We start from the raw sequence: 229592 nt of genomic DNA on the forward strand, positions 1-229592 counted from the left end.
TGTAGAAACTGCGCGCCATCGGCGACAGATCGGCGTCGTCGAACCGGACCGCAGGAGGCAGGGGCAGACCCTGCAACTCGGCAGCATAGCCTATGACATCCTGCGGCGGGACCGGTTCGTCGTCACATACATTATAGACCCGTCCCGGATTCGGCTTCATCATCGAGGCTTCCAAGATCTGCGCGATGTCTTCCACATGAATGCGCGAAAACACCTGCCCCGGCTTGATAATGCGCCGCAATCCACCACGCTTGAGCTTGGAAAACGGACCGCGCCCCGGCCCATAGATACCCGCTAGACGGAAGATGTGAACAGGCAGGCCCGGAATGGCCGACCATTGCTCCTCGGCCAGCATACGCCATCTTCCGCGCTTGGCGGTCGGTGTGGGCGGCGTGTCCTCATCCACCCAACCACCCTGATGGTCGCCATAGACGGCCGTTGTCGACAAGTAGCCCACCCAATCGAACTGACTGGACCGCTTGGCAATTTCATCGCCCAGCGCCGCCAGCACAGGATCACCCGCTTCATCTGGCGCCGTCGAGATCAGCAAATGGGTCACCCCATCAAGGTTCAGTGCATCACCCGGCCAAATCAGCGGCTCGGCGCCAGAGGCCCGGATTGCACCCGTCCCTTCAAGGTCTCGCGTCGTGCCAAAAATTTTCCAGCCCTTAGGGGCAAGTTTTCGGGACAGGGCCTGGGCAGAATAGCCATGGCCGAATGAAAAGAGCGTCTTGGTCATGCCCCTTTGATGATCTGCGTCGTACCGGGATGCAAGCGCCGCATGGACGCACTTGAATCGAATCTTCGATTGCGCCTTTCTGTTGGCCATGAGCAAAAAAACACCTGACCTGCATTCGGCCTATGCGCTGAGTTCTCCGGACGAGAACAGACAGCTCTATGCGGAATGGGCGGGAGATTATGATGACAGTTTCGCCGCGCGCGAAGATTATCAGCTTCACACCCACACGGCACGGGCATTTGTCGGCGCGGGCGGTCAGGGGCCCGTTCTGGATGTCGGAGCAGGAACCGGCCTGTGCGGCGCGGTGCTGTCGGCGCTTGGCGTCGGACCCATTGATGCAACCGACATCAGCGCAGAGATGCTGGATCAGGCGATGCGCAAGGACATTTACCGGGACGCGATCGAGGCTGATCTGACACAGGGCATCCCCGTTCCGCGTCACAGATATTCCGGCATAGTTTCATCCGGCACTTTCACACATGGTCATTTGGGCCCCGAGGTGTTGCCCGAACTGTTACGCGTGGCGCGGCACGGGGCGCAGTTTGCCCTTTCGATCAATGCGCGCCATTACAAGGAACTGGGTTTTGCTGACGCTTTCCGCAAACTGGAACAGGATCAGATTCGCAACCTGACCCTGCCCGAAGTCCGCATATACGGAGATCTCGCGGCTGGCCCCAACAAGGATGACACCGCTTTGATCGCTTTGTTTGAACGGGTTTGAGTCCGGTTATTCGGATGCAATCAAACCCCCCGCTTCGACTAGGCGCATCGCTTTGCCTCAGGTCGCGTAGTCCGAATTTTCGGAATCAAGGATCGCTTTGATCTCACGCAGGTGCGCCTCGGCCTGATCGGGATAGGCATCCAGCTCTTGCGCTGTTTTCTCGGCAATCTCGTCGGATAATACGCGCAAGGGCAGCCCGGTCTGCAAGGCACGAATGTAGGTTTCGGCCGCGCGTTCGAAATAATACAGCCTGTTGAAGGTGTCGGCAGGGTCGCTGCCGATGACCAGAACACCGTGATTGCCCATGATCATGACCTTCTTCCTGGGATCGGACAGCATCCCGGCGCAGCGCTCACCCTCGCTTTCAAAGGCCAGACCTCCGAATTCTTCATCAACCACGTAACGGTTGAAAAAGGTCGCCGTGTTCTGATCGATCGGCGGCAATGAACTGTCGGCCAATGAGGCCAGAACGGTTGCAAAGATCGAATGCACATGCATGACGCAACGCGCATGCGGGCAGTGGCGGTGGATTGAGCCATGCAGCCCCCAGGCCGTCGGGTCCGGGGCACCGGGTTGTTCCATCACATGCGGGTCATTGGCATCCAGCAACAAAAGATCCGAGGCACGAATGCGCGCAAAGTGCACCTGATTGGGGTTCATCAGAAACTGCGTGCCGTCATCATTCACCGCCAGGCTGAAATGGTTGGCAACCGCCTCATGCATGTTCAGCCGGGCCGTCCAGCGGAAGGCGGCGGCCATATCCACGCGCTCGGACCAATGGTCGATATTGGGACGAAGACTGGTGAGGCTCATGCTCGGCTCCTTTCGCGGCTGGTCGTGGCCAAACCTGCATGGGGCCCGGCAGTTTGACCAACGAAAAAAACACGACTATCCCATTAGCTGAACTTATGTCGGGGTTATGTCGATGCAGAACTCGCTTCCTCCGCTGGGCTGGTTGCGCACTTTCGAAGCCGCCGCACGACATCTCTCGTTTACCGGCGCGGCACGAGACCTGAACATGACGCAAAGCGCCGTCAGCCAGCAGATCAAATCACTGGAGGGGCATCTGGGGCAGCCACTGTTTCTGCGCCGCCCCAAAGCTCTGGAACTGACCGAGGCCGGAATCACCTATCTGCCAGTTGTGCGAGAAGCCTTTCGGACACTGATGCGCGGAACCCGGGCGGTTACCGGCGCGCAACCAAACGCGGTTCAAGTGCAATGCAACATCAGCTTTGCCGTCAACTGGCTGGCCCCGCGCCTGCCGGCGTTTCGGGCGGAACATCCACATGTTCAATTGAACGTCTTCACCGAGCTTTGGGAACCGCGCGAAATGGCCGAAGGCGCAGCGGTCGAGATTCGGTTCTCGCTTCGTCCGTCGGATACGGTCCGAACCGAAATTCTGCACACCGAACACTATTATCCGGTCTGCGCTCCCGGATATCCGGTATGCCTGGAAAACCTTCAGGAACAGCCACTTTTCGACTGCTCCAACCTGCTGTCCAACTGGCCAAGTTGGGCGGAAGATCAGGGTCTGAATTGGGAAAATCCGCCGATAACCTACGCGACGACCTACCTGGTTTGCCTGTCAGCGGTCATGGCTGGCGGTGGTCTTTGCCTGGCACATGACACGATCGCCAGTCATCTGATCAAGCGCGGTCAGCTGGTCGCGCCGTTCAAGCACCGTGCGCGAATGCCCGAGTCCTACTATCTGCTGCTGTCCCCGCAGGCCGAGGACACACCCGGCGCCGTGGCCTTTGCCAACTGGGTGCGGCGTGAGATCGGGTCTGAGGTGTAATGGGAAACGCGCGCGCCAGAACCAAAAGACGTGCCCAACATGTACAAGGAATCCCCAAGACCGAAGAACCGGGGTTGCACCCGCTGACGCATTCGTGAAAGTTGAGCCATGGAATACACACCTTTCCCAAGCTGGCCCGATGTCGCCCCCAAATTGATCGCAGTTGCAGCCGGACGCGAGGCGGCGGACATGGTCATTCAGGGCGGAATCTGGGTGAACGTACACAGCCGCGAATTGTTGCCCGATCATTCTGTGGCGATTGCTGCCGGGCGCATAGCATTCGTCGGACCGGATGCCTCGCATTGCGTGGGGCCGGATACGGAAATCATCGATGCACAAGGGCGCTACATCGTGCCCGGCTTGTGTGATGCGCATATGCATATCGAATCCGGAATGCTCACCCCAGCCGAATTCGCCCGTGCCGTCATCCCGCATGGAACCACCAGCATGTTCACCGATCCGCATGAGATCGCCAATGTGCTGGGTCTGGACGGCGTGCGCATGATGCATGACGAAGCCATGATGCAACCGGTCAATATTTTCACCCAGATGCCATCCTGCGCGCCATCCGCACCGGGGTTGGAAACGACGGGCTATGAAATCACACCCGAAGACGTGGCCGAGGCAATGAACTGGCCGGGTATCATCGGGCTGGGCGAGATGATGAATTTCCCGGGCGTGATCCACTGCGACCCCAAGATGCTGGCCGAGATTGCAGCCACTCAACGGGCCGGGAAAACGGTCGGAGGGCACTATGCTTCGCCCGATTTAGGGCCTGATTTTGCGGCTTACGTCGCGGGTGGCCCGGCGGATGATCACGAAGGCACATGCGAGGCCGACGCCATTGCTCGGGTTCGGCAGGGGATGCGCTCGATGATGCGTCTGGGGTCGGCCTGGTATGATGTGGAAAGCCAGATTACGGCCGTGACAAAAAAAGGGCTGGATCCGCGCAACTTCATTCTGTGCACGGATGACTGTCATTCCGGCACATTGGTGAATGACGGGCATATGAACCGCGTCGTGCGCCATGCCATTGCTTGCGGATGTGACCCCCTGGTCGCGCTGCAAATGGCGACGATCAACACGGCAACGCATTTCGGGCTGGAACGCGAGATCGGTTCCGTCACTCCGGGGCGGCGGGCGGATATCATCCTCAGCTCGGATCTGACTGAGTTGCCGATTGAGATGGTGATGGCCCGCGGGCAGGTGGTCGCGGAAAACGGTTCTATCAAGGTGGACTGTCCACATCTGAACTGGCCCGAAAAATCACGCAACACCGTGCATCTGGGGCATGAACTGACGTCGGTCGATTTTGAGATCAAGGCACCGGAAGGGGCCAACAAAGTTCAGGCCAACGTCATCGGCGTGGTGGAAAACCAGGCCCCGACCAAGGCATTGAAGGCTGAATTGCCGATCATTGGCGGGCTGGTCGAGGGCGAAGGCGAAGTGTGCCAGATTGCGCTGGTCGAGCGGCACCAGGCCACCGGGGGCGTCACCAATGCTTTTGTTTCGGGCTTTGGCTATCAGGGAAAAATGGCCATGGCCTCGACCGTGGCGCATGACAGTCATCACATGATCGTCGTCGGTACGGACCGGGATCAGATGGCGCTGGCCGCCAACCGCCTGGCCGAAGTGGGCGGTGGCATCACCTTGTTCCGGGACGGGCAGGAACTGGCGCTGGTCGAGCTGCCCATCGCAGGCCTAATGTCCGACAGTCCTGCCGCCGAAGTCGCAGCCAAGGCCGACAGGATGGTGCAGGCGATGCAGGACTGCGGCTGTCATCTGAACAACGCGTACATGCAGCATTCATTGCTGGCGCTGGTCGTGATTCCCGAGCTTCGAATCTCGGATCTCGGGTTGGTCGACGTACGCACATTCGAAAAAATAGAACTTCTGGAACCATTGGCATGACCACACTCCTGACACCGCAAGCACCCGCGCCAGAACAGTTTACCGATCCCGCCGCCGCTGTTGCACGGCTCGAAGAGCTGTACGTGCAGGCCACCGATTTCCTGTGCGACAGCTTTGCGGACGCCATGGGAAATGGGGCGCCCGCCGCGCGATACAGAGCCTATTACCCGGAAATTCGCATCAAAACCTCGACCTATGCCCAAGTCGACAGCCGCCTGAGCTTTGGTCACGTGTCCGAACCCGGCGTTCACGCCACGACGGTGACACGCCCGGATTTGTTCAGATCCTACCTGACCCAACAGATCGCACTGTTGATCAAGAACCATGGCCAGCCAGTGACGATTGCGGCGTCGGACACACCGATTCCGGTGCATTTTGCCGTGGCAAACAATCCCGATCTTGTCGTGCCTCATCAGGGCGCGGCCGACTTCACCCTGCGCGATGTGTTTGATGTTCCGGACCTGACAACCACCAATGATGACATCGTCAATGGCGTGCATGAACATGATGATGCCGTTGGACCCTTGTCCCTTTTCACCGCCCAACGCGTGGATTATTCGCTTGCGAGGCTGGCACACTATACCGCAACTGACGCAGGTCACTTTCAGAACCACGTGTTGTTCACGAACTACCAGTTCTATGTCTCGGAATTCGAAAACTACGCCCGCGAGCAATTGGCGGATCCTGCCAGCGGCTATACCAGCTTTGTTTCAACCGGCAATGCCGAGATCACGGACCCCAAGGCACCTATCGAACAACCGCTGAAACTGCCGCAAATGCCGACCTACCACCTGAAGCGCGAAGATGGTTCGGGAATTACGTTGGTGAACATCGGTGTTGGCCCATCCAATGCAAAGACCGCCACCGACCATATTGCAGTTCTGCGCCCACACGCGTGGCTGATGGTTGGTCACTGCGCCGGGTTGCGCAATACGCAGGCATTGGGTGATTTCGTTCTGGCCCACGCCTATCTGCGCGAAGACAAGGTTCTGGATGACGATCTGCCGGTCTGGGTGCCGATCCCGCCTCTGGCCGAAGTACAGGTGGCGCTGGAACACGCCGTGGCCGAAGTGACCAAACTGGAAGGGTATGAGCTGAAGCGGATCATGCGGACGGGCACTGTGGCCTCGGTCGACAACCGAAACTGGGAATTGCGCGATCAGTCCGGTCCGGTCCAGCGACTCAGCCAATCCCGAGCAATCGCGCTGGATATGGAAAGTGCCACCATTGCCGCGAACGGCTATCGGTTCCGCGTTCCGTATGGCACTTTGCTGTGCGTTTCGGACAAACCCCTGCACGGGGAATTGAAGCTGCCGGGCATGGCGTCTTCGTTTTATACCACTCAGGTCAGCCGACATCTGGCCATCGGCATCAAGGCGATGGAACATCTGCGCGGCATGCCGTTGGAGCGTTTGCACAGTCGGAAATTGCGCTCCTTCGACGAAACGGCCTTCCTCTGACGCAAAAAAGCAACGTTTTCCCCATATTTTTAGGGGTTTCAGCGCTACTATTCGTTGTGTTTGGCCACAATATCCCGTTACAGTTACGCGGTGAGGCCCTATAGATCGGGCACGTTAAGGAGACCAAGAAATGGCAAAGCCTATGACAAAGACTCAGCTGGTTGCTGCTCTCGCTGAGGAAATGGGAACCGACAAGAAATCCGCGAACTCCGCGCTGGAGGCCATCACCGGCCTGATCACCCGCGAAGTTTCGGCCGGTGGCGCAGTGACCCTGCCCGGCGTCGGAAAAATCTACTGCCGCGAACGCCCCGAGCGTCAGGTTCGCAACCCGGCCACTGGTGAGACCTTCACCAAAGAAGCCGACAAGGTTGTGAAAATGACCATCGCCAAAGCGCTGAAAGACAGCGTGAACGGCTGATTTCAGCTTTTCCAGTCAACGATAAAGGGCCGCCTTCGGGGGGCCCTTTTTCTATCGTCTTGAATGTTTTGTGCCTGCGGGTTTTGAACCCGTTTCGCACAGCATGTGTCGGGCCGGAATTCGCCACCAAAGGGAAAATGCGCCTTCGAGGGCAGCCATTGACCTGAACCTGGGTCGGAGAACTGGCAAAATCTTGCCGTGGCGGTGGCGGGCCTCTTTTCAAGGCTTGTCCGATCATCTTACAACTTCGTCAATCTTCGAACCGGCAATGAAGCATCTTGCAAAACAGCGTCTGTAGAAAGAAAACGACTTGGCCGCGCTTGTCCGGCAGTGCCCGTTCCGCGATTGCGGTGGGTTTAATCACTCTTGTCTCTGCCTGTGCGCAAAACACCACCTATGAGAATCTCGATCCCGAACGTCAGTTGATGGCGCTGCAAGAGGTCTCGAAAAAGCGGGCCCGAGGGCAAAGAGTATGGTGCGTGCCCTACGCCCGAGACCTCAGCGGTATTGAAATTCGTGGCAATGCGAAGGACTGGTGGCGGAAGGCGCAGAAAGTGTTCGAGCGCGGCAAGGAACCGGTTGTTGGTGCGGTAATGTCGTTTCGGGCAACCCGCGGGATGCCCCTGGGCCATGTGGCTGTCGTATCCGATATCGTCTCCGATCGGGAAGTCATCGTGAATCATGCAAATTGGCACCGCAACAAGGTGTCGTTGCAAATGGGCGTCAAGGATGTCTCGAAAAACAATGACTGGACGTTGGTCCGGGTTGAAAGCCAACCGGGCCGTTACGGCAATTCCTACCCGGTAAACGGGTTCATCTATCCGGCGGTTGACGAGTAGCCTTGCCCAACCTCATTTCACGGACCGGTTGATCGCACCGCGGGCAACATTCCTTTTGATCGTATCGCAAAGGCAGCCGCCGCCCGGTTTGGGATGCCGCGTGGTTGAAAAGCCTGCAAATTGTTCGGAGCAGTGAGAGTGTGCGGTCAAAATAAAAACGGGCACCAAAGGCGCCCGTTTCTGTTCCGTGTCTCTGGTCCGGTCAGTGGACCGTTTCAACCTTGTGGAAGTCCAGATCACGGTCTTCTGGCATTGAATCGATACTCATCACCTCCTGGCGTTTGGTGATCAGGATATAGACGACGCAGGCCAGATACAGGCCAACCACGACCGCTCCGATCCACTGGATTTGCAGCCACTGGCTTTGGAACAGCAGGGTCAGGACAAACAGCAGCGCGACGTTGCCAGCCACATAGATCGCCTTTCCGAACCGCTCGACGGTCAGGTTCAGGTTGTCGGTGTACAGACGGATCAGCGAGTCCAATGAGTTGATCACGAACGTCACACCCACGATAACCATCGCAATGTTGGTGATGCCTGCGGTGCTGATGCCGTTCAGGTGGTAATAGTAAAGAACGGTGAACCAGATCCCCAGCGGGATGGACGGGAAGATCAACAGCGCGGCCAGCAACTGCCACGTGGTCAGACCACCCACGAAGCGCGACGTAAACTGTCCGATCATGATCGACCAAGCAAACCACCAGAACAGGTAGAACGCGTGATAGTCGGTCAATGGCAGGACGAACTTGTGCAGGTTGGCGAAATAGGCCCCGATATTGCTGCCGGTTTCCACGAACCCACTCACGCCCATGCCTGCGGCTGCCCACATGCCCAGAATCAGGGCAAGGAACAGAAAGGTCGAACCGACGGACAGGATGCGAACGTATTTCAGATCGGTCGAGGAATAGGCCGCCGCCAGAATGACGACAAACACGATGATGTAGAAGGTGGTGACGACGGATTCACCATCTCCGACCTCGGGCAGATAGCCGGGCAGGTAGATCAGGAACAGGCTGGCGGTGAAGGCGCAGGTGCCGATGATGACCACGTTGTTGATCAGCTTGACCAGCGGGATCTCAAAGAACCTCACGCGGGGTTCGATCACGCAGAAGTAGAAGGCGGTCAGGAAATAGAAGGCCCAGATCAGGAAACCCCAGAATCCAAACTCGATGGCCAGCGGGTTCGCGAAGGCGTAAGCCGGGTCTTCGGCATATCCACCAAATTCGGTAAGTGGGAACATGATCAGACCGACATCCAGACCGGATGTGAACAGGATCGCGATGAACGTGAACAGATGAACCGGTGTCACGCCGACACAGCGCAGGTTCCACCATTTCACGACGAAAAAAGCGACCAGGCCCAATGCCAGCAGGACGCCGAAAGATAGAATGTACTCCAGAAGCACCGACAAACCTCCCTTGATATGTCAGATCGTGCCGCCGATATCTTTAATTGGCTAGTCAATCAATATAAACATGCACAAGGTTTTTCTTGCATCACGCATGTGTCTTTTTTGACGCGCACCGCTTGCGACCGATCTCGAAATCAGGGACAGTCCGCGCGAAGTGACAGGGGGTCTCCATGGATCTGCGCGCCATAGCCATGGGGCTGACATTTGCCCTGATCTGGTCATCTGCCTTTACCTCGGCGCGGATCATCGTGGCGGATGCGTCCCCTCTGTTTTCGCTGGCCTTGAGGTTTCTGATCTCGGGTGTTCTGGGGGTCATGATTGCCCGCTCGATGGGGCAAAGCTGGCACCTGACCCGAAACCAATGGCGCGCAACGATCCTGTTCGGGATCTGCCAAAATGCCCTGTATTTGGGTCTGAATTTCTATGCAATGCAAACGGTCGAGGCATCGGTCGCGGCCATAATCGCATCCACCATGCCCTTGTTGGTGGCGCTGGCGGGGTGGTTGATTTTCGGCGAAAAGCTGCGGCCATTGGGTGTTTTGGGTCTGTTCGCCGGTTTCGCCGGAGTCGCCCTTATCATGAGCAGTCGGATCAGCGCGGGCGTTGATGTGTTCGGGGTCGCGCTTTGCGGTTTGGGTGCTCTTGCCTTGACCTTCGCAACCTTGGCCGTTCGCGGCGCAACGTCCGGCGGGAACTTCATGATGGTCGTCGGCCTGCAGATGCTGGTTGGTTCAGCCGCGCTGTTTGTGGCTGCTCCGGTCTTTGAAACCATCTACATCCACCCGACGTTGCCACTGGCGCTGGCCTTTACCTACACAACCCTTTTCCCCGGATTGCTGGCGACATTGATCTGGTTCCTGCTGTTGGACCGGATCGGAGCCGTTCGCGCTGCCACCTTCCACTTTTTGAACCCTGTGTTCGGGGTCACCATCGCGGCGATTCTGCTGGGCGAGAAGCTAGGCGCCATGGATGCGGTTGGCGTTGCCGTTACAACCCTTGGCATTCTTGCGGTTCAGCTTTCACGCCAGCCCGCTCAGGGCAGCAAAGCTTCGACCTGAGACAGCAGTTTGCGGGAATCGGGTTTTACATTTGACCCGAAGGTCGCCGCGACTTCACCCTCAGAATCGATCAGGATCTTGTTGAAGTTCCATTTGGGCGTGAACCCGGTCTGCGCGGCAACGGCCTTATAGAACGGGTGGGCCTCAGCCCCTTTGACCGGAGTGATATCCGTCATCGGCAGGGTTAGCCCATAGTTCATCTCGCAGAACTGTTTGACCTCACCTGCCGTTTCCAGCTCCTGATTGAACGAATCCGACGGCACCGCAAGAACGACCAGCCCTTTGCCGGAATAGACCTCATGTACCTTTTGCAGCGCCTTGTATTGCCCGGTAAACCCACATTGCGACGCGGTGTTGACCACCAGCACAGGTTGGCCGCGCCAATCTTCGATGGCCAATGTGCCTCCGTCGATCGAGTCGAACTCACCGGTCAGAGGCGCCGCCTGAACGGCGCGGCCCAGTAAGACCAGGGCAGTCAAAAGCAGCAATCTCATCATGTCTTGTCCTCCCTTTCATCCTGATACGCGCGTCTTTGTTGTTCAGATCACTTGCACGACTGCGAGAGCGGTTTGAAATATCGCTTTGCTTTCCTCCCCGCAGCCCCCAGATAATGGCGCAAACACTATTTCAGCCGGAGGATCCATGACTCGCTATACCAAAGACCCCACGGCCATTGCTGCGCTTTCGCCCGAAGAGTTTCATGTCACTCAGCGCAGTGGTACGGAACGTCCGGGCACCGGAAAATACCTGAACAACAAAGAACCGGGCATTTATGTGGACATCGTATCAGGTGAACCGCTGTTTGCCTCGACCCATAAATACGAATCCGGGTGCGGTTGGCCCAGTTTCACCAAGCCGATCGTGCACGAACATGTCGAAGAGTTCCGCGATACCACGCATGGCATGATCCGGACCGAGGTTCGCTCGAAACACGGAGACAGCCATCTGGGGCATGTCTTCCCGGACGGTCCGCGTGAACATGGTGGTTTGCGGTACTGCATAAACTCCGCCTCGCTTCGGTTCATTCATCGGGATGAGATGGAAGCCGAAGGTTATGGCGAATACCTGATTCATGTGGAGGATATCTGATGACCCAACAACGCGCTGTACTGGCCGGGGGCTGCTTCTGGGGGATGCAGGACCTGATCCGCAAACTGCCGGGCGTGTCGCGTACGCGTGTCGGCTATACCGGCGGTGACGTGCCCAACGCGACCTATCGCAATCACGGCACCCACGCGGAAGGGATCGAGATCTGGTTCGATCCGTCTCGGATCAGCTATCGCGACCTGCTGGAATTCTTCTTTCAGATCCATGACCCGACCACGGTCAACCGTCAGGGCAACGATATCGGCATGAGCTATCGATCCGCGATCTACTACGTGGATGACACCCAGAAACAGGTGGCCCTGGACACCATCGCCGACGTGAATGCCAGCGGCTTGTGGCCCGGAAAAGTCGTGACCGAGGTCGAACCTGTCGGAGAGTTCTGGGAAGCCGAGCCCGAGCATCAGGATTACTTGGAGCGGATCCCGAACGGCTATACCTGCCACTTCCCGCGTCAGGATTGGGTCCTGCCCAAACGCTCAAGCGCAGCAGAATAAAGTACCACCTGCCCGGCCCCTCTGAAGCTTTCAGGGGGGCTAGCCTGCGGCCACCCGTGGACGTCCGCTTGCCTCGACCGTGATCAGGGCCTCGACAAATACATCCTTTGCCTCGACTCGCGCGGTTTTGATGTCACGATCCACGATCACGCGAATGTCTTCTGCGCCGGCTTCTCGTACTGCGCCCTCTGCTTCGGACATCAAAACCTTTTCCAACAGGGCCAGGGCGTCCTCTGACGCGGCGAAGTCCTTCGGGCCATCCTCCAGATGCACACGATATCGCCCTTCCGCCGGGGACGTGACCGTGCCCGAGCGACGCAGGGTCAGCCGCCCCACGACAGCACCAATCGCATTTGCCACGCCCGCATGTTCCGGCAGGATCATTCGGCAATGCAGCCGTTCACCCACCGCAGGGTAATAGCTGGGGGCCGACGCCCCAAGGCCAACCACATCCACATTCAAAGCCGCGCTCAGCGACAGCAACCCACGGTGTTGTGCCAACCCGCGCTGTGTCAGCACATGACGCGCCAAGTCTTGCGAAGGCAGACCAAAACCAACCTGCTCTTCGTCAAAAGCAGCCTCTAACAAGGTCAAACTGGTCTGTTCCGTCAATTGATCCACGATCATCTGGGCCAGCGCTTCGGGAGAGTTTGCCAACATATCCCCTGACCCGACCCGTTTGCGCGCCATCAGTTCCAATGCCTTGCGCGCCGCATCGACATCCCAGGCACGAACCCTCCCCAACACGTGGCTGGCATCAGATGGCGTAACCCCGGACACCTGGATGATTCCGCGATCGACCAGGCGCGTCAGCGCCCCGTTCTCCATCCGCGACCGCAGCAAGGCGCTCAGGGGCAGAACGTGATCTCCCAGCCTCTCCAACAGGCTTTCTTCCCGCGCACCTACTCCTTCAGCATGGATGCCGGGCACGCGGCGGGCAAAGCGCGTATCATGCTCGCCCACGGTCGTGGCCCGCAATTGTTCATCCAGTACTGAATGCACAACGTCGGGTGCTTCTGATGCGATCAGCGAAACGGGCAACACGCGACGCGGGCCCAGGAAAACACCGCCCCGCAACCCTTCGGTCGCAACATGAACCTGACTGTCGCCGCCCAGACCGTGGGTTCGCATCGCCACGGCTTCGACCATGGTGCGAAACCCACCCACCTGCGCCCCGGCCGGGTCGATCGCGGGCTTTCCGTCCCGGATAAGCGCCACATCAGTGGTGGTTCCCCCGATGTCCGAGACCAGCGCATTCTCCGCTCCGGTAAGCCACCGCGCCCCGACGATAGAAGCCGCAGGCCCGCTGAGGATAGTCTCAATCGGCCGTTCCCGCGCCTGTTCCGCGCTCATCAGGGCGCCATCGCCGCGCACCACCATCATCGGTGCCGAAATCCCCAGCGCGTGCAGCTGATCCTGTGCACGCCCGATCAGGCGGTCGATCATCCCGATCAGCCGCGCATTCAGAACAGCCGTCACGGCGCGTTTCGGACCATTGAGCTTGGCGGACAAATGATGCGAGCAGGTCACCGGCGCCCCGGTTCTTTCCGAGATCATGCGCGCCGCTTCCAACTCATGCGCCGGGTTGCGGGTGGCGAACTGGGCAGCAACCGCAAAGCCGGAAATCCCCTTATGCGAATCCAAAAAGGCCTCAAGCGCTGCGATATCCAAGGCCGCAGCCTGCCCACCGGAATGGGTATGCCCACCGGCAATCACCAGGGCCGGATCGCCTTTCAACGCCTCTTTCAACCCGTGTTTTTCAAGATCACTGTCCTTGAACCCGATATAGATCAACGCGACACGGCCGCCCTGCCCCTCGACCAGAGCATTCGTGGCCAGCGTCGTCGACAATGACGCCATCGAGATCTGATCCGGCGTGACCTGCGCCTCTGCCAGCACAGACGAGATCGCCTTGCCCACACCAATCGCCAGATCCGCCCGGGTGGTCAGCGACTTGGCCGAGGCGATGACCTCTTTCTCATCCCTGATCAACACCGCGTCGGTATAGGTCCCGCCCGTATCTACCCCCAAAGACACCGTCATCGGGTCCTCCTCACTGTTCGCTGGGGATGGGTGTAGCGGTTATGCACGACACGTCCAGCCTGTTTGCGGCAATTATGACAGTTGTTCCACCGCCCAGCGCGCCGCGTCGGCCACGGTCTCGTCGGGGTCTTCCAACAGACGCTGAGCCACTGTTTTCAATTTCGACTGTCCCGAGTTTCCAATGGCATACAGAACGTTGCGCACGAACCGGTCCCGCCCGATACGTTTGATCGGCGAGCCCGAAAACTTTGCACGAAAAGCAGCATCGTCCAGCGCTGCCAGTTCTTCCAAACCGGGCGCTTTCAGATCGTCCCGGGCGGCATAGCGCATATCGCTCGCGGCGACGGCAAACTTGTTCCATGGACAGGCCGCCAGACAATCGTCGCAGCCATAGATCCGATTGCCCAACTTACCGCGCAGCTCATGGTCGACCGGGCCTTTATGTTCAATGGTCAGATAGGAAATGCACCGCCGTGCATCCAGTTGATACGGGGCCGGAAACGCATCGGTCGGGCAACTGTCCAGACAGGCGCGGCACGACCCGCAATGATCGATCTCTGAATTGTCTGCTGGCAGGTCCAGAGTAGAAAAAACAGACCCTATAAAGGCCCAATTTCCCCATTCGCGGCTTACAAGATTGGTATGCTTGCCCTGCCACCCCAGTCCGGCGGCATATCCCAGCGCCTTCTCGGGAACCGGCGCGGTATCGACAAATACCTTCACCTCGCCTCCGGCTTCGGCAATCAGCCATCGCGCCAACCGCTTCAGCCGCTTCTTGACCAGATCATGATAGTCCTTGTTCTGCGCATAGACCGAAATTGCACCACGATCCGGGTGTTTCAGAATCTCCGTCGGGTCATGTTCCGGCGTATAGCTTTCGGCCAACATGACCACCGATTGCGCCTCGGGCCAAAGGGCGGCAGGATCGCCACGCCAATGTGTGCGTTCGGCCATCCATCCCATTTGCCCGTGGTATCCGGCGTCCAGATATGCCCGCAAGCGTTTCGGTACCTGTGGAACATCCCAAGGGCGGCACACGCGACAGGCAACAAACCCCTCTGCCAAGGCTTGTTGCACCAGCTTTTCCTTAAGATCCGATCCGCTCTTCATCTGGCCAAAAATATCCTCGGGGGGAATCGCGCCCACGGCGCGATGGGGGGCAGACGGCCCCCCTTGCGCACCCTATCAGAAATCCAGATCAGCGTAATGGGGCGGCGGTCGGAAGCCTGGCACCTGATCCGCCAGAATTGACCGAAATGCCGGTCGAGACTTGATCTTGGCATACCAGTCCTTGACCACCTGACTGCGGTTCCAGTCCACGTCCGAGATGTAATCCAGCGAAGACAGATGCGCGGCGGCCGCGAAATCCGCCAATGTCATCTGATCCCCGGCCAACCAACGGCGGTGATCCAGCAGCCATGCCATGTAATCCAGATGGTACTTGATCGCCTTGGCACCTTGTTTGACATTCTTGCTGTCCGGATACCCCTGCCCTGTCACCTTTTTGTTCACTCGCTCATACAACAGCTTCGATGTTACCTCGTGGTGAAACTTGTCGTCAAACCATCCGACCAGCCGTCGCACTTCGAACCTGGCTTCGGGGTTTTTCGGCATCAAAGCTGGCTCAGGCCGGGTTTCTTCGATGTATTCGCAGATGGCCGCGCTTTCCGACATGATCTGGCCGTCCAGACGCAAAACGGGTACTTTTCCCGCCGGGTTGCGCCGCAGAAAGTCGGGATCCTGTTCCCAGTATCGCTCTTCTACCAGCTCAACCTCGATCTTCTTCTCCGCCAGCGACAGACGGACCTTGCGGCAATACGGAGAGAGGGGAACGTGAAACAGACGCGCCATGGACTTCCATTCGAACCAGTGAATACCCGACAGATTTACCCTTGGCAGATAGCGGGTTTCAATCCTCGAAACAATCCGCGCGACCATCTGCGCGGATGGTGGCCGCCCCATCGAGGATTGAAGCCGCCCGTCTGCGGGTGTGCGCAGTCGGGTCCGTGACCGACCGGTTGCGCGGGGACGGCAGGATTGCGGCAATCCGTGCCGCCTGAACCGAAGTCAGCTTTGCCGCGCTGGTGTTGAAATAGCGTTGCGCCGCAGCTTCGACCCCAAACACGCCATTTCCGGTTTCGGCGACATTCAGATACACCTCAAGAATACGCTGCTTGCTCCAGAATATCTCAACCAACGGCGTGATCGAGGTTTCCAAAGCCTTGCGCACCCAGCTGCGGCCCTGCCAGAGGAACACATTCTTCACCACCTGTTGCGTGATGGTCGACGCACCGCGACTTCCGCCATCCTCAAGCGCATCGCGAATGGCTTCAACGTCAAATCCCCAATGCAGACAGAAATTTGCGTCCTCAGCCGCCACAACCGATCTTGCCATGATCGGGGCCATATCCTCGATCGGCACCCATTCGCGTTCAACCTTTCCCAGCCGGCGCCATTCCGACCAGATGGTATGAGTCACGGGCGGGTTCACGACCGAATAAATCAGGACCAGACCAACGACGAGACACACGACTGCCATGGCCGCGCGCGCTACCCAGCGGCGAATCTGCCGCGCCACCGGTACTTTCTTTCTGGATGCCTTGCTTTTTTTACCGCCGGATTTGCGGGCTGCTTTCTTCGCCATGCCTCAGCTATACGACGCAGGGTTCCGGTTTGAAACGGCCTAAATCGCGAAAACACGCGCCTCGCGCGGATGAACGATCGGGCGCGCGGTTTTCAGCGACATCGGATCAAGCCCAGTCAATTCGGGAAACAAGTGCAGAACTTCGCTTTGCGTTTCACGATCCGAGGCCGACAACGCGTGTCCGGGATAATAGCTTTCGCTTTTCGCTCCGTTGGCGATGACGATCTCATGTTGTTTGAACAAGAGGTGGAAATATTCAACCTCACCGCCCTCGACCCGTGTCACCGTGTCATCGTTGACCAGGGTATGCGCCGGAACCAGAGCTTCGGTATGGCCGAACAGATAGGACGCCTGCCAGTCTTCGATCAGCATCCGGTGCTGCGGTGAAACCAGCAAGGGGCGATCCAGACCGAACACCCCCGCATCGAAACGGATTGGGGCCAGTTTGCCTTCGGCTGCGACGGTTGTAGACCCGATCCAGATCAAGGGTTGTGGTCCGTGATCCACCGTGATGACCAGATCACCAGCCTTCAAATCCTCAACCGCGCGCTCACCTTCCGGTGTCGCGATCATGGTCCCTGCCGTAAAACACGGCGGTCCCAGATTTCCGACATTCAGGGGGCCCGATGTATTGACAAAAGTGGTCGATACCAGCGTTCCAGGCTGAAGCACCTGGTTGTCTGTGGGGGTGAAAACCCGTGATCCATCGGCCAGGTAGAAAGTGGTTCCTGTATAGGTCACGTTCCCGACGCCTGACACGTTGATCGTAACAGTATCCCCCGGCCAGGAATTTGTTACGTCTTGTCCGTTGACCGTATCGCCACTGGGCGCGTCAATAAGATTGTCATCATTCACGTCAGTCAGGTTTAAACTGCTGACAGTGACGGCGGTTCCCCCTGGCGGTGGGTTTGCGGGATCAAAGGTGAAGAACTGATCGCGATATGTCGTTGGCATCCTGTTGCCCCTACTCTGTCACCATTGGAAACCGAAACAGGCCATGGCTATCACTACAAGGTGAAAAAAGCATGGCGAAATTCGGCAGAGCAGGCAAGAATCCCACTGAAACCGCTCAAAAGTCGGGGCCCCGCGTGCTGCAAATGGCACGCGGGGCCGGTTTTTTGATGGGATTTCGGGTTACTCCGCCGGAACTGCCGTGACTTCTTCGCTCAGCGGGTGGCTGAGCTTGTTCAGCATTTCCTTGGGACAAACCTGTAGGAAGTTGCCCTTTTCCACATCCCAATGCTGGAGAATATCCGCGGCCTTGCGGCTGTAAGTCTCCTCGGCGTGACGCATGATCAGGGCTTTCAACTGATCCACCCAATGGTCCACGGTGACGGGGCAGGTCACAAGCGTTTCCTTGTTCATCAACGCTTCGGCCTTGCCTTCGGGATCATAAAGATATGCCATGCCACCGGTCATCCCGGCACCGAAGTTGGCCCCGATGTCGCCAAGAATCACGGCCACACCACCGGTCATGTACTCACAGCCGTTCGAGCCGCACCCTTCAACCACAACTTTGGCGCCCGAGTTGCGCACGGCAAACCGTTCACCCGCGCGGCCAGCCGCGAACAGATGGCCGTCAGTTGCACCATAGAGAACCGTGTTGCCGATGATCGTGTTTTCATCTGCCTTCAGCGGACTGACCTGCGGCGGGCGCACAACGATCGTACCGCCAGACAGACCCTTGCCGACATAGTCATTGGCATCCCCCGACACTTCCAGCTTGAGGCCCGGAGCCGCGAAAGCACCCAGGGATTGGCCGGCCGAACCCTGAAGTTTCACGTGCAGGTGGTCATCCTGGAACGTGTTCCGCATGCCGAAATTCTGTACAATGTGGCTGGAAACACGGGTTCCGACGGTGCGGTGCGTGTTCTGGATGGCATATGACAACTGCATCTTCTCGCCATCCTTCAGGAACCGCGCCGCATCGCGCACGATCTCGGCATCCAGCGTATCAGGCACGGCATTCCTGTCCCTGTCACGATTGTACACGATATTATGGGCACCATCGACGGTGATCAGCAAAGGGTTGAGATCCAGATCATCCAAATGTGCCGAACCCCGGCTGACCTGCGCCAGCAGGTCGGCCCGACCGATGATTTCATCCACGGAACGCGCGCCAAGGCTGGCCAGCAGCTCGCGCACTTCCTGCGCGTAGAAGGTGATCAGGTTCACCACCTTGTCCGCGTTGCCGGTGAACTTCGCGCGCAGGGATTCATCCTGCGTGCAAACGCCGACGGGGCAGGTGTTCGACTGGCACTGACGCACCATGATACAGCCCATGGCGATCAGTGCGGCGGTGCCGATGCCGTATTCCTCGGCCCCCATCATCGCCGCCATGACGATGTCGCGCCCGGTGCGCAGGCCGCCATCGGTGCGCAGTGTCACCCGGTCGCGCAGGTTGTTCATCGCCAGAACCTGATGCGCCTCGGTCAGACCCATCTCCCATGGCAGACCGGCATATTTGATGCTGGTCGCAGGTGATGCGCCGGTACCGCCATTGTGACCCGAAATCAGGATGATGTCGGCCTTGGCCTTGGCCACGCCGGCGGCGATCGTGCCAACGCCCGAGGACGCCACCAGTTTCACCGTCACCTTGCAGCGCGGGTTGATCTGTTTCAGGTCATAGATCAGCTGCGCCAGATCCTCGATCGAGTAGATGTCGTGATGCGGCGGCGGAGAAATCAGCGTCACGCCCTTGGTCGAGTGCCGCAGACGCGCGATCAGGTCGGTGACCTTCATGCCCGGCAGCTGGCCGCCCTCGCCCGGTTTCGCACCTTGGGCTACCTTGATTTCCAGCTCTTCGCACTGGTTGAGGTATTCAGCGGTCACACCGAACCGGCCCGAGGCCACCTGCTTGATCTTGGCCGAGGGGTTGTCGCCATTGGGTTCGGGCACGAAATGGGCCGGGTCCTCGCCACCCTCGCCGCTGTCGGACTTCGCACCGATCCGGTTCATCGCCACGTTCAGCGTCTTGTGCGCCTCGGGGCTGAGCGCGCCCAGCGACATGCCCGGCGTGACGAACCGCTTGCGGATCGAGGTGATCGATTCCACCTCTTCGATCGGCACCGGCTTGCCCAACGGTTTGAAATCCATCAGGTCGCGCAGATGGATCGGCGGGTTCGATTGCATCTTGGCCGAATACTGCTTCCACAGCTCATAGGACGCCTTGTTGCAGGCCATCTGCAACATGTGCATCGAGGTCGCTTGCCACGCGTGGGTCTCGCCCGTTGCGCGGGCCTTGTAGAAACCACCGATGGGCAGAACGTCCAGACCACTGTTCCAGCCCTTGGCATGGATTTCTTCGGCCTTTGCCTGAATGCCGGTGACGCCGATGCCGGAAATCCGGCTGGTCATGCCTGGGAAATACTCTGCCACCATCGCGCGGCTCAGTCCAACAGCCTCGAAGTTCAGGCCACCGCGATAAGACGAGATCACCGAGATCCCCATCTTGGCCATGATCTTCAGCAGGCCCTGGTCGATGGCCTCGCGATAGCGGGCAACATTTTCGGTCAGGGTGCCATCCAGCAACCCGCGTTCGATCCGGTCGGCCAGCGAGTCTTCGGCCAGATAGGCGTTCACAACGGTCGCGCCACAGCCGATCAGAACCGCAAAGTAATGCGGATCGACACATTCAGCCGAGCGTACGTTCAAGGAACAGAACGTCCGCAGGCCCTGACGGGTCAGGTGCGAGTGCACTGCGCTGGTGGCAAGGATCATCGGCATCGCCACACGATCTTCACCCGAGTTCATGTCGGTCAGCACCAGATGCCCTGCGCCAGACCGTACCGCCTCTTCAGCTTCGGCTCTGACACGGGCCAAAGCAGCGCTCAGCGCGCCTTGACCGGGCTCAAAGCTGCAATCGATCTCGGCCAGCGGAGCATTGAGGTTTCCAACCAGTTCATCCCATTGTGCGTTTCCGACAAAGGGGCTTTCCAGAACGATGATCTCGGTCTGGCTGCTGTCCTCATCCAGCACGTTCTTCAGGTTCCCGAACCGGGTTTTCAAGGACATGACGCGGTATTCGCGCAAACTGTCGATCGGCGGATTGGTGACCTGGCTGAAATTCTGCCGGAAGAAATGGCTGAGCGGGCGATATTGCTTGGAAAGAACCGCCGAGGGCGTATCGTCACCCATGGACGCCAGCGCTTCTTTGCCATCTTCAGCCATGGGCGCAAGAATCTGCTCCAGCTCTTCGACTGAATAGCCTGCCGCGATCTGGCGCTTGCGCAGATCTTCACCCGAAAAAATCGGCTTTTCGGTCACGCCTGCCAACGCCTCGTCCAGATCGTTGATCTTGCCGACCCATTCGCCAAACGGCAATGCGCTCGCCAGCTTGTCCTTGATCTGCTTGTCGCGGTACAGCTTGCCCTTTTTCATATCGACGGCCAGCATCTGACCGGGGCCCAGCGCGCCTTTTTCGGTCACTGTGGACTCATCAATCGGCACCATGCCGGCCTCGGATCCTGCAATGACAAGACCATCGCCAGTCACGACGTAACGCATCGGACGCAGGCCGTTACGGTCCAGCCCGGCGCAGACCCAGCGGCCATCCGTCATGGCCAGTGCGGCAGGGCCGTCCCACGGCTCCATCACCGAGTTGCAGTAGGAATACATATCGCGCCACGCCTGCGGCAGTTCCACCGCCTGCTTGGACCAACTTTCCGGAACCAGCATGGTTTTCGCCATCGGGGCCGAGCGGCCCGCGCGCACCAGAACCTCAAAAACCGAGTCCAATGCTGCCGAATCCGACGAACCTCCGGCGATGATCGGTTTGATATCCTCGGCATAATCCCCAAACGTCGAGGACGCCATGCGGATCTCGTGGCTTTTCATCCAGTTGATGTTGCCTTTCAGCGTGTTGATCTCACCATTATGCGCCAGCATGCGGAAGGGCTGCGCCAGCCACCATTGCGGGAAAGTGTTGGTGGAATAGCGCTGGTGATAGATGGCGAAGGCGGATTCAAACCGTTCGTCCATCAGATCCGGATAAAAGACGGCAACCTGCTCGGCCAGCATCATGCCCTTGTAGATGATCGAACGGCAGGACAGCGACGCCAGGTACAGCCCGGAAATACCGGCAGCCGAGGCGGCCTTTTCAATACGGCGACGAATGACATAGAGCTCGCGCTCGAAGGTTTCTTCGTCCACGCCCTTGGAATTCGAGATCAGGATCTGCTCGATCTCGGGCCGGGTGGCGTTGGCTTTTTCACCCAGGCAGGTGACATCGACCGGCACATGACGCCAGCCGTAGATGTAATAGCCCATGCGCAGAACTTCGGTTTCCACGATGGTCCGACACTGTTCCTGTGCGCCAAAGTCGGTGCGCGGCAGGAAAACCTGACCAACGGCGATCAGTTCATCCAACTTGGGCTCGTGGCCTGTGCGCCTGATCTGATCGTAGAAAAACGACACCGGAATCTGCACGTGAATGCCCGCGCCATCGCCGGTCTTGCCGTCCGCATCAACCGCGCCGCGGTGCCAGATCGCCTTGAGTGCGTCGATACCGGCGTCCACAACCTTGCGCGACGCTTTCCCGTCCACGGACACAACGAGACCTACGCCACAGGAAGAATGCTCTTCCTCCTCGGAGTAGAGACCATTTTCAGCCATCCATTTGCGCTTGGCTTCTTCGGCCCGCACCCAATCGGCATCATATTTGGTCATTGGCTGTCTCCTTCGTCAGAGGGGGCATACATGGCTTCGACCTCGGCTTTGGTCATCTGCCGGCGTTCGCCTGCGAACACGTAGCCCTGGGGCTTTTTGTCGATGTAAAGTTCAAGTTTCAGCGGATTGCCTGCGGCGTTGTCGAACAGGCCGGCCGCCATTTGCGTCTGGCCGTGCATCTCGCCCGGAAGCGTGATCCGATACCAAAGCGCCGAGCCACAATCGGCGCAAAAGGCGCGCTCGGCCCAGTCAGAGGAAGTGAAGGTTTTGACCGGGCCAAGCGCGGCATAGCCTTCTTCGGCCTGAAACGTCACAAGCATGGAACTGGTCCAGCGGCGGCATTGGTCGCAATGGCACGCCCCAAGCGCATCCCGCGCCGGAGTTGCCGTCACCGTGACCGCGCCACACATGCATTGGCCTTGCAATTCAGGCATTTCAAACCCTCCTGGTCGCCGGGATTATTCAGCCGCAACGGCAGATTTTGCATTGAAGCGTTCGATGATCGCATCAGCGCAGTCACGACCGTCCCGGATCGCCCAGACCACCAGCGAGGCACCGCGCACGATGTCACCGATTGCATAGACTCCGTCCATTTCGGTCTCGCCGGTTTGGAACGCCGCCTTGATCGTACCCCAGCGGGTGACCGGCAGGTCGGGTTGTCCAAACAGCGTGGGCAGGTCTTCAGGTTCGAATCCAAGCGCCTTGATCACAAGATCGGCTTCTTCGACATAGTCCGCGCCCTCGATGACTTCGGGGGCCTGACGACCGGACGCGTCTGGCTGTCCCAGGCGCATCTTCTGAACGATAACACCCTTGACCGTGTCTTCACCCGTGAACCCTTTGGGTGCGCTGAGCCATTCGAAGATCACACCTTCTTCTTCGGCGTTCTGGGTTTCGCGCTGTGATCCCGGCATGTTGGCCCGGTCCCGGCGATACAGACATTTGACAGAAGTCGCGCCCTGGCGGATCGAAGTGCGGACGCAATCCATCGCGGTGTCACCGCCGCCAATCACGACAACTTTCTTGCCGTCGGCGTTCAAGCGACCGTTGTCGAATTCTTCGACCTCGTCGCCAAAGCTCTTTCGGTTCGAGGCCGTCAGGAAGTCGATTGCCTTCTCGATCCCGGCCAGACCGCTGCCCGGCATTGCCAGGTCGCGCGACTTGTAGACACCGGTCGCAATGATAACGGCATCATGCCTGGCCCTGATTTCCTGGAACTTGGCCGCGTCCACGTCGCAGTTCAGAACAAACTCGACCCCACCATCTGCCAGCAGGTCATTGCGGCGCTGAACAACGTCTTTTTCCAGCTTGAAACCCGGAATGCCATACATCAGCAGACCACCGGCCCGGTCATAACGGTCGTATACCGTGACCTGGATACCAGCCTGGCGCAGCATATCCGCGGCGGCCAATCCACCGGGGCCTGCACCAATGATACCCACGCTTTCAGCGCGCTCGGCTGATGGAGCGACCGGCTGGACCCAGCCTTTTTCCCATGCGGTATCCGTTATGTATTTCTCGATCGAACCAATCGTGACCGTTCCATGGCCCGACTGTTCGATCACGCAGTTGCCCTCGCACAGGCGGTCCTGTGGACAGATGCGCCCGCAGATCTCGGGGAAGGTATTGGTGGCCTGGCTTACCTGATAGGCTTCTTCCAGACGTCCGGTCGCAGTCAGGCGCAACCAGTCGGGAATATTGTTGTGCAACGGGCAATGCGACTGGCAGTAAGGAACACCGCATTGGCTGCACCGACTCGCCTGTTCGGCTGCTTTTTCAGCGGCGAACTCGGAATAGATCTCGTCAAAGTCGTCCTTGCGGTCATTGGCAGCACGCTTTTCCGGCATGACGCGGTCGATCTGCACAAATTTCAGCATCGGTTGCTTGGCCACGGGTCAGACTCCATGAATTGGCTAGGTTCCGTTTCTTTACGGGATGAGCTTTTGGATGAAAAGTCAATTGCACTGACCTAAATTGAAAAAATGCAGCGCGTCTTTAAGAAAAAGGGAAAATAATTGGAAATTTTAGATCCGCTTCGGACCTATATGCGCGCTTTCCTTTTTTCCATCGCCCTTATACCCATAACCCACAAAGAACACGTGGCAGCAGCACGGCAGGGCAGATGAGTTTGTTTCACCTGATTCTCGTAGCAATCATTCAGGGAATCACTGAGTTTTTGCCCATATCTTCATCCGGTCACCTGATCCTGCTGCCCAACCTGTCGGGGTTGCAGGACCAGGGTCAAGCCATTGATGTCGCGGTGCATGTGGGAACCCTGGGCGCCGTGGTGCTGTATTTCTGGCCGGATGTAAAACAGGCCGTTGCCGGGTTGCCGCGCGCGCTGACCGGACGCGCGGATACACCGCAGGCCCGGCTTGCTCTGGGCCTGATCGTTGCAACTGTTCCTACCGTGATCGCGGGCCTCATTCTGCATGTCACCGGGTTGAGCCAGGCCATGCGCTCGATCACGGTCATCGGATGGACAATGCTGGGTTTCGGTCTGCTGCTGTATTGGGTGGATCAGAAGGCTCCTGAAACCAAAGGGGCCGAAAACTGGGGAATACGCGACGCGCTCATCATGGGTCTGTGGCAGGTTCTTGCCCTGATCCCTGGCACGTCCCGTTCCGGGATAACCATAACCGGCGCGCGGCAATTGGGATACACCCGTGAAGACGGCGCGCGGATTGCCATGCTGATGTCGATCCCGACGATTCTGGCGTCGGGCACTCTGCTGGCATTGGATGCCGTGCGCGAGGCCGATATGCAACTGGCCCGGGATGGGGCCATTGCGGCACTGTTTGCCTTTCTTTCGGCCCTGCTGGCGCTCAGCCTGATGATGCGGCTTCTGCGCAGCGTCAGCTTCACACCCTACGTCATCTACCGTGTCATTCTAGGCGTGATACTTTTGATCATGGCCTACAGCTGATCAGATGCGCAGGTTTTTGGCCGAGTTCTGAATGTCGTCATACTGACCCGAGGGGCGGAACTTCCACAGGTATTCCGGCAGCACCGATTCCAGCGTGGTCGGTTCAATCCCAAGATCTGCAAATGACTTGGCACCCTCGGCGACAACATTGTCATGGCGCAGGTTCTTGAGCTGGTCGCGGGTCAAAATGTTGTTGGGGAACAGCTGGAAGCTGACAAACTTAACCATGTCCAGCACACCGGCCATGATCCGGGCAACAAAGAACGGCAGACCGATGATGACGCGGCGACGGTGAATCACTTCAAGCATTTGCTGCATCAGGGCGCGGAAGGTTTTCACCTCGGGGCCGCCAAGCTCGTAGATACCCGGCTCTGCCTGTCCCAGAACACCTTTGACGGCAGCCTGCGCCACATCGTCTACATAAACCGGCTGGAAATTTGTCTCGGCCCCGACCAAAGGCAGGAACGGCCCCAGGCGGGTCATTCCGGCGAAACGGTTGAAGAACTGGTCTTCGGTGCCAAAAATCACCGAAGGACGCAGGATCACGGCATTTGGCATATGCTTCAAAACGCCCGCTTCGCCATGTGCTTTGGTCCGGGAATACGCGCTGGCTGAATTCGCATCTGCACCGATGGCCGAGATATGTACCATCCGTTTGATGCCCTGCTCGGCCGCCAAACGCGCGATGCGTTCAGCTCCTTCGGCCTGTACGGTATCAAAACCGTTCTTGCCAAGCTCGTTCAGCACACCCACGCAGTTCACAACCGCATCGGCGCTCTGCATCGCCAGCGCCACCGAGGCATCATCCCGGATATTGCACAGCACCGGTTCGACCTGACCCACGGCACCATAGGGTTTGACGAACATGGCCTCGTTCGGGCGACGTACGGCTACCCGGACACGCCAACCCTCTCTCGCCATGCGCCGCGCGATGTAGCGACCGACAAATCCCGATCCGCCAAAAATCGTCACCAGTTTCGACATGAGAGGGCTCCTGCTGAGAAATTGCGCCCTAGAACTAGCGCCCGCAGGCTAGGCAAACAAGGCGCTAATTCGCCGCGACAGTGTTGAAAATCATGGGCTGAAAACACCGGCCGGGAACCGAAATAAAAAAACTTCAAAAAATCTCACCGAATCTGGTTGACGCCCCCCACGACTAGGCTTAAACGCCCCTCCACGACACCTGCCCAGGTGGCGGAATTGGTAGACGCGCTAGCTTCAGGTGCTAGTGTCCGTATGGACGTGGAGGTTCGAGTCCTCTCCTGGGCACCATTCATCCGAACATAGATGGCCTTGAACGCTCTGTTTCATTGAGTGTTTTACCGAATCTCAATTACCGCCCTGAAGGTGGTGGAACGCTCCACACCCGCGGAAAACACGACACTAGAGGGTTTGATTGGGGCTTCACCCCAAAAAGCACGAGCTTGATGCCCCAATGGCACTTTCCGATCTTTGGATTCGAAAGGCATGGCCAAGTCCAAAACCATTCAAATTGGCGGATGCTGTCGGCTTGTTCGCATTGGCAAGGCCAAGTGGCTCGGGACTATGGCACCGGAACTATCGTCATCTTGAACTTTGCCGAACGCATGGCAACGTCCTGCCGCACCAGCAGCCGGTTTTTCGTTCACGAAGCCTGGGTAAATGCCTGCAACGCGAGGCAAGGCCGAAGATTGTTTTTCTAGACAAGCGCTTTTGCGCACGCGTTGAACGCTGCAACCCGGGATCTGACTGCTTTGTCCGGATTAACAACCTGCATGAATTGCTTGGTGTTCAAATCCGTTTGAGCGTGATGACCGACTGAGCAAACCTGGATTTGTCATCTATGACGTCAACGACTTTGAAGTCCGGGGCCCAGTTCTCTTCAATATAGGAAACTGGCACGATCGTATCGCCGTAAGTCTTGTTGCCATCTGTGCCTTCCATGAAGACCAGTTCGCCGCTGTCATAACGCGCGGCAAACTCGGGCACCCTATCTGCGGACTCTGCAAGCAGCTTGTGCCAAGCGTTCGAACCTCTTCGTTTTCCAAGTTGGAAGTGACGAAGCAAACCAATTCTGCTTCCAAATATTTTCGGACCCAATATCTCGCGTCCGCGATTTTCAATGTATCTCAGGAACCGCCTCGGCTGGACCGTGATCACCAGCACAGCGCCGGGTTTGGTAACGCGCGCGAGCTCGGTACGCCAATGCAAATGAACATCCTCTGGCAGATGCGTGAAAACTGAATACGCCATTGCAGACGAAATCTTGCCATCGGGCAGGGAAAACGCGCCCAATGGGGAAATATGCATGAACTCGCCTGGCAGATCTCTTTTCCGGCACTCATCAATGATGTCGGCATTTACATCAGCGGCGAATATTGATCGGTTGGGATAATCTTTGGAAAACAGACGAATATACCGTCCCCAACCACATCCGAAATCCAAAAAGCAATCGTCCTTGCTGGGGTTTTCGCCGTGCGTTGAAAACATCTGCTTTGCGTGCACGTAAAAACCATGCGCTTCTCTGATTGCACTGGAAAGCGCGCTTCCGACATATTCGACTTGAATATCATTTGGAGGAAACTCGGGCAGAGCGCCTGCAAGCTCGCCGCCTTTGTTTTCGGCTTTATCCAGCCATAGCTGAAGCCATTCGGCATCGGTCAGTTCGTTGAAGCTCTTATACAGGTCTTTCATGTCCGCTGCCCAGTAACTGGAATAATGCTCTTTGGATACGATACGAAATGCGCGATTACAATTGATTGAATTTCTGGCCTTCAGTCGACGGCCCAGGTCTTGCCAACGCACCTGGCGCGAGCGGGTGCTCTTTGAGTGCCCGAGCCGAAAGATCAACCGATTTGGAGGCGGCACGACGGTGCGGGACGTCGATGGATAGAGTTCTGTGTCGGCCAAAGGTGGCGCCACAGCACTTCCGTCATGGGCTCGAAGCATTCATCTGACGGTTCAGGCGGGTCGATCCGGTTCGAAGGGCGGTAAAACCGGACAAACCCGCCTTTGCTGTGGTGTCAGTGCCAACCCATCATATACGCGCAGATTCAGCAGCTTGGTCGCTGCTGACGGGCTGACAAGATAGCCAACGCATCACATCTGCCGTTATCTGCCGGGATAGCTTCTCAAGCAGAACGCGCATATTGCCTCTCATGAACCCGGCCGCGTTTGCAGGCCCAGCCGGCCTCCGGAAGCTTCCCGATCACTTTGCTTACGTCTTTATCGCCGCAATACTTCTGCGTCGAAAAGCTCATCGGTAACGGTCGGCGAAACCGAGCGCCGAGAATCCGACAGACTCCAAGGCAGCACCCGGACCAGCATCCAGTATGGGTCTGCTGTATCGGTACCCTTCCTTCAGGGTATCATTGTGGTTCTGGTAAAAACGGCCCTTCGGATCGATCATCAGGTACGACCCCAGCATGTCTGCGTTGTCTTCAACGCGGATGATGTCCTTCAACGAGCGGTGCCTGTGCACAAAGGCCCGGAACTGCTTATCCGTCACCATGCCGGCCGTGGTTGTCATCGGAAGCGCCCGGAGGATCTTCCACTTGTGGGGTGCCAATCGCGCAATGACTCGAGCCAAGTCCGCCTCATGGTTCTGAGAATTCACGACCGTATTGATCTTCAGCTTCAGGTCAGGGTTGTCTGAGCGCGCCATTGCGACGCTGTCCCTCAAAGCCTCCAGATCCAACTGCCGAGCGCGACGGTCTTCGCGGCCGATCGCCTTGTTCGTGCGCATGTCAGCCGCGTCCAGGCTTACTCCCAGCCAATCGAGATGCGGCGCCAGGGCAGACATGGTTTCCGCATCAAGCCTGCTGCCGTTGGTAATGATCGAAACATCAAACCCGATTTGGGCGGCCATCTCAACGGCACGGATCAGGTCAGCGCGGCACAACAATGGCTCACCGCCAGCAAAATTGAGACGGACACGCCGCCAAGTCAAAGTGCCATTCAAAGGGTTTTTCAAATTCGCAGGATCGAAAAAAGCCCAGAGCGACCGCAGCAATTTGGCTGTGTTGTCCGGCTGGCGGATCACGTCGCGCGCTGAAGACGGTCGTTCCCACTTGGCATAGCAATACACGCATCGGTAGTTACAAGCTTCGTTGACGTGCCAATTGATGACCAGTTGGTCGATGCTGTTTTTCAGGGAAGTTTCCATGTTTGGTTCTCCATGTTCATTACATGATTCGAACCTGCCACCGGCGCGATTCAAAATATCTGACACAAAACGTGCAAACCAATTTCCCGGCGTTGCCCCCCTTCATTATAATATTTATTGTCAAGCGGTTACACTGATTATGAGGGTTCTCTTGGCACTTGTACCTCCTCCGGAAGCCATCTTTGTCGAACTGTCCCGGTCTTTCTTTGGCTCGGTAATGGGCAAGCGAGAAAAAACGCGCCTTCTTCGGCGAGAGCTTTCGATGAAGCAGATCGAAAAAGAGCACCGTAGAAGTTGTAGAGAGCTCTGCGTTGCTCTTGAGTTTGATGAGAGCGCAGTCCGGGATGCCGAACAAAATATCTGGGAAGTGGTAATGTCCTTTTGGCAGATCGAGCAGGAGCTTTGGACATTCGACGCGCCGATCCAACATATTGTCTGGGAGCTTTTGATTCACCTGTACGTGCCAGGCGCTGCCCGACGGGCCGCATTCTGGATGATCGACGACCGTTCGGATGACGGTTTGCCGGACGGGCGGTTTTGGTTTTTGCCGGAACCGGATCCCGCGGACCCATCAAGGCTTCAGCTTCCGGTTCAACAGGTTTTGAATTGGGCTTTCGATCTGATCGGTCTGTCAGTTGAGGGTTACGCCGTTCGATTGGCGGAAGATCAGATCGAAAATGGAATCTGCAACCCGGACAAAGACCCCAAAGCAAAAATCGCACGGGCGCTTTACCGCTGGCAACAAGGCATAGCTCTTCCTGACCAGGACAGTATCAAACGCACATTTCCGGACAGGTTGGCCGAGTCCGGGGATACAGGACCAAACCCGAAATCCCGGCTACCGTTTTCCGGATGTTGGGAATACGACAAGGGCGAAGATCTGGAATACAACTACCAATCGGCCCGGGATTTCATTCAGGCCCGAAATCTTTCCATCCCACGGCTGCGTTTTGACCTGGACATTTCAGAAGACGCCCTGAGCCGCGCCCTCGATGGGCATCCGCCCGAGGACGAGAAAGCAAGATTTACCTTTCTTGTAAGTCGGCGCTTTGCGCGGCCCAGCATGAAGACCATTCGCCAAATGTTGTTGTTCGCGCGCGCGATGCAGGACGGTTACTTGCGCCTTCTCAAACTGCTTTGCCCGGATGTTCAGCCCACATGCGCCGATCCCCGTGAAAACCGCGTTCTGGAACTGACTCACATCTTCAAGCTGGTCTACAACCTGACACTGGAAGCCTATCGCAGCACGGCCGGGCACGAAACAGGGGCTCAGGACCAGCATTTCGAGGCCAAACTGAAGGCTTGCGTTCCTTGGATGGTGAGTGCGTTTGCGACGATCTTACCCTCGAATTTTCGGTATCCGGATGCAGCACGCACGGGCATCTGTGAACGCCTGAGCCGACGCTTCTCCGAGATACAAGACGGTGATCGACTACAGGCTTACCTCCCCGGCTCCGGGGATCGCGACGAGTTCAGGAAAATTGTCGAACGCGAATACCGGTCATTTAAAAACGTCGTGGCCGAATTTCAGGATCACCAGCGGCATTGTGAAAGACTGGAGCATCAGGCTGCCGTGGAAGAAATCGAAAAGGAAACGCGCCTTTGGTTTCTGAACAATCTTGCGCAGGATACCAACGTTCCTGGCGTGATCCGAGCCGCCTCGACGAACCGACTCGCGACAATCGCAAAGGGGACTGCGCTGGAAGGCGTCTGGTTCCGCGACGCGCTTGAAGCGGCTCGTCAGAAGGGCGACAGGACACGCGTCGACAAGCTGCTGGGTGAGGCGAAAGAGCTTGACCCTTCGGACCGCTGGCGTCCGGTTTGGCTTCACCAAAAAGCACGGCATCACATCAATCTCAATGAATGGAACCAGGCAAAAACATGCTTGAAGGAAGCAATCGAGCTGACGCGGATACAAAGCTTCGGCCCGACCCGCGGCCGTCTTTCACTTGACCTACTTGGGCTGGAGTTGACGAAGTCAGCATATAACCAGCGAAATCACGGCGGACTGGTCAGAGATGTGATCATGTTCGGAGTCGTGGACGTCCCGCCAACGGACAAGTGGGTGGTTGTAACGGCGGAAACCCATTTCTGGGAAGAGGTGTATCAACCCTACGCAGGGACGACGAGGCGAAAGAGGACGAGCAAACAGCGCAGCCAGAGGCGCTGACCGCGAACAAAAGCATGTACCGTCAGGATCTGGGCCGAAAACCGCGACAGACCACCGAAGGGGCACCAACACGATCAATGGCACCGCTGTGGCGGATCATGTGTTTTGCCCAGAAAAGCCTGACCCTCGGAACGCAGAGGAACAGGCCGGCTGCAAAGCGGGCGTTGCGTGGCTCAGGCCTGTTTGTAAACCTCGGCTTCCTCTGCCACCTCTGCCGACTCAGGTGTCACTTCGACCACATCGTCCTCGTCCGCAGGCTCCATGACGTCTGGCTCTTCGGTTTGATCTTCAAGCGCTCCAACGATCAAAGGCAACATATGTACGCCTGTCGCGCTTGCGATTTCGGGTGTTTGCGGCGTTTGCCAGCTAAGCGTGTCGAAGCTGCCGCAGTTCTGGCAGACCGGTCCCCATTCAGGTTGGATATCATGGCAGTTGGTGCACACCCATTGCGGACCACGCGGCGCATTCAGCGCCTTGGCCAACCAGCCTTGCACAACCGCGTCCGAGGCCCCCTCGCCCCGTTCGATAGCGGCCATCAACGTATAAGCGCGCGCATCGCCCTGCTTTTCGACCACATCCCCCAACGCACGGCGGGCTTCGGGGAAATCCTCGGCCACAATGTTCAATTCGGCCAGAATCAGACGCGTTTCCAAATTCTCGGGGTGAATGCGGGTCAGCGCCGTGAACCTCTTGATACGTTGCTCGGGAGTTTCATCCGGCACGATTTCGGCAAAGGCATGGGCCAGATCCGGATGCGGCTGAGCCTCCCATGCTTTTTTCAAAATCTTGGTCGCGGCCCGGGGTTTGCCTTTGGCGATATACGCGCGCGCTGCCATGGCGGCGGCAGGCACCAGATCAGGTGACAGGCGATTGGCTTCAATCGCGCGCTCCTGCTGTTCGACGGTCGCACCTTCGTCCAGAATGCCTTTGGCTTCGGACAAGGCCAGAACAGCATCGCGCCGTTTGAAGACATCGCGCGGCAAATACCCGGCCTTCAACTTGGCCGTCAGGGTCGAACGCGCCCCGGCCCAATCCTGCGCCTTGGTTTGCAGGTTCAGCAGCACGTCCTGCGTTTCTTCATGACGCGGTTTGATCGCAAGGGCCTTCTCGGCCAGTTTGCGGGCCGTTTCATCATCACCTTCGGCCAGCTTCTGCTTCATGATCCCGCGTACGCCGACGAACCGGGTCGCGTTGTTGGTCACCAGTTTTTTATAAGTGTCCGATGCCTTTTTCGTGTCACCGGTCATCTCGGCGGCCTGTGCCACCAACAGATCAGTCAGCTCAGGCTTGTTCAGCAGTTTTTCGGCCTTGGTGGCTTTGGTCATCGCCACGCGCCCTTCGCCCGAGGCCAGCGCCATCAAGCCATCAGCCAGCGCCTGATATCCCTTTTGCTCGCGATTGCGGTCAAAGTACCGGGACAAGGCAGTTTCGTCACCGTTCAGGAATTTCAGCGTTGCGATCAGCAGGCTGAGCAACTTGAAAAACAGCCAGACCGCAAAAACCAACACACCCAGCGCGATCACTGACTGAAGCGGCCCCAGCGTGAATTCCGTGCCCGCGACGGTGATCTGAACCCCGCCACTGGTTTGCATCAGGAAGTGACCGCCCAGCGCCAGCAGGCCGATAATCGCAACAAAAACAAGGATCTTAAACAGTGACCACAGCATGGCAGGTCCTTCAGTTCGAGTTCAGGCTGGAAGCCAGTGTATTCGCCGCATCGACGGCGGCGACCCGTGTTTGGGCCGCCTGTTCCCAATCGGCCATTGCAGCCCGGGCCGCCTCGGGAAGTGATTTCAGTTCGCTCAAGGCTTTGGCCAGGTCTCCGTCCGCAAGCGCAGCCTGCGCACGAGACAGGACGGCATCTGGCCCATCCCCTTCCTGGGGCGTGACCGAGCGCGCGCCCGTTTGACGTTGCAGGAATGCGATCAGGCCAGTGTCCTTGTCGGCTTCACGGGCTTCGGCCAGCGCGGTTCGGGCCGCAGGCGCGAAACTGTCGCGCAGAGAAGAGAGTGTTTCAACGCCCTTCTCAGCCGGCCCGGACAGGGCATCCGGCACATCCACACCGCCTGCTTTCAGTTCTGCAACCAGATCGGAATAGGGCTGACCCGCATCCAGTTGCCCATGCAAGCGGGACAGAACGGCGGCATTGGCCGCGGCCTGCGCGTCGGCTGATGCTTTTGCCTCCAGCGCCTGGGCGTCGGAAACCATTTTTTCAACCTCGGCCCGTTGCGAGGCCAGCGAGTCCTGAAGCTTCTTCAGCTCAGCTTCGAAGGCGGCCATGGATTCGGGCGACACGTTGGATTCGATCGGGGTTTTCTCAAGCGTCGCGATGCGCTCTGACAATGGTCCGATCTGGCCTGACAGCGTTTCCACAGTGGATTTGATCGCACTCAGGTCACTTTCCACGGGTGCCAGTTTGTCGGAAAGCGCATTGACCTGATCCGTCAAACCGGCAACATCCGGACTGTTTGCAAGCTCTTGCGACAGCTTGGCAATCTGGTCGGATTGGTCTGCCAGTTTGGATTCCAACGCCGCCAAGGTATCCGAACTGTCCGAGCCCGTTGACAACAGCCCGCCATTGCCCAGCGCAAACCCGACAGCGGCTGCAATGGCACCGCCCAGCAAAGCGGGAACAAATCCGCCACGCTTTTCAACAACACGCTCGACCACTTTTTCTTCGACCGGGGCAGTATCTTCAGTCAACGCTTCGGCTTCGGCTTCGGCTTCGGCTTCGGCTTCGGCTTCGGCTTCGGCTTCGGCTTCGGCTTCGGCTTCGGCTTCGGCTTCGGCTTCGGCTTCGGCTTCGGCTTCGGCTTCGGCTTCGGCTTCGGCTTCGGCTTCGGCTTCGGCTTCGGCTTCGGCTTCGGCTTCGGCTTCGGCTTCGGCTTCGGCTTCGGCTTCGGCTTCGGAAAGTTCTTCTTCTACGGTCTCAGTCGGGTCAACAGTCGCATCGTCCTGTTGCAGTTCGGGTTCGACGGCGTCATCTGCCTTGGGGGTCTCCACCGGCTTTTCTTCGGACTTTTTCTTACCAGCCACCGCAATATTCCCCTTATCGAATCCAAATTCAGATGAATAACAGCCCTGGTTAAGTTAATCGGGGACCGCGCCACCCTCAACCCGCAACGCATGTTTCACAAGCTTTTTGACAGCCTTACGCATTTTCTTTGGTGTCGGCTTCTTTGCGATCTTCAGGCGCGCATAGTCCAATGAATAAAGGGGATCCGCCGTAGCCTGACTAATTGCGGCCAACCACAAAGGCGCGGATCCGGTCCAAAAATCGGCAAAATGTCGCGCCGTTCTTGGCGAAAAAAGCGGTGCGATCACCGGCGAATCCAGATCTGCCACCCGGGTCGCTTCGGATGTTAGCGGCAACAGCAATTGCTGGTAGACCGGCAGTTCCCGCACCGTCAGGCCGGATTCGGTCAGTCGACCGGCAACATTGCCGCGCGTGTTCTCACCCCTCAAATGCAACAGCGGGCTTTTGGGCCTCCGCTTGAGCAGATGTCCCACCAGTTCTTCCGCCGTGGCCCCGACCATTTCGGCCTGCCAGCCGCAACCTTTTGCGGTACTGGTCGTTGTCGGTCCGACGCAGAAAGCGGGCAGGTTGCGGTCCACACCTTTCAAGACCGCCGCGTTCACCGCATTGGCCGATGTGAAAATCAATCCCTGCACACCCTCGGTCTCAACGGCAACCGGCAAAGGTCGGATTTCCATGATCGGGGAATAGATGACCTGAACCCGAGTTCTGGTGCGGGTCGGCAACTGCGCAACGAACCTTTCAGAGGCGGCGCGCGGGCGGGTCATCAACAAATACAACGTGCGGCCCCTTGGCCCTTCAGGATTGTTTGCATCCGCGCAGGGTGATACCCCGCCGTAGGATCATGATGCAACGGATCAGGGTGATGGTGCAAACACTTACCGTACTGGGATTGGAAAGCAGCTGTGACGATACGGCCGCAGCCATCGTGCGCCAAACGACGGGCGCCGAAGCCGAAATCCTGTCATCCGTGGTACATGGCCAAACCGAACTGCACAGTCCTTTTGGCGGCGTCGTGCCCGAGATCGCAGCCCGGGCGCATGCGGAAAAGCTGGATGTCTGCGTTCTGCAAGCACTGGAAGCCGCGGGGCTTTCCCTGAAAGACATGGACGCCATTGCCGTCACCGCCGGGCCGGGTCTGATCGGAGGGGTCATGTCCGGCGTGATGTGCGCCAAGGGGATCAGCGCGGCAACCGGTCTGCCGCTGGTGGGTGTCAATCACCTTGCCGGTCATGCGCTGACACCGCGACTGACGGACAACATTGCCTTCCCCTACCTGATGCTTCTGGTGTCGGGCGGCCACTGCCAATTCCTGATCGCCCACGGGCCCGAACATTTTACCCGCCTTGGCGGCACCATCGACGATGCGCCGGGCGAGGCCTTCGACAAAACCGCCCGCCTGCTGGGCTTGCCGCAACCTGGTGGCCCTTCCGTCGAAGCCGAGGCGCGCGCCGGTGATCCCAAACGATTCCGGTTTCCAAGGCCGCTTCTGGACCGGCCCGGTTGCGATCTGTCCTTTTCGGGATTGAAAACGGCTTTGATGCGGATGCGCGACCAGATCGTGAACGAAAAGGGTGGTTTGACGCGCCAGGATCGCGCAGATCTGTGCGCTGGATTCCAGCAGGCGATTGTGGACACATTGGCCGAAAAGACCCGACGCGCAATCGATCTGTATCTGGAAAACTCTCCGTCTGAACCCGTGATTGCCGTTGCCGGAGGGGTTGCCGCCAACTCGGCCATTCGGTCTGAATTAGAGTCTGTTTGTGCTGAAAAAGACACCAGGTTCACCGCCCCCCCGTTGGCGCTGTGCACGGATAATGCTGCGATGATTGCCTATGCTGGCCTGGAACGCTTTCGTACCGGCGCACGGGACGGGCTGGATCTGACCGCCCGCCCTCGCTGGCCTCTGGATCAGCACAGCCCGGCCATGCTGGGCGGCGGCAAGAAAGGGGCCAAGGCATGAGCGTATCCGTTCTGGGATCCGGTGCGTTTGGTACTGCTCTGGCAATCTCGCTGGCAGGCAACGGGCCGGTGACACTGTGGTCAAGAAACGCCGATCAGGCGAAGCAGATGCGCGCGGCGCGCGAAAACGCAACCCGGCTGCCCAACATCGCCCTACCCGCGGACATCACCGTGACCGCGGACATCGCCGAGGCGCTGAGGGCTGACACGCTCTTGTTGGCTGTGCCAATGCAGAAATTGCGCAGCGCTTTGCAGGATCACGCCCCGGTCCTGCGTGGCAAGACTCTGGTGGCCTGCTGCAAGGGAATTGAACTGACCTCGGGGCTTGGACCTGTCGCGGTCATCAAAGAGGTTGTCCCGGATGCCCGCATCGCGTTGCTGACCGGGCCCAGTTTTGCAGATGACATTGCACACGGCCTGCCCACCGCGTTGACGCTGGCTTGCGAGGATACGGAACTTGGCAAGGCGCTTCAGGCCGAACTGACGACGGCGAACCTGCGCCTCTATCGCACCACAGACACGGTCGGCGCCGAACTTGGCGGCGCGCTGAAGAATGTCATGGCCATTGGCTGCGGCGCCGTCATCGGTGCAGGTCTTGGAGACAGCGCCCGGGCGGCCTTGATGACCCGCGGGTTTGCCGAGATGCAACGCTTTGCCGCGATGCGCGGCGCGCGTCCCGACACCCTGATGGGTTTGTCCGGGCTAGGAGATCTTGTGCTGACCTGCTCGTCCGAACTGTCCCGAAACTATCGTTTTGGCCTGAGTTTGGGTCTGAATCAGCCCTTCGACAGTCAAACGACGGTCGAAGGCGTCGCCACCGCCCGCGCCATGTCGGACATAGCCGCCAAGGAAGGGCTGGATATGCCCATCAGCACCACGGTGGCGGACCTGAGCCATGGCGCCTACAGTGTCACCGAGGCCATTCAAAACCTGCTCAATCGACCCCTCAAGGAGGAATAACATGCTGATCGCCCTCATCGCTCGTGACAAACCCGGCGCGTTGCAAACCCGATTGGACAACCGCTCGGCCCACCTGGCTTATATCGAAGAAACCGGCGTCGTGTCACAGGCCGGACCACTGCTGGACGGCGATTCCATGATCGGCTCTTTGATAATCCTCGATGTGGAAGACCTGGTCGCAGCACAGTCATGGGCCGATGGCGACCCCTACGCGAAGGCTGGATTGTTCCAATCGGTTGAACTGATCGCTTGGAAAAAGGTGGTCGGTTGATGGCCTATTGGTTGTTCAAATCGGAACCGTCGACCTGGAGTTGGGATCAGCAAGTCGCGAAAGGTGATGCGGGCGAGGAATGGGACGGCGTTCGCAATTATCAGGCGCGCAATTTCATGCGTCAGATGAAGGTTGGGGACCGGGGGTTCTTCTACCATTCGCAAAAGGACAAATCCGTTGTGGGCATTATCGAGGTCTGCGCCGAGGCCCACCCCGACAGCACCACCGATGACGAACGCTGGGAGTGCGTGGACATCAAGGCCGTGCGGCCTTTTTCCAAACCCGTAGTGCTGGATCAGATCAAGGCGGACGAGCGTCTGGCCAATATGGTGCTGGTGAAGAACTCTCGCTTATCGGTGCAACCCGTGACCGAGGATGAATGGCGGATAATTTGCATGCTGGGTGAAACGCAGCCTGACTGAATGGGAACATGTCGTCAGGTGCAGAACTTCTCAAACACCTGGCAAGATGGTATCTTTCCTTGGGCTTTGCCGAGTGGGGGCTTGTCGATCGCTTATCCTGCAATCGCGCGCACTTGGCAGTGTCCGAATAAAGTTCGGTCTTTCTTGAAAGCATGGACCCATGTCTGACGAAGAAGGCGGCAATGGGGTATTCGAAGACGCCGTTGCTGCGAAGAATTCAAATAACTGGGAAGCGCGCCTGAAAGAGGCGCGCGAAAAGCGTGCCAGAGTGCTCAGCGGGGCGCAGGGTGAAGCGCAGGAAAAACCCGCCCTGAAACCTTCCGAGACAGAGCATCTGTCCCGGCCCGACGAAACCAAAATCGAAGAGATCGTATCAGACCGGGTCCGTTCCCTGCATTTGGAAGAACCAAAAAACAGGAATAAACCCTTAGTTAGAGCAGGTATTATTCTGGCCGCTTTGGTTTGCGGCGCGGTGCTGCAATGGGGTGTCACCAATATTGCCGGAATTTGGCGCTCTACCAGTGGAACGCCCCCACCCAGCCTGGATGCGGCTACGGAAACTTTGCCTGAAATCGAGGAACTGCTTTCAGACAGAGCGTCCATTGTCAGAATTGATGAGCCACTGGCCCCACGAGACACACAAGCAGCAGAAGAACCCACCGATCCAGCGTCTTCGCAGGGCGCACCCGTTTCCACCCCTCCGATCATCGAAGAGCCCGAGGATGCGATAACAGGCGCATCTCGCGACCAGAGCGTCTCGGTTGAGGCGATTGTGACGTCACCGGTTCCTGCTGAAGACATTTCGAATGCGGATGGCCAAGGCGAGTTGGAACCAGGATCCCCATCCCCAGGCCCGGAACCGGCCTTGTCTTTGTCTCCGCCAGCCATATTCATTCCGCCACAGCTCGAGCCCATCTTGGCCACCGCTTCTTCAGCGGATGTTCAAACCTTGTATCCAGCTTCTGCGGAACCTCCGTGGCGCTACTCCAACCGGTCGAACAAAGACAACTTTTCGCAGGTATCCTTGATGATTTTGGACCCTGCCCTGCAAGAGATCACATTATCTGCGGCCCCGTCTTATGCAGAGGTAAAACCGCTTTCGCCCGCTCAATCCCCCATTGATCTGGAAGTTTCGCTTTTTGTCCCGTCGAGAGTGTCACAAGAAGCCAGTAGCCGGGCTTACGAATTGCTTACACAGGGCCGTGCGACAGTTGTATCAACAGACCGCGTGGGTTTCCGCGTCCGAGAAACACAGGTTCGATTCTATCATCCAAGCGACGCTGAAAACGCGGCGCTGGCGGCTGATGCTCTTGACGGTGTTCTGAGGGACTTCACGAATTCAGGCAACAAAACCCGCCCGGGACGGATAGAGGTTTATCTGGCAGGCAGCGGCGGTGCTTCGCAAGGGGGATCGGACCCAAGGCCCACCGAATTCGACAATTTCATTGCGCGCATTCTTGACGAACTCAGATGAGAAACGAGGGAAGGCTCTGACGATACAGAACCTTCCCTACCCCCGCGTGCTCCCTACTCACCACACGCGTATGGAAATATCTGGTTCTGACCGTCCTGGTCACAGGTTGAACTTAGCGCAGCCGCACCCCTGGTTTCAAATGCCAAGTCTTTAAATTGAAACTCAAATTAAGTACGCCCGCCAAAATCTCGGCGGGCGCTTGGTGAATTTCGACCGGGTCAGCTGTAAACGGATTCTTTTCCGAAATGCTTGGTCAAAATATAATAGACAACGGCACGGTACTTGTTGCGCTCGGACATGCCATAGGTTTCCATGGCTTTGTTGATCCCTTCCATCAGCTCGGGGCCATCTGCCAGACCCAGCTTTTTGATCAGGAAGTTGTTCTTGACGGTTTCCAGTTCCGAGTCCTGGCTGGCCGCGACAGTTGCCGCATCTGCGTCATAGATCGCCGGACCACAACCGATGGTGACCTTGGTCAAAAGGTCCATATCGGGGTCCATGCCGCATTTGGTTTTCAGGTCTTCTGCGTATTTGGCGATCAGATCGTCGCGCTTGCCCATATCCTAGTCTCCTTGATCCGTTTACCCGGCACCTTTTACCGATGATCAAAAGACTAGCCGCGTCCAGTGCTTTTCCAAAAGGAAAAAAAACCGCGATTTCTCCCCCTTGGTCGCAGCCAGCAAGTTTCTTTCCGAAAAATTCTAGCGGCAATAGCCCCACCCCGGGCCTTGCAAGTGGAAATGATCCGCGTGCAAGCGATTGAAGTCGGGCCCAAGAACCACACGAAACCAACCGCAGGCCCCGCGCCAGATCAGTCGAAAAAAGGCGCCTTCCGGTCCGGAGCCCTGCCAGTTTGACAGCAAGGTCAGCGTTCGACCGTCAACGGTATCCACACCGACGATATCTATCGAATCCGCGCGGGCATGGCTGCTCCACCCACTGTTTTGACCCTGCACGGTGCGTATGCGGCGGCAATTGTAACTGCCGATGTGGCGCAGTCGGGAAATGTCCGCCCCAAACAGATCGCGTGCGGCGGGCTGCACGACGTGATGTTCCCACATGGTCAGGCGCAACGCCGTGGCGCAACTGGTTTCAACATCCTCGATCCGCGATGTCACCAATTTGGTCAGACGACCCCGACCGGCGATGCCGCAGTTCTGATCGACAATCAGATCCTCCATCGCCTCAAACTGAACACCTGCGTCTTCCAGAGCGGCCCTGCACCGTGCTTCGCTGGCCAGCGCGCGGTTCAACTGGACCTTTGTGACGGGTGTGATCGGGGCGGTTACCTTTAGATCACGCAACGGGTTCCAGTGCGACGGTATCGGCGTTTCGGGATGCGCCAACACCCACCAGACACCACCGCCCAAAAGGATCACAACAACCGCCAGCCTGAAAAGGAAAGACGCCGCCAGGTAAAAATACCGGCGGCGCCCAGAATTCTGCGTCATACCAGACGGCGATCAGTAGCGGTAGTGTTCCGGCTTGTACGGACCTTCCGGTTTGACACCGATGTAAGCGGCCTGATCCGCATCCATCTGGGTCAGCTTCACGCCGATGCGGTCCAGATGCAGGCGGGCCACTTTCTCATCCAGATGTTTGGGCAGGATGTAGACCTTGTTCTCGTACTGGTCACCCTTGGTGAACAGTTCGATCTGGGCCAGAACCTGGTTGGTGAACGAGGCCGACATCACGAAGGACGGGTGCCCGGTGGCGTTGCCCAGGTTCAGCAGACGGCCTTCGGACAGCAGGATGATGCGGTTGCCCGAGGGCATCTCGATCATGTCCACCTGTTCCTTGATGTTGGTCCATTTGTGGTTCTTTAGGCTGGCCACCTGAATTTCGTTGTCGAAGTGGCCGATGTTGCCGACAATGGCCATGTCCTTCATCTCGCGCATATGCTCGATGCGGATCACGTCCTTGTTGCCGGTGGTTGTGATGAAGATATCCGCGCTGGCGACTTCGTCTTCCAGCAGGGTCACTTCGAACCCGTCCATCGCGGCTTGCAGGGCGCAGATCGGGTCGACTTCGGTGACTTTTACACGGGCACCGGCACCACGCAACGACGCGGCCGAGCCTTTGCCCACATCACCGTAACCGCAGACCACGGCAACCTTGCCGGCCATCATCGTGTCGGTGGCGCGGCGGATACCGTCAACCAGCGATTCCTTGCAGCCGTATTTGTTGTCGAATTTCGACTTGGTGACGCTGTCATTCACGTTGATCGCCGGGAACGGCAGGTGGCCTTCCTTGACCAGCTGATACAGGCGGTTCACACCGGTGGTGGTTTCCTCGGAAACGCCCTTGATCTGGTCACGCATCTTGGTGAACCAGCCCGGGCTTGCCGCCATACGCTTGGCGATCTGCTTCTTGATCACTTCTTCCTCTTCCGAACCCGGAACAGGGATGATGTCCTCACCCGCTTCGGCACGGGCGCCCAGCAGGATGTACAGCGTCGCGTCACCGCCATCGTCCAGGATCATGTTCGGGCCGTCTTCGAACAGGAAGGATTTGTCCAGATAATCCCAGTGCTCTTCCAGCGTCTGGCCTTTGACGGCGAAGACGGGAATACCCGCCTCGGCGATCGCGGCGGCGGCGTGGTCCTGGGTCGAGAAGATGTTGCACGACGCCCAGCGCACATCCGCGCCCAGCGCCACCAGCGTTTCGATCAGAACGCCCGTCTGGATGGTCATGTGCAGCGATCCAACGATCCGCGCACCTTTCAGAGGTTTGCTTTCGCCATATTCCGCGCGCAGGGACATCAGGCCCGGCATCTCGGTTTCGGCTATGTCCAGTTCTTTGCGGCCAAAGCCAGCCAATGAAATGTCTTTAACGATATAGTCCCCGGCCATCAGGTGCTCCATTTTCCGGTAATTCACAGTCCTGGCTGCCCCTAGCATTCCTTGGGGCAGGTGGCAACTTTGAAGACTGTTATCGGAAACGATATGGCCAATATCAGCTTGGTGTGCCTTCAATTTCGATCTTTGGTATCGCTTCAAAAAAATCGGTGCCAACGGCAACAATACAACTGATACCGTTCGCATTGGTTACCAAAACGGTATAACTTCCCGTTTCTTTCGAGGTCCAAACCTCCATAACCGATTGCGCGCCGCGTGTTTTTTGCAGGCCGCCAAAGGCCAATTCCTCGGCATAGTTCTCCTGCAATTTGGATATGATGTCGTCCCGTGCCGCACAATTCTGGGCAAAGGCAGGCGGCGCGGTGGCGGCCATTCCGAAAGTCAGTGCGATTGCGAATAAACGTTTGAACATGGGATGCTCCTTTCGATACGTGTTTCCGTTCGAGAGGGGCACACTGGGAGGAGAATGCACCCCCCTCAGTCTTTAATGTCGGGATCCTACCGCGCCGTTTCAAAGCACGAACGCTCAAGAAAATGTTGGCAGCATGTGACCCAGACAGGTACATCATACCATAAAAACGCGAATTGAACGTGTCCAACTTCACAAGGCATGGCAGAATGGCAACACAACCCAGAGCGTGGCAAAGGATGCTGTCGGGCCGCAGGCTGGACCTGCTGGATCCGACACCGGTGGATATCGAGATTGAAGACATCGCACACGGCCTTGCCTTTGTCGCTCGTTGGAACGGTCAGACAAACGGCGATTTCGCGTATTCCGTGGCCGAACATTCCCTGCTGGTTGAAGAGATTTTTAGCCGTATTGCCCCCAAAACACCCATGAAATGGCGTTTGGCCGCATTGTTACACGATGCGCCCGAATATGTGATCGGCGACATGATCTCGCCTGTGAAATCCGCCGTCGGCCCAGACTATGGCGCGTTGGACGACCGGCTGGCGGAAGCAATCCATATACGGTTTGGACTACCGGCTGAGGTCCCAAAAACGGTGAAGCGCCAGATCAAGAAGGCCGACAAGATCAGTGCCTGGATGGAGGCCACACAAATCGCGGGCTTTTCCGAGGCCGAAGCCACGAAATTCTTTGGCCGTCCGGACAGGGGGATCATGGCGGGTTTACAGATCAGGCTGCGCCCCCCGGTCGAGGTGCGGCACGCCTTTACAGCACGGCACGCAGAGTTGATCGCACAGATCTGAGAGACGCTGTCCGAAGGCGGTGAGTGGTACGGGGGACTGGTGGAAAAAGATGAAAACAAAGACCGGAACCCGAGCTTTTCTTGTCGTCAACGTCGTGCTGACTGTTGTTCTTGCGGCAGCGTTGGTCGAAACCGGGTATGTTTCGAAGGCACTCAGAAAAATCTCTGGCGCGCATGTCCCGGTCACGGAAACCGATCACTACAAACTCATGGTCTGGCTGCACGAACGGCCAATTTCTCAGGCGCTGGCTTCACCGGATATTCAGATCGCTTTCATCGGTGATTCCATAATCGAAGGGTGGTTGACCAGCAACATCCTACCCAACTCGCTAAACCTTGGGATCAGCCGCGACACCACCCCGGGCCTCATCGCGCGGGCAAAACCGGAACTGATTGCCCATGTTCCGACATGGTATCTTGGAATCGGGGTCAATGACGCTCTGGCGGCCACACCTCCGGAGGAGATTGCAGAGTATGTCGCACAGTTGAAGACCGTGTTCATGCCCGCCGAAAGGTTGATCTGGCGTGCTGTGTTGCCCGTCACCGGTGCAAGCTGGACCCCGGAGAAAGAGGCGTTTCGAACGGCCTTCAATTCGGCTGCCCAACGCGCCTGTCAGGAGATGGCGAACTGCACATTTCTGACCCCGCCGGGCGGGTACGGCGAGAACACCGCCGAATGGACATCGGACGGGCTGCATCCCAACGCTATCGGATATCGTCAGCTGGCGCAGCAGCTCTGCGCAGAAATCTCCTGCTCACCCTGAAGGTACTGAACGGAAACTGCCCGCAGAACTGTCCGAAGCTTGGACAGGGTTTGTTGTCACCCTGTTTCAGCCAAAGACGTAGAAGCACAATTTGTTGCCATCCGGGTCACGCACATAGGCACCATAGAACCTGTCGGGGACACGTTGACCGGGTTCGCCTTCGTCCACCGCACCCAGGCTGATTGCCTTGTCGTAAAGTTCCTTGACCTCATCCTTGGAGGCGGCTGCAAAGGCGACCATGTTGCCATTTCCGGCGACGCAGGCATCACCGTCGTAGGGCTCGCACACCGCCAGCATCGGCGCGTCTGGTCTGTTGCCGATGAACGCGATCCGGCCTGCGTCTATAACCACTTTCGCGCCCTTGCCCGCGAAAAGTTTGGTATAGAAGTCCTTGGCGCGTTCCATATCCGAAACGCCTACGGTTACATATCCGATCATCGAGTGGTCCTGTTCTGACAAAAGTTTCCAGATGGCCGAACAGTCCTCGACAGGGTCCAAGGTTACAAGTCACTAAACCGTCATCGAGCGGCCGGCCGACCTAACGAGGGCTGCGTTTCGCCAGTATCCGCTGCAACGTCCGCCGATGCATATTCAACCGTCGCGCGGTTTCAGAGACATTCCGGTCACACAGCTCATAGACGCGCTGGATATGTTCCCAGCGCACACGATCCGCGCTCATGGGGTTTTCCGGCGGCGGGGGCATCTCGTCGCCCTTCGCCAGCAATGCGTTCGTGATATCGGTGGCGTCCGCCGGCTTTGACAGATAGTCGGTCGCGCCGATCTTGACAGCCGCGACGGCGGTGGCGATTGCGCCATATCCGGTCAGAACAACAACGCGGCTGTCGGGGCGTTTTTCCCGCAACACCTCGACAACGTCCAGGCCGTTGCCATCCTCAAGCCGCAAATCGACCACGGCATAAGCCGGGGGCCGGGCGGTGGATATCGCGCGCCCTGCCGCGACGGATCCTGCGGTTTCAACCTCGAAGCCACGCTTTTCCATGGCCTTGGCCAGACGTCTCAGAAACGGCTCGTCATCATCAACCAAAAGCAGGGATTTATCAGGGCCGATGTCAAGCTGAGAAGTATCTGCCATATGTTAGGTCTTTCGCTATTTCATGCTTTTGGCTCGAACATGAGTAATAGCAGCGCGGGAACAAAGGTCAAACAACCTTGTTACGACGCGCCCTGCTTCAGAAAGCATTCAACCTTGTCCGCCATCTGTTCTGCCGTGTCTTCGCGCTTGAAAAACTCCAGGAATCCATCTTCGGGTGTGACCAGATATGTGAAAGTGGAATGGTCAACCAGATAGAATTCGTCGCTTTTGTCATGCGCCTTGTAATAAGTCTTGTAGGCCTTGCTGGCTGCCTTGACCTGTTCGGGCGAGCCGGTCAGCGCGATCGTCTTGCCCCCGAGGTTGAAGGCATAATCGGCCATCACTTCGGGCGTATCGCGATCCGGGTCGATTGAGATGAACAACGGTGTCACCGACAACCCGCGTTCGGCCAGAATATCGACGGCCTCGGCGTTGCGGGACATGTCGAACGGGCAAACGTCCGGGCAGAACGTATATCCAAAATAAACCAGTGTCGGTTCGGTGATCACGTCTTTGTCCGTGACCGTCTCGCCCTTGCCATTCACCAGTTCAAATGGCCCGCCAATTGCGGCGGAACCCCCGGCGATCTGGCTGGACCGGCATTGTGCGAACTTGTCATCGGACCCGCCGCCCGACGTCAGAAGCCACATGGCCCCAAGTCCGCTGGCCAGAGCAAGGGTTGCGAGAATTGCGTACAGTAGACGGCTCATTTCGATTATCCGGTCGCAAGGGGTTGTTGATCGTTCCGGCCGGGACACCTATCAAGATGACCAGCCGATGCAACAGGACATAAGCAACCGATGGCAGAATCCAATCAGACTTTTTGGCGCGGCCAGGAACGCAGCAGCTGGATTCGTCTGCGGACCCTGATCCTTTTGCGATGGGTGGCCATCATCGGCCAGCTCACCGCAATCACGGTGGCGCAGCGATACTATGACGTGCAGCTGGAACTGGGCCTGTGTTACCTGGCCATCGGAATTTCGGTCATGGGCAACCTGACCGCCATTTTGCTGTTTCCGCAAAACAAGCGCCTGAGCGAGTTTGAAAACTTCCTGATGGTTCTGTTCGACCTGCTGCAACTGTCAATCCTGCTGTATTTGACAGGCGGGCTGAACAATCCGTTTGCGCTGCTTCTGCTGGGCCCGGTCACGATTTCAGCCAATGTCATGAGCACACGATCGACCCTGATCGTCGGCGCCGTTGCAATCGTTCTGACAACTGTTCTTGCGGAATTTCACCTTCCGTTGCGGACAAGCCTCGGGCTTGTTCTGGATATCCCGGATATCCTTCTGTTCGGAAACTGGGCCGCAATCATCATCGCCATCATCTTCATCGGCGCCTATTCCCACCGCGTCAGTTCCGAAGTCCAATCCATGTCGGAAGCGCTGGCCGCCACGCATATGGCGCTGGCGCGCGAACAGAAGCTGACCGATCTGGGGGGCGTCGTTGCCGCTGCCGCGCATGAACTGGGCACGCCTCTGGCGACGATAAAACTGACCAGCGCGGAACTGATCGAAGAACTGGACGATCGCCCGGACCTGAAAGAAGACGCCGCTTTGATCCGCGAGCAGGCAGACCGTTGCCGTGACATTCTGCGCGACATGGGGCGGGCGGGCAAAGATGATCTGCACCTGCGGCAGGCGCCGCTTTCGACAGTGGTGAACGAAGCGGCCGAACCACATGTCGGTCGCGGCAAAGAGGTTCATTTTTCAGAAGGCCCCGCGCAGGACGGGGATGTTCAGCAGCCCTCGATTCTGCGCAAACCCGAGATCATTCACGGGTTGCGCAACCTGATTCAGAATGCGGTGGATTTCGCCCGTGCAAATGTCTGGGTCGAGGCCGAATGGACCGACGGCAGGATCACCGTCAGCATCATGGATGACGGGCGTGGATACCCGCCCCACATGATCGGACGCATCGGCGACCCCTTTATGCGTCGCAGACGGGCGGAATACGATCAGAGAGCACGCCCGGAATACGAAGGCATGGGCCTGGGATTGTTCATCGCCAAAACCCTGCTGGAACGCAGCGGCGCCGATCTGGAATTCGCCAATGGTTCTGACCCTTACCAGCATCTGACTGACAACCCGGATCGGCGCGGGGCCATCGTCAAGGTGACCTGGCCTCGCAAATTGATTGATGCACAAAAAGGCGACACGCCCGTCCCTTCCGGTTCCAACACGCGCATCCAGGTGTGAATTAAGAGACCGTTAACCAATCCCACGCATAGTCTGTCCGGATGTCGTTCAGGCTTGGGGAGTTTGATGGCCGATTGGATCATTCTGGCCGCGATCAGTCTTGTTTCGTGCTGTTTCGCCGTTCTGTGGCTGCTGCCGCGCCGGGCGCAGCGCGACAAGTCTTTTGGTCTGTTTTCAAACACCTCGCTGTTTGACGCCGTATTTCTGTTCGACGGTGACCGACTGATCAGCCATTCTGATTTCGCACTGGCCGGGTTGGAACATGTTGGAAACTGGCAGGACCTGCGGCGCCTGTTGCAAAGGGATTTCCCCACTTTCCCCGAAACGCCTGACATAGTGCGCGATCAGGGTAGAATCGTGGTATCGGCCATTGACTGCACGATCGAACGAGAAGTCGTGTGTGAGTGGATTGATGGTATCGTCCGCGTTCGACTTTGCGAAAGCGCAAAGGCCTCCCCGGCAGGACCGGCCACCCCAAGCGAACCGACCCGTCTGGCAATGGATCTGGCCCCTTATCCGGTATGGCTGGTGGGCAACGACAACCGGGTGCAATGGTGCAATGCCGCCTATGTCGCACTTGTTCAAAAGGCACGTGATCAGGACACCGATCTGACTGCGCCGCTTTTTGAAAGCCCGGAGGATGCCAAAAGACCCACTGGAAAAATTCGCGTGTCGGTGGATGTGGCAGATACTGATCGCAAGCTTTGGTTCGACTTGACTCGGATCGAACACGAGAATGGTCATCTGTGCTATGCCGTTGACGTCAACGCGATTGTCGAGGCGGAGACCGCCCAGCGCAAATTCGTGCAGACCATGACCAAGACCTTTGCTCAATTGTCCATTGGTCTCGCCATTTTTGACCGCAATCGGCAACTGGCCCTGTTCAACCCGGCCCTGATCGACCTGACCTCGTTGCCGCCTGATTTCCTCAGTTGCCGCCCCAGCCTGAGCAGTTTTTTCGACCGTTTGCGCGATCAACACATGATGCCCGAGCCGAAGAATTACCGCAGCTGGCGGCGTCAGATGAACGACCTTCTCGAAGCGGCTGAAGATGGAAACTATCACGAGACGTGGTCGCTGCCATCCGGATCGGTCTATTCCGTCAGCGGGCGCCCTCATCCGGACGGAGCAGTGGCCTTTCTGTTCGAGGATATCACCGCCGAAATCACGCTGACGCGGCGCTTTCGATCAGAAATGGATCTGATGCAGTCGATCCTGGACAAACTGGCGGATGCAATTGCCGTCTTTGCGGATGACGGCACGCTGGCCTTTACGAACTACGCGTATCAAAAACTGTGGGGAGACGCACACGAGGTCGGGTTCCAAAGCGAAACGGTCACCGATGTCACGCGACGCTGGCAAGACCTCTGTATTGCGACGCCGGTTTTGGGTGAGGTGCGGGATTTTGTCGAAATGCGGGAAAACCGCGCCGAATGGACCGCTGAAATCCAGATGAGAACCGGCATTACCGTGGATTGCACCGTCACACCGGTTCACAACGGCGCGACAATCGTACGGTTTACGCAATCCGAGTTTCCGTCGAAATCCACCGCGATGGAACAGATCAGCGCCTGAACCGGGTTGCAGCCGGTCAGGCGCAAGGCCATTGTGGCGGCATGACACAGACCGCCCGATCTCTGACTTTCAAATCGCCCGAAGAAACCGCAATTTTCGCACGGCAATTGGGAACATCACTGCGCCCGGGCGATGTCGTGCTGCTGGAAGGCTCGATCGGCAGCGGCAAGACGCATTTCGCGCGCAACCTCATTCAGTCATTGATGGCTGAACCCGAAGATGTGCCCTCGCCAACTTTCACTTTGATCCAGGCTTACGACACACCATCAGGTGAAATATGGCATTGCGACCTGTATCGCCTGAGCGCGGCGGAAGAAGTTGACGAACTGGGCCTGACGGAAGCTTTTGATACGGCAATCTGCCTTGTGGAATGGCCGGACAAGCTGGGCCCGTTGGCGCCCCGGGGCGCGTTGACGCTGACCTTTGAAACAGACCCTAACAATACTGAATTCCGCCATGTGACCCTGTCTTGGACTGCTCCGAAATGGGTGGAAAAACTGGAGAATACTGTATGACGAACAGGACGGTCCTGGCCGAGGCCCTGATTGCACAAACACCCTGGGCCGAGGCAACACGTACGCCACTTGCAGGCGATGCCTCGAACCGGCGATATGAACGGCTGATTGATCCAACCGACGGGCGCACTGCGGTTTTGATGGACGCGCCACCTGAAAAAAGTGACGATGTTGAACCCTTCGTGCGCGTTGCGGAATACCTCCGATCGATTGGTCTGAGCGCTCCGGAAATCTACGCAGAAGATACCCGGTACGGTTTTCTGTTGCTGGAAGATCTGGGTGATGACCTTTTCGCGCGCGTCCTGAAAAAAGATCCCGACAAAGAACGCGAATTGTACCGGGCCGCCACCGACGTGCTGCTCCACCTGCATCAGGCGCCTTCGCTGTCCTTGCCGTCATATGATCCGTCCCTGATGACGGAACTGGCTTCATTGGCCTTCACCAAGTATTCGGCCGGTATCCTGGGAGCATGTGATGAAGACGCCCTGTCCCGGTTCGAGCACCGGTTCGCGGACATCCTGCATCGTGAAACATCCGGTGCGAAAGTTGTCATTCTCAGGGATTATCACGCGGAAAACCTGTTGTGGCTGCCGCAGCGTGAAGGCGTGAAACGCGTCGGGCTGCTGGACTTTCAATTGGCCATGCTGGGGCACCCGGCCTACGATCTGGTGTCGCTGCTACAGGATGCACGCCGAGATGTCTCGGCCGGGATCGAAATGCAGATGATCAACCACTACATCTTTGCGTCAGGTATGGACGACCATGATTTCCGCACGGCCTACAGTGTATTGGGGGCCCAGCGAAACCTGCGCATCCTTGGCGTCTTCGCACGTCTGGCGACGGAATATGGCAAGCCTCACTATGTGGACATGATCCCGGCCGTCTGGGCACATCTGATGCGCGACCTTGATCACCCTGCCCTGGTTTCGGTGGCGCCCCTGCTGCACGAAGCTTTGCCCAGGCCCACACCGGAAAACCTGGCCAAGTTGAGAACGCAATGACCGGATCGCCATTTGCCGTAATGCTGTTCGCAGCCGGGTTCGGCACCCGCATGGGCGCGTTGACCAAAGACCGGCCCAAGCCATTGATCGAAGTGGCGGGGCGACCACTGATTGATCATGCGCTGGACTTTGTCAAAGATCTTGATCCTGTCCGTACCGTTGCCAACCTGCATTATCACGCTGATCAGCTCGCAGCGCATCTCGGCCCCAAAGGCGTTCTGCTGTCTCGGGAAGACCCTGAAATCCTGGAAACAGGCGGCGGATTGCGGGCTGCTTTGCCGATGCTGGGCACCGACCCCGTATTCACGTTGAACACCGACGCGATCTGGTCCGGGCCAAATCCTTTGACCCTGTTGCAGAAAGCCTGGGACCCGAGCCGTATGGACGCGCTGCTGATGTGTGTTCCAGTTGCGCGAACCGTTGGTCATATTGGATCGGGTGATTTCACGGCCGAAAAGGATGGACGGATCACGCGTGGTCCCGGTTTGGTTTATGGTGGGGCACAGATCCTCAAGACCGATGGATTGCATTCGTTCTCGCAAACTACATTTTCGCTCAACCTGCTTTGGAACCAGATGCTTGATCAGGGTCGGCTTTTTGCGGTCGAATACCCCGGACGCTGGTGTGACGTAGGCCGCCCCGAAGGTATCGCTCTGGCCGAGGGTTTGCTGGCTGATGTTTGAGTCTGGTACCCTGCCCCGAGTTTTTGCCGTGCCCCCCGGTACGGATTTCCCAAAAGCGTTGGTCGATGGCCTGCGGCAGCGCTGTTCGGGCCCGCCCGAAACTTTGGCGCGGATAGAGTTGGTTCTGAACACAAGACGGATGGAACGGCGTGTACGCGATCTGTTCAATCAGGGGCCGCCGTGCCTTCTGCCACGTCTCTCGTTGGTGACGGACCTGGGCGAAAGGGTTGATCTGGCGCAGATCCCGCCAGCCATACCACCCCTGCGACGACGTCTTGAATTGACTCAGCTGGTATCCAAGCTGCTGGAACAACAGCCGGATCTTGCCGCCCGATCCTCGGTCTTTGACCTGTCCGACAGTCTGGCCGCACTGATTGACGAAATGCAGGGCGAGGGCGTGTCGCCCGAGGCGATCCGGCAACTCGATGTCAGCGACATGTCCGGACACTGGGCGCGGGCACAGGCTTTTATCGGCATCGCGGATCATTTCATCGACACCGGCGGGCAGACGATGGATGCACAGGCCCGCCAGCGCCGCGTGGTCGAAAACCTGATCGAACGATGGCAGATTGCCCCCCCGCAACACCCGGTCATTCTGGCGGGCTCTACCGGGTCTCGTGGCACCACCCTGATGTTGATGGAAGCCATCGCGCGCCTGCCACAAGGGGCACTGGTGCTGCCCGGATTTGATTTCGACCAGCCGGATCACGTTTGGCAGGGGTTGGATGATGCGTTGACGTCTGAAGATCACCCACAATACCGTTTCCGCAAGTTGATGCGCGCGCTGGAACTTGCGCCGGGTCAGATCACCCCATGGACGGATTCTTCAGCCCCCTCACCCGCTCGTAACCGACTGGTATCCCTGGCTTTACGTCCGGCGCCCGTCACTGACGCATGGATGACCGAAGGCCCCAAACTGTCCGATATCAAAGGCGCGACCGACGGCCTGACGCTGGTCGAGGCGCAATCACCCCGCGCCGAGGCATTGGCCATCGCTCTGCGCCTGCGGCAAGCGGCGGAAACAGGACAGACCGCCGCTCTGATCACGCCGGATCGCATGTTGACCCGCCAGGTCAGCGCCGCGCTGGATCGGTGGAACATCGTGCCGGACGACAGTGCTGGCCTGCCGCTGCAACTTTCTCCGCCGGGTCGTTTTCTGCGCCATGTGGCCAACCTGTTCACGCGCCGTCTGGAAGGCGAGACGCTGCTGACCCTTTTGAAGCACCCGCTTTGTCATGACGGCGTTGACCGCGGAAACCATTTGCTGCTTACGCGTGATCTGGAGCTTGACCTGCGCCGCCACGGCCCGCCCTTTCCTGACAGTGCAAGCCTTACGGCTTTTGCGGTACGCAAAGAAGCCCCGGAAAGCTGGGTCAAATGGGTTGTGCATCACTTCTGCGACCAGCAGATCACCAATGAACTGCACCTCGCTGACTGGGTAGAGCGTTTGATCGAACTGGCCGAGGCGATCTCGGCTGGCAGCACGGGTGAAACAGGTACTCTGTGGGACAAAAACGCAGGCCAAAAGGCGCTGGAGGTGCTGAATTCGCTTGGGGCAGAGGCGCAGCATGGCGGCCTGATGACGGCCCATGACTTTGCCGATCTGCTGGGCGCTCTGCTTGCGGGCGAAGAGGTTCGTGACCGCGATGCGCCGCATCCGCACATCATGATCTGGGGCACGCTCGAAGCACGGGTGCAGGGTGCCGACCTGCTGATCCTTGGAGGGTTGAATGAAGGAAGCTGGCCAGAGGCGCCAACACCCGACCCCTGGCTGAACCGGCAGATGCGTGACCAAGCCGGCTTGTTGCTGCCCGAGCGCCGGATCGGCCTGTCTGCGCATGACTTCCAGCAGGCCGTCGGCGCACCCGAAGTGTGGTTGACCCGCGCGACCCGCTCGGATGATGCCGAGACGGTTCCGTCACGTTGGCTGAACCGGCTGACCAACCTGTTGCAGGGTTTGCCGGGTCAGGGTGGCCCCGAAGCTCTGGCCAAAATGCGCGCTCAGGGCGAAAAATGGCTGAACTGGTCCGAGGCACTGGAAGATGCGCCGCCTATCGACCCCGCACCGCGCCCATCTCCGCGCCCACCGGCTGCCGCACGCCCGCGCCGACTGTCTGTGACCGAGATAAAAAGGCTGATCCGCGACCCATACGCAATATACGCCAAACATGTGCTTCGGCTGAAACCGCTTGATCCACTTGTGCAAGCCCCCGATGCCTTGCTGAGAGGGATTGTTATTCACGAAATCCTCGAGCATTTCATCAAGGACAGCGTCCTCGACAGCGCCTTGCTGACGCGGGACAATTTCCTGAAACGGGCACACGCCCTGTTGGATCAGCATGTCGCCTGGCCAACCGCCAGAAAACTGTGGCTGGCCCGGTTGGAACGGATCGCGGAGGATTTCCTTGGCGCAGAACTCGCGCGCCGGGCTGATGGCGGGCCGGTGGCGTTTGAGGCGGCAATGAAGCTGGTGCTGAACCCTCTGGATTTCACCATTGTCGGGCGCGCGGACAGGATCGATTGCAACAGCCGGGGCACGTTGCGGATCATCGACTATAAAACCGGCGCGCCACCCACGGAAAGTCAGCAATCCAAATTCGACAAGCAGTTGCTGATCGAGGCGGCCATGGCCGAGCAAGGCGGGATTGAGGGCCTGGACCCGACAGGCGTGGCCGAAGCCATCTTCATCGGTATGGGTGGCAGTTACAAGGAGGTTGCCGCGCCCTTGGAAGAAGAACCAACCGACAAGGTTCTTGCCGAGCTGAAAGATTTGATTTCCGCTTATTTAGAGCCTGATCAGGGATTTTCGTCTCGTCGTATGCTGCACAAGGATTCAGATATCGGTGATTATGATCACCTGGCTCGGTTCGGCGAATGGGACCGGACAGCCGAAACATGCCCTGAGGACCTGACATGAGCCCGCGCAACGATGCAACTGAACGGCAGGTGCAGGCCGCGCGCCCCGATGCTTCGACCTGGCTGGCGGCCAATGCGGGATCAGGCAAGACGCGGGTTTTGACGGACCGGGTGGCGCGTTTGCTGCTGGACGGAGTCCAGCCTCAGCACATCCTGTGCCTGACCTACACCAAAGCCGCCGCCAGCGAGATGCAGAACAGGTTGTTCAAGCGCCTTGGTGAGTGGGCCATGCTGGATAACAGCTCTTTGCTGGAACAGCTGACCGACCTCGGTGTACCCGGTGAAATCAGCTCGGACAAGCTGGCGCAAGCACGCACCCTGTTTGCCCGCGCCATCGAAACGCCGGGAGGTCTGAAAATCCAGACCATCCACTCGTTCTGCGCCTCGTTGCTGCGACGATTCCCGCTCGAGGCTGGCGTCAGCCCGCAGTTCACCGAAATGGAAGACCGCGCAGCAGCCTTGTTGCGAGAGGAGATTGTCGAAGATTTCGCCGCAGGCCCTCAGGCCGGGTTGATTGAAGATGTGGCCCGGTTTGTCACGGACACGGGTTTTGACAAACTGACTGCTGCACTCACGCAAAAACGCAACCTGTTTGCGCAGCCGCTGGAGTGGTCCGATCTGCTGCATCGCTTCGATCTGCCCGCCGGCTTTGACGAAACCGCGCTGCTTGGGCGGGTTTTTCTTGGTAGCGAAGTCGACCTGATCCGGTCCATGCTGCCCGCTTTGACCGAAAGCGGTGGCAACAACGCCAAGGCCGCCGCGAAACTGGCCGGGTTCAACGAAGCCAGATTGGCACATCTACCCATGTTGGAAAGCGTGTTTCTGACAGGGAAGGGCGCAAAGGAACCCTTCACGGCCAAACTCAACGCTTTTCCGACCAAACCCCTGCGCGAAGGTGTGCTGGCCGACCGGATGCCGCAGCTCGAGGCCTTCATGCTGCGGATCGAAGCCGCACGAGAACAGCGTCTGGCGCTGGTCGCGGCGCAGAAAACCGCGGTTCTGCACCGTTTTGCCGCAGCCTTCCTGCCGGAATACGAACGGCGCAAGCAATTGCGCGGCTGGCTGGATTTCGACGACCTGATCCTGCGCGCGCGGCAGGTGTTGAACGATCCGGCAGTGGCCGAATGGGTGCTGTACCGACTGGACGGGGGCATCGATCATATTCTTGTGGACGAAGCACAGGACACCAGCCCCGATCAATGGGACGTGATCGAGAAACTGGCGCAGGAATTCACCAGCGGGGAAGGGGCCCGATCCGGGGTTGAACGCACGATCTTCGTCGTCGGTGACAAGAAGCAATCGATCTATTCCTTTCAGGGCGCCGATCCACAGGCCTTTGACAGAATGCAGGAAGAGTTTGGCCGGAAACTGGCTGAATCAGGCTCTAAACTGTGGGATTCGACGTTGGAATACTCGTTTAGATCCTCCAGCGCGATCCTGACTCTGGTCGATATCCTGTTCGAAAACCGCTCTGATGCGGGGTTTCACAAGGACAGTCAGCACCGTGCTTTCAAGGCCGATCTGCCAGGTCGTGTTGATCTTTGGCCCGTGGTTGAAAAGGTTGCAGATACCGAAGACGGGGATTGGACCGATCCGGTTGATCGTCCCGGCGCACGACATCACACCGTCATTCTGGCCGAAAAGGTTGCACAGTCGATCAAAGACATGATCGAACGGGGTGAGACGATCCCGGAAGATGGCAAATCCGGCCAATTCGTTCGTCGAAAGGTGCAGCCGGGGGATTTTCTGATCCTTGTGCAACACCGCTCGGACCTGTTTGCCGAGATCATCCGTGCCTGCAAGGCGCTGCATCTACCTATCGCCGGAGCAGATCGGTTGAAAGTGGGCGCTGAACTGGCGGTCAAGGATCTAGCGGCCTTGCTCAGCTTTCTGGCCACGCCCGAAGACAGCCTGTCCCTGGCGACGGTTCTCAAATCCCCCTTGTTCGGGTGGTCCGAACAGCAGCTTTTCGATCTGGCGCACCGTCGTAAGGAACAGTTCCTTTGGGCCGCACTGCGCAACCGCGCGGAAGAGTTTCCCGAAACTCTGTCGGTGCTGAACGATCTGCGCAGCCAGATCGACTTTTTGCGCCCCTATGATCTGATCGAACGTATCCTGACCCGCCATGACGGACGGCGCAAGCTGTTGGGGCGGTTGGGGGCAGAAGCCGAAGATGGCATCAACGCGCTGCTGTCCCAGGCTCTGGCCTATGAGCGAACGGATATCCCCAGCCTGACGGGGTTTATGGTCTGGATGCAGACCGACGATCTGGAAATCAAACGACAGATGAGCGGCGTCGGCAACAGGATCCGGGTGATGACCGTTCATGGCTCAAAAGGGTTGGAGGCGCCGATCGTCATCCTGCCGGACACCGGCAAGCGTCAGCCTCCGCGTGACGCCGAGATCATGCTGGCCAGCGGCACACCGTTGTGGAAAGTGTCGGCGGACGCATCACCAAACCTGATCTCGCAGGCGCGGGAAGAGGCGCGCAGCCGCGAGGAAAACGAACGGCTTCGGTTGCTGTATGTGGCTCTGACACGGGCGGAAAAGTGGTTGATCGTTGCGGCGGCAGGCGATTTGGGGAAAGACGGCAACAGCTGGTATCAGATGGTCGAGGCGGCGATGAACCGGGCCGGGGCCGCGCAGGTTCCGGGTTCCAATATCCGCCGCCTGTCCCACGGGGATTGGGACGCGCTGCCCTTGGTCGATCAACCGAACACTGACGTTGGGCCAGTCGATTTGCCGGACATGTTTCATCATCCGGCACCGGATCCGGTTGCGCCTGCCAGCACGCTCAGCCCTTCGGATCTGGGCGGCCCAAAGGCGTTGCCCGGTGATGCCGGCCTGGATGAAGAGACGGCCAAACTGCGCGGAACCCGCCTGCACCTGCTGCTGGAACACCTTCCGGAGGCAGAGAAAGACCTTTGGCCAGAGCTTTGCGCCCGGTTGCTGCCCGATATGCAGGAAACGGACCGGCAAGAGATATTGAACGAAGCCGCAACTGTTCTGACAGCAGAAGGCTTGCAGCCCGTCTTCGCGCCTGACACGTTGGCCGAAGTGCCCATTGCTGCCGCTCTGAACGGGCAGCAGATGCATGGTGTTGTCGACCGTCTGATCGTATCGGAAACGGAAGTGCATGTGATTGATTTCAAATCAAATGCCACCGTTCCAGACCGCGCGGAAGACTGCCCTGAAGGCCTGTTGCGACAGATGGGGGCGTACGCACAGGCGCTGGCTCAGATCTATCCGGACCACGGCATTCGAACCGCCATCCTGTGGACTCGTACGGCAAGCCTGATGTGGTTGCCACACGATCTTGTGACAGATGCACTGGCCCGCACCCAGATATCTTGACCTTACCCGAAGCGGCACCTACGTTCTGTTCCCAAGTTTACCCCATTCAGGAGACAGAATATGTCGACCGTAGCCGTAACCGACGACACCTTTGACGCCGAAGTCAAGAATTCGACCGTTCCCGTGGTCGTGGATTTCTGGGCCGAATGGTGCGGCCCCTGCAAGCAAATCGGCCCCGCGCTGGAAGAACTGGCAGCCGAGTATGGCGACAAGGTAAAGATCGCCAAGGTCGATGTGGACAGCAACCCGAACGCGGCGGCCGCGATGGGCGTTCGCGGCATTCCGGCACTGTTCATCTTCAAGGACGGTCAGGTTGTTTCCAACCGCGCCGGCGCGGCCCCCAAAGCCGCCCTGCAAAGCTGGATTGACGAATCCATCTGATCTGGTCCTAACAGATTGTCTCGAAGGCGCCTCAGATCGGGGCGCCTTTTTTTTGAAGACATCGGAGACACCAATGGCAAAAACGCGGGTCCTTGTGGAGTTCGGGATGGGCACGTCCCTGCGCCGGATGGACTATACCCAGGCGTCACTGCGGGCTATCAAGGATGCGCTTTGGCACAACTCGGTCAACATGGCGGAGCTGTTCGGCTTCCCGAAAGAGGCGATGATCATTGATGCCGAAATCGGGGTTCAGCAACCAGATCAGGTGGACATCGACGCGCTGAAAGCTGTCTTTCCCTATGGTCATCCCAACATCACTGTCACCAAAGGGGGCTTGGACATCGCAAAGCCCCACAGTGACGGGCACACGGTCATTGCCAACGCCGCCCTGATCGTTTCCTTCGACATGGAGCCCGCACAATGAGTGAAAAACGCATCATTCTGGAGATGGGAACAGGCAACGACCTGTACGGCCGGGACTATACCAAGGCGGCCCGCCGCGCGGTGCAGGATGCCTTGCACCATTCATCCATCACGTTGTTTTCGAAACTGGGGATCGACCATTTCGAAATGCGCGTCAGCGTCACGATCGGCGTGCAGGACCCTGAACAGGTGGATTGCGATCTAGTTGCCTCTGATCTGCCGCGGGGCAGGGCCGAGGTTCGCGCAGTCAAAGGTGGGCTTGACGTTGTCGATGAAGAAGCGGGAACGCGGCACGTGGTTGCAACTGCGGCGATCGAGGCATTTCTGCCTGATCTTGCCGGAAAATACGTTCAAGGCTGAACAAAGAAAAAGCCGCTCGGGAAACCGTGCGGCTGTCTTCAATTGGTGATCTGTGGGAACATCAGAGATCGGCGATGTCTGCGCGGCTCAGGCCGATATCGTCCAACTGAGCGTCGCTGAGTTCCGACAGGAGTTTGCGGGTTTTGCGGGAATCTTTCCATTCGACAACGGTGTTGACGACATTGATGAACGCGTCCACTACGTGCAGGATGGTAGCTGCTCCGAGCGGCGCATGAATGTTAGCTGTGGTTGCCATGTGCGCGGTCCTTTGTGAAGAAACAGCCGACCCGTTGTCGGTTGTGAGCCCCATGTAGTCCCGCATGCCCGGACTCACAATTGCTGGTCCGGTAACCCCGGAATGCGTTTTTTGCATATCTTTTGGGCAATTGAAGAACGGGTTGCGCCAACCTGCGACCCGGCCCATATATACCGCCAGCGAAAACGGAGACGATCATGGCAGACAACGACTTTCCCGGTTGGCACGGCACGACGATCATTGGCGTCAAGAAGGGCGGTCAGATCGTCATAGCCGGTGATGGGCAGGTCAGCCTGGGTCAGACCGTGATCAAGGGCACGGCGCGCAAAGTGCGCCGCCTGTCCCCCGGAGGGTCCGAAGTTGTCGCCGGCTTTGCCGGGTCGACGGCCGATGCCTTCACGTTGCTGGAGCGGCTGGAGGCCAAGCTTGAGGCAACACCAGGCCAGCTTGCCCGCGCTTCGGTGGAATTGGCGAAGGACTGGCGCACTGACAAGTACCTGCAAAAGCTTGAAGCAATGCTGATCGTCACGGACGGTAAAGATCTTTTCGTGATCACCGGCGCCGGTGACGTGCTGGAACCTGAACACAACGTGGCCGCCATCGGATCCGGGGGCAATTTTGCACTGGCCGCCGCGCGCGCGATGATGGACAGCGACAAGTCGGCGGAAGAGGTCGCGCGTCAGGCAATGGCCATCGCGGCCGATATCTGCGTCTATACCAACGGCAAACTGACGGTTGAGACGATCTCAGGCTAGCAGCGCCGAGATTTCCTTGCCTTTCCAGCGGCGATGCATGCCGATCAGGCCAATGATCGCTGCGATGATCACGACATAGTAGGGCACGCGGATATCGATGCTCATCAATCCGCCCCCTATCAGCGACATGATCCCGCCCGCAAGACAGAACACCGCGGTTGTCACGCCCATGACCCAGCCCTGATCCGCCTCACTGACGCTGGAAGAGAAAAGCCCAAGCATGGTGGGGTAGGCGATTCCGAACAGGAAGTAGAAGAAAAAGACCGGCACGTAACTGAACATGCCACTTGGGCTGAAGGCGAATGCGAATCCGCAGATCACCATGACGATGAGTGACGTGTAGATAATCGCATATTTGCTGAACTTCTCCTGCGCGGGTTTCACCAGAAACGTGCTGGAAAAGGCCAGTGCGACGCCGATGACGACCATCGCCATACTGCCACCGATGACTCCGTATCCGAAGGCACTTGTCAGGAAATTGTCGACAAACACGTAGAAGGTGACGTTGGCGATCATGAAGAACGAATAGACCGGCAGGATCTTCAACACGATCGGGTGACCACGCACTGCTGCCAGGCTGTCTGTTATGTCACGGGGACGGAACACAAAGGGCGCGCGATCGGTTCGGGTATCCTGGAAGAAAAACAGGACCAGAAAGATAGCAATCAGCACAAGGACAAAAGCGCCGTAAAACGGCGTTCTCAGCGTGGCGAAGCCGCCCAGCAGGGCGGCGTCTGACAGGACCGCGCCGATGATCGGCCCGCCCACCAGGCCAAAGCTGACGCCCGTCACTATATAGCCCATGTTCCGGTCCCGGTCAGTCGCGTCGGTGCTGCCGTCGATCATCGCTGCTTGCGCAATGGGTTGGTTGCCCGCAGTAAACCCGGTAATCGAACGCCCGACGATCAGCAGAAGAAGGCTGTTGAGGTAAAGCGCGGCAATCGTCAGGGCATAGCCGGCCAGAGCACCACCCAGGCACACCAGCAAAGCGTTCTTGCGCCCGATCGAATCCGATACTTTCGAAACATAGACAACGCCCAGAAACCACGACAGGAAAAAGCACCCGATCACGAGGCCATAATAGAAATGCCTGCGCCCCTCGGGCGTGTTTTCGGGCAGAAACCCGGATTTCGTTTCCATGATCAGCGAGTTGATGATGGGAAAGACCAGCCCCTGTCCGATCAGATCCACGAACACCACAAACAGAAGGGTAATCTTGGCAATATTCGTCATGTCTTACGCTCCTGGCCTTCAAACCCTCGATACACCGTAGCAGACGGATCCCGCATTCCCCAAGCAAAGCATTTGCAAACCTGAGCCTGCATTGCTAACCAACACGGCCATGAATACAGGCTTGGTTGTTTTCGCCCGTACCGTGATTACCTAAGCCGCATGACACAAATGCCGACCGAAAGGACCGCCCTTTGACCGACCTGACCCCGCGCGAGATCGTCTCGGAACTGGATCGCTTCATCATCGGGCAGAAGGATGCCAAGCGTGCCGTGGCCGTGGCCCTGCGCAATCGCTGGCGCCGCAAGCAATTGCCGGACGACATCCGGGAAGAGGTCTATCCCAAGAACATCCTGATGATCGGACCCACCGGTGTCGGCAAGACCGAAATCAGCCGCCGTCTGGCGAAACTGGCCCGCGCGCCGTTTATCAAGGTCGAGGCCACCAAGTTCACCGAGGTTGGATATGTCGGTCGCGATGTGGAACAGATCGTGCGCGATCTGGCAGACGCGGCCATCCTGCAAACCCGCGAATTCATGCGCGAAGACGTCAAGGCCAAGGCGCATCAGGCCGCCGAAGACCGCGTGATCGAAGCCATTGCTGGCGCGGATGCGCGCGAAGGCACGCGCGAGATGTTCCGCAAAAAGCTGAAAGCCGGTGAATTGGACGACACGGTGATCGAGCTGGAACTGTCCGACACCTCGAACCCGATGCCGATGTTTGACATTCCGGGGCAGCCGGGCGGTCAGATGGGCATGATGAATCTGGGCGACATTTTCGGCAAGGCCTTTGGCGGACGCACCGTCAAGAAACGCCTGACCGTCGCCGAAAGCTATGATTTGCTGATCGGGGAAGAAGCCGACAAGCTGCTGGATGACGAAACCGTCACCCGCACCGCGCTGGAATCCGTCGAACAGAACGGCATCGTATTTCTGGATGAGATCGACAAGGTCTGCGCCCGTTCCGATGCACGCGGCGGCGATGTCAGCCGGGAAGGGGTGCAACGCGACCTTCTGCCCTTGATCGAGGGAACCACAGTCAGCACCAAGCACGGTCCGGTCAAAACGGACCATATCCTGTTCATCGCCTCGGGTGCGTTTCACATCGCCAAACCGTCGGATCTGTTGCCGGAATTGCAGGGGCGCCTGCCGATCCGTGTCGAACTGCGCGCTCTGACCGAAGAAGACTTCGTGCGCATCCTGACCGAAACCGACAATGCCCTGACATTGCAATACACGGCGTTGATGGGCACCGAGGACGTGACCGTCAGCTTTACCGAGGACGGCATCGCGGCATTGGCGAAGATCGCGGCTGACGTGAATCAGAGCATCGAAAACATCGGCGCGCGGCGGCTCTATACGGTCATGGAACGGGTTTTCGAAGAACTGTCCTTCGCTGCACCGGACAAGGCCGGTACGAAAATCACCGTTGACGCACAATTCGTCAGTGACAATCTTGGAGAATTGACCAAGTCCTCTGATCTCAGCCGTTACGTTCTGTAACACGGCCAGCCGTTTTTTGCCGTTGTTCTCGACTTGCCATGCTGGACGTTAGGCAAGAATAGGATAGCGTGTCCACAATTCACCCAGAGGGTTGGCCCGTGCTGCGCTATTTCATCATTCTGCTCGTATCTCTTTCGCTGGGCGCCTGTGTTGACCGGACGGTGTCCGAGGTCGTGCCAAGTGCCATGAATGTCGGCACACCCGAAACCATCTTCGCAAGCACGACCCGCGCGCGTGAGGCTGACGGATCTTATGGATTCCGACGCGGTGAAACGCTCAAGTTTCTGGAAACGACTGTTTCGATTCCACCGACGCATACGCCGGGTACGCTCCGCTTCTCCTACGCGAATCCGAATCCACAGAAAGAGTTCGTTCTGGCTGATGTGACCGAGTTGGATGGACCGCAGGGGCTGCGCAAGCACCTGCGAGGACAGGATGACGTCACGATCTTCGTGCACGGCTACAATTCGACCCAGACCGAAACGATCTTCCGCGCGGCGCAGCTGACACATGACATCGGCCTCCCTGGATCAACGCTGGTGTATTCGTGGCCAAGCCGTGCGACGGGATATGGATACGCCTATGATCTGGACAGTATGCTGTTCGCCCGCGACGGGTTGGAACAGACCATCCGCGAGTTGAAAGCCATGGGTGTCAAACGCGTTATTCTGGTCGCGCATTCCATGGGCGGTGCGTTGGCGATGGAAATGATGCGACAAACCGAACTGCAAGAACCCGGCTGGGCCAACCGAAACATCGATGGGGTCGTGCTAATCTCGCCCGATCTGGATCTCGATCTGTTTCGCTCGCAGATGAAACGTATCGACAACCCACCCGATCCGTTCATCGTAATGGTGTCCCAAAAGGACAAGATACTGAACATCTCGGGCCGCTTGCGTGGCACTGATGAGGGCCAGCGATTGGGGAACATCAGTTCGATCGACTCGCTCAAGGAATTTCCGATCAGTGTGATCGACACGACCGCTTTCAACAGCGACGCGGCATCCTCTCATTTCGTTGCCGCGACCTCCCCGGCTTTGTTGTCGATCCTCAACTCGTTGCGGCGTGTCAACAATACCTTCGGGCGGGAAGACCGACCGGCCATCGATATTCTGGTGCCACCTACCGAACGCAATCCAGATGGTGCTACTGAAATTGTTCTGACGGAAACCGGGCAGGCACAGGTCAGCTCTCCGTGACGCGGTTCAAGCTGCGTCAGTATCTTCTGGACAATGCCACCTGGCTTGGCGCCGGCGTTCTTCTGACGTTTTTGTCCAGCTTCGGGCAGACCTTCTTCATCTCGATCTTTGCCGGTGAGATCCGCGCGGAATTCGGTCTCGGCCACGGTGCATGGGGTGGGCTGTACACATTGGGCACAACCCTGTCGGCCATCGTGATGATCTGGGCCGGAGGGCTAACGGACATCTTTCGCGTCCGGGTGCTGGGTCCGGTGGTTCTGACCGGGTTGACCCTGGCCGCCCTTGCCATGGCGCTGAATACCTGGCTGCTACTGTTGCCGGTGGTGATTTTTCTGCTGCGCCTTCTCGGTCAGGGGATGAGCACGCATCTGGCCGCGGTCGCCATGGCGCGGTGGTTCACGGTCACGCGGGGCAAGGCGCTTTCCATTGCATCCATCGGCTATGCCATCGGTGAGGCCTTGCTGCCCCTGATCTTTGTTGCGGCCATGGTTTACATGGACTGGCGTTGGCTGTGGGTCGTCGCGGCGGGGATGACCGCCTTGGGAATTCCCGTGTTGATGCGACTGTTGCGCGAGGAACGAACACCGCAAAGCCTTGCCAGCAAATCCTCTGCCATTGGGATGCAGGGTCGCCATTGGAGCCGTCGCGACGCGCTGTTTGACCCCTTGTTCTGGTTCATGGTGCCCGCCGTGCTTGCGCCATCGGCATTCATTACCGCGTTTTTCTTCCATCAGGTCTATTTCGCTGAGGTCAAAGGCTGGCAGCATATTCAACTGGTCGCTTTGTTCCCGATCTTTACCGGAGTATCGCTGCTGTCGATGTTTGCTGCGGGCTGGGCATTGGACAAATGGGGCACTGCGCGCATCATGCCATACTATCAACTTCCGATGGCGGTTGGGTTCATGGTTTTGGGCATGACTGAATCAATCAGCGGCGCGACGGTTGGGTTGGTGTTTCTTGGCCTGACGGTCGGAGCAAACAGCACTTTGCCCAGCGCGTTCTGGGCAGAATTCTATGGGACCCGGCATATCGGCGCCATAAAGGCGTTGGCTGCGGCTGTCATGGTACTGGGGTCAGCCATCGGCCCCGGTCTGACCGGCGTTCTGATTGACCTTGGTTTCTCGCTGAGCATTCAGTTTTTCTGGATAGGCCTGTTTTTCGTGCTGGTATGCGCCTTGGTTTGGGTCGGTATTTCCCGCGCCCGCCGCGACCTTTAGCGCGCGCGCCTGAGATATACGTAATACGCCCCGTCTCCGCCGTGGCTTATATGAGCCGGCGTGACCTGCAACACCGCCTGCGCCAGCGGTGGGATCGACAACCAGTGAGGAACCTGATTTCGCAGAACACCGCGCGGCGTCGGAATCGGACCGGGCTCGTCCCGATCCTTGCCTTTGCCGGTCACGACCAAAACCAGACGCTTTCCCTGTGCCTGCGCGCTCAGGATAAATCGGATCAGCGCCGGATGGGCCGAAGCGACCCGCATACCGTGCAGATCCAGCTTGCCTTCGGGTTTCAGCTTGCCGCGCTTCATCCGGCCAAAGGCCTTGTTGTCCATCTGAACCGGTGCATTGCGCAGCGCATCCGTCACCGAAGGTTTCAGATCATTCGGTTTCGGTTTCGACTGAAAGGTCTGTCCAAGTTCGAATGCCTGAAAACGCGGTTTCGGGGTTTTCTTGGGCTTGGGTTTCGGCAAAGAGGTCGGATGGACCGTCTGCGGGATTTCCGGGTGCAGCCTCTCGGCCTGTTTGGCGACCTTGCGCCACAGCTCGATCTCTTCGTTTGTCAGTTTGCGCCGGGTCATCAGAATTCATCCGGCAGCAGGGCATAGGCACGCTGGATGGGCAGCAACAGCACCATCCGGCCCGGATCCTTCAGTTTGCCCGCGGCCTGACCGGCTTCGTCCCCCGTTCCGAAAAAGATATCAGCCCGTTGCGCGCCTTTGATGGCCGCACCTGTATCCTGCGCGATCATCAGGCGGCGGATCGATTCCTTGCCGTCCTTTTCCACCCAAACCGGCGCACCCAGCGGGGTATAGGCCGGATCGACCGCGATGCTGCGCATGGTCGTTATGGATCGGTTCATGGCACCCAGCGGTCCAAGCTCGGGCGCGACACGCGAAACTTCGCGGAAAAACACGTATGAGGGGTTGTGGAGCAGCAATTCCGCACCGGCCTCGGGGTTCTTGCGCACCCAGGCGCGGATCATCTGCGCGCTGACCTCATGCGCGCCAAGAACACCGCGCCGCACCAGTTCCACGCCAATTGACCTGTAGGGATGCCCGTTCGCACCACCATACCCGACGCGCAAAGCCCCCCCATCCGGCAATCGAACACGACCCGAACCCTGGATTTGCAAGAAAAACAACTCTACGGGGTCATCGACCCAGGCAATCTCAAGCCCGCGGCCCTGCATGACATCACTGGTCAGGATTTCTCGCCGGCTCAGCCAGGCCCCCTCAGCGCGGGCCTCGGGCGGCATTTTGTAGATGGGGTACCTGAAACGATCCGTCCGGGTACGCGCACCATCAAGTTCGGGTTCGAAATACCCCGTGAACAGGGCATCCTCACCATCCTCGACCAGAACAGGGCGAAAAAAGAGCTCAAAGAACGACCGTGCCGCTTCGGCATCGTAGGTTCTTGCCACACCGCACAGGGCCCGCCAATCGGGATCTTTCAGATCACCGCAGGTGTTCAGAAAAACCGAAAGGGCTGCACCGTGGTCATCCTCGGCCCAGCCATGCAGATCATCGAACGACAGAATGGATCGCGTTGCCTCGGCTCCGGCAGCGCTGGCAGCGGTCATTGCACCCACCAGTAAAAGCGACCGGAGCGTGGCAATCATGCGTCCGTGGCAACAAGCAGCCAGTTCGGATCGTCCTTGCCCATCACACGGGCAAAGGTCCAGCTGTCCTTTTGGCGTTTCACGGTATTGGGGCTGCCTTCGACGATATCGCCACCGCGATCCCGCACGACCGATGTCAGTTCACCCACGAATTTCATGGTGATTTCGGCCTGATTGGTATCCTTGTCGAACTTCACATCCGTCAGGGTCGTCTCTCGGACACCGATAAACTCGGCCTCGATCGTCAGGCCCTGATCTTCTCGTGCGGCGACGCCCGCAACGAAGGATTCAAAAACTTCTTCCGACAGGAACGGTTGGATCTCGTCCAGGTTTCCCTTTTCATACCCCATCAGGATCATTTCATAGGCACCGCGCGCACCCTGAACAAACTCGGTGACGGAAAAACTGGGTTCAACCCGTTTCATCGCCGCCAGCGTCTGTGCCAGCTCGCTGTCTTCCGGGACATGGTCTGTGATGTCATGATCCGGGCCGCCTTCGATCACTTCGAAATCGCGGCGCGACTTATGCGCTTCGGGCTGCTGCTGCACAGGCGGTTTTTCAAAACCTTCACGCGTGCCCAACACGCTCTTGAGGCGCAGGATCAGGAAAACGGCAATTCCGGCCAGGACCAGCAACTGGATCATGGGTTCGTTCATTTCATCCTCTTTTCAGAACCGCGGCTTTGTATACGCGGCCTCATGCCACTATGTAGGTGACCGTAGGTGGCAAGTCCACAGCCCGGCCTAAGGGAAAGGATAACGCAAATGTATCTGTTCTTGGCATTTTTGTTGGTGCCCATCATCGAGATTGCGCTGTTTATTCAGGTTGGCGGGTTGATCGGCTTGTGGCCAACCCTTGCCATCGTAGTACTGACGGCGGTTTTGGGCACTGTTTTGGTGCGGACACAAGGTCGCATGGCGTTGGGAAACCTGCAACGGTCGTTTGCCGAACTGGCCGACCCGACCGAGCCGCTGGCGCATGGTGCGATGATCCTGTTGTCGGGTGCTTTGTTGCTTACACCGGGATTTTTCACTGATGCCATTGGATTTGCGTTGCTTGTTCCGGGCGTACGGGTTGCGGTTTTCAGGTACCTCAGATCGAAAGTCACCGTTACCCAGTTTCAGATGGGTCAGGGCCCCGGTTTTCGGTCACGGGAAAATCCGTTCGATCAGGGTGACATCATAGACGGCGACTTTACCGAGGTCCGCCCGAAAAATGATCCGTCAAAGCCGTCTAAATGGGTGGAAGGCCCCCACCGGCATTGAGGTGCCGCGCCCAACTTGATAAGCAGTGGCGAATTTCATTTTTGGAGTAGATCCATGGCCGAAGAAAAAGCTGCAGAAAACACTGCGGCCAAAGCCGCCCCGCAAGTTCAGATGCGTGTTCTGGGGCAGTTCATCCGCGACATGTCCTTTGAAAACGTGATGGCCCAGAAGGGTGTTTCCGGTGACGTACAGCCCGAAATAGCGGTTCAGGTGAATCTGGACGCCAAGAAACGCCCGACAGACCACCAGTTCGAAGTGTCGATCAAGCTGAACCTGACATCCAAAGCCAAAGGTTTGGAAGACGTTCTGTTCCTGTGTGAGCTGGACTATTGCGGCCTGTTCCATGTGGAAGGTGTGCCGGAAGACCAGCTGCACCCGTTCCTGATGATCGAATGCCCGCGAATGCTGTTCCCGTTCCTGCGCCGCATCGTCAGCGACATCACCCGTGACGGCGGTTTCCCACCGGTGAATCTGGACAATATCGATTTCGTCGCCCTGTATCGCAACGAATTGATGCGTCGTCAGGCCGAACAGTCCCAGAAGACAGACGCCTGAGGTTTTGGCCCGTACCTGACGGGTTCAGGGGCGGGTCCACAGGGCATTGTCGCCCAGTTTTTCGATGAACGCGTCATGTGCCGCGCGTTCATCCTCGGTAATACGAGACGGCAGCGGCGTGGCTCGTGGTGCCGGTCGCCAATCATCGCCGCCGCCTGCCACGGATGATGCAGATGTCGACAGTCCAAAATCGGGCTGTCGTCCTCCGATCAGCTCAAGATAAACCTCGGCCAGAATTTCAGAGTCGAGCAACGCGCCGTGCAGAACACGGTTCGAGTTGTCGATATTGAAGCGACGGCAAAGCGCATCCAGTGAAGCCGGAGAGCCGGGGAACCGTTTGCGCGCAATCGCCAGCGTATCCAGCGCCTGTTCCATCGGGATGAGCGGGGCACCCATCCATTTCAGTTCGGCATTCAGGAACTTCATGTCGAAAGATGCATTGTGGATCACCAGCCGCGCATCGCCGACGAATTCGCGAAAAGCGTGTCCGATCTTGGCAAAAACCGGTTTGTCTTTCAGCGTCACTTCGCCTTTTTCCGGCGGACGCGGGTTTTCCAACAGGTCCGGGCCGATGCCATGCACGCCAAATGCCTCTTCCGGCATCGAACGTTCAGGGTTGATGTAAACGTGATACGTCTCACCCGTTGCGACGTGGTTCCACAGTTCAACCGCGCCGATTTCCACGATCCGATCGCCGCTTTCGGGATCGAAACCCGTGGTTTCGGTGTCGAGTACAATTTCACGCATCTGCCATCCCCGCCCGTATCTGCCTGACCACATCCTGCACCTGCGCGCGGGCGTGGTCCAGAGAGTCGGTCACGATGACGTAATCCGACCGCGCGCATTTTTCTTCATTCGGCATCTGCTTGGCGCGGATTTGCTCAAACTGCGCCTCGGTCATTGTGCCCCGTTCCATGACACGCCGCTTTTGCTCGTCGGCCGGGATCGAAACACACGCCACCGCGTCCATCGCCGCGTCACCGCCCGTTTCAAACAAAAGCGGAATATCGAACACCAGGATGTCGTGTGTCGCGGTTTCACGAAATGCTGCGCGGTCAGCAGCGACCAGAGGGTGAACGATGGCTTCGATGGCCTTCAGCGCAGCGGGATCGGCGGCAATAATCTGTTTCAGTGCCTCCCGGTTGACCGCACCGTCCTGTATGGCCGCCGGAAACAGTCGTTCCATGGGGCCAACGGCCGCGCCCCCCCTGGAATACAGGCGATGCACCGCCGCATCCGCATCCCACAGGGCACAGCCTTCTTCGACGAACATCTGCGCCGTTGTGCTTTTCCCCATGCCGATGGAACCGGTCAGGCCTAGCGCGAAACTCATGCCAAGGCCGCCGCACGCGCATCAGCATCAACTTCGGGGCGCACACCGAACCAGCGTTCGAAACCGGGTACCGCCTGGTGCAACAACATGCCCAGCCCATCGACTGCGGTGCATCCTGCCTGTTCTGCGGTTTGCAACAGGCGGGTTTTCAAAGGCGCATAAACCAGATCCGTTACCACGGCACCGGGCTGCAACCCATCGAGTGGAACCCGCAATTCCGGTTGACCCTGCATGCCCAACGAGGTGGTGTTCACCACGAGCTCTGCGTTTTCGATGACATTTCCGGCCTGAACCCAATCCACCACGCGGATACGTTGGCCGAATTCCTCTTTCAGATGATCCGCACGGGCGCGGGTTCGGTTGGTCAGCAGGATTTCCGGGACACCCGCGTCAGACAATGCCTGCAACACGGCGCGCGCGGCCCCTCCGGCCCCGAAGACAACAGCCGGCCCGTCCTTTGCATTCCAGTCCGGTGCACCGGTGCGAAGATTCTCCATGAACCCGTACCCGTCAGTGTTATCCGCGTGGATCGAGCCATCTTCACGAAAGACCAGAGTGTTCGCAGCACCTATCACCGTCGCACGGTCAGACGCATGATCCGCGATCTTCAAGGCGGCTTCCTTGTGGGGAACGGTCACATTGGCGCCGACAAAACCCGCCTTGGGCAGGGTGCGCAGCACGGCTTCCAGATCGGCGGGTGCCACATCCATCGGGATGTAATGACCGGCAAGACCGTATGTCTTCAGCCAATGACCATGCAGTTTGGGGGATCGTGAGTGACCAATGGGATGTCCAATCACACCGGCCAAAGGAACCCGATAGTCCGTCATTGATCGATTACCCCTTTGACAGCCAGAAAGTTGAGCAGCTCCAACAGGGGCATACCCAAAACGTTAAAATAGTCGCCGTCAATGGTGGCGAACAGGCGGACACCTTCTTCCTCCAGCTTGTAGGCTCCGACGGCATGCCGGATACTGTCCCAGTTTCGCGCCACATAGTCTTTCAGATAGGCGTCGGAACTGGCCCGCATCCGCAACCGCACCTGCCCTACATGCCGCCAGATCGGCTCTCCATTCTGATAGATCACGGCCGCGGACAAAAGCATGTGCCGCTTGCCTCGCATGGCTTTCAGCTGGGCCAACGCCTGTTCGGGGGTTTCCGGCTTTGATATCAGCTGACCGTCAAAGTCCAGAACCTGATCACATCCCAGAACCATGGATCCGGGGTTTTTGTCGCTGACCTTCCGTGCCTTCATTTCTGCGAGTGTATCGGCAATGTCCCGTGGAGATGCGTTTTCAGCCAGCAGGGCGCGTTTGGCCGTCTCTTCATCCACGCGCGCGGTTTGAACCACAAACGGTACGCCTGCATTTTCAAGCAGCTGCGCGCGAATGGCGGACCCGGAAGCAAGAAGAATGGGGACAGACATGTGGAAAACCCCGTGCGCAAATCATTGAGAGTTCAGGGATGCTTTGTATGGGTTTCCGGTTGACACGCAACCCCGTGGATTTCGCGACAAAGATCCCCGAGTCGCTCAAATCCCATCCCGTCCGGACAAGGATAAGTCAGTTTCTCTGGAAAACCTCGATATCCCGAATTCTCCTACCAGTTATCCCCAAGTGAAACAAGGAAGGATGAGAATAAACCATTGATTTTAAATGTTTAAAATATCCACCAACAGAATCACCTAAAGAATTCCGTGATCTGTCCACCTGGGGAAAACGCTTGTGTAAAAAAGTAATCCACGGATTTTGCTCACCCTACAAAACCATCATCCTTTTTCTTTTCTTATTTTTTTATTAGGGAGGGTTCCGAACAACGCCCGGAGCCGAAATGACCGATCTTCTTTTCACACTGTATCCGTGGGTGAAGTCACTTCATATCATGGCGGTGATTTCCTGGATGGCAGGCCTGTTCTATCTGCCCAGGCTGTTTGTCTATCACGTTGAGAAAGCTCAGGCCGTCGATGGCGCACAGGAAATTTTCTTTGAAATGGAAGAAAAGCTGCTGCGTGTGATCATGGGCCCGGCGATGATCGTAGCGTGGGTCTGTGGTTTGATCATGGTGTTTACGCCGGGCATCGTGGGGTGGGAATGGAGCTGGCCCTGGGTCAAGGGCGCCGCCGTGATCGGCATGACATGGTTTCATCACTGGTTGATGGCGCGACGCAAGGATATCCTGGAAGGGCGAAACAAGCTCACTGGACGGCAGTTTCGCATGATGAACGAGGTCCCGACCGTTTTGATGGTTGCCATCGTTCTGGCGGTCGTTCTGAAGTTCTGAGGGCCTGTTTGACTCCGAACCGCACTGCGCTTATGTAGGGATCAACACGCCCGTCCGGGCGGCGTATCTTCCATACTGAAATTCCACTTCGTGCCGCGCTGTGAGCGGTGAAGGTATATATCATGACAACCGAATCCCTGAATCTTGCTGATCTGAAAGCCAAAAGCCCCAAAGACCTTCTGGCGATGGCCGAAGAACTGGAGATCGAAAACGCCTCGACCATGCGCAAGGGCGAGATGATGTTCCAGATTCTGCGTGAACGCGCGGATGAGGGCTGGACCGTCGGTGGCGATGGCGTGCTTGAAGTGCTTCAGGACGGTTTCGGTTTCCTGCGCTCGCCCGAGGCGAACTATCTGCCCGGCCCGGATGACATCTATGTCTCACCCGAGATGATCCGCCAGCACTCATTGCGGACAGGGGATACCGTCGAAGGCGAGATCAAGGCTCCGGATGAGAATGAGCGCTATTTCGCGCTGACGAAGGTGACCAAGATCAACTTCGAAGATCCGGAAAAGGCCAAGCACAAGATCCTGTTCGACAACCTGACGCCGCTCTACCCGGATGAGCGGCTGAAGATGGAGATCGAGGATCCGACCATCAAGGACAAGTCCGCCCGCGTGATCGACCTGGTCGCGCCGATCGGCAAGGGCCAGCGGTCGTTGATCGTGGCGCCGCCGCGCACCGGTAAGACGGTGATCCTGCAAAACATCGCGCATTCGATTGAACGCAACCATCCGGAATGCTACCTGATCGTGCTGCTGATCGACGAACGCCCCGAAGAGGTGACGGACATGCAGCGGTCTGTGAAGGGCGAGGTGGTGTCTTCGACCTTTGATGAACCGGCGTCGCGTCACGTTGCCGTGTCGGAAATGGTGATCGAAAAAGCCAAGCGTTTGGTCGAACATAAACGAGATGTTGTTATTCTTCTCGACTCGATCACAAGACTTGGTAGGGCCTTTAACACCGTGGTCCCATCCTCGGGCAAGGTTCTGACCGGTGGTGTGGACGCAAACGCCCTGCAACGGCCCAAGCGGTTCTTTGGTGCGGCGCGGAACATCGAGGAAGGCGGATCGCTGACCATCATCGCAACCGCACTGATTGATACCGGCAGCCGGATGGACGAAGTCATCTTTGAAGAATTCAAAGGTACGGGTAACTCGGAAATCGTTCTGGATCGCAAGATCGCAGACAAGCGTGTGTTCCCGGCCATCGACATCCTCAAATCCGGCACCCGAAAAGAGGACCTGCTGGTCGACAAGGGCGACCTGGCCAAGACCTTCGTTCTGCGGCGTATCCTCAACCCGATGGGCACGACCGACGCAATCGAGTTCTTGCTGTCCAAGTTGAAGCAGACAAAGACAAACAGCGAATTCTTCGATTCCATGAACACCTGATACTGGTCTTTAACTCTAGCGAGGCCTTCGAATGGATACGATATTCGCCTTGGCCAGCGCGCAGGGCAAAGCCGGGGTGGCGGTCATCCGCCTCTCGGGTCCGGACTCCCATTCAGCAGCGGCGCGCCTGACGGGTGGTGCGCTGCCAAAGCGTGGCATGGTCCTGCGCACTCTGACCGATCATGGCGGAGCACGTTTGGACGACGGATTGATCTTGACCTTCCAGGCCCCGGCTAGCTTTACCGGTGAGGACGTGGCCGAGCTTCAGATTCATGGAAGCACCGCCTCTGTCAACGCCGTGCTGCGCTGCCTGTCGGATACGGAAGGATTGCGCATCGCTGAACCGGGTGAGTTCACACGCCGGGCACTGGAAAACGGCAAGATGGACCTGACTCAGGTTGAAGGCCTGGCCGATCTAATTGATGCAGAAACGGAAGCACAACGTAAGCAGGCGCAGACCATTCTGGCGGGCGAGCTGGGCACATTGGCCGAACGGTGGCGCCGGGATCTGATACGGGCTGCGTCCCTGTTGGAGGCTGTCATCGACTTTGCTGATGAAGAAGTTCCAACCGATGTGACGCCGGAAGTACGCGCGCTGATCCAAGGCGTCATGTCGGACCTTCATCGTGAAGCAGATGGCGTCAAGATTGCCGAGCGAATACGTACAGGGTTCGAGGTTGCGATCGTCGGCCTTCCAAATGCGGGAAAATCCACTCTTTTGAATGCATTGGCAGGCCGTGAGGCGGCCATCACTTCGGAATATGCCGGGACCACGCGTGATGTGATCGAAGTTCGCATGGATCTGGCTGGTCTACCGGTGACCTTGCTGGATACGGCGGGGTTGCGACAGACCGAAGATCATGTCGAAAACCTGGGCATCGAGCTTGCGCGCAGCAGAGCGGAGGCTGCCGATCTTCGCGTTTTCCTGTCTGAAACGCCGAAGGACCTGGGGGTGGAGATGCGGGAAGATGATATACATGTTTTGCCCAAAGCAGACCTTCGGGGGATCGAGGGGAAGAGTGTGTCAGGGAAAACAGGTCAGGGAATAGATGCGCTAGTAGACCAGATATCGTGCGTGCTGCGTAAGCGAACTACTACGCATGGTATTGCAACTCGGGAACGTCACCGCATTGCAATCACCAGAGCATTGGACTCACTTACAACTGCGATCTCGGTTCTGGAATCAGGCCCAGACCTGTATGATATTGCGGCAGAGGAGCTGAGAACCGCCATTCGCGCCCTTGAATCCCTGGTGGGCAGAATAGACGTGGAAACTCTGTTGGATGAAATCTTCTCCAGCTTCTGTTTGGGAAAATAAGGAGTGTTTCACGTGAAACATTCGAAGTTTGATGTCATCGTCATCGGCGCAGGTCACGCCGGAACCGAGGCTGCTCATGCATCAGCCAGAATGGGCGCGATAACTGCGCTGGTAACGCTGTCTGCAGCCGACATTGGCGTCATGTCCTGCAATCCGGCGATTGGTGGTTTGGGGAAAGGCCATCTTGTGCGTGAGATTGACGCTTTGGATGGCGTCATGGGGCGCGTGGCGGATCAGGCGGGCATTCAGTTTCGTTTGTTGAACCGTCGAAAAGGGCCCGCCGTTCAGGGGCCGAGAGCGCAGGCGGATCGCGCCCTTTATCGTCATGCCATGCAACAGGTAACGGAGAAACAGGATAACCTGTCCGTCGTTGTCGGAGAGGTTGTCGATTTCCTGATGAACGGCGAAAAGGTTGCAGGTGTTGTTCTTTCCGATGGATCAGAAATTTCAGCGCGCGCCGTTATCCTGACGTCTGGTACGTTTCTAAGGGGCGTCATCCATATCGGTGACGTGTCTCGCCCAGGTGGGAGAATGGGGGATCGGCCTTCCATCAAGCTGGCCGAGCGGTTGGATGGATACGATCTTCCCATGGGGCGATTGAAAACCGGCACACCGCCGCGTCTGGATGGACGAAGCATTGATTGGTCCGATCTTGAAAGGCAGGACGGCGACGATGAGCCAACCCTGTTTTCTTTCATGTCGAAAACCGTTGCCGCGCCCCAGATTTCTTGCGGAATTACGCATACAAATGCGCGAACACATGAGATCATTGCGGCGAATCTTTCGAAATCTGCCATGTATGGTGGTCACATCGATGGGGTAGGCCCGCGTTATTGCCCCTCGATCGAAGACAAGATCGTACGCTTCGCGGACAAGGAATCGCATCAAATCTTCCTCGAGCCCGAAGGGGTCAACGATCACACGATCTATCCGAACGGTATATCGACGTCATTGCCGCAAGACGTTCAGCTGGACTATGTGCGATCGATTAAGGGTCTGGAGAATGCAGAGATTCTGCAACCGGGATATGCGATCGAATACGACTATGTTGATCCGCGCGTCCTGAGCGCTTCTTTGTCCTTGCCAGCTGTTCCCGGACTATATCTAGCGGGCCAGATAAATGGAACCACAGGATATGAGGAAGCCGCGGCTCAGGGCATGGTGGCCGGCCTCAATGCGGCGTTGGAGACCCAAGGGCGGGAACCCATCCATTTTACGCGATCCGACAGTTATATTGGCGTGATGATCGATGATTTGACAACTCGAGGAGTTGCCGAACCTTACCGCATGTTCACGTCGCGCGCGGAATTCCGGCTATCCCTGCGCGCCGACAATGCCGACCAGCGGCTGACACCGCTTGGTTTGGAATTGGGGTGTGTCGGACAGGAGCGTAAAGTTCAGTTCGAAGAAAAAATGCACCAACTTGAGAGTGTGAAGTCAAAGCTGACGGAACGGACTTATACGCCCAAGGAAGTTCTTGCCGCTGGAATAAACGTTAATCAGGATGGAAACCGTAGGGATGGGATGGCAATTCTGGCATTCCCCGATACTTCGTTTGAAGATTTGTTGCCCCTTGTTCCTGATTTACAAGACGTTGATCCAAAAATCCGCCTCCAGATCGAGCGGGACGCCTTGTATGCCAATTACATTGCCAGACAAAAGCGGGACGTCGAAGCAATGAAACGGGATGAGTCCTATGTCATCCCCCATGAGTTCGACTATTTTGCTTTGGACGGTCTGTCTTCGGAGATGAAACAGAAACTGTCGCAAGCCAAACCCGCAAATATCGCTCAGGCAAGCCGTGTTGAGGGGGTCACGCCCGCAGCGCTGACGCTTGTTCTGGCAAAACTGCGCCGGGATCAAAGAGCTCGCCAAGCATGATGGTTGATTATTCGAAGTTTGAGGACCTGAATGTTTCACGTGAAACATTCGAGCGCCTTGTAACCTATGTTGATCTGGTGAAACGTTGGAATCCTAAGATCAACCTTGTGTCGCGGAACAGCTTAGAGAATATCTGGGACCGGCATATTCTGGATTCCGTGCAAGTCTATCGGTGCGCTGACAGTTTTGACACCTGGGCGGACCTGGGAAGTGGCGGCGGATTCCCCGGTATGGTCTGCGCCATCATCGCTGCGGAAGAAAACCCAGGCGCCGCATTCAATATGATCGAGAGCGACCAGCGGAAATCGGCTTTCTTACGCAGCGTTGCGCGGGAATGCGGCATAAAATGCGCGGTGACTTCAAAACGGATTGAATCGGTTGATCCTTTGGCTGCTAGCATAGTTTCCGCCCGAGCACTGGCTGACTTGCGCACCTTGTTGTCCTTTTGTGACAGGCATTTACGCACCGACGGGACAGCGTTGTTGCCCAAAGGCGCAAATTGGAAAAAAGAGCTGGAAGACGCACGTGAGGAATGGAATTTCCAGGCTGAGGCGATTACAAGTTTAACTGAACCTCAAGCCGTTATCCTTAAGATAAATGGAGTATCACGTGGTTGATTTGTCTCGACCTTCAGGGCCTCGGATAATTGCTGTTGCCAATCAGAAGGGTGGGGTCGGGAAAACAACCACAGCTATCAATCTTGCTGCTGGATTGGCAGAGGCCGGTTGCAGAGTTCTGGTGGTTGATCTCGATCCACAGGGGAACGCGTCAACCGGTTTGGGTGTCGAAGATCGAGACTGGACAACTTATGATCTGATCCTCGACGACGCGCCACTGGAGGCCGTGGTTCAGGAGACTGAAATTGAAGGTCTTTTCGTTGTCCCGGCCACCGTTGATCTGAGTTCCGCCGATATCGAACTGATCTCAAACGAAAAACGCAGCTATCTTTTGCATGATGCTTTGCGGCAGACAGCCATAGACGCGTTTGAACTGGATTTTGTGCTTATCGACTGCCCGCCGTCCTTAAATTTGCTGACCGTGAATGCAATGGTCGCTTCGCATTCGGTGCTTGTGCCGTTGCAGAGCGAGTTCTTTGCCCTTGAAGGCCTGTCGCAATTGATGTTGACGATTCGAGAGGTTCGTCAAACGGCGAATCCAGATCTGAGAATCGAAGGTGTTGTGTTGACCATGTATGACAACCGCAACAACTTGTCCCGCCAGGTTGAAAAGGACGCGCGTGACAATCTGGGTGAGATGGTTTTTAAAACCAAGATACCCAGAAATGTGCGGGTCAGCGAAGCGCCGTCATATGCGCTGCCTGTTTTGCAATATGACTCGGGCTCGCTTGGGGCCATGGCCTATCGGCATCTTGCTCGCGAGATCATGCACAAGAACAATAAGACCGCTGCCTGAGCGGGAACGAGGAGGGCGACATGAGCGCCAAGAAAGCAAAGTCCAGAGGTTTGGGGCGGGGCCTGTCTGCCCTAATGGCGGATGTGAATCCTGAATCGGAAGGTCGGATTCCAACGGATGCACGCAGACCTGATCTGAAAGTCCCGATTGAAAAACTGAAAGCCAACCCCAACCAGCCGCGCCGGACATTCATGCCCGAGCAGTTGGACGAGCTGGCAGCGTCAGTTAAGGAAAAAGGCATCATTCAGCCGTTGATCGTTCGCGCGACGGGCTCCGACGAATACGAAATCGTCGCGGGGGAACGCCGTTGGCGCGCGGCGCAGATGGCGCAGCTGCATGATATCCCGGTGATTGTACGTGATTTCGATGATACGGAAGTGTTGGAAGTTGCGATTATCGAAAACATCCAACGCGCGGATCTGAACGCGGTGGAAGAGGCCGCCGGTTACAAGCAGTTGATGGACCGGTTTGGTCACACACAGGAAAAGCTCGCCGAGGCCCTGGGTAAAAGCCGAAGCCATATCGCAAATCTTTTGCGGCTTCTGTCCTTGCCGTTTGATGTGCAAACCCTTGTTATTGAAGGAAAATTATCCGCAGGCCACGCAAGGGCACTGATTACGGCGGAAAATCCTTCGGAACTTGCGAAACAGATCGTCAAGGATGGCTTGTCGGTGCGCGCGACCGAGGCTTTGGTCAAAAAACAGCAACAAGGCGGCGCTGAGCGTTCCGCACCTCGCGCCAGAAATCTGGATGCTGGAAAGGATGCAGACACACGTGCGTTGGAAAAAGACCTGTCCGCGATCCTGGCGATGAAAGTGTCGATCAATCACAAGGCCGGAACGGAAACAGGGCAAGTTGTTCTGACCTACGAAAACCTGGATCAGTTGGACGACTTGTGCGCCAAGCTCAGCCGTTAGGCCGTGACCAGATAAAGATCATGACGCCGCCCAGCACAACCGCCTGAATGATCAACACAAAAGGCGGTGCTGACAGCAAAACAGAGAGTCCGAAAACGGCGGCGATCGAGACGGTTGCCGCCCTTTTTGCGACCGGTCGAATGGCACCGGAACTTTGCCAATCAAGAATCAATGGCCCAAAAAGGTTATGGGTCACAAGCCAATTGTGCAGCCGCGAGGATGAGCGGGCGAAGAAAAACGCGGCAAGCAGAAGAAAAGGCACCGTTGGAAGAAGGGGCAGGACAACCCCAACAGCCGCCATGGCAACACAAAGCAATCCCAGTCCGGCCCAAAGATACTGCATGCTCAGTCCAACAGCTCCCGGATGACTGCGTTCAATACGGCGCGCCCGTCTGATGTGGCGATGAGACGCCCGTTGCAACGCCGAACCATGTTGATGTCGGTCAGGTGATCTATGGCCTCAGAGGGAAGAGGGCGGCCAGAGAGGGTTTGCCATCTATCTATATCTAGACCCTCAGTAATTCTCATACCCATCATAAGGTATTCATTTGCCTGATCTTCAAGTGGCAACGCGCTGCGGTTCTTTTCACCATTGCCTTGATTGGCGGCATCAAGCCAACGCTGGGGGTTCAGATGCGTTTCGGTCGCGTATTTCTGACCATTCAGGGTAATCCTCCCATGGGCACCGGGGCCGATGCCGACATAATCGCCGTACCGCCAGTATATCAGGTTGTGCTGTGATTCTGCGCCCGGGCGTGCATGGTTCGAAACCTCATAGGCCGGCAAGCCATGTGCTTCGCATATTTCCTGAGTGACCAGATACATGTCGGCGGCACTGTCATCTTCGGGCAGGCCGCGTAACTTACCTAGGGCATACCGATCCCCAAAGGCCGTCCCGTCTTCGATCGTCAATTGATAGAGCGACAGGTGATCTATGGCCATCGACAGCGCTTCGGTCAGTTCCTTTTGCCAGGCGTCCAGCGTCTGGTGTTGGCGCGCATAGATCAGGTCAAAGCTGACCCGGTTGAAACAGGTGCGGGCGATGTCAAAGGCGGCGCGTGCTTCTGCCACGGTGTGGATGCGGCCCAGTCGCCTGAGATCTTCGTCATTCATCGCCTGAATGCCCATCGAAACCCGGTTCACGCCCGCATCGCGATAGGCGGCGAACCGTCCGGCCTCGACCGAACCGGGATTGGCCTCGAGGGTGACTTCCATGTCATTGGCGGGCCGCCACAGGGCGCGGGCGGTGTCGATCACGGCGGCCACGGTCTCGGGCGCCATCAATGACGGGGTGCCGCCGCCAAAGAAGATCGTGTTCAGAACCCGGTCGGGAGTTTCGGCAGCAGATCGGTGAAGCTCGGATAGATAGGAGTCAAGCCATTGTTTTTGATCAATATTTTTGGAAACATGGCTGTTGAAGTCGCAATAGGGGCACTTGGCCTCGCAAAAGGGCCAATGCACGTACAGGCCAAAGCCCCCGTTGCGCCAATCATCCGCCAAAGCAGCCTTTCACGAACATTTCCACCGCGCGACCGCGATGGCTGATCTTGTTCTTTTCCCAGCGATCCATTTCGGCAAAGGTAATGTCATATCCTTCGGGGACAAACATCGGGTCATAGCCGAACCCGTCCTTGCCACGAATCGGCCAGACCAGATGACCGGGCGCGACGCCTTCGAACACTTCGTCGTGCCCGTCGGGCCAGGCCAGAACCAGTGTGCAGCGGAATTGGGCCGTGCGCGGATGCGGCGCGTTTTTTGCTTCGAGCTCATCATGGGCGCGGGTCATGGCCATCAGAAAATCGCGCCCGTTGCCGGTTTCTGCCCAATCGGCGGTGTAAACACCCGGTGCGCCGTTCAGCGCATCGATCGTGATCCCGGAATCGTCCGACAAAGCGGGCAGGCCGGTGGCTTTGGCGGCCGCATGGGCCTTGATCCGCGCATTGCCGACAAAGGTGTCCTCGGTCTCTTCGGGTTCCGGCAGGTTCAATTCGCCGGCACCGACAACTGTCACGCCGAAGGGCTCGAGCAGATGCGCCATCTCCTCGAGCTTGCCTTTGTTGTGCGTGGCCACCAGCAGCCGATCGCCGTCGAACTTGCGGGTCATGCGGTGGCGGCCTTTTGCGCGGTCGCCAGTTCGGACACGCCTTTTTCCGCCAGATCCATCAGTTGATCCATTTGGGCGCGGCTGAAGACCGAGCCTTCGGCGCTCATCTGTACTTCGATCAGTTTGCCGGATCCGGTCATGATGAAGTTGCCATCTACGCCTGCTTCGCTGTCTTCGGGGTAATCAAGGTCCAGCACCGGCTGACCTGCATAAATACCACAGGACACGGCCGCGACCGGATCAACCAGCGGGTCCGAGATCACATCGCCGGCCTTCATCAACTTGTTCACCGCCAGCCGCAGCGCGACCCAGCCGCCGGTGATCGAGGCGCAGCGGGTGCCGCCATCGGCCTGGATCACATCACAGTCCACGGTGATCTGACGCTCACCCAGAGCAACCCGATCAACGCCGGCGCGCAGGGCGCGGCCGATCAGGCGCTGGATTTCGACCGTACGGCCCCCCTGTTTGCCCGCGGCCGCCTCGCGCCGCATCCGCGTATTGGTGGCGCGGGGCAACATGCCGTATTCGGCTGTGACCCATCCCAGGCCCGAGCCTTTGATAAACGGCGGCACGCGATCTTCGATCGTGGCGGTGCACAAAACATGCGTGTCGCCCATTTTGATCAGGCAGGAACCTTCGGCATGTTTCGTGACTCCCGTCTCGATTGAAACGGCGCGCATTTCACTTAAATCTCTTCCAGAGGGTCGCATCGGAATTCCTTTGTTTGCTGGGTTGGGGATAACGCCCCGCAGCGTTACGATGCAACCCCGATTGACCTTTCATTTGCCTGCTATTTAATGACAAGCGAGCAGGGGAACACGGATGAGCGAAGCGAGCAAGATACTGGACGAGATGAACGACCGGTCACGAGAAGTGTTCCGGCTGATTGTCGAGAGCTATCTGGAAAGCGGAGAGCCCGTCGGCAGCCGTACTTTGACACGTACGTTGTCCGAAAAAGTCAGCGCCGCAACTGTCCGCAATGTGATGCAGGATCTGGAGTTTCTGGGCCTTCTGGACAGCCCCCATGTCAGCGCCGGTCGAATCCCGACGCAGCAAGGTCTGAGAATGTTTGTGGACGGATTGCTTGAGGTCGGCGACCTGGGTGCAGATGACCGGCAGAAACTGGAACAGACATTAGGCTCTAACACGGGTGATGTTGGTGGAATGCTGGACCGTGTCGGGTCTGCCTTGTCAAACGTGACACAAGGGGCCTCGCTGGTTTTGACGCCCAAGCATGAATCGGAAATCAAACATATCGAATTTGTTTCTCTGGGCCATGACCGGGCTTTGGTGGTTTTGGTTTTCTCGGACGGACATGTGGAAAACCGGCTGTTCACGCCGCCGCCCGGGCAAACTCCCAGTTCAATGCGCGAGGCCGCGAATTTCCTGAACGCACTTATCGAGGGGCGGACACTCAGCGAAGTGCGGCGGCAGATGCAGACTCAGATCGATGCGCGTAAGCAGGAAATCGACACTCTGGCGCGTGAGATGGTCGAAAGCGGAATGGCCGTTTGGGACGGAGATGGAAGCGACTCGGCCCGTTTGATCGTGCGCGGGCGCGCGAATCTTTTGAACGAACCCGGTCAGGCCGAGGAACTTGACCGCATCCGCACCCTGTTCGATGACCTTGAACGCAAGCGAGACATCGCCGAATTCCTTGAATTGACCGAAGAAGGCGAGGGTGTGCGCATTTTTATCGGGTCTGAGAACAAACTTTTCTCACTTTCGGGTTCCTCTTTGGTGGTGTCTCCTTATATGAACGCTGATCGAAAGATAATCGGTGCGGTTGGGGTTATCGGACCCACCCGTCTGAATTATGGGCGGATCGTACCGATCGTGGATTATACGGCGCAACTGGTCGGCAAGCTGATATCCGACCGGAGCTAGAGGGTAAAAGATGGCAGAGCCGAAGAACGAAGATTTTCTGGACGATATCGCAACCGCCGAGGCCGAGGAACTGGCCGACGAGCTGATGGATATCAGCGAAGAAGAACTGGAACTGGACGCGCTGCGGGCCGAACGGGATGACTATAAAGACAAGTTCATGCGCGCGCTGGCGGATGCTGAAAACTTGCGCAAGCGCAGCGACAAGGCGCGTCGCGACGCGGAACAGTATGGCGGGTCCAAGCTGGCCCGCGATATGCTGCCCGTCTATGACAACATGAAACGGGCCCTTGATGCTGCGACTGATGAGCAGAAAGAAGTGGCTGCTGGTCTGCTGGAAGGCGTCGAACTGACCATGCGTGCATTGAAGGACGTGTTCCACAAGCATGGTATCGAAGTGATCACGCCCGAAGTGGGCGACCGGTTTGATCCGAACGTGCACGAGGCCATGTTCGAGGCGCCTGTTCCCGGAACCAAGGCAGGAGACATCATTCAGGTGTCCGCCGAAGGTTTTATGTTGCACGATCGCCTGCTGCGTCCGGCACAGGTGGGCGTGTCGTCAACCCCGGCAAGCTGATACGCGCCCCTTGGGCGCGTGCCTTCGGCGAGAGTATTTGGGAAAAGATGAAGGGGCGGTCAGGATCTGGCCGCCTCTTTCAGTTTGTAGATCAGATCCAAGGCTTCGCGCGGGGTCAGCTCGTCCGGTAGGATCTGGTCCAGCATATCGGTGACGGGCGATGCTTTCGGGACCGGCGGCGGCGGGGGCGGTGCGGCGGAAAACAGCGGCAGATCATCGATCAACGCCTTTTGTTTGCCGCCCTCGCGCTCGGTCTTCTCCAGCTGGTTCAGTACCACACGCGCGCGCTCGACCACGGATGCGGGCAGCCCGGCCAATTGCGCGACCTGCACGCCATAGGAGCGGTCGGCGGCGCCCTTGTGGACCTCGTGCAGGAAGATCACCTCGCCGTCCCATTCCTTGACCGCGACGGTGGCGTTTTCGACGCCCTCCAGCTTGCCGGCCAGCGCGGTCAGCTCGTGGTAATGGGTGGCGAACAGGGCGCGGCAGCGGTTGGCGGCGTGAAGATGCTCCAGCGTGGCCCAGGCGATGGACAACCCGTCATAGGTGGCGGTGCCACGACCGATCTCATCGAGGATCACCAGCGCCCGGTCATCGGCCTGGTTTAGGATGGCCGCGGTTTCCACCATCTCGACCATGAAGGTCGATCGGCCGCGCGCAAGGTCGTCAGAGGCGCCCACGCGGCTGAACAGCTGGCTGACCACGCCGATATGAGCCTGCTCGGCCGGCACGTAGCTGCCCATCTGGGCCAACAGGGCGATCAACGCATTCTGGCGAAGGAAGGTTGATTTACCCGCCATGTTCGGGCCGGTCAGCAGCCAGATGGCGGCGCCGTCCTCGGCGCCGAGGTCGCAGTCATTGGCGATGAAGGCATCGCCGCTTTGCTGGCGCAGCGCGTGCTCTACCACCGGATGCCGACCGCCCTGAACGTTGAACGCCCGGGACGCGTCTACCTGTGGTCTGCACCAGTTTTCACCGCGGGCCAGATCTGCCAGCGCGGTGGTCATATCCAGTTCGGCCAACCCTCGTGCGGCTTGATTAAGTCGCGCAGCGAGGCTCAAAATCTCATCAGAAAGCCTTTGATAGAGCCGCTTTTCGATCTCCAATGCCAGGTTGCCGGCATTCAGGATGCGGGTTTCGATCTCGCTGAGTTCAACCGTAGTGAAGCGCACCTGGTTGGCGGTGGTCTGACGGTGGATATAGGTCTCGGAAAAGGGCGGGTTCAGCATCTTCTCGGCGTGGGTGGCCGTGGTTTCGATGAAATAGCCCAGAACGTTGTTGTGCTTGATCTTCAACGAAGCGATGCCGGTATGTTCCGCATATTTCTGCTGAAACCCGGCAATGACCGAGCGGCCTTCGTCGCGCAGGGTGCGGGCCTCGTCCAGTTCGGCGTCGAAACCCGGCGCGATGAAGCCGCCATCGCGCGCCAGCAGCGGCGGGTCGGCGACCAGCGCCTGATCCAGCTGGTCGAGCAGATCGTCAAAGCCCACGAGGTTCTGCACCGCAGTCGCCAGCAGCACGGGCAGGTCCTGACCGGTGCAGATCTCGGCAATTTCCTGCGCCTGCGCCAGCCCGTTGCGGATGGCGGCCAGATCGCGCGGGCCGCCTCGGTCCAGCGACAGGCGTGACAGGGCGCGGTCCAGATCCGGCGTTTTCCGCAATGCTTCACGCAGGTCTGACGCGACAAGACTGTATTCGGCCGCAAAGCTCACCGCGTCCAGTCGGGCGTGAATGACATCCAGATTGCGTGAGGGGCTGGACAGGCGTTGCTCAAGCAAACGCGCACCGCCCGGGGTCACGGTTCGATCGACTACCGAAAGCAGTGAACCGGCGCGCCCGCCAGACAGGGACCGGGTCAGCTCCAGATTGCGGCGCGTTGCAGCGTCGATCTGTACAACGCGGTCTTCGGATTCCTTCAGTGGCGTTTGCAACAGGGGCAGTTTACCCTTCTGTGTGATCTCCAGATAGTCGATCAGCGCCCCCATCGCGGACACTTCGGCGCGTCCAAAGCTTCCGAAAGCATCCAGCGCACCCACGTGAAACAACCCGCAGATGCGTTTTTCAGCCGCCGTGCTGTCAAAACTGGCCCGCCCGACCGGGGTGATGGAAATACCCAAGTCACGGACCGGCTCGTTCAGTTTGTCTTGCATGCCATCAGCCACGATCAGTTCCGACGGCGCCAGTCGGGCCAGCTCGGGGCTGAGCCGGACCGAGGTCAGCGGCATCACGTGGAACGCCCCGGTCGAAATGTCGGCCCAGGCCAGCGCGGCCTCATCCCGGACCTCGGCATAGGCGGCCAGAAAGTTGTGGCGGCGGGCCTCCAACAGCGCGTCTTCGGTCAGGGTGCCGGGGGTGACAAGGCGCACGACATCACGCTTTACGACTGATTTAGAGCCTCTTTTCTTGGCCTCGGCCGGACTTTCCATCTGCTCGCAGACAGCTACGCGAAAGCCCTTGCGGATCAGCGTCAGCAGGTAGCCCTCGGCGGAATGCACCGGCACTCCGCACATCGGAATGTCTTCGCCATTGTGCTTGCCACGTTTTGTCAGGGCGATGTCCAGCGCCTCGGAGGCGTTGACGGCGTCTTCAAAAAACATCTCATAGAAATCGCCCATGCGGTAAAACAGCAGGGCATCCGCGTGGGCCTCTTTGATTTCCAGGTATTGCGCCATCATCGGCGTGACATTGGACAAGGCTGCTCCCCTCTGGCGTGTTCCGGCGCGACCTTACAAACCCGGCCCCTGCGACGAAAGGTGAAAACGTATTGTCGTTGAGACGCGCCTTTGCCTGCGCTATGAGGCAAAAGCCCAACAGATGTAAAGAAACGACATATCCGATGCCCAAAGCGAAGATCACCAAAGAAGAGGCGCTGGCCTTTCACCTCGACCCGACCCCCGGCAAGTGGGAGGTGCAGGCAACCGTCCCGATGACCACGCAGCGGGATCTTTCGCTTGCCTACAGCCCGGGTGTGGCCGTTCCATGTGAAGCAATCGCCGAGAACCCAGAAACCGCCTATGACTATACCAACAAGGGCAACCTGGTGGCCGTAATCTCGAACGGGACGGCGGTGTTGGGTCTTGGCAACCTTGGCGCGCTGGGCTCGAAACCGGTGATGGAAGGGAAATCCGTTCTGTTCAAACGGTTCGCTGACGTGAACTCGATCGATATCGAGCTGGATACAGAAGACCCGGATGAGTTCTGCCGCGCGGTTCGACTGATGGGGCCGACCTTCGGCGGGATCAACTTGGAAGACATCAAGGCGCCCGAGTGTTTCATCATAGAACAGCGCCTGAAGGAAGAGATGGACATCCCCGTCTTTCACGACGACCAGCATGGCACGGCGGTGATCTGTGCGGCGGGGCTGATCAACGCGCTGCATATTTCGGGCAAGAAGATCGAGGATGTGAAGATCGTTCTGAACGGGGCCGGGGCGGCGGGGATCGCCTGTATTGAACTGCTCAAATCCATGGGCGCGCGGCACGAGAACTGTATCGTCTGTGACACCAAGGGCGTGATCTACCAGGGCCGGACCGAGGGCATGAACCAGTGGAAGTCGGCCCATGCGATCACCACGGATCTGCGTACTCTGGAAGAGGCCATGAAGGGCGCGGACGTCTTTCTTGGTGTTTCGGTCAAGGGCGCGGTCACGCAGGAGATGGTCGCAAGCATGGCCGATAATCCGGTGATCTTTGCCATGGCCAACCCCGATCCGGAAATCACCCCGGAAGAGGCGCACGAGGTCCGCGTGGACGCCATCGTGGCGACCGGGCGCAGCGACTATCCCAACCAGGTCAACAACGTTCTGGGCTTTCCCTATTTGTTCCGCGGCGCGCTGGACATTCACGCGCGTGCCATCAATGACGAGATGAAGATCGCCTGTGCCCATGCACTGGCCAATCTGGCGCGCGAAGACGTACCGGATGAGGTCGCGATGGCTTATGGCAAATCGCTGACCTTCGGGCGCGACTACATCATTCCCACGCCGTTTGATCCGCGCCTGATCCACCGTATTCCGCCCGCTGTTGCCAAGGCGGGGATGAATACCGGCGCAGCCCGCCGTCCGATCATCGACATGGATGCGTATGAGCTGAGCCTGAAGTCCAGGATGGACCCGACCGCAAGCATTCTGCGCGGGCTGAACGCCCGGGCGCGACAGGCGCAAGGCCGCATGATTTTTGCCGAGGGCGATGACCCCCGCGTGCTACGTGCGGCGGTCATGTATCAGCGCTCGGGCTTCGGAAAGGCGCTGGTCGTTGGTCGCGCCGATGACGTCAAAATCAAACTTGAGGCTGCCGGGCTCGGAGATGCAGTGCGTGAGCTGGAGGTGGTGAACGCCGCCAACACCACTCACCTCGATACCTATAAGGAATTCCTTTATAAACGCCTGCAACGTAAGGGGTTTGACCGAAAGGATATCCACCGTCTGGCCGCGCGCGACCGACATGTGTTTTCGTCTCTGATGCTGGCACATGGGCATGGCGATGGTCTGGTTACGGGCGCAACCCGGAAATCAGCGCATGTGTTGGATCGGATCAATCACGTCTTTGACGCGGATGCGGCTCATGGCGCTGCTGGTGTCACGGCATTGCTGCACAAGGGCCGGATCGTCCTGATAGGTGATACGCTGGTTCACGAATGGCCGGATGAGAATGATCTGGCCAATATCGCCGAGCGCGCAGCCGCCGTGGCCCGCCATATGGGTCTGGAGCCGCGCGTTGCTTTCGTCAGCTTCTCGACCTTTGGCTATCCGGTGTCGGAACGTGCGGAAAAAATGCATGTCGCCCCGGAAGTTCTGGACGGACGTGGTGTGGATTTCGAATACGAAGGCGAGATGACCGTCGATGTTGCCCTGAACATGGATCAGCAGGAAGCTTATCCATTCTCGCGCCTGACCGGTCCTGCGAACATTCTGATCGTTCCCGCGCGGCACTCGGCCAGCATCTCGACCAAGCTGATGCAGGAAATGGGCGGTGCCACCGTGATCGGGCCGATCCTGTCGGGTGTCGACAAGCCGATTCAGATTTGCTCGACCGTCTCGACAGCGAACGATATTCTGAACATGGCCATTCTGGCCTCGTGCGACATCGGATAAACCATGACGATCTGGAACCTCGGCTCGATCAACGCGGATATGGTCTATGACCTGCCGCATCTGCCTGCGCCGGGGGAAACTCTGGCCGCCCACGGGCTGGATCGGTTCCTTGGCGGAAAAGGTGCCAATATGTCAGTGGCGGCTGCGCGGGCCGGATCGCGCGTCAGCCATATCGGTGCCATCGGGCATGATGGCCGCTGGGCGAAGGACCGACTGACGGAATATGGCGTGGACACACGCTATATCTCGGAGGTGGACCTGCCGACGGGGCACGCGATCATTGCGGTGGACGCCGAGGGCGAGAATCTGATCATCCTCTATCCGGGGGCCAACCATGCCTTGGATATCAGCCATCTTGGGCAGGCCCTGTCATCGGCAAGCACCGGTGATCTGCTGATCTTGCAGAATGAAACCAACGCACAGGTCGAAGCCGCGCAGTTGGGGCGCAAACTTGGACTGACCGTATGTTACGCCGCCGCACCGTTTCAGGCACAGGCGGTTCAGGCGGTTCTGCACTATCTGGATTTCCTGATCCTGAACGAGATCGAGGCCGAACAACTGCGGCAGGAAACCGGGATGGGTGCGGCTGACCTGCCCGTGCGACATGTCATTGTCACGCTGGGCTCAAAAGGTGCCCGGTATTTGCAGCAGGGCAAAGACCCGGTGGAATTTGCGGCCCACAAGGTTCAGGCCGTGGATACCACCGGGGCAGGTGATACATTTACCGGCTACGTGCTGGCTGGAATGGATCGCGGAATGCCGATGGAACAGGCCATTCTGCAAGCGAACCGCGCCGCTGCCCTGATGGTCACGCGGCACGGAACCGCGGATGTCATTCCTGATCTGAGAGAAGTGCGCGACGCGACCTTTGATTAAGACCCGGCGAAAGGCGCATCTGAACCCCAAAGCTGTTTGACACGCGCGTCACGGCCACAGGCTTTGCGATATGCTTTATAGGCGTTGTGCTGACGTTTGGGCCCAAAGCGGGTAAGGATCAGCTTGTTCCCTTTGTAGTAATCCTGATGATAGGCCTCGGCAGGGTAAAACGTGCCCGCCTTCAGGATCGGGGTGACAACATTTTGACCCAGGGCTCGTTGTGCTTCTTTCTTCGCCTGTTCAGCCAACGCTTTTTCGCCTGTGTTAGAGACGAATATCGCAGTTCGATAGCTGTCGCCCCGATCGCAGAACTGGCCGCCGGCATCCGTCGGATCAACCGAACGGAAGAACATGTTCAGCAGTGTTTCACGTGAGACGCGGGCCGGGTCAAAAGTGATCTGAACCGCTTCATAATGGCCGGTGCCACCTTTGGAGACCTGATCATAGGTGGGGTTGGCCGATTTGCCGCCGGTATAGCCCGACACGGCCCCGACAACACCCGGTACAGATTCAAAATCGGACTCGACACACCAGAAACAGCCTCCTGCAACTGTCAGCGTTTCGGCCTCTGCCGCGGGGGCAGGCAGGGCGCGCAGCATCATCGCAAGTGTGATCAGGGTGAACAAAATGGCCGGTTTGAAGGCGTCCAGATAAGCAGTCCGTGACATGTCGGGTCTCCTTTCTGCACCAAGGTGAACCGAACCCGGATGACATTCAATTGCCTGACATCTGATGTCACGGGCTGGTGAGGCAAGTTTATCGGCGCCGGATGTCGGTGAAACACCTTGCGCCGGGCCGTCTTGGCGGTGGGACAGGGTGCCCCGGCGGGGGGCAGTCCGCGATGAACCTGCCTTCGGCTTAACCCAGCAACTGCCCCAGTTTCATCGCAACGCCCATATTGCCCGAGATTTTGAGCTTGCCCAAAGCGACACCTGTCATCGGGTTCAGTTTTCCGGTCAAAAGCTTGGTCAGGTTGTCCTGCGAGATGCGGATCGTGCAATCCGTTTCCTGATCCAGTGTCGATGCCTGACTGTCGGCCAGAACAATCACGCCGTCCTCGCCACAATCGAATTTCAATGAGCCGTCAAAGGTTTTGCCGTTCAGGCCTTTTTGAATTTCGTCGGCGATATGCTGAAGCATCCGGGTTCCTTTCGCAGTTTCCGAATGCGTAAAGCGTCAGGTATCGAACAGGCAAGGCTGACCCGACTGGAACTTCCGATCACGATGCGCCAAGGCTCTGAACGGTTCGTGCGCAAGGCTCGCCGTCGTAGAAAGCATCAAGAACGGCCTGAAACTCTGCCGGAGCATCTGCCACCGAGGAAAACAATGTCATCGAAGAGCGAAGCTTTTTTGCGTCAATCCCGCCCAGAATGTCGCTGGCGTCGCGCCCCTGATGCAGCAACATCAACGAGGCCGCTTGTGTCAGACGGCGGCGCAGTACGGGGTGGTTCAGATAGCGCGTGGCTTCGTCCAGATCTTCGATACCGTAAAGCTGCGCCATATGGGACTGGCCCAGCTCGGCCAGTTGCGGAAACACGAACCACATCCAGTGGCTGGTTTTCTGCCCCTGTTCCAGTTCGCGCAGGACATCGGCCCAAACCGTGTCCTGCGCCTCGATGAACATATCGAGTTCGTCGTCGTTATCGTCTTCGTCGATCACTTGGACAAACGCTTGTCACGTGCGGCCAGCAGTTTCAGACGCAGCGCGTTCAGCTGGATGAAGCCTGCCGCGTCGGTCTGATCATAAGCACCTGCATCTTCTTCAAAAGTGACATGTGCCTCGGAATACAGCGAGTGATCTGACCAGCGGCCCACGGTCGAGGCCAGACCCTTGTACAGCTTCACCCGTACGGTGCCGGTGACATGTTCCTGGCTCTTGTCGATGGCGGCTTGCAGCATCTCACGTTCAGGTGAGTACCAGAAGCCGTTGTAGATCAGTTCCGCATATTGCGGCATCAACTGGTCCTTCAGGTGCATCGCGCCGCGGTCCATGGTGATGGATTCGATGCCGCGATGCGCCTCAAGCAGGATGGTGCCGCCGGGTGTCTCGTAGATACCGCGCGACTTCATGCCCACGAAACGGCCTTCCACAAGGTCCAGACGGCCGATGCCGTGCTTGCCGCCATATTCGTTCAGCTTGGTCAGGATGGTCGCGGGGCTCATCGCCTCGCCATTGATGCTGACCGCGTCGCCTTTTTCAAAGCCGATCTCGATGAATTCAGGCTGATCGGGCGCGTCCTCGGGGTGGACGGTGCGCTGATAGACATAGTCGGGCGCCATATCCGCAGGATCTTCCAGAACCTTTCCTTCGGACGAGGTGTGCAGCAGGTTGGCATCGACCGAGAAGGGCGCCTCGCCGCGCTTGTCCTTGGCGATCGGGATCTGGTTCTGTTCCGCAAATTCCAGCAACTTGGTGCGGCTGGTCAGGTCCCACTCGCGCCAGGGCGCGATCACTTTGATATCGGGGTTCAGCGCATAGGCCGCCAGTTCGAACCGCACCTGATCGTTGCCTTTGCCGGTCGCACCGTGGGCGACCGCATCGGCACCCGTCGCTTCGGCGATCTCAACCAGACGCTTCGAGATTAGCGGCCGCGCGATGGACGTGCCCAGCAGGTACAGCCCCTCGTACTGCGCATTGGCGCGGAACATCGGGAAGACGAAGTCGCGGACAAATTCTTCGCGGATATCCTCGATATAGATGTTCTCGGGCTTGATGCCCAGCAGCTCGGCCTTTTTGCGAGCAGGCTCCAGCTCCTCACCCTGACCCAGATCGGCGGTGAAGGTCACGACCTCACAGCCATATTCGGTCTGCAACCATTTCAGGATGATCGAGGTATCAAGGCCACCGGAATAGGCCAGAACAACTTTCTTGGGCGCGGACATCTGACTTCCCTTTATTCGTAGAACGATTGGCCCCTAGCGGGTTTTGCACGCGGGGGCAAGTTGTGAGGATTGACGCAGTGCCTGAATTGGGGTGAAACGGATGCAGAGAATAACAAGCATTGGTTGAAGGGGCGGTTTCAAATGTTGGGATGGCAAATATTCGTGCATTCGGTGCGGATGGTATTTGGAAACATCAAGCAGGTGCTACAGATTACGGTTGGCCCTGCCCTGATTGCGACGATCATCATCGTGGGCGTGTTCATGGCGCTTGGTATTCCGCTTGAGGCGCTGGATGAAAGCGCAGTTGATCTGCCACCGGGTGTAACCGCAGGTTCAGCCTTTGTTTTTGTGGTCGTTTTGCTGGCGGTAATGTTCGTCACCATGTTCTGGATTGCGGTGTCATGGCACCGCTTTATCCTGATGGAAGAGTACCCCACGGGAATACTGCCGACCTTCCGTTTCGACAGGATTCTTGCCTATTTCGGTCGTTTTCTGATGTTGGGGATTTTGATGGTGATCGCGTATGTCCCCATGGGTCTGGTCGCTGCTGCACTAGGCGAAGGTCTTGCAGGGCTTTCGATCATTCTGATGATTGCATACTCCGTTTTTCTGGTCGTATGCTTCTATCGCCTGTCAATTATTCTGCCCGCGGCGGCGATAGGAAATCCCATATCGCTCGGTGAGGCTTGGAACAACACATCCGGGGTCAGCGGTGCAATCTTGTTGCTGCTCCTCGTTGCATTCCTGTTCCAGGTGTTGGTGCAGCTGGCTTTCGCCGCCTTGGCAATAATACCGGTGCTGGGCGTTTTGCTGACAGTGTTCTTCGGCACGCTCATCCTTCCGATGATCAACGTCAGTATCTTTACTACAATGTACGGCGTCTTCATCGAAAAGCGCGAACTGTCATAAGCGGCGTACACATATGTATTCCTTGCCCTTATCGCGACGATGGGGCAGGGAAACGGGCATGACTGATTTCATGACCCGCGCCCGCGCCGCCGAACAGGCGATGCGCTCTGTGTTTCCGGCGACGCCATTGCAGCGGAATGCCCATCTGTCTGACCGCTACGGCGCCGATATCTGGCTCAAGCGCGAGGACCTCAGCCCGGTGCGGTCTTACAAGATCCGTGGTGCGTTCAATGCCATGCGCAAGCAGCAGGGGCAGGACCTGTTCGTCTGTGCCAGTGCTGGCAACCACGCGCAGGGCGTGGCGTTCATGTGCAAGCATCTGGACGTGCGCGGCGTGATCTTCATGCCGGTGACGACGCCGCAGCAAAAAATTCAAAAGACCCGCATTTTCGGCGGCGACAATATCGAGATCCACCTGACTGGCGACTATTTCGACGATACTCTGGCCGCCGCGCAAGCATGGTGCGCGCAGCAGGGCGGGTATTTCCTGTCACCCTTCGATGACGCTGATGTCATTGAAGGCCAGGCTTCATTGGCGGTCGAGATCGAAGAGCAAATGGGCGGTGTGCCGGATCACGTCGTTTTGCCGGTTGGCGGCGGCGGCATGTCCTCGGGCGTGGCGACATGGTTCGGGGATCGCAGCCATTGTCTGTTTGTCGAACCGGCCGGAGGTGCCTGTCTGCGCGCTGCACTGGCTGCGGGGCATCCTGTGTCGCTGGATCATGTGGATACCTTCGTCGATGGCGCTGCGGTTGGACGGATCGGTGAGAAACCGTTTGAATTACTGAAGTCTCGCCACCTGTCGGATGTTCTGGTTCTGTCCGAAGACCGCATCTGCACAACTATGATTGAGATGCTGAATGTCGAAGGCATCGTTCTGGAACCCGCGGGCGCGCTGGCGATCGAAGCGGTGGGCGATATTCAAAGCTTTGTGCGGGGCAAGACCGTGGTCTGCGTGACATCCGGTGGCAATTTCGATTTCGAACGCCTGCCCGAGGTCAAAGAACGCGCCCAACGCTATTCCGGAGTGAAGAAGTATTTCATCCTGCGCCTGCCGCAGCGCCCCGGCGCGTTGAAAGAGTTTCTGGGTATTCTCGGCCCCGAGGACGATATCGCCCGCTTTGAATACATGAAAAAATCGGCCCGCAATTTCGGTTCGGTCCTGATCGGGATTGAAACCCGCAAGCCTGAGAACTTCATGCGTCTGTTTGCGCATCTGGATGAGGCAGGGTTCACCTACACCGATATAACCGAAGACGAAACGCTGGCGCAGTTCGTGATTTAATCCAGATTCTGGCGCAGCTCAGCCTCGAACTTCTGTTTCGAACTGTCAAATACGGCCAGAATAGCGGGCAGATCGACATCCTCGCCCTGACCCGCGGCCGCCTGCCGTTCGCCGTCCTGACAGAGTTTCGAAAACTGGTCGAATCCAAGACTGAGCGCGCTGCCCTTCAGGAAATGCAGATTCTGTTCCAGTTCGGACCGGCTTGTATCCTGATGCAAGCGGGCGATGACCTCCTGCACTTCTTCCAGAAAGATGTCGACCACCTCATCAAACTCAACCGGGCCAACCTCGTCCCGCAATTGTCGGACTCTGCCCCAGTGGATCATACTGCGTCACCTGCCGTTGAACATGCGTTTTCAGGAATAGGCAACACCAGTAAAAACCGGGTTAACAGCCCAGCGGGATTGCGGCCTTCGGTCTTCACCGGATGTTAAAACCGTCGCTACTAGGATCGCCCTGTGTGAATGAACGCATCAGGTCAGAGGGTAAATGGTACCAAGGGCGAGTCTTAAGGAAACCAGATCAGATCTGGATTTCGGCGCGATCCGTAAGGTGCTGGTGGTTGATGACAGCCGTCTGCAGCGGCGCATCCTGGTCGCATCGCTCAGAAAATGGGGCTTTGAGGTGGTTGAGGCCGATACGGGCGATGCCGCCCTGGCGCATTGTCTGGACGATCCGCCCGATCTTGTTCTCAGCGATTGGGTCATGCCGGGGATGAGCGGGCTTGAGTTCTGCAATGCGTTTCGCGCCCTGGATACCGATCAATATTGTTATTTCATCCTTCTGACTTCCAAAAGTGAAAAGCAGGAGGTTGCGCGCGGACTGGATGCCGGGGCAGACGATTTTCTGATCAAACCCCTTGAGGCGGATGAATTGCGGGCGCGCATATCCGCAGGCGCGCGCATTCTGGACATGCAGCGCGAGCTTTCACAGAAAAACCGCCTGATCGAATCCGCGCTGGAAGAACTCAGGCTGGCGCATGACGCGATCGACAAGGACCTCATTCAGGCCCGAAAAATCCAGGAATCGCTGGTCCCGGAATTTACGCGGAGCTTTGGAAAATCCCGGGTCAGCCTGTTGTTGAAACCCTGTGGCCATATCGGAGGAGACCTTGTTGGCATGTTTTCGCCCGGGGTCAATCGGCTGGGGTTCTACAGCATCGATGTATCCGGACATGGCATCACCTCGGCCATGATGACGGCGCGTCTGGGCGGTTATCTTTCCAGCAAGCATTTCGATCAAAATGTCGCAATGGAGAAGAGGTTCAACAAATTCTATGCACTGCTGCCTCCGGAAGACGTCGCAAGCATGCTCAATTCCCGATTGATGGCGGATGAAGGGATCGAGGAATATTTCACGATGGTCTACGCCATTGTGGATCTTCGAAACGGGCATCTCAAGATGGTGCAGGCCGGGCATCCGTATCCGCTTCTGCTGCGGCAGGATGGCAGCACTGAATTTCTGGGCGATGGCGGGTTGCCGATCGGGCTGATCGAAGATGCGAGTTTTCAGCAAATCGAGATTCACATGAAACCCGGCGACAAACTGTTGGTGTATTCGGACGGATTTACCGAATGTCAGCTTGCCGAAGGCGGTTTGCTGGAGGAAGACGGTTTGCGACAGATGGCCCAGCAGTGCATTTCTGAAAAGGGCGGGTCGGAGTTTCTGGACGACATGTTCTGGCGATTGACCCAGGAGATTTCGCCCAAAGATGGCATTGGGGATGACGTATCCGCCGTATTCTTTGAATATAACGGGCCTTAAAGCGAACTGAGATGCATTTCCGCAAAGTGCCGGTCACCGTCATTGCCCAGCAATTCAACGGCATCGGCGGCTTCCATCCACAGTGCTTCGTGGAATGCCTCACTCGGCGGGCCTTTGCGGCGTACGGGACGGGCGCGGTAGATCAGGCAGACTTTTTCGGCCCACAGATCGTATTCGGGCATATAGGTGAACCGGCGAAAAGCGCCGATCCGACGCGGGTTGGCAACGTGCCACCCGGTTTCTTCATAGACTTCGCGATGCAAGGCCGAAATCGGTGATTCGCCCGGATCGATGCCTCCACCCGGCAATTGCAGATCCGGGCCCGGTTCGGTCTGACAGGTCAACAGCAATTGGCCGCCACGTGGCAAAAGGGCATATACGCCAACCCTTCGGGTGTATTTCCGCCCCGTCTCGGGGGTTTCACCGAACCGCCTGATCATGTATGGCCCCTTTCAACCCGATCTGTACGACCTATATGGTGCCGGTATGCCAACCCGTGGCGTGTAAGGAAACCCCATGTCTCTTGGAACAAAAATCGCGTGGGACGATACCGTCCTGCCCTTTCAACTTGATGCATCCGACATGCGCGGCCGCGTGGCCCGTCTGGATGGCGTGCTGGATGGTATCCTGAAACAGCATGACTATCCCGAGCAGGTCGAGGCGCTAGTGGCCGAGATGGCCTTGCTGACCGCGTTGATCGGCCAAACGGTTGCGTTGCGCTGGAAACTGTCGTTGCAGGTACAGTCCAAAGGGGCGGTGCGCATGATCGCAACCGACTATTATGCGCCGCAGGAAGAGGGCCAGCCCGCCCAGATACGGGCTTATGCCAGCTTTGACCGGGACCGGCTTTCCAATTCTGCGCCTTTCGATCAGGTGGGCGAAGGGTATTTTGCCATCATGATCGATCAGGGAGAGGGCACGCAGCCGTATCAGGGCATCACTCCGCTGGCCGGTGGATCGCTGAGCGCCTGCGCCGAGTCGTATTTTGCGCAATCCGAACAGCTGCCGACGCGGTTTTCGCTGAGCTTCGGCAAATCGACCGAGCCGGGCGTGGGCGAGCATTGGCGTGCAGGCGGCATCATGCTGCAACACATGCCCAAAGCGTCGCCCTTTGCCGCGTCGGGTGAAGGAACCGGTGACATCCTGACCGCTGCCGATCTGGTCGATGGCGAAGAAGGTGAAAACTGGGGTCGCGTCAATATCCTGCTGGATACCGTCGAGGATTTGGAGATGATCGGCCCCTCTGTTGCGCCGACCGACCTTCTGGTTCGCCTGTTTCACGAGGAACGGCCGCGTGTCTATGATGCGCAATCTGTGCAATTTGGCTGCACCTGTTCCGAGGATCGCGTGCGACAGAGCCTGTCGATCTATTCGGCCAAGGATATCGAAAAGATGACCACGCCCGAGGGCCAGGTCACCGCGGATTGTCAGTTCTGCGGGGCTCATTATGTATTGGACCCGGCCACTGTCGGGTTCGATGCCGAAGACACCAAAGGTGCATGACCCGGTTGAAAAGATCCGGGCGGCCCTGCGCCGCCCCGGTCACGGGTCCAGTGATTTTGATCTGAACCCGGATACCGTTCTGCCGCCCGGGCGCCGGTTGCGACCCGCCGGTGTTCTGGTGGCCATTTCTCTGGCTGATGATACACCGCAGGTCATCCTGACCAAACGCTCATCCGCGCTGAAGCATCACCCGGGCCAGATCGCCTTTCCCGGTGGCAAACAGGATGAAACCGATGCCGATGTTACGGCTGCGGCGCTGCGGGAAGCTGAGGAAGAGATCGGCCTGCCTCCGGAGATGGCCGAGATCCTGGGATTCCTGCCGACGCATGAAACCGTGACTTCGTTCACCGTAACACCTGTTGTCGCGGTTATGCGGGACAGGTTCCAATCCGTGCCTGAACCCGGCGAAGTGGACGAAGTTTTCTCGACCCCCCTTGCTCATCTTTTGAATCCTGAGAATTATCTGGTCGAGTCGCGCCGATGGCGCGGCCAGAGACGCAGATATTACGCAGTTCCGTACGGCCCCTATTACATTTGGGGCGCGACCGCCCGCATATTGCGCGGGCTTGCAGCACGGGTGAATGAATGATGCTGATTGACGAGCCATGGATTAGTGAACCAGCGACCCAAAAAGTCTGTTCGGCCCTGACCTCATCCGGGGCTCAGGCGCTTTTCGTGGGTGGCTGCGTGCGCAACGCGCTGCTTGGCGCACCAGTGTCGGATATCGACATTGCCACCGATGCAAAGCCCGGGCAGATCGTTGAATTGGCGCAGGCTGCCGGGCTCAGGGCCATTCCGACCGGCATCGAGCATGGTACGATCACAGTGGTCAGCGCGGGCATCCCACACGAGGTCACGACCTTCCGCCGTGACGTGGAAACCGATGGCCGGCGCGCGGTCGTGGCGTTTTCCGATCACGTCGAAGAAGACGCGGCGCGACGGGATTTCACCATGAATGCGCTCTACGCCCAACCCGATGGCACCGTGCTGGACCCGCTTGGAGGTCTTCCCGACCTAGAGGCCCGGTTGGTGCGGTTTATCGGAACCGCCGAGAACCGCATTCGCGAAGACTATCTCCGCTCGCTTCGCTACTTCCGTTTTCACGCCTGGTACGGGGATCCGGATGGCGGTTTCGACCCCGATGCGCTGGCCGCCATCGGTGCCAATCTTGACGGGCTGGAGTCGTTGTCGCGTGAGAGGGTCGGGGCAGAACTGCTGAAATTGCTGGCATCGCCTGATCCGGCTCCCGCCGTTGCGACCATGCGCAGTACCGGTGTTCTGGCCCGGGTGTTGCCGGGAGCGGACGACCGGTCTTTGGCCCCTTTGATCGCGCTGGAACGGGCGGCTGGTGCCGATCCCGATCCGGTGCGCCGTCTGGCAGCCATTGCCGCGCCCGAGGATGCCGCGACATTGCGGTTGAGCCGTTCGCAGTTGCAACGCCTGACAAGGATGCGTGAAGAGGCACAGGCCGAAACCAGTATAGCTGAACTGGGATACCGCTATGGCGACGAAGGCGGATTGCACGAGACGCTTTTGCGCTGCGCCTTTCTGGAACAACCCTGGTCCGAAGATTTGCGGCGCGATCTGCATGCAGGCGCAGCAGCGCGTTTCCCTGTGCAGGCCAGGGATCTGATCCCCAACTTCACAGGCCCGGCGCTGGGCAAGAAGCTGGCCGAGCTGGAAAAACGCTGGATCGCTTCCGGTTTTGCGCTGTCTCGCGAAGAGTTGCTGGCACATTAGTGCGAAGTCTCAAAAAGGGATGACAACTTTGATCCTTTGTGCTTAGGTGCGCCTGTTACATTGATGGAGGACTGCGAATGTATTACGGGATCTGGTTCGGCTAAAGCCGGGACACTTGCCCCGTAAAGGGTGGTGTTCAGGCGCCATCTTTCTTCGCACGTCTTTGTTTCTGCTCAATCGGAGCACTCTCCATGTTTCGCTATTTCGAAAACCTTGTTGACCCTTTTGTTGCCTACCGCGAGGCTGACATTCCGCCGACGCGCTTGTGGCCCTTCATGCTGGACTATTCGCGACCGTTCTTTCGGGTATTTGTATGGGCGGCGCTGATTTCCATTGTCGTCGCGGGTGTTGAAATCGGGCTGATCTACTACATGGGTCGCGTAGTGGATCTGTTGGGCGGCACGCCGGCAGATGTCTGGCAAAATCACGGAACGGAATTGTTGTTGATGGCGGCCTTTGTATTGCTGTTGCGTCCGCTTCTGCATTTGGTCGACGTACTTCTGCTGAACAATACGATTTTGCCGAACTTTGGTACGCTGATCCGTTGGCGTGCGCACAAACACGTGTTGCGTCAGTCGGTTGGCTGGTTCGAAAACGACTTTGCCGGGCGGATTGCAAACCGGATCATGCAGACACCGCCCGCAGCGGGCGAAGTGGTCTTTCAGGTATTTGACGCGATTTCATTTTCGCTGGCCTATCTGATTGGTGCGGCGATCCTGCTGTATGCGGCGGATCCGCGTTTATTGATCCCGCTGCTGATCTGGTTTGCGTTCTATGCGGCACTGGTTCGTTGGACCGTTCAGCGTGTCGGCCCGGCGTCAAAGGCGGCATCGGACGCGCGTTCGACGGTCACGGGACGGGTCGTGGACAGCTATACCAACATCCATTCGGTCAAAATGTTTGCCCATGGCCCGCAAGAGCTGGACTATGCCCGTGAAGCGATCGAGGAAACCCGCCGGACATTTCAGATCGAAATGCGGATTTTCACCATCATGGATGCCGTTCTGGTCACTTTGAACGGCATGCTGATCGTGGGTGTTGTGGGCTGGGCGATCGCGTTGTGGATGCAGGGCAGCGCTTCGGTCGGAGTTGTTGCAGCGGCCACGGCGCTGACCCTGCGCCTGAACGCCATGACCGGATGGATCATGTGGGCCCTGACCAGCTTTTTTCGCCAACTTGGTATCGTGGCCGAGGGGATGGAGACCATTGCCCAGCCCATCGATTTGATCGACGCACCTGATGCAAAACCCTTGCGGCTCGGCAAGGGAGAGATCCAGATCCGCGACCTCTCGCATCACTATGGACGCGAGGCCGGCGGTTTGGACCATATCAACCTGACCATCCAACCGGGTGAAAAGATTGGCCTGATCGGTCGCTCCGGCGCTGGCAAGTCAACCCTGGTAAAGCTGCTGTTGCGGTTCTACGACGTCGAACGCGGTGCGATTTATATTGATGGTCAGAACATTGCGAACGTCACCCAGGACAGTCTGCGCAGCCATATCGGTATGGTTCAACAAGACAGCGCCTTGCTGCATCGCTCGGTCCGCGACAACATCCTTTATGGCAGGCCGGATGCGTCCGAGGCGCAGATGATCGCCGCCGCCAAGCAGGCCGAAGCGCATGAGTTCATCCTCGACTTGCAAGATCCGCAGGGTCGGACCGGGTACGACGCGCATGTCGGTGAACGGGGGGTGAAACTGTCAGGTGGTCAGCGGCAGCGCGTGACGCTGGCGCGGGTGATCCTGAAGGATGCGCCGATCTTGTTGTTGGATGAGGCGACTTCCGCCCTAGATTCCGAGGTCGAAGCGTCAATTCAGGAAACCCTCTACGGCATGATGCAAGGAAAAACCGTGATCGCCATCGCCCACAGGCTCAGCACCATCGCGCAGATGGATCGCATTCTGGTTATGGATGCAGGCCGTATCGTCGAGGAAGGCACGCATTCCGATCTTCTGGCGCAGGGTGGCCTTTACGCCCAATTCTGGGCGCGGCAATCTGGTGGCTTCATGAACCCGGAGGCCGCTGAATGAGGATTGCCGATCTCATCTATCCGTTCAGGAACATCGAAACGCCCCCACCGCAGACGTTGGGGGCGTTCATCCGCTGGAGCCTGTCCGGGGCGTGGCCGATGCTGTTTGTTGCGGCGTTCTTCTCGGCCATTGCAGGCGCGATGGAGGCGGGGACAGCATGGATTCTGGGCCGCGTGATTGATGTAGCGACCGCCAGTGGGCCCGAGAATTTTCTGACCGCTGCCAATATGTGGATGATCCTCGGTGCGGTCGCCTTCTTCATGTTGCTTCGCCCGATCCTGTTCGGCCTGTCATCCTTGTCGAACAATTACATTGTCATGCCAAACATCACACCTTTGGTTCTGGCCAAGTTGAACCGTTGGACCCTGGGTCAGTCGGTGACCTATTTCGACGATGATTTTGCCGGTCGGATCGCGCAAAAGCAGATGCAGACATCGAACGCGATGGCATCGGTGGTGTCGGAAACCATCAGCGCGATTGTGTTTGCCCTGGCGTCTCTGATGGGGTCTTTGCTTTTGTTAGGGTCTATTCATCCTTTGGTGATGCTGCCCTTCGCGGCATGGCTGGCGGTGTATTTCATGCTGGTGCGCTGGTATCTGCCGCGCATCCGCAAACGTTCCGCCGCGCGGGCCGGGGCGCGGGCGATGGTGTCCGGGCAGGTGGTCGATACGATCACCAACATCAAGACCGTGAAGCTGTTCGCCCACTCAGAATTCGAAGATCAGGCGGCGCGCGAATCGATGGTGGATCTGCGCGAAAAATCGCTGGATTTTGGCAAGTTGTCGGCCAGTTTCCGGTTCATCCTGATGACGCTGGCCGGTGTCCTGCCCGTCTTGCTGCTGGGCGCGACCTTGTGGCTGTGGCAGGGCGGCATGGCGACCGCCGGGGATATCGTGGCTGCCGGGGCTGTTTCGATCCGTATTGCTCAGATGACCGGTTGGGTCAGTTTCACCTTGATGGGGCTGTATGCCAATGTCGGTGAAATCGAAAACGGGATGAAAACGCTGACCAAGCGTGACCGGGTCGAAGATATGCGCGGGGCTAAGGACCTTGATGTGACCGAAGGGTCGATTTCATTCGACGGCGTCAGCTTCGCCTATGGTCGCGATATCGGTGGCGTCACGGATTTGACCCTGACCGTCAACCCGGGTGAAAAACTGGGCATCGTCGGTGCCTCGGGGGCGGGGAAATCCACGCTCGTTTCGCTGTTGCTTAGGCTCTATGACAAGGAAAGTGGCGCCATTCGCATCGACGGCCAGGACGTGTCGCAGGTGACGCAGGACAGCCTGCGCCGACAGATCGGTATGGTTACGCAGGAAACGGCGATGTTCAACCGGTCTGCTCGTGAGAACATTCTGTATGGCCGGCCGGACGCCTCAGAGGCCGAGATGATCGAGGCCGCAAAGAAGGCCGAAGCGCATGACTTCATCCTGAGTCTTGAAGATGCTCATGGTCGTAAGGGCTATGATGCTCATCTGGGGGAGCGGGGCGTGAAACTCAGCGGCGGGCAGAGACAACGGATAGCTCTGGCGCGCGCCATTCTGAAAGATGCCCCAATTCTGGTTCTCGACGAAGCGACATCGGCGCTGGATTCCGAAGTTGAAGCCTCGATTCAGACCGCGCTGCATCGGGTGATGCAGGGCAAAACCGTGCTGGCCATTGCGCACCGTCTGTCCACGCTCAGCGAAATGGACCGGATTGTTGTTTTGGACCAGGGACGGATCGTGGAAACCGGAACCCATGAGGCGTTGCTGGACCTGGGCGGGCTGTATGCGCGGTTCTGGCACCGCCAGTCGGGCGGTTTCATTCAGGCAGAAGCTGCGGAATAAGGGTTTTTTTGCTGTGAAAGCCCGGCTATCAGGCCTCTCATGACGCAGCAATTCACAATCACACGGCTTGGACATCAGGGCGACGGTATTGCCGATGGCCCCATCTACGCCCCACGCACCCTTCCGGGCGAAATCGTAAGCGGCACCCTCGTTGGCCAGCAATTGACCGATATCCGGGTCGAGACACCGTCCGAACACCGTATCAAAGCGCCTTGCCGCCACTACAAAGCGTGCGGTGGCTGCCAGTTGCAGCACGCATCCGATGCATTTGTGGCCGACTGGAAACTGCAAATCGTCCGCAAGGCGCTGATGGCGCAAGGTCTCGAAGCGCAACTGCGCCCGATACACACATCGCCCGAACAGTCGCGGCGGCGCGCTACGATTGCCGTGAGGCGCACGAAAAAGGGCACGTTGGCGGGGTTTCACGGTCGTGCATCCGGCACGATCACCGAGATACCCGATTGCCGGTTGCTTGACCCGACATTGATCGCGGCCATTCCGGTGGCCGAGGCGCTGGCCACCCTGGGCGCAAGCCGCAAGGGCGTTCTGGCTGTCACGATTACACTTTCCGAAGGTGGTCTGGATGTGGCCGTAACAGGCGGCAAACCGCTGGACGGCCCGTTGGAACTGGCGTTGGCCCAGGCGACCGAGAAACATGGGCTGGCCCGGCTCAGCTGGGATGATGAGGTTATTGCCATGCGGCATGCGCCGGTTCAGCGTTTCGGGACAGCCAGCGTCACGCCACCCCCCGGGGCTTTCTTGCAGGCAACAAAGGACGGAGAAAAGGCTCTGTTAAAGGCAGTTTCCGAGGCTACACGGGGTGCAAAACGTATCGTAGACCTGTTTGCAGGCAGCGGAACGTTCTCTCTGCCGTTGGCGGAAAACGCCGAAGTTCACGCGGTTGAAGGCGAGGCCGCCATGGTCGAGGCGCTGGATCAGGGCTGGCGTCGGTCACAGGGGCTGAAACGCGTAACGACCGAGGCCCGCGACCTGTTCTGCCGCCCGCTGATGCCGGACGAGCTGAAATCCTTCGACGCCATTGTCCTGGATCCGCCTCGTGCCGGCGCCGAAGCGCAGGTAGATGAGATAGCACAGGCGCAACGCCCGGTGATTGCCTATGTCTCGTGCAATCCCGTCACCTTTGCGCGCGATGCGAAAACGCTGGTTAACGCGGGTTACACCCTTGAATGGGTACAGGTCGTTGACCAATTTCGATGGTCGTCACATACGGAACTCGCTGCGCGGTTTGTCCTGAGCGCCGCATCTTGATCTTACTGGGGAAGCTGACACATGGGGTCCAAACAGCGTTTGCTGAATTTTATCGAAGCGCCCGTTTTCGGTCGGTTCATAACGGCCGTGATCATTTTCAATGCCATTCTTTTGGGGATGGAGACATCGCCGACCCTGATGGAGCTGGCAGGCCCTTTGATCGTGGCGCTGGACCGGCTTTGCCTGACGATCTTCGTGGTCGAAATTGCCATGAAGCTGATCGCCACAGGGCGCAGGTTCTTCACAAATGGCTGGAACATATTCGATTTCCTGATCGTTGGAATTGCCCTGGTTCCCAGCGCCGGAGGTCTGTCGGTGCTGCGCGCCCTGCGAATTCTGCGGGTTCTGCGCGTGATTTCCGTGGCGCCTCGTTTGCGTCGCGTGGTCGAAGGGTTCATCTCGGCCCTTCCCGGAATGGCCAGCGTGTTTCTGCTGATGGCAATTCTGTTCTATATCGGGGCGGTTATCTCGACCAAGCTGTTCTCGACATCCTTCCCGGATTGGTTCGGCGATCTGGGCCTGTCTGCTTATACGCTGTTCCAGATCATGACATTGGAAAGCTGGTCCATGGGTATCGTGCGCCCGGTGATGGAGGTCTATCCCTATGCCTGGGTCTTCTTTGTTCCCTTCATCATGGTCACCACTTTTGCCGTGGTGAACCTGTTGGTGGGTCTGATCGTCAATTCGATGCAGGATGCCCACCACGCCGAGGATGAGGTTAAAACCGATGCCTATCGTGATGAGGTTCTTGTGCGGCTGGAAAGCATTGAACGTCGACTGGCCGAGCAGTCGAACATCAAAAAGTGATTTCAGTTTTTGCCTTTTTTGGCATAATGATCGAAAAAAAGCAGAGCAGGCAGTGAAACATGGATCGTCGAGTATTCGGTTTGGGGGCGTTGGCAACGCTGAGCCTTTCGGCTTGTGCCTCTGGCAGCCCAAGATTTCTGACTTATGACGGGCCCGAGGTGACCTCTTTGGTGGTCAACAAAGGTGCGCGCAAGCTTTACTTGTTGCACAACGATAAAATCCTCAGGGAATATGACGTCGATTTGGGGTTCGCGCCGAATGGAACAAAGAACCAGCGCGGTGACGGCAGAACGCCCGAGGGCACTTATCTGATCGACCGTCGCAACCCCAGAAGCCGGTATCATCTGTCCCTGGGCATTTCTTATCCCAACTCGCAGGATGTCGCCAAAGCCAAGGCTGCGGGCGTTGATCCGGGTGGAGATATATTCATCCACGGTGAACCCAATCTGCGCTCAGAGCGGAAGCGCGCAAAAAAGAAGCGGGATTGGACAGCAGGATGCATCGCGGTCAAGAATGACGAAATCGAAGAGATCTATGCGATGGTCAACAAAGGTACGCTGATTACCTTGCGCCCCTAGGCTGTTTTTGGCGCACAGTCAGTGAACCCGAATGCTTCATAGTCGCGCTGGTACGCTGCAACTGCCAGCGCTTCGAGGTTTTCGTCGTAGATCTGGTCCAAAGCGTATGGTTCATCCGGCGCGCAAGAGCCAGGTTGAGGCGGGTTTGAATGCCCAATATTGCGCGCCAGATCCGGCAGGGCGGTCATCAGATCCTCTTCTCTCAGAATCAGATCCGGCATGGTGAAGGATGCGATTCCCTCCAACGTCCTGGACTGGCTGCACCACGTGCCGTCTACGCGGATCGGCGTCTGCCCGTTGAGGTTGAGGCGCAGAAACTCCAGAAAGCCCGAAAAAGCTTCGCGGTGTTGTTCAACAGAATAATTGGTGTCCCGCACTTGCCCCGGGATCGGCAGCTTGAGCCGGTTTCGAAGATAATTCCGCACCATCTTGTAGCTGCCTGGTCCGGTATTCAGAATGTGACTGCAAAACGCCGTATGTGCCCGCGCCAGAGGGTGACGCAGAACCGTAAATTTCCGATGACCGGGATGGCCCTGCTTCCATGAACGGACCTGTTTGCGATTTCGATCCGTGATCAGCTTGTCGGTCTGACATCCGTCCAGATCAGCCAGCCATTGCACAACAACAGGCTCTATTCCGCCCCGAATGGGCAAATACATCAAAGAAGACCGCGCAGCGGCAACATAAAGCGGCACAGCCGCGCCGCGCTGCGGCTCAAAACTTGTTGACCGATGCAATCCGAACCGATCCTGATCGCACAGGGCTTGCTTCATCTCATCAGGATTCGTGACCTTCGACAAAGCCGGCGCCGGGTTTTGCGGCTTCAGGGTATCATCCAGTCGGGTCAGCCGCCCCTCAACCCCCAGCCATGCAGCCAGCCCGTTTATGACATCCAGCTCGGTCAGGTCGTCATAGTGAATGAAGAACCCGGTTTGACCTGTCTTTTGCAGGTGCCGTTGCACCGTAAGCTGATAGTCTTGCAGCTGATCCAGGTAATCCGAAAACTCGTCGGCATCGAAGTCAACCTGCGCGTCGACGCGGCGTTTCACATTCTTCAGCAACCACTGCTGCGTTTTCCGTGCTATTTTCAGCGACAGATAACTGTCCAATGGATTGCGGGTCAGAATGATCTTGGCACAGTGCGGGTCGTTCAGCATGGGTTTCAGGATACGTGGGTCATGGTCTTCGAAATATCGAAACCCATTGATGTCACCCGGTGCCGATTTGATGGCCTTGAGCATTCGCATCGGATCCGCATCCCGGTCTTCCAGTGACAGGCCGAGCAGGTGGTCGGATTTCAGGCTGCCCGCAAAATGCGGATTGAACGCCTCTCCGTGACAGGTAACCCCGTCCATCGCATTCAGGTTGGCTTCCAGCAGGTTCGAACCTGTGCGCATGGCCGCCAGAATGACGAAGTAATCAAAATGGGCTGACATGGGCAATCACTGCACCAGATACGGTTTTCGGTATGGCTTTTTCTGGCGACCGAACACATCGTCCGCCGGGAAATCACCCATCAGATACGGGTGCATTCCCTGATTCTTGAGGTTTTGCAGGAACTTCCCGAACCCGGACAGGTCGACCATGGTTGGCACTTCGGTCAGGTGGCTGGTCTGCTGCATGCCGATTTCTTCAAGAATGCCCTGCAAGGCATCCATCGGAGATTCAATGAAGTCGGCCAGCGTCCAGCTGCGCATCCGCGCCTTGGTCCAGACCGATGTCAGCACCTCCAGCTGTTTGGTTTCAATTTGTTGCAGGCGCGCCGCCTCACACCGGATTTCCGAGAAGTTCATATTGGACCGGAACAGTGGGATTGCCCAAGCGCCGGTGATAACCGAAATCTGAGCGTTCTTGTCCCGCGCCAGAAACCAGTTGATTTCCTGAGTGTCCCGCGGGCTGAACTGGAAACACTGGCGTTCGCCCCGCGTATTCCAGATCAGGTTCGACAAAAAGGCGGTCGGGTTGTAGTCCCGCAGCGTCGCACTGTCGCTGAGAGCACCATTCGTTATGGCTTCCCCCTGCGAAAATTCGGCGCGTTCGGGGTCGAAAAGATGCCCGTGGACTCTGGCCCCAGTGGTTGCGGCCAACCATGGCTCGAAATCCTCGAACAGTTCCGAAAAGCCTTGGAATACAGAATATTGTGACGATGTCAGACCGTTTTCACTGCCATGGCGGGGAAACCGGCTTTGCATATACAGCCCGTCGCGCCCGCGGGTTCGCCGTTCCACCGCTTTGGAAAATACCCGATCGATCTTGCCCGGATTGGGCTCTGCCGGTTTCATCGCCCCGGCCTGATCTGTCAGGAATGCCTGGTACAATCGCTCTGCGCGGGGCCAGATTTTTCGGGCGACAAAACAATCCGATCGGCGCAGCAATTGCAGATGATCGTCATAGAAGATGTGTGGGCGGCCCTGGTAATCGAATTTGGACAGGGTCAGGGACCTGCTTTCAATATGTGTGGAATACAATCGCGCCAGCGTCTGGAAATAGCTTTCATCCGGAATCCAGACATGGCGGAAATACTTGTCATACAGCTTGCGTCTGGGGTCCTGAAGGATTGCAGACAGCGTTTGGCGGGTCAGGCACCACCATTGGCTGCCCATATGCGGAACCAGGCCGTCGGGGATTTTCCTGCGAAACCCCATCAGGCGCTGAAGTTTTACATATGCGTCGAATAGTTTGCGATGTTTACGCCACGAAAACGGAAACCGCAGGGTGAACCGTTCATGATCCAGCCCGCCGATGGTCCAGCTGACATCGGATGTCGTCGCGCTTTCGATGAAATCGACACGTGGCCGGTCTGACAGGTAGTCGATCAGCTCCTGAACCGGTCGCAACGGCAGGCAAGCCCCCGAGGCAAGAAACACATGCCGAACCTCGGGGAATCGCTCCAGCATCAACTCGGACGCGCATTGCGAGGCAGCAACGATACCCCAGCCACCCCAATCGCACCGATGCCGGTTTGAAAACACGATCGAGGGATTGTTCGAACAGGACGCAACAAACCGGGAATAGACATTGTCGGACACCTTGCGATCCACATGGATGACCACCGGGCACCCCGCTGCCGTCCAGTGGCGCGCGACCTGCTCGGCGCGGTCCAGCGAGGTATGAACCAACATGACAATACCCAGACTGCTCATGCCCAGTTTCCTTTCGACATGAGGCCCAGGATCTCAAGCTGTCGCCAGTTAATATAGGCCTCGGACCATTCGCACCAGAAAACAGGCTTGTCCTCAAGCCGGGTTGCATATGCCTTGTATTCGCCCGAGCTCCGGTAATGCTGGCCACGCTGCAACTCTTCGCGGGCTTTTTCCCCAAGAGTGTTGATCAACTTGGCATGAAGCAGTGATCCGCTGGCCTTTTCGCCGCCCCATTCGTCGTAAACCTGATTGAGCCCGCGTGGCAAAAGCGAATGGGTCGAGCTGACATAGACATAGCGCCGGTTCCATTTTACCAGCGGAATCTTGTTCAGCGCCGGTGCCTTCGAGGGGTTGTCCTGAAAGAACACGCGCGCCCGTGGACCCCCTTGAATCCAAAGGTTCTTATACTCGGGGTTCTTGGTGATCATGTAATTCCCGGGATCGAACCAGCGCGCGATTTCGAACGGGTTCTGACCTTCGGCATAGGGTTCGGCGTCCACCGGACCTTCAGGGTACATGTCGATCAGCATCGTGCCAAAACTGCGCACGGCACTGCCGTCCAGCCAGTCCGTCAGGGCACGGATTGGACGGGTGTCGCAGAACGGATAGACGAAGAATTCGTCCGGATCGACGCTCAAAACCCAGTGACCGTGCGCATATTTGCGCAGCAGATAGTTCGACCAGTCCAGACCATAGCTTGCCCGTTTGTAGCTGGTCGTCGTCCGCCAGACCGAAACGTCAGCCTGTTCTTTCAAAAATTCAAAACTGCCATCATCGCTGTTGTTGTCGACAAACAGAAAATGGTTGATGCCCAGTTTGCGATAATATTCAAGAAAGAAGGGCAGGCGAATTTTCTCGTTCCGTATAACGCTGATCAGCAGGATATCATCACGCCGTATGGCCTGTGTGTTGTTGCTGACCGGCTTGAGTTCGCGGCGTCGTTTGAGGCAGCGCAGAATACGGCGCTTGCGCCGCAATCTCATTTTGTAGGACTCAAACAGGCTCACGTGACTGCCCAACCTTTTTATAACGCGAGCTTTCCCCGAACCCGTCGTGACCGTTGGCACGACATGGCATTACCGGTTTATGCCATCTTTGCATCTTCTGACGCAACGTCTTTAAAACCGATAAACCGTAAACGTGCGGTTGATGCCCTTGTTTTCGTTTTCAATCCCAGCCTCCGCCGTTCATCAGAGCCAACTGTTCCAACTGGCTCCACCCGGTGTAGCGTACCGACTGTGGGGTCCACATGTCCGGCTGGTTGATTATTCCATCGTAGTATGGCCCGAATTGGTCCGGATCATGAAAATGCTGGCGTCGCTGCTTTTCGGTATTGGATTTCTCGATAACGTCCGGCAGGAATTTCGTGTGCAGCAACACGCCCGACGGGGTATCGCCGCCTGGCCCATCATAGGTTTCGTTCAGACGGCGCGGCAGGGCGGAATGGCATGAGTTCACATAGGCATAGCGCCGCGACCAGCGCATCAGCGGGATCTTGTTCAGCGTGGGTGATCTTTGCCGTGTCTGCGTAAAGAACATCCGCTCTCGCGCGCCGCCCTGCACCCAAAGGTTGCCCATCGGGCTTTGCCTCTGCGCGCGATACGGTCCTGCATCGAACCAGCACAGCAGATTTGTGGGGTCGGTGTCCGGGTCATAAGCCGCATCCCCCAAAGGACCCTTGGGATAGAGGTCCAGCATCAGCGCCCCGAACCCGATCTTCCCGCGCCGGTCCAGCCAGGCCGTAAGGTCATGCAGGGGCCGGGTGTCGCAGTGGGCATAGACCAGCAGTTCATCCGCATCCACCATCAGGCACCAGTGGCGGTGGCCATAGCGCATCTGCAACCAGGTCAACCAGTCCAGGCCAAACCGCGATCCACGGTAGCTGGAATGGGTTTTCCACACGGAGACGTCCGGTTGATCCTCCAGATACTCGGACGATCCGTCATCGCTGCCGTTGTCGACGATCAGAAAATGATCGACACCCAAAGCGCGATAGTGACGAAAGAACCACGGCAGGCGGATGATTTCATTGCGCAAGGTGACAAAGGCCAAAATGTCACCCCGCTGGATTCGGGATGTCTGATCCTTCTGGCAGATCAACTGATGTCGGCTGCGCAGCGACCTCCAGAGCAGCCGCCGGCGTTTCCAGCGCAACCTGTACTTCCGATCCCATCCGATCCGGGGAAGTGTCAATGCAGTACTGGATGTCACCGGGTCCTCATTTCTCGTAGTGGCCGTTCTGGTGCCAACGCCAGGCATCTGCGATCATCGTCTCTAACGTTGATCTTTTGGGCTTCCATCCCAGTTCGTTTTCAGCCCGTACAGAGCCGGAGACCAGCTTGGTGCAATCTCCTGCCCGACGAGGGCCCACTGTATACGGCACGGGACGGTTGGTGACGGACTTGGATTGCTCGATCACCTCAAGAACGGAAAACCCGGACCCGGTGCCCAGGTTGAAGACACGGCTGCCTTTGCCCTGTTTCAGCCAGCCCAGCCCCAGAATATGCGCATCTACCAGGTCACAAACATGTACATAGTCGCGGATACAGGTGCCGTCGGGCGTGTCGTAATCCGTGCCAAAGACGGTAAGACCTTCGCGCTTGCCGTCAATCGCGTCCAACATCAGCGGGATCAGATGCGTTTCAGGTCGGTGAAACTCGCCCACGTCCCCTTCGGGATCGGCACCTGCAACGTTGAAATAGCGGAAAATGACATGGCGCAGCCCATGAGCCGCTTCGAAATCCTTGAGGATATCTTCGATCGCGCGTTTCGATGCTCCGTAGGCGTTCAGGGGATACTGCGCGGTGGATTCATCAAGAACCACGTTGTCGTGCTCGCCATATGTGGCACATGTGGACGAAAACACGAAATCCAGACAGCCGGCCGCAACGGCGGCTTCAATCAGAGTCAGTGACCCCGTGACATTGTTCGACCAATACACGCCGGGCTGACGCATGGCATCGCCAACCTGGCTGAGCGCCGCGAAATGCATCACCGCATCTGGTTTGTGTTTCGCGAACACCACATCCAGGCGGTCCCGATCCAAAAGGTCGCCCTGTTCAAAAGGGCCAAACTGCACCGCATCCTGCCAACCCGTGATCAGATTGTCGTAGGTCACAGGAAGATAGCCTGCCTGCGCAAGCGCCTTGCAGGCATGTGAGCCGATATACCCGGCACCACCGGTGACAAGAATTGTCTTCATGGGATATCCATCGGGGCTGGTTGAGGGACAGTTTCCACAGGGGCGCCGTCCGATTCATGGGGAAAAGACGTCACTCCAGCCCCATGGCTGCCATCATCTCTTCGATCTTGGGCACGTCCTGCGGGTTGTTCAGTTCCCAGAACTGACGGCCCCTTGCCTCGACCTCGACGCACAGAACCTTGCGCCCGTTTTCCATGAACCTAAGCTGTTCCAGGCCTTCCTGCTGTTCCAGAGGCCCGGCTGGCCAGCCCGGATACGCCGCCAGAGCGTCGGGCCGATAGGCGTAGACGCCGACATGGTGAAACACGGGTGTCGCTTCATCGCCGGCATATGTCCGGGACGTAAAGGGCACGACCTCTTTCGAGAAGTACATTGCACTGTGATCGCGTCCGAACACTGCCGTCGTGCCGCCTACACGGCCATGCTTGCGGTCGTTCAGCAGACTGTTCAACGCACTGCCGTCGCAGCGCAGGACAGGGGTCGCGACGCCGGCATCCGGGGCCGCGCGCAGGCCGGACACCAGATCTTCGACAAACCAATGCGGGGTCAGCGGGGCGTCCCCTTGCAGGTTGACGATGATTTCATACCCGCCGCCCAGAACCTCATGCGCTTCGGCGCATCGTTCGGTGCCGTTTTGACAGCTTTCCGAGGTCATCACGACGTCGGCCCCAAAGCCCTCGGACACTTCGCGAATGCGTTCATCATCCGTCGCAACAACTACGCGATCGACGCCCGAGACTGACTTGGCTGCACGCCACGACCGTTCAATCAATGTCATGGACTCGCCCGTCGCGCCTGTCAGAGGAACCAGAGGTTTGCCGGGATAGCGGGTCGAGGCGTAGCGGGCAGGGATGGCAATCAGAACAGACATCAGGCTTCCTTCAGTTCAACACCCGGAGCGTAAGCAATAAAGAACGGATTTGCATAGCCATCTTTGCCATAAACCAACGGAGTATGGTCGTCAAAACGCACAACCCGGCCACCGGCTCCGGCCAGTACTGCATGGCCCGCTGCTGTATCCCATTCCATCGTGCGTCCGACGCGCGGGTAAATATCAGCTTCGCCCGTGGCAACCAGACAGAACTTGAGTGACGAACCCGCGCTTTTGCTGTCCTTCACATGGTATTTGTTGATGTAGTCCTCGGTGGCCTGATCCCTGTGGGACTTCGACGCCACAACCAGCAGCCCGGAATTGTCCGGTTCAGAGACTGATATGGGCGTCAAAGGACCTGTCACGTTTTTGTCGAAAGCACCTGTTTCCTCGACCGCACGGCCATCAGCCAGCGTGAAGAACATACGACCCCGCGCCGGGGCATAGACGACACCCCGGGTCGGTACTCCGTTTTCGACAAGTGCGATGTTGACGGTAAAATCACCGCGACGGTTGATGAACTCCTTGGTGCCGTCCAGCGGGTCAACAATGAGGAAAGTGTCGCCTTTTTCAGAGTGCGAAGCGGCCTGTTCTTCGGTGACCAGAAGAATATCCGGGAATGCCGCACGCAACCCTGCCGAAATCAATGCGTCGGCGGCTTCGTCTGCCTCGGTCACAGGGCTGGAGTCGGATTTGACTTTGACATCGAAATCATCCGCCTCGTAGATTTCCATGATCTTGTCGCCTGCCTCCAGAGCCAGTCGCCGAATGACGGGAATAAGCGCGTCGTAGGTCACAAAAAAGCTCCGTTCCTGTGGTTTGTTGATCCAAACTCGCGATCGACTTATGATGCGGCGGTTACGGAACGGCAAGATATTCATGCCAGTTTTGAGGCGACGAAGCAGAAAAGACCCTTTGAATGTTCTATTTCAAGCGTAACCAAACGCTGCTGGGCAGCGCTTTCACGACGGCTGAGCTGGTGTTCCATGCCACCGTACGAAAGGTGCGCTCGCAACACCCGAATGCGATAGTCGCCATCCTGATCAATGTCCTGCAACTTGTGGTGATGGGAACCACTTTCTACCTGCTCATGTCACTGATGGGCCGGGGCGGAATTCCAAAGATCAGGGGCGAATTTCTGCTGTATGTTCTGTCCGGCGTGTTCCCCTTCATGCTTCATATCCAGTCAATCGGTGCGATTTCAGGGGTTGGGTCCGCGAACAATCCGATGATGCTCCATTCGCCGATGAATGTGATGGTCACGATCCTGTCTGCGGCGCTCGGTATTCTTTACAAGCAATTGCTGGCGATGTTCGTGATCCTGTTCATCTACAGCGTCGCGGTCGCCCCGATCGAGGTGCAGGATCCCGGCGGTGCTTTCGCGATGCTGATATTGGCCTGGTTTACCGGATGCGCCGTGGGTTTGGTGTTCATGGCGATGAAGCCCTGGTTTCCGACAACCGTTGGAATGCTCACCAATATCTATCGTCGCCTGAACATGGTGTTTTCAGGAAAGATGTTCGTTGCAAACACGCTGGGCGGCGGATTGCTGATGATGTTCGCCTGGAACCCGCTGTTTCATATTATCGACCAGTGCCGGGGCTTCATCTTTCGAAACTATTTTCCGCGAAACACGAGTTGGGATTACGCATTGTGGGTGGGGATCGCCCTGCTGATGATCGGTTTGATGGGTGAATTTTTTACGCGCCAGCATGTTTCACAAAGCTGGAACGCGCGCCGCTAACGTGCGACCCGCAGCGTCAGGTTGATCCGCCCGCCTTTTGGCAACAGCCGGGATGACCCGTATCTGATCCGGTCGATCCCGTGATAGGCCAGCCGTGCCGGGCCGCCCATGATCACCACGTCGCCCGAGCCCAGCCAGATCGACTCGGTCTTGCCGCCACGGGTCGTATTGCCAATTCGGAACAGGGCGTCATCGCCCAGGGAAACCGACAGAACGGGCCAGGAAAAATCTGCCTCGTCCTTGTCTTGATGCAGGCCCATTTTGGCGCCTTCTCCGTAGTAATTGACCAAACAGCAATCCGGTGCGCGCTCAGAGCTGACCAGATCGCGCCAGATATCCAGAATGACCGGGGGGATTTCAGGCCAGACCCCGCCTTTCGGATGCTTGTCCTGATAGCGATAGCCCGCCTTGTCGGTCACCCATCCCAGATCCCCGGCCGAGGTCATTCGCACCGACATCTCTTTGCCCGACGGCGTGACGGGCCGAAACAAGGGTGCCGCTTTCAGAATCGGTCGCAGGGCTGCGATCACCTGTGTCTGGGCGGCGGGATCAAGATAGCCTTTTCTGATTTCGAACCCTCGCAAGATGACCCGCGTCATTCCGGAAACCCCAAACCTTTCCAATTCCTTGCCAAAAAAGACCTCAAATTCCCGAAAACCTGCACTCTACGGTGCTTGCAGGCCTCTTGCCTCGCCCTTATATACGCCGGGACGCGCGATGGTAGTGCTGTCGCGCACATCAGATCGGGGGTGGGATGCCATAACGGGTCCGACCCTCGGGACATCGCCTTGAAGAGAAAGGGATTGAAAAAATGGGAAAAGTAATCGGGATCGACCTCGGAACCACAAACTCCTGCGTAGCCATCATGGAGGGCTCGCAGCCGAAGGTCATCGAAAACGCCGAAGGGGCGCGGACCACGCCTTCGATCGTCGCCTTCACCGAAGATGAGCGACTGGTCGGTCAGCCGGCGAAACGCCAAGCGGTCACCAACCCCGACAACACGATCTTTGGCGTCAAACGTCTGATCGGGCGTCGTGTGGATGATGCCGAAGTTGAAAAAGACAAGAAAATGGTGCCGTATGCCATCGTCGATGGCGGCAATGGCGACGCATGGGTTGAAGCCCGCGGCGAAAAGTATTCTCCAAGCCAGATTTCCGCTTTCATTCTGGGCAAGATGAAGGAAACCGCCGAGAGCTATCTGGGCGAGGACGTCACGCAGGCCGTCATCACCGTTCCTGCATATTTCAACGACGCCCAGCGTCAGGCCACCAAAGACGCCGGTAAAATCGCCGGTCTGGAAGTGCTGCGGATCATCAACGAACCGACGGCGGCTGCGCTGGCCTATGGTCTGGACAAGGAAGAAACCCAAACCATCGCGGTTTATGACCTTGGTGGTGGTACCTTTGACGTGACCATCCTGGAAATCGACGACGGCTTGTTCGAGGTCAAATCGACCAATGGTGACACCTTCCTGGGTGGTGAAGACTTTGACATGCGCATCGTCAACTACCTGGCGGATGAGTTCAAAAAGGAACACGGTGTCGACCTGTCGCAAGACAAGATGGCCTTGCAGCGTCTGAAAGAAGCCGCGGAAAAAGCCAAGATCGAACTGTCCTCGACCTCGCAGACCGAGATCAACCAACCGTTCATCTCGATGGGCGCCAACGGTCAGCCGCTGCACATGGTCATGAAGCTGACCCGTGCCAAGCTGGAATCGCTGGTTTCGGACCTGATCAAGAAGTCGCTGAAGCCCTGCCAGGCCGCTCTGAAAGACGCGGGTCTGTCGGCTGCTGACGTGGACGAAGTTGTTCTGGTCGGTGGTATGACCCGGATGCCGAAAGTGATCGAAGAGGTCACCAAATTCTTCGGCAAAGAGCCGCACAAGGGCGTGAACCCGGACGAAGTGGTTGCCATGGGCGCCGCCATTCAGGCCGGTGTTCTTCAGGGCGACGTCAAAGACGTGGTTCTGCTGGACGTGACTCCGCTGTCGCTGGGCATCGAAACGCTGGGTGGCGTGTTCACCCGCCTGATCGACCGCAACACCACGATCCCGACCAAGAAGTCTCAGGTCTTCTCGACCGCCGAGGACAACCAGAACGCCGTGACCATCCGCGTGTTCCAGGGTGAACGTGAAATGGCTGCGGACAACAAGATCCTGGGTCAGTTCAACCTTGAAGACATCCCGCCGGCACCGCGCGGTATGCCTCAGATCGAGGTGACTTTTGACATCGACGCCAACGGCATCGTCTCGGTTTCGGCCAAAGACAAAGGCACTGGCAAAGAACAGAAGATCACCATCCAGGCCTCGGGCGGATTGTCCGACGAGGATATCGAAAAGATGGTCAAGGACGCCGAAGAGAACGCGGAAGCCGACAAGGAACGCCGCGAGCTGATCGAGGCGAAGAACCAGGCGGAAAGCCTCATCCATTCGACCGAAAAGTCGATGGAAGAGCATTCCGACAAAGTCGACCCGACCACGATCGAAGCCATCGAGCTGGCGATCGCCGCGTTGAAGGACGAGCTGGAAACCGAAAATGCCGACAAGATCAAGTCGGGCATCCAGAACGTCACCGAAGCCGCGATGAAGCTGGGCGAGGCCATCTATAAGGCGCAAGCCGAAGAAGGCGAAGAGGAACCTGCTGCCGCAGATGCTGCACCAGGCGACGATGACATCGTCGACGCCGAGTTCGAAGATCTCGACGACGACAAACGCGCCTGACGCGTTACTCGGTTCCGGCAGGCCTGGTTCGGGCCTGCCGGAACGGTCTTCACCATGCAGCACGCGTCTCCGAAACCTCCATATGGCACTTACGTTCTTTCACATCGGATGGAAATCTTGCGCCGGTGGTCCGAGGGCATGCCACGTCAATGGATGTCGTCCGGAATTCGCAGGATAGTCATGGCCTCTCGGCGAGAGCCTTGCGATTATGCCTTTGTCGATGCCGGTGCGAATGTCGGGCTGTACACCCTGTGGGTCAGATCAGTTGCGCAGAAGTTGGCACGCAACCTGAAAGCGCTTGTGGTTGAACCGGCTCCGGTCGACAAGGCTCGCCTCGGTACCACTCTGGCTGCCAATCAAGCCAGTGAGGACATCCATTGCGACAAGGCCTTGTCTGACGAACCCGGTGAGATGTGGTTCGAATCCGCGAACCTTGGCGACCAGGATCATGCCAAAGTTGCCGAGTCGGGCGATCTGTGCGTTCAGGCGATTCCGTTGCTGGACGCGACACGTGATGCCGGGCTGACCAGGGTTGATGCCATGAAAATGGATATCGAAGGCCAGGAAACCCGCGTATTGCGCGCTTTTTTCGAAGACGCACCGCGGGAGATTTGGCCCGAAGTGCTGCTGACGGAAATCAAGCATTCGGACGACGGGCTGGACGAGGTCTTGAATAAGGCAGGTTACGTGGCCAGTTTTGCAAACAACACCAACGGCGTGTACAGGCTCAATGAAAGCGCCGCGTCCGGCGGCACGAAGGAATAACAAATGTCAAAGCGCGACTATTACGAAGTGCTCGGCGTGTCCAAGGGCGCTTCGGCGGATGAGATCAAGAAGGGTTTTCGCAGGAAAGCCAAAGAGCTGCACCCTGACCGCAACAAGGACAACCCGGATGCCGAGGCGCAGTTCAAGGAAGCCAACGAGGCTTACGACGTTCTGCGCGATGCCGAAAAGAAGGCAGCTTATGATCGCTTTGGCCATGCCGCATTTGAAAACGGCATGGGCGGCGGTGGCCGCCCCGGTGGCGGTTTTGGCGGTCAAGGCGACTTCTCCAGCGCATTTTCGGATGTATTTGACGACCTGTTCGGTGATTTCATGGGTGGTCAAAGGGGTGGCGGCGGGCGTCGCGCCGCGCGCGGCTCGGACCTGCGCTACAACCTGCGTGTGACGCTGGAAGAGGCCTACTCGGGCCTGCAAAAAACCATCAACGTGCCAACGGCCGTGGCGTGTTCGTCCTGCGAAGGTACCGGGGCTGAAGGTGGCGTTGAGCCCACGTCCTGCCCCACCTGTTCAGGCATGGGAAAAGTGCGGGCACAACAGGGCTTCTTTACGGTGGAACGGACTTGCCCCACCTGTTCGGGACTGGGTCAGATCATCAAGAACCCCTGTAAATCCTGTCAGGGGGCAGGCAGGGTCGAAAAAGACCGCGCTTTGTCGGTGAACATTCCTGCTGGTGTCGAAACCGGAACGCGAATTCGTCTGGCGGGCGAAGGTGAGGCCGGAATGCGTGGCGGCCCTCCGGGCGATCTGTACATTTTTGTCGAAGTGGCCGAGCACAAACTGTTCGAACGCGACAGCGTGAACCTCTATTGCCGCGTGCCGGTCAGCATGGCCAAGGCGGCGCTGGGCGGATCGATCGAGGTTCCGACCATCGATGGCGGTCGCGGCCGCGTTCAGATTCCGGCCGGAAGCCAGTCGGGTCGGCAAATGCGCCTGCGCGGAAAAGGCATGCCTGCGTTGCGCGGCGGTGGCGTGGGTGACATGTTCATTGAACTGGCCGTGGAAACCCCGGTCAACCTGACCAGCCGCCAGAAAGAACTGCTTCGGGAATTCGACGATTTGGGTGAAGATAACCATCCGGAATCGAAAAGCTTTTTCTCGTCCGTCAAATCTTTCTGGGACGGTATGAAAGGCTGAACGACCGGGAACGGGGGCGCTGCCCCCGCCGCCCTTCGGGCGACTCCCCCGGGATATTTTCAGCCAGATGAAGCAAGGGATCCTGTATTCATCTGGCCAAAAATATCCCGGAGCGCGAGGCAGAGCCTCGCATGTCACTGTCTTACACATGCAGTCACATGCAGTTTTGGCCTTAGCAGAAAGCTGAAAGTGGCAATACATCTGGAAAATTGAGACTTGATTCCGGCCCTCGACCCTGAGATTGTCCGCCTCAACCGTTGGGGTGCCCTTTGACAGGGCTGAGAGACGCAGCCGCGTTAACCCATCGAACCTGATCCGGGCAATGCCGGCGTAGGGAACGGTCTCTTGAACACAGACGTTTTCTCTACTCCGTTGCCCATAGAAGATGGAGCAACGACATGGCGGCAATTGCCCTGACCATAGCAGGATCCGACAGCGGCGGCGGCGCAGGCATTCAGGCTGACCTGAAGGCAATGTCGGCGTTGGGTGTTTTTGGCGCAAGCGTCGTCACCGCCGTTACCGCGCAGAACACGCAAGCTGTTACCGCGGTGCATGGGATTCCCCTGGATGTGATTTCCGCCCAAATTGACGCGGTTCTGAGCGATCTGGACGTTAAGGCCGTCAAAATCGGCATGCTTGGCACACCTGAGATCATTCATACGGTTGCCAGGGGGCTGGCGGCGTTCGAGGGTCCCGTAGTTCTTGATCCGGTCATGATCGCCAAATCCGGCGACGCTCTGTTGGCGCAAGAGGCGGTCCGGACGCTGCGCGATGTGTTGTTGCCAACGGCGACGGTTCTTACGCCGAATCTGCCTGAGGCGGCGTGCCTGCTGAACATGCCAGCGGCAGAAACGCGCGAGCAGATGGCTGAACAGGGCCGGGCATTGTGTGCCTTGGGTGCGGGTGCAGTCGTGATGAAAGGCGGACACGGGTCAGGTGATATCTGCCACGATTTGCTGATCGATTCGTCGGGTGTCATGGCCGAGTTTCAGGCCCCGCGTCAGGATACGAAAAACACCCATGGGACAGGATGCACCCTGTCGTCATCCATCACTGCCGGTTTGGCCAATGGGCTGACCCTGAGGGACGCGGTTGCACAGGCGCATGACTATCTGCAAGGGGCCATCGCGCGCGCGGATGAGCTGAATGTCGGCGCTGGGCACGGCCCGGTGCATCATTTCCACCGGGTTTGGCCCACGTGACGCTTTGGTCTGTCATAGGGGCAGGGGTTGCCGGTCTTGCCGTTGCCAGCGAACTGGTGTCGCGCGGTGCGAAGGTGCAGATATACGACCCCGGCGGGCCACCGGGCCCGCATGGGTGTTCGTGGTGGGCCGGGGGAATGCTGGCGCCGTGGTGCGAATATGAAAACGCAGAAGAACCGGTGCTGCGCCTGGGTCAGACGGCGATCGAATGGTGGGCTCAACGCACCAAGGTGATCCAGCGGGGAACGCTTGTTGTCGCAAGCGCCCGCGATGTACCGGACCTGCGCCGCTTCGCGCGTCGAACAAAAGAGTTCACCAAGGTCGAACGGGCAGAAATAACGGAATTAGAGCCTGATCTGGCAGGGTTTGGCCAGGGCCTGTTTTTCGAACGCGAAGCCCATGTCGATCCGCGTCAGGCGCTGCGCGATCTGTATCGTCAACTGCAAACTCAGGGCGTGGAGTTCCACCGGAAACTGGCCCCCGCTCAGTTGGAGAATGCCATTGACTGCCGTGGTCTTCACGCGCGCGAATACCTGCATGACCTGCGCGGCGTGAAGGGCGAGATGCTGGTCATACGATGCCCTGACGTGGAACTGACGCGCCCGGTTCGTTTGCTGCACCCGCGGATGCCGCTTTATATCGTTCCGCGCGGCGACGGCGTCTATATGTTGGGTGCGACCATGATCGAATCTGAGGATAGCAGCCGCATCACCGCCCGTTCGATGCTGGAACTGCTCAGCGCAGCCTATGCCGTGAACCCGGCTTTTGGCGAAGCCGAGGTTTTGGAGATAGGCGTCGATCTGCGTCCCGCCTTCCCTGACAACTTGCCGCGTATCCGGCGTTTGGGCCGGACGATCTATGCCAACGGGCTCTATCGCCACGGGTATCTGCTGGCACCGGCGCTGGCGCGGGGTGTTGCGGATCTGGCGCTGCACAACACACATTCGGAGATGGTCGATGAAGATCGTGCTTAACGGCGAGGCGAGCGAGGTACGCGCCGAAACCTTGTTGGAATTGTTGGACGAATGCGGTTTCTCGGGCCGTGTGGCCACCGCCGTGAACGAAGATTTCGTGCCCTCAAGCCTGCGCGTCGCTCACAAGCTGGCCGAAGGTGACCGGGTCGAGGTCGTCGCACCGATGCAGGGGGGCTGAAGATGAAGACGTTTTACGGCACTGAACTGCCCAACCCGTTGATGCTGGGTACGGCGCAATATCCAAGCCCGGCCATTCTGGAACAGGCGTTTCGCGAAAGCGGTGCAGGCGTTGCCACTGTATCTCTGCGGCGCGAAGCGGGTGCGGGTCAGACCTTTTGGAACATGATCCGCGACCTGGGTGTACGCATTCTGCCCAATACCGCCGGTTGCCATACGGTGAAAGAGGCCGTGACGACCGCCCATATGGCCCGCGAAGTGTTTGAGACCCGTTGGATCAAGCTGGAACTCATCGGACATACGGACAGCCTGCAACCAGACGTTTTCCAACTGGTCGAAGCCGCCCGCATTCTGACCGAGGACGGGTTTGAGGTGTTTCCCTACACCACCGATGACCTGATCGTGGGGGAACGCCTGCTGGAAGCGGGGTGCGAGGTGCTGATGCCCTGGGGCGCACCGATCGGCTCAGGGCAGGGGCTGAACAACGAATACGCCCTGCGTGCGATGCGGGCGGAATTTCCTGACATTCCCCTGGTGGTGGATGCAGGTATCGGTTTGCCCAGCCACGCGGCCCGCGCGATGGAGTTGGGTTTTGACGCGGTTCTGCTCAACACCGCTGTGGCCCGTGCCGGAGATCCGGTTCTGATGGCTAGGGCGATGGCGCAGGCAACCCTTGCCGGGCAATTGGCCCATCAGGCCGACCCGATCGAGCCGCGCGATATGGCTGAGCCCTCTACCCCTGTTGTTGGAAAGGCTTTCCTGTCATGACGCTGGACCGTTTCTATCCGATCTTTGATCACTCGGACTGGCTGCGTCGGATGCTGCCGCTGGGTGTCAAACTGGTGCAGCTGCGCATCAAGGATCAACCAGGCGATGTGGTGCACGACCAGATTGCCGTCTCACGCGAATTGTGTCGCGACCATGGGGCGGTTCTGGTGATCAATGACTATTGGCAGCACGCGATCGATCTGGGCTGCGACTGGATTCATCTGGGGCAGGAAGATCTGGACGACGCCGACCTGAAAGCCATTCGAAAAGCGGGTCTGAAACTGGGTGTTTCCACCCATGACGATGATGAGCTTGAGCGTGTACTGGCCATGGATCCCGATTACGTGGCATTGGGACCGGTCTACCCCACCATTCTGAAAAAGATGAAATGGCATCAGCAGGGCCTGCCCCGCGTAACGGAATGGAAGGCGCGGGTTGGTGATATTCCCTTGGTTGGTATCGGCGGCATGAGTGTTGAGCGCGCGGCCGGTGTGCTGGAGGCCGGGGCGGACATTGTCTCGGCGGTCACGGATATCACACTGAACTCCGACCCCGAAGCACGGGTGCGCGCGTGGATCGAGGTCACACGATGAGCCGGTATGCCCGCCAGACGCGTCTGCCCGAAGTTGGGGCACAAGGGCAGGCACGTCTGTCAGAGGCTCGTGTTCTGGTCGTCGGTGCAGGCGGTCTGGCTGCTCCGGCCCTGCCGCTTTTGGCCGGGGCCGGGGTGGGGCAAATGACTATTATGGACGGTGATTCCGTCGATCTGTCGAACCTGCACCGTCAAACGTTTTTCTCCGAGGCCGATTGCGGGCAACCCAAGGCGGAAACCGTCGCCGCCCGCTGCCGCGCGCTGAATGGCGAAACTTATGTCATCGGTCTGAATCAGGCTCTGACCAGTGAAAATGCGCCTGGTTCGGTGTCGCAAGCCGATATCATTCTGGATTGCGCTGACAGCTACGCGGCCAGCTACATCCTGTCGGACACGTGTCTGGCGCAGGGCAAGCCTTTGATCAGCGCCTCGGTGCTGGGGCTTTCGGGTTATGTGGGCGGGTTCTGCGGCGGGGGCCCATCGCTGCGCGCTGTCTTTCCCGATGCGCCGGACAGTGGCGCCAGCTGTGCCACTGCCGGGGTTCTGGGCCCCGTGGTTGGCGTGATCGGGGCGATGCAGGCGCAGATGGCGCTCAGCTTGATCCTTGGGCTTGATCCTTCGCCCCTTGGGCAGTTGGTTCAATATGACGCAAGAACCTTGCGCAGCACCGGGTTTCGCTTTGATGACGCACCCGAACCCGGCAACTGTTTTCGCTTTCTGTCCACAAGCCAGCTGAAGGACACGGATCAGATCATCGAACTGCGGAGTTCGCAGGAAGCCCCTGTTCCCATCCATTCGAACGCGACGCGCGTATCACCGGATAATTTGCACGAAATAGACCCTAACAAGGGAAAACGGCTGGCTCTGTGCTGTGCCACGGGTTTACGGGCATGGCGTGCCGCCGAACAGATTCAACCAGATTGGCCGGGCGAGATTGTTCTCGTCGCGGCCTCAACCTCGTGAAGAAAAGGGAAACGCGAGACATGAAAAAGCTGATGACAGCCATCGCCCTTCTGGCCGCCGCGCCGGCATGGGCCGAAGACAAAATGACCGTCCTGCTGGACTGGTTCATCAACCCTGATCATGGTCCCATCATCGTGGCGCAGGAAAACGGCTATTTTGCCGAACAAGGGCTTGAGGTCGAGATCGTTCCGCCCGCCGACCCGTCCGCCCCGCCCCGTTTGGTGGCTGCCGGTCAAGCCGATCTGGCGGTGTCTTACCAGCCGCAATTGCACTTGCAGATTCACGAGGGCCTGCCTCTGAAGCGTGTCGGCACGTTGGTTGCTACGCCACTGAACTGCCTTCTGGTGCTGGAAGACGGGCCAATCAAGTCGCCGGCCGACCTCAAGGGTAAAAAAATCGGCTTCTCGGTTGCAGGGGTCGAAGAAGCCATCCTTGGCACCGTTCTGGGCAAATATGATGTTGCGCTGGGCGATGTTGAGCTGATCAACGTCAACTTTTCCCTCTCGCCGTCGCTGATGACCGGTCAGGTGGATGCGGTCATTGGCGCATATCGCAACTTCGAGCTGAACCAGATGGATATCGAAGGTCGTCCCGGCACCTGCTTCTATATCGAGGAAGAAGGCGTTCCGTCTTATGACGAACTGATCTATGTCGCCAATCCGGATACGATGGACAAGGACAAGATTGCCCGGTTCCTCGCCGCGACTGAAAAAGCGACCCAATATATCGTCAACAATCCGGAAAAAAGCTGGGAGATCTTCGCGGCCACCTCGCCCGAACTTCAGGACGAGCTGAATGCCCGCGCCTGGGTCGATACACTGCCGCGCTTTGCATTGCGTCCGGCAGGTTTTGATGCCGGTCGTTATGCCCGGTTCGAAACCTTCCTGAACGAAAGCGGGATGATCGACAGCGTCCTTCCGGTCAGTGACATCGCCATCGACGTGACCGCGCAATGAGCAACTATGGCAAAGCCTTCGCGCTGATGCGTGATGCTGCGGCGGGGCCGTGGCGGGATTATACCCGCCACGCCTTCGTAGAGGGCATGAAAGACGGAACGCTGCCACGCGAGGCGTTTCTGCATTATCTGCGGCAGGATTACGTGTTCCTTATCCACTTCAGCCGCGCGTGGGCCCTGGCGGTGGTGAAATCGGAAACGCATGAAGAAATGCTTGCCGCATCGCGAACCGTGAACGGTTTGATCAGCGAAGAGATGAAACTGCATATCGGTATCTGCGCGGCAGAAGGTATCTCGCAGGCAGAGCTGTTTGCCACGCCAGAGCGTCACGAGAATCTGGCCTATACCCGGTTTGTCCTGGAAGCAGGCTACAGCGGAGACCTTCTGGATCTGCTGGCGGCGCTTGTTCCTTGCGTCATGGGATATGGCGAGATCGGTACGCGGCTGTCCGCCGAGGCAACGTCCGGGACATATCGCGGCTGGATCGACACGTATGCCGGTGAAGATTACCAAGGCGCATGTGTCGCGGTCGGCGAGTTGCTGGATCAGGCTCTAACAAGACGTATTGGGGCTGATTTTCAGGGTTCGCCACGCTGGGATCGACTGTGCCAGACCTTCCGCAAGGCGACAGAGCTTGAGGTTGACTTCTGGCAGATGGGTTTGACGCCATGACCCCTGCGCCCGAACTGACCATCAACGGCACTGCCACGATCGACGGCGCGACCCTGTTTGCGCCGCTGACCCTGACCCTTGGGGCCGGGGCGTGGACGTGCCTGCTGGGCGGTTCGGGCGTGGGAAAAACCACGGTTCTGAGGTTGATTGCAGGGCTCGAGACCGGGGCCGCCTTCGCTGGCCATATCACGGCCAGTGATGGCTTGCCGGTATCCGAGCGTGTCTCATACATGGCGCAGGATGATCTTCTGTTGCCTTGGGCGACCGTCGCGCAGAATGTCTCGCTGGGCGCGCGTTTGCGTGGTGAAACCGTTGATCTTGATCGACGCGACCGCCTTATAAAACGTATGCGGTTGCAGGATCACATGAACAAGAAGCCCAACGCGTTGTCCGGTGGGCAACGCCAGCGCGTCGCTTTGGCCCGGACCTTGATGGAAGATCGTCCCGTTGTTTTGCTGGACGAACCCTTTTCGGCGCTCGATGCCCGCACCCGCGCTGACATGCAGGATCTGGCCGCCGAAGCTTTGAACGGGCGCACCGTCCTTCTTGTGACCCATGATCCGGCCGAAGCTGCGCGTTTGGGGCAATCCATCGTGGTGATGACGCAGCACGGATTGACGCCCTGCGATCCGCCCCTGGCCCCGGCCCCGCGCCGCGTGGATGATCTGGAGACACTGGAAACCCAGGGTGCCTTGCTGCGTCTTCTCCGCGAGGGCGCGGCATGAGGTATTTTTCTGCATTGGCCGCAACTTTGTTTGCCTTGCTGATTTGGCAGGGCATCGTGACCCTGACCGGATTGCCTAAGTTCATCCTGCCCGGACCCGCCGTCGTGGCCGAAACCTGGTGGCAGAACCGCTGGGTGATCGCCGAGCACACCTGGATCACCGCGATCGAAGTGGTGATCGGTATGGCGTGCGGGACGCTGCTGGGTGTCGTCACCGCGTTGCAACTGGCAAATTCGCGGGCGGCGCGGGTGCTGGTGCAGCCGATGCTCGTGTTCACGCAGGCTCTGCCGGTTTTCGCATTGGCACCGTTGCTGACGCTGTGGCTGGGCTATGGGCTCTGGTCCAAGGTCGCCATGGCGGTGCTGATCATCTATTTCCCGATCACCTCGTCGTTTTTCGACGGGCTGATGCGCACCCCTTCGGGATATCTGGATCTGGCCCGAACGATGCAGGCCAGCAAGCGCGCCGTATTGTGGCATATCCGCATTCCGGCTGCTCTGCCGTCGCTGGCGTCGGGGATGCGGTTGGCGGCGGTGTATGCCCCGATTGGGGCAGTGATCGGTGAATGGGTCGGCTCGTCGCAGGGGTTGGGATACCTGATGCTGCTGGCCAATGGGCGTGCCAAGACCGATCTCATGTTTGCCGCGATGCTGACGCTGGGTGTGTTCTCGATCCTTCTGCACATGGTTGTCCGCCGGGCCACGGCACGCATGGCGGGCGAGATGCGTTAACCAATCAGAAACCGATTCTGGGTCAGGGTGAGCCCATGACACAGGACGCCTTTGCCGAAGCCCCGATGCTGTTTGATACGGACGAAGCGCCGGCGCAGCCGCTGCCCTCTGGTCGGCTACCCTCCTACATAAAAGACCACCGCAAGCGGCTGCGCGAACGGTTCATGACCGGCGGGTCGGCGGCGATGCCGGATTACGAACTGCTGGAGCTGGTTCTGTTCCGGTCCATTCCCCGGCAGGATGTGAAGCCACTGGCGCGGGCGTTGATGGACACTTTTGGTGATTTCAATCGTGTCCTGACCGCGCCCGAGGAACGACTGCGCCAGATCAAGGGCGTTGGCGATACCGTCGTTACCGACCTGAAAATTCTTGAGGCCTGCGCCCATCGGATGGCCCGCGCCCGGGTGATGCAGCGGCATGTGATCTCGGGCTGGGATGCGCTGCTGGATTATTGTCACACCACGATGGCACATCGTGAGATCGAACAGTTTCGCGTGTTCTATCTGGACCGCAAGAACGTAATGATCGCGGATGAGGAACAGGCCAAGGGCACCGTGGATCACGTGCCGGTTTACCCGCGCGAGGTTGCCAAACGAGCGCTGGAACTGAATGCCTCGGCCCTGATTCTGGTGCACAACCACCCGTCGGGTGATCCGACGCCCTCGCAATCGGATATCGACATGACAAACCGTATTCAGGATGCCTGTTCGGCGTTGGGCCTGACCCTTCACGACCACCTGATCATTGGAAAATCGACCGAGTTGAGCTTTCGCTCCGAAGGGTATCTGTGACCTTCACTGCACCCAGATTTCAACCCGGCGGTTGACCTTGCGGCCCCATTCGGTGTCGTCACAGGCCATCGGCATTGCTTCGCCAAACCCTTCCGCGACCACCTCGATACTGTCTGATATCGATGTCTCGGCCGCAGCCAGTACCGCGTTTCGTACGGTCTGTGCACGCCGCAAGGCAATGCGGGCGTTGGTGGCGGCCCCGCCATCCCCGTCGCTGAAGCCGGCAAACACCAGCTTGCCTGCCTTCAGTGTTCCGGCGTCAAGCATATGTGCCAGTTGCTGAATATTGGAGCGTGACTGCGCATCAGGTCGGGATGATCCGGGCTCGAACCGAACCGACAGGGACAGGCGCGACAGCGGGCGCAGCGTTTCGATCATGCGCTGAAGCTCGTCCAGCCCAACTTCGGGCCCACCGGTGGCGATGGCATTGGCAAGCCGGTCGCCTTGTACGCCAACCGGCAAGGTTTCAGGCGACTGATCCACATAACCTGCGTCACGAATGGCCATCTGGGCCCCGGGGCTTAGACTAAAGGCCAGAAACTGCCGTGCGATCCGTGGCAGGCGGCGTTCGGGCAGATACAGGAACATCGGCAGATTCAGCGGATAATCTTCGGTCTTGATCGATTGACGGGTTGCGGCCAGCGGATGCCCACACCCTCCGGTCAACGGCAGGGCGCGGGTATCGCCGGCTGTCGCCTTGCTGGCGATTCCGATGGAAAACGGGTCTTTGGCCACGGCCTTGGTCAGGTCGTTTGTTCGAATATGACGAATTGCGGTATCGGTCAGTTCCACACCAGCGGTCTTCAATACCTGATCCTCGACAGCCTGCGCCAGCCCCGAACCCGGATCCGGCACATGCAAGGCGATCGGAGCATCCGGCCCGCCCAGGTCCACCCAGTTCTTCACTTCACCTGACAGAATGCGCGCCAAATCGGCCAGCGAAATCTGACGCATCACACTATCGGGCGCCACCACCGGAACCATGGCGTCCAATGCAACAACCCTGGATCGCCGGGCCCGTTTCAAATCACCCAGCCCCGCGGCTTCGGCTGCATCCCGCTCTGCCTCGCGTACTTCGCGCAGGGCCATCACGATATCTGTCTGGTCTTCGATCAGCTTGGCGAACCCACGATCCGTGGTCCCGACGTCAAAGTAGAACCGCGCCAACGGGGCGTCACGGCCTGACTGAAAAAGTTCATAGACGAAGGTGTCCGAATCCACGCGGGCAGGCGTTGCGGTCAGATCTTCCTGCCGCGCAAACCCGATGATCAGGGCGGGCAGGACCGTTTCGGCCATGACAGACGATCCGGAAAACCACAACTCGGCTACGAAATCCGTCAGGCTGGGGCACGCAGGTCCGTCGCAGGTGACGCCCGAGCCATCAACGGTCAACTCACCGAACTGCGTATCGACGCGGTAGAATTCGCCGTCAAAGCCCAGCAGGTTGCCTGTTACTTCGACCTTGCCGTCATGAGACGTCAGCGTGATGTCCTGCGCCATTGCACAGGTCGCACCTGCAACGGTAAACAGCGCGGTCACAGCCGCACGAAAGAAAGTCATAAGAGAGTCGAGCCTGCCTGCGGATTACTTTGCCGCAATTGTCAGGTCTGAGAGCAGATTATTCAACACCAGAAACTCACCGGCCTGCGAACAATCCGGAAGGGTCAGGGACATGTCGCGCGACCGCAGGCGGCTATCTGACAGAAGTTCCAGCGCCTGCACATTCAGCGTTTGCCCGCAGTTGGATTCGGTTACTTCGGCTTCGACCGTCAGGTCGATGGTGCCGGACCGGCCCGACGCGCCTGTCGGAAAAGAATAGACTTCGATATTCTTGGCACTGCCCAGACCCGTCTGGCCCAGGCGCAGAACCTCTCCTGCGCCATTTGCCGAGGACTCATCCCACACATGGCCGCTGCTGCCATAGCTTGCCCCGAATTCCAGCGCGTGAATCTGCAACTCGGTATCACCCTGCCATTGCAGGACGACGCGGTCATATTCGGCAATGTCGGTCACGTGAGTGGTGGCGACCGTACCGGTTTCATCTTCGAATGAAATCAGGAAAATCGCGTATTCCGACAGTGCCGGGATGGTCATGCCCAAGGCACCGTAACCGTCAGTGTTCTGGCTGACCGTCAGGCCGCTGTGATGAATTTCAACGCGTTCGTTTCGGTGGCAGGGTGCCCGCAGCGACAGTTGTGCCATTGCGCCGGGGACGGCGACGGCGCGCGCGCTGATGTTGCAATCCGTCGTTTTCGGGGCTGACGGCACCGCGCGGGGTTCGGGCGCTGCCGCCCCGGAATCTGCGTCAGACGCCGGAGCCGAAGTCAGTACGATAGCATCCAACCCCGACAAAACCGAAGATTGCTGAGATGCCGAGGCAACATCAACACTATCCCCCGCGTTCGCCGGCTGCGCGGTTGGTCCGTTCTGCATCAGGTAGCCTATGCCCAAAGCACAAGCGACCGTGCCGCACATGGTCACGTAGTTTCGAACTACAAACAAGACACCCTCCCCAGTTGAAGGAGCAAATCGCACATTCGCCACGAATCGCGGCCAATTTGTGGCCGCGAGACGAACACATTGTGGATTCGGCGGGTGACGTTAGGTCAGTCGGCCATGGCAGTGTTTGAACTTCTTGCCCGAGCCACACGGGCACGGATCATTTCGCGACGGGTTGCCCCAGGTCAATGGATCGCTTTCGTCGAACCCCGGAAGCGCATCACCCGAGGCCGCAGCCTCGGCCTTGGCTTCGGCCTGTTTCGCGGCCTTGTCCACGGCCTCCTGCGCCTGAGCCTGCTGCCCTGCCATCTGCGCCAGCATTTCTTTCTGTTCTTCTTCGGTCAGCGGACGTACGCGTGACAATTGCTGTGTCACGGTCTCGCGCAGGGAATCCAGCATGCTTTCGAACAGCTGGAAGCTTTCGTTCTTGTATTCGTTCAGCGGATCGCGCTGGGCATAACCGCGGAACCCAACGACCGAGCGCAGATGTTCCAGTGTCAGCAGATGCTCGCGCCATTTGCTGTCGATGGTCTGAAGCAGAACCTGCTTTTCGATGTTGCGCATGTTTTCAGGGCCAAAGGCGACGGCCTTCTGCGCCATCATCTCATCCGCAGCTTTGATCAGACGTTCGCGCACCTGCTCGTCATCCACGCCTTCTTCGGCGGCCCAGTCCTGAACCGGGACGTCCATGTTCAGCTTGTCCTTTATCGCCTCATGCAGGCCCTCGGTATCCCACTGATCCGCATAGGATTTCGGCGGCATGTATTCGTCAATCAGGTCGTCAATCACCTGTTCGCGCATATCCGAGACGATCTCGGACAGGTCGTTCGCAGACATGATTTCGCGGCGCTGGCTGAAGATCACCTTCCGCTGGTCGTTCATCACGTCGTCGAACTTCAGAACGTTCTTGCGCATGTCAAAGTTGCGGCCTTCGACCTTGGATTGCGCGCGTTCCAGCGATTTGTTCACCCAGGGGTGAATGATCGCTTCGCCTTCCTTCATGCCCAGCGTGGTCAATACCTTGTCCAGCCGTTCCGAGCCGAAGATGCGCATCAGGTCATCCTCGAGGCTCAGGTAAAACACCGTTCGGCCCGGATCGCCCTGACGGCCGGAACGACCCCGCAGCTGGTTGTCGATTCGACGGCTTTCGTGGCGTTCCGACGCCATAACGTAAAGGCCGCCAGCAGCCAGAACCTTTTCTTTTTCTTCGGCGTGGCGTGCTTCTTCGGCGGCCCGCAGTTCAGACGGATCCGCGTCTGGATTCTCGGCAATCGCTTTCATCACCTTCATATCTACATTGCCGCCAAGCTGAATGTCGGTGCCGCGACCGGCCATGTTGGTGGCGATGGTTACTGCACCCAGACGACCGGCATCAGCAACGATCTGTGCCTCTTGTTCGTGCTGGCGGGCGTTCAGAACGTTGTGCTTGATACCTTCCTTGGTCAGCATCTGGCTGAGCAGTTCGGATTTTTCGATCGACGTGGTCCCCAGCAGAACCGGCTGGCCCTTTTCCTGCGCCTTTTTCGTCTCGGCGATCATCGCGTTGTATTTTTCGGCGGCCGTACGATAGACCTGATCATCTTCGTCGATACGGGCAATCGGCAGATTGGTCGGAACTTCGACCACGCCCAGACCGTAGATCTCGGCAAATTCTTCGGCTTCGGTCAGCGCGGTGCCGGTCATGCCGCTCAGTTTGTCATACAGGCGGAAATAGTTCTGGAATGTCACGCTGGCCAATGTGACGTTTTCCGGCTGGATCTGAACCTTTTCCTTGGCTTCGATCGCCTGATGCAGACCTTCGGACAGGCGACGGCCCGGCATCATGCGGCCGGTGAATTCATCGATCAGAACGACATTGCCGTCGCGCACGATGTAATCCTTGTCGCGCTGGAACAGCTTGTGTGCACGCAGCGCCTGATTGACGTGATGCACGACGGTGGTGCTTTCCGGATCATACAGGGAATGGCCTTCGGGAATCAGGCCGGCCTGAAGCAACTGTGCCTCAAGAAATTCGTTGCCTTCATCGGTGAAGGTCACATTGCGCGATTTTTCGTCCAGGGTGTAATGATCTTCGCTCAGCGTCGGGATCAGGGCATCAATCGCGGTGTACAGGTCAGACCGATCCTGCGCAGGACCCGAGATGATCAGCGGCGTCCGCGCTTCATCGATCAGGATCGAGTCGACCTCGTCCACGATCGCAAAGTTGTGATGTTTCTGGTAAACCTGCTCCAGATCCGCCTTCATGTTGTCGCGCAGATAGTCGAAGCCCAGCTCATTGTTGGTGGCATACGTGATGTCACAGGAATACGCGGCCAGTTTTTCCGCATCGGGCTGGCCGGACCAGATCACGCCGGTGGTCATGCCCACGGCCGCAAAAACCTTGCCCATCCATTCCGCGTCACGCTTGGCCAGGTATTCGTTCACCGTGACGACGTGCACGCCTTTGCCGGTCAGCGCGTTCAGATAAGCCGGGAAGGTGGCGACCAGAGTCTTGCCTTCGCCCGTCTTCATTTCCGCGATGTTGCCCTGATGCAGGAAAATGCCGCCCATCAGCTGCACGTCAAAGGCCCGCAGGCCAAGTGCGCGCTTGGCGCCTTCGCGTACGTTGGCAAAGGCCTCGGGCAGCAGGTCGTCCAGGCTTTCGCCATCCAGTGCGCGCTTGCGCAGGTCTTCGGTCTTGTCGATCAGACCTTGATCTGAAAGCTTTTCAAACTCTGGTTCCAGCGCATTGATCTTTTCGACCAGAGGGCGGGTCGCCTTGATCTTGCGGTCGTTCGGTGTTCCGAACACCTTTTTGGCGAGCGTTCCGAGTCCCAGCATGTTCACTCCAGAGGATCTGTTCTTTTCGTGGTTGCGACAGGCTTGCCCACCTTGCGCGCAACCCATAGATACGGGGGGTGAAAGGCGGCCCTGTCCAAGGCTTCAAAGCGATGTAAGCGGCAGGTTCCAGAGTGTCAACGCCGCGCCCTGTCGCGGCAAGAAAATAGGATGATTCAATGCCCAAAGGTCTCACTTTTCTGCCATCGCTGGCCCTGGCCGCCGTGATGGCCCTGCCGCTGGCCGCCGAAAACCAGCCGGATGCGTCGACCGTTGTCGCTCGGGTAAACGGGGATGAGATCACATTGGGTCACGTGATCGCCACCGTCGCTTCTCTGCCACCGCAATATCAGCAGGCGGAAGACGACGTGCTGTTCGACTTCGTTCTGGAACAGCTGATCCAGCAGCAATTGCTGGGACAGCAACAGGATGGCCTGAACAAGCGGAACGCGCTGACACTCGACAATGAAAAGCGGTCGCTTCAGGCGGTTCAGACGGTCGCGGCCCTGACCAGCGATGTTGTTACCGACGAAGCCATTCAGGCCGCTTACGATGCGCGTTTCAATGAATTTGCGGGTGAAGACGAATTCGACGCCAGCCATATTCTGGTGGAATCGGAAGAAGAAGCCAAAGCGCTCAAGGCACAGCTTGATGATGGTGCCGATTTTGCGGAACTCGCCCGCGAGAACTCGACCGGTCCGTCCGGCCCGAATGGTGGCGCGCTGGGATGGTTCGGAAAAGGCCAGATGGTACCCGAATTCGAGGCGGCAGTGATCGCGCTGGAAAAAGGGCAGGTGTCGGATCCGGTGCAAACTCAATTTGGCTGGCATCTGGTCAAGCTGAACGACAAGCGCAAAACCGAAGCCCCCGAACTGGACGCGGTGCGCGATGAGCTGGCGCAATCCATTCAGCAAGAGGCCATTCAGGCGCGGATCGACGAGTTGACCCAGCAGGCACAGATCGAACGCCCCGCGCTGGAAGGCGCAGGCCCCGAGATCATGCGCCAGCTGGACCTGATTCAGGAGTAAAGACCCGTGGCCACGATCACAAAGGTTTCGCCGCTGGCGCCCGCGTCTTTCCCTGAACTGCCTGCGATTGACGGTGTGCGTTTTGCCACCGTCGAAGCGGGTGTGCGCTATCAGGGCCGCACGGATGTCATGCTGGCTGTTCTTGATCCGGGCACGTCGGTGGCGGGCGTCTTCACCCGCTCGGCCACCCGTGCGGCACCGGTTCTGGATTGTCAGGAGAAAATCGGCGGCCCCAGCGACGGACCCGCGGCGATCCTTGTGAACTCGGGCAACGCCAACGCCTTTACCGGGCATTACGGCCGGACATCGGTTGCCGAGGTGACGCAGGCTGTCTCCAAGGCGACCGGTGTGCCGGTCGAGCGGGTCTTTACCTCATCCACCGGAGTCATCGGTGAACCGCTGCCGCATGATCGCATCATCTCGAAGCTTGAGGCGTTGAAATCCGGCCTCAGCCGCCATGCAATCGAAGACGCCGCGCGGGCGATCATGACGACGGACACGTTCCCGAAAGGGGCGAGCGCACAGGTCGAAATCGGCGGCAAAACAGTCTCTATTGCAGGGATTGCGAAGGGGTCTGGCATGATCGCGCCAGACATGGCGACGATGCTGGTCTATATCTTCACCGACGCTCAGGTCGAGCAATCCGCGTTGCAGGAAATGCTGAGCGCCCAGACAGACCGCACTTTCAACTGCATCACTGTGGACAGCGACACTTCGACCTCCGACAGCCTTCTTCTCTGCGCGACCGGAGCCTCGGGCGTCGATGCCACCGGCAACGCCGCTTTCGCAGAGGCGCTTGAAACGGTGATGCTGGACCTCGCGCAACAAGTGGTGCGCGACGGCGAAGGCGCCACCAAATTCGTGGAAATCCGCGTGACCGGTGCCGCTTCGGATTCGGATGCCAAGGTGCATGGTCTGTCCATCGCCAACTCGCCCTTGGTCAAGACCGCGATCGCGGGCGAGGACCCGAACTGGGGCCGCATTGTCATGGCGATCGGCAAATCCGGCGCCGCCGCCGACCGTGACCTGCTGAGCATTTCCTTCGGAGATATCCTGGTGGCGGAAAAAGGCTGGGTCAGCCCGGATTATCGCGAGGAAGACGCCGCCGCCTATATGAAAGGTCAGGACCTCGTGATTGCGGTCGATCTGGGGCTGGGCGAGGGGAAATCCACCGTCTGGACCTGCGATCTGACTCACGGGTATATCGAGATCAACGCGGATTATCGCTCGTGAAGACCTTACTGGTATCTGCTGTCGCCCTGATCGACATCGAGGGCCGCGTGTTGCTGGCCCAACGCCCCGAAGGCAAATCCATGGCCGGGCTGTGGGAGTTCCCCGGCGGCAAGATCGAGCCGGGCGAAACCCCCGAGGCCGCCCTGATCCGCGAATTGCACGAGGAACTGGGCATCGACACCTGGGCATCCTGCCTTGCGCCGCTGACCTTCGCCAGCCACAGCTATGACGATTTCCACCTGCTGATGCCACTGTTTGCCTGCCGCAAATGGGAGGGCATCCCGCAGTCGAAAGAGGGTCAGGCGCTGAAATGGGTGCGGGCGAATGACTTGCGCAACTACCCGATGCCAGCGGCGGATGTGCCACTGATCCCGATTTTGCGGGATTGGTTGTAACAATTCGTAAGATTCCGGAAAACATCACGAAAAAGTTGACGCTGATCTTTCTCCTTGTCCTTAATCGGGGCAGCGGCGCGCGGGTCTGACCCGGCGGTGCCGTTCCGGCCCAAACTCGGGCCGGATGGGGAGGAGAGATAGAATTGGCTCAGACGCAGTCGGGCGCCGAGGGGATGCACTCCCTTCCGGCGCTGCTACATCGCAATGCGACGCAGTTCGGGGATGCCCCGGCTTACCGCGAAAAGGAATTCGGGATCTGGCAATGCTGGACCTGGGCGGAAACGGCCGCCGAGATCCGCGCGTTGGCGCTGGGATTTCTGGAGCTTGGCGTTGAAAAGGGTGACCACATCGCCGTGATTGGGCGCAACCGTCCGGCACATTACTGGTCAATGGTTGCGGCGCAGATGGTCGGTGCCGTTCCGGTGCCTCTCTATCAGGACGCGGTTGCCGAAGAGATGGCCTATGTGCTGGAACACTGCGGCGCGAAATATGTCGTCTGTGGCGATCAGGAGCAGGTCGACAAGGTCATCGAGATTCAGGAAAACCTGCATCAGGTCAAACACATCCTCTATACCGACAAGCGGGGGATGCGGAAATACGATCACAGCCAGATGAATGCCCTTGATGACATCAAGGCCGAGGGCAGCGCCGGTCATGCGCGTTTCGACGCCGAACTGGACAGGCGCATCGGTGAGATCACCTATGACGACACCTGCGTGATGCTCTATACCTCGGGCACCACGGGCAAGCCCAAGGGCGTGGTGCTGTCGAACCGCAACGTGATCGAAAGCGCCAGGAACTCGGCCGAGTTCGATCACCTGACCCGGAACGAAGACATCCTGTCCTATCTGCCGATGGCCTGGGTTGGTGATTTCATCTTTTCCATCGGTCAGGCTTACTGGTGCGGCTTCTGCGTGAACTGCCCCGAGAGCGCAGACACGATGATGACCGACCTGCGCGAGATCGGGCCGACCTATTTCTTCGCCCCGCCGCGGGTCTTCGAGACCCAGCTGACCAATGTGATGATCCGCATGCAGGATGCCAGCGCGCCCAAGCAGCGGATGTTCAACTTTTTCATGGACCACGCCAAGAAGGTGGGCGGGCGCATCCTGGATGGCCAACCCGTCGGCTTCATGGACCGCCTGAAATACGCGATCGGCAACATCCTGGTCTATGGGCCGCTCAAGGATACGCTGGGCTATGGCCGGATCCGCGTGGGTTACACCGCGGGCGAGGCGATCGGGCCCGAGATCTTCGAGTTCTACCGCTCGCTGGGGATCAACCTCAAACAGCTCTATGGCCAGACCGAGGCGACCGTGTTCATCACCGTCCAGCCCGACGGCGAGGTGCGGGCCGACACCGTTGGCGTCCCGGCCCCCGATGTCGAGCTGAAAATCGCCGACAATGGCGAGATCTACTATCGCTCGCCCGGCGTGTTCGTCGAGTATTACAAGAACCCGGACTCGACCGCATCAACCAAGGACCCTGAAGGCTGGGTGGCCACGGGCGACGCGGGGTTCATCGAGGAACGCTCGGGTCATCTGCGGATCATCGACCGCGCCAAGGACGTGGGCAAGATGGCAGACGGGTCGATGTTCGCGCCGAAATATGTCGAGAACAAGCTGAAGTTCTATCCGGATATTCTGGAGGCGGTGCTGTTCGGCAATGGCAAGGATCGCTGCGTGGCCTTCATCAATATCGATCTGACCGCGGTCGGCAACTGGGCCGAGCGCAACAACGTGGCCTATGCCTCGTATCAGGAACTGGCGGGACATCCGCGCGTGTTAGAGACGATCAAGGCCCATGTGGAAGAGGTGAACAAGTCGGTTGCCGCTGACGAGATGCTGTCGGGCTGTCAGGTGCACCGCTTTGTGGTTCTGCACAAGGAACTGGATGCCGACGATGGCGAGATGACCCGGACCCGAAAGGTGCGGCGCGGGTTTGTCGAGGACAAGTTCAGCGACATCATTGCCGCGCTTTATGACGGGTCCAAGACGGTTTCGACCACGACCGAGGTGACCTATGAGGATGGGCGCAAGGGGTCGATCTCGGCGACGCTGGAAATCGTCGATGCGCCGGTTGTTCCCGTCGCCCAACACAAGGTTGCCGCAGAATGAGTTTCATTTTGCCAATCTTGATTGTCGCTTTGTCGATGGGTGTTGGTGCCGGAGCGGTCGTCTATTTTTCCGAGCGAGTTTCGAACGCTTATTCCTACGTTTTCAGCGGGTTCATCGGCCTAATCGTGGGTATTCTGAGCGCCCTTGCCTATCCCGCGAAGGCTTTCGATGGCGGCGCAATCTACGCGTATGTCGGAGCGGGTGTGCTTAGCTGCCTTTTCCTGAACCGTATTGTGAAGTGGGCGAATGATGCTGGATAATTCCGAAGGATATGTCACCGAAGACGGTCGCAAGATCGGCGGTGTGGTGATGGAAATGAAGAACATCACCCTGCGCTTTGGTGGTGTGGTTGCGATCAAGGATATCTCGTTCGACATTCGTGAGGGTGAGATCCGTGCCATCATCGGGCCGAACGGCGCAGGTAAATCCTCGATGCTGAACGTGATCTCGGGCTTCTATGTTCCGCAAGAGGGCGAGGTCTGGTTTCATGGGTCAAAACGCCCGCCGATGCGGCCCTTTGAGGTGGCGCAGCAGGGGATTGCGCGGACGTTTCAGAATATCGCCTTGTTCGAAGGGATGAGCGTTCTGGACAACGTTATGACCGGGCGGCTGGGGTACATGAAGACCAATATCCTTCAGCAGGCACTGTGGAAGGGCAAGGCCGAGAAGGAAGAGACAGAAAACCGTGAAGCTGTCGAGAAGATCATCGACTTCCTTGAAATTCAGCACATCCGCAAGACGCCGGTGTCGCGCTTGCCCTATGGCCTGAAAAAGCGCGTCGAACTGGCCCGCGCGCTGGCGGCGGAGCCCAAGCTGTTGCTGCTGGACGAGCCGATGGCGGGCATGAACGTCGAAGAAAAAGAGGACATGAGCCGCTTTATCCTCGACGTGAATGACGAATTCGGCACCACCATCGCTCTGATCGAACACGACATGGGCGTTGTGATGGATCTGAGCGACCGGGTGGTCGTGATGGATTACGGCAAGAAGATCGGCGACGGCACACCCGATGAGGTGCGCAACAACCAAGAGGTTATCGACGCCTATCTGGGGGTCAGCCATGATTAACCTAAGACACAACACTGGTTTGACGTACAGTAGGTTCCGTCAATCTTGGATTTCTCGCCCACAATCGGCTGGTTTTTTTGTTGCCCTTTTGGTGCTGATGTCCCTTGCGATACCGGTGCAATCAGCGCAACTGACGGAACAGATTAACTCTGTTACAGAACGATGCATGAAGACTGTCCTAGAGGTGGGCGGATACAGAGGCTTCCGAGGGGCTGAGTTTTTAGGGATTTTGGACGACGGCGTGCATGTGGCTGAGGGCGATATCGACGTCTTTTTGCGTCTTCGCACAAAAGAAATTAGGCGCCGCAGTGATCAATGTAGTTTCGAAGCAGAAGATGTGACCGAACGAGAGTTTGGTATGCACGCTGCATCTTTGTCTCAAGTTGCAGAACATCTTGGGCTATCGCGTGTCAGACCCGCTACGACTACCAATTTCACCTATGCGGGTTGCATTGAAGACGACATCAAAGGTCCAACAAGTTTAGAAATCAAAACAGTTTATCTTCGAAAATCGAAAGTCACACTCTTTCGTGTGGAATCCTCTTTCGGTGGATTCTCCAACTGCGGTAATTGAGGAGCGCCGACATGCCTGAACAACTCGTATTTGCGATGGAGGTCATCCTCAACGGTCTGATGGCCGGGGTGCTCTATGCGCTGGTCGCGCTGGGCTTTGTACTGATCTACAAGGCGTCTGGGATTTTCAATTATGCCCAAGGGGTTATGGCCCTGTTCGCGGCGATGACGCTGGTCGGGATCATGAACGGGCAGGTGCCGTTTGCGCATCTGATCAACGCGACTTTCGGCACCCATATCCACTATTTCGGGTGGAATGTGCCCGCGTTGCTGGCGATCATTCTGACGATGGGTGTGATGGTATTGCTGGCCTGGTGTGTGCAGCGGTTCGTCATGCGACATCTGGTTGGGCAGGAGCCAATCATCCTGTTCATGGCGACCATCGGTCTGGCGTACTTCCTTGAAGGCGTCGCCGACCTGATGTGGGGGTCCGAGATCAAGACGCTGGATGTGGGCCTGCCGCAGGGTATCAACCTGTGGATCGATGAGACGACGTTCAACATCTTCGGCTATGGCTTCTTCATCGACAATCTGGACATCGTGGCGACGGTCATTGCGGCGCTGTTGGTGGCCGCTCTGGTGGCGTTCAGCCAGTACACCAAGCAGGGCCGGGCCATGCGCGCGGTGGCGGATGACCATCAGGCGGCGCTGTCGGTGGGCATATCGCTCAACTTCATCTGGGTCATGGTCTGGTCGGTGGCCGGGTTCGTCGCTCTGGTCGCAGGCATCATGTGGGGCACCAAATCGGGCGTGCAGTTTTCACTGTCTCTGATCGCGCTCAAGGCGCTGCCGGTGCTGATGCTGGGCGGGTTCACCTCGATCCCCGGTGCAATCGTGGGCGGCCTGATCATCGGCGTGGGGGAAAAGCTGTTCGAATTCGCAATCGGACCGATGGTCGGTGGCGCAACCGAGAACTGGTTTGCCTATGTGCTGGCGCTGATCTTCCTTGTGTTCAGGCCGCAAGGCCTGTTCGGAGAAAAGATCATCGAGAGGGTGTAGGGCATGACCAAGCTGATCGCCATCATCAACGTGATCGCATGGGCGGGGTTCTGGGCCTTTGGCTACATCGCCCTCACATCAGACGATCTGACCGAAGGCCAACTGACGATTGCAGCGATCCTAGCCTTTGCAGGGCTGATCATGGGGGTTCTGGCCTACCTGAAACTGGTGCGCGCCTCGGAGGCGAGCGGATATGCCAAAGGGTCCAATCAACTGGATGCCGAAGCCCGGAACCGGGCACAGGAACAATGGGGAAAGTAAGACATGTTCTATCGTGAGGCCGGAGATTTCAAAACCTCCTACGTGGATGACAGCCAGACTTTCCCGATCAAGTTCGATCGGTATCGGTACTATGTCGTCCTTGCCGTAGCGTTCGGGATCATTCCGTTCATCATCAACGACTATTGGGCCAATGCACTTCTGCTGCCTTTCCTGATCTATGCCATTGCGGCAATCGGTTTGAACATTCTGGTGGGGTATTGCGGGCAGGTCAGCCTGGGTACCGGGGGGTTCATGGCCGTTGGGGCCTATGCCTGCTACAAGCTGATGACCGCTTTCCCGGATGTCAGCATGTTTATTCACGTGTTGCTGGCCGGCGGGATAACGGCCATCGTCGGTGTGCTGTTCGGCTTGCCATCCTTGCGGATCAAGGGGTTCTACCTTGCGGTGGCGACGCTGGCGGCGCAGTTCTTTCTGGTCTGGCTGTTCAACCGGGTGCCGTGGTTCTACAACTATTCGGCCTCGGGGCAGATCAACGCGCCGGAACGGGATGTGTTCGGCATCATCATCACTGGTCCGAATGCATCGGCCTGGGCCACCTATCTGTTCTGTCTTATTTTCCTGACCTTCTGCGCCATCGTTGCACGCAACTTGACGCGCGGTACGACAGGGCGGACATGGATGGCGATCCGCGACATGGACATCGCCGCCGAGATCATCGGGGTGAACCCGCTCAAGGCGAAACTGACCGCCTTTGCCGTAAGCTCGTTCTTCGTGGGCATCGCGGGCGCGCTGTTCTTCGCGGTCTATCTGGGCGCGGTCGAGGTTGGCGAGGTGTTCGGCATCCAGAAATCGTTCCTGGTGCTGTTCATGGTCATTATCGGCGGATTAGGGTCTATTTTCGGATCCTTTGCCGGAGCCGCCTTCCTGGTGTTGCTGCCGGTTGTTCTGAAACTTGTCGGCGTCGATTTGCTGGGCTGGCCCACTGACATCGTCGCGCACCTCAACCTGGTGATCGTGGGTGCGCTGATCATCATGTTCCTGATCCTCGAACCACACGGTCTGGCGCAGCTGTGGCGTGTGGCGAAAGAGAAACTCAGACTCTGGCCGTTCCCGCACTAAGGGGCAGGCCCAAGGAAAAGACGGGTGCGAAGCCCGAAACTCAACATCGGATCAATCAAGGGAGGACACACCCGATGAACAAGAAACTGGCAACCCTGGCGCTGGGCGCCGTGATGGCCGCAGGTCCGGTCATGGCCGACCTGGTGTTCCCATCGCTCAGCTACCGGACTGGCCCATACGCAGCGGGCGGTATTCCGTTTGCGGATGGCTATGCAGACTATTTCACCCTGCTGAACGAACGGGATGGCGGTATCGGTGGCGTTCCGGCCAAGGTTATCGAGTGCGAAACCGGCTATAACACCGAAAAAGGTGTGGAATGCTATGAATCCACCAAGGGTGAAGGCGCGCTGGTCTATCAGCCTCTGTCAACCGGCATCACCTATCAGCTGATCCCGAAAGTAACGGCAGACGGTATCCCGCTTCACACGATGGGTTATGGCCGGACCTCGGCTGCCAACGGCAAGGTGTTCAGCCATGTGTTCAACTATCCGGCCAACTATTGGAACGGTGCATCCGGCGCGATCAACCATCTGCTGGATGAAAATGGCGGAGATCTGAGCGGCAAGAAGATTGCGCTGGTCTATCACAACTCTGCCTACGGCAAAGAGCCGATCCGTACGCTTGAAACCCTGGCCGAAAAGCATGGCTATGAACTGACCCTGCTGCCCGTTGACCATCCCGGTCAGGAGCAAAAGTCGCAGTGGTTGCAGATCCGCCGTGAAAAGCCTGACTATGTCATCATGTGGGGCTGGGGTGTCATGAACCAGGTTGCGGTTCAGGAAGCCGCCAACATCCGCTTCCCGATGGAAAACTTCATCGGTGTCTGGTGGTCGGGCGCGGAATTCGACGTTGAGCCGGCAGGTGAAAAAGCCAATGGCTATAAGGCGTTGACCTTCACAGGCCTGGGTATGGACTATCCGGTATATGACGATCTGAAGAAGTACGTTGTGGATGCGGGCAAAGCCGCGGGCGCAGGTGATCAGCTGGGAACGGTTCAGTACAACCGCGGTCTGTATGCCGCGATGCTGGCCGCCGAAGCCGTGAAGACCGCGCAGGAGATGCACGGAACCGCCGACATCGACGCATCGATGATGCGTGACGGAATGGAAGCGCTGGAGATCACCAATGCCAAGATGGAAGGTCTGGGCATGGCAGGTTTTGGACCCGAATTCTCGGTAAGCTGTGAAAACCATGGCGGCCCCGGCCTTGTGGGCGTCGTTCAGTGGGATGCGGCAGCAGGAACCTGGAACCCGGTTCAGGATTTCAAACCGACCGATGTCGAGGTGATCAGTGCGCTGATCGAAGAAGACTCGGGCGCATATGCGGCTGAAAACAACATCACACCGCGTTGTGAATGATAAACCCATCGCACCGGACATTCCGGGGCGGTGCAGACAACCGGAGCGGCGGTTTGCCGCCGCTCCTCACGAACAGTCCCGAAGGGGACAGGCATGAGGACACGCGCTGATGCTGGATGCGGCACAAACCACTGACGTGCAGGCGGAAACCCTGCTTGAGGTCAACAATATTGAAGTGATCTACAACCATGTGATCCTCGTGCTGAAGGGCGTAAGCCTGACTGTGCCCAAGGGCGGTATCACGGCCTTGCTGGGGGGCAATGGCGCGGGCAAGACGACCACGCTCAAGGCAGTGTCGAACCTGCTGCATTCGGAACGCGGCGAGGTCACGAAAGGCACGATCAAGTATCGTGGCCAGAACGTACACGAAAGCGACCCCGCCGTTTTGGTGGAAAAAGGCGTGATTCAGGTGATGGAAGGCCGTCATTGTTTCGAACACCTGACGGTCGAAGAAAACCTGCTGACGGGTGCCTATACCCGCAAGGACGGCAGTGCGGCGATCCAGCGGGATCTGGAACTGGTCTACAATTACTTTCCCCGCCTGAAAGAACGCCGCCGCTCGCAGGCCGGCTATACGTCGGGTGGAGAGCAGCAGATGGTTGCCATGGGCCGGGCATTGATGTCGCGCCCCGAGACGATCCTGCTGGACGAACCTTCGATGGGGCTCGCGCCGCAGTTGGTCGAAGAGATTTTCGGCATCGTGAAGGACCTCAACGAGAAAGAGGGCGTGTCCTTCCTGTTGGCCGAGCAGAACACAAACGTCGCCCTGCGGTTTGCGCATTACGGGTACATTCTGGAATCCGGGCGCGTTGTGATGGATGGCCCGGCCGCCGAACTGCGCGAGAACCCGGATGTCAAGGAATTCTACCTTGGTATGTCTGACGAAGGCCGCAAAAGCTTTCGCGACGTGCGGTCCTATCGCCGCCGCAAGAGGTGGCTGTGAGCGGATGGAGGATATGGCGATGACCTTTTTCGACGCACTCGAAACACGCTCGGCGGACGAACGCGCTTCGGATCAGGCCGCAGCGCTGGTAGAGCAGATCAAGCGTGCGGCTTCGGCCCCCGGGTTTGCTGCACATTTTTCTGAATCAGACACTAAAAAGGTGGTTTCGGCAGATGATTTGCCGATGTTGCCGGTGCTGCGCAAATCGGACCTGATCCGCGCGCAGGCAGAGCGCCCCCCTTTTGGTGGGTTCACCGTGAAGCCCGCGCGCCACTTCCATCACGTGTTCCAGTCCCCCGGGCCGATCTATGAACCGGGCAGTACCGATCACGACTGGTGGCGCATGGGCCGGTTCCTGCATGCCGCTGGTGTTGCAGCTGGTGATATCGTCCAGAACTGCTTTGGCTATCACCTGACACCGGCAGGCATGATCTTTGAAAACGGTGCCCGCGCTGTTGGTGCTGCCGTTCTGCCGGCGGGAACCGGGCAGACCGAATTGCAGGTGACAGCCGCGCGTGACGTTGGTTGCACCGCCTATGCGGGCACGCCTGATTATCTGAAAGTCATCCTGGACAAGGCCGACGAGATGGGCGTTTCGCTGAATTTCTCCAAGGCCGCCGTTGGTGGTGGTGCTCTGTTCCCGTCCCTGCGTCAGGAATATGCGGATCGCGGTATTTCGTGCCTGCAATGCTATGCGACGGCGGATCTGGGTAACATCGCCTATGAAAGCGCTGCGATGGAGGGGATGATCATCGACGAACACGTGATCGTCGAAATCGTGACGCCCGGAACCGGTACACCGGTAGCGCCGGGCGAAGTGGGCGAGGTTGTCGTGACCTCTCTCAACCCGGATTACCCGTTGATCCGCTTTGCGACCGGAGATCTTTCGGCCGTCATGCCGGGTGTCTCACCCTGTGGCCGGACCAATACCCGGATCAAAGGCTGGATGGGGCGCGCCGACCAGACCACCAAGATCAAGGGGATGTTCGTACGCCCGGAACAGGTAGCGGCCCTGGTCGACAAACACGAGGAAATCGTCAAAGCCCGCGTTATCGCAGCCCGTCAGGGTGAGATGGACACGATGACAGTCCGGATTGAAAGCCCGCGCGGTGACGACCCGGCATACGCCAAGTCGGTGGCCGAGGTGTTGAAGCTGAAGGGCGCGATCGAGGTCGTGGCCCCCGGATCCCTTCCCCGGGACGGGGTGGTGATCGAGGATCAGCGCGTCTACGAATAATGGCCTTTTTCAAGTCTGCGGCAGTTTGCGCCGCAGATTTGTTGACCGATGCACTGGTGTTTCCGAGCTTTTTGGTCGATTAAAGGCGGACCCTTCGCCTTTGCCAATCACAAGCCGGGATGATGGCCGAAATCGAGTTTTCACAGAATGGATCGCGCAATCGAGGTGTGCGTGGTACCCGACTGCTGGCGGGGATCGCCTATGTCGTGGCTGCCGCGTGTCTGTTGCCCATGATCGCCGTGGTCCTGGCGGCTGTGACCGGGGGAACGGACACGATTTCGCACCTGATGGAGACGGTGCTGCCCGGCTATATCGTGACGACCCTGATTCTGGTGGTGTTGGTCGCGGCGGGCACGTTCAGTATCGGCACCGGGGCGGCCTGGCTGGTAACGATGACCCGTTTTCCCGGAGTGCGGTTTCTAGAGATCGCACTGGTCCTTCCGCTGGCCTTTCCGGCCTATGTTCTTGCCTATGCCTACACCTTCATTCTGGATCACCCAGGCATCGTTCAAAGCACGCTGCGTGATGTAACCGGTTGGGGCCCGCGCGACTACTGGTTCCCGGAAATCCGCTCGACCGAGGGTGCGGCGGTCATGTTGATCCTGGTGCTTTACCCTTATGTCTATCTTCTTGCGCGGGCTGCGTTCCTGCAACAAAGCGCAACCGCGTTCCTGGCGGCGCGGGCGCTGGGCAACAATCCATGGCTGGCGTTTCGGCGCGTGTCACTGCCAATGGCGCGGCCTGCCATTGCAGGCGGCGTTCTGCTGGCCGTCATGGAGACCATCGCTGATTTCGGAACCGTGTCGTATTTCGGCGTGCAGACCTTTGCCACCGGGATCTACACAAGCTGGTTTTCCATGGCCGACCGAGCGGCGGCTGCACAACTTGCGCTGTGCCTGCTGGTCTTTGCCCTGATCATGGCCGTGGCCGAGCGCACCCAACGCGGCAAGGCAAAATACTATCAGGCCGGGAAACAGCATGTGGCGCAACCGGCGGCAAATCTGACGGGCCTGCGGGCCTGTGGCGCATTCCTGCTTTGCGCGATACCTGTTCTTTTCGGATTTTTGCTGCCCGTCATCATTTTGGTCGAGATGGGCCTGGAATCCGAACAGAACCTGCTGTCGCAGCGCTATATCGATTTCATTCAGAATTCTCTGATCCTTGCTGGTACGGCGGCGGTCATCACCGTTTTTGCGGCGATCAGCGTCGGGTTCTTTCAACGCCTGAGACCGGGGCGCGCCTCGTCTGCGACCGCCTATATGGCGCGTCTGGGATATGCCGTGCCCGGTGGTGTCATCGCGGTTGGTTTGATCGTCCCCTTCGCGAGCTTTGACAACGCGCTGGATGTGTGGATGCGGCAGACCTTCGACGTGTCCACGGGGCTGTTGGTTACAGGTTCGATCTGGCTGCTGGTCGCTGCCTACATGGTGCGGTTCCTGGCTGCTGCGCTCAGCGCTTATGAGGGTGGCCAAAGCACGGTGCACGCCAATATGGATGCCGCAGCCCGCTCACTTGGTCAGACGCCGTTGGGAACACTGCGGCGTGTTCACCTGCCCATTCTGACCCCGTCTCTGTTGACGGCTCTGCTGATCGTGTTCGTTGACGTGATGAAGGAGCTTCCGGCCACGCTGATCATGCGCCCGTTCAATTTCGACACGTTGGCGGTGCAGGCATATCGATTGGCCTCGGACGAGAGATTGGAGGGCGCAGCTGTGCCTTCGCTGGTCATTCTGGCCGTAGGTCTGCTGCCTGTAATCCTGATCTGCCGTCAGGTCGGCCGACGGTAACACTTGTGTCGTAATTGTAAGACAACAGCGCATCAGGCTTGATTCAAACACGAATTCCGGCAAGGCTGAAGGTATGAATATGCAGCCTCCCAGCCGGTTCTCGGCAAGCGCAGCGCAGATGCCCGTGGCTTTCGACCGGCATGAGATGTCTCAAATCCTATCCGTTTACGGTCGGATGGTCGCCGCCGGGGAATGGCGCGACTATGGTATTTCCAACCTGCGCGACATGGCGGTGTTCTCGATCTTCCGGCGCACCGCGGAACACCCGATCTACCGAGTCGAAAAGCATCCGCGCCTGCGGTCGAGACAGGGAATGTATTCCGTCATAGGTATGGATGGCCGCATCCTGAAGCGCGGCCATGATCTGCGAGCAGTCCTGCGGGTATTGGAGCGCAAGCTGATCCGGGCCGTAAACCCGGATTAGAGCCTTTTGTGGGCTGTCACAGGCCCGTCACCCTGATCCATTATGCGGTGGATCGCCTGATCCATTGGCTCGAATACCACCGCCATATGGCCGGCGTTCGCATGCAGCAACATGTTGTCGCCCGAAACCCAGGCCACATGCCCTTTCCAGAACAACAGATCACCCCGTTGCGCAGGGGTCCCTTCGATCACGGTATTGCCCAAAGCGCGCTCCTGATCGCCGCTGTCGCCGGGGCAAGGCAGGCCGCAAGCCAAAAGCCCTGCCTGCACCAACCCGGAACAATCGATGCCGAACCGGCTGTTGCCGCCCCATAAATAGGGTGTGCCCAGAAACAGCTTGGCCACTTCGACCGGGTCGTCAGGCTTTGCGGTCATCGGCGCCGTGTGTACCTTTGGGATATACCCCAATTCGGTTTCAACAAACCGGTCCGTCTCGGTCCTGGCTTGGATTCTGCTTCCGAAACTCAGCGACACCAGATCGCGGCTTTTGAAATCCGCTTCCTGGTAGGCATGCGTTGCAGGCGCCGTGATCCAATGGGTCGCAGGCGTATCCGCCGTCAGCTGATCCGTTCGCAACCAGCCGGTATACCCGTCTTTGTCTGCGATGACCCTGTTCCACCCTGACTTTGTTTCCTCGATCCGAACCGTATCACCGAACAACAATTGCCGGTCGCGTGGTCCGTCTGGGCTGCGCAGCAAATCGACAACGGGTGCGGATATGCGGTGGCGTGTCACAGTCCCAATATCTCTGGCAAGGCCGCCAAAACGGCACGTGGCCCCTGACCCAGACCGCCCTTGGTGCGACCGGGCTCTTTACTGGGCTGCCAGGAATAGATGTCGAAATGGATGTAGCGTTGTGCGCCGACGAACCTGCGCAGAAACAGGGCGGCTGTGATCGACCCGGCAAACCCGCCCGACGGCGCGTTATCCAGATCGGCGATACCGGGTTCAATCATCGCTTCATACGGCGTGTGGAACGGCATGCGCCAAACCGGATCAGCCGAAGCTTCTGCGGCATGCGACAGGGCAGACGCGCAGTGCTGATCATCGGTGTAGAACGGTGCCAGATCGGGGCCCACCGCCACACGGGCGGCCCCGGTCAGCGTCGCCATCGAGATCACCAGATCGGGCTCTCCTTCAGCCGCCAGCGCCAGCGCGTCAGCAAGCACCAGACGCCCTTCGGCATCCGTATTGTTGATCTCGACCGTCAGTCCCTTGCGAGAGGTCAGGATGTCCCCTGGGCGGAAGGCATTTCCGGCAAGCGCGTTTTCGACCGCCGGTATCAAGACCTTCAAATGCAGGGGTAAACCCAGCTGCATGATCATCCGCGCCAACCCCAACACATTGGCCGCGCCACCCATGTCTTTCTTCATCAGACCCATGGATGCGCCTGGTTTCAGGTTCAATCCGCCCGTATCGAAACATACACCTTTGCCGACCAGAGTCAGCTTGGGGCCGCTGCTGCCCCAGTTCAGCTCGATCAGCCGGGGGGCTTGTTCGGCGGCGCGTCCTACAGTGTGGATCATGGGAAAATTCTGATCCAGCAGGGCCTTGCCGATGATCACGCTGCACGCGGCACCGAATTCGCCGGCCAGAGCCTCGGCCGCCTGCTGCAACTGCTCAGGCCCCATATCCGAGGCCGGCGTATTCACCAGATCGCGGGTCAGAACTTCGGCATTGGCCATGGCTTCGATACGGTTGGCATCGACACCTTCGGGCGCAATCAACGCCGCGGTTCCAGCGGATTGAGACGCGTAGCGATCAAAGGCGTAGCCTGTCATCAACCAGCCCAAACACTCCATCTCCAGCCGATCGGCGGGAATGCCGGACACGATATGATAGGTTCCTTTAGGCAGCGTCATGGCTGCGGCGGCCAATGGGAACCTTTTTCGCGCGCGCTTGTCTTCTGTTCCATACCCGGCCAGCACAATTTCAACCGCGCCATGCGCGCCTGGCACCAGCAGGGTCTGCCCCATCGCACCTGTAAACCCGTTTGCGGCAACCCAGGCCCGGACGGTATCCGGCTGATCCTGCAACCAATTGTCCAAATCCGGCTGCGCAATCACATGAAGCGGTATGGACGGGTCAGAGGATGGGGCGAAGGACAGGGTCATGGGCGTCTCGGCTGATGGTTTCTGCGCACAGACTAGCCGCGCATGATCTGCCCGCAACCCCTGTCAGACGGAAAGGTCCTGCTGGTCCCAGACGGCGGTCAACGATCGTTCGCCCACGCGGATCAAACGCCCAAGCGTCGCGCCCGCCGCAACGGCGTCACCGGCATCGACGGTGTGGGCCACGTCACCCGCCACCCGGGCCAGGGCCGTCATCCCGATCTGTTCGGATATTGCGACCAGCGACCTGGCGCATTTGCGCAGGTCCGCCCATTCGCGCTGACGCCAGTAGCGTTCGCAGTTCGACAGGCGCACGGCAAGCTCTTCGACCGTGCGACACAGAACGTCCAGCGCGTTTTTGTCGCCAAGTTGCCGGTACAGCCCGCTCAGCTGATCCGAGTCCAGACGGACGGATTCCTTGTGTTCAAGCGTGATAATCTTTTCCACCACATTCACCCTAATTCAAACGCCCCCACGGCGCGGTCTTGATCCTGGCAGAAAATTCCTTTGCAAAACCTTGCAGGGAAACTGGATAATGGCTCGAATTTTCTTTGAATTCGGTTTAGATCATCCGTCAGCGACAAGAACGGGGACATTGAGATGGACTTTGCCAAACCTCTGCCGAGCTACCTTGTAAAACGGTATCACGGATGGAAGGCCACGACATATTCGGAAAACCAGGTCTGGTATCGCCGTCTTGCCGATGAAGGGCAACGCCCCCGTGCCATGGTCATATCCTGCTGCGACAGCCGGGTTCACGTCACATCCATGTTCGGCGCTGATCAGGGCGATTTCTTTATTCACCGCAATATCGCCAACCTGGTGCCGCCCTATGCTCCGGACGGGGACCACCATGGCACCAGCGCCGCCATCGAATATGCCGTAACGGCGCTCAAGGTCGCTCATTTGATCGTGCTGGGGCATTCGCAATGCGGCGGCGTGCAGGGCTGTATCGACATGTGCAAGGGGCAGGCGCCGCAGCTGGATGCCAAGGACAGTTTTGTTGGTCGCTGGATGGATATTCTCAAGCCGAAATACGAACTGGTCGCGGATATCGAAGACAGTGTCGAACAGGCACGACAGTTCGAACGTCAATCGGTCGTCGCATCACTGGAAAACCTGATGACCTTCCCCTTCGTCTCGTCAGCCGTTGATCAAGGCGCGCTGAGCTTGCACGGCTTGTGGACGGATATCGGTGCAGGCGGGCTTGAAAGCTATGACCCTTACCAAAAAAAGTTCGTCCCGGTCTGACGACAACACATCGGCAAATCCGAAACGATACAGATAGCGGCTCTGATTCAGGGCCGTTTTTGGTATACTTCACTCATTGCATCTGAAGATCGGAGCCTACCATGAAAGTCATCAAGCGCATCTTCGCAGGATTGGTCGTTTGCATTCTGGTTCTGGTCGCGGCTTCCTATCTGTTGCCAGGAAAGGCAGAAGTTTCGCGTAGCATTGCGATCGATGCGCCGCCAAAAGCCATCTTTCCTTACGTGAATTCGATGCAGGAAACCGAAAAGTGGTCTCCGTGGCTGCACCGCGATCCCGAAACCAAACTGACCTATTCCGGCCCTGTCGCCGGGGTCGGGAACACTCTGAACTGGGCGTCGGATCACCCGCAGGTCGGCACGGGATCACAGAAAATCGTCGAGAGCGTGGAAAACCAACGGGTCAGAACGGCGCTTGATTTTGGTCCGATGGGTACTGCCGCAGCGTCCTTCATCCTCGAGCCTGACGGGGCGGGAACCAGAGTGACCTGGGGGTTTGACTCGGATCTGGGTCTCAACCCTATCTCCCGCTGGATGGGGGTGATGATGGATACATGGGTGGGCGAGGACTATGAACGTGGTCTGACAAATCTGAAGGAACTGGTTGAAACCCAAGGCTAGGCCGCTTGTTTGTATGGAAGCATGCGGCGGTGTTCTTGACCGAAGTCCTAGCCCAGTCGAAACCGGGCAAGCTTTCCCAGGTGATCGGATCCCATGAAGGGGCGCAGTTCTACCGTTCCGGTTGTGCCTTTGGGGAACAAAAGGTTGTCTATCGGCAATGGGATTTTCCAACTGCCGAGGTTGTGGGTGTTCAGGACGGTTCCAAAGCTCTGGTTGTTTGCGGCCGCTCCGATCCGTCTGACGCTTTCGCCCCAAGGCACCATGTTGAAATCCCCGGCAATCAGAACCGGCCCTTCAAGTTGGCTGATGCGGTCGGCAATCACCTGGCTTTGCCTGGACTGGTCGTAAGGAAATGGCCAGTTCAGATGAACTGATACGACCCAGATCAAATCACCGCCGGGCGCTTTGACCTGTAACCCCACAAGCCCATAACCTTGCAGACAGAATTCGGAGTTCTCGACGATCGGCAAGGTCGTCAGGATAGCGACGTTTTGTTCAGGGCGGAATTCACAGATCGCCTTTTCGGGGTAATGCTCGAACAGGTTGCTCATGTACTTGCGATTGTGGCTGGAGACTTCCTGCAACGTCACGATCTGTGCATTGGACTCAATGATGTCTTCGGCCAGTGAATACCGGGGCCAGGCTTTGCTCATGAGGTTCTTCTGGTACAGCGTCAGGCAGGATCCGTTGCAATCGTCCGAGGGCGCGGCAACGCTGGCGGCGATGGATCCAATGGCCGCCCCGGCAAAGACCAAGGTGGTCAATGCAAGAAATCTGGCACGCATGAAAAGAAGTATCACGGCGCAGGCCAGAAGCAGAACACCAGCCTGAGGACGGAGCAGAGCGATTGAATCTCCTACGGCAAAGACCTGCCCCGTAAAGCCGATGACGATCAGTGCCATCAGAACGCATGTGCATCCGATGGTCAGGGACTTGGCAATCCTGCGTCTGGTCGAAATGTGCATGCCCTGCCTCTTCCGCCTTGCACCGGGCAGTATTTTTTCCGGACTTCCGGCATCCGCCACGAACAAGGTTCAGTTTTAGGTGGCAAGCGTGTCTGGTTTTGTCAACAGCTTGGCGATTTTCAACGCGCGCAAGACTGTGCGGCTGCACAGGTTTCTTTCGAAGTTACAAGTAGAGGTGAAGTTTGACTGGCAGACGAGACTGAGAGCGAATCCGATTTGGGTGTTGATAGTCCTCTCTTGAGCCCAATCTGGACATTGACGAGCGGCTATGCGCACCGTGAAACATGTCGCTCACGGAAGATCTGAACCAAATTTTGGAAACTGTGCTGCCAACCGATCCCAGTTTTCGGAGGATCGAAAGGGCCGTGATGGACAGCTGTATTTGTGAAACCCGGCGACACGCTTTGGAGGGCTCCATCGAAGCCTTCCTGATGTCAGCGATGCGTCTATTGGCACTTCCCGACAATGGGCACACACGGCTGATCCCGAACGATGCGATCGAGGTGCTGCCGCTGAGGTTCGTGACCGTAGGGCGTTCCGTGCAACTCATCGGCGCGGCACCAGAGATAACCGCACCTCGAGGAGAGCTGATAGCGGTCAATGGCGCAGATCTGAGCCGGATTGAAGCCGCTGCTGAGCAGTTTCTGGCGGGAAGGCACCAAAGGAAACGGGTCATCGGACCGATTCTTTTGGCTTGGCCGTACGCTCTGGCACGTTTGGGTTTTGCGTCAGACAGCGGAACGACCGAGTATCGTCTGCGGGACGAAAATGGACAGATAACGAACCTGAAAGTGGCCAATGGACACACCGTTCCCGGATCCGCGCTGTACCCCAGAAACGAGCACGGCAAGGATGATCCCACCTGGCAGCCCGAGGCTTTTGTAGAGATAAAGAACTGGCAGGACCTTGGGCTATCAATTGCGTTGCCAAGCTTCTTCGATCCGAACGAAACTGCGCTGCTTGCAGGCATCTCAGCCGCTGGGGAACGCGTGCGCGCCTGCTCGAACAAACCGCTCTTGATCGACGTTCGCGGAAACACGGGGGGCGACTTTCTTCTAACGATGCCCTTGATCGACGCAATCTCGGAAAGTGCAATCAAGCAGATTGTTGTGCTTGTCGATAAATTCACGTTTTCCGCAGCGATCGTGTTTGTAGCCATCCTCAAACATCGATTGGGAAACAGGCTCACACTCATTGGAGAGGAGATGGGTGATGGCTTAACGTTCTTTGCAGAGGGCGGGTTGCTCGATCTGCCGGCCAGCAAAGCGGTCGTTCGATACTCATCAGCCTTTCACGATTGGAAGAACGGAACGGCTGACGAAACCACCCCGCCCGAAGTTGCGCGCAAAATCGTAGCTGTAGGTGCACTGAATTTGGATTTGGAATGGGTCCAAGGGTCTGCGGCAGAGGATGCGCAAGGCGAGTTCCATCAACGTGTTCTCAAGAGCATGAGCAATTGGATAAACGACCGTTGAATTCGCACGACGGTCGTCCAGCCCGCAAACCTGGCACTTATCAAAAAACCCGCTGAAAAATCAGCGGGTTTTCTGGTTTTCAGGCTTTGGCGAAAATCGGGATGTCAGCCCTTTTTCAGAACCTCGCGGCCCAGAAGTTCCGCGATCTGCACCGCGTTCAGGGCGGCGCCCTTGCGCAGGTTATCGCTGACGCACCACAGGTTCAGACCGTTCTCGATGGTCGAATCCTGGCGGATACGGCTGATGAACGTGGCGAAATCGCCCGCGCATTCGATCGGTGACACGTAGCCACCCGCTTCGCGTTTGTCGATCACCATGATGCCCGGCGCTTCGCGCAGGATGTCGCGGGCTTCGTCTTCGTCCAGAAACTCTTCGAACTCGATGTTCACGGCCTCGGAATGGCCGACGAAAACCGGCACGCGGACGCAGGTCGCGGTAACCTTGATCGACGGGTCGACGATCTTCTTGGTCTCGACGACCATCTTCCATTCTTCCTTGGTCGAGCCGTCTTCCATGAAGACGTCGATCTGCGGGATGACGTTGAAGGCGATCTGCTTCTGAAACTTGTTCGGCGGCACGTCCGTTGTCGGGTTGTAGATCGCCTTGGTCTGATCCCAAAGCTCGTCCATGCCTTCTTTACCGGCGCCCGACACCGACTGGTAGGTCGAGACCACGACGCGCTTGATCTTGGCGCGGTCATGCAGCGGCTTGAGTGCCACCACCATCTGCGCGGTCGAGCAGTTCGGGTTGGCGATGATGTTCTTGTTCTTGTAGTCGTGGATCGCCTGAGGGTTACATTCCGGCACGATCAGCGGAATGTCCGGGTCATAGCGATACAGCGACGAGTTGTCGATCACCACACAGCCAGCCGCAGCCGCCTTGGGGGCATAGGTCTTGGTTGCGTCCGAGCCGATGGCGAACAGGGCCATGTCCCAGCCGGTGAAGTCGAAGGTGTCGATGTCCTGGGTGGTCAGTGTCTTGTCGCCAAAGCTCACCTCGGTCCCCAGCGAACGACGGCTTGCCAGCACGGCAAGTTCATCGACCGGGAACTGGCGTTCCGCCAGGATGTTCAGCATTTCGCGGCCCACGTTACCCGTGGCGCCGGCGACAACGACGCGATAGCCCATTTCATGTCTCCAATGTTAAGGACGCGCGTTCATAGCCGCGTTGCAGCGAAGAAAAAAGGGCTATCACGGGTGAATTGGCCGAATTGACGTCGATTTTAACCCGAATGCGCGTTTTCGCCTGTGTTCAGCAAAGACCGATAGACCCGCACGATGGCCTCGGCCTCACCTTCGATTCGAAAATGCTGCTCGACACGCTGTCTTGCGGCCTGACCGGATTGCACCAGCTTGTCCGGATCGCTCAACATCTGATCCAGTGCTTCGGCCAGTGCCCCGGCGTTGTCCTTTTCGATCAAGCGGCCGGTTTCCCCGTCCTCGATCTGGGCGCTGAACGCGCCAACCCCGTGGCAGGCGATTGCAGGCACGCCGGAAGCCATCGCCTCAAGCGGTGTGAGGCCGAACCCTTCGTGACGGGCCGGGGCCACGAACAGGTCAAGGGCGCGGTAGGTTTCAACGATCTCCTCCCAGGGACGCTCGCCCAGGAAGTGCAACCGGTCCGACAGACCGGCAGCTTTGAGTTTGGCCTCCTGTTCCCGTTGGAACGCTTCAAATTCTTTGGTGGCGCGCCCGGTGAATATGATGCTGGCGTCGGGATGGTTCGGCAGAACCTCGATCGCCGCATCCACCAGCAGATCGACGCCTTTCTGAGGTCGAATGCGCCCGAAACACCCGATCAAGGTCCCTTCTGGCAGCCCCAGTTTCTGCCGCAGGGCGGTTTTGTCCACGGCCGGGTGAAACAGTTCGGTGTTCACACCGTGCATGATGACGGTTGCGGGATGTTCCAGAAACGACGCCGCTTGCGGCGTTGTGGCGATCAGCGCATCCATCTTCGAGATCAGCCACTTGGTGAACCCCGAATGATTTCGTTGCGCAGCCGAAGTGAACAGCAGTTTCAGATTGCGTCGCAGCACATGTTTCAGAAACAGACCCATCAGCATTTCGGTATTGCGCCGCGCATGCCACACCCGGGGCGTCCTGTTCGAAAGGAATGGAACTTTGATCAATCGGATGTGGGGCAGATCATCCGGCAGGCCGGGTCCCGTGGCAACGATCCCGATCATATGCTTCTGGATCGGCAGCAGGCGGATGACGGTTGTGGTGACGCCGGAGAGGCTGTGTTTCAGGTTCGGCGCTATAACCTCGATTTCCTGCACGGCTTGCTCCGCAATTGCTTCAATCCACATTATCCCGGCTGAATAGATAAATCACGCAACCGATGGCAAGGGTTACCGCAAAAAACCCGAATATCGCGGTGTAGGGCGCGGTTGTCCCGATCTCAGCGGTGGCGGCATGAATGCGCCCGGTGACAAATTGGGCAATGCCGACCCCTCCGATCCCGAAAAGGTTCAACAGGGTCACGCCTCGGCCCACCAGATGGGGGGGGACGAAGGCCCGCCCATGGGCCATGATGACCGGAAAGCTGGCCCCGGTGAACCCAATGACGGCCAACAGCAGAACGGACAGCCATGTGGCATGGTCAATCCACACGCAAAGCAGGGTCAGCGCCACCACGCCCAGCACGTTGCCTGTGAAGATAACCCACTTCCGAGTGCCAAATACGCGATCCAGCGGTCCGTAGACAAAGGTACCGACAATCATCGCAGACCCCATGACCAGTGTCGCGGTGCCGATCTGGGTGGTGCTGAGCCCGAAGACATCGTTCAGATACGGCCCGGCCCATAGCCCGCGCAGCGCGGCAGAGGGCGCATAGGCCACCAGCATCAAGGGCATGATCAGCCACAGTGCAGGCTCTTTCAACAGGTCCAGCAGCGTACCCTTGTGTTCCGTATCAACCTTCGCGGGATCACGCAGGCTCAGCCAAATACCCAAAGCAATCGCGGCAGATATCACGGCCAGCCCAACCATGGTGGCGCGCCATCCCATCCATTCGACAGCAAGCGCAGTCGGATAGGAGGCCACGAGATTGCCCACCGAGCCGACGCCCAGCATGACGGCGGCCAGTGTCGCGAATTTCGCGGGCGGGTATTCGCGGGCAAAGATGAAATAGGATGCCATCAGAACCGGAGAGCACCCGACGCCGATCAGGCCCATGGCAACGCTGACATGCAACGGTGAGGTCGCGACCGCAAAAATCGCGGATCCTCCTGCACCACCAACCAGAAGAAGCGCGGCTGCGGTCAGCCTGGGCCCAACCTTGTCCAGCGCCCAGCCAACCGGGATTTGCATTGCAGCGAACACAAGAAACCAAAGGCCCGACGCAAAGGCCAGATCTTCGGGTGTGGCGCCGATGTCGCGTTCAAGATCCAGGCTGAGCACAGCCAGAAATGCACGGAAAAACTGGCTGAGCACATAGCCCAGGCACAAAACCACCAAACCCGCCTGCATATCCCGCCTCTTTTCCGCTCATCCGAAGGGAATGCTTGGCACGCAATGATGCAACGCACAAGCATGTGTACTATGTTTCAGTAGCAGGACTTGGGCCGCATTCCGGCTATCATTGTCAGAAGTCTGATTTCGAGGGGGAAAATGAAAGACCTCCATTCTGCATTTTATGAAAACCTGCCCCTGTTGCGGGATTTCACCCGCCTGGCAGACCCGGCGCAGTTTTCGCCGGTGCCCGACGACTGGTTTCTGGGGGTCGCCGACATTGTCGATTCAACCGGCGAGATCGCGCGGGGACGATACAAAACCGTCAACACCGTTGGGGCTGCCGTAATCTCGGCGATGATAAACGCGATGGACGGCAAGTTGTTTCCCTATGTCTTTGGCGGCGACGGGGCGGCGTTTGCGATCCCCCCCAGCGAAATTGAAGCAGCGCGGGATACTCTGTCAGCCATGCGGCGCTGGGCGGAAGAAGAGTTTTCCATGCCGTTGCGTGCGGCGCTGGTGTCGGTGGCGGATATCCGAAAAGCAGGCAGGGACTTGCGCGTCGCTCGTTTTGCGCCCTCTTCCGGGGTGGATTATGCCATGTTCTCGGGCGGAGGCTTGGCCTGGGCCGAGGCAGAGATGAAAGCGGGCCATCACATGATCGCGCCTGCCGAACCGGGTGCGCAGCCGGACCTGACAGGCCTGTCATGCAGATGGTCAAACAGCCCGGCGCGGCACGGTCAGATCGTGTCACTGGTCGTTGAACCCACTGCGTCGGCAACTGAACGCGACTTTGCCGACCTTGCGCAATCGGTTCTGTCCGCGTCAGAAGAGCTGGAGCGCGCAGGTCATCCGGTGCCTGTAAATGGTCCGCCCATGACGTGGCCGCCCCCCGGCCTCGACATTGATGCGCATGTTTCGCGCAACGGGCGGAATTTGTTTCTGCACAAGCTCGTTCTTCTGTTTCAGAACCTGCTGATCGCGATATTGTTCAAAACACGCAAGAAGCTGGGACAGTTCGAACCCGAACACTACAGGACGATGGTCAGCAGCAATGCCGATTTCCGCAAGTTCGATGACGGCCTGAAGATGACGTTGGATTGTGACCCGGCCACTTTGCGACAGATCGAACACTTGCTGAAAGAAGCGCGCGGGCGCGGCAAAATCCGATACGGTCTGCACGTGCAGGACGAGGCGATGATGACCTGTTTCGTCCCGTCGGCCACACGGGACGATCATGTGCATTTCGTCGACGGTGCCTCGGGCGGATACGCCCAAGCCGCAGCGGCCATGGTCCGTTGAGCGGTTAGTCGGCTTTCCATCGTGCGGCGAGATCACGTGCCGTTTGCGTCAGCAGCATCACATCAATGCCAACCGCCAAAAACTGTGCGCCCATATCCAGATATGCCTGACGGGCCTCGTCATTTGTGGCCAGAATGCCCGGCGCTTTGCCTGCGGCCTTGATCCGGGTCAGTGCATCGCCGATAACCGCTCGCACCTCGGGCGCCGCACTGTTGCCCTGATGGCCCATATCGGTCGACAGATCGGCAGGGCCAATGAATACGCCATCCACGCCGTCAACCTCCAGAATGTCGTCCAGAGCAGCCATTCCGGCGCGGGTTTCAACCTGCAACAACAGGCAAATCTCCTTATCTGCGGTCTGAATATAATCTCCGACCGATCCGTACATCGTCGCCCGCGATGCCATCGCGCCCACGCCGCGGACACCGGCGGGGGGATAGCGGCAGGCCCGAACCAGCTCTTGCGCCTGCGCGGCGCTTTCCACGATCGGAACCAGAATGGTCTGAGCACCCGCATCCAGAACCATCTTGATCAGCCAAGTCTCACCCACGGGGACCCTCACAACCGCATGAGAATTGCTTGCTTCAAGGGCCAGAAGCTGGTCCCGGATCGACCGGATATCGTTAGGGGCATGCTCTCCATCGATTACCAGCCAATCAAAGCCCGCGGTTCCCATCATCTCGGCCGCTGCGGGCTCCGCAAAGCTCATCCAGCACCCGATCTGCATTTCTCCCTTTTTTAGAGCCTGTTTGAACGCGTTCTGCTGCGCAGCCATATTGTTTCCTTTTGTTGCAAAACCTTCGGCGCGACGTAGTCGCGAAAGTGGCCGTTTCCTCATCTTCTTCCGTGGCACGAAATTGTCCAGTTTTAATGCAATATGGCGTCATCGGATCGACGGCGGCAAGGGCGCGTCACGCAAGGGTGGCGACATTCCGGCGGTTCTTTTGCTTCAAACCGAAAACTGAGGGTTCCCTTGCGTAAATCACGGATTTCGGCGATAATTTTGGCATGACCGACGACCTCCCACTGACGTCGCGATCTTTGCCTATTGCGCTTTTGCGGGCGCGGGAAAAGGTTATGGGACCCATCCGAGCAATGCTGGCCGACGCCGGTGTCACCGAACAGCAGTGGCGCGTATTGCGGGTTTTGAATGAAGAAGGCCCGCAGGAGCCCACGCATATTGCCGAACGCGCCTGTCTATTGTTGCCAAGCCTGACACGGATATTGCAGAAGTTGGAGCATCGCGGCCTGATCTCCCGACGATGCCATCCAGCGGACCGGCGTCGCCAGATTGTCGAGATCGGCGAGCGTGGCGTTCAGATCATTCACGCCAATCAGCCCGCCAGCATGGCGCAGGCGGAACGCATTCGGTCCCGCCTGGGGCCGGAAAAACACGAACTGTTGCTGGACCTTCTGAACGAGTTGAACGACCTGGATACCTGATGCCGGTCGCAAAACACTTGTGTCATCTGCCAGGACCCCGCCGGAGATTCTAGGGGCGATCTCCGACGGGGTGGCCAGACTTGGATTTGGGTTAGGCCTGGCCTGAGGCCGGTTGCGTCACGCCTTGCCTGACGGTCCGGCCTGCGCATCGGAGTATATGGCGAGCCGGAAATGTGGCTCTGATTAGGGCTATTTGGCCTTTGGGGGAAAGGCCTTGCACCCATGCTCTCCGAAACAGACTTGGGCAATTGCCGAACGAAAACCGGTCCCGCAAGGGATGACTTTGCGTCATACTGGCCGAATGTACCCGCATGCGCGGTGTTTTGCTGCCTTCGCACCCCTCAAGATGGATGCACCCTGCAATTCCAATTCAAAACCTAGGGTCAGGACGCATTGATTTCCCGCGCATGACGTGATTCACGGCCCCAAAAACGGAGCGGTGATATGAGCGACCTTTACTGGCTGAGCGATGAGCAGATGGCCAAGCTTACCCCTTTTTTCCCGAAGTCGCACGGCAAGCCACGTGTCGATGACAAGCGCGTCCTGAGTGGGATTATCTTCATCAATCGCAATGGTTTGCGCTGGCGTGACGCTCCTGCCGCCTATGGTCCGCACAAGACGCTCTACAGCCGCTGGAAGCGCTGGAGCGAGAAAGGCATCTTTGCGCGGATGATGGCGGGTCTGGCCGCCGAACACGGCGAACAGAAGACCGTGATGATCGACGCGACCTACCTCAAGGCCCATCGAACAGCGACCAGTCTGGCCGCGAAAAAGGGGGGCGTGGGCGCCTGATCGGTCGAACCAAAGGCGGCATGAACACCAAACTGCACGCCATCTGCGATAGCCAAGGCCGCCCACTCAACCTGTTCGTCACCGCCGGTCAGGTCAGCGACTACATCGGTGCGCGGGCGTTGCTCAGCAGCCTGCCAAAGGTCGACTGGCTGCTCGGGGATCGCGGTTACGATGCCGATTGGTTCCGGGAAGCGTTGCAAGACAAAGGGATACGCGCCTGCATCCCTGGACGAAAGCAGCGCAAGAAAGCCGTCAGATACGATAAGCGTCGATACAAACGCCGAAACCGGATCGAGATCATGTTCGGCAGGCTGAAGGATTGGCGGCGCGTGGCAACCCGCTACGACCGTTGCCCAAAGGTCTTCCTCTCTGCCATCGCTCTGGCCGCGCTCGTCATCTACTGGTTATGAATCCTGACCCTAGCCCGACTTGCGCCAGAGCCAAGTTAATTTCCGATCTGCCCAAGTTCCGGTGCATCAATAAAGACGGATGTGAAGCCGCTTTGGAACGGCACTGGCCGTTCAGGTCAGAATTGAGCAGGTTCGCGCTGAAACAACTCGTGGATACTGGCGAAATCCAGCGTGCATTCCCCGCTTGCTGGCAGCTCTGGCAGGCGTAAGATGGCAGCGATGAAAAATTCAGGAACCACGATGTCAAACAGCCTGTTTTCCCTTCCCGATCCCATAACCATCCCTGTCGTCGGCGAGACGGCCGGGTACCCTGTCGGTCGCATTTTCTGCGTCGGGCGAAACTATGCCGCGCACGCAGCAGAGATGGGGAATGAGGTGGATCGCGATGCGCCCTTCTATTTCACCAAATCCGCGCCAAACGCGATCCTGTCCGGCGCGACGGTTCCGTACCCGGCGGGGACGAAGAATTACCATCACGAAATGGAGCTGGCGCTGGCAATCGGAAAACCGGTGTTTCGCGCCTCCGGCGCGCAGGCTTGGGATGCGGTTTATGCCTATGGCTGTGCGCTCGACATGACCCGCCGCGATCTGCAATTCCAAGAACGGGACAAACAGCGTCCTTGGGATCTGGGCAAAGATGTCGAAAACGGAGCAGTCTTCGCGCCGCTGACCCCTGCCACAAACTGGTCGCCTGACGATGCCAAACACATCCGGTTGAGCGTGAACGGTGAACTGCGCCAGGACGCTACTTTGGAAGAGCTCATCTGGAAGATCGATGAAATCGTCAGCCATCTTTCCGGTTTCTACCATCTGCGCCCCGGCGATCTGATCCTGACAGGTACACCGGCCGGCGTAGGCCCGGTTGTGCCCGGCGACATCATAACAGGAGAGATTGACGGGCTGGAACCGATCAAACTGACACTGACTGACGCGGAATAGACCCTATTTAGGGTCTTTCAGCCAACCCCTTGCGAATTCGACCTGTTCAACGCCTGCCAGCCGGCGTATCCGCTCCAGCTCGGCGTTCAGGCGGCGGCTGCGGGCGTCGGACCATCGCACCCCCCGTTCGGGCCAGAGTGCCTTGACATGCAGCAGGTCGCGATCGCGATGCGCCTTCATGTCGATCCGGCCGATCAACCGATCACCTTCAAGCAAAGGGAAGACGTAATACCCATATGTCCGCCTGGCTTCGGGCACGAAAACTTCGATGCGATAGTGAAAGCCAAACAGCCGCTCGGCCCGGTTTCTGTCCCGAAGCATGGGATCAAACGGGCTGAGCACTCGGATCCGTCCGGGCGGTTGCGGCAAGTCGGCCGCCCGATCCATCAAATCAGGGCGGGCAAAGGTTTTGCGCAGGCGTCCATCGGCGCAAGTGATTTCGATCTCTTCGATGTTTCCCTGAGCCAACGCCGTGGCACACCAGTTTTTGGCTTCGGCGGCGCTGACCGTATCCCAGAACGCGGCCAGCTCTCCGGACGTGGCAAACCCCAACCGGTCCAGCGCTGCGTTGCACAGCCAATCCACGGTCGCCGTCGCATCACAGGCCATGTTCCCGGGGCACAGGCGGGTTTCAATCACACGTTCAGTCAGATCATAGCGTTTCTTGAACCCATCTCGGCCCACGACGGTCAGGGCCCCGGAACGCCACAGAAACTCCAAAGCGGTTTTTGACGGGTGCCAGTCCCACCAACCGCCCGAGCCTTTTTTTTCATCCTTGCCAACGTCTGACGAACACACTGGTCCATGGTCGCGGATGTGTTTCAAGACAGTCTCAAACTGCTGTTCGAACCCATCCCGCCGCCAGTTCTTCCATCGCGCCTTCAAGAGATCCGCATCACGCTGAAAGCGCAGATGCCAGTGCGGATAGAATGACATCGGGATCACGGCCGCATCATGTGTCCAGTGTTCGAACAGCGCTTTTTCCCTTTCATAGAGCCTTTTCAGATTGGCGCTGCGATACGCAGGCCGTCGGGAAAACAGGATCATGTCATGGGCGCGGGCAACCGTGTTGATGCTGTCGAGCTGCACGAACCCCAGCCGCTGGACAAGGTCCAGAAGCCCGGCGCCCTTGGCCGCGCCCGCGGGCTGTTCGGCCAAAGCGTGACGATCCATGAAAATGGCCCGGGCCGTCCGATTGTCGAGCCGTTTCAGGGGGGCGTTCATCGTCGTTTCAGAGTATCGCCATAGCTGATCTTGGGGGTCAGGGTGACCCGTGTCTCGATTTCAGACTCCGAATCCTTCAGGCGTTCAGCGATGATCTGTGCGGCCTGACGTCCTATGTCCAGACGACAGGCATCCATCGTCGCCAGTTTTCGCGGCAGACCCTGCAAAAGTTCCACGTTGTTGAACCCGGCCAGACCGATCTGCCCCGGAATATCCACGCCCTGTTCCAGCAGGTACAACAGACCACCAGCGCCGATCATGTCGTTGGAATAATACAGGAAATCCAGATCTGGCGACCGTTCAAGCATGGCCTGCGTCATCTCGCGCCCTTTGGCCAGGGCAGAGCCGCCGGAATAGAACTCGCGATCTTCGATCTCGATCCCGTGTTTGCCCAGCACTTCGGTAAACCCTTCAAAGCGTTTTCGGGCGCGGTGATCCAGCGGCATCTTGGTACCCATGAAGCCGATATGCTGATACCCGGCCTTCAGAATCGCCTGCGCCATCTCGCGCCCGGCCCGGCGGTGTGAAATCCCCACCATCGCGTCGACAGGTTTGCCGTCGGTATCCATGATCTCGACCACGGGAATGCCCGCTGAATCCAGCATGGCGCGGGCCGCGTCGGTGTGTTCCAGCCCTGCAATGATCACGCCCGAGGGGCGCCACGAGAGCATCTCGTACAGCACTTTTTCTTCTTTTTCGGGCAGATAATCCGTCACTCCAACCACGGGTTGCAACTCGGTATCTTCGAGCACCTGATTGATGCCGGTCATCACCTCGGGAAATACCATGTTCGAAAGCGAGGGGATGATTACCGCGACCAGGTTGACCCGGCTGGATGCCAGCGCGCCCGCGATCTTGTTGGGGACATATCCCAGCTCTTTGGCGGCGGCCAGAACGCGGGTGCGGGTGGCGTCGGAAACATCCCCCCTGTTACGCAGAACCCGGCTCACCGTCATCTCTGAGACACCGGAAGCCTCGGACACATCACGAAGGGTAAGCGGGCGTTTGGTTTCACTGTTCACGGGAGGCACCTGCGTAGTTGTTTTGTCCGATGCTAGCGTGAACAGGTCGGTGTGTACAACAATTGTGCAAAGGCGATGACAACCCGGAAAATCCCGGTTACAGAAGGCAGGGCGCGGCCCCGTGGCTCAACTGGATAGAGCAGCCCCCTCCTAAGGGGCAGGTTGCAGGTTCGAATCCTGCCGGGGTCGCCAGTTTTCCCAAATGCCCATTTTGAGGACAAATATTCCGTGGTGTGGCAATACGGTGGAGTTACACCAACAATCCACACCACATACGAACAAACTCTGAGGAGCGGAAGGAATCCCGAGCGGCCATGCGGTGTGGTGAAACATGGCGGGTTTGGATCTGGCCGGTTGTGTCAACACCAGCACATGACGACGGCCGATAGGACGACCGTGGGACATCGGTCTTGTCGGGTTTCGACGCGTTGCCAGTTTTTTTGTCTGCCGAGCGTTTTCGCGCGGCATGTATCTCGCCAAATCGGATTTCACACGCGACTTGCGCTTTTTGCGCCCGGGATACAGGCGCATATCCCGTTGCCTTTCAACGCGCCTGCCAACCAGAGACAGGCAAACCCTTTGACCGAATTGTCCGGTGCAGTCTTGGGGATCGCCACCACTTGGCAACTGCACTCAATGGGCGGTGAACCCGTCGCCTAGCCGGAGCCCAAAATCGCTTCAATCTTTGACAGGGTTGCGGAGTTCACTGCGACTCCCGCTTTGCTTGACGAAAGCCGGTTCTTGCGGCGGCCATCGCCGGGCAGATGCGCACCGTCCTGAGCTCTGATCGACTCAACCAGAGTTGCCATGGCATTTGAAAACAAACCTGCGGACGACGCCACGGGATCAATCGCAATGAAAAACTGCCCGGTCTTTGGGGGGCCACCGGCCGTTCCGGAAAAAGGCGATGCGTTCAACCCAAGTGTAGATCCGGTAAGGGCTGCGGCCATGACTTCGGTCAGCAAAGCAACACCCACGCCTTTGTAGCCGCCGGACGGGGCCATGCTGCCTTTCAGACCGACGTTAGGGTCCGTTGTCGGGTTGCCGTCAGCGTCCAGCGCCCATCCGACGGGAATGGCCTTTCCTTCCCGTGCATGCTTCATCACTTCGCTTTTGGCGATGGTGCTGGCGCTTTGATCAATCAGCAGTGCGGGTTGACCATCCGTACCCGGTGCCGCGATCGAGAAAGGATTGGTGCCAACAACAGGTTTCGATCCGCCCGAAGGTGCGATGGATGCTGGCGCATTGGTGAACCCCAATCCGACCAGCCCTGCCTGGGCCAGCCGATACGTGTGATAACCCAGCACACCGCAATTGTAGCTGTTTGTAATCGCCAATGCGGCGATGCCCTGTTCCTGTGCCGCCGGGATCAGCGCCTCAAAACCCAGATCAATGGCCGAATGTGCAAACCCGGTTTTGGCATCGACCCGGATGAGGCCCGGACGCGGGGTTTCAAGGGCCGGTTTTGCCTGACCGTCCACCTTGCCGCATTGAACATGCTCGCAATAGATCGGGATATACGCCAGCCCATGGCTGGCCACGCCGTCTGCCTCGGTCGCGGCTGTGGCAACAGCCAGAGGGCGTGCATTTTCTTCGCTTGTGCCGGCGGCCACCAGCGCATTGAATGACAGCTCTTCTATTTCGGCAAGCGAGAGAGTTCTGGTTTCGGTCATCGGATCGTCCTTCAATCGTTGTCTGACAAGCCTGAACCAGCGCCAAGCAGTTGGGATTGTTCAGTTGCGGGGGCATAGGTGCGATGCGCCACGGTGTTGAGGAGCTTCCACGCCCCCGGATCCGGGGTGGCGCGGCTGTGCATGGAGCGGGCGGGTCTGATTTGGTCGATTTCGGTTATCCCGACGCGGTTTGCCCTGTCCATTCCGAATTCTTCACAGCTCAGATGAACACCATCAGTGGTCACGGAAAACCCGTCCAAAGTGATTTCCACAGTCGATTTCCGCTTTTTCGCCATGGTGGCGACAAAGGGCAGCAACAGAAGAGGTGCGGCAACATTGGAAATCAGAACTTTGTCTTGTGACAGGGCGTCCGGGAAATCTGATAATGCCGATCCGGTCATAAGGGGACACAGATCCCGGGCACCGGTCCACATACCGTCCCGGGCCTCTGGGACGTGATGTTCCAGGTGCGGCGCAAATTCCTGCTCAAGCAACTGGGCCAGGATCGCTGGTCCGTCAAACCCCTGAACGCAAAGCCATCGGGTTGCTTTCGCGGCTTCTTCCGCCACACCCCAGGCATATCCAGCCCCACGGGTTGCGCGTTTGGCAGTGGCTTCCACTTCGTTCAACGAGAAGGTCATTGCACAACCTCCGGATAAACCCACAGGTCGGCGTTCGCGGCGTTCAGCTCTTCCGGGTAGGGTGCACCTGAATACATGCAGATACGCACCCACCGATCCGAACGCGGGTCGAAATGCGTCGCCCCAAAGAAGGACAGTTTGGCGCGCAGCATATCAATGGGCATCACCTGCGCGCTGATCGTGTTGTCTCGAATTTCACCGTACGGAGCGATGCGGCTGATTTGCGCGCGGCGCACGCTGTGGCGGTGTTCCGGATGGCGCAACAGAAACTCTGCGATCGGAGTGTCATCTGGCCAGTCCTGCATTGCTTCGAAAGCCAGGGTCGCATCCCGTGCCGGTGCAAGAGGTTGTTCATAATCCGAGATCGGTTCTTCGAAGCGTTCCCCCAGCCGGGGTTCCAGCTTGTCTTCGGACACGTACCAGGCCCGCGCGCAGTTTTCGGCGGCGGCCCAATCCAGGTTCAAAGCCCAGTCAAAGCTGTTCCGGATCAACGCACGCACCGCCGATACCGGCATTGCCCCATCAATCACCTGCGCGGCCGTGTTGGTGTCCGCCATGCAACTCGCAAGCCCGTCAACAAGCGTGCCATAAGGTTCAAGGATCAGAGAGGCCAGCAGTTCCTGACCTTCTTCGGTCAGCGTGGTTTCGGACCAAAGGATCAGACGGTTCCAGGGGTGGTCCTGTGTCAGGTCATCCTTGGCCAGATACTCTTCGATTTTATCCAGATCCGAATTCAGGGCCGCCAGCTTTTCCATCTGCACCGGGTGTTCAGATCGCCACCAGGAGATTGACTGTTTGCAGCTTGCAAAGACATCGCAAAAGACACGTGCTTCATCTGCCGAAGCCGTCCCAATGGACCGAACGCGCGAGATTGCTTCTTCGCGCACCATGATCCAGTTGTTGAACAGTACCGGGTGATTGACGATGAACGGGGCCATACCCAGGCCGGTCGAATTCCCGATGCCCAGCCAACGGGCGATGTCTGGATCAAGCTCTGCGGTCCGATCCCCGCCTTTGACCTGCGCCATATGCTGTACCAGATCGCGCACAAAGGCGCGGGTCAGATAGACTGACAGCATCTCGATCTGGAACGGACCACTGACTTCGGCCCGGCCGGCTGTCTTTTCCCGGTCTGCTGCGCCAAATTTGCCCGACCCATAAACGGCCGTGGTCCGCATAAGGTAACCGACTTTGTAGATCTGTTCGAGATCGGGTTGCTGCCCCGCCGCAAGACGATCCACTACATGTGTCCAAAGCCGCACGGAACGGTTGGCCCGAGACAGGGACAGTTCGGCTTCGCTGATACGTCCGGCTTCTTGCAACGGAACATTCTGCGACAGACGGTCGATATCCTCTGCCGTTGGAATGCCGTCAAACAACGCGAAGGTGGCATCCCAGGCCTCGGCAATCACCCGGTCAGATCGCTGTTCGGGGGGCAGGTCATGGGCAAAGGCGACCAGCGAATAGGCCCGATCGGGGCCTTGCGCGGTATAGACCGCATGGCCCACACCCTTGTTGTCAATTTCAAACGCAGGGCGCGAAAAGCTCCAGTTTTCTTCGGCCATGCGGCGCGTCAGTTGCCGCATAAAGCTGAGCCGACATTGGTGCAACGATCCCAACCGTGACAGCCGCATGACCGTGGATGGGTCACGTCTGGCGATCTCTGTCTGCGCGTGTGGTTCCATTTGGTTACCTTTGTGGGACGAAGTTCTCGGCAAAGAACCGGTACCAGTTCCTGCCCATGATCCCGGCCACTTCGTCATCGTTCAGGCCGGTCGCGCGTAACCCTTTTTCGATGTTTCCAAAGTCTCGGTTGTCCTGAAACCAGCCCGGCATCGGTGGGAATCCCGGAGCCGAGGCCGAGCCTTCGCCATAGTCGATTTCTTTTGTCCAACGCCCCACACGCATCCATTCCACGACGCTGTCGGGCTGATCCTGACACAAGTCAGTGCCGATCCCCAGATGTTCGGCCCCGTATTTGTCGGCAGTGCGGGCGATCATTTCGCAGAAGCTCTCCAGCGTGCAATCGGACTTGTCTTTCAGGTGGTGAGGGTAGACCGAAAAGCCCAGCATCCCACCTTTTTCCGTTACCGCGCGGATGACGTCATCCCGCTTGTTGCGCAGGGCCGGGGACCATTCGTGCGGATTGGCATGTGTAATCGCGATGGGCCGGTCCGAGACTTCAGCCGCCTCGATCGTGGAACGGTCTGCCGAATGGCTCATGTCGATCACAAGGCCCACGCGGTTCATCTCTTTGATGACCTGCTTGCCCATGCGGGTGATGCCGGTGTCTTCGGCCTCGTAGCAACCGGTCGCCAGCAGGGATTGGTTGTTGTAGGTCAGTTGCATGAACCGCGCGCCCAGATCGTGCAGGATTTCGACCAGCCCGATATCGTCTTCAATGGGCGACGGGTTCTGAAATCCGAAAAACACGGCGGTCCGGCCCGTTTCGCGTGCCGTGTCGATGTCGCTGGCCCACCGGCCTTTCATGATCAGATCCGGGTATTGCTCGAACCAGCGGTTCCATTTCTCGAAATTCAGAACCGTTTCGCGGAAATTCTCATGATAGGAGATGGTGACGTGGATCGCGTCCACGCCCCCTTCGCGCAGCTGGCGGAAGATCTTTTCCGACCAGTTGGCATATTGCAGGCCGTCGATCCGCATCAGACGGGGCCGGCGCTGATATAGGCGGTTTTGACGGTCGTGTAGAACTCGGCTGCTGCTTTGCCCTGTTCGCGGGGACCGTACGAACTGTCACCCCGACCGCCGAATGGCACGTGGTAATCGGTGCCTGCGGTGGGCAGGTTCACCGTCACCACGCCGGTGCGTGCGTTGCGGCGGAAATGGGTTGCGCGAGCCAGCGACTTGGTCACGATGCCCGAGGTCAGGCCGAAATTGGTGTCGTTCACGACGCTCAGCGCCTCGTCATAGCTGCCGACCTTGATGACACTGGTCAGCGGTGCGAACATTTCTTCGCGGTTGATGCGCATATCGTTGGTGGTGTTCAGGAACACCCCCGGCGACATGTAGAAACCGTCATGGGGCATCTCCAGCCGCTGACCACCACAGGCCAGCTCGGCGCCTTCGGATTTGCCCAGATCGACATAGGCGAGGTTTTCATTCAACTGCTGCTGGCTGACGACCGGACCCATCTGAACGCCGTCCTCCAGCGCGTGGCCGACTTTCATCGCCTGTGCACCGGCCACCAGCTTTTCGACGAAGGCATCATGGATGCCCGCGTGGACGACCAGACGCGACGAAGCCGTGCACTTCTGACCGGTGCCGCCGAATGCCCCGCCCAGCGCCAGCGTCACCGCCAGATCCAGATCGGCATCGTCCATCACGGCCAGCGCGTTTTTGGACCCCATTTCCATCTGCACCTTGGTCAGGTTCTGGATGGCCGCAGCAGCAATGCCTTTACCCACGGGAACCGATCCGGTGAATGAAATCGCATTGACCTTGGGGCTTTCCACCAGACGCTGACCGATGGAACGGCCCGAGCCCATCACCAGGCTGAACAGACCCTTGGGGATGTCTTGCCGCGCGATGATTTCGGTCAGGGCCACGGCCGAGGCAGGGGTGATGTTGGCGGGCTTCCACACTACCGCGTTGCCATAGCAAAGCGCCGGGGCGATCTTCCACGAAGCCGTTGCGGTGGGGAAGTTCCACGGGCTGATGATGGCAACCACGCCAACAGCCTCGCGGCGCACGTCAACCTCGATGTCCGGGCGCACGGAATCGGCGTTCTCTCCGATCTGTCGCAGACATTCGGCCGCATAGTAGGTGAAGAACTGACCGGCGCGGTAGACCTCGCCCTTGCCCTCGGCCAGCGGTTTTCCTTCTTCACGGCTCAGCAGAGTGCCGAGTTCCTCGGCGCGGGCCATCAGTTCATTGCCGATGGCGTTCAGTACGGCCTGCTTGCGCTCCAACCCGTAGGCAGCCCACTCCAACTGTGCCACACGCGCCTGATCCAGCGTTGCCTCAAGCTGATCGGCACTGGCCTGCGCGAACATACCGACCAGATCGCTCAGGTCCGATGGATTGCGGTTTTCAATTTCGCTTTCGCCCGCCAGCCATTCGCCGGCAATCAGATTCAGTTTGGTCACGTCAGGCCCCAAATTCGCAAAGTTCAGTCTGCGAAAGAATGGAACTTGCTGCCGATATCAGTCAAACTAAAATAACTTTAGAAAACTTCAGAAAGATTGAAACATGGCCGTGAAAGTGGAAATGCTGCGGTGCTTTTGCACCGTGGCCCAAACCGGAAATCTTGCCGAGGCAGCCAGCCGTCTGGGCCGGACACAATCTGCCGTCTCAATGATGCTGAAACAATTCGAAGAGCATCTGGGCAAGAAACTGTTTGAAGGCGAACGGAAAAACCACCTTTCACCGCTGGGTCAGCAAGTTCTTGACCTCGCCCTCAAACAGGTGCGGGATTTTGATCAGGCCGTTCAGAACATTGAACTGGCGGCACAGGCCGAGCACGGGTTGATCCGTATCGTATCCGTGCCGTCCGTGGGGGCGTTGGTCTTTCCTGCCCTGCTGGATCATATGACGTCTCGCTTTCCCGGCCTGAAGATCGAGCTGCGAGACGGCGATTCGCAGCAGGTTCTGGATGCGGTTGCCGGCGACACGTCTGATATCGGCATTGCGTCCGGCCATCATCCACTGAACGGGGTCAGTGCAGAGCCGCTGTTTCAGGATCGCTTCGGGCTGGTTGCGGCATCGGATCATCCGCTGATGACGCGGGCAGAACCGCCAGCCATTTCGGATCTCGTGGCTGAGCCTTTCGTTCGAAACGCCCTGTGTGACTTTATCGAGTCCGCGCCTTTCCGAGAGATTCTGGACGGGGCCGAGGTTACCATTCACAACACGCATTCCCTGATCACGACGGTCAGGGCAGGCCAATGGATCACTGTCCTGCCGCAGACCGTCGCGCAATTCATCCCGGACGCAGTTGCCTTTCGTCCGATTTCGGATTTGCCGGACAGGCGCGAAGTGTATCTTTATGTCAGGGAAAGAGCGCGGTTTCGAGAAATCTCCGAGGCCTGCCGTTCATTTGTCCTGTCGAGCGGGTTTGGAAATGCAAGCCAGGTGAACGCATGAAAAATGGATTAACCCTGCTCAAAATCACGAATTAATTTGGTTTTTGCAGACTCGGGCCCGCTGCCATGCTAGGCTCTCGCTTGAAGTGGGGGACTTCAGAGGGGCGATATGTCTCAAGACCTGAGGGGCTGGCTGAGCGCAAATGGATTGAACGAGTACGCGCAGGCCTTCATTGACAACAAGATCGACTTTTCCATTCTGCCAGATTTGACGGCAGAGGATCTGATCGAAATCGGCGTGACTGCTGTCGGCGATCGTCGGCGGCTTTTGCGTGCCATCGAGCAACTTGATTCCACCCACACCGCGGCCGAACCTGAACCAACGGCACCGCATGAACCCGCGCGGCGGCAGGTCACGGTGATGTTTGCTGACCTGACCGGGTTCACGAAAATTTCCAGTGAGCTGGATGCCGAGGATCTGCACGCGCTGCTCAATCAGTTCTTCAGCAAAGTGGACAATGTGGTCGAAAAATACGGCGGTCGTATCGACAAGCATATTGGTGATGCGGTCATGGCTGTTTTCGGGGCGCCGATCTCACATACAAACGACACCGAAAGGGCAGCACGCGCTGCGGCTGAAATTCACGCGGTTCTTTCGACGTTGTCGCCGCCGCTTTCCTGCCATATCGGCATCTCTTCGGGTCAGGTCATTGCCAGTACAACCGGCAGCCAGTCACATACGGAATACACGGTGACAGGAGATGGCGTAAACTTGGCCTCCCGTCTCACGGACATATCAGCGGCAGGGGAAACGCTGGTCTCACATGACATTCAACGCGCGCTGGGTCCGTTGTTCGTGGGCGACTCCATCGGGGTCAAGGCGATCAAGGGGCTGAACGAACCAGTTGAGGTCTGGCGTCTGGACCGGCTGGCCAGGAACATTCGAACGAGACGGCACAAATTCATCGGGCGCGAGCGCGAGATGTCGATTTTCTCGGCCACATTCGACCGATGCCAACGCCATGGCAAAGGAGAAGTTCATATCGTTCTGGGCGAACCCGGAATTGGAAAAACCCACCTGTCCGAGCAGGTGGCGGAACTGGCCACCAACCTGTCCTACAAAATCCACAACGGCGTTGTGGTGGATTTCGGTGCGCGCGAAGGTCATTCAGCCATTCAGACCGTCGCCCGCAGCATTCTGGGACTTGAAGCGTCAGATGGGGCGGAAACAGGGGCGGCTGTCGCAAAAGACGCGATCAGCAGGGGCTGGGTCAGTCCTTCCAACGCCGCGCATCTCAATGCCTTGCTTGAGCTTGAGCAAGACCCGGGTCTGGCCGAGGTCTATGCCGTGATGGACAACAAGACCCGTCTGCGAGGACGGCGTCAGGTTCTTGAGGAACTGCTTTCGGCCAGCAGCCAGGAATCGCCCCTACTTATTCAGATTGAGGACATCCACTGGGCGACCCCTGACATCCTGACGGCCTGTTCGCATATCGCCGCAGCGACGCGGAACATTCCCTGTGTGTTGATGATGTCCAGTCGGGCCGAAGGCGATCCGATCGACAGGGACTGGCAGATGGCGACGGACGGCGCGCTGGTGTCAAAGCTGGAACTGGCGCCAATGGGAGAGGAGCATGTCAGACAACTGGTCGAAGAGTTCCGGGCCATCGATCAGGATTTGCTGGAGACATGTGTCCAACGGGCGGGCGGCAACCCGTTGTTTCTGGAACAGCTGTTGCGCAACACAGACGTACTCAAGCAGGAAAGTGTGCCCGGAAGTATTCAGGGTATCGTCCAGTCGCGATTGGATGCGTTGGATCGCGCCAGTCGAACCGCCCTTCAGGCCGCATCGGTTCTGGGGCAAAGGTTCTCGCCCGAAGTTCTGAATTTCGTTCTGGGCGAAGGACATCTGGATACGAGTAACCTGATCCGGTCGGCGCTGATCCGAGAGGCCGGACCTGATCTCATGTTTGCCCACGCGCTGATCCGGGACGGGTCCTATGCTACTTTGGTCAAATCCGAACGGGCCCGTCTGCATCGACAGGCGGCACAGTGGTTCGAGGATCGAGACGTCACCTTGCGCGCCCAGCATCTGGACCGGGCCGGGGCCAATAACGCAGCGCAAGCCTATCTGGAGGCTGCGGATAAATTGATCCAAGCCTTCCGGTTCGACGATGCCAGCCCGCTGATCGAGCGTGCTTTGGAATTGCCGTCCCCGGCGGGTGTCCGATTTGACCTGCTGTGCGCGCGGGGCGAAACGCATCGGTTGCAGGGGTTGTCAAACGAAGCTTTGGACGAGTTCAAGGACGCGGCCAGTTTGGCGGAAACCGATGAACAAATCGCCCGGGCCCATATCGGGCTGGCGCAGGCGGCGCGGCAAGCAAGCCTGTATCAGGACGCGCTGGAAGCGCTCGACATTGCTGAGGCAGCAGCACAGCGCTGCGGGTCCGAGGAAGATGAGGCCCAGATAAGCTATGTGCGCGGCAACGTCTACTTCCCGCTGGGACGGAACAAAGAAGCGCTGAAGGCCAACGAGCGGGCGCTCTTGCTTGCCCGCAAACTGGAATCCCCGCGCCTTGAAGTTGGGGCGCTGAGTGGGTTTGGCGACGCCAATTTCATGAAAGCCTCGATGAAGACGGCGGCGGGGTTCTATACCCAAGCCGCTGAACGGGCGCGTGAAAAAGGGCTGGTTCGGGACCTTGCGGCAAATCTGCACAATCTCAGCGTGGCGCGCAGCTATACTGGGGATGTCGGTCAGGGCCGAGCAGATGCCAATGAGGCGATTGAAATCTCGCAGACGTATTTCGCATTTGTTCCGGAATGTGTTGCGCAAACATGTCTTGGTGTGGCCGAAACCTTTCTGGGCAGTCTCGACCGTGCGCTTGAAGCCTTTGGCGTCTCTGCCGAAATTGCCGAGCGCGTGGGCGCAAAACGCCTTGAAGCGCAGGCGTTGGAACACATGGCCAGAACGCAGGTTTATGCCGGCCAGGTTGGGCGCTCACGTGAAACCGGTCTGCGAGCAGTCGAAATCGCGCTTGAACATGGCCGGAATTTTGTTGGACCCAAGGCCCTGTCAGCACTGGCGATGGCCGAAACGGACCCGGATGAGCAAACACGCCTTTTGAAACTGGGTTCCGAGATCATCGCTGAGGGATGTGTCGGCCACAGCCATCTACATTTTTTCCCCGATGCCAGCGCTGTCATGCTGGCGCGCGGTGATTGGGATGCCGCAATTGAATATGCGGATGGGCTTGCCGCGTTCACCAAGAATGAGCCTTTGCCAATGGTTGACTTGTCCATTCGTCAAGCACGGCTATTGGCCGAGAGCGGGAAGCAGAAAATCCCACCCTCACAACATAGCGGATTTGCCGATCTGAATGAGCAGTTTGCAGCAATGGGCATCACGCAATCGTTGCTGGGCCGAGCGGATTTTCTGGCGGAATAGGCGGCAAGGCAGGAGGCTGAATGAGCGTCGAAGGAAAGGTGTGGCTTATCTCGGGTTTGCTGACCTTTGGGTTGGCCGCTTTGTTGCTCAAGCTTTGGATCGAACTGAACCACTTCGAAGGAGACCCGACGCAACTGCCTGACCAGGCTGCGGTAGATGCATATCTGTGCAAGCTGGACGTTGCACCGGACTACCGTTTGAGAACGGGGATTTTCATAAAGTCTTTCAGCTTTCTTGGCGCCAGCGATGTACAGCTCACCGGCTATATCTGGCAGCACTACAAAGCAGGTGAACATGACGCGATCATTCCTGCCGAAGGTGAGGCCGGGTTTCTTCTGCCCGAAGCGGTCGATACGGCAAACGGCCTTATCGAACAGGCCTATCGGTTGCCGCAACCCGACGGCGTTTTGATTGGTTGGTATTTCGAACAAACTCTGCGCCAGAGCTTCGACTACACCAGTTACCCGTTCGACCACAAAACGGTTTGGGTACGGTTCTGGCCGGCCTCTTTTGAGGCCAACGTCGCGCTGGTTCCTGACTTCGACGCTTATCCGGCGACCGGACCGGATGACATTTTTGGGATCGACAACCGGATCGTGATGGGCACGTGGGAGCGTGAAAACACCTATTTCGATTACAAGCTGTCAAATCTGGATACGACGCTGGGCATCCGGCAGAATGCTTACCAGACCAACACGCCCGAGTTGCATTACAACTTTGTCATCAAGCGCAATTTCGCAAACGCGTTCATCGTGCACATGATTCCATTGCTTGTTGTGGTGATGCTGCTGTTCGGTGCGGTCATGACCGTCACGCGCCGCGAGGGTCTGGTAGAGCGGCATGACTTCAGCACGTCCAGCGTGATCGGCACCTGTTCGGTTCTGTTCTTCGTGATCCTGCTGGCCCATGTGCAACTGCGCGAAGGGTTCGCCGGATCGCCCGTGATCTACATGGAGTCGTTCTTTTTCCTCATGTATTTCATGCTGCTGGCGGTTTCGATCAACACCTACCTTTTCGCGTCCGAGGCGGTACCGTCGCTGCGGATCATCCATTATCGGGACAACCTGATTCCAAAGGCCAGTTTCTGGCCTTTCGTGCTGCTGTGCATGGTGGCGATCACGGCCTATAATCTCAGCATCAAGAACAGTTCCGAACCGCCACCGATCAGCACGCGAGAGTGTTAGGCCACCGGTTCAAACCCGGGTTTGGGTTCGCCCTGCGCCATATCCAGCGTATAGTCGCTCACCACTTCGGATGTGCCCTCGCGCCAGCTTTTCAGGTACTTTTCCGGATCCGCGATTACATAGGCATAAGCGGGTTTCATCGCCCCCTCGACGACGACGTTGATCTTCTTGCGCACATAGACATTCTCGGGTGAGCCGGGGCCGTGATACCCCTCCAGCCTGTCCAGTTCGCCGAGGCCGGATTCGGTGACACGGTAGACCTCTCCAACCACTTGCTTGCCCATCCCCTGCTGATCCACAAGGGTTGCCATGCGATGCAGATATCCACAATTGGGATTGTCGCAGAATGGTTCCTTCGGGATGATCAAGGGCATCGGTTGCCGGGTGCGCGCCGTTCCCACGAAGTCGTTCAGAACTTTGCTGTGTGCGTCATGATTGGGGAATCCCTGCTTCAGGGATCCATAGGTGAAATACAGGTAAGAGGGTTCTTTGACGGCCACGAAGCTTTCGTTGCGCCCCTGTTCGGGGTCTGCCATCTTCAGGTTGTGATCTTGCGCCCATCTGTCCAGCATGGAACGGATTTCCGGTTCGATCTGCATGCCCTGAACGAACTCGATGCACGGGGTCGCATCCATGTCATCAGCACCCAGCAGAATCTCGACCATCTTCGGCGCCTTGTTCATCACCGCCACATGCAGCGCCGTGAACCCGTGGTCATTGACGATGTTGACGTCGATATCCCGGTCGATCAGGTCCTGGGCGGCCTCATAGTCGGGCTTGCCCAGATCATGGCCGCTTTCGCCCAGTTCGCCTTCACCGCCCGCTGCATAGTGCAACAGTGAATCTCCGTGGGCCTCGTCCACGATGTTGACGCCGACCACGCCTTCGTCGATGGCGCGGAACACGCGCTTCCATTCGTTGATGTCATCGGCGGCGGCGGCCTCGCGCGCCCATTTGCAGACGCGATACTTCTGGTCGTCCAATTCCTCGAACGCATCCGCCAAAGCTTCCATGATCTGGTCCGGCGTTGCCATCATGCCGATGCCCATCCGGCCGTTCGACAGGCGACCTTCGCGCGGTCCGACGAAATCGACCCCAAGCGTCCTAAGCTTGTCGACGTTGTTCTGCGTGGTGATATTGTTCCACATATTCGTATTGCAGGCGGGGCAGAGGATCACCGGTTTCTTCTGATATTGCCAAGCCACGAAGACCGAGGTCAGAAGGTTGTCGGCGATGCCATTGGCAACCTTGCCCATCGTATTGCAGGTAATGGGGGCCACGATGACGCAATCTGCCCAGTCACACAGCGCCAGATGCGAAGCGCGCACCGGCATGTCGAACTTCAAATAGCGGAAATTCCATTCGTCGTCGTCGCGGTAATAGTCGTTATGGGTGATCTTGGCGTCGATCCGTTCGGCCCCGAAATCGCGAAAGAATTTCTCGGCCGAAACAGACGGGATCAGTTTCACGTTATGCCCCGCATCGACGATGCGTTCGACCAGCTCGGGGATCTTGTCCGCCGCCGACGACCCGCAGGCGCAGAGCAATACGTTTCGCTTTCCGGCGTTTACCTGATTCATCACCCCTTTTGGGTAGCCGAAGGGGTTTTTCTCAAGGCTGGGGGTTTCGTTCAGATCGGATACCGGCAGCCCTTCCTTGCGCATCCTGGCCTGCAATTCACCGACCTGGATCATGTCGACGATGTCTTCCAGCTTTTCGCTTTTGCTGATGCATTTCCCTTTGAAAAACAGATACGGCACGTCCGGTCTTTCCCCAAGCGTCACCAGTTGCCGCCGCATCCTGATCATATTGGGATCCCGCCCGCCCACGTCGATCTGCTTGACGGTCGTTGCCCCGATATTCGAAAGAATGCTGCGCAGCATATAGGACCACGGGTCCTCGTCCTCGTAGAACAGAACCATCGTATTGTGCTTGATGATGCTGGCAACATCGCTTGGGTTTTCGGGCGGCTCGACCTCTTCGATCACCAACAATGCAGGGTCTTCGAGATCCCGCAGACCACGGAAAATGTTGCCGCGCGGCGCTTGCCAGACCTGCGAGGTCGCCGGACTCATATCAACTATGGTCACAACGTCTTCATCCTCGTCATAGTCTATGCACAGGCACCAGAACTCTTCCAGCAACGCAGTTTCCCGAAACACGTTGTCCGGCGGGCGGATCGCCTCGATCCCGGTGACGCGATTGAAGTCGATGTTGATCATCAGGTGGCGATTGCTGTTCGTGGTCAGGCTTTTCAACTGCGCCTTGAACCAGTCCTCGGGGGTCTGGATTGATTTGTCGTCACGGGTTCCAAAGCTGTGGAACGAGCTGCTCAGATGCAGGTTCTCGGATTGTCTGATATACTTTTCGACCATGTCGTGCATGTCTTTGGCGGTGGCGACCCGGCGGACAGTATCCGTGAACGACACCTGGGCCGCCCGCAGCAACTCGTCCTCGTCCACCCTGTAGTCGCCGTGAATGGCGAGGCTTTCCACCAAAACGCCGATCGAGTTCATGTTGGGGGTCGCCCGGCGGAACAGGTTGCGGCGTTTCTTGGGGTCTTTCGCCAGATAACGTGTGCTGTCGACGTAGTTGCACCGCTGCTTGAAGGTCTTCAGATGCGTCTTGACCGCTGCCCGTGCTGAAAACCGCAACAGGCCGCGGGACCGCATCGAGGTTCCATCACGATCCGACATGGCTTGCCACAACCGTTCGACGGTTGTCACCCAAAGCTTGCCGTATTTTTCAGGGTGCACATCCATCATATGCACCAGCCCCGTGCTTGGATTGCACTTGGCGATGACGGCAAAATGGCCGCCGGGCATGTTCTCTTTGCCATGGGCAAGACCGACCTGGAAATTCGCCACCAGAATGTCGTTGTCACCGCCCAGCCGGTTGGATTCGTCGATCGCCTCAAGCAGCAGAGGCACACTGGTTGTGTCTTCGTCCATGAAATAGGCCTGAACCTGAACCCTCTCGCGCAGCCCCTGCGTGTGAATGTAGGTGCAGGCGACGTCAAAAAGCTCGCCCAGCGAGATTCCGTCGTTCACGACAAAGGACGAGGGCAATGCGCATTCGCGGAAGATGTCATTGACTTCGCAGCTGAACCCCAGCGCCGACATGCTGAGAGCGGCCGCCGTGACGCTGCAACAATTGATTGGCTGCTGAAAGTTCTGCAACTGAACGCTGACCAGATCACCAAACATCGTTGCAAAACAGGGTTGCCGGACGCTCTCTGGTATCTGAAGCCAGTTCTTGCTGGACAGATACGCCAGCCGGGTTCCATCCAGCGCAAGCGCTTCAAGGCTGACAGGTATATCCGAGATTTGCAGGTGTTCTTCATAGAAGTAATCACCGACATCCGCGCTGGCCAATGGATTCCCGTTCTGGCGCAGCTTAACCACGCCGCGCAGCACGATATACATGCCGTTCGCCGGCAGAACCGCGTTGCCGGTCACTTCGATACATTCGAATTGTGGGTTGATGACGGCTGGGTCGGCGATCTGAGCCTTGCCCGGAAGGACATCATATATCATCTTCCAGTCTGCGTCGCTTGGGGTGTAAGGTCTGGATTTGGAAATTTGATCTATGGTCACAACTGTGTCCCCCCGGAGTTGCGTTGCAATATTTCAATCTTCGGTCAGCCAGTGCTTCTGGTTCTTCGAAGCTCAGACACCGGTCATTCAGAATAAAAGACCTGCCCGTTTTCCGTGCGTGTTCCTGGCAAGGGCCGTGTTGCTGATAGAAAAAGTATGAACAAAATGGCCCAATTGGCTGCACAATATCCGATATTTGAATAAAAATCACGAGTGCAGTTGCAGCGGCTGCTGCTGCCTTGTGTGGCGGAACACTTGCCATCCGCGATTTGGATTGCGCAGGGCACAGGTGCCCAGTTTCAAGCACACAATCTGTGAAGGGCTTTGGGGATCAGTCGAGGAAAAGATAATCCAACTGCATGATGGCTTGGGCTTTGTCTTCACCAACCCCAAGAAACCTGGCAATAACCGCTTCGTTCTCGGCGCGCGGGGCTGTTTCCCGCAGGCGCAGGTAATTGTCCAGCCGGGCGGCACGGATCCGTTCGGATTCATAGCCCAGATCGTTGCGAAGGGTCGGCAGCAAGGAAGCAACGGTTTCCGTTGGACTGTTGTCTCCGGCCAGCCCGACGCGACGCGCGTGGCCGATCAGATAATCGTCCGAGTATTCGCATTCGATCTCAAGCACGTGGGTTTTGGCCTGGTCGCCGCAGAAATCCTCGAGCGCGTCAAGATTGGCCGGGTCAAGGCACAGCACCAGCTGATCCGACCCGAAACTGTCGAACAACAGGCGCAGAACGGCGCGCCGGTGACGAGAGCGCTTGGTCAGTGTGGATTCGATCCCGCCCAGGTCCGGCAGCAACGTGTTTTCTTCGTTGAACAGGTATTCGACGCAAGGAATATCCGTTTCAGATGCGATCTGATCGACAAGACGTTTGGCGACATGCCATTTCTTGCAGACGATCACGAACAGTTCCCGTTCCGGGCCGAGTACGCTCCCGGCTTCCCAGAAGCGTTGTCCGAACCGGCGGCCGATGCGTCCGCGACCGGTGAGAAACGCGTACAGATTGCGCCCCTCGTTCGAGATCGGGAAATCGACGCCCTCACTTGCATAGAGCGAACCGAGCCGGGCCTTCAACTCATGCGCCTCGGCGCTGATCTTGCGTGCGAACAGATAATCCTGGCCCAGCAACATGTCATAGTGGTCATTGTAGAACGTGACCGGCATTCCATAGTCCGAAAACATCAGGAATGTCGGCGTTCGGTTTTCAATCTCGTTTTTCGGGATCAGGTGACGCACCAGCGTCTGAAAGAAGGTTTCATCAGGGATCCACGTGGTCGAAAAAAACCGTATCACATCCCGGCGCTGACGCAGGAAATCCAGAATCATTTCGACGGTTCTGCGACGCAGGCACCACCATTGGCTGCCGATCATCATCTGAATGTCCTGGGGGATGTCCCGCGTCAGACCGAAGCGCTTCTGCAATTCATAGGCGGCATAGAACAGCTTGGACTGCGTACGTTCGTTGAAGTAGTGGCGATAGATCAACCGGTCTTCTTTCATGCCGGTCTTGATCCAGTTGCTTTCAAAGAAATCGTGGCTTTCGATGAAATCCTTGTCGTGATCGTCGAGGTAACGGTGCGTGTATTCAGCGGTTTTGATCGCCATGCAGTCACCGGACAGCATGTAGAAATGCGTGGCGCGGGGGAAGGTTTCCACGGCGGCTTGCAGGGCGTTCAGCGTGGCCTGCACCAGCGACCATTCTCCCCAGCCGCATCTGACGCGCTTTTTCGCAAAGGTAACATTGGGGTTCTGATCCAGTGCGGACCGAATGCGCTCATAGGCTTCGGTGCTGGCGCTGGCGTCAAAATGGATGGCCATGCAATCGCCGACAGCTGTCAGTTGTTCGGCCTGAGCAATGATGGCCTCAGGGTCCTTGTGACACAGCAATATATAGGCGACTTTTGCCATAGAGATAACGCAATATCCGTTTCTGCCTGATTTCAACCGTGATACTGAGGATGAACGATTGAATAAACAGAATAATTTTGGTTCTTTGTAACCAAAAGCTGGCGTATCGCATCGAGACCAGGCCAGCGGAGGAGGCACAGCAGATGGGGTTTCCCGGTACCTGGATGACCGAGAGCGAAAGCATGGTGTACCGTGTGGTGCCCAAATGTGCCTGCTCGACCATTGGTCAGATCATGTATTTTTCGGATCACGGCCAGTTCTTTGACGGTGATATCCATGATGCCAAGGACGGCATGCACAAATGGGCATTTGATCAGAGCCAGGAGCTGATCTCGAACAACGTGCGCAATCACGCATCCTATTCGTTCACTTGCGTGCGCAATCCCTACACCCGCATTCTCAGCTCATTCTTTGACAAAATCTGCGGCATTCAGCGCAACGGCAAGAGATACCGCGGCAATCTGGTGCCGACGCTGATCTACAACTACGGGATCGAAGTGGGCGGTGACGACGGCAAAGGAGAGTTTGACCAGATCGCCAGCTTTCGCCGGTTTCTGCTGTTTGCGCGTGATACGATCCGGTGGCGGCGCCCGATGGACCCGGACATTCACTGGTCTGCGATGTCAGGCCACGTGTCTACTTTCATCGTGAACGGCGGTCACTATGACCGGATATTCTGGACAGAAGCGTTCAATGACGGGATGCAGGATGTTCTGGACAGTGTCGAGCTGAAGCACCCGGTCAAATTGTCCGAGATCCCACGGTTCAATGAATCCGAAGGGCACGGACCAAAACGTGCGCATCCGGTTGAAGACTACTTTGACGATCTGTCAATGCATCTGGTCTACGAGATCTACAAGCAGGATTTCGAGCTGTTCAAATACGACTTCGAAAACCCGGCCAACAAGATGCCGATCGGCGAAATCGATCTGGACGAAATCCACGCCAAACTGGGCGACTGACGGTGGGGTGCTCCCGCCCGTCGTCGTTTTTTCTTGCGAAACATCTCCTCCGGTTGGGCCCGGCGCCGCGCGTTGCGCGGCGCCGGGCCCAAGGCCAAACGTGGCATCAGCAAAGCTGATGGTGCGATTTGGGCGCGGGAGTTCTTGAGGACGGTCGAAATCCCGGCTCGCCGCCTCAGCAAGCCGGTCCCGCAGGCGCTCAGACTTGGCGAACAGCCCCTTTTGCTGCGCTGGTCGTCAGCTTTGCATAGGCCTTGAGCGCAGTGGACACCTTGCGTTTGCGGGGCGCGGCGGGCTCCCACCCCTTTGCGTCCTGTTCCGTGCGGCGGGCGGCCAGCTCTTCATCTGACACAGCCAGATGAATGGTGCGGTTGGGGATGTCGATCTCGATCGTGTCGCCATTCTGCACCAGGCCGATCTCACCGCCTTCGGCCGCCTCGGGTGATACATGTCCGATCGACAGGCCTGATGTGCCGCCCGAGAAACGACCATCGGTCAGCAGCGCGCAGGCTTTGCCCAGTCCTTTGGACTTCAGATATGACGTCGGATACAGCATTTCCTGCATCCCCGGGCCGCCGCGCGGGCCTTCATAGCGGATCACCACCACGTCGCCTTCTTTTACCTTGCCGGTGAGAATGTCGTTGACCGCCTGATCCTGACTTTCGCACACGTAAGCCGAGCCAGTAAACTTCAGGATATTGGAGTCCACGCCAGCAGTTTTCACGATACAGCCGTCGCGGGCGATATTGCCGAACAGAACGGCCAGACCGCCATCCTGGCTGAACGCGTGTTCTTTCGAGCGGATCACGCCGCCTTCACGGTCGGTATCCAGTTCCTTGTACCGGTTCGACTGGCTGAACGCCTGTGTGGTGCGCACGCCGCCGGGGGCGGCTTTGAACAGCTCCTGCGCCTTGGGATTGTTGGCGACCTTGATGTCCCAGTTGGCGATCGCCTCGCCCATCGTGGCGGAATGCACCGTGCTGCATTCCTCGTGCAGCAGGCCAGCGCGGCTGAGCTCTCCGAGAATCGAGAAGATACCTCCGGCGCGGTGGACGTCTTCCATGTGCACATTTTCGGTGTTGGGCGCGACTTTGCACAGGCAGGGAACGCGGCGGCTCAGGCGGTCCATGTCGGTCATGGTGAAATCAACGCCACCCTCATGCGCGATCGCCAGCAGATGCAGAACCGTGTTGGTCGATCCGCCCATGGCGATGTCGAGGCTCATGGCGTTTTCGAATGCTTCGAAGGTGGCAATCTCGCGTGGGAGAAAACCTTTTTCGTCTAGGTCATAATGGCGCTTGGTGATCTCGACGATCCGGCGGCCTGCCTCAAGGAACAGCTCTTTGCGGTCGGCATGTGTCGCCAGTGTCGAGCCGTTGCCCGGCAGGGCGAGACCCAACGCTTCGGCCAGACAGTTCATCGAGTTCGCAGTGAACATGCCAGAACAGGACCCGCAGGTCGGGCAGGCATTCTCTTCGATATGTTGTACCTGTTCGTCGGTGAATTTGTCGTCCGCCGCGGCGACCATGGCGTCGACGAGGTCGATCTTCTTGGCATCCAGATCTGCGATATCGATCTTGCCGGCCTCCATCGGCCCGCCCGAGACAAATATGGCAGGGATGTTCAGGCGCATCGCGGCCATCAGCATGCCGGGAGTGATCTTGTCGCAATTCGAAATGCAGACCATCGCGTCGGCACAATGCGCGTTGACCATGTATTCGACCGAATCCGCAATGACTTCGCGCGAGGGCAGCGAATACAACATCCCGTCATGGCCCATTGCGATGCCGTCATCCACCGCGATCGTGTTGAATTCTTTTGCAACGCCACCGGCGGCCTCGACCTCGCGCGCAACCATCTGACCCAGGTCCTTCAGGTGGACGTGACCGGGCACGAACTGGGTGAACGAGTTGACGATGGCAATGATCGGTTTGCCGAAATCATCGTCTCCCATGCCGGTGGCGCGCCAAAGGCCGCGTGCGCCAGCCATGTTGCGGCCATGGGTTGAGGTTCTGGATCGGTACAATGGCATGATGCTGTTTCCCTGTTGCCTCGGGGTGCATGTCTTGGGGTTCGTACGTTATAGCGCACGTACCACATGTGCGCTATAACGCACAAGAGGATTCGCGGGACGATGAGATGGACTCTGACGATATAACGCTGAAACTGCGGGACGTGCGTGCGGCATCGGGCCTGAGCCTGTCGAAAGTGGCCGAGATGACTGGCGTGAGCAAAGCCATGCTGGGGCAGATCGAGCGCGGCGAATCCAGCCCGACCATCGCAACGCTGTGGAAAATTGCCAAGGGGTTTCAACTGCCGCTCAGCGCGCTGATCGATACGATGAACGGGGATCCTTCGGTATTTCAGACCGTAACTTTCCCCGGCACGATCGAGGTCAAGATCGTCTTTCCATTCGATCCCGCTCTGGGGGCCGAGACGTTCCACGTCAACCTCAAGCCGAACCAAAGCCACGAGTCGCCCGCCCACGCGACAGGCGTGACCGAGGAGGTCTTTGTTCTGAGCGGCACGCTTGAGATCCTGCGCGGAGACGAGTGGGTTTCCCTACAGGCCGGGCAGGGGCTGCGTTTCGCGGCAGATCTCCCGCACGGGTATCGCGCCGGTCCGCAGGGGGCGGCCTTTTTGAACATGCACCATTACGCCCAACACACCGAATTTGTTGAGAACGGCAAGGCCCATTCATGACCGCATTTTTCGACAGCCTGACCATCGTCGACGCCATCGGCTCTTTCGGGGCTCTGATCGTGGTCGCCGCGTATTTCGCAACACAGATGCGGATGATGAACTCGGATGATCTGGCCTTTCCGGTGATCAACCTGCTGGGCTCGGTGTTGATCGTCTATTCCCTGCTCCAGAACTTCAATCTCGCATCAATGTTGATCGAGGGGTTCTGGATTCTGATCAGCCTCATTGGGATTATCCAACATTTCCGCCTGCGCAGCGCCAAGTGAGCGCTATCCAGCCTTGAACCCCTATGCCGCCGGGTATAGGGAAAAATCAAGCGCGCTTAGGGGAGGCTTTGATGCAGGACGATCCAAAAACCCTCGTATCCACCGAATGGCTGGCCGCGCATATAAAGGATCCGGATCTGCGGATTCTGGACGGGTCGTGGTACTTGCCCGCGCAAAATCGTGATGCAAAGGCCGAATATGATGCAGGCCACATCCCCGGTGCGCGGTTCTTTGATATTGATGAGATATCTGATCACCGTTCCGACTTGCCGCACATGGCGCCTCCGGTCGAGAAATTCATGTCGCGCCTGCGCGCGATGGGGGTGGGCGATGGTCATCAGGTCGTGGTCTACGATGGCGCCGGGCTGATGTCGGCCGCGCGGGTCTGGTGGCTGTTCCGTCTGATGGGGCAGGAAAACATCGCGGTTCTGGATGGTGGATTCCCCAAATGGCAGGCGGAAGGGCGCGAGGTTGAAGACCTGCCGCCGGTCATCCGTGATCGTCATATGACCGTTCGGGTGCAAAATCAGCTTGTCCGGGACGTCACGCAAGTGTCCGCCGCCGCCAAGCTGGGTGATCATGAGATTATCGACGCCCGCTCGGCCAGCCGGTTTTCCGGGGCCGAGGCCGAACCGCGCGAGGGGCTGCGCTCGGGGCATATCCCGGGTTCACGCAATGTCCCCTTTGGCCAGTTGCTGAACGCCAATGGCACCATGAAGTCGCCGGAAGAATGCCGCGCCATATTCGAGGCGGCGGGCGTCGATCTGTCGAAACCGGCGATCACTTCGTGCGGGTCCGGCGTGACTGCCGCGATCCTGAGCCTTGCGCTGGAGCGCATGGGCAAGAAAGACCACTCGCTTTATGACGGCTCATGGGCTGAATGGGGCGCCTTCCCGACCCTGCCCGTCGCAACCGGAGAGACCTGATGTTCGAGAACCTGAAACCGCAGCCTGCCGACAAGATCCTGGCGCTGATGCAGATGTACCGCGAAGACCCGCGCGATCAGAAGATCGACCTGGGTGTCGGCGTCTACAAAAACGCAGAAGGCATTACCCCGGTCATGCGCGCCGTCAAAGCGGCCGAGCAGCGCATCTGGGAAGAGCAGGAAACCAAAGCCTATACCGGGCTGGCCGGCGACCCGGCCTATGCGGATGCGATGATCGGTCTGATCCTCGGCACCTCGGTTCAGCGCGGCAATATCGCGGCTGTGGCGACACCGGGCGGTACCGGCGCCTGCCGTCAGGCGTTCGAGATGATCCGCATGGCGAACCCGTCGGCCCGCGTCTTCGTGTCGAACCCGACATGGCCGAACCACTTGTCGATCCTGAACTACCTTGGGATTGAGACGGTTCAATACCGCTATTTCGATGGTGACACACGTGGCGTCGATTTCGACGGCATGATCGAAGACCTGAAGACCGCCAAGGCGGGTGACGTGGTTCTGCTGCACGGTTGCTGCCACAACCCGACCGGCGCCAACCTCAACATGGTTCAATGGCAGGAGGTCGTGAACCTGATCAACGCACTTGGCCTCGTTGCAATGATCGACATCGCCTATCAGGGCTTCGGCGACGGTCTGGAAGAGGATGCGCAAGCAACACGTTTGGTCGCGTCTTCGGTCAAGGAATGCCTGATAGCGGCGTCATGTTCGAAGAATTTCGGCGTGTATCGCGAACGCACCGGTTTGCTGATGGCCATCAGCGCCGATGGCGGGCAGACCGCTTTGAACCAGGGTACATTGGCATTCCTGAACCGCCAGAATTATTCGTTTCCACCCGACCACGGCGCACGCGTTGTGACCACGATCCTGATGGACGAAGCCCTGCGCGCCGACTGGATGGCCGAACTGGAAGAGGTGCGCCTGTCGATGCTGGGCCTGCGTCGCCAACTGGCCGATGAACTCCAGCGCCTGAGCGGCTCGGACCGCTTTGGTTTCATCGCCCAGCACCGCGGCATGTTCTCGCGCTTGGGTGCGGCCCCGGAACTGGTCGAGAAACTGCGCGTTGAACACGGCATCTACATGGTCGGCGACAGCCGCCTGAACATCGCCGGTCTGAACGCGACAACCGTGCCGATTCTGGCCAAGGCCATCATTGACGTCGGCGTCTGACTATCAGACATTGCCAAACAAAAAACCCGGGCACGAATGCCCGGGTTTTTTGTTTTGGTTGAAGTGGGCTCAGCCTTTCGAGAACTCGGGATAGGCTTCCATACCCAGTTCGCCCATGTCGAGCCCGTTGATCTCTTCTTCCTCGCCGACCCGCAGGCCGACCGTAGCCTTGAGGACCGAGAAGAGAATGAAGCTGACTATGAAAACGAAGAGACCGATGGCCGCGAAGCCGATGATCTGGGTCACGAAGGATGCATCACCGTTGGTCCATGCCACGATGAAGGTGCCCCAGAAGCCTGCGATCAGGTGAACCGGGATCGCACCGACCACGTCATCGATCTTCATGCGGTCCAGCATCGGAACGGTCAGGACAACGATCACACCGCCGATTGCGCCAATGATCAGTGCCTGAAACAGCGACGGTGCCAGTGGTTCAGCGGTGATTGACACCAGCCCGGCCAGCGCGCCGTTCAGAACCATGGTCAGGTCGACCTTGCCGTACATCACCTGCGTCAGGATCAGGGCGGCGACGGCACCGGCGGCAGCGGCCATGTTGGTGTTGGCGAAGATACGGCTGATATCGGCCATGTCACCGATGGTTCCCATTGCCAGCTGCGAGCCGCCGTTGAAACCGAACCAACCCAACCACAGGATGAACGTCCCCAAGGTTGCCAGCGCCAGGTTTGAACCGGGGATCGGAACAACCTTGCCTTCTTTGTTGTACTTGCCGATACGCGGGCCCAGGACGATGGCACCGGCCAGAGCTGCGAAACCACCTGCGGCATGCACCAGGGTCGAGCCGGCGAAGTCGCTGAAGCCCATCTCGGACAACCAGCCGCCACCCCACTGCCAGGACGCTTCGATCGGGTAGATGATGCCCGTCAGGACGATCACGAAGAAGAAGAAGGGCCACAGTTTGACGCGTTCGGCCATGGTGCCCGACACGATGGACGCGGTGGTGGCGCAGAACATCAGTTGGAAAAAGAAGTCTGAACCGACCGACGCATAATCCAGCGCGGTTTCGGTGTCGGCCAAACCAACCGGCTCGAGCGACGTTGGCGAGAACGCGCCCAGAATGCCTGTGATGGTCCAGCCATCACCGGGGTACATCAGGTTGAAACCGACCAGCCAGTACATGATGGCCGCAAAGGAAAACAGGCCCATGTTCTTGACCAACTGCATGGCCACGTTTTTCGAACGCACCAGACCGGCCTCGAGCATGGCAAAGCCCGCGGCCATCCAGAATACCAGAAAACCGCCGACCAGAAACAACAGCGAAGTCAGGATGTATTGCGTATGCTGTGCGGTCTCGCCTGCGGCCTCTTGCGCCAGGCCCATCTGCGGCAGCGCGGCAATCGCGGCGGCAGGGATGAGAGATTTCATCAGGTTCATGTGTCTTCCTCGAATGAGTGTGATTGGGCGCGCTTTACAGCGCGTCCTCGTTGGTTTCCCCGGTCCGCACGCGCAGCGCCTGCTCGACATCGAGGACGAAAATCTTGCCGTCGCCGATCTTGCCGGTCTTGGCGGTTTTGGTGATGGTCTCGACGATCTGGTCGGTCATCGCGGCGGGCACCACGATTTCCAGCTTGATCTTGGGCACGAAGTTCACCGCGTATTCGGCCCCCCGATAGATTTCGGTGTGGCCGGATTGCGAGCCGAAGCCCTTGATCTCGGTCACCATCATGCCGCGCACGCCGGCCTCGGTCAGTGCCTCGCGCACCTCCTCCAGCTTGAACGGCTTGATTGTCGCAATGATCAGTTTCACGTCTTTCCCCTCTGGTTCTCCGGTGGAGCCGGTTTGTTTGCACCCGCAGAAAAATGCGCGACGGATCGTGGTATGAAACGGCTCTTGGGGGTCAAAGGGCTGCCAATTGGCGGAAAATTGCACAATTTTTGCACAATTCGGGTGCTCTGATTAAATAAAGGGCAGTGTTGTGAGGGGAATTTTCGGAAATTCGGACCTCTACATACTCGGATCACCGGGGTATGGTGGCGCAAAAGAAAAACCGGGCAGAGTTTGAGCATGACTGAGTCCAAGCGACGCAAGCCGAAATTGGTTGCGGACAAAAGGTACCCGTCAAAGGGTCGTAAACCGTCGGCATCCAAGCGCCCGGCGGGCAAGAAGGCAACGGCTCGCAAAACCACCACACGCAAAACTGCGCGCAAAAAGACACGCAAGAGATCGGGGGGCAAAGGCGGCGGCATCCTGCGTCGTTTTTTCCGCTGGGTCTGGCGGATGGTCTGGGGTCTGACCTGGCGGGTCGGAGCGGTCGTGGCCATCCTGATCGCCCTGGCGGTGGGTATCGTCTATTCCTCGTTGCCTGAGTTGGATGCCTTGTTGGACGGCCGTGCGCGCGGGTCTGTCACGCTGCTGGACCGCGACGGCAAAGTGTTTGCCTGGCGCGGCGACCAGTTTGGCGGGGTGATCACGGCCGATACGGTGTCGCCGCATCTGAAAAACGCCGTCATCGCGACCGAGGACAAACGGTTCTATCGCCATTTCGGGGTCAGCCCGCGCGGTGTCGCAAGCGCCGTGCGCATCAACCTGAGCGAAGGGCGCGGCCCGTTGTCCGGGCATGGCGGGTCGACCATAACGCAGCAAACGGCCAAATTGCTGTGTCTGGGCGTGCCTTATGATCCGGCTGAATGGGAATCAGAGGCCGCCTATGAAGCCGATTGCCGTCAGGGATCACTGTGGCGCAAGGCCAAAGAGGCCATTTATGCAATTGCGATGGAGGTGAAATACTCCAAGGATGAAATTCTGACGATCTACCTGAACCGGGCTTTCCTTGGTGCTGGTGCGCGCGGGTTCGAGGCCGCAAGCCAGCGGTACTTTGGCAAGTCCGCCGCCGAAGTCTCGCCAGCCGAGGCAGCGATGTTGGCCGGGCTGTTGGTTGCGCCCACACGCTATGCGCCGACGAACAATCTGCAACGGTCGCAGGACCGGGCCCGCATTGTAATCGGTCTGATGGAGAATCAGGGCTATCTGACCTCGGCGCAGGCCAGCGAAGCGCGGGCGCGCCCGGCCCAACTGTCCGAGGCGGCGGCTGCGCGGGCCGGGGGGTATTTTGCGGATTGGGTCATGGCCAGCGGGCCCGAGTTCTTTACCCGCAACACGACCGAAGATGTGGTGATCCGGACAACTTTGGATCAGCGCATTCAGACCTCTGCGGAAGAGGCGCTGAAATTCATCTTTCAGGAAAAAGTCCGCGAAGGATCAAAGGCGCAGGCGGCCATTGTGGTGATGTCGGCCGACGGTGCGGTGCGCGCGATGGTTGGTGGGCGCAAGACACGTGTGTCTGGGGCGTTCAACCGGGCGACGCAGGCGTTGCGACAGACAGGGTCATCGTTCAAGCCATTCGTCTACGCCACCGCGCTGGAACTGGGATATTCGCCGCTGGATACGGTGATGGATGAACCCTATTGCGTCGATATTCCGGGGTCAGGCCAGTGGTGCCCCAAGAACTATACCAACAAGTATTATGGGCGGGTGACCTTGGCCGATGCGCTGAAAAACTCGCTGAACATACCGGCGGTGAAAGTGGCCGAGATTTCCGGCCTGGACAATGTTCGGACGGTCGCCAGCGGCTTTGGGATTGCCAGCGACCTGGCACAGGGGCCCGCGCTGGCGCTTGGTGCCTCTGAAAGCACGTTGATCGAGATGACCGGCGCATATGCGGGCATCCTGAATGGCGGGTCACAGGTTGAGCCTTATGGGCTGACCGAACTGAAACTGCTGGGCGACGAAACACCCGTCATGGTCACGACAACCGGTATTGGCGAGAGGGTCATCAATGAAAAGGCTGCCAGACAGCTGACCTGGATGATGGAACGTGTGGTCTCTGAAGGAACCGGCGGGCGGGCCAAATTGCCCGGCTGGCAGGTGGCGGGCAAGACCGGAACGACCCAGGCCGCACGCGATGCGTGGTTCATCGGGTTCACGGCGGATTATGTGGCCGGGGTCTGGATGGGATATGATGACAACACGCCTTTGTCCGGCGTAACCGGGGGCGGGTTGCCTGCCGAGATCTGGAAGGAAACCATGCTGCGCGTGACCGAGGGGATGACACCCACACCCCTGCCGATGATGGCGCCGGAACCACCGGTTCAGGTCGCCCAGCCGCAGCCCCGCCGAAAGCGCGGAGGTTTTGCCAACGACATCAACAATCTGCTTAAGAACATTTTCGGCGGCAACTAAAGCAAACTCGAAAACGACAGAACAAAAAAAGGCGGTGCACCGGGCACCGCCTTTTCTTCTTTGTTTCGTTGCTTAGACGCTTGCGTCCAATGCAGACAGGATTGCGTCGCCCATTTCGCTGGTCGACACGGGCTGAACGCCCTCATCCGCCAGCAGATCGCCGGTGCGAACGCCGTCGGCCAGAACTTTCTCGATCGCAGCTTCCAGCCGATCCGCTTCCTCGCCCTGATCAAAGCTGTAGCGCAGAGCCATCGCAAAGCTGAGGATACAGGCGATCGGGTTGGCTTTGCCCTGACCTGCGATATCGGGGGCCGACCCGTGTACGGGCTCGTACATCGCCTTGGGGCGTCCATTGGCCATCGGCGCGCCCAGCGACGCCGACGGCAACATACCCAGAGACCCGGTCAGCATCGCGGCGCAGTCCGACAGGATGTCGCCGAACAGGTTGTCGGTCAGGATCACGTCAAACTGCTTGGGTGCGCGCACCAGCTGCATGGCACCGTTGTCGGCGTACATATGGCTCAGTTCGACCTCGGGGTAGTCAGCGGAAACGCGGTTGACGACTTCGCGCCACAGGATGCCCGATTCCATCACGTTGGCCTTTTCCATCGAGCACAGCTTTTTGTTCCGGCGCATCGCCAGTTCAAAGGCCGAGCGCGCGGCGCGTTCAATCTCGGATTCGGTGTAGCGCTGGGTATTGATGCCAACGCGCTCATTGCCTTCCTCGAAGATGCCGCGCGGTTCACCGAAATAGACGCCCGAGGTCAGTTCGCGCACGATCATGATATCCAGACCGGCAACGATGTCTTTCTTCAACGACGAGAAATCGGCCAACGCGTCAAAGCACTGGGCCGGGCGCAGGTTCGAATACAGGTCCATTTCCTTGCGCAGGCGCAGCAGGCCGCGCTCGGGCTTGAGGCTGAAATCCAGATCGTCGTATTTCGGACCGCCAACGGCGCCCAGCAGAACGGCGTCGACCTCCTGCGCCTTGGCCATCGTCTCATCGGACAGAGGCGTGCCGTGGGCATCATAGGCGGCACCGCCGACAAGGTCCTCGCTCACGTCAAATTGAAGACCGCGATTGGCGCCGAACCAATCAATGATTCTGCGCACTTCGGCCATAACTTCCGGGCCAATTCCGTCTCCGGGCAGGATGAGGAGCGAGGGGTTGGACATCGACAGTCTCCTTGCGTTTTGTTGCACAGGGCCTAGCGTCTGCGTTGCATCGGGTCAATGAGACGAACCTGCCAAATCAGAGGGAATTCACATGCTGACACCTGGAATTCCGGTTCCTGCGCTGAAAATCGATACTGTTGCCCATGGCAGCTTCGATCTTGACGTGGACAAGGGCGAAAACGGGACGCTGGTGATTCAATATCGCGGGCTGCATTGCCCGATCTGCATCAGGCAGATGGCCGAGGTCGAAGCGGCGCTGGATGACTTTGCGGCGCTGGGCGTCGAGGTCATCATGATCACCACCGATACAGCCGAGCGCGCGGCGGAAACCACCGACAAAGCCGAAGCGTCGCGCCTGCGTGTGGGTCACAGCCTGCCGCTGTCTGCTGCGCGCGACGATTGGGGACTGAACATCTCGATCAAGCGCGAAGGCAGCGCCGAACCGGCCCTGTTCGCAGAGCCCGGGCATTTCTACATCGCACCCGACCGGACGCTGTACTATGCGTGGCAACAGACCACGCCTTTCGGTCGCCCGTCCATGGCGGATATTGCGGGTGGTTTGAAATTCACATTGGGCAACAACTATCCCGCGCGCGGCACTTATACCGGCCCTCTTTGATCGTCAGAGACTGGCTTTGAGCCCTTCGGCCAACAAATCCCAGACCCTGCGAATGCGTGGGGTCTGGCGCATGGCCTGAGGTGCGGCCAGCCACACCGGAAGAATCGGGATGTCCACATCCAGCGGCAGGATTTCCACGTCGGGGTCGGCTTCGGCAACCTGTACCTGACTGAAGCCTATGCCACAGCCCGCCCGGATCAGTTCCCAATAGGCGCTTTGCAGGTCACAGCGGGTGGCAAAGCTGTCGCGGCTGGCGGGCCATCCCTTTTCACGCATGGCCTTGATGATTTCCTGGTTCGCGTCAAAACCCACCAGGTCATGCGTAAACAGTTCTTCCGGCGTCTTGGGGCGCCCCTTCCGGTCCAGATAGGACTTGGCGGCACAAAAACACAGCGGCACATCCCCGAGATAGCGGGAAATGAGATCTACCTGCGCAGGGCGATACATCCGCACGGCGATATCCGCCTCGCGATAGAGTAGATTCTCGGTGGTGTCGGTGGCCACCAGTTCAAGCTGTATCGTGGGTTCCTGCTTGCGGATGGACGCCAGTATCGGTGGCAGCAGGTGATGCGAGGCAAAGACCGATGCGGTGATACGCACCGAGCCTTCAAGCTGTTGCGATTGCCCCGCGGCGGCAAGACTGAACGCGGTCATGGCGCTGTGCATCTGCTGGGCCATCGGCAAAAGCTGTGAACCCGCTTCGCTGAGCTTCAGACCGCGCGCGTGGCGATCGAAAAGCGAGACACCCAGCTCGTCCTCGAGATTTTGAACCTGTCGCCCCAAAGTGGGTTGGCTGCGATTGAGATGCCGTGCGGCGGCAGACAGCGATCCGGTCTCGGCCACGGCCAGAAAGCATTGGATCAGAGACCAATCTGCATGTGTCAGTGCTTTATCCATTCATAAATGAATACACGTTCTGCGTTCTGCGGCAATTCCTTGCGCGAAGTGAATGGGTAGATTGATCTCAGTCAGGAGGCAGACATGGCACGATCAGCACTGGTATTGGGCGCATCAGGTCGCTTTGGACGCAATGCAGCACAGGCATTCAGGCACGCGGGCTGGGACGTGACAGAATTTGACCGCAGGTCCGATTCGCTGTCACAGGCGGCGCGCGGCGTGGACGTCATCGTGAACGGATGGAACCCGCCCTATCCCGATTGGGCGCGCGATGTGCCTGTGCTGACCAAGCGGGTGATAGATGCGGCCTCAGATACGGGGGCGACCGTGATTGTGCCGGGCAATGTCTACGTATTTGGCGAAGATACGCCGGGTCCATGGTCGGGCGGGACGCCGCATCGGGCCACCAATCCTCTGGGTCGGGTCCGGATCGACATGGAAGAGGCCTATCGCGCGTCGACCGTGCGCACCATCCTTTTGCGTGCCGGGGATTTCATTGACACCAATGCATCCGGAAACTGGTTCGATCAGGTCATGATCAAGCGTTTGTCGCGCGGTCGGTTCGTTTATCCCGGTGATCCGGAGGCGCCGCACGCTTGGGCCTTTCTGCCTGATCTGGCCCGCGCCGCCGTCGCGCTGGCTGAGATTCGCGAAGACCTCCCCCGATACTGCGATGTTCCATTTGAAGGGTATACTTTGACCGGGACGCAGATCGCTCAATCGCTTTCGCATGTCACCGGCCGGACGGTTGCAGTGCGGCGCATGAAATGGTGGCCATTGCAATTGGCCCGCCCATTCTGGCGCATGGCCCCTCATTTGATCGAGATGCGGTACCTCTGGCACGTGCCGCATCAACTGGATGGCGGCTATGTGAAAGAATTGCTGGGCTCGTTTCCCAAAACGAATTTGGAGGATGCCTTGCGTTCCGCCATTCCGCCCCAACGGGCCGCTTCATCGCCAACAACCGGGAACAGGGGCGAGGTTCTAGGGTAGGGTTATGTCAACCCAGACCAGTCGATGCCTGCTGGCGCGTCGGGCACTGTCGTACAGCGTGTCACCTTCCACGGGCCAGACAATGCCGGTTTCCAAGATTTGCAGATCACTGGACGGCAACACATAGTCAACGCGCATTTCCCCGGTGGCTTTCCATTCGACTGTTGCTGATGAACCCGATGGGTCCTTTGGCATCGGGTCCTGCACCTGGGGATCGGTCAAAAGCGCGCGAATGGCCTGCTTGTGGCCTTCTCCGCGGGTCGGGTCGAGGTTGGCGTCGGCAGCTATCACGAAGGGGCTTTGAGGAACTGGCCCCAGACCGCCATTCAGCAAAACCGACCACAGGCGAATCTCATCCCTGTTGCGCAGACCATTGCGATCTTCGGGGCCGTCAAAAACCGGTGGGGCAGCGTGAAAGGTCATCAGGCTGAAACGCCCATTCGGGGTTTCGATCGGAAGCACCCAATGCACGGTCGAGGACAGGCGCTGAATGTCGTGCGCAGCTTCAGACGGGAAGGGAAGGCCGTTTTTGCTTGGTAAAGTGGCCCCAGGCAGGTCTTTCCACCGCAGATCGGTGTAATCCTGAACGTCATCGGTCAGGATTTCGAAACGGGACAACACCGCCACCCCTCCGTGGCCGGTGAACTTTCCCCAGCCCTGCGCGTCGCCGGGACCTTGCGTTTGGCCATCTCCGTCCAGATCCAGCGGTGTTTCCAGCCCTGCATTTGGTCGGGCGGAAAAGTGATAGGGGAAATCCAGACCGGCATCGCGCAGTTTTTCGGACAGGGCGCTCAGGGCTGCGCCTTCCAGATCCCAGTCGATGCCTTGCAGGGCTATGACATCAGGTCGCGCGGCGGAAATGACCTCGACGACAGCGGCAACCTGCGCATCATCCCGCTGAATGTCGCGCAGCAGCAGGCCGGGGCCGTTTCTGCTGAGTTCAGTGTTGTAGGTGGCGATGCGATAAACCTCTGCCTGTGCCGAGAAAGGCAGCAGCAGCAAAGCAAGGGCGCGGATCATGCGGCCTGCGTTGTCTCGCTTGTCGAATAGGCGCGGCGCTTTTCCACGATCAGACCTGCGATGCGAAGCGTCGCCATGCCGCGCATGATCATGCTGGCGGGCAGGAAGGCCCAGGCGCACATGGTCCAGATCAGCGTCTGCGGATTGCTCAGCGAGATCGGGGCGACAACGCTGCTCATGAGCTTGATGACAGCGGGGATGACGAAGGGAAGCAGAACACCAATACAGATATTCAGGCGTCCGTCACGTTGCAGGCGGGTAACAACATCGCCGCCCTTGGTGGGATCAAACAGCGGTAGATTGGTCCACACGTTGAAGGCGCCATTGCCCGTGGGCCAGCCACGCACCTTGACCGCATAGGCAAAGCTGGCGACGGTGACCAAAGCAGCGACGTAGGCTACGCTGGCTGCGATCCGAACCAGTTCGATCAATGGCTGGCCCGCATCCAAGGGGAGCATCAGCACGATCAACCGAACCGGGGAATAGGGGAAGTCCGCGACATTCGCGACGGCCAGACCCACAGCGTAGGCAAACGTGGTCAGTTCAGTCGGTTCATAGGCGTTTTTGCAAACCAGCGTCAGAAAGGTGACCATCGACATCAACCCGACAAATCGCAGGCGGTTCACCGGTGGAGCATCGCGAAATTCAATAAAGCTGGGAAAGGCGGAATTGTACTCGGCGAACGTCAGGATGAACGCGAGAATCGCGAGGAAGACCAGAATCTCGGTCCCGTTCGTCGATGATACAGGCAGGTACAACGCGGGTGTCAGCACCATCAGTGCCACAAGTATTCCGCGTATCGCCGCCCCTGTTGTGCGCGCAATCACTATCCGAACCCTTTTTCAAACCGGATAAGCCGATCTTCGCCGACTTACATTCCAACTTGTTCCCATCGTCTCGAGTTTTGACGGATGCCTCTTTAGCGCCAACATGGACGATAAGCGGCATTTCGCTCAAGACAGGGTGCAGAAAACACGTGATTTCGGGCAAAATGATGGCGCAACTGGTGCGGGATTGCATCATTTTCGACGCAAATCCGACGTGTATCTCAAAGTGAGATCAAGATGTTGTGGTTCTGTGAAAATCAACCCCAAGAATGAGAGCGGGGCCGCCTTGGCGACCCCGTTAGGTTGTATGTCCAAAGAATCGGCTCGGGCCTTACACCCAGGGGCGGGCCTGACTTGCGTGATCCTCGAATTTGTCGATGTGGTGATTTTTCTCCATGGTCAGACCGATGTCGTCCAGACCGTTCAGCAGACAGTGCTTGCGGTGCGGGTCGATGTCGAATTCGATCACGACCCCGTCCGAAGTGGTGATCTGCTGATCTTCCAGGTGCACGGTCATGCGGGCGTTCTCACCCTTATGGGCGTCTTCCATCAGGATCGCGTGATGTTCTTCTTCGACCACGATCGGCAGGATGCCGTTCTTGAAGCAGTTGTTGAAAAAGATGTCGGCAAAGCTGGTCGAGATCACGACCTTGATGCCGAAATCCTTGATCGCCCATGGCGCGTGTTCGCGTGACGAGCCGCAGCCGAAATTGTCGCCGGCGACCAGAATTTCGGCCTCGCGATAGGCGGGCTTGTTCAGGACGAATTCTTCATTCTCCTGCCCGTCATCATGATAGCGCATTTCATCAAACAGCACGACGCCAAGGCCGGACCGTTTGATGGTTTTCAGATGCACTTTGGGGATGATCATATCAGTGTCGATGTTGATCAATGGCATCGGGGCGGCCACCCCGTGGACTTTTTCAAACTTTTCCATGTCTACACTCCTGCAGGAGAGGGCCGCGCCCGTGTCCTGCGATTAAGCTTCTTTCGCTTTGGTTGTTTCGTCCTTGGGTACGTTTTTCAAGAAGAGCGCCATGAACACCAATCCGAACCCGTTGAACAGCATCTCGATTCCCAGCAGGATACCCAGAAGGCTCAGCAAGGCGGCGGGTTCGCTGCTTGCGTAAGACCAGATGATACCTGCGAGGATGATCGACAAGATGCCCGAGATCATCGTGGGCCAGAAAAACTGTGTTCCTTTCATCTGGAACGACAGAATGACCCGTGCGATGCCGCCCGCCATGAACAGGATCAGCATCACGGTCGCCAGCGTCAGCGTTCCCTGTAGCGGGTGATCCAGAAAGGACCAGCCCAGGAACAGCATGACCGCGCCCATGATGAGTGACAGAATCTTGTTGCCGGTGCCTTCGACGGTGAAACCGCCGACCACCTGCAACGCGCCCGCAATCAGCAGTAGCGCACCGGTCACGACCGTTACGGCAAGCGAAGCCGCAATCGCATTGCCCAGCGCAAAGATGCCGAACGCTATCGATAGAAGCCCCAACAGGAGCCATTTAATCCAGTCACTCATGTCTTCAATCCCTCAAATATCTAGATATGAGGGCAGCTTACATCAATTCACGGACGTCTGTCAGCCGTCCCGTGATTGCCGCTGCGGCAGCCATTGCCGGGCTCAGCAGGTGTGTGCGCCCGCCGCGACCCTGACGGCCCTCGAAGTTACGGTTCGAGGTGGCGGCACAACGTTCACCCGGTTGCAACTGGTCCGGGTTCATCGCCAGACACATCGAACAGCCTGCCAGACGCCATTCGAATCCGGCCTCTTTGAAGATGTCGGCCAGGCCTTCTTCTTCGGCCTGAGCGCGGACCAGCCCCGAGCCGGGCACGACCATGGCGCGCATACCGTCCTTGATCTTCTTGCCTTTCAGGATCTCGGCCGCGGCACGCAGGTCTTCAATACGTCCGTTGGTGCAGGACCCGATAAAGACGGTGTCGATTTCGACATCGCTCAGCTTCTGACCGGCTTTCAGACCCATGTACTCGATTGACCGGCGGGCCGCCTCGACCTTGCCGCCTTCGAAATCCTCGGGGTGCGGCACGGTTGCCGTGATCGGCAGAACATCCTCGGGGCTGGTGCCCCAGGTGACGACGGGCGCGATGTCTTCGCCACGCAGGGTGATGACCTTGTCGAAATGCGCGTCTTCATCGGTATAGAGCGTTTTCCACCAGTTCAGAGCGGCCTCCCACTGCGCGCCCTTGGGCGCATGCGGACGGCCTTTGACATATTCGAACGTGGTTTCATCCGGTGCGATCAGCCCCGCGCGTGCGCCGCCTTCGATGGCCATGTTGCAGACGGTCATGCGGCCTTCCATCGACAGGTTGCGGATGGCTTCGCCGCAATACTCGATGACATAGCCGGTGCCGCCAGCAGTGCCGGTCTTGCCGATCACGGCCAGGGTGATGTCCTTGGCGGTCACGCCCGGCTGCAATTTGCCGGTGATTTCCACCTTCATGTTCTTGGATTTCTTCTGGATCAGTGTCTGCGTGGCCAGAACGTGTTCGACCTCGGACGTGCCGATGCCGTGGGCCAATGCGCCGAAGGCGCCGTGCGTGGCGGTATGGCTGTCGCCGCAGACGACAGTCATGCCCGGCAGGGTCCAGCCTTGTTCGGGGCCGACGATGTGCACGATGCCCTGGCGGACGTCATTCACCGGGTAATAGTGAATGCCGAAATCCCGGGCGTTCTTGTCCAGTGCTTCGACCTGAATGCGCGATTCGGGGTTTTCAATACCGTTCACCCGGTCCGGTGTGGTGGGTACGTTGTGGTCCGGTACGGCGATTGTCTTTTCCGGTGCGCGCACCTTGCGGCCCGCCATGCGCAGACCTTCGAAGGCCTGCGGGCTGGTGACTTCGTGCACCAGATGGCGGTCGATATACAGCAGGCAGGTGCCATCATCGGCTTCGTGCGCGACATGGGCATCCCAGATCTTGTCATAGAGTGTTTTGGGGGACATCGGTCCTCTCCCGTGTGTAATGAGAAATGGCTGGCGAGTTGGCTCAGGCGACGGGTAGGCGTGCCAGGACCGTGCGGGCAGCCCCAAAGAACCGTTCGCGCAGACGCGCGCGGTCTTCCAGATTCTGTTCTTGGGCCACATTGAGTCTCATGCGGTCCAGATATACTGCGCCCTTGCTGCAATCAAGGTTCAAAACCGGTGTCAGGCTTGCAACGCCCGGCGTTGCTGTCCAAGCTGCGGTGCAGGAGGCGCGCATGAACCAAGATCTGATCCCCGGCTCACTGTCTGACCTTTACAACAACATGGTCGCGGGGTTCTCTTCGGAATTTCAGGAACTGATCGAGTTGGTGATTACGCCGGGCTGGCGGCAGTATCAGTTGATCATCATCCTTTTCCTTTGGGCGCTGGCTTTCCTTCTGAAAACTCTGACACAGCCGCGATGGGATGCCTGGACGCGTGCCCGCACCGGATGGCCGAAATGGCGGCTTCGCATCATGGTGCAGATGATGCAGCGGCTGACACTGGTCTATTTCGTGCTGCTGTCCTGGTTCCTGTATCAGGTTATGCAGCATGTCACCTGGCCTTCGCGCAGTTACCTCATTGGGATCATTGCAACTCTGGCAACTGCGTGGCTGGCTATCGCATTGGTCGCGAGGCTTGTCCGCAACCGGACGCTGCGCCGGATATTCAAGTGGGCAATGTGGGTCTATGCAACGCTTGTTGCGTTGAATCTGACGGATGACGTGGCCGAATTCCTCGATGGGGTCGCGATTTCCGTCGGGGACCTGCACATTTCTGTGCTGGGCATTCTCAAGGCCATCCTGCTGATCGGAGTCCTGTTGACGCTGGCCCGCATCGGCACCCGCGCGGCCGAGCGTGGCTTGCAGAGCAATGACGACATCACCCCGTCCATGCAGGTGTTGTTGGCCAAGGGAATTCAGGTGCTGCTGTACGGTGCGGTCTTTCTGGCCGCGATCCGCACGCTGGGCTTCGATCTGACCGGCATAGCGCTGCTGTCGGGCGCAATCGGAGTGGGCATCGGGTTCGGCCTTCAAAAAGTGGTGTCGAACCTGATCTCGGGGATCATCATCCTGATGGACCGGTCGATCAAGCCGGGCGACGTGATCTCGCTGGGTGACACGTTCGGTTGGATCAACGCGCTGGGCGCACGCTATGTCTCGGTCGTCACGCGGGACGGGCGGGAATACCTGATCCCGAACGAGGACCTGATTACCAACCAGGTGGTCAACTGGTCGCATTCCGACAAATTCGTACGGTTGGATCTGGATTTCGGCACCAGCTATGAGGATGATCCCCACAAAGTGCGTGCAACGGCGATCCGGGCTGTAAAGGCGGTGACCCGCGTGCTGAGTGGCGGAAAACATGAACCGGTTTGCCATATCACCGGCTTTGGTGACAGCAGCGTGGATTACGTTCTGCGGTTCTGGATCAGCGATCCGACCAAGGGGCTGACCAATATTAGGGGTAATGTCTATCTTGCGCTATGGGATGCGTTTCAGGACGAAGGCATCTCGATCCCCTTCCCGCAGCGCGAGGTTCGGATTTTGCCCGAAAACGCAAACATGCAACAAATCGCAGAAGAGTGATCACCTGTGGACGGGGCCGGACGCGCTTTCATTGAAATGTTGCATTCCCCTTGTTACCTTATTAGTACCCCGGCGCCGGGGTTTGGCGGCGCGCAGCAAAGGAGGACTATGTCCTGTCTCTACATACACAGGCGGGTTTGCCCGCCGAAGACGGGGCCGGTGTAATGGCCCGCTCTCAGTCAATCAGCGACAAGCTGCTTGAGCGTATCCTTTCCTCACTTTCCGATGACAAGGCCGAAGACGTCGTGCAGATCAACCTGCAAGGCAAGTCGTCTGTCGCGGATCACATGGTGATTGCTTCGGGTCGGTCGACCCGTCAGGTCTCGGCCATGGCGGAAAAACTGACGGATCGCATCAAGCAGGAATTCGGTTTCACCTCGAAGGTCGAAGGCAAGGATGCCGGCGACTGGGTGCTGATCGATACGGGCGACGTGATCGTCCATATCTTCCGCCCCGAAGTGCGCGAATTCTACCAGCTGGAAAAGATGTGGCTGCCTCAGGGCGGCAGCGCCTCGGCGAACTGAGGCGCCATCCCGGCCCGTATTGAGGGGCCGGAGGCGAGAGAGATATGCGTATCAGCATAGTTGCGGTCGGGCGATTGCGCGCCGGACCGGAGAAATCCCTGCTTGATGATTACCTGACCCGCTTTGACCGGACCGGCCGTGGCCTGGGTCTTGGTCCTGCGAAGGTGATCGAGGTTGAAGACAAGAAAAACGCAGGCATGGGGGCCGAAGCCGCGTTGCTGCGCAAGGCGCTGCCCAAGGGCGCGGTGATCTGTACGCTGGACGAGCGCGGGCGCGTGATGTCTTCGCCCGATTTTGCCAGGAAACTGGGTGGTTGGCGCGATGCGGGGCGGCAGGATCTGGCGCTGATCATCGGCGGGGCCGACGGAATAGACCCTGCTTTGCGGGCAGAAGCCGACTTTTCCCTCTCGTTCGGGTCGATGGTCTGGCCTCATATGCTGGTCCGTGTGATGCTGGCCGAGCAACTGTATCGGGCCGCGACCATTCTGTCGGGCGGTCCCTATCACCGGGTCTGACATGGCGCAGCTTCTGATCGTTTACCACTCGCGCACTGGCGGTGCCCGGCAGATGGCCGAAGCGGCGGCTGAAGCAGCGCGGGGTGAGGCGAACACGAAACTCGTTCCCGCGGATCAGGCCGGGCCTGTAGATGTACTGGCCGCCGACGGCTACATCTTCTGCGCGCCAGAAAATCTGGCGGCGATTTCGGGCCTGATGAAGGAGTTTTTCGACCGCTGCTATTACCCGGTGCTGGGAAAGATCGAAGGTCGCCCTTATGCGCAGATGATTTGCGCCGGATCGGACGGACAGAATGCCGCCCGCCAGATTGCCCGGATTGCCACTGGCTGGCGGTTGAAAGAGGTTCAGCCTCCGTTGATCATCTGCACCCAAGCACAAACGCCCGAGGCCATTTTGGCCCGGAAAGCCATTCCGGAAGATGAACTGGATCGGTGTCGCGAGATCGGTTCCGCGCTGGCTGCGGGTCTTGCCATGGGGATATTCTGAAGGTCAGTCCAATTTGACCAATGTGGTGTCTTCATTCCAGCCATCCACATTGCACTGCGCCTGAATCTGCACCTGCGAAACGCTTTCCGGAATGACCACGCCACCAAGTGAGCGGGTAAAAGGCTGCTCGGTCTCATGCGGATGGTGCAGCACCCGCATTCCCAGCTCATTCCCGTCCATGTCCAAAACGCGCCAGCCGTCGGCGTAATGATCCCAGCCTGTATCGGGATGCCGGATCGTCACGTCGAACCGCCATGTGTCACCTGTGGCACTGGCGCGGACCTGCTCGACTGTCGGCGGGTCGGCAAGGGCAGGGGCAGCCAGAAGGGCACTGAGAATCACATATCGCATGGATCGAACGTACGGTTTAACGCGGCGCATGGGGATCACGTCTCTGTGTTTGAGGTTTGGGCCATGAGGATCGCGCGGGACTGCGATGCAAATTCGCGGCGATACAGGACACCGAATGTGATCATCGTGCCCAACACCAATGCCATCGGCCCAAGAAACCATGCCAGCGAAGCAAGGGCGAAATAGGTGGCGCGGAGACCACGGTTGAAGCTTCGGGCGGCGGTCACGCAGATCTCGGCCGCCTGACCGGCCCGAGGATAGGCGTTCGGGTCTTCGGGGTCGTTGGGGACCGAGGCCATCAACACGGCGCAGTAGCCAAAAAGACGATGTGCCCAGACGTATTTCAGAAAAGCATTGGCCAGCAGCAGGACGACGACAAGTATCTTGATTTCCCAGACCATCGCCGGAGCGCTGCCGATGGCAAGATCCGTAGCCACCCCGGCCAATCGCTCGGTATTGCCCAACAGGGCCAGGCCACCCCCGATGGCAATCATCGTGGTTGAGGCGAAAAAGGTACTGCCTTGACGCATGGCGGCCACGACCTGAGCGTCGAACATGCGTGGCTGGCGTGTGACCATTTCGTGCATCCAGCCGCGGCGGTAGCCGTCCATCACAAGGGCGACGGACGGCTTTTGTGGTGACGGGTGTTCGATCTTCCATCCGATCCACAGCCACGCACCCAGCAATATTGCCATGGCAGCATAATCCAGAGGGGAAAACAGGGCGGCACGTTCGATCCAGGTCATGGCGCGACAGTACGACCGGAGATCGGAACTTGCCAGTGCGGTAAATTGGTAATATTATTTTACCAAAGGGAGGGACGCCATGGAAATGCCAAAGCCAAGCCCGGACGTACTGAACCGGAAAGGCGCGATCGTTTCGCGGCTGTCGCGGGTTCTGCCAGATACGGCAATTATCCATGATCCGGTTGAAACCCGAGCCTATGAATGCGATGCCCTGACGGCTTACAAATGCCCTCCGATGCTGGCCGTGCTGCCGTCGAGCACGCAGGAAGTCTCGGACGTTTTGCGCATTTGCCATGAAGAAGGCGTGCCGGTCGTGCCGCGCGGTGCGGGTACGTCGCTGGCCGGCGGGGCGTTGCCGACGGCCGATTGCGTCATTCTGGGCGTCGCGCGGATGAATGAGGTGCTGGAAGTTGACTACGACAACCGTTTCATCAGGGTGCAGACGGGGCGTACAAATCTGAGCGTCACCGGTGCGGTCGAGGAAGAAGACTTCTTCTATGCGCCGGATCCGTCTTCGCAACTGGCCTGTGCCATCGCCGGCAATATCGCGATGAATTCAGGTGGTGCCCATTGCCTGAAATATGGTGTGACAACGAACAACCTTCTGGGCGTGACCATGGTGATGATGGATGGCAGTGTCGTCGAGATCGGCGGCGCGCATCTGGATGCGCCCGGGCTGGACCTGTTGGGCGTCATTTGCGGCTCGGAAGGTCAGTTGGGCGTGGTGACCGAAGCGACACTGCGCGTTCTGCGCAGACCCGAAGGCGCCCGGCCGGTTCTGATGGGGTTCGACGACAACGAAGTGGCGGGCCGGTGTGTCTCGGACATTATCAAATCGGGTATTCTGCCGGTTGCGATCGAGTTCATGGACACGCTGTGCATAAAAGCATGCGAAAACTTTGCGCATGCCGGATACCCCGACTGCCATGCGCTGTTGATTGTCGAAGTGGAAGGGTCGGAAGCGGAAATCGACCATCAACTATCGAAAATCATCGAGATCGCCAAACGCCACAACCCGGTCGAACTGCGAGAAAGCCAGTCGGCCGAAGAAAGCGCAAAAATCTGGCTTGGTCGGAAATCGGCCTTCGGCGCCATGGGGCAGTTGAACGATTACATGTGCCTGGACGGTACGATCCCGGTGTCGGCCCTGCCGACGGTGCTGCGCCGCATCGGCGAATTGAGTGAAGAATTCGGTCTGCCTGTCGGGAACGTTTTTCACGCAGGTGACGGGAACATGCATCCGCTGATCCTTTTCGATGCCAACAAACCGGGTGATCTGGAAAAATGCGAGGCATTTGGGGCCGAAATTCTGAAACTATGCGTGGACGAAGGCGGTTGTCTGACCGGTGAGCATGGCGTGGGCATCGAGAAGAGGGATCTCATGTCGCATCAATATGCCCCTGTCGATCTTGAGGCGCAGATGGCGGTCAAAGATGTGTTCGACCCCAAGTGGCTGCTGAATCCTGCGAAAGTTTTCCCTTTGGATGTGTCTCGGGCGCGGCGCATTGCGGCGGAGTAAGGGGGCTCTGCCCCCTTGCCCCCGGAGTATTTTGGAAAAGATGAAGCAAATGAGACCTGAGACGGAAGCTGAATTGGCCGAACTGGTGGCCGGGCTGAGCGGTCCGGTGCGGATTGCCGGAGGTGGTACGCGCGGTGTGACCGGGAGGGAGCCCGAACTGAAGGTATCCGGGCTGAGCGGTATTACCCTCTATGAACCCGGGGCGCTGACACTTGTGGCAAAGGCGGGTACACCGCTGGCTGAGATTGAGGCGGCGTTGGATGGGGAAGGGCAAAAACTGGCCTTTGAACCGATGGATCACCGGGGTTTGCTGGAGACTCGGGGTGAGCCGACGATTGGCGGTGTTGTGGCGGCCAACATCTCGGGCCCGCGGCGGATTCAGGCCGGGGCGTGCCGGGATTATCTTTTAGGAGTGCGCTTCGTCGACGGGCGCGGGCAGGTGATCAGGAACGGCGGGCGGGTGATGAAGAACGTCACCGGCTACGATCTGGTCAAGCTGATGGGTGGGTCTTGGGGCACTTTGGGCGTTCTGACCGAGGTGTCGTTGAAGGTGCTGCCCAAGCCGGAGCGAAGTTCAACCCTTTCCGTTGCAGTCTCAGACATCGGCGTTGCTGTGCGGGTTCTTTCGGCAGCACTGAAATCTCCATTTGAGGTGACGGGCGCGGCATATGACCCAAATCTTCAAAAAGCCTTGATTAGGGTCGAAGGTTTTGTGGATTCGGTTGCATATCGGACAAGCAGATTGACAGCTGAGTTGGAAGGTTTTGGGGACGTTGCTGAGGAAAGCAAGTCCGACGCGCTTTGGGCTGGAATACGTGACGTTCACCCATTTCAGGGCAAGGAGGGGGACGTCTGGAGGCTTTCGGTAAAACCGGGTGACGCGGCGGAGATTTCGGCGCGCGCCGAAGCGGATCAAGCGCTGTTTGACTGGGGCGGTGGTCTTGTCTGGCTGCGGGTCCCGGCCGGCACGGATGTGCGTGCCCGGCTTGGTGCGTTTTCAGGTCATGCCACTTTGGTACGATCCGACTGCGAAACAATCAGAAAACTGGGGCGATTTCATCCGGAACCCACATCAATATCGGCTCTGACAAAGGGCTTGCGTGCGAAATTTGATCCGCGCGGTTTGTTCAACCCAGGACTGATGGGATAGGGCGATGCAGACAAAATTCACGGAAAAGCAATTGCAAGACCCGGCAATCCAGCGCTCGAACGAGATTCTGCGCAACTGCGTCCATTGCGGATTTTGCACGGCCACGTGCCCGACATATCAGGTGCTGGGAGATGAGCTCGACAGTCCGCGTGGGCGCATCTACCTGATCAAGGACATGCTGGAAAACGAGCGTGTGCCCGACGAAAAGACGGTAAAGCACATCGACCGCTGCCTGTCCTGTCTGGCCTGCATGACCACCTGCCCGTCAGGCGTGCACTATATGCATCTGGTCGATCATGCGCGCGAATACATCGAGGCCAACTACAAGCGCCCGCTGACGGATCGTGCGTTGCGTTTGGTTCTGGCGCAGATCCTGCCCTATCCCATGCGATTCCGTTGGGCCCTGATCGGGGCCAGGCTGGGCCGCCCTTTCCGGTTCCTGATGCCTGATGCCCGGCTGCGCGCGATGTTGGACATGGCGCCCAAGCATATCCCGCCTGTCAGCCGCAACGATGATCCGCAGAGTTTTGCGCCCGGCGGCGAACGAAAAATGCGGGTGGCGCTGATGACGGGCTGCGCGCAAAGGGCGCTGAACACCGATATCAATGACGCCACGATCCGCCTGCTGACTCGATTGGGGTGCGAGGTCGTGATCGCCGATGGTGCCGGGTGTTGCGGAGCTTTGACCCATCACATGGGCAAGGTGCAAGACAGTCATATGGCGGCAAAAGCCAATATCAGAGCCTGGAAACGGGAAATGGACGGTGATGGGTTGGACGCCATAGTCATCAATACCTCCGGCTGTGGCACCACCGTGAAAGATTACGGACACATGTTTCGCAATGACCCGCTAGCCGAAGATGCGGCGCGTGTGTCTGCAATCGCCATGGATATCAGTGAACTTCTGATCAAGTTGGATCTGCCGACGGGGGAAAACCAAAACCTGACCGTCGCCTACCATGCGGCCTGCTCATTGCAGCATGGGCAGAAGATCAAATCCTATCCCAAAGATTTGCTGAAACACGCGGGTTTCTCGGTTGTCGAACCCGCCGACAGTCATTTGTGCTGCGGTAGCGCGGGAACGTACAACCTGATGCAGCCGGAAATATCGGGCCAGTTGAAACAGCGAAAAGTCAGAACACTTGAGGCGAAAAAGCCTGATATCATTGCCGCCGGCAATATCGGGTGCATGATGCAGATCGGTTCTGCTACGCAACTGCCGATTGTTCATACGGTAGAGTTGCTGGACTGGGCGACGGGCGGGCCAAAGCCACCGGCCTTGCACAGAGCAGGGAACGCCGTTCCCGTCCTGCGGTGAATCGTGCTGATGCCAGCGCGCATCATTTTCCAGGGAAATTCCTTTGGTGCCTGACCGCCCTATTTTCGCCCAACGCGGCACGTAGGACAAAAGCTTCGAAGTGAGTCTCGGAGAACCGCGTGCGCAACTGGATCAAGGCGATCGTGCTCTGTGTCTTGCCATTGGCGGCCACGGCGCAGGACACCGGGCTGGAAAGCCTGGATACGTCGGATTCCGGGCGCGAGTGGATGGCTGTCGGGCGGTTGGATATCGCCGGGGCAGGGTTTTGCACCGGAACGCTGGTGTCGCCGACGCTTGTACTGACTGCGGCGCATTGTCTGTTCGACAAGAGATCCGGTCAACGGATCAACCCCGCGGATATCGAGTTTCTGGCCGGGTGGCGTTTGGGACGTGCGTTGGCCTATCGGACCGCGCGCCAGGCTGTGATCCATCCGGATTACCAATATGGCGTCGATTCAACGGCCGACCGGGTAAGCGCGGACGTGGCCTTGATCGAGCTGTGGCAGCCGATCCGCAATACAGCCGTCATTCCATTTGAGTCGGGCGATCAGCCCAAACGTGGCGCTGAAGTCGGCGTCGTGTCTTATGCGCATGACCGGTCAGAAGCTCCGTCTCTGCAACAGGTCTGCTCGGTCATGAACCGGCAGGCCGGCGTTTTGGTCATGTCTTGTGATGTTGATTTCGGGTCTTCGGGGGCACCGGTTTTTTCCTTCGCGGGCGCGCGCCCTCAGATCGTATCGGTGGTAGCGGCCAAGGCCAGCATGGACGGCCAGAGTGTTGCAATCGGAACCGCGGTTGAGCATTCGCTGCAATTGCTGCGTGACGAACTTTCTGCGGGGCGGGGATTTGGGCTTTCCTCGTCCGGATCGGGAGCGAACAAGAACATAGGCGCAAGGTTCATTCGACCATGATGAGAGTCTTCTGGAGCCTGTTATTGGGCCTGAGCGTCCTGGCGACAGCACCGCATGCGCAATCCAACAAGCGTATGCTGACTGACCGAGAGGATCTTTTGGGTTGGGAGGCTGTCGGACGGCTGGATGTCCGCGACGCCTCGTATTGCACCGGCACGTTGATCGCGCAGGACATGGTACTGACCGCGGCCCATTGTGCGGTGGATCGTCGTACCGGGAAGACTTACGTGCCCGAAGACATCACGTTTCGTGCAGGCCTCAGCAACGGCAACGCCTTGGCCGAACGTCAGGTCACGCAAATCGCGGTTCATCCCAGCTATGGTTCGCAGAACCCGCTTTCGCACGAAGGTGTTCAGTTGGACGTCGCACTGATGCGACTGAATGAGCCTATCCCGTATTCGGTCGCCGACCCCTTTGCGCTGCACAGCGGCCGTGTTCCGGGCAACGAGATCAGCATTGCCTCGTATGGGCGGGGCCGGTCCGAGGCGATCACCCGAGAACGGTCGTGCCGTATCATCGACCGCAGGCAGGGGCTGATCACCTTTGATTGCGACATTACGTTCGGGTCTTCGGGGTCTGCAATTCTGGCGAAAAACGGTGCGCGCTGGCAGATCCTGTCCGTGGTTTCGGCGGTAGGGACAAACGGCCGCAGAAAGGTGGGGTTTGGTATGGAGCTTGGCGGGATAGTCGCAGAACTCAAGGCCATCATGCGGCGCGACGCACCTCGGCCCAAGGCGTCGATCCGACGGTTGCAGGTCGGGTCCGGCAAGTCAGAATCCGGTGCCAAATTCATCCGTTCCGGCGGGGGTTGAACTCGGCGAAATCGCTACCCATGTGATGAGTATCGGACCGCCTGAACGGGGTCCGGTGTTTGATATTGCCCGTCCGATGCGAGGGCACTGATCACAAATCGCTCAAGAATGAGGATATGACACATGCGTACGTTTGATTTTGCACCGCTGCACCGCGCCACCATTGGCTTTGACCAGATCGCCGACATGATGGATCGCGTTCTGACCAACGATGGCGCCCAGCCCAGCTATCCACCTTACAACATCGAAAAAACCGATGTCGACACCTACCGAATTTCGGTGGCCGTTGCCGGTTTTTCGGAAAACGACCTGACCGTAGAAGTGAAAGAGAATTCACTTGTCGTGTCAGGCAAGAAAGCCGCTGAAGACAAAGAGCGCACCTATCTGCACCGTGGCATCGCCACCCGCGCGTTCGAGCGTCGGTTTGCCCTGGCGGATCATGTCCGCGTCACCGGTGCGAGCCACGAAAACGGTATGCTGAACATCGAACTGAAGCGCGAGGTTCCAGAGGCCCTGAAACCGCGCCGGATCGAGATCACCTCGGCCAAAGCCATCGAAAAGGATGTGGTGGACGCCAAAGCCGTGAACTGAGGCTTCTGACTATCCCGCGGCAGTCCACTCCTCCCGGGCTGCCGCATCACACGCCCCGCGTTCCTCCAGACGCGGGGCGTTGTGTTTTGGGCATGCGCGAAAATTGGTTCCCAGCAAATTATCCGCCTGATAGTCTTGGGTATTATGGAAAGCCGACCAAAACGTCGACTAGCAGCTATCCTGGCAGCCGACATCGCCGGCTACTCAAGATTGGTTGGTCTGGACGAAGAAGGTACCATCGCAAGACTTCGCCTGATCCGCAGCGAAGTCATAGAGCCGGCGATCGCCCGGCATTCAGGACGTATCGCGAACACTGCTGGAGACAGCTTTGTGATCGAATTTCGCAGCGCCGTCGATGCGGTTCATGCCGCCGTGGAAATTCAGGCCGAGCTTGCAAAGAGAAATGCGGGAACCGATCAGGATAGCGTCATAACGCTTCGGATCGGACTGAATGTCGGCGATGTGGTTTCGAACGGGGATGACATCCTTGGCGACGGCGTGAACGTTGCCGCGCGGCTCGAGGCACTGGCAGATCCCGGTGGTATCATTGTTTCACAATCCATCGTCGATTATGCGCGCAACAAAGTGCCCTATGGTTTTGCCCCGATCGGGCCACAGAACGTCAAGAACATCGCAGACCCGGTTCAGGCCTTTCGCGTGGAAGCGGAAACTTTGCCTTCCCCGCGAAAAAGCCGCACGAAGAGGAAATCCCGCTGGCTGCCACTGTCGGCTCTATTGGTGATGTTGGCGGTCGTTGGGCTTTTTCTGACGAAACCGTGGAAGACCGGCCAATTGCGTGCCTCAGAGGCGCAGATGGTTTACCCCTTGCCGGATCTACCTTCCATCGCAGTGTTGCCGATTGCGAATTACACCGATGGCGCGTCCAAGGACATGCTGATCAACGGTATCTCTGAGGATTTGATCACGGACTTGTCCCGAATATCCGGTTTGTTCGTCATCGCGGGCAACTCATCCTTCGCATACCGCGACAGAAACATAGATATCGCACGTTTTGCCGAAGAGCTGGGGGTTCGATACGTCGTTGACGGCAGCGTGCGACGTGCGGATGAAGATTTCCGGATCAATATTCGCCTGACCGACACATTGAGCGGGCGATTGATCTGGGCGGACAGGTTTGATGGCGCGATTGATGACATCTTTGAAGTGCAGAAAACCATTGTTCTCGCAATTGCTCAGGAGCTGGATCTTCCACTCGACCCTCAAAGCCGGCAGGCCATCGAAAGCGTGGAAACCCAGACCATTGCAGCACGCGAAGCCTTCCAACGCGGGTGGGAGTTGTATTCGCAGTTCAACGAACAGGACAACCTTGCGGCAATTCCCCATTTTGAAAAGGCCGTGGAACTGGACCCGGATTATGGGCGTGCCTGGGCGACGCTTGCCCTGGCGCATTTGCGACCGCACATCTTTCATCATTGGAATGGGTTCGCAGGGTCAGGCGCGCAAATGCACATTGGCCTGTTTTTCAAGTATTACCGGGATGTGATAGAGCAGGACACCGCCCTGGTGCACGTTATCCGGGCTATTGTCAGTCTCAGTCTTCCGGATTGGAACAGTGCCGAAGGGGTAGGCCGGGGGACGGAAGACGCCAGACGAGAAGCGGCGAAAGCCATTGCGCTGCAACCCAGTGACCCCGAGGCGCATCTGACGATGGGATGGGCCTTGATTGCAGCGGGTGAGCCCGAGGAAGGACTGGCCTTTGTGCAGGCCGCGACCCGGCTGGATCCCAATTATCCCAGCCACTACGCGCTGTTTGAAGCGGCGGCTCTGTACGCATTGAATGACCTGACGGGCGCAGCAGATGTGATCGAGAAAGAGTTGAACAGAAACCCTCAGGCAACCGAGCTGATGCCATTTGCAGCCTCGGTTCTGGCCCTGAATGGAGATCGCCGTGCGGGCAGGGCCATCATCGACCGATGGCAAAAGGGCAAGCATGCCGGTGTCATACAGGACGCTGTTCAGAATTACCTTTTTATCATCCACTGGGTTGGAGAAAACCAGCATCTGAACGCCCGGCTGAACGATGGGCTTCGTCTGGCGGCGTTGCCTCCGGAAAAAACCATAGCAAGTCTGAGGGCAGATCTGTCACGGGGGGATGCCAAAGATCAGAGGACGGCAGCCCAATCACTGGCCCTGTTTGGTCCCGAGGCAGAGCCAGCGGTGCCGGAATTGATCGCGCTTCTTGAAAGCCCGTCGGTGTTTGTCCGGAAAGAGGCAGCAATTGCATTGGGGAAAATAGGTGGCGCGGCGTCGTCTGCATTGCCCGCGCTGGAAGCGATGGTGGACGGTTCGTTGCAGGGAAAGTTCGCGGCCCGCGCAATCGAACAAATCCGCGACAAATCCGCAGACTAGCCGTGTCACCGTCGACTGGGCCGCCGCTATACACTTGTTTTTACAACGACGCGATCGCGTTTCCGGATGCGGGGTCTCTGCCCGCCGCAATGGGACAGAGACCGTATTGGATCAGACCGACATGCAGACGTATTTCATCTCCAGATAGTCTTCCATGCCGTGATGGCTGCCTTCGCGGCCCAGACCGGATTGCTTGACGCCGCCGAACGGGCCCAGCTCGGTCGAGATGATGCCGGTGTTCACGCCGACGATGCCGTATTCCAGCGCTTCGGCCACCTTGTAGACGCGGCTCAGGTCCTTGGCATAGAAATACGAGGCCAGACCAAAAATCGTGTCATTGGCCATGGCGATCACGTCGTCTTCGTCTTCGAACTTGAACAGCGGGGCCAGCGGGCCGAAGGTTTCGTCCTGCGCCACCAGCATGTCCTGAGTCACGCCGGTCACGATGGTTGGCTGGAAGAACGTACCGCCCAGATCATGGGGCAGGCCGCCTGTCAGAACCGCGCCGCCCTTGTCGGTCACGTCCTTGATATGTTCTTCGACTTTGGCGACCGCGTCGGCATTGATCAGCGGGCCGGTGGTGGTGCCTTCGGTCAAACCGTCGCCGATTTTCAGCGCTTCCACTGCCGCTTTCAGTTTGGCCGCGAACGCGTCATAGACACCGGCCTGCACATAGATTCTGTTCGCGCAGACGCAGGTCTGACCGTTGTTGCGGAACTTGCACAGCATCGCGCCTTCGACGGCGGCATCCAGATCGGCATCGTCGAACACGATGAACGGCGCGTTGCCGCCCAGCTCCATCGAACACTTCATGACCTGATCTGCCGCCTGCCGCAGCAGGATGCGCCCCACTTCGGTCGAGCCGGTAAAGGTCAGCTTGCGCACGCCGGGGTTTTCGCAGAACTCCTTGCCGATCTCACTGGCCCGGGATGAGGGCACCACGTTGAACACACCCGCGGGCACGCCGGCCTGTTCCGCCAGCAGCGCAAGTACCAGCGCCGACAGGGGCGTTTCGGTGGCCGGACGCGCCACAAAGGCGCAGCCGGCGGCCAAAGCCGGGCCTGCCTTGCGGGTGATCATGGCATTGGGAAAATTCCAGGGCGTGATCGAGGCCGCAACGCCGATCGGCTGTTTCATCACCATGATCCGCTTGTCGCGCTGATGGCCGGGAATGGTCTCGCCATAGACACGCTTGGCCTCTTCACCGAAGAACTCGATGAAAGACGCGCCATAGCCGATCTCACCGATGGCCTCTGCCAGGGGCTTGCCCTGTTCAGCGGTCAGGATCTTGCCCAGGTCCTCGGCGTTTTCCATCATCAGATCGAACCAGCGCCGCAGGATGGCTGCACGTTCCTTGCCGGTCAGCTTTGCCCATTCTTTCTGCGCGGCTTCAGCCTGTGCGATTGCTCCGGCGACCTGAGCACGGCTGACGTCTGCCACCTCGGCGACCACATCGCCCCGAGCGGGGTTTGTGACTTTGAACGTGCCATTGTCACCGTCTACCCACTGACCGCCGATATAGGCTTTGGTTACAAGCAATTCGGGGTTCTTCAGAATTGACTTCAGATCGGTCGTTGCGTCCAGCATGATAAGCCTCCGGCGTGAATTGGGTTGCGCGCACCCAATCAGGTGATGTCTCAATTGTCTATGGCCACTCTGGATGTGGAATCAATCCAGATTTGATCAAAAATTTACTTAACAAGTTAATTTAATCGAGTCACCCGAAATCTGCGCGTTTCATTGGCCGGTCTCGCCTTTCTTTTTGCGAAGGAGTTTGCCAAAGTCTGGGTGAATTTTGAGGCCCAGGGGATGTAAATCGGTGTAACATTCCCTATCTTATTGGGTAATTAAAGAAAAAGAGGACAGCAGAGATGTCGAACCAGCAATTCGAAGCGTTGATAGAAGAGACTCAAGCCAAAGTGCGCGAAAGCCAGTCTCAGATCGAAGGGCTGACTTCGCGCATTGAAGCGGCCCGCGCCAAGATCGGCACCGCCGAGGCGGATATCGACATCGAAAACGCCACGCTCGAAGATGTGCACGCCCATACCGAGGTGATGAATGCCAATATCGCCGAGCTGATCATGGGGCTGGACGACGTCACCAGCGCCTTTTCCAAAGATTTTGACGAGATGCGTTCGAAAACCGGGTGGGAGTCGTTTGTCGGCATCTTCTCGAAAGGTAAATCCGAGTCGATGCGGCAGGAGCGGATGCGCACCGCCAATATCGATGACAAGCTGCAAGACCTGATCGCCAAATCCGACGTGATCGTGAAGCTGCTGCAAGGGCAACTGGCCGTGCTGGAAGAACAGCGCGTCAAGGTCGAGGACAACCTGACCGTCACGCTGGACGACCGTGAGGCGACCGTGGCCGAGTTGGAGGCGCTGCGCGCCGAAATTCAGGGCATGGACCCGACGATCATCACGCTGGAGAACAAGATCAGCGTCGAACAGGACGCCGCCGCGCGGACCCAGCTGGAAACCGAACTGGCCGAGCTGAACAAGCAATACAACGCCAAGGTTCAGGACGAGCAGGTCAAACTGGCCAAAAGCCAAACGCTGGAGCGCTATATTGAAAAGGGCAAGACTTGGGTCGATTCACTGCAAAACCAGGCGGCGACGCAGATGGTTCTGATCAACAAGCTACAGACAGACACGCAGCAGCGCGTGGTGCTGTATGACGCCCTGACCAAATCGCTGAAAACCGCGCAGCAGCAGGACGTGGCCCACCGCATCAACGAGATCGGTGTGCATACGGATCAAGAGGCGCAGACGGCGATGGCCGCCATCGGCACCGCGACCAACCAGAAGATGGCCGACATGCTTGAGGCGCATGAGGACCACATGGTCTTTGCCCGCGACGTGCTGGAGAAAAAAGCCAAGGCGGATGAACGCTTTGCCCGCCGTTTTGCCTCGATTGTCGAGAAGCATGACAAGAATTTGTATGGGGGTTGAGCTTGGACGAAGTGAGCTTGAGCCGATCTGAACAAACCAGTTGGACGCTCTATCGCTGGTTAGCTGGCAACGTCGGTCTACTGTTTGTAATGATGTATACGATGGGCTGGTACTTTCTTTTCTCAGCTCCTTTGTTGGCGTTGTTCGGACTTTGCGCAACGCTTGTGTATTTCCTTACGGGTAACGGCGAAGGCGCGCTTGGGATCACTGCATTATTGTTTGCTCCATTGTCGATAACATTCCTCGTATGGCAAATGATCAGGTTTATTGGGCCGACATTTGTAGGATTATTTCGGCGATGTGGGTTTTTCGGTCAGTACTTGCACCGTTTTTCTCCGAGCGACCTTCTTGAAATGGCGCGCACCCATCGACAGATTGCGTCTGCCGACCTTCGCAGGCTATGGGACAAAGCTGTTGGACACTGATCCCATCCAAGACCATGTTGGCCTGACCGACACCTTCGCCTCGCGCCGGTATTTCCGGAAATTTGAGGTGATCACCGTCCACCTCCTGCGCGTGGCTGCGACGATGGAGGCCGAGGGCGCGATCAGCAAGCAAGAAGTGCGGATCGTGTCGCGCTACCTCTCGGGGTTGCTCTACACCTTCCGCGCGCTCTCCATGAAGTATCTGTTGGTCGGGCGCGATACGGGGCGGTTCTTTGGCAGTCTCGCCATGGACAAGCGCGATAGCGGCTTTCCGGTGGCGGCCGAGTTGCTGACCATGGCCAATGACGCGCAGCAGGCGCAGGTGCATCTGGCAAACATGCCCTTGGAAGACGACCTGAAAACCGACATGGTGCGAACGATCATTGGCGATCAGGAAATCCCCACCAAGCTGCAATTCGCTCTCTCCCAAAGGCTCTATTACGAAGAACTGTTAAAAGGTCAGCTGTTCTGGGCCCGTAATGATCCCGAGTGCCACTGGATCGGAAATGAGGGGGACCGACGCAAATTCATGATCCACTGGGCGGTCTATGACAGCCAGATCAACCTGCCCGTCATCTATCTGATGCAGCTTGAGGACAGCGGCAAAACTGCCCTGCCCAAGGATCAGCGCCGCTGGCCCGAGGTTCAGGCGCATCTGATGGCGCAAGCGCTGGGTGGGTTGAAACTGGTGACGATTGCCAAAGGCTTCGATCAGGATTTCGACGACCTGCATCCCAAACACCTGCGCCGCATCCATGTGGGTCCGATGTATTCCTCGGCCTATACCGAGCAATCCGGCCCCCTGCGGCAGGTGCTGGAGGACGCGCAATCTCCGCAAGGTCAGGATTGGGCACTGGCCTGGACCACCGAAGAACTGGAAAGCGAAGAGGTGATCGAAGAGCGCTCCGGGTGGTTCTCGACCGTTGAGCGCGAGATTTTTGCGCTGGACCCGTTCGGCGGGCAAGGGGCCGAGACCGGGGCCACACGCACTCAGCGCTCGATCATCCTGCCCCAGCGTCCGTTTCAGGTGCTGGCCGAGCGCAACCCGCCGGGTTTTGCCGATGTGCGCAAGTTCGTCGTCAGCAAGACCGGGCAGGTGTTGAGATATTGAATTTTTCGCCTCCGGCGGGAGTATTTTTGAAAAGATGAAGCAAGGGCGGTTTTTGAGATGAGTTTGACGTCAGATCAGATGGAATTGCGCGAAGACGACATTCGCCAGCATTATCCCGCAGCAACCGCCTTGCTGAACGGGTTCGAACACGCGCCGCGGATCGCCAAACCCGTTGAGGCCGCCGTCGAACGCTCTCCGGGTGTGTCAACGGCACGGCGGTTTCGGTCGACGACCCCGGGGTTGGTGACGCGGCGTACGGTGCGCGCGGATGGGGTACATCTGGTCGAACGGATCGAGGCGTCGGATGATGGCGATGCATTGGTCTCGCCACCTCAGGCCACAACGCAGCAGGCCATTCGTCGGGCCATTGCCATTGCGCTGGCCGTGGCTGAAGCTTTTGCCGAACAAACCCCGCTGGCCGATCTGAAGCGGGCGAATCTGGCCGGGGATCTGCCCGCCGCCCGCAAGACCGAATTCTCGGAATTGCTGACCGCTGAAGCTTTGATCACGCTACATACGTTCGGCAACGCGCTTGCCTATCTGATGTCTTCGCATCTTGGCGAAATCACGGTTGATCTCGGTGAGATCGAAGAGGTTCTGACCGACAATGGCCAGCTTGCCCTGCATGGCGCGCTGTGGGAGCTGGATCAGGTGCTGGCCAAACACGCCCCCGACGACGCCCGTCTGATCGCGGCCACCAGCGCCTATGCCGAACAACTGATGGAGAAAGCCGCCCTGCGTGCAGGGTCGGCAGGCCATCTGGCCCCGTTCCAGAACGCCGCCTGGCATATCGAGGCAGACGATCTGACGATCCGGGGGTTTGAGCCGGCCTCAAAAGCCAAATCCACCACCCTGACCATGACGTTCAAGAAGCCGAACGAGGTGGTCGGCAACCATATCGCCAAATATCAGGCCATGAAGCTGGCCAAGATGGTGATGGCCTATGATTTCGACCGCCGCCTGAACCCGTTTGCCGAGCTTGGCGGGTTCATCTTTACCTTCATGGGCGACGGCAAACCGGGCACCGGTAAGACCACCCTGATCCAGATGATGGCCGGGCTGATCAACGACTATTGCCAGAACGCGGGCTATCCGTTCCGCTATCAGAACCTGAGCACCGACAATATCGACAGCTATCAGGGCAAGTCCGGTCAAAACGCCAAGGCGTTTATCAACACGATCATCGACCCTTCGGTTATCGGGTTCGGCACCATCGACGATATCGACCAGCTGGCGGGCAAACGCGGCGACCGGCAGTCGTCAGCCGGTCAACTGGAAATCACCGCCGTGCTGATGGAGAGCTTTGCGGGCGCCAACACCGTCGTGCGCGGCAACTGCACCTTTGGCATGTTCTCGAACTACCCCGAGAATGTGGACGACGCCCTGCGTCAACGGGCGGGTGCGCGGTTTCTGGTGGACGGGCCACAGACGCGCGAGGATTACATCGACATCCTACACCTGCTGATGGGCCGCAACCATGACATCCCGCTGGGTGAGCACGAGGCCTATGCCGCGCAGGAAATCAAAAAGGCTGTCGCCGCCAGTTTCGAAAGCCACTCCCGCCCGCATGAGGACGCTCTGCTTCAGGTCTATGACCGGGTTTCGGCTGAGATCGGCCAGATGGACACCATCGCCAAGCTGGGCACCTACCTCAAGGCGATCCAGCAGGCGGATGAGCGCTTTACCGGCCGCGCGATCAAGAACATCACCGACGCGGTCAAAGTCCGCGCGATGGATTTCGAACTGCCCGACGAGTGGATGGAAAACCCCGACCTGTTCCTGTTCCGCGACTACGACACCAAGAAAGCGATGATCGAGGACCTGCGCCAGCCGATCACGGTTGAGATGGTGATGCAGGAAATCAACCGCTACGCCGACAGCGAGTTCCGCTATGCCGACAAGAGCGACGAGGTCGCCATCGAGAACGCGGTGCGCGAGATGGGCCGGATGGAAGAGGCCAAGCGGCGGTATCTGGAGGGGAAGGGGTGAATTATTTGATCGCCATAGGTCTGCCTCTACTGCTGAGCACTGTGGTTGCTGTTCCAATAGGGTTCCGAGCCTATCGAACGTCTCGCGCGGCTAAAGAAAGCGGAAAGGAATGGTTGCTTCTATTCTTAGCATATGGCGCGGCTTGCACTGTTCTTACAATTCTTGCCAGCTACACTTTGATGGATTTTTTTGTCGACCGATTTGCCGTGGACGTTGGTAACGCAAATCCCGCAGATGTTATGGTCTATTTTCAGCTACAGTTCTGGTTGATTGCAATACCCCTTGGTTTCGCGATCATTTTTGCATTTGCAAAAGGACTGAGAGCATGAGTTTCGAATTCATGGAGTACAGGTTTCTTTTTGAGAGTGATATCGCGGCGCAGCCGCGACGCGCCCGACCCGCCCCCCAGGGCGGGCGCGTTCAGCACCCACCCTCAGGCCGGGCGCATCGCTACCGTTGCGCGGGAAGGCAATTGTTATGATCCGCCTCATCGAAAAAGGCCTGATGTTCGGCAATCTCGTCCACATCTCCAGCCCGGCTCTGGTCGAACGGTATAACCGCGCGTTGCAGCATCTGGCGGGCAAGACCACGGCGCTGACGGATTTTCATGTCGATATCTCGGGCTATTCGCCGGAGGTGGGGATTGAGCTGGACGACCCGCTCTACCTCAACCCCAACGGGGTCAACCGGCAGTTCATCCTGCTGACGACCGAACAAAAACGCGCGCCTTTGCTGAACGTCAAATTCTCGACCTCGCGCGATATTCTGCGAGACTTCATCGAGATGAACGAGGCGCAGCTGTTCGCCCTGACCGCCACCGATGCGGTGGCCGGAGAGTTGGTGAACTCGGTCTTCAAACTCACCACACCGCGCGACCTGCTGAACCTGCGCAAGATCGAGATTGAGGCCGACACAACAGGCGGCACCCTGCGCAAGGCACAGCAACTGGCAGGCATGGTCGAACGGTTCAAAACCAAAGAGGACGCCTGGTTCGATGATGTGCTGATCGCCAAGATGATCGAAACCGCCAGGGAAACCGGTGACGTCACCCGAAACCCGGTGCGCCTGCGTCATACGGATTTTGAGCAGCGAAACTTCTGGACGGCACATTTCGGTGGGCTTTATCTTTTTCCCGACGTTGATCACCCGGCAGCGATTTGCATGGGTGAAAAGCCTGACGACCTGCCGATCAAATACACGTTTGATCCGTCGCAGCGGAACCAGATTGCCAAATTTCTGGACTACAACGATCTGGTTGAGCCCATCGTCAAGGCGCGCGGCGTGGATGCGGCCGCGATCCTGCAACAGAAGATGGATTTCCTGACCGTCGATGCGGCGGCGGATGCGGATGTTGACCTGACCGGGCTGGATCGCAGCGACATGCGGCGGTTGGCACGGAACCACGCGGATCGCCTGCCGCAGGCCTATCACGGGCTTGCGCAACTGCTGCGCTGGGCAAGTGATGGGGGTCCGTGGCCGCGCATCACTTCGGACCATCCGGCCTATTTCTACACGCTACGCGCCGCCGATACGCCGAACCGCGATCTGGTGAACATGCTGCTTTCCGAATTGGCCCCGCTGGACCCGCGCCAGATGTTCATCTGCCACAAAGAATTGTTCTACCGAACATATTCGGGCTGGCCCGAGAGCAAGAAGGCCTATGTGGCCGACTTCCTTGCGCGCGAATATCAGGTGGACAAACAAGGCGCCCGCGCCGCCCTGTTCGGACATGAGCTGGATATGAGCGGCGACGATCGCGTCAGCGATGACATAATTGCCCGGGTCGGTCCGTGGGGTTCGGTGAGGAAAGGTTGAAATGATTGGATTATTGCGCCTTTTGCTGATCTTGCTGGTGATCCAGACGATTGCCTATGTCGGGCTGTCTTTCTATTCGCGCGGCATACGTCGGCGCAAATTGGAGAACTGGTGGGACGAAAAGGGCAAGACGGGCAACAAAGAAGCCTTTGTCGAACGCGGATTGCATGTGTATGACAACTCGTTTCGGCGTAAACTGATCCTAGGTGTCTATATCGTGCCGTGGGTGGCGATTGGCGCGCTGATCTACATCGTGAATTACATGTGAGGGTTTAGGCATGGCCTATGTGAAATGGGCGTTCATTATCATTTTCTGGGGCACGATTGCCGTGATCCTGCAATATTCTCTGCCCCAGCATGACATTGTGCGCATCGTCAACACCTATGAAGAACGGCAGGATCTGAACGACTGGACCCGGATCTTCTGGTCAGAGCCGGAAGATCAATCCACCAGCCTGTCCAACCGGGATGTGCAGTTCATTCAGGCGGTGCGGGCCAATGGAAAACCCATCGTGTACCGAAATGAGGATACCGGCTGGGGATGGCCGCCGTATTTCAAGTTCGACACGGCGAACCTGTATACCGAGGCCAATGATGCGAAATCGACCAAGGAGAACCCGAAATGGGTGGTCGTGACCCATTACGGGTGGCGCAATGAATTCATGTCGATCTTTCCCAACGCCATTTTCATCAAGCATGTGGATGGCCCGGATGTGCGGATCATTCCATGGTTCAATATCATCTTCCTGACGATCTTTGCGGCGTTCGTTTGGGCGGTATGGGTGCGTTGGCGCAGGTTCCGGCAATCCCGGATCGATCCGATGATCGAAAACGTTGAAGACGGCCTGTATGCGGCCGGTGATGCCATTGAAGAGCGGCGCAACAGGTTTCGCCGCTGGCTGGACAGCTGGAAATCGAAATAGACCGCAGCTGAGGCGGGCGTGGCAGCAGCACGCCCATCCGGCTGGCTGTGCCCTTCACCTGACGATGAATTCCGCATGCAGCGCGCCTGCTGCCTTGATCGTTTTCAGAATGTCGATCATGTCCTGAGGCGAGACCCCAAGCGCGTTCAGGCCTGCGACAACCTCGGACAACGTGGTGGCCTCGGGGATTTCGGCGAGGCCGGTTCCCTCTTCTTCTTCGATCCCTGCGATTGTCCGTGGCACGACCACTGTTTCACCTCTGGCGAACGGGTTGGGCTGCACTGCAATCGGTGCTTCCTGAACCGTCAGAGTCAGGTTGCCTTGAGACACCGCAACACGCGAAATTCGGACCTCTTGCCCCATGACAATGGTGCCAGAGCGCTGATCGACAACAACGCGCGCTTTCGATTCCGGTTCAACCAGAATGTTTTCAATGCGCCCAATGGCATGGGCTGTCGAAACCGCCTGAGTCGCCGCGACGTTGAGCTCAACCGTGCCGGAATCCCGCATAATCGCCACGGCTCTGTTGAACTCGGTGTTTATCGCGGTTTCGATGCGCGCGGCTGTGGTGAAGTCTGGCTCTCTGAGTGCGAGGCGCATCTGAGTGAGAGTTGACAAGTCGAAGTCAATTTCACGCTCGACCCTCGCGCCGGATGGGATCACGCCCGAAGTTGGCACCCCGCGCACGACTGAAGCTGCCTCTCCTTCAGCCGAAACGCCGCCCGCAAGGATTGTGCCCTGAGCGACCGCATAGATTTGGCCGTCGGCCGCGTTCAGCGGGGTCATGATCAGAGTGCCCCCCAAGAGGCTGCTGGAATCGCCTATGGCTGAAACCGTTACATCGATTTGACCACCCACCCGTGCAAAAGGCGGAAGGCTGGCCGTGACCAATACCGCTGCCACGTTTTTGGGCCGGAAATCCTCACCGGTGACGTTGACGCCAAGACGTTCGAGGATGTTGGACATGATTTCTTCGGTGAAGGGCGCGTTGCGTAATCCATCACCGGTTCCGTTCAAGCCGACCACCAGGCCATAACCCACCAGATCGTTGCCCCGTACACCGTCAAAATCCACGAGGTCCTTGAGACGGATTGTCCCTGCCCAAGCCATGCCGGGAAGGAGAAGCAGGAGAAGTATCAGCGCCCTCATCTCAGAAAGTTCACCAGTGAAAGGTTCGCATTGCGAACGGTTACGGAATACAGGCTTTCCAATTGAAATTGCACCGTTTGCAGTTTTGCTGCCGTCTCATAAGGATCGGCCGCGATCAGTTCGTTCCGGCTGAATTCCAAGCTGGTCCGGGCCGAGGAATTGCGTGTTGCAGCCTCTTCGATGCGGGCTTCGGCCGCTCCGACTTTTGCCCGGAGTTTTACGGTGGCATCCTGTGCGTTGGCCAGATCGACCCCTAACTGCGTGAACAATGCGGTGCGCTGATCGGGCGAAAGTGCCAATGCGCTGTCGGTGGCCAGCGCCGCAACGGCGACATCCCTGAGTGCGGCCTTGAACGCCGGATCCGTTGCCGTGATCGGCAGCGTGACGCTTTCGTTTTCCGAAATCTGCATCGGAGACAGTGTGCTGCTTGACCCCTGATAAATCACGGCGTCGAAACCGGCCGGGTCATTGAACCAGTTTTCTGCCGCCAGCCTGATATCAGCGACCGTCGCAAGCCCCGTCAACTGCGACTTCAGCGCCGTCAAAAGATCGTTCGAAGATTGCAGAGGCGACACATCGGTGGCGGTGCCGGAAAACAGGCTGCGCCCTCCCACGCGTGTGTTCAGTGCCGAGATCATCGTGTCCAGCTCGTTTTTCGCCTGTTGGGACGCTTGTTCATGATTGACGGGCTGATTGGCGGTTCCGTAGGCCAGCAAAGACGCGGTCATGTCTCCGACCGAATCTCCGAAGGTTTTCAGGCTCAGTTGCATGGTGTCGGTGAACAGGGCGGCTTCGGACGTTGCGATGCCAAAGGCGTCGAGTCTGGCGAGGCTGCGGTCGAGATCCAGAATTTGCGAATAATCCCCGCCAAGCCGACCCGAGACGTCCTGTACCCGCCCGGTGGACATTTCATAAGAGAGGGTTTCGATCTGGGTTTTGATATCTGTTGCGCGGGTTCGCAAGGTCATTCCTCGCGCCAAATCGCCGATAGAAGTGATGTTCATGGTCACAACCTCAGAAGAGTTTCCATAAGCTCGTCAACAACCGAGATGACACGGGCGTTCGCGGCATAGGTCTGTTCGACCTGCATGAGCCGTTGCAGTTCCTGATCGGTATCCACGCCCTGCGCGGCCTCGATCTGCGCCATTTGCTGCTGGAAGCTGTTTGCAAAAGTCTTGCGTTGATCCGCGGCATGGGCGTGCGCGCCCGCTTTCGACAACAGGGCCTCGGTCAACTCGGCAGCGCGCATGTTTCCCGTGCCGAACAGCCCGCCGGGTACCGGGCGCGCGTCGTTCAATATGTTCCCGAACGCGCGCAGTTGAGCCGCCTGCCCGGGGTCACCCGGTGTTGCGGCACCCAGACCCGCGCGCAGTTTCCAACTGTCCCCGCCATTGTCAGGGTCGACCGTCGAATTGAGTGAGATCCGTGATGCAAGTCCGACAACAGATGCAGGATTGAATCGGTTGCCGTCGTCGGTGAACAGACCGGGATCTGTCGCAAGAGCCGTCGAATCCAAACCGGGCGTTTCAAATCGTTCAATCAGGTCCCTTGCAACCGTGTCGAGCTGAACCTGTGCCTCGACTGCCAAATCGTCGCGGATGGTGAACTGCGCCATCAGTGCCCCGCCGCGGATTTGAGCGTTACCTGCGCTTGTCCGCACCGGGTTGCCGTTCATCTCCAGACCGGACAACAGACCATTTGCCACGGTCATGTGAGGCTTTGTTTCACCGGTCGTGGAAAAAGTGAACTCCGAGGCCGTGCCTTCCAGCAGGATCAGCCCGCCCTCCGAGTACAGGGATACCTGATCATTGGCGCGGGGCACGACATTGACCGGGATCAGGGTATTGACCTGGTCGATCAGGACATGCCGCTGGTCCAGCAGGGCACCGATGTCACCGCCAGAGTTTTGAATGGCAGGAATCTTGGCGTTCAGGTCTTCGATATCTTTCAGAGTCTGATTCAGGGTTTCGATCTGAGCGCCAATTTTCCGATCAGCATCCGAGCGTGCCTGGCGTACGCCTTCTGATGCTGCGTTCAGCTCGTTGGTCAGATCGCGGGCCGAGCGCGCAACCTGATCCAGCCGTTCGATCGAGTCAGGCAGACTGGCCGCCGTGATGAAGGCGTTTTCCAATGAGGACAGACGGGTAGACAGCGAAGGGCCGTCATCAAGAGACCCCACCAGATGTTCGAACCGAGCGTGAAAATCTGAAACGTCCGACCGAAAGGCGAGTTCAGCATCAGAGGAACGTCTGTTGGCTGTCAAAACCGGATCCTGATGCCGGATCACGCCCACGGTGCGTACGCCATTTCCGGATATAGGGCTTGTTGCAAGCTCGAGGGACCGGCGCGCATAGCCGGGGGTCAGCGCATTCGCGATGTTTCCGGACACCACAGCGGCCCCGCGACTGGCCGCAGTCAGCCCGCCCAGTGCGTTATTGAGTGCTGTCGACATGTTCATGAGGCCGCTCCTTTCTTTGGGTCAGAGCCGGATTAACGCTTCAGGTTTGTCGTTTCCTGCAACATCTCGTCCACCGTCTGGATCACCGTGGCGCTGGAAGAGTAAGCACGTTGCGTCTGAATCAATGAGGTCAGCTCGGTCGCTACATCCGTGGTGGATTCCTCACGCGCGAAAGAAACAAGATCCCCGGTCGGGCCTTCGCCCGCATTCCAAAGAAAGAACGTACCGCTTTCACGGGAAGGCGCGTAAGTTTGGCTGTCCAGCGCGGTCAAACCGTTGGGATTGGGGACATCTGCCAGCGGAATCTGATACATTCGGCGGCTGACGCCGGTGTCGTACAACGCATAGACATATCCGTTCTCATCAACCTGGACGCTGGTCATTGTGCCAACGGCAGAACCATCTCGTGTGATCGAAACGGGCGCGAACGTATCGGACAATTGGGTTATACCATCTGCATCCCCGATCAGGCCAATATTTACCTCCATCGGTCCGCCGGCGACGTTGACCATGACACTGCCCGTTGCTGGATCATAAGCACCGCCTGAAACAGCTGTGACGCTGGCCAGAGTGCCACCTGCCGTTCGGTTGTCGGTGAATGTCAGCGTGTATTCACCGATGATCGCGCCACCCGAGGCCGAGTCACGCAAGACCATGGTCCATTCGTTGCTGCTGCCGGTTGCGGGAACAGTTGGAACCAACTGGATATCGACGCTTTCAGACTTGCCGAGATTGTCGAAATACTCAACTGACAAAGGTTGAATGTCGCCCGGCGCGCCCGCATCTGTCGCCGTGGCCGGAAGGTTCATACGCAGTTTCATTTCCGTGGTTGGGGAACCCGACAGCTGATTCACGCTGAGCTGAATGGGTTCAAGCGCGGCGGGTGTGTCGCGCGAAACCGGTGGAATAGTGCCATCAGGTGCCGCCCGCCACCCCAGAAGAACAAGACCGGATTCGGTAACCAAATACCCCTCGTCGTTGGTGCGGAATGACCCGGTTGTTGTCAGCAGCATCTCGTTCGAGCTATTCCCGATCTGCGAACTGGGGCGCACAGGCAACATGCCGCGCCCGCGAACTGCCAGATCGGTTGAGTTGCTGGTCGTGACCAGGGGCCCGCGTTGATCAATCATGCGCTGGCTTGTCGTCCGCACGCCGCCTGCCGAATAGCTGCCACCCTGGCCCGACGTGACCATTGAATGAAAATCCGTCTCGACCCGTTTATACCCATAGGTCGAAGAGTTCGCGATGTTGTCGGAAATCGTCGCCAACCTGTTGGCATTGGCTTTCAGCGCCGCCACACCGGCATTGAGCGAAGAGGAAATGGTCATGGGTGCGCCCTTCTGTTGCGTCCGTCTTTGATGCAACAGGTAACGCGCTGCCCCTTAACAGCGCGCTAACATGTAAAATACGCTCTATCATTTAGGGCTGGCGCAGGAAGATCACTTCGATCCTGTTGTTCCGCGCAGCCATGGGATTTTCGGCGAACAGTTCTCTGTCGGCATGGCCCGCAACACGATCCATCCTTTGTGCCGCAACGCCCTTGTCTTGCAGCAACTGGCGCAATTTTTGAGCCCTTGCCGTGGACAACTCCCAGGCTGTGTTGCGCGCCTGTACGACCGGAGATGCGCTGACATGCCCTTCGACAGCGATCGAATTGACGACAAGATCCGAGGCTCGGGCGAGGATCAGGGCCAGGGACCGCAGAAAGCTGGTTGGTTTGTCAGAGCCCGATTCGAACAATGCCTGATCGTCGGTGTCGAACAGTTCCACCACCAATCCTTCATCTGTGACCCGTGTGACGATATGCTTGAGCAGCTTGTCCGAGACCTCGCTTTCACCCGTGCGCCCCAGCAGTTGCGCCTCCAACGTAGTGAAGTCTTCCTTGTTCCCTTTGCCGCCGCCCTCGGCATTCACTCCGATCGAGCCGCGGGCCTGATGCGATTCGGTCGGGTGTGTGGTCGTGGCACCCTGACCGTCCCGCAGCAGCACTTCTTCAGACAGCATGCTGTCGCCGCCAAACGCCCCGTCTCCGCCGCCGGATTCCGGGCTCAGCGGGATTGTTGGCGCGAAATAATCCGCCAACCCTTTTCGTTGCTGTTCCGTTGTTGCGTTCAGCAGCCACATCAACATGAAGAAGGCCATCATGGCCGTCACAAAGTCGGCATACGCGACTTTCCACGCGCCACCGTGATGGCCATCGCCACCCGATACACGCTTCTTCTTGATGATGATTGGCGCCGCATTGGTTTGCGCACCCATCTCCACCACCTTTTTATCACCCGACTATCGGGATAGCAGCGCAGGTCTTAAGGTGGCCTTAACACTTAAAACTGTTCAGAGTTCGCTAACGCGGCAGGCCGGCCGAAGCACGG

217 protein-coding genes, 2 tRNA genes and 1 riboswitch (2 of these 220 only partly in view) are annotated in these 229592 nt (G+C 58.3%); of the genes, 126 read left to right on the forward strand and 93 right to left on the reverse strand.

Features of this window, described 5'->3' with window-relative positions:
• On the reverse strand, positions 1–739 hold the 5' portion of the coding sequence (locus NOR97_RS15040) for an SDR family oxidoreductase (RefSeq protein ID WP_257599633.1). The gene continues 107 nt to the left of window position 1, outside the view; 739 of the gene's 846 nt are visible here — the first part of the coding sequence; the start codon lies at positions 737–739; its stop codon lies off the left edge, out of view.
• 88 nt (positions 740–827) lie between these two features.
• On the opposite strand from NOR97_RS15040, the gene NOR97_RS15045 reads away from it, so the two are divergent.
• A complete protein-coding gene (locus NOR97_RS15045) occupies positions 828–1460 on the forward strand; it encodes a class I SAM-dependent methyltransferase (protein ID WP_257599634.1) in 633 nt (210 codons plus the stop codon).
• 57 nt (positions 1461–1517) lie between these two features.
• On the opposite strand, the gene NOR97_RS15050 is transcribed toward NOR97_RS15045, so the two are convergent.
• Positions 1518–2273, reverse strand: a complete 756-nt coding sequence (locus NOR97_RS15050; RefSeq protein ID WP_257599635.1) for a class II aldolase and adducin N-terminal domain-containing protein — start codon at positions 2271–2273, stop codon at positions 1518–1520.
• 112 nt (positions 2274–2385) lie between these two features.
• Between NOR97_RS15050 and NOR97_RS15055 the strand changes: the two genes are divergently transcribed.
• The 5 genes from NOR97_RS15055 to NOR97_RS15075 all read left to right on the forward strand — a co-directional run bounded on the left by NOR97_RS15055 (position 2386) and on the right by NOR97_RS15075 (position 7883).
• Positions 2386–3255 carry a LysR family transcriptional regulator gene (locus NOR97_RS15055; protein ID WP_257599636.1) on the forward strand — a complete coding sequence of 290 codons (870 nt, stop codon included), beginning with the start codon at positions 2386–2388 and terminating at the stop codon, positions 3253–3255.
• Positions 3256–3363: 108 nt separating this feature from the next.
• Complete coding sequence (gene ade, locus NOR97_RS15060; protein WP_257599637.1) at positions 3364–5166, forward strand: adenine deaminase; 1803 nt, start codon at positions 3364–3366, stop codon at positions 5164–5166.
• The gene (locus NOR97_RS15065) at positions 5163–6626 is read left to right on the forward strand and encodes an AMP nucleosidase (RefSeq protein WP_257599638.1); all 1464 of its coding nucleotides are present in this window, start codon (positions 5163–5165) and stop codon (positions 6624–6626) included. The genes ade and NOR97_RS15065 overlap by 4 nt, the downstream gene beginning before the upstream one ends.
• A 130-nt stretch (positions 6627–6756) precedes the next feature.
• Positions 6757–7044: an HU family DNA-binding protein gene (locus NOR97_RS15070; protein ID WP_117871130.1), complete on the forward strand. Its 288-nt coding sequence runs from the start codon at positions 6757–6759 to the stop codon at positions 7042–7044.
• A 425-nt stretch (positions 7045–7469) separates the two neighbouring features.
• Positions 7470–7883 (forward strand): CHAP domain-containing protein, encoded by a 414-nt coding sequence (locus tag NOR97_RS15075; RefSeq protein WP_170345960.1) that lies wholly within the window; start codon positions 7470–7472, stop codon positions 7881–7883.
• A gap of 202 nt (positions 7884–8085) precedes the next feature.
• Here the strand turns inward: NOR97_RS15075 and NOR97_RS15080 are convergent, their stop codons facing one another.
• The gene (locus NOR97_RS15080; protein ID WP_257600884.1) at positions 8086–9282 is read right to left on the reverse strand and encodes a BCCT family transporter; all 1197 of its coding nucleotides are present in this window, start codon (positions 9280–9282) and stop codon (positions 8086–8088) included.
• Between the two features lie 182 nt (positions 9283–9464).
• Here NOR97_RS15080 and NOR97_RS15085 point away from each other — a divergent pair, with 182 nt between their 5' ends.
• Positions 9465–10352 (forward strand): DMT family transporter, encoded by an 888-nt coding sequence (locus tag NOR97_RS15085; RefSeq protein WP_257599639.1) that lies wholly within the window; start codon positions 9465–9467, stop codon positions 10350–10352.
• Here NOR97_RS15085 and NOR97_RS15090 read toward each other — a convergent pair.
• Positions 10328–10849, reverse strand: a complete 522-nt coding sequence (locus NOR97_RS15090; RefSeq protein WP_257599640.1) for a glutathione peroxidase — start codon at positions 10847–10849, stop codon at positions 10328–10330. The two genes, NOR97_RS15085 and NOR97_RS15090, sit on opposite strands and share 25 nt — an antisense overlap.
• 145 nt (positions 10850–10994) lie before the next feature.
• On the opposite strand from NOR97_RS15090, the gene msrB reads away from it, so the two are divergent.
• Together msrB and msrA (NOR97_RS15100) are read left to right on the forward strand one after the other, a co-directional pair.
• Positions 10995–11441, forward strand: coding sequence for a peptide-methionine (R)-S-oxide reductase MsrB (msrB, locus tag NOR97_RS15095; protein ID WP_170345953.1), 447 nt, complete (start codon positions 10995–10997; stop codon positions 11439–11441).
• Positions 11441–11953, forward strand: coding sequence for a peptide-methionine (S)-S-oxide reductase MsrA (gene msrA / locus NOR97_RS15100; RefSeq protein ID WP_257599641.1), 513 nt, complete (start codon positions 11441–11443; stop codon positions 11951–11953). Before msrB ends, msrA (NOR97_RS15100) begins: the two co-directional genes overlap by 1 nt.
• A gap of 39 nt (positions 11954–11992) precedes the next feature.
• Here the strand turns inward: msrA (NOR97_RS15100) and NOR97_RS15105 are convergent, their stop codons facing one another.
• From NOR97_RS15105 to NOR97_RS15140, 8 genes are all read right to left on the reverse strand, one after another.
• Positions 11993–13996, reverse strand: a complete 2004-nt coding sequence (locus tag NOR97_RS15105) for a hydantoinase/oxoprolinase family protein (RefSeq protein WP_257599642.1) — start codon at positions 13994–13996, stop codon at positions 11993–11995.
• A 72-nt stretch (positions 13997–14068) separates the two neighbouring features.
• Positions 14069–15106 (reverse strand): tRNA epoxyqueuosine(34) reductase QueG, encoded by a 1038-nt coding sequence (queG, locus tag NOR97_RS15110; protein ID WP_257599643.1) that lies wholly within the window; start codon positions 15104–15106, stop codon positions 14069–14071.
• A gap of 75 nt (positions 15107–15181) precedes the next feature.
• Positions 15182–15847 carry a glutathione S-transferase family protein gene (locus tag NOR97_RS15115; RefSeq protein WP_170345944.1) on the reverse strand — a complete coding sequence of 222 codons (666 nt, stop codon included), beginning with the start codon at positions 15845–15847 and terminating at the stop codon, positions 15182–15184.
• Between the two features lie 58 nt (positions 15848–15905).
• Positions 15906–16640, reverse strand: coding sequence for a monofunctional biosynthetic peptidoglycan transglycosylase (gene mtgA, locus NOR97_RS15120; RefSeq protein ID WP_257599644.1), 735 nt, complete (start codon positions 16638–16640; stop codon positions 15906–15908).
• A gap of 39 nt (positions 16641–16679) precedes the next feature.
• Positions 16680–17594 carry a Hint domain-containing protein gene (locus tag NOR97_RS15125; protein WP_257599645.1) on the reverse strand — a complete coding sequence of 305 codons (915 nt, stop codon included), beginning with the start codon at positions 17592–17594 and terminating at the stop codon, positions 16680–16682.
• Positions 17595–17774: 180 nt separating this feature from the next.
• Complete coding sequence (gltB, locus tag NOR97_RS15130; RefSeq protein ID WP_257599647.1) at positions 17775–22307, reverse strand: glutamate synthase large subunit; 4533 nt, start codon at positions 22305–22307, stop codon at positions 17775–17777.
• A complete protein-coding gene (locus tag NOR97_RS15135) occupies positions 22304–22741 on the reverse strand; it encodes a GFA family protein (RefSeq protein WP_257599648.1) in 438 nt (145 codons plus the stop codon). Before NOR97_RS15135 ends, gltB begins: the two co-directional genes overlap by 4 nt.
• Before the next feature lie 24 nt (positions 22742–22765).
• Positions 22766–24199 (reverse strand): NAD(P)-dependent oxidoreductase, encoded by a 1434-nt coding sequence (locus NOR97_RS15140; RefSeq protein ID WP_257599649.1) that lies wholly within the window; start codon positions 24197–24199, stop codon positions 22766–22768.
• Between the two features lie 230 nt (positions 24200–24429).
• Between NOR97_RS15140 and NOR97_RS15145 the strand changes: the two genes are divergently transcribed.
• Positions 24430–25233 carry an undecaprenyl-diphosphate phosphatase gene (locus tag NOR97_RS15145; protein ID WP_170345933.1) on the forward strand — a complete coding sequence of 268 codons (804 nt, stop codon included), beginning with the start codon at positions 24430–24432 and terminating at the stop codon, positions 25231–25233.
• On the opposite strand, the gene NOR97_RS15150 is transcribed toward NOR97_RS15145, so the two are convergent.
• On the reverse strand, positions 25234–26217 hold the full coding sequence (locus NOR97_RS15150) for a complex I NDUFA9 subunit family protein (RefSeq protein ID WP_257599652.1): 984 nt from the start codon (positions 26215–26217) through the stop codon (positions 25234–25236).
• 201 nt (positions 26218–26418) lie between these two features.
• Here NOR97_RS15150 and NOR97_RS15155 point away from each other — a divergent pair.
• Both NOR97_RS15155 and NOR97_RS15160 read left to right on the forward strand, forming a co-directional pair.
• Positions 26419–26505, forward strand: a tRNA-Leu gene (locus NOR97_RS15155).
• Between the two features lie 163 nt (positions 26506–26668).
• Positions 26669–27034, forward strand: coding sequence for an Arm DNA-binding domain-containing protein (locus NOR97_RS15160; protein WP_257599653.1), 366 nt, complete (start codon positions 26669–26671; stop codon positions 27032–27034).
• Here the strand turns inward: NOR97_RS15160 and NOR97_RS15165 are convergent.
• Positions 27004–27906, reverse strand: a complete 903-nt coding sequence (locus tag NOR97_RS15165; RefSeq protein ID WP_257599654.1) for a class I SAM-dependent methyltransferase — start codon at positions 27904–27906, stop codon at positions 27004–27006. The genes NOR97_RS15160 and NOR97_RS15165 overlap by 31 nt on opposite strands.
• A 562-nt stretch (positions 27907–28468) precedes the next feature.
• Complete coding sequence (locus NOR97_RS15170; protein ID WP_257599655.1) at positions 28469–29377, reverse strand: viperin family antiviral radical SAM protein; 909 nt, start codon at positions 29375–29377, stop codon at positions 28469–28471.
• 151 nt (positions 29378–29528) lie between these two features.
• On the opposite strand from NOR97_RS15170, the gene NOR97_RS15175 reads away from it, so the two are divergent.
• Positions 29529–31547, forward strand: a complete 2019-nt coding sequence (locus tag NOR97_RS15175; protein WP_257599656.1) for a hypothetical protein — start codon at positions 29529–29531, stop codon at positions 31545–31547.
• Positions 31548–31720: 173 nt separating this feature from the next.
• Here the strand turns inward: NOR97_RS15175 and NOR97_RS15180 are convergent, their stop codons facing one another.
• From NOR97_RS15180 to NOR97_RS15190, 3 genes are read right to left on the reverse strand one after another with little or no spacing between them, the layout of a single operon-like run.
• Positions 31721–33214: a heme biosynthesis protein HemY gene (locus tag NOR97_RS15180; RefSeq protein ID WP_257599657.1), complete on the reverse strand. Its 1494-nt coding sequence runs from the start codon at positions 33212–33214 to the stop codon at positions 31721–31723.
• Between the two features lie 10 nt (positions 33215–33224).
• The gene (locus NOR97_RS15185; protein ID WP_257599658.1) at positions 33225–34583 is read right to left on the reverse strand and encodes a COG4223 family protein; all 1359 of its coding nucleotides are present in this window, start codon (positions 34581–34583) and stop codon (positions 33225–33227) included.
• A 54-nt stretch (positions 34584–34637) separates the two neighbouring features.
• Positions 34638–35351, reverse strand: coding sequence for a uroporphyrinogen-III synthase (locus NOR97_RS15190; protein ID WP_257599659.1), 714 nt, complete (start codon positions 35349–35351; stop codon positions 34638–34640).
• Between the two features lie 98 nt (positions 35352–35449).
• Between NOR97_RS15190 and tsaD the strand changes: the two genes are divergently transcribed.
• From tsaD to NOR97_RS15215, 5 genes are all read left to right on the forward strand, one after another.
• A complete protein-coding gene (gene tsaD / locus NOR97_RS15195; protein WP_257599660.1) occupies positions 35450–36547 on the forward strand; it encodes a tRNA (adenosine(37)-N6)-threonylcarbamoyltransferase complex transferase subunit TsaD in 1098 nt (365 codons plus the stop codon).
• The gene (locus NOR97_RS15200) at positions 36544–37506 is read left to right on the forward strand and encodes an NAD(P)H-dependent glycerol-3-phosphate dehydrogenase (RefSeq protein WP_257599661.1); all 963 of its coding nucleotides are present in this window, start codon (positions 36544–36546) and stop codon (positions 37504–37506) included. Before tsaD ends, NOR97_RS15200 begins: the two co-directional genes overlap by 4 nt.
• A 1-nt stretch (position 37507) precedes the next feature.
• Complete coding sequence (locus tag NOR97_RS15205; RefSeq protein WP_257599662.1) at positions 37508–37777, forward strand: YciI family protein; 270 nt, start codon at positions 37508–37510, stop codon at positions 37775–37777.
• Complete coding sequence (locus tag NOR97_RS15210; protein WP_257599663.1) at positions 37777–38199, forward strand: EVE domain-containing protein; 423 nt, start codon at positions 37777–37779, stop codon at positions 38197–38199. The genes NOR97_RS15205 and NOR97_RS15210 overlap by 1 nt, the downstream gene beginning before the upstream one ends.
• 160 nt (positions 38200–38359) lie before the next feature.
• Positions 38360–39673: a hypothetical protein gene (locus tag NOR97_RS15215; RefSeq protein WP_257599664.1), complete on the forward strand. Its 1314-nt coding sequence runs from the start codon at positions 38360–38362 to the stop codon at positions 39671–39673.
• Between the two features lie 218 nt (positions 39674–39891).
• Here NOR97_RS15215 and NOR97_RS15220 read toward each other — a convergent pair whose 3' ends face one another.
• The 4 genes from NOR97_RS15220 to NOR97_RS15235 form a co-directional block, all read right to left on the reverse strand.
• Complete coding sequence (locus tag NOR97_RS15220) at positions 39892–40233, reverse strand: DUF2853 family protein (protein WP_170345908.1); 342 nt, start codon at positions 40231–40233, stop codon at positions 39892–39894.
• Positions 40234–40374: 141 nt separating this feature from the next.
• Positions 40375–41124, reverse strand: coding sequence for an extensin family protein (locus NOR97_RS15225; RefSeq protein WP_257599665.1), 750 nt, complete (start codon positions 41122–41124; stop codon positions 40375–40377).
• A gap of 12 nt (positions 41125–41136) precedes the next feature.
• A complete protein-coding gene (gene ahcY / locus NOR97_RS15230) occupies positions 41137–42525 on the reverse strand; it encodes an adenosylhomocysteinase (RefSeq protein ID WP_170345905.1) in 1389 nt (462 codons plus the stop codon).
• Positions 42526–42628: 103 nt separating this feature from the next.
• Positions 42629–42943: a hypothetical protein gene (locus NOR97_RS15235; protein WP_170345903.1), complete on the reverse strand. Its 315-nt coding sequence runs from the start codon at positions 42941–42943 to the stop codon at positions 42629–42631.
• A gap of 206 nt (positions 42944–43149) precedes the next feature.
• On the opposite strand from NOR97_RS15235, the gene NOR97_RS15240 reads away from it, so the two are divergent.
• Together NOR97_RS15240 and NOR97_RS15245 are read left to right on the forward strand one after the other, a co-directional pair.
• Positions 43150–43743 carry an HD family hydrolase gene (locus NOR97_RS15240; RefSeq protein ID WP_257599666.1) on the forward strand — a complete coding sequence of 198 codons (594 nt, stop codon included), beginning with the start codon at positions 43150–43152 and terminating at the stop codon, positions 43741–43743.
• 49 nt (positions 43744–43792) lie between these two features.
• A complete protein-coding gene (locus NOR97_RS15245) occupies positions 43793–44506 on the forward strand; it encodes a GDSL-type esterase/lipase family protein (protein ID WP_257599667.1) in 714 nt (237 codons plus the stop codon).
• Between the two features lie 66 nt (positions 44507–44572).
• Here NOR97_RS15245 and NOR97_RS15250 read toward each other — a convergent pair whose 3' ends face one another.
• The 3 genes from NOR97_RS15250 to NOR97_RS15260 all read right to left on the reverse strand — a co-directional run bounded on the left by NOR97_RS15250 (position 44573) and on the right by NOR97_RS15260 (position 46309).
• Positions 44573–44944, reverse strand: a complete 372-nt coding sequence (locus NOR97_RS15250) for a VOC family protein (protein ID WP_170345897.1) — start codon at positions 44942–44944, stop codon at positions 44573–44575.
• A 100-nt stretch (positions 44945–45044) separates the two neighbouring features.
• The gene (locus NOR97_RS15255; protein WP_152459641.1) at positions 45045–45599 is read right to left on the reverse strand and encodes an ActR/PrrA/RegA family redox response regulator transcription factor; all 555 of its coding nucleotides are present in this window, start codon (positions 45597–45599) and stop codon (positions 45045–45047) included.
• An 80-nt stretch (positions 45600–45679) separates the two neighbouring features.
• Positions 45680–46309 carry an SCO family protein gene (locus tag NOR97_RS15260; protein WP_170345895.1) on the reverse strand — a complete coding sequence of 210 codons (630 nt, stop codon included), beginning with the start codon at positions 46307–46309 and terminating at the stop codon, positions 45680–45682.
• A gap of 90 nt (positions 46310–46399) precedes the next feature.
• Between NOR97_RS15260 and regB the strand changes: the two genes are divergently transcribed.
• From regB to NOR97_RS15310, 10 genes are all read left to right on the forward strand, one after another.
• A complete protein-coding gene (regB, locus tag NOR97_RS15265) occupies positions 46400–47797 on the forward strand; it encodes a sensor histidine kinase RegB (protein WP_257599668.1) in 1398 nt (465 codons plus the stop codon).
• A gap of 66 nt (positions 47798–47863) precedes the next feature.
• On the forward strand, positions 47864–49372 hold the full coding sequence (locus tag NOR97_RS15270; protein WP_257599669.1) for a PAS-domain containing protein: 1509 nt from the start codon (positions 47864–47866) through the stop codon (positions 49370–49372).
• 41 nt (positions 49373–49413) lie between these two features.
• Positions 49414–49887 carry a tRNA (adenosine(37)-N6)-threonylcarbamoyltransferase complex ATPase subunit type 1 TsaE gene (gene tsaE / locus NOR97_RS15275; RefSeq protein WP_257599670.1) on the forward strand — a complete coding sequence of 158 codons (474 nt, stop codon included), beginning with the start codon at positions 49414–49416 and terminating at the stop codon, positions 49885–49887.
• The gene (locus NOR97_RS15280; protein ID WP_257599671.1) at positions 49884–50888 is read left to right on the forward strand and encodes an aminoglycoside phosphotransferase family protein; all 1005 of its coding nucleotides are present in this window, start codon (positions 49884–49886) and stop codon (positions 50886–50888) included. The genes tsaE and NOR97_RS15280 overlap by 4 nt, the downstream gene beginning before the upstream one ends.
• Positions 50885–51571: a nucleotidyltransferase family protein gene (locus NOR97_RS15285; RefSeq protein WP_257599672.1), complete on the forward strand. Its 687-nt coding sequence runs from the start codon at positions 50885–50887 to the stop codon at positions 51569–51571. Before NOR97_RS15280 ends, NOR97_RS15285 begins: the two co-directional genes overlap by 4 nt.
• A complete protein-coding gene (gene addB, locus NOR97_RS15290) occupies positions 51564–54488 on the forward strand; it encodes a double-strand break repair protein AddB (protein WP_257599673.1) in 2925 nt (974 codons plus the stop codon). The genes NOR97_RS15285 and addB overlap by 8 nt, the downstream gene beginning before the upstream one ends.
• Complete coding sequence (addA, locus tag NOR97_RS15295) at positions 54485–57841, forward strand: double-strand break repair helicase AddA (protein ID WP_257599674.1); 3357 nt, start codon at positions 54485–54487, stop codon at positions 57839–57841. The genes addB and addA overlap by 4 nt, the downstream gene beginning before the upstream one ends.
• A gap of 60 nt (positions 57842–57901) precedes the next feature.
• Entirely contained in the window at positions 57902–58222 is a 321-nt protein-coding gene (trxA, locus tag NOR97_RS15300) for a thioredoxin (RefSeq protein ID WP_050604667.1), read from the forward strand.
• A gap of 73 nt (positions 58223–58295) precedes the next feature.
• Positions 58296–58646: a Lin0512 family protein gene (locus NOR97_RS15305; RefSeq protein ID WP_257599675.1), complete on the forward strand. Its 351-nt coding sequence runs from the start codon at positions 58296–58298 to the stop codon at positions 58644–58646.
• A complete protein-coding gene (locus tag NOR97_RS15310) occupies positions 58643–59005 on the forward strand; it encodes a Lin0512 family protein (RefSeq protein WP_257599676.1) in 363 nt (120 codons plus the stop codon). The genes NOR97_RS15305 and NOR97_RS15310 overlap by 4 nt, the downstream gene beginning before the upstream one ends.
• Positions 59006–59066: 61 nt before the next feature.
• Here the strand turns inward: NOR97_RS15310 and NOR97_RS15315 are convergent, their stop codons facing one another.
• Positions 59067–59261 (reverse strand): DUF1127 domain-containing protein, encoded by a 195-nt coding sequence (locus NOR97_RS15315; RefSeq protein WP_257599677.1) that lies wholly within the window; start codon positions 59259–59261, stop codon positions 59067–59069.
• A 197-nt stretch (positions 59262–59458) separates the two neighbouring features.
• Between NOR97_RS15315 and hslV the strand changes: the two genes are divergently transcribed.
• Positions 59459–60016: an ATP-dependent protease subunit HslV gene (gene hslV, locus NOR97_RS15320; RefSeq protein WP_257599678.1), complete on the forward strand. Its 558-nt coding sequence runs from the start codon at positions 59459–59461 to the stop codon at positions 60014–60016.
• Here hslV and NOR97_RS15325 read toward each other — a convergent pair.
• On the reverse strand, positions 60008–61249 hold the full coding sequence (locus tag NOR97_RS15325; protein WP_170345871.1) for an MFS transporter: 1242 nt from the start codon (positions 61247–61249) through the stop codon (positions 60008–60010). The two genes, hslV and NOR97_RS15325, sit on opposite strands and share 9 nt — an antisense overlap.
• Before the next feature lie 191 nt (positions 61250–61440).
• Between NOR97_RS15325 and hslU the strand changes: the two genes are divergently transcribed.
• From hslU to NOR97_RS15340, 3 genes are all read left to right on the forward strand, one after another.
• On the forward strand, positions 61441–62748 hold the full coding sequence (hslU, locus tag NOR97_RS15330; RefSeq protein ID WP_257599679.1) for an ATP-dependent protease ATPase subunit HslU: 1308 nt from the start codon (positions 61441–61443) through the stop codon (positions 62746–62748).
• 68 nt (positions 62749–62816) lie between these two features.
• Positions 62817–63947 carry an alpha/beta hydrolase gene (locus NOR97_RS15335; RefSeq protein WP_306977778.1) on the forward strand — a complete coding sequence of 377 codons (1131 nt, stop codon included), beginning with the start codon at positions 62817–62819 and terminating at the stop codon, positions 63945–63947.
• Complete coding sequence (locus NOR97_RS15340) at positions 63944–65164, forward strand: MFS transporter (protein WP_257599680.1); 1221 nt, start codon at positions 63944–63946, stop codon at positions 65162–65164. Before NOR97_RS15335 ends, NOR97_RS15340 begins: the two co-directional genes overlap by 4 nt.
• On the opposite strand, the gene NOR97_RS15345 is transcribed toward NOR97_RS15340, so the two are convergent.
• From NOR97_RS15345 to NOR97_RS15355, 3 genes are read right to left on the reverse strand one after another with little or no spacing between them, the layout of a single operon-like run.
• Complete coding sequence (locus NOR97_RS15345) at positions 65161–65748, reverse strand: Smr/MutS family protein (RefSeq protein WP_170345865.1); 588 nt, start codon at positions 65746–65748, stop codon at positions 65161–65163. The two genes, NOR97_RS15340 and NOR97_RS15345, sit on opposite strands and share 4 nt — an antisense overlap.
• Entirely contained in the window at positions 65748–66788 is a 1041-nt protein-coding gene (locus NOR97_RS15350) for a murein transglycosylase A (protein ID WP_257599681.1), read from the reverse strand. Before NOR97_RS15350 ends, NOR97_RS15345 begins: the two co-directional genes overlap by 1 nt.
• Positions 66785–67444 carry a Tim44/TimA family putative adaptor protein gene (locus NOR97_RS15355; RefSeq protein ID WP_170345861.1) on the reverse strand — a complete coding sequence of 220 codons (660 nt, stop codon included), beginning with the start codon at positions 67442–67444 and terminating at the stop codon, positions 66785–66787. The genes NOR97_RS15350 and NOR97_RS15355 overlap by 4 nt, the downstream gene beginning before the upstream one ends.
• Before the next feature lie 108 nt (positions 67445–67552).
• Between NOR97_RS15355 and NOR97_RS15360 the strand changes: the two genes are divergently transcribed.
• Entirely contained in the window at positions 67553–68053 is a 501-nt protein-coding gene (locus NOR97_RS15360) for an FxsA family protein (protein WP_257599682.1), read from the forward strand.
• Between the two features lie 54 nt (positions 68054–68107).
• Positions 68108–68608: a protein-export chaperone SecB gene (secB, locus tag NOR97_RS15365; RefSeq protein WP_171230153.1), complete on the forward strand. Its 501-nt coding sequence runs from the start codon at positions 68108–68110 to the stop codon at positions 68606–68608.
• A gap of 24 nt (positions 68609–68632) precedes the next feature.
• Here the strand turns inward: secB and dnaQ are convergent, their stop codons facing one another.
• From dnaQ to NOR97_RS15385, 4 genes are read right to left on the reverse strand one after another with little or no spacing between them, the layout of a single operon-like run.
• On the reverse strand, positions 68633–69355 hold the full coding sequence (dnaQ, locus tag NOR97_RS15370; RefSeq protein ID WP_170345857.1) for a DNA polymerase III subunit epsilon: 723 nt from the start codon (positions 69353–69355) through the stop codon (positions 68633–68635).
• Entirely contained in the window at positions 69348–69941 is a 594-nt protein-coding gene (gene coaE / locus NOR97_RS15375) for a dephospho-CoA kinase (protein WP_257599683.1), read from the reverse strand. The genes dnaQ and coaE overlap by 8 nt, the downstream gene beginning before the upstream one ends.
• A complete protein-coding gene (locus NOR97_RS15380) occupies positions 69938–70771 on the reverse strand; it encodes a shikimate dehydrogenase (protein WP_171330670.1) in 834 nt (277 codons plus the stop codon). Before NOR97_RS15380 ends, coaE begins: the two co-directional genes overlap by 4 nt.
• Positions 70768–71367 (reverse strand): nucleoside triphosphate pyrophosphatase, encoded by a 600-nt coding sequence (locus NOR97_RS15385; protein ID WP_257599684.1) that lies wholly within the window; start codon positions 71365–71367, stop codon positions 70768–70770. The genes NOR97_RS15380 and NOR97_RS15385 overlap by 4 nt, the downstream gene beginning before the upstream one ends.
• Before the next feature lie 404 nt (positions 71368–71771).
• Here NOR97_RS15385 and NOR97_RS15390 point away from each other — a divergent pair, with 404 nt between their 5' ends.
• From NOR97_RS15390 to NOR97_RS15420, 7 genes are all read left to right on the forward strand, one after another.
• Entirely contained in the window at positions 71772–72221 is a 450-nt protein-coding gene (locus NOR97_RS15390; protein WP_257599685.1) for a CopD family protein, read from the forward strand.
• A gap of 122 nt (positions 72222–72343) precedes the next feature.
• On the forward strand, positions 72344–73615 hold the full coding sequence (gene rho / locus NOR97_RS15395; RefSeq protein ID WP_170345848.1) for a transcription termination factor Rho: 1272 nt from the start codon (positions 72344–72346) through the stop codon (positions 73613–73615).
• 31 nt (positions 73616–73646) lie between these two features.
• Positions 73647–74933 carry a tRNA uridine-5-carboxymethylaminomethyl(34) synthesis GTPase MnmE gene (mnmE, locus tag NOR97_RS15400; RefSeq protein WP_257599686.1) on the forward strand — a complete coding sequence of 429 codons (1287 nt, stop codon included), beginning with the start codon at positions 73647–73649 and terminating at the stop codon, positions 74931–74933.
• Positions 74934–74945: 12 nt separating this feature from the next.
• Positions 74946–76814, forward strand: a complete 1869-nt coding sequence (gene mnmG, locus NOR97_RS15405; protein WP_257599687.1) for a tRNA uridine-5-carboxymethylaminomethyl(34) synthesis enzyme MnmG — start codon at positions 74946–74948, stop codon at positions 76812–76814.
• Positions 76814–77431, forward strand: coding sequence for a 16S rRNA (guanine(527)-N(7))-methyltransferase RsmG (rsmG, locus tag NOR97_RS15410; protein ID WP_257600886.1), 618 nt, complete (start codon positions 76814–76816; stop codon positions 77429–77431). Before mnmG ends, rsmG begins: the two co-directional genes overlap by 1 nt.
• Positions 77424–78227 (forward strand): ParA family protein, encoded by an 804-nt coding sequence (locus tag NOR97_RS15415; protein ID WP_306977794.1) that lies wholly within the window; start codon positions 77424–77426, stop codon positions 78225–78227. Before rsmG ends, NOR97_RS15415 begins: the two co-directional genes overlap by 8 nt.
• Before the next feature lie 20 nt (positions 78228–78247).
• Entirely contained in the window at positions 78248–79144 is an 897-nt protein-coding gene (locus tag NOR97_RS15420) for a ParB/RepB/Spo0J family partition protein (RefSeq protein ID WP_257599689.1), read from the forward strand.
• Here the strand turns inward: NOR97_RS15420 and NOR97_RS15425 are convergent.
• Genes NOR97_RS15425 through rph form a run of 4 tightly spaced genes read right to left on the reverse strand, consistent with a single transcriptional unit; the run spans position 79134 to position 81958 of the window.
• Positions 79134–79487, reverse strand: a complete 354-nt coding sequence (locus NOR97_RS15425; RefSeq protein WP_170345838.1) for a YbaN family protein — start codon at positions 79485–79487, stop codon at positions 79134–79136. The genes NOR97_RS15420 and NOR97_RS15425 overlap by 11 nt on opposite strands.
• Before the next feature lie 2 nt (positions 79488–79489).
• A complete protein-coding gene (gene hemW, locus NOR97_RS15430) occupies positions 79490–80644 on the reverse strand; it encodes a radical SAM family heme chaperone HemW (protein ID WP_257599690.1) in 1155 nt (384 codons plus the stop codon).
• Positions 80634–81248, reverse strand: a complete 615-nt coding sequence (rdgB, locus tag NOR97_RS15435; protein ID WP_257599691.1) for an RdgB/HAM1 family non-canonical purine NTP pyrophosphatase — start codon at positions 81246–81248, stop codon at positions 80634–80636. Before rdgB ends, hemW begins: the two co-directional genes overlap by 11 nt.
• On the reverse strand, positions 81245–81958 hold the full coding sequence (gene rph / locus NOR97_RS15440) for a ribonuclease PH (RefSeq protein ID WP_152459605.1): 714 nt from the start codon (positions 81956–81958) through the stop codon (positions 81245–81247). The genes rdgB and rph overlap by 4 nt, the downstream gene beginning before the upstream one ends.
• 112 nt (positions 81959–82070) lie before the next feature.
• Between rph and hrcA the strand changes: the two genes are divergently transcribed.
• Together hrcA and NOR97_RS15450 are read left to right on the forward strand one after the other, a co-directional pair.
• Positions 82071–83135 (forward strand): heat-inducible transcriptional repressor HrcA, encoded by a 1065-nt coding sequence (gene hrcA, locus NOR97_RS15445; RefSeq protein WP_152459604.1) that lies wholly within the window; start codon positions 82071–82073, stop codon positions 83133–83135.
• A 10-nt stretch (positions 83136–83145) separates the two neighbouring features.
• Positions 83146–83709: a nucleotide exchange factor GrpE gene (locus tag NOR97_RS15450; RefSeq protein WP_257599693.1), complete on the forward strand. Its 564-nt coding sequence runs from the start codon at positions 83146–83148 to the stop codon at positions 83707–83709.
• Between the two features lie 59 nt (positions 83710–83768).
• On the opposite strand, the gene mutS is transcribed toward NOR97_RS15450, so the two are convergent.
• A complete protein-coding gene (gene mutS, locus NOR97_RS15455; protein ID WP_257600887.1) occupies positions 83769–86384 on the reverse strand; it encodes a DNA mismatch repair protein MutS in 2616 nt (871 codons plus the stop codon).
• A 161-nt stretch (positions 86385–86545) separates the two neighbouring features.
• Here mutS and NOR97_RS15460 point away from each other — a divergent pair, with 161 nt between their 5' ends.
• Both NOR97_RS15460 and NOR97_RS15465 read left to right on the forward strand, forming a co-directional pair.
• On the forward strand, positions 86546–88801 hold the full coding sequence (locus NOR97_RS15460) for an NADP-dependent malic enzyme (protein WP_171206495.1): 2256 nt from the start codon (positions 86546–86548) through the stop codon (positions 88799–88801).
• Between the two features lie 3 nt (positions 88802–88804).
• Positions 88805–89677 carry a ribokinase gene (locus NOR97_RS15465; RefSeq protein WP_257599694.1) on the forward strand — a complete coding sequence of 291 codons (873 nt, stop codon included), beginning with the start codon at positions 88805–88807 and terminating at the stop codon, positions 89675–89677.
• Here the strand turns inward: NOR97_RS15465 and msrA (NOR97_RS15470) are convergent.
• The 4 genes from msrA (NOR97_RS15470) to NOR97_RS15485 form a co-directional block, all read right to left on the reverse strand.
• The gene (gene msrA, locus NOR97_RS15470; RefSeq protein ID WP_257599695.1) at positions 89674–90345 is read right to left on the reverse strand and encodes a peptide-methionine (S)-S-oxide reductase MsrA; all 672 of its coding nucleotides are present in this window, start codon (positions 90343–90345) and stop codon (positions 89674–89676) included. The genes NOR97_RS15465 and msrA (NOR97_RS15470) overlap by 4 nt on opposite strands.
• A 190-nt stretch (positions 90346–90535) precedes the next feature.
• Positions 90536–90817 carry an SCP2 sterol-binding domain-containing protein gene (locus NOR97_RS15475; protein ID WP_170345830.1) on the reverse strand — a complete coding sequence of 94 codons (282 nt, stop codon included), beginning with the start codon at positions 90815–90817 and terminating at the stop codon, positions 90536–90538.
• Positions 90818–90896: 79 nt separating this feature from the next.
• Positions 90897–91301 carry a DUF1810 domain-containing protein gene (locus NOR97_RS15480; protein ID WP_170345983.1) on the reverse strand — a complete coding sequence of 135 codons (405 nt, stop codon included), beginning with the start codon at positions 91299–91301 and terminating at the stop codon, positions 90897–90899.
• Between the two features lie 32 nt (positions 91302–91333).
• Positions 91334–92560 carry an argininosuccinate synthase gene (locus NOR97_RS15485; RefSeq protein WP_257599696.1) on the reverse strand — a complete coding sequence of 409 codons (1227 nt, stop codon included), beginning with the start codon at positions 92558–92560 and terminating at the stop codon, positions 91334–91336.
• Positions 92561–92701: 141 nt separating this feature from the next.
• Between NOR97_RS15485 and NOR97_RS15490 the strand changes: the two genes are divergently transcribed.
• On the forward strand, positions 92702–93469 hold the full coding sequence (locus NOR97_RS15490; protein WP_170345827.1) for a hypothetical protein: 768 nt from the start codon (positions 92702–92704) through the stop codon (positions 93467–93469).
• A gap of 58 nt (positions 93470–93527) precedes the next feature.
• Positions 93528–94754 (forward strand): threonine ammonia-lyase IlvA, encoded by a 1227-nt coding sequence (gene ilvA / locus NOR97_RS15495; RefSeq protein WP_257599698.1) that lies wholly within the window; start codon positions 93528–93530, stop codon positions 94752–94754.
• On the opposite strand, the gene NOR97_RS15500 is transcribed toward ilvA, so the two are convergent.
• A complete protein-coding gene (locus NOR97_RS15500; RefSeq protein ID WP_257599699.1) occupies positions 94751–95080 on the reverse strand; it encodes an Hpt domain-containing protein in 330 nt (109 codons plus the stop codon). The genes ilvA and NOR97_RS15500 overlap by 4 nt on opposite strands.
• 163 nt (positions 95081–95243) lie before the next feature.
• Here NOR97_RS15500 and NOR97_RS15505 point away from each other — a divergent pair, with 163 nt between their 5' ends.
• Positions 95244–96518, forward strand: coding sequence for a PP2C family protein-serine/threonine phosphatase (locus NOR97_RS15505; RefSeq protein ID WP_152459594.1), 1275 nt, complete (start codon positions 95244–95246; stop codon positions 96516–96518).
• Here the strand turns inward: NOR97_RS15505 and NOR97_RS15510 are convergent.
• Complete coding sequence (locus NOR97_RS15510; protein WP_152459593.1) at positions 96515–96958, reverse strand: NUDIX hydrolase; 444 nt, start codon at positions 96956–96958, stop codon at positions 96515–96517. The genes NOR97_RS15505 and NOR97_RS15510 overlap by 4 nt on opposite strands.
• A gap of 76 nt (positions 96959–97034) precedes the next feature.
• Between NOR97_RS15510 and NOR97_RS15515 the strand changes: the two genes are divergently transcribed.
• The 8 genes from NOR97_RS15515 (at position 97035) to NOR97_RS15550 (ending at position 106274) form a co-directional block, all read left to right on the forward strand.
• Positions 97035–98021 (forward strand): Hsp33 family molecular chaperone HslO, encoded by a 987-nt coding sequence (locus tag NOR97_RS15515; protein ID WP_257599700.1) that lies wholly within the window; start codon positions 97035–97037, stop codon positions 98019–98021.
• Positions 97996–98610, forward strand: a complete 615-nt coding sequence (locus NOR97_RS15520) for a CoA pyrophosphatase (protein ID WP_257599701.1) — start codon at positions 97996–97998, stop codon at positions 98608–98610. Before NOR97_RS15515 ends, NOR97_RS15520 begins: the two co-directional genes overlap by 26 nt.
• Positions 98607–99761, forward strand: coding sequence for a CCA tRNA nucleotidyltransferase (locus tag NOR97_RS15525; protein WP_257599702.1), 1155 nt, complete (start codon positions 98607–98609; stop codon positions 99759–99761). Before NOR97_RS15520 ends, NOR97_RS15525 begins: the two co-directional genes overlap by 4 nt.
• Positions 99762–99952: 191 nt before the next feature.
• A complete protein-coding gene (locus NOR97_RS15530) occupies positions 99953–101791 on the forward strand; it encodes an ABC transporter ATP-binding protein (RefSeq protein WP_257599712.1) in 1839 nt (612 codons plus the stop codon).
• Positions 101788–103620 carry an ABC transporter ATP-binding protein gene (locus NOR97_RS15535; RefSeq protein WP_257599714.1) on the forward strand — a complete coding sequence of 611 codons (1833 nt, stop codon included), beginning with the start codon at positions 101788–101790 and terminating at the stop codon, positions 103618–103620. The genes NOR97_RS15530 and NOR97_RS15535 overlap by 4 nt, the downstream gene beginning before the upstream one ends.
• A gap of 39 nt (positions 103621–103659) precedes the next feature.
• Positions 103660–104889: a class I SAM-dependent RNA methyltransferase gene (locus NOR97_RS15540; protein WP_257599716.1), complete on the forward strand. Its 1230-nt coding sequence runs from the start codon at positions 103660–103662 to the stop codon at positions 104887–104889.
• Between the two features lie 21 nt (positions 104890–104910).
• Entirely contained in the window at positions 104911–105696 is a 786-nt protein-coding gene (locus tag NOR97_RS15545) for an ion transporter (protein ID WP_170345807.1), read from the forward strand.
• 59 nt (positions 105697–105755) lie between these two features.
• On the forward strand, positions 105756–106274 hold the full coding sequence (locus NOR97_RS15550) for a murein L,D-transpeptidase family protein (protein ID WP_257599719.1): 519 nt from the start codon (positions 105756–105758) through the stop codon (positions 106272–106274).
• On the opposite strand, the gene NOR97_RS15555 is transcribed toward NOR97_RS15550, so the two are convergent.
• The 7 genes from NOR97_RS15555 to cysQ form a co-directional block, all read right to left on the reverse strand.
• Positions 106271–107710, reverse strand: coding sequence for a nodulation protein NodH (locus NOR97_RS15555; RefSeq protein WP_257599722.1), 1440 nt, complete (start codon positions 107708–107710; stop codon positions 106271–106273). The genes NOR97_RS15550 and NOR97_RS15555 overlap by 4 nt on opposite strands.
• Positions 107711–107716: 6 nt before the next feature.
• Positions 107717–109417, reverse strand: coding sequence for a beta-1,6-N-acetylglucosaminyltransferase (locus tag NOR97_RS15560; RefSeq protein ID WP_257599723.1), 1701 nt, complete (start codon positions 109415–109417; stop codon positions 107717–107719).
• A complete protein-coding gene (locus NOR97_RS15565; protein ID WP_170345982.1) occupies positions 109414–110400 on the reverse strand; it encodes a glycosyltransferase family 2 protein in 987 nt (328 codons plus the stop codon). The genes NOR97_RS15560 and NOR97_RS15565 overlap by 4 nt, the downstream gene beginning before the upstream one ends.
• Before the next feature lie 184 nt (positions 110401–110584).
• Positions 110585–111628 carry a glycosyltransferase family 2 protein gene (locus tag NOR97_RS15570; protein WP_257599724.1) on the reverse strand — a complete coding sequence of 348 codons (1044 nt, stop codon included), beginning with the start codon at positions 111626–111628 and terminating at the stop codon, positions 110585–110587.
• 7 nt (positions 111629–111635) lie between these two features.
• Entirely contained in the window at positions 111636–112619 is a 984-nt protein-coding gene (gene galE / locus NOR97_RS15575) for a UDP-glucose 4-epimerase GalE (RefSeq protein ID WP_257599726.1), read from the reverse strand.
• 70 nt (positions 112620–112689) lie between these two features.
• A complete protein-coding gene (locus NOR97_RS15580) occupies positions 112690–113490 on the reverse strand; it encodes a manno-octulosonate cytidylyltransferase (RefSeq protein ID WP_257599727.1) in 801 nt (266 codons plus the stop codon).
• Positions 113490–114287, reverse strand: coding sequence for a 3'(2'),5'-bisphosphate nucleotidase CysQ (gene cysQ / locus NOR97_RS15585; RefSeq protein WP_170345797.1), 798 nt, complete (start codon positions 114285–114287; stop codon positions 113490–113492). The genes NOR97_RS15580 and cysQ overlap by 1 nt, the downstream gene beginning before the upstream one ends.
• A gap of 122 nt (positions 114288–114409) precedes the next feature.
• On the opposite strand from cysQ, the gene NOR97_RS15590 reads away from it, so the two are divergent.
• Positions 114410–115234, forward strand: a complete 825-nt coding sequence (locus NOR97_RS15590; protein ID WP_257599729.1) for an ABC transporter permease — start codon at positions 114410–114412, stop codon at positions 115232–115234.
• On the opposite strand, the gene NOR97_RS15595 is transcribed toward NOR97_RS15590, so the two are convergent.
• Positions 115231–115833 (reverse strand): alpha-ketoglutarate-dependent dioxygenase AlkB, encoded by a 603-nt coding sequence (locus tag NOR97_RS15595; RefSeq protein ID WP_170345795.1) that lies wholly within the window; start codon positions 115831–115833, stop codon positions 115231–115233. The genes NOR97_RS15590 and NOR97_RS15595 overlap by 4 nt on opposite strands.
• A 212-nt stretch (positions 115834–116045) precedes the next feature.
• On the opposite strand from NOR97_RS15595, the gene dnaK reads away from it, so the two are divergent.
• From dnaK to radC, 14 genes are all read left to right on the forward strand, one after another.
• Positions 116046–117953, forward strand: coding sequence for a molecular chaperone DnaK (gene dnaK, locus NOR97_RS15600; protein ID WP_170345794.1), 1908 nt, complete (start codon positions 116046–116048; stop codon positions 117951–117953).
• Positions 117954–118091: 138 nt separating this feature from the next.
• Entirely contained in the window at positions 118092–118718 is a 627-nt protein-coding gene (locus NOR97_RS15605) for an FkbM family methyltransferase (protein ID WP_257599732.1), read from the forward strand.
• A gap of 3 nt (positions 118719–118721) precedes the next feature.
• Positions 118722–119870: a molecular chaperone DnaJ gene (dnaJ, locus tag NOR97_RS15610; RefSeq protein ID WP_152459574.1), complete on the forward strand. Its 1149-nt coding sequence runs from the start codon at positions 118722–118724 to the stop codon at positions 119868–119870.
• A gap of 248 nt (positions 119871–120118) precedes the next feature.
• A riboswitch (TPP riboswitch) is annotated at positions 120119–120224 on the forward strand.
• Between the two features lie 44 nt (positions 120225–120268).
• On the forward strand, positions 120269–121072 hold the full coding sequence (gene thiD / locus NOR97_RS15615; protein ID WP_257599735.1) for a bifunctional hydroxymethylpyrimidine kinase/phosphomethylpyrimidine kinase: 804 nt from the start codon (positions 120269–120271) through the stop codon (positions 121070–121072).
• Positions 121069–122046, forward strand: a complete 978-nt coding sequence (gene thiO, locus NOR97_RS15620) for a glycine oxidase ThiO (RefSeq protein WP_170345791.1) — start codon at positions 121069–121071, stop codon at positions 122044–122046. The genes thiD and thiO overlap by 4 nt, the downstream gene beginning before the upstream one ends.
• A complete protein-coding gene (gene thiS / locus NOR97_RS15625; protein WP_257599736.1) occupies positions 122030–122224 on the forward strand; it encodes a sulfur carrier protein ThiS in 195 nt (64 codons plus the stop codon). Before thiO ends, thiS begins: the two co-directional genes overlap by 17 nt.
• Before the next feature lie 2 nt (positions 122225–122226).
• Positions 122227–122991 (forward strand): thiazole synthase, encoded by a 765-nt coding sequence (locus NOR97_RS15630; RefSeq protein ID WP_171116767.1) that lies wholly within the window; start codon positions 122227–122229, stop codon positions 122989–122991.
• On the forward strand, positions 122988–123584 hold the full coding sequence (locus NOR97_RS15635) for a thiamine phosphate synthase (RefSeq protein ID WP_257599738.1): 597 nt from the start codon (positions 122988–122990) through the stop codon (positions 123582–123584). Before NOR97_RS15630 ends, NOR97_RS15635 begins: the two co-directional genes overlap by 4 nt.
• The gene (locus tag NOR97_RS15640) at positions 123581–124546 is read left to right on the forward strand and encodes a ThiF family adenylyltransferase (RefSeq protein WP_257599740.1); all 966 of its coding nucleotides are present in this window, start codon (positions 123581–123583) and stop codon (positions 124544–124546) included. Before NOR97_RS15635 ends, NOR97_RS15640 begins: the two co-directional genes overlap by 4 nt.
• A gap of 20 nt (positions 124547–124566) precedes the next feature.
• Positions 124567–125502: an ABC transporter substrate-binding protein gene (locus tag NOR97_RS15645; protein WP_170345786.1), complete on the forward strand. Its 936-nt coding sequence runs from the start codon at positions 124567–124569 to the stop codon at positions 125500–125502.
• Complete coding sequence (gene tenA / locus NOR97_RS15650) at positions 125499–126173, forward strand: thiaminase II (RefSeq protein WP_257599742.1); 675 nt, start codon at positions 125499–125501, stop codon at positions 126171–126173. Before NOR97_RS15645 ends, tenA begins: the two co-directional genes overlap by 4 nt.
• The gene (locus NOR97_RS15655) at positions 126170–126898 is read left to right on the forward strand and encodes an ABC transporter ATP-binding protein (RefSeq protein WP_257599744.1); all 729 of its coding nucleotides are present in this window, start codon (positions 126170–126172) and stop codon (positions 126896–126898) included. Before tenA ends, NOR97_RS15655 begins: the two co-directional genes overlap by 4 nt.
• Positions 126895–127629 (forward strand): ABC transporter permease, encoded by a 735-nt coding sequence (locus NOR97_RS15660; RefSeq protein WP_170345783.1) that lies wholly within the window; start codon positions 126895–126897, stop codon positions 127627–127629. The genes NOR97_RS15655 and NOR97_RS15660 overlap by 4 nt, the downstream gene beginning before the upstream one ends.
• Positions 127630–127664: 35 nt before the next feature.
• Entirely contained in the window at positions 127665–128420 is a 756-nt protein-coding gene (radC, locus tag NOR97_RS15665; protein WP_152459563.1) for a DNA repair protein RadC, read from the forward strand.
• A gap of 3 nt (positions 128421–128423) precedes the next feature.
• Here radC and NOR97_RS15670 read toward each other — a convergent pair whose 3' ends face one another.
• The 3 genes from NOR97_RS15670 to secA all read right to left on the reverse strand — a co-directional run bounded on the left by NOR97_RS15670 (position 128424) and on the right by secA (position 133739).
• Positions 128424–129980, reverse strand: a complete 1557-nt coding sequence (locus NOR97_RS15670) for a phosphate ABC transporter substrate-binding/OmpA family protein (RefSeq protein WP_257599751.1) — start codon at positions 129978–129980, stop codon at positions 128424–128426.
• Positions 129981–130004: 24 nt separating this feature from the next.
• Positions 130005–130922 carry a hypothetical protein gene (locus NOR97_RS15675; RefSeq protein ID WP_170345781.1) on the reverse strand — a complete coding sequence of 306 codons (918 nt, stop codon included), beginning with the start codon at positions 130920–130922 and terminating at the stop codon, positions 130005–130007.
• 99 nt (positions 130923–131021) lie between these two features.
• Complete coding sequence (gene secA / locus NOR97_RS15680; RefSeq protein ID WP_257599757.1) at positions 131022–133739, reverse strand: preprotein translocase subunit SecA; 2718 nt, start codon at positions 133737–133739, stop codon at positions 131022–131024.
• A gap of 176 nt (positions 133740–133915) precedes the next feature.
• Here secA and NOR97_RS15685 point away from each other — a divergent pair, with 176 nt between their 5' ends.
• The 15 genes from NOR97_RS15685 to NOR97_RS15755 all read left to right on the forward strand — a co-directional run bounded on the left by NOR97_RS15685 (position 133916) and on the right by NOR97_RS15755 (position 148239).
• Positions 133916–134764, forward strand: coding sequence for a peptidylprolyl isomerase (locus NOR97_RS15685; protein WP_170345779.1), 849 nt, complete (start codon positions 133916–133918; stop codon positions 134762–134764).
• A gap of 6 nt (positions 134765–134770) precedes the next feature.
• The gene (gene argJ / locus NOR97_RS15690) at positions 134771–135997 is read left to right on the forward strand and encodes a bifunctional glutamate N-acetyltransferase/amino-acid acetyltransferase ArgJ (RefSeq protein ID WP_257599758.1); all 1227 of its coding nucleotides are present in this window, start codon (positions 134771–134773) and stop codon (positions 135995–135997) included.
• Complete coding sequence (gene mutT / locus NOR97_RS15695) at positions 135994–136392, forward strand: 8-oxo-dGTP diphosphatase MutT (protein WP_058275090.1); 399 nt, start codon at positions 135994–135996, stop codon at positions 136390–136392. The genes argJ and mutT overlap by 4 nt, the downstream gene beginning before the upstream one ends.
• Positions 136393–136565: 173 nt before the next feature.
• The gene (locus NOR97_RS15700) at positions 136566–138509 is read left to right on the forward strand and encodes an AMP-binding protein (RefSeq protein ID WP_257600888.1); all 1944 of its coding nucleotides are present in this window, start codon (positions 136566–136568) and stop codon (positions 138507–138509) included.
• Complete coding sequence (locus NOR97_RS15705) at positions 138506–138769, forward strand: hypothetical protein (RefSeq protein ID WP_257599759.1); 264 nt, start codon at positions 138506–138508, stop codon at positions 138767–138769. The genes NOR97_RS15700 and NOR97_RS15705 overlap by 4 nt, the downstream gene beginning before the upstream one ends.
• Positions 138759–139577: an ABC transporter ATP-binding protein gene (locus tag NOR97_RS15710; protein ID WP_171635456.1), complete on the forward strand. Its 819-nt coding sequence runs from the start codon at positions 138759–138761 to the stop codon at positions 139575–139577. Before NOR97_RS15705 ends, NOR97_RS15710 begins: the two co-directional genes overlap by 11 nt.
• Complete coding sequence (locus NOR97_RS15715) at positions 139570–140151, forward strand: hypothetical protein (protein ID WP_257599760.1); 582 nt, start codon at positions 139570–139572, stop codon at positions 140149–140151. Before NOR97_RS15710 ends, NOR97_RS15715 begins: the two co-directional genes overlap by 8 nt.
• An 11-nt stretch (positions 140152–140162) precedes the next feature.
• Positions 140163–141149: a branched-chain amino acid ABC transporter permease gene (locus NOR97_RS15720; protein ID WP_257599761.1), complete on the forward strand. Its 987-nt coding sequence runs from the start codon at positions 140163–140165 to the stop codon at positions 141147–141149.
• Between the two features lie 3 nt (positions 141150–141152).
• Positions 141153–141410 carry a hypothetical protein gene (locus NOR97_RS15725; protein WP_170345775.1) on the forward strand — a complete coding sequence of 86 codons (258 nt, stop codon included), beginning with the start codon at positions 141153–141155 and terminating at the stop codon, positions 141408–141410.
• Positions 141411–141413: 3 nt separating this feature from the next.
• A complete protein-coding gene (locus NOR97_RS15730) occupies positions 141414–142490 on the forward strand; it encodes a branched-chain amino acid ABC transporter permease (RefSeq protein ID WP_257599762.1) in 1077 nt (358 codons plus the stop codon).
• Positions 142491–142564: 74 nt separating this feature from the next.
• Positions 142565–143848, forward strand: a complete 1284-nt coding sequence (locus NOR97_RS15735; protein ID WP_257599763.1) for an ABC transporter substrate-binding protein — start codon at positions 142565–142567, stop codon at positions 143846–143848.
• A 109-nt stretch (positions 143849–143957) separates the two neighbouring features.
• Positions 143958–144791 (forward strand): ABC transporter ATP-binding protein, encoded by an 834-nt coding sequence (locus NOR97_RS15740; RefSeq protein WP_257599764.1) that lies wholly within the window; start codon positions 143958–143960, stop codon positions 144789–144791.
• Between the two features lie 19 nt (positions 144792–144810).
• Positions 144811–146028, forward strand: coding sequence for a phenylacetate--CoA ligase family protein (locus NOR97_RS15745; RefSeq protein WP_257599765.1), 1218 nt, complete (start codon positions 144811–144813; stop codon positions 146026–146028).
• A 122-nt stretch (positions 146029–146150) separates the two neighbouring features.
• A complete protein-coding gene (locus tag NOR97_RS15750; RefSeq protein ID WP_170345771.1) occupies positions 146151–147815 on the forward strand; it encodes an iron ABC transporter permease in 1665 nt (554 codons plus the stop codon).
• A 73-nt stretch (positions 147816–147888) separates the two neighbouring features.
• Positions 147889–148239: a DUF2794 domain-containing protein gene (locus NOR97_RS15755; protein WP_117871396.1), complete on the forward strand. Its 351-nt coding sequence runs from the start codon at positions 147889–147891 to the stop codon at positions 148237–148239.
• Here the strand turns inward: NOR97_RS15755 and NOR97_RS15760 are convergent.
• From NOR97_RS15760 to NOR97_RS15770, 3 genes are all read right to left on the reverse strand, one after another.
• Positions 148236–148973, reverse strand: coding sequence for a C40 family peptidase (locus NOR97_RS15760; RefSeq protein ID WP_257599766.1), 738 nt, complete (start codon positions 148971–148973; stop codon positions 148236–148238). The genes NOR97_RS15755 and NOR97_RS15760 overlap by 4 nt on opposite strands.
• A complete protein-coding gene (locus NOR97_RS15765) occupies positions 148970–150352 on the reverse strand; it encodes a M17 family metallopeptidase (protein ID WP_257599767.1) in 1383 nt (460 codons plus the stop codon). The genes NOR97_RS15760 and NOR97_RS15765 overlap by 4 nt, the downstream gene beginning before the upstream one ends.
• Before the next feature lie 63 nt (positions 150353–150415).
• Entirely contained in the window at positions 150416–150805 is a 390-nt protein-coding gene (locus NOR97_RS15770; RefSeq protein WP_170345768.1) for a hypothetical protein, read from the reverse strand.
• Positions 150806–150949: 144 nt separating this feature from the next.
• On the opposite strand from NOR97_RS15770, the gene NOR97_RS15775 reads away from it, so the two are divergent.
• Complete coding sequence (locus NOR97_RS15775) at positions 150950–151600, forward strand: carbonic anhydrase (RefSeq protein ID WP_257599768.1); 651 nt, start codon at positions 150950–150952, stop codon at positions 151598–151600.
• Between the two features lie 101 nt (positions 151601–151701).
• Complete coding sequence (locus NOR97_RS15780) at positions 151702–152238, forward strand: SRPBCC family protein (protein ID WP_257599769.1); 537 nt, start codon at positions 151702–151704, stop codon at positions 152236–152238.
• Between the two features lie 47 nt (positions 152239–152285).
• Here NOR97_RS15780 and NOR97_RS15785 read toward each other — a convergent pair whose 3' ends face one another.
• Positions 152286–153203, reverse strand: coding sequence for an endonuclease/exonuclease/phosphatase family protein (locus NOR97_RS15785; RefSeq protein ID WP_257599770.1), 918 nt, complete (start codon positions 153201–153203; stop codon positions 152286–152288).
• 284 nt (positions 153204–153487) lie between these two features.
• Between NOR97_RS15785 and NOR97_RS15790 the strand changes: the two genes are divergently transcribed.
• Positions 153488–154678, forward strand: a complete 1191-nt coding sequence (locus tag NOR97_RS15790) for a peptidase S41 (RefSeq protein WP_257599771.1) — start codon at positions 153488–153490, stop codon at positions 154676–154678.
• 104 nt (positions 154679–154782) lie between these two features.
• On the opposite strand, the gene NOR97_RS15795 is transcribed toward NOR97_RS15790, so the two are convergent.
• The 3 genes from NOR97_RS15795 to NOR97_RS15805 all read right to left on the reverse strand — a co-directional run bounded on the left by NOR97_RS15795 (position 154783) and on the right by NOR97_RS15805 (position 158148).
• Positions 154783–155805, reverse strand: a complete 1023-nt coding sequence (locus NOR97_RS15795; RefSeq protein WP_257599772.1) for an aspartate-semialdehyde dehydrogenase — start codon at positions 155803–155805, stop codon at positions 154783–154785.
• 95 nt (positions 155806–155900) lie between these two features.
• On the reverse strand, positions 155901–156956 hold the full coding sequence (locus NOR97_RS15800) for a glycosyltransferase family 4 protein (RefSeq protein WP_257599773.1): 1056 nt from the start codon (positions 156954–156956) through the stop codon (positions 155901–155903).
• 19 nt (positions 156957–156975) lie between these two features.
• Positions 156976–158148: an MFS transporter gene (locus NOR97_RS15805; RefSeq protein WP_257599774.1), complete on the reverse strand. Its 1173-nt coding sequence runs from the start codon at positions 158146–158148 to the stop codon at positions 156976–156978.
• A 141-nt stretch (positions 158149–158289) separates the two neighbouring features.
• Between NOR97_RS15805 and NOR97_RS15810 the strand changes: the two genes are divergently transcribed.
• Positions 158290–159432 carry a DUF3095 domain-containing protein gene (locus tag NOR97_RS15810; protein WP_171635484.1) on the forward strand — a complete coding sequence of 381 codons (1143 nt, stop codon included), beginning with the start codon at positions 158290–158292 and terminating at the stop codon, positions 159430–159432.
• A gap of 4 nt (positions 159433–159436) precedes the next feature.
• Here NOR97_RS15810 and NOR97_RS15815 read toward each other — a convergent pair whose 3' ends face one another.
• Positions 159437–160207 carry an HpcH/HpaI aldolase/citrate lyase family protein gene (locus NOR97_RS15815; RefSeq protein WP_257599775.1) on the reverse strand — a complete coding sequence of 257 codons (771 nt, stop codon included), beginning with the start codon at positions 160205–160207 and terminating at the stop codon, positions 159437–159439.
• A 233-nt stretch (positions 160208–160440) separates the two neighbouring features.
• Between NOR97_RS15815 and hpaR the strand changes: the two genes are divergently transcribed.
• The 3 genes from hpaR (at position 160441) to NOR97_RS15830 (ending at position 163016) form a co-directional block, all read left to right on the forward strand.
• Positions 160441–160875: a homoprotocatechuate degradation operon regulator HpaR gene (gene hpaR / locus NOR97_RS15820; protein WP_170345758.1), complete on the forward strand. Its 435-nt coding sequence runs from the start codon at positions 160441–160443 to the stop codon at positions 160873–160875.
• A 444-nt stretch (positions 160876–161319) separates the two neighbouring features.
• Positions 161320–162077 (forward strand): IS5 family transposase gene (locus NOR97_RS15825; RefSeq protein ID WP_257599340.1). Its coding sequence is split into 2 segments (ribosomal slippage): positions 161320–161644 and positions 161644–162077, totalling 759 coding nucleotides; the frame shifts between segments, so codons are not numbered across the junction.
• Between the two features lie 240 nt (positions 162078–162317).
• Positions 162318–163016, forward strand: a complete 699-nt coding sequence (locus tag NOR97_RS15830; RefSeq protein ID WP_257599776.1) for a fumarylacetoacetate hydrolase family protein — start codon at positions 162318–162320, stop codon at positions 163014–163016.
• Between the two features lie 3 nt (positions 163017–163019).
• Here NOR97_RS15830 and NOR97_RS15835 read toward each other — a convergent pair whose 3' ends face one another.
• Complete coding sequence (locus NOR97_RS15835; RefSeq protein ID WP_257599777.1) at positions 163020–164240, reverse strand: winged helix-turn-helix domain-containing protein; 1221 nt, start codon at positions 164238–164240, stop codon at positions 163020–163022.
• Positions 164237–165262: a LacI family DNA-binding transcriptional regulator gene (locus NOR97_RS15840; RefSeq protein WP_257599778.1), complete on the reverse strand. Its 1026-nt coding sequence runs from the start codon at positions 165260–165262 to the stop codon at positions 164237–164239. The genes NOR97_RS15835 and NOR97_RS15840 overlap by 4 nt, the downstream gene beginning before the upstream one ends.
• A 115-nt stretch (positions 165263–165377) precedes the next feature.
• Between NOR97_RS15840 and NOR97_RS15845 the strand changes: the two genes are divergently transcribed.
• Positions 165378–165454 (forward strand) — tRNA-Arg (locus NOR97_RS15845).
• Positions 165455–165918: 464 nt separating this feature from the next.
• On the opposite strand, the gene NOR97_RS15850 is transcribed toward NOR97_RS15845, so the two are convergent.
• Genes NOR97_RS15850 through NOR97_RS15870 form a run of 5 tightly spaced genes read right to left on the reverse strand, consistent with a single transcriptional unit; the run spans position 165919 to position 171682 of the window.
• On the reverse strand, positions 165919–166935 hold the full coding sequence (locus NOR97_RS15850; RefSeq protein WP_257599779.1) for an Ldh family oxidoreductase: 1017 nt from the start codon (positions 166933–166935) through the stop codon (positions 165919–165921).
• Positions 166936–166946: 11 nt separating this feature from the next.
• The gene (locus NOR97_RS15855) at positions 166947–167576 is read right to left on the reverse strand and encodes a DUF3726 domain-containing protein (RefSeq protein WP_257599780.1); all 630 of its coding nucleotides are present in this window, start codon (positions 167574–167576) and stop codon (positions 166947–166949) included.
• A complete protein-coding gene (locus NOR97_RS15860; protein ID WP_257599781.1) occupies positions 167573–169261 on the reverse strand; it encodes a hypothetical protein in 1689 nt (562 codons plus the stop codon). The genes NOR97_RS15855 and NOR97_RS15860 overlap by 4 nt, the downstream gene beginning before the upstream one ends.
• Positions 169262–169265: 4 nt before the next feature.
• Positions 169266–170240 (reverse strand): dipeptidase, encoded by a 975-nt coding sequence (locus NOR97_RS15865; RefSeq protein WP_257599782.1) that lies wholly within the window; start codon positions 170238–170240, stop codon positions 169266–169268.
• Positions 170240–171682: an aldehyde dehydrogenase family protein gene (locus NOR97_RS15870; protein WP_170345750.1), complete on the reverse strand. Its 1443-nt coding sequence runs from the start codon at positions 171680–171682 to the stop codon at positions 170240–170242. The genes NOR97_RS15865 and NOR97_RS15870 overlap by 1 nt, the downstream gene beginning before the upstream one ends.
• A gap of 103 nt (positions 171683–171785) precedes the next feature.
• Here NOR97_RS15870 and NOR97_RS15875 point away from each other — a divergent pair, with 103 nt between their 5' ends.
• From NOR97_RS15875 to NOR97_RS15885, 3 genes are all read left to right on the forward strand, one after another.
• Positions 171786–172679, forward strand: coding sequence for a LysR family transcriptional regulator (locus NOR97_RS15875; protein ID WP_170345749.1), 894 nt, complete (start codon positions 171786–171788; stop codon positions 172677–172679).
• A gap of 108 nt (positions 172680–172787) precedes the next feature.
• Entirely contained in the window at positions 172788–176063 is a 3276-nt protein-coding gene (locus tag NOR97_RS15880) for an adenylate/guanylate cyclase domain-containing protein (RefSeq protein ID WP_257599783.1), read from the forward strand.
• 20 nt (positions 176064–176083) lie between these two features.
• A complete protein-coding gene (locus NOR97_RS15885) occupies positions 176084–177247 on the forward strand; it encodes a hypothetical protein (RefSeq protein WP_170345747.1) in 1164 nt (387 codons plus the stop codon).
• On the opposite strand, the gene NOR97_RS15890 is transcribed toward NOR97_RS15885, so the two are convergent.
• Positions 177244–180843: a flavoprotein gene (locus NOR97_RS15890; RefSeq protein ID WP_257599784.1), complete on the reverse strand. Its 3600-nt coding sequence runs from the start codon at positions 180841–180843 to the stop codon at positions 177244–177246. The two genes, NOR97_RS15885 and NOR97_RS15890, sit on opposite strands and share 4 nt — an antisense overlap.
• 331 nt (positions 180844–181174) lie before the next feature.
• Positions 181175–182752, reverse strand: a complete 1578-nt coding sequence (locus NOR97_RS15895) for a beta-1,6-N-acetylglucosaminyltransferase (protein WP_257599785.1) — start codon at positions 182750–182752, stop codon at positions 181175–181177.
• A gap of 143 nt (positions 182753–182895) precedes the next feature.
• On the opposite strand from NOR97_RS15895, the gene NOR97_RS15900 reads away from it, so the two are divergent.
• Positions 182896–183714: a sulfotransferase family protein gene (locus tag NOR97_RS15900; protein ID WP_257599786.1), complete on the forward strand. Its 819-nt coding sequence runs from the start codon at positions 182896–182898 to the stop codon at positions 183712–183714.
• Between the two features lie 199 nt (positions 183715–183913).
• On the opposite strand, the gene ilvD is transcribed toward NOR97_RS15900, so the two are convergent.
• Entirely contained in the window at positions 183914–185746 is a 1833-nt protein-coding gene (ilvD, locus tag NOR97_RS15905) for a dihydroxy-acid dehydratase (protein ID WP_257599787.1), read from the reverse strand.
• A 107-nt stretch (positions 185747–185853) separates the two neighbouring features.
• On the opposite strand from ilvD, the gene NOR97_RS15910 reads away from it, so the two are divergent.
• The 4 genes from NOR97_RS15910 (at position 185854) to NOR97_RS15925 (ending at position 188793) form a co-directional block, all read left to right on the forward strand.
• A complete protein-coding gene (locus NOR97_RS15910) occupies positions 185854–186417 on the forward strand; it encodes a helix-turn-helix domain-containing protein (protein ID WP_257599788.1) in 564 nt (187 codons plus the stop codon).
• Positions 186414–186683 (forward strand): hypothetical protein, encoded by a 270-nt coding sequence (locus NOR97_RS15915; protein WP_152459709.1) that lies wholly within the window; start codon positions 186414–186416, stop codon positions 186681–186683. The genes NOR97_RS15910 and NOR97_RS15915 overlap by 4 nt, the downstream gene beginning before the upstream one ends.
• 71 nt (positions 186684–186754) lie before the next feature.
• Positions 186755–187609 (forward strand): 3-mercaptopyruvate sulfurtransferase, encoded by an 855-nt coding sequence (sseA, locus tag NOR97_RS15920; RefSeq protein WP_170345741.1) that lies wholly within the window; start codon positions 186755–186757, stop codon positions 187607–187609.
• Complete coding sequence (locus tag NOR97_RS15925; protein ID WP_257599789.1) at positions 187609–188793, forward strand: amino acid aminotransferase; 1185 nt, start codon at positions 187609–187611, stop codon at positions 188791–188793. Before sseA ends, NOR97_RS15925 begins: the two co-directional genes overlap by 1 nt.
• A 69-nt stretch (positions 188794–188862) precedes the next feature.
• Here the strand turns inward: NOR97_RS15925 and NOR97_RS15930 are convergent, their stop codons facing one another.
• Positions 188863–190185 carry an ammonium transporter gene (locus NOR97_RS15930; RefSeq protein ID WP_257599790.1) on the reverse strand — a complete coding sequence of 441 codons (1323 nt, stop codon included), beginning with the start codon at positions 190183–190185 and terminating at the stop codon, positions 188863–188865.
• Between the two features lie 34 nt (positions 190186–190219).
• On the reverse strand, positions 190220–190558 hold the full coding sequence (locus tag NOR97_RS15935; RefSeq protein WP_170345738.1) for a P-II family nitrogen regulator: 339 nt from the start codon (positions 190556–190558) through the stop codon (positions 190220–190222).
• Positions 190559–190816: 258 nt separating this feature from the next.
• Here NOR97_RS15935 and NOR97_RS15940 point away from each other — a divergent pair, with 258 nt between their 5' ends.
• Positions 190817–192991, forward strand: a complete 2175-nt coding sequence (locus tag NOR97_RS15940; protein ID WP_257599791.1) for a transglycosylase domain-containing protein — start codon at positions 190817–190819, stop codon at positions 192989–192991.
• A gap of 72 nt (positions 192992–193063) precedes the next feature.
• Here NOR97_RS15940 and leuB read toward each other — a convergent pair whose 3' ends face one another.
• Positions 193064–194167 carry a 3-isopropylmalate dehydrogenase gene (leuB, locus tag NOR97_RS15945; protein ID WP_170345736.1) on the reverse strand — a complete coding sequence of 368 codons (1104 nt, stop codon included), beginning with the start codon at positions 194165–194167 and terminating at the stop codon, positions 193064–193066.
• A gap of 91 nt (positions 194168–194258) precedes the next feature.
• Here leuB and NOR97_RS15950 point away from each other — a divergent pair, with 91 nt between their 5' ends.
• Positions 194259–194786, forward strand: coding sequence for a redoxin domain-containing protein (locus NOR97_RS15950; protein ID WP_257599792.1), 528 nt, complete (start codon positions 194259–194261; stop codon positions 194784–194786).
• A 3-nt stretch (positions 194787–194789) separates the two neighbouring features.
• Here NOR97_RS15950 and NOR97_RS15955 read toward each other — a convergent pair whose 3' ends face one another.
• Positions 194790–195683: a LysR family transcriptional regulator gene (locus NOR97_RS15955; protein WP_170345734.1), complete on the reverse strand. Its 894-nt coding sequence runs from the start codon at positions 195681–195683 to the stop codon at positions 194790–194792.
• An 84-nt stretch (positions 195684–195767) separates the two neighbouring features.
• On the opposite strand from NOR97_RS15955, the gene NOR97_RS15960 reads away from it, so the two are divergent.
• Entirely contained in the window at positions 195768–196676 is a 909-nt protein-coding gene (locus NOR97_RS15960; RefSeq protein ID WP_257599793.1) for an epimerase, read from the forward strand.
• Here NOR97_RS15960 and NOR97_RS15965 read toward each other — a convergent pair.
• The 6 genes from NOR97_RS15965 to NOR97_RS15990 all read right to left on the reverse strand — a co-directional run bounded on the left by NOR97_RS15965 (position 196668) and on the right by NOR97_RS15990 (position 201637).
• Positions 196668–197696, reverse strand: a complete 1029-nt coding sequence (locus tag NOR97_RS15965) for an endonuclease/exonuclease/phosphatase family protein (protein ID WP_257599794.1) — start codon at positions 197694–197696, stop codon at positions 196668–196670. The two genes, NOR97_RS15960 and NOR97_RS15965, sit on opposite strands and share 9 nt — an antisense overlap.
• Positions 197693–198523, reverse strand: a complete 831-nt coding sequence (locus tag NOR97_RS15970) for a hypothetical protein (RefSeq protein WP_170345731.1) — start codon at positions 198521–198523, stop codon at positions 197693–197695. Before NOR97_RS15970 ends, NOR97_RS15965 begins: the two co-directional genes overlap by 4 nt.
• Positions 198524–198854: 331 nt before the next feature.
• A complete protein-coding gene (leuD, locus tag NOR97_RS15975; protein WP_170345730.1) occupies positions 198855–199460 on the reverse strand; it encodes a 3-isopropylmalate dehydratase small subunit in 606 nt (201 codons plus the stop codon).
• 42 nt (positions 199461–199502) lie between these two features.
• On the reverse strand, positions 199503–200057 hold the full coding sequence (locus NOR97_RS15980; protein WP_170345729.1) for an HdeD family acid-resistance protein: 555 nt from the start codon (positions 200055–200057) through the stop codon (positions 199503–199505).
• A gap of 37 nt (positions 200058–200094) precedes the next feature.
• Positions 200095–201498 carry a 3-isopropylmalate dehydratase large subunit gene (gene leuC, locus NOR97_RS15985; RefSeq protein WP_170345728.1) on the reverse strand — a complete coding sequence of 468 codons (1404 nt, stop codon included), beginning with the start codon at positions 201496–201498 and terminating at the stop codon, positions 200095–200097.
• 43 nt (positions 201499–201541) lie between these two features.
• The gene (locus NOR97_RS15990) at positions 201542–201637 is read right to left on the reverse strand and encodes an isopropylmalate isomerase (protein WP_224857982.1); all 96 of its coding nucleotides are present in this window, start codon (positions 201635–201637) and stop codon (positions 201542–201544) included.
• A 115-nt stretch (positions 201638–201752) separates the two neighbouring features.
• Between NOR97_RS15990 and NOR97_RS15995 the strand changes: the two genes are divergently transcribed.
• From NOR97_RS15995 to NOR97_RS16010, 4 genes are all read left to right on the forward strand, one after another.
• Positions 201753–203105 (forward strand): mechanosensitive ion channel family protein, encoded by a 1353-nt coding sequence (locus NOR97_RS15995; RefSeq protein ID WP_257599795.1) that lies wholly within the window; start codon positions 201753–201755, stop codon positions 203103–203105.
• A gap of 164 nt (positions 203106–203269) precedes the next feature.
• Entirely contained in the window at positions 203270–203629 is a 360-nt protein-coding gene (gene rsfS, locus NOR97_RS16000; protein WP_217358180.1) for a ribosome silencing factor, read from the forward strand.
• A gap of 44 nt (positions 203630–203673) precedes the next feature.
• Positions 203674–204144 (forward strand): 23S rRNA (pseudouridine(1915)-N(3))-methyltransferase RlmH, encoded by a 471-nt coding sequence (gene rlmH / locus NOR97_RS16005; RefSeq protein ID WP_257599796.1) that lies wholly within the window; start codon positions 203674–203676, stop codon positions 204142–204144.
• Between the two features lies 1 nt (position 204145).
• A complete protein-coding gene (locus NOR97_RS16010; RefSeq protein ID WP_257599797.1) occupies positions 204146–204631 on the forward strand; it encodes a flavodoxin family protein in 486 nt (161 codons plus the stop codon).
• Between the two features lie 3 nt (positions 204632–204634).
• Here the strand turns inward: NOR97_RS16010 and NOR97_RS16015 are convergent, their stop codons facing one another.
• Both NOR97_RS16015 and NOR97_RS16020 read right to left on the reverse strand, forming a co-directional pair.
• On the reverse strand, positions 204635–204982 hold the full coding sequence (locus tag NOR97_RS16015; protein WP_257599798.1) for a hypothetical protein: 348 nt from the start codon (positions 204980–204982) through the stop codon (positions 204635–204637).
• Positions 204983–205017: 35 nt separating this feature from the next.
• On the reverse strand, positions 205018–205728 hold the full coding sequence (locus NOR97_RS16020; protein WP_170345722.1) for a DUF599 domain-containing protein: 711 nt from the start codon (positions 205726–205728) through the stop codon (positions 205018–205020).
• Positions 205729–205807: 79 nt separating this feature from the next.
• Between NOR97_RS16020 and NOR97_RS16025 the strand changes: the two genes are divergently transcribed.
• The 7 genes from NOR97_RS16025 (at position 205808) to NOR97_RS16055 (ending at position 214399) form a co-directional block, all read left to right on the forward strand.
• A complete protein-coding gene (locus NOR97_RS16025) occupies positions 205808–207247 on the forward strand; it encodes an FAD-linked oxidase C-terminal domain-containing protein (RefSeq protein WP_257599799.1) in 1440 nt (479 codons plus the stop codon).
• Positions 207248–207296: 49 nt separating this feature from the next.
• The gene (gene glcE / locus NOR97_RS16030) at positions 207297–208397 is read left to right on the forward strand and encodes a glycolate oxidase subunit GlcE (RefSeq protein WP_257599800.1); all 1101 of its coding nucleotides are present in this window, start codon (positions 207297–207299) and stop codon (positions 208395–208397) included.
• A gap of 4 nt (positions 208398–208401) precedes the next feature.
• Positions 208402–209715 carry a glycolate oxidase subunit GlcF gene (glcF, locus tag NOR97_RS16035; protein ID WP_257599801.1) on the forward strand — a complete coding sequence of 438 codons (1314 nt, stop codon included), beginning with the start codon at positions 208402–208404 and terminating at the stop codon, positions 209713–209715.
• Between the two features lie 119 nt (positions 209716–209834).
• On the forward strand, positions 209835–210626 hold the full coding sequence (locus NOR97_RS16040) for a serine protease (protein WP_170345718.1): 792 nt from the start codon (positions 209835–209837) through the stop codon (positions 210624–210626).
• The gene (locus NOR97_RS16045; protein ID WP_257599802.1) at positions 210623–211438 is read left to right on the forward strand and encodes a serine protease; all 816 of its coding nucleotides are present in this window, start codon (positions 210623–210625) and stop codon (positions 211436–211438) included. The genes NOR97_RS16040 and NOR97_RS16045 overlap by 4 nt, the downstream gene beginning before the upstream one ends.
• Positions 211439–211561: 123 nt before the next feature.
• Positions 211562–212029: an Hsp20 family protein gene (locus NOR97_RS16050; RefSeq protein WP_170345716.1), complete on the forward strand. Its 468-nt coding sequence runs from the start codon at positions 211562–211564 to the stop codon at positions 212027–212029.
• Positions 212030–212173: 144 nt separating this feature from the next.
• The gene (locus NOR97_RS16055) at positions 212174–214399 is read left to right on the forward strand and encodes a tetratricopeptide repeat protein (RefSeq protein WP_257599803.1); all 2226 of its coding nucleotides are present in this window, start codon (positions 212174–212176) and stop codon (positions 214397–214399) included.
• A 111-nt stretch (positions 214400–214510) separates the two neighbouring features.
• Here the strand turns inward: NOR97_RS16055 and NOR97_RS16060 are convergent, their stop codons facing one another.
• A complete protein-coding gene (locus NOR97_RS16060) occupies positions 214511–215986 on the reverse strand; it encodes an NAD-dependent succinate-semialdehyde dehydrogenase (protein ID WP_257599804.1) in 1476 nt (491 codons plus the stop codon).
• A 284-nt stretch (positions 215987–216270) separates the two neighbouring features.
• Between NOR97_RS16060 and NOR97_RS16065 the strand changes: the two genes are divergently transcribed.
• From NOR97_RS16065 to NOR97_RS16100, 8 genes are all read left to right on the forward strand, one after another.
• The gene (locus NOR97_RS16065) at positions 216271–217350 is read left to right on the forward strand and encodes a hypothetical protein (protein ID WP_257599805.1); all 1080 of its coding nucleotides are present in this window, start codon (positions 216271–216273) and stop codon (positions 217348–217350) included.
• Positions 217351–217352: 2 nt separating this feature from the next.
• Positions 217353–217775: a hypothetical protein gene (locus NOR97_RS16070; protein WP_257600896.1), complete on the forward strand. Its 423-nt coding sequence runs from the start codon at positions 217353–217355 to the stop codon at positions 217773–217775.
• Entirely contained in the window at positions 217765–218886 is a 1122-nt protein-coding gene (locus NOR97_RS16075; RefSeq protein ID WP_374041590.1) for a hypothetical protein, read from the forward strand. The genes NOR97_RS16070 and NOR97_RS16075 overlap by 11 nt, the downstream gene beginning before the upstream one ends.
• 57 nt (positions 218887–218943) lie before the next feature.
• On the forward strand, positions 218944–220875 hold the full coding sequence (locus NOR97_RS16080; RefSeq protein ID WP_257599806.1) for an ATP-binding protein: 1932 nt from the start codon (positions 218944–218946) through the stop codon (positions 220873–220875).
• Positions 220872–221204: a hypothetical protein gene (locus NOR97_RS16085; RefSeq protein WP_170345709.1), complete on the forward strand. Its 333-nt coding sequence runs from the start codon at positions 220872–220874 to the stop codon at positions 221202–221204. The genes NOR97_RS16080 and NOR97_RS16085 overlap by 4 nt, the downstream gene beginning before the upstream one ends.
• A gap of 148 nt (positions 221205–221352) precedes the next feature.
• Complete coding sequence (locus NOR97_RS16090) at positions 221353–222690, forward strand: DUF6638 family protein (protein ID WP_257599807.1); 1338 nt, start codon at positions 221353–221355, stop codon at positions 222688–222690.
• A gap of 1 nt (position 222691) precedes the next feature.
• Positions 222692–222958, forward strand: coding sequence for a hypothetical protein (locus NOR97_RS16095; protein WP_171120117.1), 267 nt, complete (start codon positions 222692–222694; stop codon positions 222956–222958).
• Between the two features lie 10 nt (positions 222959–222968).
• Complete coding sequence (locus NOR97_RS16100) at positions 222969–223613, forward strand: DUF1523 family protein (protein ID WP_170345706.1); 645 nt, start codon at positions 222969–222971, stop codon at positions 223611–223613.
• A 54-nt stretch (positions 223614–223667) separates the two neighbouring features.
• Here the strand turns inward: NOR97_RS16100 and NOR97_RS16105 are convergent, their stop codons facing one another.
• The 6 genes from NOR97_RS16105 to NOR97_RS16130 form a co-directional block, all read right to left on the reverse strand.
• Complete coding sequence (locus tag NOR97_RS16105; protein WP_170345705.1) at positions 223668–224762, reverse strand: flagellar basal body P-ring protein FlgI; 1095 nt, start codon at positions 224760–224762, stop codon at positions 223668–223670.
• Positions 224759–225766, reverse strand: coding sequence for a flagellin (locus tag NOR97_RS16110; RefSeq protein ID WP_170345704.1), 1008 nt, complete (start codon positions 225764–225766; stop codon positions 224759–224761). Before NOR97_RS16110 ends, NOR97_RS16105 begins: the two co-directional genes overlap by 4 nt.
• A 2-nt stretch (positions 225767–225768) precedes the next feature.
• On the reverse strand, positions 225769–227220 hold the full coding sequence (gene flgK, locus NOR97_RS16115; RefSeq protein ID WP_257599808.1) for a flagellar hook-associated protein FlgK: 1452 nt from the start codon (positions 227218–227220) through the stop codon (positions 225769–225771).
• A gap of 32 nt (positions 227221–227252) precedes the next feature.
• Positions 227253–228548 carry a flagellar hook protein FlgE gene (locus NOR97_RS16120; RefSeq protein WP_170345702.1) on the reverse strand — a complete coding sequence of 432 codons (1296 nt, stop codon included), beginning with the start codon at positions 228546–228548 and terminating at the stop codon, positions 227253–227255.
• A 91-nt stretch (positions 228549–228639) separates the two neighbouring features.
• Entirely contained in the window at positions 228640–229479 is an 840-nt protein-coding gene (locus tag NOR97_RS16125) for a flagellar motor protein MotB (protein ID WP_257599809.1), read from the reverse strand.
• A gap of 85 nt (positions 229480–229564) precedes the next feature.
• Positions 229565–229592, reverse strand: partial view of a FliI/YscN family ATPase gene (locus NOR97_RS16130; RefSeq protein WP_257600890.1) — the 3' end only. 1292 nt of this gene lie beyond the right edge of the window; the window shows 28 of its 1320 coding nt (coding positions 1293–1320); its start codon lies beyond the right edge, outside the window; its stop codon occupies positions 229565–229567.

This window comes from Ruegeria sp. YS9 (genome assembly GCF_024628725.1).
GTDB lineage: Bacteria > Pseudomonadota > Alphaproteobacteria > Rhodobacterales > Rhodobacteraceae > Ruegeria > Ruegeria atlantica_C.

Coding starts and splice junctions, on each gene's coding strand:
- NOR97_RS15065 (WP_257599638.1), top strand. CDS start 5,163: ATGACCACACTCCTGACACCGCAAGCACCCGCGCCAGAACAGTTTACC.
- NOR97_RS15070 (WP_117871130.1), top strand. CDS start 6,757: ATGGCAAAGCCTATGACAAAGACTCAGCTGGTTGCTGCTCTCGCTGAG.
- NOR97_RS15525 (WP_257599702.1), top strand. CDS start 98,607: ATGATGCTGATTGACGAGCCATGGATTAGTGAACCAGCGACCCAAAAA.
- NOR97_RS15730 (WP_257599762.1), top strand. CDS start 141,414: ATGTTCTATCGTGAGGCCGGAGATTTCAAAACCTCCTACGTGGATGAC.
- NOR97_RS15885 (WP_170345747.1), top strand. CDS start 176,084: ATGAGCGTCGAAGGAAAGGTGTGGCTTATCTCGGGTTTGCTGACCTTT.
- NOR97_RS15550 (WP_257599719.1), top strand. CDS start 105,756: ATGGATCGTCGAGTATTCGGTTTGGGGGCGTTGGCAACGCTGAGCCTT.
- secB (WP_171230153.1), top strand. CDS start 68,108: ATGGCCGAAGAAAAAGCTGCAGAAAACACTGCGGCCAAAGCCGCCCCG.
- NOR97_RS15875 (WP_170345749.1), top strand. CDS start 171,786: ATGGCCGTGAAAGTGGAAATGCTGCGGTGCTTTTGCACCGTGGCCCAA.
- NOR97_RS15685 (WP_170345779.1), top strand. CDS start 133,916: ATGCCCAAAGGTCTCACTTTTCTGCCATCGCTGGCCCTGGCCGCCGTG.
- NOR97_RS15740 (WP_257599764.1), top strand. CDS start 143,958: ATGCTGGATGCGGCACAAACCACTGACGTGCAGGCGGAAACCCTGCTT.
- NOR97_RS15180 (WP_257599657.1), bottom strand. CDS start 33,214: ATGCTGTGGTCACTGTTTAAGATCCTTGTTTTTGTTGCGATTATCGGC.
- NOR97_RS16020 (WP_170345722.1), bottom strand. CDS start 205,728: ATGACCTGGATCGAACGTGCCGCCCTGTTTTCCCCTCTGGATTATGCT.
- NOR97_RS15910 (WP_257599788.1), top strand. CDS start 185,854: ATGGACTCTGACGATATAACGCTGAAACTGCGGGACGTGCGTGCGGCA.
- mtgA (WP_257599644.1), bottom strand. CDS start 16,640: ATGGCGAAGAAAGCAGCCCGCAAATCCGGCGGTAAAAAAAGCAAGGCA.
- NOR97_RS15345 (WP_170345865.1), bottom strand. CDS start 65,748: ATGACCCGGCGCAAACTGACAAACGAAGAGATCGAGCTGTGGCGCAAG.
- NOR97_RS15355 (WP_170345861.1), bottom strand. CDS start 67,444: ATGAACGAACCCATGATCCAGTTGCTGGTCCTGGCCGGAATTGCCGTT.
- NOR97_RS15980 (WP_170345729.1), bottom strand. CDS start 200,057: ATGAGTGACTGGATTAAATGGCTCCTGTTGGGGCTTCTATCGATAGCG.
- NOR97_RS15280 (WP_257599671.1), top strand. CDS start 49,884: ATGACGAACAGGACGGTCCTGGCCGAGGCCCTGATTGCACAAACACCC.
- NOR97_RS15260 (WP_170345895.1), bottom strand. CDS start 46,309: ATGAGCCGTCTACTGTACGCAATTCTCGCAACCCTTGCTCTGGCCAGC.
- NOR97_RS15950 (WP_257599792.1), top strand. CDS start 194,259: ATGCTGACACCTGGAATTCCGGTTCCTGCGCTGAAAATCGATACTGTT.
- rsfS (WP_217358180.1), top strand. CDS start 203,270: ATGGCCCGCTCTCAGTCAATCAGCGACAAGCTGCTTGAGCGTATCCTT.
- NOR97_RS15270 (WP_257599669.1), top strand. CDS start 47,864: ATGGCCGATTGGATCATTCTGGCCGCGATCAGTCTTGTTTCGTGCTGT.
- NOR97_RS15850 (WP_257599779.1), bottom strand. CDS start 166,935: ATGACCGAAACCAGAACTCTCTCGCTTGCCGAAATAGAAGAGCTGTCA.
- NOR97_RS15630 (WP_171116767.1), top strand. CDS start 122,227: ATGAAGACGTTTTACGGCACTGAACTGCCCAACCCGTTGATGCTGGGT.
- addA (WP_257599674.1), top strand. CDS start 54,485: ATGAGCCCGCGCAACGATGCAACTGAACGGCAGGTGCAGGCCGCGCGC.
- ade (WP_257599637.1), top strand. CDS start 3,364: ATGGAATACACACCTTTCCCAAGCTGGCCCGATGTCGCCCCCAAATTG.
- NOR97_RS15745 (WP_257599765.1), top strand. CDS start 144,811: ATGACCTTTTTCGACGCACTCGAAACACGCTCGGCGGACGAACGCGCT.
- NOR97_RS15790 (WP_257599771.1), top strand. CDS start 153,488: ATGTCGCTCACGGAAGATCTGAACCAAATTTTGGAAACTGTGCTGCCA.
- NOR97_RS15765 (WP_257599767.1), bottom strand. CDS start 150,352: ATGACCCTGTCCTTCGCCCCATCCTCTGACCCGTCCATACCGCTTCAT.
- NOR97_RS15535 (WP_257599714.1), top strand. CDS start 101,788: ATGAGGATTGCCGATCTCATCTATCCGTTCAGGAACATCGAAACGCCC.
- NOR97_RS15605 (WP_257599732.1), top strand. CDS start 118,092: ATGCCACGTCAATGGATGTCGTCCGGAATTCGCAGGATAGTCATGGCC.
- NOR97_RS15955 (WP_170345734.1), bottom strand. CDS start 195,683: ATGGATAAAGCACTGACACATGCAGATTGGTCTCTGATCCAATGCTTT.
- NOR97_RS15545 (WP_170345807.1), top strand. CDS start 104,911: ATGGGGTCCAAACAGCGTTTGCTGAATTTTATCGAAGCGCCCGTTTTC.
- NOR97_RS15565 (WP_170345982.1), bottom strand. CDS start 110,400: ATGAGATTGCGGCGCAAGCGCCGTATTCTGCGCTGCCTCAAACGACGC.
- ilvD (WP_257599787.1), bottom strand. CDS start 185,746: ATGCCATTGTACCGATCCAGAACCTCAACCCATGGCCGCAACATGGCT.
- tsaD (WP_257599660.1), top strand. CDS start 35,450: ATGGTGCAAACACTTACCGTACTGGGATTGGAAAGCAGCTGTGACGAT.
- rsmG (WP_257600886.1), top strand. CDS start 76,814: ATGGTTGATTATTCGAAGTTTGAGGACCTGAATGTTTCACGTGAAACA.
- NOR97_RS15460 (WP_171206495.1), top strand. CDS start 86,546: ATGCCCAAAGCGAAGATCACCAAAGAAGAGGCGCTGGCCTTTCACCTC.
- NOR97_RS15775 (WP_257599768.1), top strand. CDS start 150,950: ATGGACTTTGCCAAACCTCTGCCGAGCTACCTTGTAAAACGGTATCAC.
- NOR97_RS15965 (WP_257599794.1), bottom strand. CDS start 197,696: ATGATCCGCGCCCTTGCTTTGCTGCTGCTGCCTTTCTCGGCACAGGCA.
- NOR97_RS15150 (WP_257599652.1), bottom strand. CDS start 26,217: ATGTCGAAACTGGTGACGATTTTTGGCGGATCGGGATTTGTCGGTCGC.
- NOR97_RS15045 (WP_257599634.1), top strand. CDS start 828: ATGAGCAAAAAAACACCTGACCTGCATTCGGCCTATGCGCTGAGTTCT.
- NOR97_RS15055 (WP_257599636.1), top strand. CDS start 2,386: ATGCAGAACTCGCTTCCTCCGCTGGGCTGGTTGCGCACTTTCGAAGCC.
- glcF (WP_257599801.1), top strand. CDS start 208,402: ATGCAGACAAAATTCACGGAAAAGCAATTGCAAGACCCGGCAATCCAG.
- NOR97_RS15505 (WP_152459594.1), top strand. CDS start 95,244: ATGGTACCAAGGGCGAGTCTTAAGGAAACCAGATCAGATCTGGATTTC.
- NOR97_RS15075 (WP_170345960.1), top strand. CDS start 7,470: ATGGCGCTGCAAGAGGTCTCGAAAAAGCGGGCCCGAGGGCAAAGAGTA.
- hrcA (WP_152459604.1), top strand. CDS start 82,071: ATGAGCGAAGCGAGCAAGATACTGGACGAGATGAACGACCGGTCACGA.
- rdgB (WP_257599691.1), bottom strand. CDS start 81,248: ATGACCCGCAAGTTCGACGGCGATCGGCTGCTGGTGGCCACGCACAAC.
- sseA (WP_170345741.1), top strand. CDS start 186,755: ATGCAGGACGATCCAAAAACCCTCGTATCCACCGAATGGCTGGCCGCG.
- NOR97_RS16105 (WP_170345705.1), bottom strand. CDS start 224,762: ATGAGGGCGCTGATACTTCTCCTGCTTCTCCTTCCCGGCATGGCTTGG.
- rlmH (WP_257599796.1), top strand. CDS start 203,674: ATGCGTATCAGCATAGTTGCGGTCGGGCGATTGCGCGCCGGACCGGAG.
- NOR97_RS15830 (WP_257599776.1), top strand. CDS start 162,318: ATGTCAAACAGCCTGTTTTCCCTTCCCGATCCCATAACCATCCCTGTC.
- NOR97_RS15515 (WP_257599700.1), top strand. CDS start 97,035: ATGTCTCTTGGAACAAAAATCGCGTGGGACGATACCGTCCTGCCCTTT.
- NOR97_RS15635 (WP_257599738.1), top strand. CDS start 122,988: ATGACGCTGGACCGTTTCTATCCGATCTTTGATCACTCGGACTGGCTG.
- NOR97_RS15940 (WP_257599791.1), top strand. CDS start 190,817: ATGACTGAGTCCAAGCGACGCAAGCCGAAATTGGTTGCGGACAAAAGG.
- NOR97_RS15105 (WP_257599642.1), bottom strand. CDS start 13,996: ATGACGGTGTCTTTGGGGGTAGATACGGGCGGGACCTATACCGACGCG.
- NOR97_RS15090 (WP_257599640.1), bottom strand. CDS start 10,849: ATGATGAGATTGCTGCTTTTGACTGCCCTGGTCTTACTGGGCCGCGCC.
- NOR97_RS15200 (WP_257599661.1), top strand. CDS start 36,544: ATGAGCGTATCCGTTCTGGGATCCGGTGCGTTTGGTACTGCTCTGGCA.
- msrA (WP_257599641.1), top strand. CDS start 11,441: ATGACCCAACAACGCGCTGTACTGGCCGGGGGCTGCTTCTGGGGGATG.
- NOR97_RS15315 (WP_257599677.1), bottom strand. CDS start 59,261: ATGGCAACCACAGCTAACATTCATGCGCCGCTCGGAGCAGCTACCATC.
- dnaQ (WP_170345857.1), bottom strand. CDS start 69,355: ATGCGTGAAATTGTACTCGACACCGAAACCACGGGTTTCGATCCCGAA.
- NOR97_RS15855 (WP_257599780.1), bottom strand. CDS start 167,576: ATGACCTTCTCGTTGAACGAAGTGGAAGCCACTGCCAAACGCGCAACC.
- NOR97_RS15865 (WP_257599782.1), bottom strand. CDS start 170,240: ATGCGGATCGACGGCCTGCAATATGCCAACTGGTCGGAAAAGATCTTC.
- tenA (WP_257599742.1), top strand. CDS start 125,499: ATGAGCAACTATGGCAAAGCCTTCGCGCTGATGCGTGATGCTGCGGCG.
- rho (WP_170345848.1), top strand. CDS start 72,344: ATGACAACCGAATCCCTGAATCTTGCTGATCTGAAAGCCAAAAGCCCC.
- NOR97_RS15645 (WP_170345786.1), top strand. CDS start 124,567: ATGAAAAAGCTGATGACAGCCATCGCCCTTCTGGCCGCCGCGCCGGCA.
- NOR97_RS15895 (WP_257599785.1), bottom strand. CDS start 182,752: ATGGCAAAAGTCGCCTATATATTGCTGTGTCACAAGGACCCTGAGGCC.
- NOR97_RS15925 (WP_257599789.1), top strand. CDS start 187,609: ATGTTCGAGAACCTGAAACCGCAGCCTGCCGACAAGATCCTGGCGCTG.
- NOR97_RS15250 (WP_170345897.1), bottom strand. CDS start 44,944: ATGATCGGATATGTAACCGTAGGCGTTTCGGATATGGAACGCGCCAAG.
- NOR97_RS15540 (WP_257599716.1), top strand. CDS start 103,660: ATGACGCAGCAATTCACAATCACACGGCTTGGACATCAGGGCGACGGT.
- NOR97_RS16095 (WP_171120117.1), top strand. CDS start 222,692: ATGATTGGATTATTGCGCCTTTTGCTGATCTTGCTGGTGATCCAGACG.
- NOR97_RS15115 (WP_170345944.1), bottom strand. CDS start 15,847: ATGGCGCGTCTGTTTCACGTTCCCCTCTCTCCGTATTGCCGCAAGGTC.
- NOR97_RS15710 (WP_171635456.1), top strand. CDS start 138,759: ATGCTGGATAATTCCGAAGGATATGTCACCGAAGACGGTCGCAAGATC.
- NOR97_RS15555 (WP_257599722.1), bottom strand. CDS start 107,710: ATGTCAGCCCATTTTGATTACTTCGTCATTCTGGCGGCCATGCGCACA.
- NOR97_RS15205 (WP_257599662.1), top strand. CDS start 37,508: ATGCTGATCGCCCTCATCGCTCGTGACAAACCCGGCGCGTTGCAAACC.
- thiD (WP_257599735.1), top strand. CDS start 120,269: ATGGCGGCAATTGCCCTGACCATAGCAGGATCCGACAGCGGCGGCGGC.
- NOR97_RS16060 (WP_257599804.1), bottom strand. CDS start 215,986: ATGCTGGACGCAACGACCGATCTGAAGTCAATTCTGAAGAACCCCGAA.
- NOR97_RS15420 (WP_257599689.1), top strand. CDS start 78,248: ATGAGCGCCAAGAAAGCAAAGTCCAGAGGTTTGGGGCGGGGCCTGTCT.
- NOR97_RS15720 (WP_257599761.1), top strand. CDS start 140,163: ATGCCTGAACAACTCGTATTTGCGATGGAGGTCATCCTCAACGGTCTG.
- mnmE (WP_257599686.1), top strand. CDS start 73,647: ATGGATACGATATTCGCCTTGGCCAGCGCGCAGGGCAAAGCCGGGGTG.
- NOR97_RS15520 (WP_257599701.1), top strand. CDS start 97,996: ATGCCGAAGACACCAAAGGTGCATGACCCGGTTGAAAAGATCCGGGCG.
- NOR97_RS15255 (WP_152459641.1), bottom strand. CDS start 45,599: ATGGCAGATACTTCTCAGCTTGACATCGGCCCTGATAAATCCCTGCTT.
- ahcY (WP_170345905.1), bottom strand. CDS start 42,525: ATGGCCGGGGACTATATCGTTAAAGACATTTCATTGGCTGGCTTTGGC.
- leuD (WP_170345730.1), bottom strand. CDS start 199,460: ATGGAAAAGTTTGAAAAAGTCCACGGGGTGGCCGCCCCGATGCCATTG.
- NOR97_RS15560 (WP_257599723.1), bottom strand. CDS start 109,417: ATGAGCAGTCTGGGTATTGTCATGTTGGTTCATACCTCGCTGGACCGC.
- NOR97_RS15590 (WP_257599729.1), top strand. CDS start 114,410: ATGTTCTATTTCAAGCGTAACCAAACGCTGCTGGGCAGCGCTTTCACG.
- NOR97_RS15595 (WP_170345795.1), bottom strand. CDS start 115,833: ATGACGCGGGTCATCTTGCGAGGGTTCGAAATCAGAAAAGGCTATCTT.
- NOR97_RS15235 (WP_170345903.1), bottom strand. CDS start 42,943: ATGTTCAAACGTTTATTCGCAATCGCACTGACTTTCGGAATGGCCGCC.
- trxA (WP_050604667.1), top strand. CDS start 57,902: ATGTCGACCGTAGCCGTAACCGACGACACCTTTGACGCCGAAGTCAAG.
- hslV (WP_257599678.1), top strand. CDS start 59,459: ATGGCAGACAACGACTTTCCCGGTTGGCACGGCACGACGATCATTGGC.
- NOR97_RS15660 (WP_170345783.1), top strand. CDS start 126,895: ATGAGGTATTTTTCTGCATTGGCCGCAACTTTGTTTGCCTTGCTGATT.
- NOR97_RS15780 (WP_257599769.1), top strand. CDS start 151,702: ATGAAAGTCATCAAGCGCATCTTCGCAGGATTGGTCGTTTGCATTCTG.
- NOR97_RS15500 (WP_257599699.1), bottom strand. CDS start 95,080: ATGATCCACTGGGGCAGAGTCCGACAATTGCGGGACGAGGTTGGCCCG.
- mutS (WP_257600887.1), bottom strand. CDS start 86,384: ATGATGGCGCAATACCTGGAAATCAAAGAGGCCCACGCGGATGCCCTG.
- NOR97_RS15145 (WP_170345933.1), top strand. CDS start 24,430: ATGAGTTTGTTTCACCTGATTCTCGTAGCAATCATTCAGGGAATCACT.
- NOR97_RS15390 (WP_257599685.1), top strand. CDS start 71,772: ATGACCGATCTTCTTTTCACACTGTATCCGTGGGTGAAGTCACTTCAT.
- NOR97_RS15160 (WP_257599653.1), top strand. CDS start 26,669: ATGGCACTTTCCGATCTTTGGATTCGAAAGGCATGGCCAAGTCCAAAA.
- regB (WP_257599668.1), top strand. CDS start 46,400: ATGGCAGAATCCAATCAGACTTTTTGGCGCGGCCAGGAACGCAGCAGC.
- rph (WP_152459605.1), bottom strand. CDS start 81,958: ATGCGACCCTCTGGAAGAGATTTAAGTGAAATGCGCGCCGTTTCAATC.
- NOR97_RS15655 (WP_257599744.1), top strand. CDS start 126,170: ATGACCCCTGCGCCCGAACTGACCATCAACGGCACTGCCACGATCGAC.
- glcE (WP_257599800.1), top strand. CDS start 207,297: ATGAGACCTGAGACGGAAGCTGAATTGGCCGAACTGGTGGCCGGGCTG.
- NOR97_RS15310 (WP_257599676.1), top strand. CDS start 58,643: ATGAGTGAAAAACGCATCATTCTGGAGATGGGAACAGGCAACGACCTG.
- NOR97_RS15220 (WP_170345908.1), bottom strand. CDS start 40,233: ATGGGCAAGCGCGACGATCTGATCGCCAAATACGCAGAAGACCTGAAA.
- NOR97_RS15960 (WP_257599793.1), top strand. CDS start 195,768: ATGGCACGATCAGCACTGGTATTGGGCGCATCAGGTCGCTTTGGACGC.
- NOR97_RS15050 (WP_257599635.1), bottom strand. CDS start 2,273: ATGAGCCTCACCAGTCTTCGTCCCAATATCGACCATTGGTCCGAGCGC.
- NOR97_RS16100 (WP_170345706.1), top strand. CDS start 222,969: ATGGCCTATGTGAAATGGGCGTTCATTATCATTTTCTGGGGCACGATT.
- NOR97_RS16080 (WP_257599806.1), top strand. CDS start 218,944: ATGAGTTTGACGTCAGATCAGATGGAATTGCGCGAAGACGACATTCGC.
- NOR97_RS15215 (WP_257599664.1), top strand. CDS start 38,360: ATGTCTGACGAAGAAGGCGGCAATGGGGTATTCGAAGACGCCGTTGCT.
- NOR97_RS15835 (WP_257599777.1), bottom strand. CDS start 164,240: ATGAACGCCCCCCTGAAACGGCTCGACAATCGGACGGCCCGGGCCATT.
- NOR97_RS16055 (WP_257599803.1), top strand. CDS start 212,174: ATGGAAAGCCGACCAAAACGTCGACTAGCAGCTATCCTGGCAGCCGAC.
- NOR97_RS15995 (WP_257599795.1), top strand. CDS start 201,753: ATGAACCAAGATCTGATCCCCGGCTCACTGTCTGACCTTTACAACAAC.
- leuC (WP_170345728.1), bottom strand. CDS start 201,498: ATGTCCCCCAAAACACTCTATGACAAGATCTGGGATGCCCATGTCGCG.
- thiS (WP_257599736.1), top strand. CDS start 122,030: ATGAAGATCGTGCTTAACGGCGAGGCGAGCGAGGTACGCGCCGAAACC.
- tsaE (WP_257599670.1), top strand. CDS start 49,414: ATGACACAGACCGCCCGATCTCTGACTTTCAAATCGCCCGAAGAAACC.
- NOR97_RS15480 (WP_170345983.1), bottom strand. CDS start 91,301: ATGTTCATCGAGGCGCAGGACACGGTTTGGGCCGATGTCCTGCGCGAA.
- NOR97_RS16125 (WP_257599809.1), bottom strand. CDS start 229,479: ATGGGTGCGCAAACCAATGCGGCGCCAATCATCATCAAGAAGAAGCGT.
- NOR97_RS16090 (WP_257599807.1), top strand. CDS start 221,353: ATGATCCGCCTCATCGAAAAAGGCCTGATGTTCGGCAATCTCGTCCAC.
- hpaR (WP_170345758.1), top strand. CDS start 160,441: ATGACCGACGACCTCCCACTGACGTCGCGATCTTTGCCTATTGCGCTT.
- NOR97_RS15700 (WP_257600888.1), top strand. CDS start 136,566: ATGCACTCCCTTCCGGCGCTGCTACATCGCAATGCGACGCAGTTCGGG.
- NOR97_RS15735 (WP_257599763.1), top strand. CDS start 142,565: ATGAACAAGAAACTGGCAACCCTGGCGCTGGGCGCCGTGATGGCCGCA.
- flgK (WP_257599808.1), bottom strand. CDS start 227,220: ATGAACATGTCGACAGCACTCAATAACGCACTGGGCGGGCTGACTGCG.
- NOR97_RS15240 (WP_257599666.1), top strand. CDS start 43,150: ATGGCAACACAACCCAGAGCGTGGCAAAGGATGCTGTCGGGCCGCAGG.
- secA (WP_257599757.1), bottom strand. CDS start 133,739: ATGCTGGGACTCGGAACGCTCGCCAAAAAGGTGTTCGGAACACCGAAC.
- ilvA (WP_257599698.1), top strand. CDS start 93,528: ATGACTGATTTCATGACCCGCGCCCGCGCCGCCGAACAGGCGATGCGC.
- NOR97_RS15135 (WP_257599648.1), bottom strand. CDS start 22,741: ATGCCTGAATTGCAAGGCCAATGCATGTGTGGCGCGGTCACGGTGACG.
- NOR97_RS15640 (WP_257599740.1), top strand. CDS start 123,581: ATGAGCCGGTATGCCCGCCAGACGCGTCTGCCCGAAGTTGGGGCACAA.
- NOR97_RS15860 (WP_257599781.1), bottom strand. CDS start 169,261: ATGGAACCACACGCGCAGACAGAGATCGCCAGACGTGACCCATCCACG.
- NOR97_RS15475 (WP_170345830.1), bottom strand. CDS start 90,817: ATGCTTCAGCATATCGCCGACGAAATTCAAAAAGGCCTGAACGGCAAA.
- NOR97_RS15705 (WP_257599759.1), top strand. CDS start 138,506: ATGAGTTTCATTTTGCCAATCTTGATTGTCGCTTTGTCGATGGGTGTT.
- NOR97_RS15510 (WP_152459593.1), bottom strand. CDS start 96,958: ATGATCAGGCGGTTCGGTGAAACCCCCGAGACGGGGCGGAAATACACC.
- NOR97_RS15900 (WP_257599786.1), top strand. CDS start 182,896: ATGGGGTTTCCCGGTACCTGGATGACCGAGAGCGAAAGCATGGTGTAC.
- NOR97_RS16120 (WP_170345702.1), bottom strand. CDS start 228,548: ATGACCATTTCCTCTTCGCTCAATGCCGGTGTGGCGGCGCTGAAAGCC.
- dnaJ (WP_152459574.1), top strand. CDS start 118,722: ATGTCAAAGCGCGACTATTACGAAGTGCTCGGCGTGTCCAAGGGCGCT.
- gltB (WP_257599647.1), bottom strand. CDS start 22,307: ATGACCAAATATGATGCCGATTGGGTGCGGGCCGAAGAAGCCAAGCGC.
- msrB (WP_170345953.1), top strand. CDS start 10,995: ATGACTCGCTATACCAAAGACCCCACGGCCATTGCTGCGCTTTCGCCC.
- NOR97_RS15810 (WP_171635484.1), top strand. CDS start 158,290: ATGAAAGACCTCCATTCTGCATTTTATGAAAACCTGCCCCTGTTGCGG.
- NOR97_RS15210 (WP_257599663.1), top strand. CDS start 37,777: ATGGCCTATTGGTTGTTCAAATCGGAACCGTCGACCTGGAGTTGGGAT.
- NOR97_RS15190 (WP_257599659.1), bottom strand. CDS start 35,351: ATGACCCGCCCGCGCGCCGCCTCTGAAAGGTTCGTTGCGCAGTTGCCG.
- NOR97_RS15880 (WP_257599783.1), top strand. CDS start 172,788: ATGTCTCAAGACCTGAGGGGCTGGCTGAGCGCAAATGGATTGAACGAG.
- NOR97_RS15380 (WP_171330670.1), bottom strand. CDS start 70,771: ATGACGGACTATCGGGTTCCTTTGGCCGGTGTGATTGGACATCCCATT.
- NOR97_RS15530 (WP_257599712.1), top strand. CDS start 99,953: ATGTTTCGCTATTTCGAAAACCTTGTTGACCCTTTTGTTGCCTACCGC.
- NOR97_RS15085 (WP_257599639.1), top strand. CDS start 9,465: ATGGATCTGCGCGCCATAGCCATGGGGCTGACATTTGCCCTGATCTGG.
- NOR97_RS15170 (WP_257599655.1), bottom strand. CDS start 29,377: ATGGAAACTTCCCTGAAAAACAGCATCGACCAACTGGTCATCAATTGG.
- addB (WP_257599673.1), top strand. CDS start 51,564: ATGTTTGAGTCTGGTACCCTGCCCCGAGTTTTTGCCGTGCCCCCCGGT.
- NOR97_RS15385 (WP_257599684.1), bottom strand. CDS start 71,367: ATGTCTGTCCCCATTCTTCTTGCTTCCGGGTCCGCCATTCGCGCGCAG.
- NOR97_RS15715 (WP_257599760.1), top strand. CDS start 139,570: ATGATTAACCTAAGACACAACACTGGTTTGACGTACAGTAGGTTCCGT.
- NOR97_RS15285 (WP_257599672.1), top strand. CDS start 50,885: ATGACCGGATCGCCATTTGCCGTAATGCTGTTCGCAGCCGGGTTCGGC.
- NOR97_RS15930 (WP_257599790.1), bottom strand. CDS start 190,185: ATGAACCTGATGAAATCTCTCATCCCTGCCGCCGCGATTGCCGCGCTG.
- NOR97_RS16110 (WP_170345704.1), bottom strand. CDS start 225,766: ATGAACATCACTTCTATCGGCGATTTGGCGCGAGGAATGACCTTGCGA.
- NOR97_RS15490 (WP_170345827.1), top strand. CDS start 92,702: ATGTTGGGATGGCAAATATTCGTGCATTCGGTGCGGATGGTATTTGGA.
- NOR97_RS15305 (WP_257599675.1), top strand. CDS start 58,296: ATGGCAAAAACGCGGGTCCTTGTGGAGTTCGGGATGGGCACGTCCCTG.
- NOR97_RS15805 (WP_257599774.1), bottom strand. CDS start 158,148: ATGCAGGCGGGTTTGGTGGTTTTGTGCCTGGGCTATGTGCTCAGCCAG.
- NOR97_RS15725 (WP_170345775.1), top strand. CDS start 141,153: ATGACCAAGCTGATCGCCATCATCAACGTGATCGCATGGGCGGGGTTC.
- NOR97_RS15750 (WP_170345771.1), top strand. CDS start 146,151: ATGGCCGAAATCGAGTTTTCACAGAATGGATCGCGCAATCGAGGTGTG.
- NOR97_RS15325 (WP_170345871.1), bottom strand. CDS start 61,249: ATGACGAATATTGCCAAGATTACCCTTCTGTTTGTGGTGTTCGTGGAT.
- NOR97_RS15465 (WP_257599694.1), top strand. CDS start 88,805: ATGACGATCTGGAACCTCGGCTCGATCAACGCGGATATGGTCTATGAC.
- NOR97_RS15125 (WP_257599645.1), bottom strand. CDS start 17,594: ATGCCAACGACATATCGCGATCAGTTCTTCACCTTTGATCCCGCAAAC.
- NOR97_RS16015 (WP_257599798.1), bottom strand. CDS start 204,982: ATGCGATATGTGATTCTCAGTGCCCTTCTGGCTGCCCCTGCCCTTGCC.
- NOR97_RS15450 (WP_257599693.1), top strand. CDS start 83,146: ATGGCAGAGCCGAAGAACGAAGATTTTCTGGACGATATCGCAACCGCC.
- NOR97_RS15350 (WP_257599681.1), bottom strand. CDS start 66,788: ATGATTGCCACGCTCCGGTCGCTTTTACTGGTGGGTGCAATGACCGCT.
- NOR97_RS16010 (WP_257599797.1), top strand. CDS start 204,146: ATGGCGCAGCTTCTGATCGTTTACCACTCGCGCACTGGCGGTGCCCGG.
- NOR97_RS15580 (WP_257599727.1), bottom strand. CDS start 113,490: ATGTCTGTTCTGATTGCCATCCCTGCCCGCTACGCCTCGACCCGCTAT.
- NOR97_RS16065 (WP_257599805.1), top strand. CDS start 216,271: ATGTCGAACCAGCAATTCGAAGCGTTGATAGAAGAGACTCAAGCCAAA.
- NOR97_RS15755 (WP_117871396.1), top strand. CDS start 147,889: ATGAATATGCAGCCTCCCAGCCGGTTCTCGGCAAGCGCAGCGCAGATG.
- NOR97_RS15425 (WP_170345838.1), bottom strand. CDS start 79,487: ATGCAGTATCTTTGGGCCGGACTGGGATTGCTTTGTGTTGCCATGGCG.
- NOR97_RS15815 (WP_257599775.1), bottom strand. CDS start 160,207: ATGGCTGCGCAGCAGAACGCGTTCAAACAGGCTCTAAAAAAGGGAGAA.
- NOR97_RS15245 (WP_257599667.1), top strand. CDS start 43,793: ATGAAAACAAAGACCGGAACCCGAGCTTTTCTTGTCGTCAACGTCGTG.
- NOR97_RS15165 (WP_257599654.1), bottom strand. CDS start 27,906: ATGAAAGACCTGTATAAGAGCTTCAACGAACTGACCGATGCCGAATGG.
- galE (WP_257599726.1), bottom strand. CDS start 112,619: ATGAAGACAATTCTTGTCACCGGTGGTGCCGGGTATATCGGCTCACAT.
- msrA (WP_257599695.1), bottom strand. CDS start 90,345: ATGTCACGGACTGCTTATCTGGACGCCTTCAAACCGGCCATTTTGTTC.
- NOR97_RS16045 (WP_257599802.1), top strand. CDS start 210,623: ATGATGAGAGTCTTCTGGAGCCTGTTATTGGGCCTGAGCGTCCTGGCG.
- NOR97_RS15360 (WP_257599682.1), top strand. CDS start 67,553: ATGTATCTGTTCTTGGCATTTTTGTTGGTGCCCATCATCGAGATTGCG.
- NOR97_RS16050 (WP_170345716.1), top strand. CDS start 211,562: ATGCGTACGTTTGATTTTGCACCGCTGCACCGCGCCACCATTGGCTTT.
- coaE (WP_257599683.1), bottom strand. CDS start 69,941: ATGAGTTTCGCGCTAGGCCTGACCGGTTCCATCGGCATGGGGAAAAGC.
- dnaK (WP_170345794.1), top strand. CDS start 116,046: ATGGGAAAAGTAATCGGGATCGACCTCGGAACCACAAACTCCTGCGTA.
- NOR97_RS15670 (WP_257599751.1), bottom strand. CDS start 129,980: ATGACTTTCTTTCGTGCGGCTGTGACCGCGCTGTTTACCGTTGCAGGT.
- NOR97_RS15795 (WP_257599772.1), bottom strand. CDS start 155,805: ATGGGCTATCGCGTCGTTGTCGCCGGCGCCACGGGTAACGTGGGCCGC.
- NOR97_RS15915 (WP_152459709.1), top strand. CDS start 186,414: ATGACCGCATTTTTCGACAGCCTGACCATCGTCGACGCCATCGGCTCT.
- NOR97_RS16025 (WP_257599799.1), top strand. CDS start 205,808: ATGGAAATGCCAAAGCCAAGCCCGGACGTACTGAACCGGAAAGGCGCG.
- leuB (WP_170345736.1), bottom strand. CDS start 194,167: ATGTCCAACCCCTCGCTCCTCATCCTGCCCGGAGACGGAATTGGCCCG.
- NOR97_RS15485 (WP_257599696.1), bottom strand. CDS start 92,560: ATGTCCGCGCCCAAGAAAGTTGTTCTGGCCTATTCCGGTGGCCTTGAT.
- NOR97_RS15785 (WP_257599770.1), bottom strand. CDS start 153,203: ATGCACATTTCGACCAGACGCAGGATTGCCAAGTCCCTGACCATCGGA.
- radC (WP_152459563.1), top strand. CDS start 127,665: ATGACACAGGACGCCTTTGCCGAAGCCCCGATGCTGTTTGATACGGAC.
- NOR97_RS15225 (WP_257599665.1), bottom strand. CDS start 41,124: ATGACGCAGAATTCTGGGCGCCGCCGGTATTTTTACCTGGCGGCGTCT.
- queG (WP_257599643.1), bottom strand. CDS start 15,106: ATGAAGAGCGGATCGGATCTTAAGGAAAAGCTGGTGCAACAAGCCTTG.